A 230,686-nucleotide genomic window follows, 5' to 3' on the forward strand; every position below is an offset into this window, starting at 1 on the left:
ACGGATAACATTATTAATGAAGACTTTACCAGCCACCTACCCCGCTTCGACAAGGTAGTCTTCGAGTTCCTCCCCGCCCTTCTGCGCGACATGATACGTCCCGGCATCACAGGCGAGGAATTCGACATGGCACTGGTCGGCGCACTGACCATGTTATCTACAGTAACCCCCAACGTGTACGGGCAATATCACGGACGTTACACGGCTCCTCCCCTCTATCTCTATGTCGTGGCACAGGCGGGCTCCGGCAAAGGAATACTCAACACCATGCGCCCCGCCATCAGCGTCTGGCAAAATTATATCTACAACCAATCGAACAAACGGGTGAAAGAGTACGAAAAAAAGGATCAAAACTACCTCATAGCCGTGGCACAAGCCAAGCGCAAAGGTACTCCCCTCACCATCGATCCTCCCACCGTGGTGCGCCAGATAAACCTGAACATCCCCGGCAGCATCACCCAGGCCAAACTGACCGAGGTGCTCGCCGGCAACCTCCATTATCCGGGGCTGATGCACGAGTCGGAGATCGGTGTCCTGACCGATGCCAACAGCCAGGATTACGGTAAGTACACCAATATGCTCAACAAGATCGCCCACCAGGAAGAGATCGGACGCGACTCGGTGGCCAATAAATACCAGTACTGCGAAAAGCCCCTGATGGGGTTGTTACTCTCCGGCACGTTCGGACAGTTCTTCAAATTCATCCCTTCCGCCGACGACGGGTTGTTCAGCCGCTTCCTGGCCTACACCCTCGACAAGCCGGTGGAATGGAAAAACCTGACCGACGAAGACGATAAGCAGTCCACCGGAAAATACTACCCCGATCTCGGGCAACGCATACTCCGTGCCGGCCTTTTCCTGGATCAGAACGCTACGTTCGTACATTACACCAAGCAGCAGCGCGACCGCATGAATGCCCGTTTCCGCCGTCTCACGGAAAAAGCGCAGCTGTATGGCGACAACGAACGCCAGGGTATCGTGAACCGCCTCGGACATGCTCACTTCCGTATCTGTATGACACTCACCGCCCTACGCAAAGTAGAGCAACAATGCACACAGGAGAATATGCTTATTTCAGACATCGACTTCAACAATGCGATGGAGTTCATACTCGTTTTCCACGAACATATCCTAAGCCTGAGTACGCGCTTGAAGAAAGAGGGTGAATGTCCTCCGGCTACGAACCCGAATATCTACGAGCAGATCTTCAACGAGCTGCCCGACGAATTCCGCACTGCCGATATGACTCTCCGCGCTACGTCGCACGGGATAGCTCCGCGCACGTCGGCACGACGTTTGAAGATCTGGCTCGACAAAGAGCTAATATTCAAATTATCAGCGGGTAAGTATATCAAAAAGAAGCAGCCGGAAGCGGGTAACCAATAAAAATGTACCTACTGGCAGACTTGGCAGAAGTGGCATACTTTTAGTAAAAAACGGGGACTTTTCAACGAAAAAAACTTACCTTTTTTTGTGAGAAACCGTAAGTATTTTCAAATAAAGACTTAAGCATTTTAATTATTAACACCCGGTAAGTTTAAAAATCAAAGCAAACAGACGATTTTTAGCCTCAAAATAAATGACTAATTTAAACGTTCCTTTAAATCGTCCACAAAGTTACGGGTTAATTTTTAATAACCAAAGCAATCTTGCATAAACTTTGATTTTCATGTTTTTCTTTATATATCAACACTTTTCACGATTTCCTTCTTCACTTTTTTACACAAACAGAATTTCGCACATACCCCCTCAAAAAATGACTAATTTAAAGGAACGTTTTTTCTAGTCATGCTTATGAACAAACAACAATTAATCAACGACTTAGCTCTAAAGACAGGGCAAACGAAGTCAACCTCTCAAAAGATGCTTCAAGCATTAATGGAAATCATCACCGATCAGTTACGCTGTGGTGACGAAATCCACTTATACGGTTTTGCCGTCATTTCAAGATGGCATCAATCCAAACGCCCGGCGCGCAACCCCAAAACGGGTGCCCCTCATGTCATTCCCGAACGTTTCTCCGTAAAGTTGAAACCGGGAAAACAGTTACTCGATGAATTAAATAATCCTCAAACTAAAAATAAATGATGATGAAAAAGTCTTTACACCTTATCTCAATTCGCCTGTTAATAACGATTATCCTCTGCTCCCTTTCCAAAGGAGTATTGGCACAAGATAGTACAACGGAAACGTGGGAAGACCTGGCTGAAGCACCAAAAGACTGGAATACCAATTCCAAAGAAATCAACATATCTTCTGAAAAGGAATTGGCTTGGGTAGCCAAAATGGTTAATAACGATGAAGATACAGGAGATTCCAACAAAAAAGGATTTGAAGGGGTAACGATCATTCTTAAGGCTGATCTAAATTTAGCTGGGCATCTCTGGATATCTATCGGTAAAGACAACCTAAATGATGAATTCATAAAGCTATTCAAAGGAACTTTCGACGGAGGAAATTTCACCATCAGCAATATGACTATTAACACTGTCTATGCAGCAGGTCTGTTTGGTCACATTAAAAATGCAACTATAAAGAATGTTACACTGACCGGTTGTTCAATCAAGAAAACAGTAGAGCCGGAGATAAGAGATCTCCGTAATCTTTTTATAGGATGTATAGCAGCCAACAGTAAATCATCCACTATCCAATCTTGTCATGTCGAAGGTTTGATAAAGCGAGAAAATTCTGAAGGAGAAACGATTGGAGGTATAATCGGTCTTGGTCAGGAAAGTATAGTGACAGATTGTACTTTTGAAGGAGCAATCACAGTTCATCAGTCAGAAGATGGACGCAAAGCCCATCAAGGTTCCGGATGGATCGGCGGGATAGTTGGAGATCATGTAAATGAAAATAATATAGGAAGTATCACTAACTGTCATGCCACTATTACAATGGATTTAGAAGGAGCAGATGCAGGGGGGATTACATCCATCAACAGAGGTTACATAAAAGATTGTACGGCTAAAGGTAAAATAGATTTAACAGCAGATAATTATTTATATGGCTTAGGTGGAATCGCTGGACAAAATACAGCACGGACAAACGGTGATTATTCTATTGAAGGATGCAACTCTTCATGTGAGCTCACTCTGATTTATACAGCAAATGAAACAAAACCTTCAGGTTGGAATAGGGCAATAGCCGGAGGAATTGCGGGAGAACATTGTTCTAGAACATTACCTATTATAGGCTGTACCGCATCCGGAACAATTACCACCCAATTAATAACAGATCAACCGGACAGAGTAGATCTGAATTTATTTAAATCTTATGCAGGAGGCATTGTAGGATACAGCGAAAGTGAGATTAGAGATTGTAAATCTTTTGTAAACATATCTGCATCTACAACCATTCCAGCAACTCCTATTTATGCAGGAGGAATTGTCGGCTATACAAGTAGCAAACCTGTTACTAATTGCATAGCTTCCGGAAATATGATCTTAGATGGATTTGCAATTTATGGTGGTGGTATTGCAGGGTATAATTACTCTGTTATTACAAATTGTCAAACCAATATATCGGTAAGTTCGAATAAAAGTAAATCCAGATATTCGGCAACGATAAATGGAATATCAGCTAAAGGAAGAACTTGTTATATAGGAGGTGTAAGTGGTATAAACTATAAAACAATAAAGAATAGTTATTCAACGGCTAATCTTACAACCGAAAGCAGTAGTAATAATTATATCGGAAGCCTTGTAGGATATAATTATGGGAAAAATCCCATTTGGGGAGAAATTGTAGATTGCTATGCAACCGGAAATATTACATCTACAGGTGTAGGAAATCGCGTCGGGGGGATCGTCGGACAGAATGAGTCTAAAGTTCAAAATTGTTACACAACCAGCCAACTGGAAGCGATCAGAACAGAACAAAATAAAGGATATGTAGGTGGTATTGTAGGAATAAACACAGCAACCGGCAGTATTGAAAACTGTTTAGGACTTAATATTTCCGGCATTACAAATTACACCACCGCAATCGGACGCATTATTGGATATTACTATACAGGTGGCACTGTTACCAACAATTATGCCCATACAGAGATACCTGGAAACTGGGATATAAACAAGACAGAGCTAAATGGTTCTGACTGGGATAATGTGCAAACCTATCCTTTTGCTGCATCCGATGCCTGGGATTTCACAGACAATACCCAACTCCCTAAGCTAAAAAAGATCAACGACGACGGTAGTTCCTACAGCGAAATGATCGCCAACCAACCGAGCATTCCTTTACTGAACCTGCAATATTTCACCATCACATTCAATAAGCCCGATAACGGAACACTGACAGTTAATCAGGAAGATGGTACTTCTATATCATCAGGAGATAAAGTATTAGGTGGTACAAAATTGATTATTACGACCGAAGCGTCGGAAGGCTATCAGGTAAACGAGTTACTCGTCAACAGTACACCTTTCACATCAGGTGACGTGCTGACAGTTTCATCCAATATAGATATCGCAGTAACCATCACTAAAAAACCGGAACCTACCCCCGACCCTGATCCCGATCCTACTCCAAAGCCCGATCCCGATCCGACCCCGACAGTATACCATATCGTCACCCTCCCGCAAATAGAAGGTGCAACAACCGACCCTGTCGCCGGAGAATACGAAGTAGAAGCTTGGAGCAGCTTCCGTTTCTACCTCACACTGGATGAAGCATACAGCCAATCCTCCCCCATCGTCACGACCGACCGGGGCGAAACAATCACCCCACGTTCAAGCGACGGCGCATACATCATCAAATATGTACGCCAGCCGATCGCCATCAGCATCGACGGCATCATAAAGAACCCCGACCCCGTAGCCAACGAAAAGATAGATGCAAACAGCCCAAAGGTTTGGACAAAAGACTCCTACCTCCACCTCCAAACTCCGCAGCCCGAAACGGTCTTCATCTACACCTTCAACGGCACTTTGCTGAAAAAGCTCACCAACCTATCCGGCAACAAAATACTTTGGCTCCCCCAAGGCAATTACATTGTTCTGATTGGAAAGGAACGGTTTAAGGTACAGGTGAAATAACCAATAAACAAAAAGCCGCAAAAGAAATTAAATCTTTTGCGGCTTTTATATTACTAAATAACTCTTATTTTCATGTCTTACTTCAACCTATTCACCCTAGCCACATCCGTCAGCTTCACACAAACCGTTGCGCCCAACTGTTCCAGATAAAGCATGAGGTGGTTCTTCTTTATCTTCTTGATCTTTCCTGATACATGCCGCATAGCACCGGTAAGGATTTCAACCTCTTCACCTGCACAAAGCTCATGCTCGGCAGCCTGCTCCAAAAACTCTTTGATGGCATCCACCTCCACCTGGCGGACAATAGCCGGCTTCTGGTTGTAAAAGACAATCCGGATAACGCCATACACCTTTAGCAAGTCGCGCAAAACGGCATCCGTACACCTGACAAACACATACGAACTGAACAAAGGTATTTCAACGATCTTCACACGGTCTGACCATACACGTGGAGTACGGTGCAAAGGTAGCCAGCATTCTACTCCCAACATATCGATTCGCTCTTTTACCTGCTTTTCTGCACGCGGAGCCGTATATAAAACATACCAGTTAGTATCTTGAGTGGTTATCATTGGTAATTTTTTTAATTCAGGGCACAAATATAGAACTATTTTTCGTATTATTGCAAAGCTGTTCGCGAACACATAATTTAAATACCATGAATAGAAGAAATTTTTTACAAAAGTCCGCATTATCTGCTGCCGGACTTGGTTTATCGCCGTTATTCGGCCATGCTTATGAAACGGTCTACGGACAAACTGCCCCTAGCAACAAAGTAAAAGTAGCCCTGATCGGATGCCGTTCGATGGGTTTCTCCAACCTGAGTAATTTCCTGAAATACCCGGAAGTGGAATGTGTCGCCCTCTGCGACATAGACGACGAGTGGCTGAACAAACGGGCTGCCGATGTGGAGAAAAGCACCGGAAAGAAGGTGAAACACCTGTACAAAGACTGGCGCAAAGTAATCGACAACAAAGATATCGACGCCGTGATCATCGGTACCCCCGACCACTGGCACTGCCTTCCTACCATATATGCCTGCCAGGCAGGGAAAGATGTATATGTGGAAAAACCGCTTTCCAACACCATCGAAGAGTGTGACCTGATGGAGAAAGCCGCCCGCAAATACAACCGTATCGTACAGGTAGGCCAATGGCAACGCAGCGACCCGCACTGGGACGAAGCCGCCAACTACCTGAAAGCCGGCAATATCGGCCGCATCCGTACAGTAAAAGTCTGGGCTTACCAGGACAGCAAACCTACCCTACCCATCATACCCGACAGCCCGGTTCCTGCCGGAGTGGATTATGATATGTGGCTGGGCCCGGCACCGAAACGTCCGTTCAACACCTACCGTTTCCATTATAATTTCCGTTTCTTCTGGGATTATGCAGGCGGGTTGATGTCCGACTGGGGCGTGCACCTGCTGGATTATGCATTGGAAGGAATGAACGCCGACCTGCCGAGCCGCGTATTCTCCGGTGGTGGCAAGTTCGCTTATCCCGACGATGCTATGGAGACACCCGATACCCTGATGGCTACCTATGCTTACAAGGATTTCAATATTATCTGGGATCATGCCTGCGGTATCAACCACGGCCCGTTCGACAAGAAAGAAGGACTGGCCTTCTTCGGTGAAAACGGTACGCTGGTACTTACCCGTGCAGGATGGGAAGTCCTTCCCGTCATGGTCGGGAAAGAGGCGCGCATGGAAGCCGTACCTTTCAAAAAAGGCGAAGGCAAAGGGTTGTACAACCATGTCGGCAATTTCCTGAGTTGCATCAAGAGCCGCGAATTACCCAACGCGGATATAGCCATCGGCGCTCGTGTAGCCAAAATGTCTCACCTGGCAAATATTTCATGCCGCCTGCAACGCGAAGTGCGCTGGGACGACGCCAACAGCCTGTTTGTCGGTGATAATGAAGCGACTGCGCTATCAAAGGCCTATTATCGGGCTCCCTGGGAATTACCTAAAATTTAAACAAGATAATCATTATTCTAAGGAAAGCTTAGAACATCTTTGAAAATCAAATTTTATATGTACTTTTGTTCCCATACAACAAACAATAAACTTCATATACCGATATGGGTAGCGTATATGCTAATTATTCGAGAGAAGATCTGATCCGTGAAATAGAAATGTTGAAGGCCGAAGACTCCTCCGTCAATGTAGAAAAGACATATAAAAACCGTATGCTGACGAATGCCATTGCACTACGGAAAACTTTTTCGGATGTTCTGGCTTTACTGATGAGACCGGGACAGAAGCATCTTATAGACCAGTCCCTCTTGGTTATCCTGAAGTTCTTCGATGTCGACAGGGTATATATCGGGAATTTTGAAGAGAATAAACCGACATTTAACTTCACGCATGAAGTGACCTGCCAAGGTATTATCTCCATGCGTGAAGATATTCTGACGGAAATGCCTCAGGAAGACTTTCCCTGGTGGATAAAAACAATCAGGGAAGGTACGGATATCATTATCAATGATATTGACTATATGCCGGCAGAAGCTGTTGCCGAGCAAAATATATTGCGGGTACAAAATATAGTCTCCCTACTGGCCATACCTATTTTCCACGAGGGGGCGACAAATAGTTTTATCGGCCTTGACTGTGTAAGGCAGAAAAGGACGTGGACTGCCCTGGATATAGAAAACCTGCGGATACTGACAGATATCATCTCGATCGCCATCGAACGCGAAATGGCTCACGGGATGATGGAGCACTCGATGAAACAGGTGCTGAAGAGTGAAGCCAAGTTCCAGATCATCTTCGACAAATTGCCGTGGGGAGTAGAACTTTACGACGAAAACGGCTATCTGCTGGATATCAACAATGCCGACCTGGAGATATTCGGGACGACACACGACCAGGTGCTCGGACTTAACACCTTCGAGAATCCGAACATCCCTGACTGGGTAAACGAGAAACTGAAAAAAGGGGAAGATGTCTCTTTCCTGCTGGATTACAATTTCAGTAAAGTTACGGAAACGGATTTTTACCCGTCGACGGTAACCGAACAGGTCAAACACCTGAGGGTGAAAGGGGTTGTCCTGAAAGATCCCCAAAACGTTATCATGGGTTTCATCTTTATCGTCTTCGATGACACCGAAAACTACCATAAGACAGAGGAGATACAATACAGCCTTGCCAAGTTAAAGGCCGCAGTCGATACCGGCGAGTCGGTTATATGGGAATACGATGTAGCCATCGATAAGCTGACTACCGACTTCAGCCTGAACGATAAGATACAGGACACTTCTTTCCTTAATTACCTGAAAGAGGACAGATTCGGTTCCATAAACGACTTTATGGAGACATTGCATCCGGACGACTATCCGATTGTTTATGAAAAGAAATTCAAACGGCTTATCAATGGGGAAATCGACAAATACACGGCTGTGTACCGCAGGATATTCGACGATAAGGTGTACTGGCTCAACTCCAATGTGCGTGCCTACAAATATTTTGAAGATGGAAAACCCAGCAAGATAATAAGCTATACTTCCAACATCACCGACCAGCGCGAGAAAGAGCTGGAGCTGCTGAAGGTGAAGGAAGCGGACAAGCTGAAGTCGGCTTTCCTGGCTAATATGAGCCATGAAATACGTACGCCGCTGAATGCGATCGTCGGTTTCTCGGATCTGGTGGCCGAGACGGACGATCCCGAAGACAAACAGGTTTATCTCGATATCATCCATAAGAACAATGATTTGCTTCTTAATCTTATCGGCGACATCCTCGACTTCTCAAAGATTGAATCGGGCATGTTGAAATATAATATAGAGGAGGTTAATATCAGGGAACTATGTATGGAGGTTTACTTGGGAGGCACGCTGAAAGTAAAGCCGGAAGTAAAACTGATTTTCGACAGGAGCCAGCCGACCGTCACTCTCAGGACAGATCCCCAGCGGGTCACACAGGTGATTGCCAACTTTATCAACAACGCGATCAAATTTACGGACAAGGGAAGCATCACTATCTTTTACGAAATAAAAAAAGATAAAGTGAAAGTCTGTGTGCAGGACACCGGGATCGGTATTTCCGAAAGCAACAGGGAGCGCGTATTCGAACGTTTCATCAAGATCAACGACTTCCATCAAGGCACGGGGTTAGGACTGACTATCAGTAAAACGATCATTGAATACCTGGGTGGTTCTATCGGGGTGGACTCCGTAGAAGGCAAAGGTTCCACTTTCTGGTTTACCTTACCTTTAAATTATAACGGGGCTTATTAGGATATGACACCCTGATCCCCTGTTTCATAAAACAAGAAAGCCGGTTGATTTCTCAACCGGCTTTCTTGTTATTATAGCTCTGATCATTGCGGCATCGGAGCGGCAGAAGGAGGAGGCGTTCCTACCCCCCAGGCTTTATTGGCTCTCGGGCCCATTTCAAGTTCAAGCAAACCGCCCTGGGCGATATCGCTATGCTGGAACCAGGGTTGGTTCAGGACTTCACCATTCAAACGGGCAGACTGTACGTACTTGTTCTCTTCAGAAGCATTGTTCGCTTTCACCTCGAAGGCATTGCCATTGCCCAGGTCGATCTTCACATCGGTAAATACCGGGCTACCTATATTATATGTAGGCGAACCGGGAGTAACCGGATAAAATCCCATCTGGCTGAATACTACGAAAGCAGACATACCGCCACCGTCTTCATCACCCGGAACACCCATCAGGTCGTTGCGGAACCATTGGTTCAACAGCGTACGGATACGTTTCTGCGTTTTCCAGGGCTGGCCGGCATAATTATATAGGTACGGGATATGCAAGCTCGGCTCATTGGCCATAGAGAACATACCTACATTACCTGTATGGTCGGGCAGGAAGGAATAGAATTGCCATTTGGACATTCCCAGGGGTTCGTTGAACATAGAGTCGAGGTCTGACACAAACGCTTTATCGCCACCGATCATCGAGATCAGGTCGCCAATGTTATGCTGTACGTCCCAACGGTAAACGTAGCCGTTGTTCTCGTCGTAATAGTCGCGTGCACCCAGGCCACCGTCGTAACGATAATCCATCGGTTCGATGAACTTGCCGTCTTTATCCTTCGGATGGAAGAAACGGGTGTCGGGGTTGAACAGGTTGCGGTAGTTGTACGACTCACGCAGGTAGTGCTTCGCTTCGTCTTCCTTACCCAGTTCGGCTGCGATCTGTGAAAGGCACCATTGGTCGTAAGCCGTACCCAATGTAACAGCTACCGGCTGACGTTTTTCCCAGATAGATACATTTTCCACTGTTTCCTTTTCACCGGGTTTCAAAGCCGGGATATAACCGTGTTCCTTATAGAAATCATCCAACCATCCGGCAGGTTTAGCCGACCAGGGGATCAATGTTTTCTCTTCGATACCTTTCTTCGATGCGACATAAGCTTTTTCCAGGTCGAAGCCGCGTACGCCTTTCTTCCAGGCATCGATTACAGTAGCAACGGCATGGTTGGAGTTCATACGGCGGGAGTCGCCGGTCACTTCGGGGAAGGTCGGCATCCAGTTCGTACCCATCTGTTCGGCCATCAGCAGGAAGGAGTGGATGATATTGCTTTCTTCCTCATTGTCGATCAGGATGCGTAGCGGATGAGTGGCACGGTAGGTGTCCCAGATCCAGTCGTCGGTATAGAACGGACGGCCACCGTCTTCGTGTATCTTTCCGTCGAAGGCGCTGTAATAGCGGCCGTCTTCACTCAGGTTGACCGGACGTTCGTAGCAACGGTACAGGGAAGTATAGAATACGGTCTTATCGTCGTCGGTTCCCCCTTGTGTCTGTATCTTGCCGAGGGCATCGTTCCAGTCGTTACGGGCGATCTTGGCAACGACATCGACATCGTAGGCTGCTATCTCGCGTTCCAGGTTCTTCTTCGCCTGTTCTTCACTGATGAAGGAGATACCGTAACGGACGCCGAGTTGCTTCACATCGTTGCCGTAAGCCATCACCAGAGCGGCGTCTTTTCCTTCCACAGAAGTTTCTCCGTACTTCACGGTGTTGTCTGCCAACACGCCGCATTGCTGCGGAGCTTTGTCGGTTTCGGCATACAAGTAGACTTTCGTCTTACGGTCTACGAACTGGTAACCGCTGATGTTCTTGCCATCACTCTTCAGCTGACCGTTGCGGCTGTTGAATACCAGATACGCCGGGCCTTGCCCTTCAAAAGTGATACTATAAACCGCACTCTGGTGAGAGGGGGCATAGTCTACATCGATATTGTTGTCGTCCAGATATACCTGGTAACGGTACGGATGGATCTTCTCATGATCGTAGCTGTAGTTGATAACCGGCTTCAGTCCGGCTTCTTCCCCCTGATACGGGCTCAGGTTGAAGGCGGAGCTTCCGCGGTGGCTGGTCACGATGATAGGCAACCCGCTCAACATATCACCCGTAAAGTCGGCACGCTCCGGATAAACACGGAGCATGCTGTTAGGTAAATGTATCGTCGGATAGGTAGGCACCAGCAGGTGACTGATATTTCCCATGTAGGGATTCACATAGTCTACCGGGCTTTTCTGCGGGGAAGTACCTCCCCCAGCTGTACAGGAAGCCAGCAGAAAAGCGGAAGCCAGCAGGGCTACACCTGTTTTTATTTTCTTGTTAACGTTCATATACCTGTATGTTTATTTCTTTTTTGACTTAGCGGCCGGAACCAGTTTCTTAAAGTTCTCGTCGTTGACAGAGAAGGAATAAGGAAGATCTTCCGGATTAACGCCTCTGTTCAGGTTAGGTTTGTCACCCATCTTGATATCGAGCACGCCGCCTTTCAGCAGTTCGTTATGGTCGAGATAGTTCTTGGTGTAGTTCACGCCATTGAACGACATCGACTCGATATAGATATTCTTGTCGCTGTTTTCAGGGGCATTGATCACCAGGTTCTTTCCGTTCTCGAAATGCAAGGTCGCTTTCTTGAACAGCGGGGCACCCAGCACATACTGTGTCGTTCCCGGAGCTACCGGATAGAAACCGAGGGCTGAGAATACATACCAGGCTGAAGTCTGACCGTTGTCTTCGTCACCGCAATAGCCGTCGGGGGTCGGAGTGTACATTTTATTCATTACATCGTGTACCCAGTACTGCGCTTTCCAAGGTTCTCCGGCATAGTTGTACATGTAGATCATGTGCTGGATCGGCTGGTTACCGTGTGCATAGTTACCCATGTTCATGATCTGCATTTCGCGGATTTCGTGGATAACCTGTCCGTAGTAGCTGTCGTCGAACAATGGCGGAACGGCAAACACAGAGTCGAGCATCATAACGAAAGAGTCTTTACCGCCCATCAGGTCGATCAATCCCTGCGGATCATGGAACACAGACCAGGTATAATGCCAGCTGTTACCTTCCGTAAAGGCATCCCCCCATTTCAGCGGAGAGAACGGAGACTGGAACGTACCGTCGGCATTCTTTCCACGCATCAACTTAGATTCTTTATCGTAGAGGTTCTTATAGTTCATGGCACGTTTGGCATACAGTTCGAGCTCTTTCTTCGGACGTCCCAGCTCTTTTGCGATCTGGTAGATACACCAGTCGTTGTAAGCATATTCGAGTGTACGAGCTGCATTTTCATGGATCTTTACATCGTAAGGTACATAACCCAACTTGTTGTAGTATTCATGTCCCAGACGACCGGTAGACGAAACGGTAGGATGTACGTTTTCTGTTCCGTGGATCAGGCCTTTATACATGGTTTCCAGATCGTCCACTTTCACTCCTTTCATATAGGCATCTACCAGAACGGAAGCCGAGTTATTACCTACCATGCAACCACGGTGGCCCGGACTTGCCCATTCGGGGAAGAAGCCGCTTTCTTTATATGTATTGATCAATCCTTCCTGCATTTCCTTGTTCATAGACGGGAACATCAGGTTCAGGAACGGAAACAGGGCACGGAAAGTATCCCAGAAACCGGTATCGGTAAACATATAACCGGGCAGTACTTCGCCGTTGTACGGGCTGTAATGAACTACATTGCCTGCTGCGTCGATTTCATAGAATTTACGCGGGAAAAGCAGGGCGCGGTACATACAGGAATAGAACGTACGATACTGATCCAGCGTACCTCCTTCCACCTCGATCTTACCCAACACGTCGTTCCAGGCTTGTTTGCCTTTTGTCACCAGTGTTTCGAAAGAATCGTTACCCAGTTCCTTCATATTTACGGCAGCCTGGTCGAAGCTGATAAAGGAAGAGGCTACTTTGGCATGAACGATCTCGCCTTTCTTTGTCTTGAAACCGATTACGGCTCCCACATGCTTGTCGGTCTGTTCCTTTGCCCCTTCTTTCAAAGAGTTATCGGCAAAAGTAGCTTCGTAAGTGAAAGGTTTGTCAAATTCTATGATGAAATAGTTCTTGAAGTTTTCAGGAACACCTCCGCTATTCTTTGTAGAATAACCGATGATCTTGTTTTCTTCCGGTATCACCTTAATGTATGAGCCATTATCGAGTGCATCGACTACGATGTAAGAATGGTCGTTTTCGGGGAAAGTGAAACGGAACAGGGCGGCACGGTCGGTCGGAGTCAACTCTGTGATCACATCGTGGTCGGCCAGGTATGCTTTATAGTAATAAGGTTTTACCACTTCGCTCTTATGCGAGAACCAGCTGGCACGCTTGTCCTGGTCGAACTCAGGAGCACCTACAACCGGCATGATGGCAAACTGTCCGTAATCGTTGATCCACGGGCTGGGCTGGTGGGTTTGCTTGAACCCTCTGATCTTATTCGCAGTATATACATACTGCCATCCGTCTCCCATCTTTCCCGTCTGGGGAGTCCAGAAGTTCATACCCCACGGACGGGCGATGGCAGGATATGTATTTCCTGTTGACAACTCAAAAGAAGATTGAGTTCCCATCAGGGGCATTGCATACTCTACCGGATCGAATGCTTCATTCCCGGAAGCGGCCATAGCAGGTTTCCCGACACAGGCCAACATCGCGGCCAAAGCGAAAACCCATACACTTTTTCTTTTCATGATTTAGTTTTTATTTGGTTGAATAACTAATTATACTCATTGATTATTATCAGTACAAAGATAACCAGATTTTTATAGCAGAAGTACACAATTTAAATTAATTGCAGGCGGCTACTTCTGAATAAGTGATAACGCCTTTCCTCCCCGCACAGGGAGAAAAGGCTGCTTTTCAGATAGAAGATCGTCACATACGTATATGTATTCCAATCACTTACGTATGTAGAAGATGGCTACGTACGTATGTAAACGGTAGTCAGGCAGTATGTAGGAGACAGTCGCATACGTATGGGGGTGCCGGCTGCATGCGTATGCAAGGGTTGGCTACATACGTATGCGGACACCTGCTACATACGTATGTAACGACCTTCCACATACGTATGTAGCTGGCATGGTTACCAAACAAAGGAAACAGAGATACCTGCCGGATCGTTCTCGAACTTAAGCAAACAGGTTTTACTTGCTTCGTCCCATTCCGATACCGCTCCAGCGAGAGCCTGGCCGTTTGCATCTGACACAGAGACTTTTTCCGGTTTCTCCGGCAATAACACGCGCATCACATTGGTGGTATTAACCGGGCTTTTGGCAATAAAGGAATAGGCCTTTTTACCGGCTTTTTCTTCATACACACGAGCTGCTCCACAAAGTACCTGCGGCTTGTCCTGATCCGGCACACGGCCGATATTGACAAGGAAAGCCTGCTCGCCCGGTTGAACGGTCTTTTCGTTTAGTACCGGTAGTTCGGGATCGAAGAGGTCGATCAACTTCCCTTTCACGGTATATGGTTCATTGCTGATCATGCCTTCATCCAGCACGGCAACCAGGTCATAAAAGCCTCTTTCCAGATAGAAGCAGTTCTTATACTGAAGATTTCCTGCTTTCGCTTTTTCTTCAAATAAGCGCTGTACCGTAGCAACATATTCTTTATCGGCATTCGCTTTCAAGACAAATTCTTTCGGATCCTGGCGTATGATGCAGACTGTTCCTTTCCCGTAAGTATATTCACCTTCTTTGGCATCTTTGTCTATCCCCATCAGGCTGAACAGGTGTTGTGAAGGTGTTTTATACTTTTCCGTATCCTGATTCCACCACTCCTGTACCGACTGGAAGGGATCGGTATCGCGGGTGCTGTAAACCAATACGCCACCATTCTTAACCCATTCGGCAATATATTGATGTGTTTCCTTCTCCAACGGTTTCATATTGGAATAGGTCATCAGCAATACTTTCGTGTTCTTCCAGGTTTCCGGATAAGAGACATTTTCCAGATGCAGCAGATGTACGGGAACCCCTCGTTTCAGGAATGGCAACGCCTGTCCGTAAAAGTTAGACAACTGCGGGTCATCATAACCGGCAACCGGCTGGGGGGCACGCTGGAACATCAACGAGTTGGCCATTAATACGCTTATACCGGAAGAACCGGAAACCTTATTGTCGGACAATGGCATATTATTCAGCGAATTGATCATCACCTGCATCTGTGTGGAATAGAAACGGGGGATGCGTGCTTTTTCTTCGCTGTTGGCACTTGTACGGTACAGGCCTTCGTAAATGCGATCCGGCCAGGGCATTACTTCGTAGTTGTTATTGTTCGGATACAACAACTTCGCGGTGAAGGTTGCCTGGTAGTTCTTCTTATAGTCAGCCCAGTCGCGAGGCCAGTCTTCAATCGGGTCGGTCAGGAAAAAGACCTTACGGCCTGTCGGAGCCGTCATCGATTCCATACAGCCATATTCAAGGAAAGCCGTTTCAAAGACACGTTCTTTCGCTACTCCGTTGAAATAGTTCGGTTCGCGCGACGTACCTGTCCACACCTGGGCGATATACCCGTCCACACAAGGCAGAGAGGCCAGGCTTGCTTCGGGGCTGACGATCTGCCATTGCGAATAGTTCACCAACGAATGAGTGGGGACATAACAACGGACATCCATTCCTTTACTTTTACCGTATTCCTTGGCATAGGTAAAACATTCGTTCAATGCACGGTAATACAAATGGTATTTCAGTTTATTGGAAAGGTAGGTATTCTCTGCCGACTCATGCTGCGGACGCCAGTCGAAACCGTAATATTCTTTCCACTCCCGTTTAAAGGCATCACTATATCCGCCACGGGCCCAGAACTCCGGTTCTTCCAGATAAATGGCATCGATACCGGCATCTATCACTCTCTTTATATGCTGTTCCTGCATATACTTGATGAAATTCTTCGAAGGAACAATATAGGGTACCATGTGGCCATGCCAGATCGTATCCCCTTTCATCGTTACCTGTCCTTCATCCAGATGCCATTTGCCATCCCATTGGCCGGTAAAATAATCCTGATATTCTCCCCAGGCAATGCCCGTCATAAAATGGGTAGTGTAGCCTTTATCACGCCAGCTTTGTACGCGTTGTTCGAAAGTTAATCCCGAACGTTTCTCGGAAGGATTCCCCCCCACTCCATAGACGATGGAAACATCAGCCCGCACATCGGTAGTTGGTTTCCAGGGTTGTCCGGTTTGAAAGGCGGTTTTTTCCCGTCGTTCGGCAGGAGTTGTTTCCGTTCCCTTTTGCCCGGTCAGGCAGGAGATGGTTAACAGGGAAAAGGCCATACAACTCAATACTAGTTTTTCTACATTTGTCTTCATGATTTAAAATTTACTGTTCGATATAAAAAGGGCACCCTAAATGTATGAATTATTCAGATAAGGTGCCCTAAAAAAATTACATTAGTCTATTTATGGGATTTGAATGGTTATCATTTCCGTATAATTGTAGCGTCTGCTACCTTCTATCTCCTTATCCATACGGGCACCGACTCTGAAATGATAGGTAAAGCCGGACTGCAAAGCTGTCTTGGTTGTCAGTGTTACTGTTGTCCCTAACATTGCACTGGCATTATCACCGTCAATATAGACAGAATAACGGTCGTCTTTATTATTTTCTCCTACATAAGGAGCTCCGGCAACAACGAAGAAACGGACATCCGAAACATTCTGCTGATACTCCGGATTAGTTGTTCCCCGTTTGATCGTGGCCTTTACTGTTACGGTTTTATCTGCATTGATCACAGGTTCGCCTACCCAATCAACATTCAGGAACGGCTCTACCTCGAACTTCAGATCCAACGTTCCTTTTACCTGATGTATTTCTTCAGGAACCGGAACGAAAGCTCCCATAACAGTAATACCATATTCACCGGCAAAGATCTTTTCATTCTTAAAATCACCCTCCTGCATACCACCGAAGTAGTAAGGTGTAGGACTTTCACTCCAGCTGTACTCCATCAGTTTAATGCGAACACCGCCTTCACCGACTTCCGTCTGTACAGGTTTCTGTGTATTCTTATCAATTACAACACCTTTAATAGTTTCTTTAGGTTCTTCGTAATTATCAAATTTAGTACATGCATTGCTCGTCAGGAGTAACAGAGCCATTGAAAAATAATATACTATCTTTTTCATCTTATTTCTCTATATTAAATTAATAACCTGGATTCTGCGTAAGACCGCTCTTGGTAACTTCGTCGTTAGGCACTTCGTTGTAATACCATCTTTCATCGAAAGTAAAGCGTTTGTTCTGATCGTCCGGTCTGGCATCAAAGAACCATTTATTTGCTTTTTCAGCATAGAATGCAAACAATGATCTGTAACGCGTAGAGTTTTGTTCTTTATGAGCAGTTCTCCAACGCCTCATATCCCACCAAACTTTATTTTCGAAGCTGAGTTCTTTACGTCTTTCTATGCGGACTGCCTCTTTAGTCAATTCATTCTTATTGGTCAGTAATGTTGCACCAGCCCGTTCACGAACTTCATTGATACACTCGTAGGCATCCTTCAGATAATCTACACCGCTTTCACCTTCTTCATATAGTTCGTAAGCAGCTTCTGCACGGTTCAATAGTATTTCTGCATAACGCAGCTCCAGCCAGGATTGATCCGAACGTCTTTCCATCACCAGTTCGGCCGGCATATCCGGATTAATCCATTTACGAACCACAAAACCGGCAATAGCACCTTCACCTGAGTTAAAGAAACTTCCACTTCTACCGCTGGCATTCATCTTTTCACCATTCGGCAAAACATGAACTGTCTGGTTATCCGCACTCTGGGAACTAACGAATAGGTCTTTGCAGTTTGCATCATTCTCATATTTCTCGGCAGGATCGTCGTCTTTCTGCAAACGGGGAATGCCATTTGTTACATCACCGGTATAAATACCACGCCAAAGTTCAACCTGTTCGCCTTTCAAATAATCTCCCGGCAAGATAACGATTGCCCTTAAACGGGGTTCAGCCTCTGCAAAAAGATCCATCGTATTATCAAACAGCTTATAAGTTCCGTCTGCATTCAATACATCGATCTGGCCTTTCTCATTCTTAGGATAACCTCCGAACATTTCAACAAAACTTAATGTAGGGCTTGTCGAAGCTGTCCAACCATTTGTACGGAACTGACGCGGGATATTGTAAGCATCATACCCATGTACAGATTCAGGATAGCTGTATTGACGAATAAAAATATTCTCACTGCTATTTTCTGCAAAGAACATGTCCACATAGTTCTGATACTGTGCTTCCTTGTCGTCAGCTTTCCAACCATCTTTATACAGGGAGTATTTACCTTTTAATAATAAAGCGGCTTCATAACTCTTCTTAAAATACTCTTTGGCTTTTTCTTTGGGGACACCGCAAACGCGAATGCTATTATCAGTATTGTCTCTCTTATCGACCTCATTGTACTTTGCGATGGAACCGGCAAACAACATTGCTCTTGACTTAAAACCGGCAGCCACATACTTATTTGCACGACCTTTCTGATTGCTTTCCGGTAATAACCTATAAGCCTCGTCGAAGTCTTTTTCCATCTGATCATAAACAGCTTCTTCTGAAGAACGCTGAATCTTCATATCCTCAACCGATTCATCCGGATAGTTAAGTACTCTATTCACAATAGGGACACCGCCATAACGTTTCGCCAATGCATGATAAGTAAGAGCCCGCATGAAATAAGCCTCTCCCGTCCATGTATCTACTTGATCCTGGGAGAAATTAGTCGCATATTGAGGTAATGTTTCCAGAAAATAATTAATCTCACGGATCAGCTTGTATGCATCGTTCCATATCTGGTTCGATTCGGTAGCTGCTCCACCAATATCACGGTTTAAAGCCTCGCCTGTCATACCAAAAGTAGACTGGAAAGCATAGGAATTATTAAATCCACGTGTATGCGAATAGCGGAAGTCTTCAATAAATGAATTACTATATAATCTCGACAAATAACTCTTCACCCCATTTTCCGAAGCAAAAATATCGTCATTCTGAACTATATTCAAAGGCGGTATATCCAAATCCATACATGAAGGCATACCACAAGCTAACGCCAGTAATAATATATATTTTGATACTTTCATAACTTTAGAATAGATTAAAATTTAACATTTGCACCTACCGAGAACGTTCTGTTCAGAGGATACATATTGCCATAACTATCTTCCGGATGTTCCGGGTCAATCTCTACACCTTTTATAGTGAACAAATTATAAGCATTCACATATAGGCGGAGATTTTTAATACCTACTTTAGATATCCATCTTTGCGGCATTGTATAACCGATCTCCGCACTCTTCAAACGAAGATAACTTGCATTGTGGAAATTGAAACGGGAATTCTCGTCTGCAATCGATCCGGTGTAACCATACTTACCGGATATCCATGAAGTAGAAGGATCATAGGGGTTTGCGGTAGGATCGGCAGGATGCCATCTATCCATGAAATAATCCAGTGCATTAGACAGGTCGTTACCCCACATCGGTTCACGCAATTGTTCAATATATCTTACATAACTCATACCGGCTCCCTGGAACAACAGGTTAAGATCGAAGCCTTTATAATCGGCACCAACATTCAAACTGAAGTTGATCATCGGACGACCGCTGTATCCGATCGGATGTACATCATGGTCAGTGATCTGTCCGTCACCATCCCAATCCAGATAAATATAATCACCCGGCAGCACATTCTTATCCGCATAAATCGGGCTATTCAGGATCTGATCGTATGAACCGTAACGTCCGCCATCGCCTCTACCCCATTTGATATCATTATAACGATCGTTTCCGTTGTTTCTCCAGTTTTCATACGAGTTTCCGGCACGACCACGTTCCTGGTAAGTCGTTTTTGTACGTGTGAAGGAGAAAATACCTTTTAGATTGTAACCAACTTCACCTACTCTGTTTCTATGACTAAGTTCTAATTCTACACCCTGTGTAAAGTCGCCATTCAAGTTTTCCTGAGGCAGATCAGCGCCTACAACACCGGGAAGACTCAGGTTTCTTGTTGCAAGCAAGCCTGTTCTGTCACGGGTAAAGTAATCAGCAGAGATACCCAACAAACCGTTCCAGGCTTCCAGATCAATACCCAAGTTCAATGTTTTGGAAATATACCATGTAATATACGGATTGGTAATACCTTTATTCTGAGCACCGGAAACAAAAGTTCCATCAAAAACAGTACCGCTTGATCCCTGACCGTCAAAGCCATTACCCGGATATAGATAGCCGTTTACAAACTGATAGTTGGAAGCACGGTCGTCTCCCATCTTACCATAAGAGGCACGTAGTTTTGCATTGCTGACGAATGAGAGTTTAGATTCTTTCCAGAAGTTTTCTTCAGAAATACGCCATCCGACAGATGCAGAAGGGAAGAATCCCCATTGTCCACCTGTTCCGAATTTGGAAGAACCGTCATAACGGAAACTAAACTCAGCCAGGTATTTAGACATATAATCATATCCGAACTTACCTACCAAACCCAGGTTAGCTTCTTTATATAAATCGCGTCTTGCCGGATCATCGACATCATAACCCGTACTCATATTTGCTTCCTGGTTTTCACTGTTACCCGCAAAAAGTTGGTCTAAAGCAAGTGACAATTCTCTTTGTGCAAAAAAGTTGTCGCCATTCCTCTTACTTCCTTCCAACAGAACCAGACCGCTAACATTATGCTTTTCATCAAAAGTACGATTATAGTTTAATGCTACCTGATAAAGCAATGCCTCTTTCGTATAATGTTCGCGACGGAACTTACTTGTTCCAACACGCGGATTAACCATATAAGTATCAGAAGCTTCATCATAGGTATACTGATTGTAGCTCTTTTCATAAAGGCTGTTGTCTGCTATTTGATAGTCATAACTAAACATCACTTTCGCTTTCAGTCCGTCGATGTAAGGGACATCATAGGTTGCATCTGCCGAAGTCTGGAACCATTTATTATTGTACTTTTTATAACCGACCTGGTCTGCATCCATCATAGCCACAGGGTTATCACCTTCAATCCATCCATTCATCAGATATTCCGGATTATTGTTAGCATAGATCGGCTGCGTAGCCGGAGCACGCTGGAAAGCACGGATAATCCAATCCGAATTCTGATAAGGTTGGTTTTTCTCATCCATAATACCGCTCATATTCAAAGAGACAGTCAAGCGGTCAGTCAGTTTACTGGTAATATTGGAACGGACATTGAAACGGTCGTAATCCAAACTCTTGCTTTTCAGGAATGATTCCTGGTACAAATAACCTGTACTGATATAGAAGTTGATCTTTTCATTACCACCTGTCGCATTTAATGTATGCTGGGTTTGAGGTGCCAGCGTACGCATACAGGCATCCCACCAGTCTGTCCCCTGCATATCACCATTGCGGTATGCATCAATTTGTTCCTGCGTATATGGACGGACACCGCCTTCCAGGTTATGCATAGCCTTTTCATTCTTCAACACCATCCAGTCGGCAGCACTGGCACTTTTGGGTGAGCCGGTAGGATTCTGCCAGCCTACATTTCCTGAATATTCCAGTTCCAGAGATCCTTCTTTCCCTTTCTTTGTTGTAATCAGCACAACACCGTTTGCTGCACGTACACCATAAATAGCGGCAGAAGCATCTTTCAGAACCGACAGAGATTCGATATCATTTGCGTCCAGGCGAGACATATTATCACGGGGCACACCATCAATGATGATCAACGGATTCCCCATACCACGGATATCAAATGTATTATTGAAAGAACCCGGTTCGGAAGATTTCTGAACGACACGTACCCCGGGAACCTTACCCGTCAGCATATTTTGTGCATTTTCGTTCTTGGTAGTAATGATATCATCACTTTTAATAGCAGAAACAGCTCCCGTCAAAGTTACTTTCTTTTGAGTACCATATCCCACTACAACCACTTCATCCAAAGCCTGGGTGTCTTCAGTCAATATAACATTAATCACAGACTGATTTCCCAGAGGCAACTCTTTTGTCAGATAACCTATGTAAGAAATCGACAGAGTCGAACCAGTCGTCACATCCAAAGAATAGTTACCATCGATATCGGTAACAGTTCCGTTAGTCGAACCCTTCACCATCACATTTGCACCAATAATCGGTTCACCGGACTGATCCGTAACCACACCAGATACTTTTTTACCCTGTTGTACGACAGGAAGCATCGCATTCTTCGTCAATATAATATAGTCATTTTCAAAAGCGTATCTGACATTCGAACCGTCAAATACTTCTTTCAGGTACTGCGAAACCGCTTTTTTACCGGTTTTCACAGAAATGGCCTCATTTATATTCACTTCATTTTTACTATAGACAAACAGATAGTCCGTTTGTTTTTCAATTTGATCGATCAAGTTGCCGATCGTTAAATTATTTCCATTGATATTCACTTTTGCATTTTGCGAACTCGTTTTTGCCGCAAAAGAAGAGAATACGCAAAGGAAAAGGAGGAAGGCTGAAATTCTCATAATGCTTAGAAATTTCGGTTCTTTTTTCATAACTTTGCTTCGTTTACTTGTTAATACTTAATTTATTTAGTGTTAGCAGCTGTCGATGGATGCGGGAACATCCATCGACAGCTTTTTATATAAAAAGCTCAATTCGTCATAGGCTATTACTGATTTAAAGGTTACACATATATTTTACTCTTTCTCTTTGCTTCAGCGTATTGTAATCGTATTCAACTCCTCATCCTTAACGTATGAGAAATTATAGATTTTCTGTAAAGTTTTCAGGACGCTTTCTATACCGTCTCTTTGACGAAACTTACCGCTAAACTTGTAATTATTCAGCTTCTTATTCCTTATTTCTATTGTGATATCATAATAGAGTTCCAGCTTTTTGATTATCTCACCGAAAGGAATATCATCGAAAGCATAAATACCTTCTTTCCATAATAAGAAGTCAGTACTGCTGATCTTACTTTTTACCAACCTTCCATCTTTCAGTTCCGCATAATCATTCGGACTCATGTACATGGCTACCGATTCATTGTCCGATTGATATAATTTCACCGAACCTTCAATCAAAGCAGTTGTAAATTCATTCTTTCCTTTATAGGCAAAAACATTAAACTTGGTTCCCAGTACTTTTATATCCAGTTTTTCCGTAGAAACGACAAACGGGGCTTCTTCATTACGGAAAACTTCAAAGAAAGCTTCTCCGTCCAATTCCACCTTCCGTTCCGCACCGGAAAATCGGTTAGGATAACGCAACCGCGAACGGGCATTCAACCATACAACCGTTCCATCATGCAATTTTACCTGGGCACGCTGGCCAGGAGGAGTCGAGAATTCTTCAAAAGCAAGCTGTTCTTCGATTGCATTATCGCGTTGATAATTCATTATTGTCCAGGTTGAAAGAACTGCCAGACAAATAGCCGCAGCATAACCCACAAAATGTCGGGTGAGATGAACAAACTTCTTTTTCTCATTCTTATGAGCTTGTTTAAATTGCAGAAGTTTGCCGACAGCTTTCATCTCATCGCCTTCAGCAGGCAATGAGGCCGACAGAGCAGATAGATTCTGCATAGACACAAACTCTTTATGCAACTCCTTATCTGTTTGCATCAAAGAGAATAGCTCTGCTTTTTCTTCTGTCGTTATCTCTTTATTGAAATATTTAGTAATTAAAATATGCATTTTTCAGCTTTTATAAGGGAGAGCGTTTAAGAATTTATTTTCCCCCAAAGCCTCTTAGGAAATAAATATTATTTAACAGTAATAAGAAAAAGTAATAATGGCAGATAGTCTTTTAATTCCAATCGGAGTTTCTTCAAAGCAATGGTCATTTGGTTCTCCACTGTACTGGCAGAGATATTTAGTTCTTCAGCTATTTCTCGGTTTTTCTTTCCTTCAATACGGCTTTTTAGAAATATTTCCCGACAGCGTTCAGGCAATTTATTGATAGCCTCCATCAATACACGTTCAATATCCTCTTCAGAGGTTAACGTATAATTCAAGGCTTCGAGAGAAGATAGTTTGGCCTTAAATTCCTGTTGATATTCTTCTACTACCAATCGGTGTCTGATATGATCCAAACATTTATTTTTCACCAGACTAAACAGGTAAGACATCAAACTCACCTGGATATCCAACACATCCCGTTTTTCCCATAACAACAGAAATACATCCTGTACAATATTTTCAGCGTCTTCATCAAACAAAACATACTCCTTAGCAAAGCGATACATACGGAAATAGTACGTCACATAAATCTTATCGAAATTACTCCGTATATCTTTGGATGAAATATTTGTGTTGTTTAACGGCATCTTTTATTCTATTGAATTATATGATTACTTCTGTCATTTATATGAAACAGGTGCAGCAAAGATATAAAAGATACACACATATTGAGACTATTTTATTAAAAAACATCATTTATCGAAACAGTGGTTAACACTTTTGTTTCGATAAATGATGTTTTTAGCAGTAGCAGCAGATTACTGACTTAAGGCTAATATCTGTGCAATGCCTATGGCACAAAAGTGCGACTGCTATGGCACAAATGTGCAGCTATAGTGGCACAGTTGTGCCATAAGCATAGCACAACAGCTACATAGGGCTAAGCAAGGACTTACCAGGATAGCTTTATAAACTTGTTCTCCCAGGGAGCAAACGTTGCTTCCGGATTACCTTTCACTGGCTCTCCCACTACATCGCATACGGTTACTCCGGTAAAGTTCACCTTATCGGATGTTACGGCAAACTTAGCCGGCTTACCTGCTATTTCACGCAACTGAAGCATGACGGCTTTTTCTCCTTCCACCGGTTTCATGTTTACCAACAAAACATTATCGGGAACGATATTGAATACGGATGCAGGAGTGATAACCTTACTACCCTTTGCTCCGGCCGGCAATACGCGGGTCAGGAACGGGATACGATTTTCCCAGGCAAAGCGGGTGGCATAACCTACCGAGTTGTCTTTGCTTGAATTGATAAAGTAGCTCCATTGCAATTCACCCATCTGGTCGGCGTTGAAATTGGTTACCCAATAGTTATTCATCGGCCAGGAATACATGTTGGTGGACTGCGGAACAGCTCCGGCTTTATAGCGTCCCGTATTGATGGCTCCGAACTGCATCAAAGGTATCTCCGGACTTCCCATAACGACCTGCGACTCACTGTTGCGTGCCGTCGCAAAGTTCTGCACGGTATACCAGTCGTTCGATGATCCGGGGATCTGGTCGACACCCGCTTCGATCGTACCGCCCGGCACGTCCAGCATGATCTTACCCTGGTTCACCTCAAACGGGAACGAGATATAGATGGCTTCGGGATCGATAACGGCTTTCTTACGCAAACGGTACACTATATCAATCTTCTTGGCTACATTGAATACACGGAACTCGACCATCAGGTTGTTCGGTTCGCGTCCGGCAACAGTCTCGCCACGGAAACGGTAAGTATCCCAGATAGGCCCTTTCTCGTAACGCTCGAAACGGATACGTTCGGGACGGCGGCGCAGGAATTGCGGTTCACGGTATTGTTCCATCGGGTGGCGGCTGTCGATGATCTCATAAATAAACTCACCCATCTCCCATTCGGCTTTCGGAGTAGTCAGCTCCTTATTCAACTCTTTGTCGAACAGCTTGCTGATCGTACCTTTACGCGGATTGAAGTCGATAGCGTACCAGGCATTCTCGACATGCGCCTTTTCCAGTGAGGAAGAAGCGACTGTCTCCGGGCGGGGCTCGTCTTTTACCTTTATATAATACTGTGCATATCCCAAGGCCGGGACATCTTTCACGAACAAAGACCAGTATGTTCCGTCAGAACGGCTCTCCGCCGGTTGAGCCGGAATTACATTTCCTGCTGCATCCGTTATTTCAAATGCCTTCTCGCGGGGCAATATCTGATGGTCGATATACACTTTAGCCAGGCCGCTGTATGTCCAGTTCAATGTATTGAAAACGGCCACAGACGGGTATTCGGCTTTAGGCACGAACGATTGCAGTAATCCCATCGTCACCTCTCCCAGCAAACCCGAATGACGGTAAGCTTCCCAGGCATACGATTGTTTCAGGGAACGTTGCTCCCAAGTTTCCAGGCCATACGGGTTGCGTACGCTCTCACTGAAACCGAACGTATGTTCGTCATAAAAGAGCAAAGCTTTGTTGATGCCGCTGATCTGATTGTCGATATCATCCGGAAGTTTGGCTCCCAGCATATCGGCAAACGACAAACCGGCTTGGTTGGCGATAATATCCGAATGGGTAATGCGGGAGATGGCAGCTTCGCGGGCTCCGGAACCGAAACCGTCCGTCCACCAGTCGGGCCATGCGCCACGGATAGTCTGTATCTTATCGGCATAGTTGTTTTCCACCTCTTTGATAAATTCGCTGGAAACAGCCGTGCGCAGTTTAGGCCATTCGTATTTCTCGTTCCACCTCATCAGCATCTCGCAGCTTTTGGTGGAAGGGGGCGAGTTATCCGTGAAATAACCGGAATGCTGGGCGGCAACGATATCATACGGATAGTTCTTCGCTTCCATTTCACCCAGATAATTGAGCACACGTTCTTCAAACTGCTCGAAGTTATCAGTATGGACACCGAAGAAGTTCCCCTGGTTATAATGCTCGGCACGATAGGTCAGCACCTTCTTTCCCGAAGGCGACTGCCACCAGAACACCGTAGGAATATCGAAACAGATCAAGGCGCGGTGGCCGTGTGTTCCCATATTGACATATTTCACACCTGCATCCGCAAAGTACTCGCTGAAACACCAGCCGATACCATTCACGTCATTCTGCATGGCGACTTCGGCTTTCAACCCGGCTTCACGGAATTGCTTCAGCGGATAAAGGGAAGCGGCCAGCGTCTGCTCGTCAGGTAGTTCGTCGAAGTTCAGATACATGGCGGCCAGTTCGATACGGCCTTCACTCACGCGCTTCTTCAGGCGGGCGATCTGCTCGGCAGGGCGACATTTCAGATATTCGCTGACCGCCCAGGCGATCTCGCAAGTCCAACGGAACTTGGCGAAATCAGGGTAATCGTCGGTTGCATCGCAGTAGTCGAGTGCATAGTCGATATAGCGAAGATGCTCGGCCAGGATCTCCGTTTGCGAACGGGTGTAGCCGATATCGGTATGCGTATGCTGCACCATATTCATCTGCCAGTGACGGACAGGTTTCACTTCCACCTCTGTCGATTGCTTCTCCTTCCCTTTTGTCAGGACGAGCGGCAGGCGTTGCGTGGACTGGACTTCCGGTACTTCAAAGAAAAACTGGTTCGCTCCATCTTTCAGCTTCCCTTTCTGCGTTTGTCCGGCAAGCGTGAGCGTTACATTCTCCGGTTCTCCGGTATGAGTAAGAGAGACGCGTACTTTTTGTACCAGTCCCTGTTTCGATTTATACAAAGCCGGATAGACATGCGTGTCGATACCCGGGGGAGCTGTTGCGCCCCAAACGGCGAAAGACAAGGCAAACAGCGCTATGCCTATCAGAAAGAATACTTTTGGTGTTTTCATAAGCGTTCTTATTTAGTTAATCTAAAGGATATAAGACAAATATAAAGCATACAGAGCAGCAGGACAGACAATCCGGCCACCTGTCCGAACCCATCTGAAATAATTCCCATCAGCGGAGTGATCAGGGCACCACCCGACACCCCCATGATCATCAGGGCGGATATTTCATTCGCCCGCTCCGGCTTATGCTGAAGGGCGTATGAGAAGATGATCGAAAAGACATTGGCACAGGCCAACCCCACGATAACGATCATAGCAAACATGCTCCACGTACCCGGAACCAGCAACAGCAACACAAATGCCGCTATCGCTACGAACATGCTATATTTCAGGAAACGGGCACCGGAGAGTTTCGCCAGCAGGAAAGCTCCTGCAAAGGAGCCGATCGTACGGGCGGCAAAGTAAAGGCTCGTACCCAACCCCGCTTCGGTGAGCGCCATATCGGTGCGCTCCATAAGCAGTTTCGGGATAGAGGTATTCAAGCCCACATCGATGCCGACAATGAAAAGGATTCCCAGGAAGAGGGAAACGATGTATTTATCTTTAAACAGGGATAGTGTAGTTCCAAAGGTTGCTTTGGCCGCTTCCAGGTGTTCTTTTCCGGGGATGGTAGAGATCAGCCAGATGGTGGAGATCAGGGTCGTTGCTGCGTAGACGGCAAAGATCAGTTTCCAGTCGCCCCAGAAAGAAGAGGCGGCTCCGGCAATGATCGGCCCCAGGAACGAGGAGATCGCCTTGATGAACTGCCCCAGTGTCAACACGCTGGTGATACGGTCGGGGTTGACCACATTCGCCACCATCGGATTCAATGAGACTTGCAGGATCGTATTGCCTATACCCAACAGGGCAAAAGCGACCAGTATGCTGGCAAAGTCGTAGAAGAACAAAGGCAGCAACATAGCCAGCACCGTAATGGCGAGAGCTATCACAACCGTATTGCGCCGTCCGGCTTTCCCCATCAGGATCCCCGTAGGGATAGAGAACAGGGCGAACCAGAGGAATACGATCATCGGGAGCAGGTTTGCCAGCGTGTCGGAAAGGCCGAAATCGACCTTCACATAGTTTGTTGCAATGCCTACGACATCAGCAAAGCCCATCACGAAGAACCCGAAGAGGATAGGGTAAATGGCCTTTTGATTTTGTTTGTTGTCCATGATATAATCGATTTAATAATTATCCACCGGCTGATTCCCCATATCCAGTTCCAGACGGCCACCGGCGGTAATCGTTTCGAAAGGAATGCGGGTGGAAGAATAGGGTTTACCATCCAGGCGGTATTGCTGAACATAGACGTTATCCTTGCTGTTGTTCTTCGCTTCGATAACGAATTCCTTACCTTTATAATAGCTGTTATTCAACCGGATCGTGATCTTGTCAAACACAGGGCTACCCAAAGCGAACGAAGGTTCCGGGTCTGTCAGTCCCTTCACGTCAAACAATCCCAGGGAAGCGATCGCATACCAGGCACCCAACTGTCCCTGATCCTCATCCTGCCCGTAACCATATCCGTGGATTCCGTCCGTACCATAGAACTCATCGAGGATGGCACGTACCCATTTCTGTGTCAGCGAAGGACGTCCCGCTTCATTGAACAACCAGGAGATATGCAGGCAAGGCTGATTGCCATGATTATACAACGTTTGCAACCCGGCGAAAGCGCCTACTTCCGTACCCCCACTGAATATCAGCTTCTGGGAAACGGTAAAGATACTGTCGAGACGCTGATTGAATACATCGGCACCGACTTTACCGACCAGCCCTTCCGCATCATGCGGCACATAGAAGGTGTACTGCCACGCGTTGCCTTCCTGAAATCCGCGCCATACCTGCATCGGGTTGAAGTCTGCGAGGAACTGCCCGTCCGCCTTTTTGGGGCGTACGAAGTTGGTAGAAGGATCGTAGATACGCTCCCACCCTTTCGACAACCACATCAGTTTATCGTAATCGTCTGTCTTACCCAATTTCTTAGCCCATTGAGCAACCGCCCAGGCACTGTACGAGTATTCCAACGTATGCGAAGCCGAGAACATGAACGCTTCATCCGGCCCGTCCCCTTTATCGAGGTGGGGAACATAACCATATTCGAGGAACTTATCCGTATCCACCTTACCAGCTCCCAACGGACGGTTCTCACCATCCAGTTCATTCTTACGGGCAGCTTCATAAGCCAGATCGACATCATAATTACGGATACCGCACTGGTAAGCACCGGCAAAAACAGCCCCCAGCAGATTGGTTCCTACCCCGGAGACATACCGGCTATTGGCAATACCGTCGCCCAACCAACCGGCATCCTTATACACCAACAGATGGCTGCTGATATAATCGGCATAATACTCGGGAGCGATCAACGCCCACACCTGTGCCAGGTTCCATTGTCCGCCCCAGATACCGTCGGTGTTATAGAAATTATGTACCGGCTTTCCGTTTTCCACCGGGATCTGCCCGATGCTACCGTCATTGCAAGGATAAGCACCGTTCACATCGCTGGCCAGTCCGCGTCCCAACAGGGCATGATACAGGCCGGTGTAGAATTTCACCTTATCTTCCTTGACCGGAGTCTCCACCCGGATACGTCCGAGGTAGTCTTCCCATTGCCGGTGAGCCGCCTCTTTCGCCTGGTCGAAGGTAAGCGTACGCGCTTCCGTATCGCGATTCAAGCGGGCATTCTCCACAGAAGTATACGACAGGCCGACCTTGGCCGTGATGCTTTCCCCTTCCGTAGTCTTATAAGTGAGATACAATCCCGAACCGACACCGGTAACCTGTCTGGCATCCGCCTGCACCTTTTCACCGATGAAGGTTCCGCATCCGGTAGGTTGTTTATCCAACTGGGCGGAGAAGTACAACGGCACCGTAGCACCCGCCTGGTATTTCTTTACATATTCCGGCAACGTAACCACCCAGCCTTCAACCGTCCCGTCCTCATTCAATGTGACGGAAGCGTCTTTTACGGCACCGCTTTCACCCTGCCGGTTACCGATATCGAACAGGATACGGCTCTCTTCGGATGCAGGGAACGTATAACGCTGAAAAGCCACACGAGGGGTGGATGTCAGTTCCGCACGGATATTATAGTCTTGCAGATTCACCGAATAATAACCGGCAGTGGCAATCTCTTCCGAATGGTCGAAACGGGAACGGTAACCGCTCCCCGTCGAGTCGTCCACAGCACCGGGGATCGTTTTCAATGCCCCCACCGTCGGCATCAGGACTATACCGCCCACCTGAAACTCATGCAGGCAGGGGAAACCTTCGATAGAAGTATCGCGATAATCATAGCCGGTTGCTTCCCAGCCGGAGTTGTTTCCCACGTGGGCGTTAGTCGCCGGGGCAGGCTTTGCCATACCGAAAGGATGGGCGCCCGGGGTGAAATGGAACCAGCGGCAGTGCGCCGTTCCGATACGGGGTTCTACATATTGGGATAAGTCCTCTTGTACTGCTTCCTCTTTCACCGGCGAACAGCTGACAGCCAGTAAGCCGGTCAGCAGACCGAGAACCGGGATGAATAGATTGTGTTTATTCATGGCGTATTTGTTTATAGATGATTTAATGCATACACATAAGCGCCCAGAGCCACCGAACGGCTTGCCCCCTGTTTGCTGATAATCACACCGATCCGTTTGAACGGGTCGTAATTGACGGTACGGTCGGAACCGGGCACAGCAATCCTCACCGCCGCTCCTTTGGCGAACTGTTCGAACTCCGCCGCGTCATCCAGATTGAAAGCCTTACTTTGCAGGCGACTGAAGCGGCTACCGTTCATCATCCCCGTTTCGCTGTTCATCTCCTTCAGAAGGGACGGCATGAAATACTTCGCAGCACCTGTCAGGCCACCGCCTATAACGATCAGACCGTCGATCAGCGTAATCGCTTGCGCCAGGGCATCACCGGCCATTTCGCCCAATTCGGCAAAGGCGGAACGGGCAGCCTCTTGGTTACCCGGACGAGTTCCTTCGGCTATATCATAAATATCTTTGGGAGTGAAGGGAGAAGCATCGCCCGACAGCAATCCGTAGATATGTTGCACGGCGCGGATACTGACGCTTTCTTCCACGATATAAGATTGGTATTTCTTATTGCGGAAGCACCAGATATCACCTCCCGCCGCATTGTCGCCTTCCAGCAGATTGCCGTTCAGCACGACACCCGCTCCGAAGCCTGTGCCCAGCGTCACACCGAGCAGGTTCTTGTAGCGTTTGATACTTCCGGCTTCTTCCAAGCGGCGGTTGATCTCCGGCAGGGCTCCGGTCAGGGCTTCGCCATAAGCAAACAAGTCTCCATCGTTATTGATGAAGACAGGAATGCCGAACTTCTCTTCCAGATACGGGCCCAAGGCCACTCCTCCACGGAAAGAAGGAAAGTTCGGAAGGTCGCCGATGATCCCGGCGGGGTAATCGGCCGGCCCGGGGAAAGCGAAGCTGATGGCTACCGGGGCTTCCGGCAATTGTTCGCTGACATGGGTGAAGCCGGTCAGGAGTTGTCCCAGGCATTGATCCAGGTGGCAGGCACAGGAAGGCAAGGTGATAGGTGTCACTATCTCCCTGCCGCCCCGGATGGCAGAGAAGACCAGGTTGGTTCCTCCGGCATCAAGGGTCATTACTATTCGGTTATCGTTGGTATACATGGTATATATTTTATGTTCAGTTATTATCCTTTCGTCCGTACATACGCTTTGATCGTACCGCAGGTCTTGCCTTCAGAGATACCGTGAGGGCGGATCGTGTAATCGCCTACCACGGCAGGGACGATGAATGTTTCGGCATAATGCACGATGAACGGTTCGAAGGCATCCGTCGGACTCTCGACGATCAGCTCATCCCCTTCCACCACATTCAGAACGTTGACACCCCCGCCCGTATTGTGTGGCACCTTTCCGGAAAACCAGTGGCGGCGTGTCTCGATAAACTCGTTCTCATGCAGGCCGGTGCGTTCCTCACGCCAGTCCTCCCCTTCGGCACGCGGTTCGAAATGGTTGACCAGCTGGTCGCGTACGAAATCCGTCTGCCGTTCCCACTGGATGACATGTGAGCCGTGGGCGATATTGATAGGGCGCGGCTTGCCGTCCAGTCCCAGGCGATCCCAATCCCAGAGTTTGAAGGTAAAGATACTCGGTGTGGCACTGATCTCCAACACCATCGCTTCCGAACCCGAACAATGGATCGTGCCCGCCGGTATCAGGTAATGGTCGTGCTTCCTGGCAGGCCATTTGTTTACATATTTCTCAGTATCGAAAGTAGTGCCCGACTCCTGCGCTTCATTCAGGGCGGCAATCATTTCATCGGGATCTACCCCGTCTTTCAAGCCCAGGTAAACGGTAGCCCCTTCGCCCGCATCGAGCAGGTAGTAGCTTTCGTCCTGCGTATAATAGATACCGAACGTATCACGGATATATTGTGTAGTGGGATGCACCTGCAAACTCAGGTTGCCCCCTCCCATCGTATCGAGGAAGTCGAAACGGATCGGGAAGTCCTGCCCGAAGCGCGCCTCCACCGGAGCACCCAGCAGGTTGCGGGTCTGGTAGAACACCAGGTTGTTGGAAGCCATCTCGAACAACTCCCCTTCCACCTTCAGATACAGGCTGTTTTCTTCGGGGACGCAATCGAAGCACCATCCGAAGTTATCCTGTTCCTTATCGAGGTCGCACACCTCCTTCATCCACTGGCCACCCCAGGGAGCCGGATCGAAGAAAGGCACCACACGGAAGGGACGGTGAGCCGTCTTGACCAGTCCGTCGCGCATCGTCTCGCCGGTAATCATCTTCGGCATTTCGGGGATATGCGTGTCCAGCCAGAAGTCCACCTTCGGCAACAACTGTTTCTTCAAGTCGTCGCATACGTTCCAGTCGATAAAGTAACCGCGCTTGTAATGCAACGATGGCGCTTCTTCCCGGTTCTTCACGCCCAGACCATTAATCTCCCGGCGACGGAAACGCTGCTGTATCTCCCAGCGCGCCATATCGGCATAGACCAGCACATCGGGTTCGGGCACCAGACAAGCGGCACCGGGGCCCCAGACGATAACCAATCCGTCTGCTGCTTTTATCTTTTCGCGACACACCTCCATCCGGCTCTCATCCAGAAAGTCCGTGTAATGGAAAGCGGCGCGGCGACCGAAAAGGCGGTCGTCCGTCAGATAAGGATACGTCATCGCTTCGATCTCTTCTACGCCTTTGAAGAACATCTCCGAATGAATGATCAATGAAGGTTGCAATGCCGCCAGGTGCTTAGCTAGCTCTTCCGGATGCACACCCTGATAGCATTCGACAACAACAACTCCATGCGCCAACTCAGAGCCGTTGCAGGCTTCCTTCAACTTATCCAAAACAGACTCCCAGCCTTTCCAGAGCCTGCCCCCGACAACTGTCGAGGGGGTTTTATCGTAATTACTCTTTCTCATTATCTTCGTTTATTTATTCTCTTCCGCCCATTCGTTAAACATCTCGATTGCTTTCGCCAGCACGCCTGCCGACCCTTTGAAATGGCCTGAACCGCTGGGAACACCTCCCATGCCGTACCACTCATAGAAACCGTCGTTCTTGATCACACGGTCGATCATCGGACGCACTTCCTCGTACGCTTCCTTCACCATGCCGTTGGCAATCAACTGCTGGATCATACGGCCTCCGAACCAAGTCCAGTCGCCGCCGTTCTGATACAGGTACGATTTCGCCATCCCCCCGTGGAAAAAGCCGTCAGGGTAGGTAGGATAAAGCGTCAGCCCGATACTCGGCATGCCCGACAGACGGACATTCTCGACCATCTGCGCATTGACCGTAGCGATCTCTTCGGCCGACAGCAATCCGGCTTCGATAGCGATAGCCGTTCCCCCGTGATAATGCACGTCCAGTTCGTTGAACCCTTCGGGAATCGGCGAGTTCTCTATATAAATATGAGGGATGAACTTCTGACGCTGCGTATCCCAAAGGTGCTTGCGCACATTTCCGGCGATATGCTGGCGGAGTTCTTTCCAACGGGTCTTATCGGCTTCATCAGCCGTCATCTCGTCCATATAATTAAGGGCGATGATAAACATGGCATTGTCGTATACGTCGATGGCCGGGTCGGACAACTCGTTCATATCGCAGCCAAACGGGTCGTTGGGCTGCACGTCACCCCAGTCAGCCGTCATGGCACCATAGAGCAGGCCGTATTGTTCATTATAGCGTTCTTTCATCAGGTAATCGATCATTCCGACCATCCGCTGGTAGACTGTGCGGCCTGCCACTTCTTCGTCGAGGATGGAACGGTCGCCCGTCTTGCGGATATACTTTCCTACGATTTGGATCAGCGACGACTCCTGGTCTGTCTCCACCGTATTCTTAAAGGCTACATGATCGGGAGCCGTTTCCGAATAGTACGGATGATCGTCTCCCCAGGTGAAATCTTCCTTCAGCACATACCCATCGATCATTTCGTCATTAGGCTGCTGAAGGGCAAAGAACAGGACGATCGCATGGCGCAACTCCGCCGGATTGCTTTCCTCGCAGGCCACTTCAATAAAGGTATTCATATCGCGTGCCCAGATCTGGGAGTAACCGCTCCCGGCATTGAAACCGCTGCGGATCGTGGCGCGCGCCATACTGTCGACTATATGCAGGGTATTATCGTTTTGAATATCCTTCGCTAACTGTTGCGTCGGTGTAGGCCCCGTACAGGCGATAAAGCCGCTGCACAAAAGGGTAAATAGCAGATGTTTTTTCTTCATATCACTTGTTCTGTTGTTTTGGTGCAAAGATACCCTATTGCGAAGGAATGAAAAGGTGCATTTGTTTCGAAAATGTTATACTATCTTACGATTCAGCCCTATTTAGGCTGTATATTATACAATATACCTCTTTTACCTCTGATACAGGAGCGTTGACACTGTATGAGCTTACCTGTTAGCACTATCTAACCACCATTATACTCTGTTAATCTGCCACCGGGAGAATATAAGTTGCGGGTGATGTCGCAATGTACAACCAACCCGAAACCGATGCAGCGGGTTGCTGTCGGAGATTGGTCGGGAAGGATTACGATTAAGGAGTGAATGAAAAGGGGATGCGGCACAAACCGCATCCCTTTTTTATCAAAATACAATCTCTATCCTGCCATAGCAGGGATTGGCTTCGAGGGTTTTGCAATAGTTGCCCCAGGCGATTTCGGGGTAATCCCAGCGGTTGTTGACGTAGAGGAGCAGCTGGCCGTCGGCACGCTTACTGGAGCGGCAGGCAACGGATGCGTCGGGCGAGATGACCGACAGGCCGTCTCCCGCAGCGGGCGAAAGGGTGTAGAAGTAGATGTTCTCTTTCATTCCTTTGGCCTTCTGGGTAAGCGGACGGTCGCAGTTAGCTCCGGCATCGGCCCAGTAATAGTAGTTGTGGGTGTCGTCGTACCAGGGTTGGTCGGGACGGGCACCGTAGGCTACCTTGTTCGGGTTGTAAAGGGAAGTGCTGCCCTCGTTGCCGGCAAATTCCCCAGCCGGGTAATAGCTCCAGTGGCCACGGCGTTTCCAGGTGAGGCGGTCGAGCGTTTCGGGCAGGTAGAACGACAGGCCTGTCTCACGAAGGAAGCCGTTGGGCTGTCCGTCAGTCAGGTAGTCGATCTGCATCTTTCCTTCCGGCGAGATCAGCAGGCGGATGTCGGTGCGGACATCGCGGTAGTTGCCGGAGAGCAGGACGAGGACGTCGGCACCCCGTTTCTCGTAAGTGATGCTTTGCTTCTGCCAGTCGGCATCCGAGGTCATGAACTTGGTGGCGCTCTTGCGTACTTCGGCTCCGGTGAGGTGGTTCAGATTGATGTCGAGGTTAAGGAAAGGGCCTTTTTCGATGATGACCTTTCCGCCGGCTGTGGCGTTGTAGATCAGGCCGGTTTCCTTGCAGAAAGGGATCTCGAAGCCGTTGCCTTTGACGAGGATACGGTCGGGCGTATCTTCCACCTGAAGCGTACCTTTGCGGGTGGGCTGCGGAAGGACAACGGTCTGCTTTCCAAGCGTGACGAGGGAAGCGTCGATCAGCCTGCCGTCGGCATCGAGGAAGCTCACCAGTAGTTCGCTACCATCTTTCCAGTCTTCCGAAGGAATAACCAGGAGGCCTTTCTGATGCGGCAGGACGGCTGGGGCGGCGGCTTCCTTCTCAGTGCCGTTGTAGGTGTAGCGCACCTTTATCTCGCTGAGGTTCGTATGGTCGAAACGGTTGTAGACCGGAAGGATCAGACGCTCGCCAGGGGTGAAACTGCCGACCTGTTCCGTCAGCAGGCGGACGGGCGAATAGGCTTTCTTGGTCGACCAGAACTCCGGTTTCTCCCGGCGCCATACGTCTACGATACCCCACTCGCCGTAACCGACACAGTTACCCTGATAGTCCTCGGGCTTGGCAGTACGGGCGAATTCTTTCCAGAAAGCAGTGCCCTTCTTCGGTTCGGGGAGCATGAATGTTTCGTCGATATATCCCCAGATGGCACCGCCCAAACCGCCGGGAGCATCGAACAGGCCACTCCACATCTTTTCGAGGGAGATGCCCCAGAACTCACGGATATTCGGGTCGTCCTGCAATGTCTTATAGGTGTAGCAAGCCGGGTGTGCCCATTCGTCGAAAAGGGCGGGGATGCCGTGTCCCTGGAAGTTGCGGGTGGACATTCCGAACTGGTTCACATCGCCGTTCACGTCCTGGTAATGCATACTGAGGATGTCGTAGACCGGCTTCCTGTCTTTCACCGAGCCGGGGTAACTGAAGATGACAGGGCGTGTCGTGTCGGCAGCCTTCACCCAGTCCCAGCAGGCCTGGAAGTTCTTCCCGTAGATGCTTTCGTTGCCGATCGACCAGAACAGAATGGACGGATGGGAACGGAACGATTTCACCATCTCGCGGCATTGGGAGAGATAGCGGGGAGCGAATTCGGCGCTGTCCTGCGTCCGTCCGGGAGCATAGTTCTTCTGACGGTAGGTGTCAACGAAGCAGACGGCTGTCTCACTTTCCACGTAGATACCGAAGCGGTCGCAATAGTTGAGGAACGCTTCCGACGGGGGATAATGCGAGGTGCGCACGAAGTTCATGTTCGACTGCTTGAAGCGGATGACGTCGAGACTGTCGAGCTCGGCTGTCGTGGTACGTCCCAACGTCGGGTGGATATCGTGGCGGCAGGCTCCGCGCAGTTTGACGGGCTGGCCGTTGACGAGCATACGGTCTTTCACGATCCTCACGTCACGGAAACCGATGCGTTTGCTGAAGCGGGTGGTCTCCTTGTTTTCCTCACGGATCGCGACGGTGAGGGTGTAGAGGTTGGGGTGTTCGGCATCCCATTTCAGCGGGTTGCGTACCGGGAGTTCGTTGCTGTTCTCATTCTTCTTCAACGGGAAGATGCTTTGGGCAAGAGGGACGTTGCGGCCGGAAGGGTCGGTCAGGGTGTAGGCGACTTCCGCGTTTCCGGTTGTCTCGCCTTGGTAAGATACTTTCAATACGGCATCGCGGTAGAGGGTATCGAGGTGCGTCTCCGCCGCAAAGTCATAGAGACAGTTTGCAGGCAGGGCAAAAATCGTGACGTCGCGTAAAATACCGCCGATCGGGTGGTGACCGTAACCGGATGCATAGGAGATATCGTCGATACGGTCGGTCACTTCCAGTTGTATCTCGTTCTTCTTTCCGGGACGGACATGGTCGGTGATGTCTGTTTCCCAACGGGTGAAACCACCGTGATGTTCGCGGATAAAGGTACCGTTCACCGACAGGCGGGCATGGCTGTACACGCCGTCGAAGCGGAGTATCGTCCGTTTGCCTTTATAATCGGCCGGAAGGGTAAAGGATTTGCGGTAGAGATAAGGGGTGTCGTGCTGGATGGCGTAGCCTTGCATGGCGAGTTCGCCGGGTACCTGCACGTTGTTCCACTTGTCTTTCGGGGCATAACGGAATTGCCAGGTGCCGCTCAGGAGCAGCGCCGGATTGTCCACACCCGCCACCTCTGAGGGGATCAGAAAAGCAGACTCCGGCGATAATCCGGTGGCAAGTATGCCTTGCCCCATAAGAAGGCAGGTGCCTAGAAGTAAGAAAGTCTTTTTCATATTGTGTTGTTTTATTATTATTACCACCAGAACCAATAGAACGCTATCAGTATCGCTATCACGACGAAGGACAGGATATTAAACATGCGGCTCGTGCGGAACAGCCCGGGCGAGTGTGTGGTGTATGCATTCTCCACCGGCTTACGGCTGCCCAGCAGGACGATCAATCCGCAGCAGAGGAAGAAAACGATCATCATACGATCCATCCACGGCAGACCGGGACAGAGGAATTTCATCCCCGTGGAGAAGACAAAAGAGCCGAGAGCCGCAGCCAGTGCCCCGTTCGCCGTCGCCCGCTTATAGAAGAACCCGGCCAGGAAGATCGACAACGCTCCGGGACTGATAAAGCCGGTAAACTCCTGGATATACTGAAACGCCTGGTCGAGCCCCGAAAGCATCGGCGCGATCGACACGGCAACCAGCAGCGACAGGAAACTGGCCCAGCGGCCGGTCTTCACCAGTTCCTGCTGTCCGGCTTCCTTCCGAAAGTACGACTTGTAGATATCCATCGTAAAGATCGTGGAGATACTGTTCATCATGGAAGCCAGCGAACTGACGATAGCTGCTGTCAGGGCGGCGAAAGCGATCCCCTTCACTCCTACCGGAAGCAGGTTGCTGAGCAGCCACGGATAGGCTTCGTCCGACTTCTCCAACGGTGCATCCAATGCAAAGGCAGCGATGCCGGGGATAACCACCAGCAACGGAACCAGCAGTTTGATGAAGCCGGCAAACAGCATACCGTTCTGCGCCTCTCCCACCGATTTAGCGGCCAGGGCACGTTGGATAATATACTGGTTGCATCCCCAGTAATACAGGTTGGCCACCCACAGTCCGCCGAGGATGACGGAGATACCGGGCAGGTCTTTATAACTCGGGTGCGACTTGTCGAGGATCAGGTGGAACTTATCTTCGGTCTGTGCATACAGGTTCGTGATGCCTTGCCAGACTCCTTCGCCGGCACCCAGCAGGTCGAGGGCGATATAGGTCGTTATCAGTCCGCCGCCAACAAGGAAGACGACCTGGATCACGTCGGTAAGTGCCACTGCCTTCAGTCCCCCGTAGATGGAGTAGATAGCGGCAAAGGCTGCCAGTCCGACAATTCCCCAGATCATGGGGACACCCATCACCTTCTCGATGGTCAGTGCGCCGAGGTAAAGGATGGAAGTGAGGTTGATAAAGATAAAGACGGCCAACCAGAAGACGGCCATCACGGTCTTTACCCGCTTGTCGAAGCGTTCTTCCAGGAACTGCGGCATGGTGAATATCTTCTTCTCCAGAAAGATCGGGATGAAGTATTTAGCCACGATGATCAGTCCGAGTGCCGCGATCCATTCGTAGGTAGCCATCGCCAACCCGATGGCATAGCCGGAACCCGACATGCCGACGAACTGCTCCGCCGAGATATTAGAGGCGATGATCGAAGCACCGATCGCCCACCAGGCCAGTCCGCGACCTGCCAGGAAGTAATCGCCCGCATCGCGCTCCTCCCCTTTCTTCTTCCTCGAAACGAAAAGGCCGACGAAAAGGATCAGGGCGCAGTAGGCGATAAATATGAGTAAGTCTATTGTGTTCATGGTAAAAAAGATTGACTATTCATCCTGCATCAAAGCCGACCGTCCGCCGTCCATCAGGATCGTTGTGCCGCTGATAAAATTAGCCATTGGAGAAGCCAGGTAGACGCATAGGGCACCGACTTCTTCTACGGTTCCGATCCGTTTGACGGGATGCAGGTCGATGGTTCGCTGACGTTCCTTTTCCGCGTCGGGGAAGGAGTCGAACCAGGTATCATTGCCGGCCGTATCGATGAAGCCGGGAGCTACGCCGACCGTGCGGATGGCAGGCCCCCACTCGATCGCCAGGTTACGCACCAGCCCGGTGATGGCCGTTTTCGTTACGCTATACGGGAAGCAGCCGGGAATCGTTCCGAAAGCATGGTTGGATGTCATCAGCAGGATCACTCCCGCCCCGCTCTGCTCCAGGTAAGGCTTGCAGAGTTTCGCCAGTCGCCAGTGTGCCGCCAGGTTCAGGTCGAGGTTGTACTGCCAGCGTTCTTCCGTGCATCCTTCAGCTCCTTCAAAGACGTTGACCCCGGCACTGGAGACAAGGATGTCCAGGCGTCCGAACGTGCGGATCGTCCCTTCTACCAACTCTTCCAACTCCTCCGGACGGGTCACATCCGTTTGTTTATAGAATGCCTGCACTCCCGCGTCCTCAACGGCCTTACGGAAAGCAACCGCCTCCTTATCTCCGGAAGCCTTACGCGAACATCCGGCCACATGGGCACCTGCCCGGGCAAACTGGCAGGCCGTACCGAGCCCGATACCGGACGATACGCCGGTAACGAGCACTACTTTATCTTTATAGTCTATCGTAAAACTCATACGCTTAAATATAGAAGTTATCGGGAGCGTCGGAAGTGATACCCGGGTGTTTTTCCATCTCTTCTTCCACCAGGTCTACTCCCAAGCCGGGACGGTCGGACAGGTGCAGATGACCGTCGTACACCATCTCTGCAATCGGATGGTCGATCACCGTATCGCGCCAGGGCACATCGTTATACATGAATTCCTGACGGAAGAAGTTAGGGATGGCGGCACACACATGCGAAGAGGCCAGCGTAGACAACGGGCCGTTGGGATTGTGCGGGGCGATCAATACGTTATAGGCTTCCGCCATCGAAGCCATGCGCTTCATTTCCGACGGGCCGCCGCAACGGGTGATGTCGGGCATGATCACGTCGCAGACATGTTTCTCCAGGATCGAACGGATACCGAAACGGGTGTAATGACGTTCGCCGACACAGATAGCCACATCCGAAGGGATGCGTTCGCGCATAGCCCGCAGGGTCTGCGAACTTTCCGGGCCGGCGGGTTCCTCGTACCAGGTGATATCGAGTTTAGCCAGGCGTTCGGCCATCTTCACGGCTACGCGGTAGTTCAGCATGGCGTGTGTCTCGATCATAATATCGAACTCCGGGCCTACGGCATCGCGGACGGCCTTCGACACATCGAAAGCGAGGTCTTGCTGTGCGGCCGTCAGGGTCAGGTTGGATGCCAGGTCTTCACCATAGAAATAGTTTGTGTGTGCGAACGGGTCGAACTTCAGGCCGGTAAAGCCGGCTTCTTTTACTTTCAGTGCCTGCTCGGTGTAATCCTTTGCGTTGTGTCCGCCGCCGGTAAACCAGTAGTTGGCATACAGTAATATATCTTTCCGGTAGGCTCCCCCCAGTAATTCGTAACAGGGAACGCCCAGTACCTTTGCTTTCAGATCCAGCAAGGCCATATCGATCCCGCTGATCGCACAAAGGCTGGCACCATACGGGCCGATCCAGTTCAGGTCGCGGTAGAGCTTCGTCCAGATAAAGTCTGTCTTCATCGGGTCGAGACCGATAATGCGCTGTCCGACGTGTTTGGCTGCTTCGAAGACGATCGGGCTTCCCGGCCAGTTGGTAGCTTCGCCGACTCCGGTATAACCTTCGTCCGTATATATTTTAAGTAGCGTCCAGTTGTATTTGATACCTTGTACCAACCATACTTTAACATCTGTGATCTTCATGTCTGTCTTTGTTTATTACATTATACCGAATTGATCGAAAGCATCACGGGCTTTCATTCCTTCCTGAATTTTCTTCAATACCATACGTTCGCCACGGGCCTTTTCCAGTGCACGGGTAAACACTTCCTCTTCGATGCTGCGCGGCACGACGCATACACCATCTATATCTCCTACCAGAATATCGCCGTCGTTAATGCGCACACCGTCCATTTCGATGGGGACACGGAAATCGATCACCTTTCCACGGGGCGCCTGATCCTGTGCATACGGCCCGTAAGAGAAACAGGGGAAGTCGAGTGCCAGGATCCCTTTCGTATCGCGGGAATAACCATTCACTACCGCACCTGCCGCCTTGCACTGCATGGCACGGGCACTCATCAACTCGCCCCACAGGGCATAGGCCGGGGACGAACCGGAACAGACGTAGACTTCATTTTCCTTCAGGTCGTCCAACGCTTCCAGCATCAGTCCGAAAGAGCGTTTCAACAACGGATTCTGGCCGCATTCCTTTCCATGATCCAGCACATCGGCTTCCAGAACGGTCATTGCCCGTCCGGCAACCAGCATGTTGTCGCGAAGCGGACGGATCTGTGGGGGAAGAAACTGACGGGTATACCCCATCTTATCCATGATGTCACCAATAACTGCCGTATAAAGCTCCTCCTTTATCAAAGAGAACAATGCTTTATCATCTTTCCATTCTTTCATTCTACTATCGTTTTTTCAATGTCTGTTTAATACTGTATTACTGATTGCAAAGTTAACGGGTATGTACAAAAGCGGCATAGGTAACTTCAATTGCAACGTATGCAGGTAGGCTCTTTTAGCGGGAATATGTGTACAAAACGGAAATCTATTTCGTAACCTCCCTCGGAGTGATCCCCATCTGCTGTTTAAAGACACGTGAGAAATATTGCGGCGATTTAAAGCCGCAGGTGAAGCAGACTTCCTTGATCGACATTTCCGTATTGCGCAGCAACTCGATCGCTTTATTGATCCGTATCTGGTTCAGATAATCCAGCGGGGACAGATTGAGATGCTGGGCAAACAGTTTGCGCAGGTAGCGCTCCCCTATGCCGGTTTGTCCGGCCACGTCGCTGATGGTTACGTCCGACTGGTAGTTCATACGGATATAGGAAATTGCCTTTTTCAGCGACTCGTTTGTACATATCGGCAGGTAGGACTCATCCATATAGCGATAGATCAGAATAAGCAGTTCCGCATAGTACATCACTACCAGGTATTGATAGTATTTACTTTTCAGGTTCATCTCGTTGACGATACGCTGGACGGCTCGCATGATACGGACATTGTTGACGATTTTGATCAGGCGGTTCTCCTCCGAAAAGATCGTTACGGGAGTCAGTTCGCCCGTCTCGTCCTGCGCATGGGGATTGAAGCGGGAGAATATCTCCGGCAGGAATTCCAGCTGCATGAGCGTGGTGCCTTCCGAGCCTGCCTCGAAGGTATGCTCTACGTTTGAACAGATGATCATCATTTCGTTCTCATTGAAACTGATACTTTCGTTTTCGAGGTGAAGGATGCAATTCCCTTTCTTGACATAATTGATCTCTATACGCAGATGCTGGTGCGGGCCGAAGGTCTCGAACGGCTGAAAGGACACAAAACGAAAGACATCCGCCAGACGTTTATGCTTCAGGTTATCCGTTATCCCTTCCAAAAGTCCCCAAAGGGACTGCTCTGTTGTGTTATTCATAGTGCTTTCCTTTTCCATTGTAGGAAACAAAGATAGAGAAAAGAGAGAGCCGGATTTTACACTTCAGCAAAAAAAGAAGGGCCGATATGGTATCATTCGGCCCTTTAACTTATACAAAACGGAACTGGGTTCGTTCGGGTTTCTTATTTCTCCAATAGAATGATCATTCCGCCACGTCCCATTAGTTCACATTGTTTCAGAGCGGGCAACTTACCCTCCCATTGCATATTCCTTATTTCGGGTAGTGTATATGACACCGGCTTGAATCCCAACAGTTGCTCGTCGAGGGTTATGTTAGCCGTCTGCGGCAGATCAGTCCAGTTTGCCAGTACGACCAGCGCTTTATCCCCATGAATATAAACGGTGGCCGGGATATTGGGATTGTCGGTCTTTACCGGGCAACGTTCGTCCCAGTAGCCTCTCATCACCGCATCTTTCATTCCAAAGGAGTCCCACAGCCCCCATAGCGGAACCGGGTTACCGCTCCACGGAAGGCGTGGAAGCATACCGTACATCATTCCCCGGTAGGTATTACGGGCATCCAGCGTTTCACTCATCAGGCCGAAAGGAATACCAGACATTTCCACCAACCAGAAGTCTAACGTATTGTTTGCAGGGAAGCCTTCACCGATCCAGGTACGGTCTACATAAGGCAGCAATTCCAGATACAGATGCAGGGAGTTGGCATAACCGGCCCATTCGTTCATGTGATTCCAGGAATGGATATCTATCAGGCGGCGTTTGCCATCGGCATCCATAATACGGCGGGCACGTTGCAGGGTCTGATGATCCAAGGCGCTGTCGTCGATATAGACACCATCCAGTCCCAGGTTCTTTATCATCCAGTCCAACCCTTCCAGATAGTAATTGTTCCAACGCGAATCGGGAGTCGTGATGACCGAGATATCCATATCCCCGGCATATTTACCTTCTTGGAAAGCGTTATACCAAGCCGGGATGAAATGAGTCGTCAGGTTCTTGTTCAGCCATTCGTGCGGGCCGTTCCGGTGGATCAGGGTACGGGCGTCTTTCCCGGGGCCATCATGGATCACTTCGCTACCCAGGCTACGGAGAGCCCATAGTTCGGGTATTTTCACCGTCAGTTCGCGGGTCGTATAATACAGTCTCACATCCAGGTTTTTGCTGTGTGCGTCTGAAATAAAACGTTTCAGATCCGGAACGGCTTCATCATAATACGGATAGTTAATGAACGGGTAAATATCTTTCTTATGATGCACATTGATCATATTGGCTCCTGCTTCCAAGGCGGCAGGAATATAACCGGCACTTACATCGCTGTTGGAATGATAGAAACGGTTTTCAGCCAACCCTTTCAGGTCGAGCGGTTTTACGGGGGTGACCAGCATATTGAAATTATAGTGCAAGGTCTCCCCTCGCTGCATCCTGCGTTCGCCGCTATAGGCTTTCAGCAGGACAGTCCCGTCTTTCTCCGGCAGGATATCGATACCGCCTTTATTGGCGTTTCCCCATGAAACAGGGAGATTCAACTTGCCTAAAGCATAGTAGATATTCACCAATGGACGGTTGTAATTTTCATCTTTGAAGCAGAAGTTCAGACCGGCATTTATATTTCCCATCCAAATTTTATCCTGATGTTTGTCGACGTTCCATCGCCAGTTGATCACAGAGTCCGGGCGGAAACCGCCTTTATGCCCCAACCCCATCATATAGTCAGCAGCGTAGGATGTATAAGGTACTTCCAGACGGATATCCTTCACCGCCACTTCTCCCAGCGACCGTACTTCTATCTTATAATCAGCCAGGCCATCGAAACCCAGTTTGCCTGTACATAGGACTTCAAAGTGACGGCTCTTGCTAGCGACCGACCAACTTACCGAAGCCTTGTTCTTTTCCGTGATCCGGAAAGATCCGGGTTTCAGTATTTCTTCTCCTTTCTCCGTTTCTATGATAAATCGCATGGCTCCGGACAACACGGGATTGTTAGCCTGGTCTGCCAATTGGTTGCTCTGGTCATAACGGGTAGCAATAGATTGGGGCAGACCGTTCTTCGACAACTCCATCGTTCCTCCCAGCCAGGAGACAGCCTGCTTTTGCTGTTTGACCGGGATATAAGGATATGTAGGTTCATCCGCATTTCCGATAGAAGAATCGAGCCAGCGTAAACGAGTCTTCCGCCATCCTTCGTCGTCCCCGTGATTAACGGCAGGTTCTCCTTTTACGGTCAGTTCGCAGGCGATCTCCACCGGTTTTGCATTGGTAGCCTTCACAGTGACAGTACCTTTATAAGTACCGGAAGCTGTTGCCGGCATATCCCCTCCTATCCATAATGCCTGTAAATTGCCTTTGGGTACATCGATCTTCTTTTTAAACGGTTTTCCGTTCGTATCGACTCCTCCGAGATTGAAACAGCGGAAAGCCGAAGCCGGAATCTTATTCCCTTTCTCATTCTTCCAATCGGAAAAAGAGACGGATACATCCGATAATACTTCATACGGGGCAAAAAGTCCGACCTGCCAGGTATAGAATTCACCGGGAAGACATTCTCCGGTAAACGTCGTACGCAATGCGGCCGGACGTTCCACCCAGCGTAGAGGTATCGCATCCGTCATACGGATATCATGCATCCGGTCTTCCGTAAAACAAAAATAACCGCAGGCCGGGTTTTCCTGTATCAACTTATTCACGGCATCCGATGGGGCTGTACGACGCATTTCCGACTCCTGCTCATTGACTGTTCCCTGTCTTTTCAGGTCATCGAAAGCATTCGTCACATCATCCTGCGCCTGTATGATACTAGGCAAGGTCAGAAGCGAATACACCATCAGGTACTTAATTTGTTTCCTCAACATTGTAATATTAATTTATCGGTTCTATCCCGCCATACAATTTTCTCGCGTCTCCAAAGAAATCGAAATTGACCTCCTGCTGTCCTTTTTTCTTTTGGGAAGACCCTTTTATTTCCGGAGCAGCAATCAGACTTGTATATCCATGTACTTTTATTAAACTTCCTCCTTGTATTTTGGTCACAGAAATCAGGTTCATGGCTTCCAGTTTTCGGATTAAACGATTGACCGAACCGATATTGATACCTGACAGATCAGCTAATTGCTGTTGTGTTCCAACGTACTCTCCCCTCTTACACGGAACTTTCCGCCCATTCAAACTGGCATAACCATCGGCAAAAAAACAAATATCGAATAACAACAAATGAAGTTGTCCCAACTGGCGGGTAGCCGGGCTCTTTAGTAAATCCAGTGTATAACGTGGAATTTTTACGTAAGGCAATCCCATTAAATCGATTGCCTGCTTCTCATTGACAGAGTGGAACTCATCCATAACATCACATTTTATTTACAAATATTACGATGTAACTTCCGATGTAAACGATGCTATTTACTACCTACATCTAATAACCTATCAATAAGACTTTTATACCAGCTATTGAAATTTGATATATTATTCCCCGATGTAACAAACGCGATTCCTTATATTATATATAATAAATAACTTAAAAATAAAATATAAAGCCTTCGGCATTTTTTTGTGAAAATATGCATCCTTTAAATCAATTGTAAAGATATAAAACACATTACAAATACGACGTTGTTTCTTTGATTATTTTTCACATTATTCCTTGTGTTTTCTATAAAAGCGTTATATTTGCAGTACTCAACATATATCCAAGATGCGGGAAAACCTGCTTCTGGTTAGTTGCAGGCATTTTTTTGTCTGCAACTTTTCCCCATAGGCGGTTCCGTACCCCCGTGGAGAGCATTAATGTGCCTCCAGCATCTTGGATGTGTTGAGTAACGGGAAAGGCGGAACCGTTTTTTTCCTCCTGTACTTTAAAGAAAATACTACCATGAATGAAGCAGAAAACACATTGACACTCCCGAAAGAAGTCTCCAATGAAGTCTTTTTTAAAGAAGAAGCTCGCCGTATACGGGAAGCATTCAACAACAAAAGTAATGAGCTGGACCTCGAGTATCTCCGTCACCAGTTGAAATGTATGAAAAGTCTGGCAACAAGCCTTGAACTTCCGTGGGATCGCTTTATTCCCATCCTGTTTCGTAGTCTTACCCTCTACATGCAACAACCGGACATAAATATAAACAAACGAAAAATGGTCCAGTTGACTGCACAATTGATTGATTGTATCACTTATCTGTCACAAAGCGGACGGGAGATTAATGCTCTGGCTGTTTATTTCGACCACCAGATAGACGATCTTGACAACCTATTGGCAAAAAACGAAGAACAACAAGGTAATTCAGTGATAGTTGAGTCCTAATAAAACAGGACATAACTATCTCCAAAAAAATAAGGGACTTTTGAATTCAAAAGTCCCTTATTTTGTAATTAAAAGTCCTGTCTTAACATTTCAAAAGACCGGACCTTTAAAACAGGTTGTATTCTTCCTGACAGATCAAAAAGAAATCCTTATTTTTCCTTCTACCTTATCCCCTCTCCGCAGCGGTCTATAATCTTTTTCGGCATGGGAGATCAGGAAGTTTTCATTACCGGCGTTGTTATAACCGGCTACCAGAAAGCGGATAACATCGCCCTCCAACCAGGCACGCACATGTTGTGTGCCGTCGGAGACAACCGACAGTTTATCTCCGGAAGCATTACTTAAGCTGGCTGAATAAATATTCTCCTTTGTTGAACGGAAAATATTAGCTCCTGCCGCCGTCTGATCCATCGACCAGGAAACAACCGGTTGTTTTGACGGCCCGGCAACACCCGATACGGGCAACTTATCATTGAATGCTTTTGCCGATCCCTTCAAAGCGCCGATATGATCTTCCGGATAAACACTCCAGTAACCTTTGCGTTCCCAGTCCAGATCCGTATAGGAAGCCGGTAGCGTAAATACCAGACCGGTCTGTCTGGGAGAGACTTCCTGAAGGATCGTAAAATCGTATGTGACAGTAACCTCTCCTGTATTATGGAAACAATATTCCAGCATACCTTCCGCTTCTTTATAGGAACCTTTTACACGTATCGTGACCTGATCATCGCCAGATGTGCAGGCAACAGCATGTGCCACCCAGTTCTTACAAACGGGGTTGAATGGCGTAAAGTTCTGATCTTTTCCAGTCATCTGTATTCCCTCACCATGCGGATTCAAAGGAAGAACCATCAAAGAAGGCGAAGGCTGCATACATTCTTTTCCTTCCCGTTTGGCAGACAGCAGGCCATTTCTTTTATCTACGGTAAAATCACCACCCAGGGAGCGAACCAGAATCGAACCGGCTGTTTCTTCACAAGTAAGGCGACCTGTTTTTAAGTCTTTCTTTTCATCTGCCCTTACCGGCAACAGATCGAAACGATATTCATCGATCATGAAACCACGTACACCGTTAACCGTCAGAGTCATCTGTTTCGATTCACGCAGAGATTCCGGTAACTGTATTTCAAACTCCCCTTCCGACCGCGGAGCCACATCGACGGAAACCGTTCCATTCTTCCCCCCGGCACTCCATGAGATAGAGCACTCGGACAAATTGCTGAAGTTATGGCGGTTCTCTACTTGGAACCTTACAATACCATCGGCCGACATATTCCCTTTCTGTTCGATCTTGACCGGACTAAAGGCTTTCTTCATCCCCCAGTACTCCGGCTTCTCACGACGCCAGCCATCGATCGGCCCCCAGGTTCCATAACCTACCGCTTTCTCTCCAGGCAGGAAGAAAGTATCGTCGATACCTGCCCAGATTGCACCGCCCAGGACACCTTTGCTACGATACATATCCGTCCACATACGATCCAGTAAAACGCCCCACATATTACGAAGCCCCGGATCGGCCGCCAACTCCAGGCGGTTATAGGCATTCAGGTGGCAGAACTCGTCGAACGTTACCGGACGTTTGCTGTTGCGGTACATATCCGGCCCTTTAGGCCCGGGGTAATGGTGGTTGGTTACTTCCAGTTCTCCATTATCGGCATCCGGCCCCCACTGGCTGAAGATACGGGGACGCGTCGGGTCTATTTGCTGAACGACCTCAGAGGCTTTCTTAAAATATTCGGTAAACAGATTTGACTCATTTCCCATCGACCACATAATAATAGATGGATGGCTACGGTTCAGATTCACCATTTCGATATGCTGGTTGACCAGTACGGGATAATGCATATCTTCCGGTACTTTCGTGTTATGCGCCCAGCAAAACGGTGCTTCGAGTTCCACTAACATTCCCAACTCGTCGCAGGCATCCAGCAATGCCTCATCCGGCGGATAGTGAGAAGTACGGATATAATTCACATTTCCGCGACGGAACAGCTCCACATCCTTCCGCCACATATCGTTGTTCACAGAACGTCCGCGCAACGGCATGACTTCATGGCGGCAAACTCCACGAAGTTTGACCGGCATATTATTTATGAACATCTGATTACCGCGTACCTCAATCTGACGGAAACCGATACGGCGCTCGGTTTCATGTAAGACCTTTTGTTTCTCTTTCAACCGGCAGGTTAAAGTGTACAGATAAGGATGTTCCGAATCCCATTTATGAGGATCGGCGATATCAAAAGAGACTTCCATCTTCTCTGTCGTACCGGCAGACAATTTACGGACTGCCTGCGAGCTTTTCTTCAAAGGGATTTCCTTTCCGGTTGCGTCTTTCAATACAAATTGCACAGTTAGCTGACCGGCTTCTGCTATCGATTCATTAACGACTTCTATTTCGGTTTTCAGGGTAGCATCCGTATAAGTGGAATCAAATAATGTGCTGGCATGGAACATTCCCAGGTTCACATCCGGCAAGGCATACAGATAAATATCTCTCGAAATACCACCGAGGGGATGAACGGCATATTGGGAAGCACTGGAAGTAGAGTCGGCAAGACTTTCCGAAATCACTGAGACAGCGATCCGATTCTCTTTTCCTGTCTGTACCAAATCCGTTACATCCAACTCAAAAGCCGTAAACCCGCCTAGATGAGAACCGGCCTCTTTTCCGTTGATATAAATCCGGCTATCGCTGTATATTCCGTTACAACGCAGTTTAACCCGCTGTCCATCCCAAGAGGACGGGACAGTGAAAGTGCGGTAATATCCGGCGGCCTTGCCTTTTTCAACTTCAAAGCCCTGCATTACCCATTCACCGGGAACTTCAATGTTTTTCCAGTTGCTTACACTTCCTTTCTTCCAGAAATCCTTTTCGGGAGAAGGGTTGAACAGCCATTTACCGGCAAGAGGGACTTTCCTGTTCTCCACTTTGACGGGCAAAGGGGAAAGGCGTGGAATGGTAAAATCTGTTGCATACGAGGAAAGAGCCAGCCCCAGTAAACAGATCAGACAAATAATCTTCTTTAGATTCATAGTATGATACTTAAATGGTGATTATATGTAGCAAAAGGTGATTACAAATATAATCACCTTTCATAACAATACATGAGATTAATATCCCGGATTCTGTTTCATATTCGGATTACGATCTAATTCCGTTTGAGGAATAGGTAACAGATAATTTCGTTTAGCCTGGAAAATACGTTCTTCCAACCGGATATAATCAGTACCCCAGGTTATTTTGCCTGTTTGGGAGTCAATCGTTCCGTTCCGGCTACCAATAGCCCAGCCATTCAATAAAGTCGGTCCCAAATCCCAACGTTTAAGGTCAAAGTAACGCAAACCTTCAAAGGCTAGCTCTATCCGACGTTCGTAGCGGACGATCTTCTCTGTCAATTCCGTAACACTCGGCATGCCGGCACGTTGGCGAACTGCATTTATATAACGTAGTGCCTTGTCTTTGTCCTTTCCGGTTTGCAGAGCACATTCGGCAAATGTTATATACATTTCCGCCAAACGGATCACAATAGCATTACCGTCATGGTTATTAGCATCCACAACTGTCATCGGATAAATATATTTTTTCACCAGCAAACCACCCCGAGAAGCTGCAGCCTCTTCATGGTAATCCAGATTTTTACGGTCGGATTTTCCATCGATAAACTTATCCAAAGGATTATAATAGCGTCCGTTATATTCTTCACCCGGACACAAAACGATCTGAGTTAAACGCGGATCGCGACCTTTAAACGGTTCATCGGGATTATAGCCGGAGCCGGTTTCATCGATAAACTTGCCATTCGACATCTGGAAAGCATCGATAAACGGCCAAAGTGCATTCAAAGCAGACCAACCACCCTCCGTTGCCGGCAGGTTTAATTGAGGAAGCATATGGTAATAATCATTTTTCATATACTGCACATCCAGGATCGCTTCTTTATTGGACGATTCGGCTGAGGGCCAGAACATTTCCTCATAATCGGCATATAACTCGTAACAAGGCATATTGATTACAGTTTCAGCAGAAGCCTGCGCCTGCTCATATTTCCCGAGATAGAGTTCCAAACGGGCTTTTAAGGCGATAGCCGCCCCTTTGGTGATATGCCCCCCCGACTCTATCGTATTCTGCACAGGCAACAGGGCTGCCACCTCTTCCAGTTCCTTCAATACAAAGTCTTCCACTTCAGCCTTCGGTGTTCGTGAAAGGTTGGCTTCTTCAGCGGATGTTATCACCTTATCGACCAAAGGAACGTCTCCATAATACATGATCTTACTATAATAATCGTATGCTCTCAGGAAGCGGACTTCAGCCTTATAACGTTCCTTTTTATCTGCATCCATCTCAACGGCTTCTATTTTCTCCAGGAAATTATTGTATTTACGGATACGGTCGTACCTGAACCAGCGGGTAGCATTCCCATCTACCCAAGGGGCATTCAATCCCGGTGCGGAAGTCGGTAGTATCTGACCGTTTCCAATAGATTGGAAATTATAATCAAACTGTTCATACCCATTATCGGATGCTGCATCCATAAATACAACATTAGAGATAGCTTCCCAACCTTTATAGCAACCGTTCAATGCCATATCGACGTCTTTCTCACTTTGCCAGAATGTTGCATCCGATAACTTATCCTTCGGTGCCACATCCAGAAAACTATCGCCGCACGATGAGAGTCCTATCATCAGTGCCAATCCCAATATATTCTTTTTCATAATATGTTCGTATTAAAATGTTATATCCAAACCAATTGTATAAATAGCCACCTGAGGATAAGAAGAACCTGCGCTACCAGTCTTCACTTCCGGATCGAAATCTTTCGGAAATTTGGTAAAGGTCAATAGATTCTGTCCACTCACATATAACCTTGCCCGGTTCAAATGGATATTTTTCAGAAGACTCTGGGGCAGGTTATATCCGATCTGCAGATTCTTAAGACGCAGGTAGCTGGCATTCATCACCAGGAAAGAACTCATCACACGGTTATGCGACTGATTGATCAACGTACGAGGGTAATGACCTAATTGTGTGACCTGACCGTTTTCTACAATTGTGCGATCCAAATGTTTTTCCTGTGCATTGGCACCATCTATAAATCCCCACATCGATTCTCGGTCTACTGTACGGTAAACATCTGCGGCTCCCTGGAAAGAGGCCAGAAAATCGAAATCGCGATACTTCATATTCAGATTAAATCCATAGGTTATGTTCGGGATTGTGTTTCCTAAAAAAACACGGTCTTCCGCATCTATTTTACCATCGTCATTCTGATCTTTAAACTTCAAATCACCAGCCTTTGAATAAACTGAATGGACAGGACTATTCTTGGCTTCATCGTCCGACATGAAGATACCAGTACATTCATATCCATAAAAAGAATCCCACGCATAGCCTTCCATTTTAATCTTATCTCCCTTTTCCGGGTTTGGGTATTTATCTACCTTATTTTTATTATATGCCATATAACCGTTGATGTCATATTCTACATTTCCGATCTTGTAGGTATGTCCCAATGAAACCTCTACTCCGCGGTTTCGCATAGCACCGGCATTCGAAACCGGTGCATCCAGACCAAAGATCAGGGAGACAGGTACTACAGCCAGGATATTATCCGTATAACGATCATAATAATCGAAAGAAACATTGATCAGATTATTCTTGAATCCGGCATCGAAACCCAAATCGAGTTCTTTTGTAGTTTCCCAAGTTATGTTTCCATTGTTTGCTTTTGTCTGTACGGCACCATCTGCTACAACATTATTGAAATTATAGTTTTGTGCTAATTCGATCATTGCGATATACTGGTAATCATCCGTACGATGATTTCCCAATTTACCCCACGAACCACGTACTTTCAGATTATCCAACCAATCAATATTCTTCATAAAGGATTCTTCGGAAATACGCCAGCCGGCTGAAAAAGAAGGGAATGTTCCCCAACGATGTCCGGAAGCAAATTTAGAAGATCCGTCACTACGCAGATTAAACTCTAACAGATACTTTCCGGCATAATCGTAGTTGATACGTCCGAAATAAGAACCGATATTAGCTTCAAGTGCACTACCGTTGTTAGTCCATCCATTCGTTGAACCACCGTCTAGTTCGGTCAAGTCGTTACTGGGAAAATTCTTACGATAGGCCTTTGTCAGATTCTTTTTATATGACTCCCTGGAAACACCCAACATTCCTTTGAATGAGTGTTTACCGATTTGTTTCTGATAATTCAACAATCCCTGAAGGGTTACTGTCATCCAACGGTCCAGATAATCTTCCACACTGTTGGGTCCTTGTATGGAACCATCCCCATAGGTTATTTCCTTGATATGGGTTTTTCCGTCGTCAAAATTGTAATCGATTCCGGCAATACCTTTTAAAGTTAATCCATCAATGATTTTAATTTCTCCGAAAGCACTACCCAGCACATGGCTGTAAGCAGATGTAGCTTTACCTCCGGCTTCGACCCAGGCAATCGGATTACCGTCGATATGTCGTCCGTAAGTCCCATCGGAATATTGATTCACAAATGTGTTCGGTATACGGTTAGCCTGACGAAAAAACTGTCCCATACTGTTTGAAAATGGATTTGTCGGGGCAATAATTTCTCTACGCGACAAACTGGAGTTTATACCAAAGGTCAACCATTCTGAAACTTTACTATCCAGATTGATACGTACATTATACCGTTCATGCGAAGTATTCTTCGTCAAACCATCCTGACTATAATAAGCTAATGATACAGCATAACGTGTTGCATCCGTACCACCGTTCAGGCTTATATTATGATTATGGGTAAAGCCACTCCCCTGCAAAAGCAAATCCATCCATTTTGTATTCGGATAATTATCCGGATCGGAACCATTCCTGTATTTTTCAATATCTTCGGCAGTATAAGCTGCTTCAGAACCTTCATTGATCCTTCCCTCGTTGAACAACTCTGCATATTGGGCAGAAGACAAATGCTGAGGGGTTCGGATTGCTTTTTGCCATCCGACATATCCATTATAAGACAATACCGGCTTTCCTGTCTTTCCTCGCTTAGTAGTAATAAGAATTACACCGTTTGCGGCTCGGGTTCCATAAATAGAAGCGGCGGCAGCATCTTTCAAGACACTGATATTTTCTACGTCATTCGGATTGACATCGTCCATTTTACTTTCCAATCCGTCGACTAGTATCATCGGGTCAGAATTATTCATGGTTCCGACACCACGGATACGGATAGATGTTCCTTCGCGTCCGGGTTGACCGGTTTCCGCCGTAATAGAAACACCGGGAAGTTTTCCTTGTAACATATTAGCTACATTCGTAGCCGGAAGTCCGCTTAATTGTTCACCGGAAACGGCCGCAACAGCGCCTGTCAAATTCACCTTTTTCTGGGTACCAAAACCAACCACAACTACCTCATCTAGTTTTTGAGTATCTTCCCTGAGAGTAATTAGAAAAGAAGATTTATTGGCCACTGGAGTCGACTGTGTTAAATAACCAATATAAGAAATTTCTAAAGTCGCATCCTCCGGAATATCCAGTGTGAAACGGCCGTCTATATCCGTTATAATCCCATTAGTGGTTCCTTTCTGTACCACATTGGCACCAATAACAGGAAGGCCTGTTTCATCGACAACCGTACCTGTTACTTTTTTTGTTTTTTGATTAACTCCATGGTTTAACTCGGTAGCTACCGAGTTAAACTGACCTAGATCAGTTTCGCTTTTAGCAAAACCGGGGAAAGAACCGGCACTTAGCATAGTGGCAATCGCTAGACATCCCCCTCGTTTCAAGAAATACCTTTTTTTGTTTTCCATAATAATAAAACTTTAGTGAGAATTATCCCTTTTAAATACTTAAATTTGATAAAGATTTACACTTGCAAAGTAAGGCAAGATCTCATCGGCAACCGATATAACTATCTAACGAACAATGTATAAATTCGGAACTGTTTTCTAAAAAAAGTACGTATTTTGGAACAGAGGAAGAGAACATACTGTTAAGACCACAATAACGAGCTGATTATATGATCATGGCATATATTACACAATCCGTTTTCCATAATAATGTTTAAAGAGGACTCTTTTACCTGGGTATTTATGTATATTGCGACTCTATTCAACCCATAAATCTTCTGTCATGAATAAGACTTATTTACCCTTCTTCTTTCTAATGATTTCTCTTTTTGCCTGCACACACTCAGAAATGAGTCCTGACCAAACCATGTCGTTCAATAATAATCCTTCCGTGAGAAAAGGCCATCTGATCTCTTTTCAAGAAAAGCCTGGATGGTTTGTGCCAAATGGGATAGCAAATATAGATTCGACTGTTTTATATAATGATCAGAAATCACTCCGGTTGGTAAATACACCACAGGATACAACCAAAGTGAATCAGGTCTATTATTGGCTCAATACGGAAATGATTGAAGGAGATTCTATCATATTTTCCGGTAAGTTCAGATACAAAAAAGCGGATAGCACCACAATATATTTTGGTATACAACAACTTAAGACTGATAGCGAACCGGAGAATACCGGCACTGATTTAGAGAAACGCTCCGGTGACTCGGAGTGGGAAGATTTTACCGTTAAAGCAGCAATGTCATCCACAACAACAGGTATTTGTTTCTTTGGCTTTACTACCGGAGATATTGAATTATGGATAAGCGGATGGCAGGCGGAAATAGATAAAAAGCCAATCGGCTCGCAGATCGGTCTTGTTCCTAAAGCAGAGAGTGACAATGGGTTCTATATCGGTTCAACCATCGTCCTGCCGAAACCCTCTGCACAAATGCTGGATAATCTGGAAGTGCTCTGCAAGGTGTGGGGATTTCTCAAATATTATCATCCGGAAGTATGCCGGGGAAATTACAACTGGGATTACGAGCTTTTCAGGGTATTACCGCAAATAGCAAATGCTTCTGACAAGATTCAAAGAAACAGATTACTAAGCGAATGGATCGACCGGTATGGAAAAATAACCGAAGTACAGCCGTATACAATAGATGACCCCGGTCTATATTCACGCATTATCGATCTGAGCTGGATCAATGACCGGGAAATGTTCGACGATAAACTGATCTCAAAACTAAATACGATCAGGGATGCCAAACGTAGTCAGAAATTCAACTATTACATTATTCCCTATCAGTTATACTCTCAAGGTTCCTTCGACCGGGAAAAGGGATATCCCAACATTACATGGGAAGATCAGGGATTCCGCATCCTTACACTCTTCAGGCTTTGGAATGCAATGGAGTATTGTTTCCCTTATGTCGATATGACCGACAAGCCCTGGCATTCGCTGATAAAGGAATTTCTGCCTAAGTTCGTCACACCCGGCAGCAAAGCGGATTACGAACTTGCCATCAATGAACTGGCTGCATGTATCGACGATTCTCATGGCTTTGTCAATATACCTTATTCTGATCTGGATAAAACGATCCTGAAAAGAAAAAACGATAGCTACCATATCCCTGTTACTTTAATGGAATCAAAAAGCGGAGATATCGTAGTAAGAGATACGCGAACTTATGAAATGGAAAGAGGGGATATTATCCGCTCTGTCAACGGAGAAACTGTCGAAGAGTTTATCGAACGGTTTAAGCCTTATATCCCTGCTTCAAATCATTCGGGGCTAGTGAGGAATGTTATCCCCTGGCTTTTACGAACCGACACAAATATAATGAATGTTACTTGTATTCGTAATGGAAAAGAGGTACAACTGGAATTAAAAAACTTCGGACTGAACAAGAGACGTAAACCGCATGAATTAAGCGAGATGAAATATCCGGAAGCTAAAGGTATTGCTTATATCAATGTGACCTCTATGGATGCTCCCCTTATAACTGAGATCATTCAAAAGAATAAAAAGGCTAAAGGGATTATTCTCGATATGAGAAAATATCCCGGGATGTCGGCATTCGGAACGTTATCCCCTTTATTATATCCTACTCCACAGGAATTTATGTGGTTCTCATATAATGAAAAAGCTGCACCAGGCAACTATAAGCTTACTTTCAAATCGAAGGTTGGAACAGATAATCCGGATTATTTCAAAGGGAAAGTAGCCATTCTTGTGAATGAAGGAACACAAAGCCACGGTGAGTTCTCCGCTATGGCTTACCGCAAAGCTCCTCAAAGTGCAATAATTGGAAGTATTACTGCCGGTGCAGACGGTAATGTGGGACACTTTTATCTTCCGGGTAATACTCGTTTTAACTATACGGCACTTGGTGCCTACTACCCGAACTGGGGCATTTGTCAACGTAAAGGAATACATATTGATATTGAAGCCCGTCCGACAAATGAAGAGATACGCAACGGACAGGATGTGTGGATGGAGAAGGCGATCGAGTATATCCTGAAGTAACTTAATCCGCTACCGCATACAACATTAATAATAAACAATGTTTAGTATGCGGTAGCGGGAATTAAATTTATAATGTAAACTCCCCTTTCAGCCGGATATCATCTGAAGCGGCTCCAACCATGACTTTGAAGTCGCCGGGTTCTACTACCTGTTTCATTTCCATATTATAAAGAGATAGTTCCTCTTCGCCTAATGTAAATGTTATTTTCTTACTTTCACCTTTCTTCAAAGGTACACGTTCGAAAGACTTCAAGAGGATCGGAGCCTGGGAAACGGAAGCTACTTTGTCGCAGATATAAAGCTGAACTACTTCTTCGCCGTCACGATCGCCGGTATTGGTAACCGTGCAGCTTACTGTTTGCAGGATGTCTTTGCCATTGCCCTTCTGTATTTCCAGCCCGCTGTAATCGAATTGGGTATAACTCAGGCCATAGCCAAATGCGTAAAGGGGCGTTCCTTCTTCTTCCACATAAGCACGTTGTTTGCCTTGCGAATAGAACAAAGGCAACTGGCCTTCACTGCGGGGAACGGATACAGGCATACGTCCGGCTGGGTTATAATCGCCAAATAAGACATCGGCAATGGCCGCACCGCCCTGTTCACCGGGATACCAAGCGGTGAGTAAGGCCTGTGCTTTTTCCGAAGCCAGATTCATATTCAACGTACGTCCCTGGATATAAACGACTACCAGCGGTTTGCCTGTGGCGGCCACTGCTTCCAGTAACTTCTCCTGATCGCCCAGTAGACGTAAGGTACTACGGTCGTATCCTTCGCCACAATCCATATCCGACAGGATCTGGTTTCCATCGCTTGATACATCGGCTGCACCGGTTCCTATATATTTAGTCTTGAAATCGCGGGCACTGGAACCACCTACCACCAGGACTACTGCATCTGCCGTACGAGCTGCATCCACAGCCGCCGGGATATTACTTGCCGTTACGTCGCGGATGGCGCAACCCTTCACATAATTTACTTTCGTGGAGGGAGAGACAGCTTTTCGTATGCCGTCGAGTACCGTAACGATTTCTTCACGTTCCTGCGGAGCTGTGTAGTCCCCCAACTGGTTATACATCATATCTGCATTCGGGCCGATCACGGCGATGCTTCCGATAGTCTTCTTCAGAGGTAATACTCCGTCGTTCTTTAGCAGGACAATTCCTTCACGGGCTACTTCGCGAGCCAGTTCCTTATGCGCTTTCGATCGTACTAACTGCTCGGCTTGCTCCGGAGAAACGTACGGATTCTCGAATAATCCCATGCGGAACTTCAAACGGAGCACGTTAGCCACTGCCCTATCGAGATCTTCCATTGTGATTAGGCCTTCTTCGTATGCTTTCTTCAGGTTCTTGCCATACGCATTTCCCCCTAGATCCATGTCGAGACCAGCTTTCAATGCCTGAACTGCGGCATCTTTATTATCTTTTGCCACCCTTGCTCCGACAATACCTTCGATACTGGTAAGGTCTGAATAGACAAAGCCTTTAAAGCCCCACTGGTCACGAAGCACATCGGTCAACAGATATTTGTTGGATGTACAAGGAACGCCGTCGATCGTATTATAGGATGTCATAATCGTTCCTACTCCTTCTTCTACAGCTTTCTTGAAAGGAGGCAGATAATCAGAAAACAGCTGGCGCATACCGACATTGGCACGTGCACCGTTATGTCCGGCTTCAGGAATACCGTAAGCAGCAAAATGTTTTAATGTAGAGAAAAGGTGCTTACCGTCATTCTGAGTGTCTCCCTGCATCCCTTTCATAAAGGCTACACCCAGATTAGATGTCAATACCGGATCTTCACCGAATGTTTCTTCCATACGCGACCAACGGGGTTCGCGGGCGATATCCAGTACCGGGCCGTAACCGATGTTAGCTCCCTGCGAACGTGCTTCCAAAGCGATGGCCTCTCCCATGCGGTACATTAACTCTGCATTCCAGGTACTTGCCTGTGACAAAGAAGTCGGGAAGACGGTAGTACCGATCGCCATATGCCCATGCGGACATTCCTCGGCAAACAATACAGGGATTCCGAGACGGGTTTCTTCCACGGCATATTTCTGCAAGGCATTTAGTGCTTTAGCCGATAATTCGGGATTCAGGCCTGTTTCCAACGTTTTCTGTGTCCAGGGATCGGCGCGCAGGACAGCCCAGAATGAACCGATAGGCATCGCTTTCATCCGTTCCTTGTAAAGATCGGAAGCGACTACACCATTCTTTGTTTTAGTGTACATTTCCCAACCCAGCGGACAACAGAGCTGACCGACTTTTTCTTCAACGGTCATGCGTCCTATCAGATCATTTACTCTATCTTCGACAGGAGCCGTAGCCTGTTTATACAACGGTTGCTGAGCCATAGCCTGTCCCGCAAAAGCGATAAGGCCGATAATTAAAGATGTTGTTTTACTCATATAATAACTGCTTGTTTCAAATATATTCTGAATTGAACCTTTATTTCTTTAATGTGAACTGTAAAGCTACCGGTTCGTTCTTCAACCCTTTTGGAAGGGTGACTTTTACTTTACCGTCTTTGCCGGTGTATTTTACCGTTTTGTTGCCTTTCAGCATTTTCATTTTGCCGGTAGGGATATTTCCTGTCCATTCGATCGTTTCAGGAAGGTTTTCGCCATCAGGCAATGCATATATGGCATAGATCGTTTTACCGTCCTTATCAGCAGTGAACCAGACATTTCCATCATTATAAACCGGAGTGATACGTGTATTATAGATGGCTTTCCCGTTGGCTTTCAACCATTCGCCCACCACATGCAGGCGTTCGCTTACAGCCTCTTCAATTGTTCCCTGCGGAGTGGGGCCGACACCCAACAGCAGGCAACCGCCTTTAGCCGTGATCTCAGCCAGCAGGCTGATAACCTTTGCCGGTGATTTGTAAGGAGCATTAGGAACCCATCCCCAGTCGTTACTCAACGTGATGCAACTCTCCCAGGGGTTATTCAACTGGGTTTCGGGAATGCTGCGTTCAGGAGTCTGGTAGTTTTCGTTTCTTCCGCGGATCGTACGGTCTACGGAGATCAGGCCGGGCTGGGTAGAGGTACGCACCTTTGTCAATAACTTATCCAGGTTGACATCATCGCCGGTTACCCAGCCGCCATCCAGCCAAAGGATATCGAACTTACCATAGTCGGTCATCAACTCATCCATCTGGTTGTAAGTAAATTCCTGATAATTCTTCCACCAGTCCGGATGGCGGTCTTTCTTATAATTCTGACGGCGGTTAGGAGTAGCAAAGTAAGGATTCCAGAACCATTCGCAATGCCAGTCCGGTTTGGAGAAATAACAGCCGATCATAAAGTCTTTCTGGCGGAAGGCATCGAACACATGGCGGGCTACATCCTTCCGGGGATCAGTACCAAAGGGGCCGTTCGCTATGGAGAAATCCGTATATTTCGAATCGAACATACAGAAACCATCGTGATGCTTGGTAGTAAAAATCATATATTTCATTCCGGCATCTTGCATGATGTCCGCCCATTTAGCGGGATCGAACTGTGTCGGGTTCAGGGAGTCCTTCAATCCCCAGTACCACTTCTTGTATTCGTTGTACGTCAGATCTTTTTTGCGGGAGATCCAGTCTACGTCTTCGGAGCAGATAGACCACGACTCGACGATTCCGGGAACCGAATAAAGTCCCCAGTGAAACAAAACTCCGAACTTCTGATCCTGCCATTTATCCAGCTTATTCAAAACCTGTTGATCTGCAGGCCATTCATAATCGGTTGAACGTTGGTGGACGAATCCTTGTACTTCTTGGGCGCTTACATTCATAGTCAAAGCGGCGCCAGCTAAACATCCGAATAGTGTTTTCAGGATTTTCATAAAATAATCGTTTTAATTATTGTATAATATTAATTTTTCGTTTAAGTCAAACGGTGTCCGGTATTAAAATATCACGGCAAGGTACAGATAAAATCCCAAATGTCAAAATGTACAGCTGACAATATGTAATAAAAAAAATGTATGGATCAGAAAGATCCATACATCCTTCCATCCTATTTATTCCAAAGAACCATCCAATACGACGGTCTGTCCTTTTGCTAATTTCACTGATTTGACGATGTCGCCATACCGCACCGGGATCGTTTCATCTCCCTTCGTCCGGTCGGCCTTGATCTCTGCTTTAGTCAATTTCCCTCCTTTCCAGAAAATATCGACTTCATATCCACCCCGGGCACGTAAGCCGGTGACGGAGCCGTCCGGATATTTGGCCGGTAAAGCAGGCAGCAGGTTGATCTCGCCGGCATGGCTTTGCAGCAACATTTCGGTGACAGCTGTCGTGATACCCAAGTTACCGTCAATTTGCCAGGAGCCCATGAAGAGACTGGTCAGGTTGGGATGCAGCGCCAAATCGAAATGACGGTCGATCACACGTTGCACGCTGTCGGGCTCTTCGAAACGCGCCCAATAGATTGCCGGGAAAGTGCCTGTCCAGCTACCGCTGTTATAGGAATAGCCGGGACGGCGGTACTCAACGGTCTTGCGGAAAGCCTGAGCCAGTTCGGGAGTGCCGCGCAACGTGATCTGGTTGCCAACGGCAAAAGCCCATCCATGCCCCACCTGTCCGCTGGCCGGATCAGAAGGTTCCCAATCGTCGTTCCATTCCTGTAGCTGACCGGTTCGCGGGCTGATCTTCATCGGAGCCAGCTTGGCATACGCTTTCGCGACCTCCTCCTTAAATGCGCCATCATCCAATATCTCTGCGGCATTCATCGTATTCTCAAACAGGGCGCGGACGATCTGCATATCCTGAGCCGAGCCAACACAAGCCCACCCGGTTTCTCCATTCGGCTTCACATAACCGTTTTCAAACGATTCGGAAGGGATAGTTACCAGGTAACCGTCTTTATCTGTCTGAAGGTTATCCAGATAAAACAGAGAGGCATTCTTCAACAGGTCATAATTCTTCTTCAGAAAATCTTTATCGAGCGTAAAAAGGTAGTGTTCCCAGATATGCTGGCAAAGCCATGCTCCGCCCACCTGGAACAAAGAGTATAGCCCGGTTCCTCCCACCATCCAGGTCGTACGCCAGATATCCAGGTTATGATGTGCCACCCAGCCACGCGAGTTGTATAAGTTTGCGGCCGTTTTCGCTCCGTCTACCGATGCTTCCCGTATCATGTCGAACATCGGGGCATGACATTCGGAGAGGTTCGTGATCTCTGCCGGCCAGTAGTTGATCTCGGCGTTGCAGTTGATCGTCCAGTTGGCACTCCAGGCAGGTTGCATATCCTGATTCCAGATGCCCTGCAGGTTCGATGGTTGCGATCCGGGACGGGAAGCCGAGATCAGCAGGTAACGTCCGAACTGGAAATAAAGGGCTGTAAGAGCCGGATCGTCACCGGGTTTGTAATTGGCGATCCGTTCGTTGATCGGCAAAGAGGCTTCAGGTGATTTCCCCAGATCGATACTGACACGGCCAAAAAGAGAGGAATAGTCTGCCACATGCGATTGGTACAGGCTTTCATACTCTTTCGTTTTCAATTGGGAAATATACTTTTCGCAGGCGGCTTTCTCATCCCTGCCATTCGCATAAGGGTCTTTATCAAAGCCGTTAAAGCTGGTCGCAGCCACAAAAGTCAAGGTGGCTGACGAGGCATCTTTCACATGCAACCGATCTCCGGCTGCCGTCATTTCACCATCCGACTGCTTCACCTGCAAACGCCCCTCAAAGCGCATGCCTTTTCCCTCCATATAAACGGGAGAATGTACTCCCGTATAATTGGGGTCGGTATGGAAAGGAGCCTGCCCGTTGATCACTACCTGGTCACCATCGGTCTTTGTCTGATGGTTGACCTGGCTTCCCAGGCCGGCTGTGAACGCTATTGCCTTCTTTTTATCTGCCGAGACATTCATCACGATGGCCTGGTCGGGAAAAGAGGCGAACAGTTCACGCTTATAGTTTACCCCGTTCCGGGAATAGGTGATCGTGACCACTCCCCTGTTCAGATCGAGCTCCCTTCTGTAGGCCGAGACGTCTCCGTCGCCGTCCCACTCGAGCAGGATGTCGGCCAACGGCATATAATTCTGATTCCACGGCCCCAGCATATTGGCATCGATCACTTTCTGGGCTTCCAGATTCTTTTCCTCCAATAACAGCCGGCGTATTTCAGGAAGACATTTGTAAGCCCCCGGCCGTTGCAGGTCACGCGGTTCGCCGCTCCAGAAAGTATCATCGTTGGTTCGTATCGTATCCTGTTTCACACCTCCATAGATCATACCTCCCAAACGTCCATTGCCGACGGGAGTCGCTTCATACCAGGAAGCGGCAGGCTTATCCATATAAAAGATAGTGGAAGAAGGGATGTCTGCCGGAGACTGTTTGTCCGTACAGGTAATCAATGTTGCCGGCATAAGGCAACAAATCATTGTCAAGAAAGAGTTTTTCATAATATCCGATCTTTAAAATTAAGAACTAACCACCTTATTAACAGGCGAGAACGACACAAAGATAAGATTTGTACCAATACAACTACCGATTTCATCAACAAAATACATTAAAGTTTCCTTTTAAGGAAAAAGCAGCCAGAGTTTGTATCATTCAACTCTGACTGCTCTCATATGTCTTTAATTCAAATTTATCGAATAATTATTTTTTGGGTTACCGTATTTCCTACTTTAATCAAATAACAACCTTCCGGCAAAGCATGTGAAGAACATCCTTCCGGAATCCTTTTCTCTAAAAGCATCCGTCCCGATAACTCCCAAACTCTTAAAAAAGTATCTTCCGCAGTTTCCACATACAACCTGCCGGACAAAACATACATTCGTATTGCGGACAAATGAATATTTTCATTTGCCACGGCCATATCTCTCCGCATAAACACAGCCTGCAAACTCACATCCCCATTGACCGCATAAGGATACGGGTTCAAGGTATTCCCATCATCCCACTTCACAAAGATATTTCCCGGATCAGGAGTAGCCAAGAAAGTCACCCGGCTACCATATTTCACCTTTCCGGAAGGACTGACCGATGCTCGCCCACCCTCCGGCATTAAACATTCCACTTCGTAAGTATCAAGTTTCAAACCATCGATTTCAATTTTCACCTCTTTTTCCACATTGGTAAGAGAATAGACCAAAGTATGACTTTTACTGGCGGCACGCATGGACAATCCCTCTTCCAATAACTTGCCGTTAGCGGTGACCTTCACCTCGCTTTGACTGTATCCGGGCAGAAGCACGACTTTGAACGGCATCTTGCCCCCTACCTCAACCGAATGTACATCCACCTGCACGCCGACACCTGCACCGACCACGTTCGGGAGTTGTATCTTGGCGTAGTCACCTTTTCCAGATCTCGGCTGGAACAATGGCAGTAATCCGGAAGCCTCACGAACCGTTACGATACGCGGGTTATCACTATTCCCGTCATTCCATTTGTAGAAATACTGTCCGTCAGGAGCCGTTGCCAACAGGGAGATCATCGACTCCGGATAGAGCCGGGCTTTCATCGCATCCGTCGCCGTCGCAATGTCAACGGCTGATACATGCTCTGCCAACTTCAATTTCACACTGTCCTTCACGACTCCTTCCAGCGAGATGGAATAGTTCCCGGCAATCCGATACAGGCTATACACACCTTCCTCATTCGCCGTCAACTCCACTCCGTTCGCCTTGACGATCAGATTCTCTCCATGATATCCATCTGCAAAACGCAGGTAGAAATGGAACTTACCACCTTGCAGTACTTCGGTCGAATAACCGGACAACGGTTTGACCGCCACACCTTCCAATACAGGAAGGGTAATCGTAAAATATTTGGCATCCGGCACAAAGACAGCCTCCAATGTCGTATCGCTCGTTATCGTGAAAATGCCCGGATTGGCCTGGCTTCCGTTCTTCCAACCTCCGAACTTATAGTTCAGGTCGGGCACGGCCGTTACTGAAATCTGCTTAGAACAAGGCAACGTAAGCGAACCATCGCTACCGTCTTCCGTAAAATGAATATGACCTCCCTCCGCTGCTTGTTCCAAAGTAACTGTATAAGTCACGCTTTCCAATCCCTTCACCGTAATCTTCACATCCTTGGAAGCGCCTTCCACGCGATAAATGCCGTTAGCGTTTGCCGTCAATACGGAATCGTTTGCCAATACGGTCATCGAATCCAACGACTGGAAATAGTTCCTGTCTACTTCTAAAGAGAATTCAAACGCACCTCCGAAAGCGATTGCCGAAACCACCTCACCTCCCAACGGATTGATGGCGGTAATGCCAGCCGGCAAATCGAAGGTAACCAGTAGTTTCTTCACACCGAATCCCATATCCCGCACGGTCACTCCGTCTTTATAACCCTCCTTGACTGCAAATGCTTTCAGGGTAATGAGTTGCTTTGCATCGGTGCTCACCTCGAAAGGTTCTTCATAAAGCCGTTTCGGACTGTCACTGATCGAATAATAGAGTGTCGTGTTTTCATCCGTCTTTTTGAGAGTTACTTTCACAACTGTTCCCGTAAGCATATTGTCGGTGTTTTCCGGGTCGGTGATGATCTCCGGCGCGGAAGCTACCGTACGCGCATCTTCAAAGATGGCGGAGATATACAAGTCGTTTGCAGGCATTTTGATGGTCTGAGGGCTGGTGGTGTATGTCTTTCCACCGATCGACAAGGCTTTCAGGCCATACTTCGCATCCGTAGGCGTTGCCGTGATCGTGATCTCCACGCCTTCCCCGACCTTGTCGCCCGAAACCAACAGGTCTCCTCTCCGCTTTACCTCGATCTTTCCGTTTTCCGGTTGGGTAAAGCGAACCATATAACCAGGTTTCCAGGTGGCATAGAATGTCTTGTCGCCCGATTCACCCTTTTCAATCTTCGTTACAGGTCCCACCGTCAACATATCGTCGGCATACCAACCGGCAAATGTAAATCCGGGACGGATAGCATTCGTCGGCAACTGTTTCGACTCTTCTGTCGTATAGGTATCATCGGGCAATTCTTCCCCGTGAAACATATCGTAATGGATCTTGTAGTGCTTCGGTCCCCATTTGGCGTATAAGGTGAGGTCGCCGCCAATACTTCCGGATGTATTTTTATCATACGGCTTAGTAAAACCGGCATCCACAAACCAACCTTCAAAATCGTAGTTCGTCTTATAAGTACGCTTATCTATTTCAATCGGTTGTCCATACGTAAACGGGAAACTACCCTTGATTTCGGAACCGCCATTCGTTACGAACGACAAATGATATATTTTCGGTGTCCATCGGGCATAAAGGGTTTTATCACCGGTTTCGTAATAAAACACATTCTCCATATATTTCGTTCCCCCTTCATTCGCGGTGAACCATCCGACAAAATCATAATGTTCTTTCTTCGGCTCAGGTAGTGTAACAACCTCTGCCACGGTGTATGTCTTTTTGACATCAGCAGGAAGAGTTCCTCCATTTGTTACATAAGCAAGTTTATAATCACAAGCTTTCCAATGCGCATAAAGAGTTATCTTTTTCTTATCTGGTCCCGGTTGCGCAGCAATTGAAGTATACTTGTTTCCTCCTTCAGGTTGATCGAACCAACCCAAAAACTCCCAACCTCTTCTTTCTGTTTTAGGCATTTTATTTTCCGGTACACCGTTTTCCAAACTATAATCTTCACTACGTACAGCACTTCCACCTCTTGGTAAAAACAAAATATCATAGTTAGCCTCTTCCCATTTGGCATATAACCGGATTGTCACCTTTGATTCATCCGTTGAAGAAGTTGTCCCCATCTTTTTATCTATCGGGAAGGTTGTAATTCTTTCATCTTCGTTATATTCTGTATTGGGGAACCAACCTTTAAACGCATATCCTTCTTTCCATACCGATTCTCCGGCAAGCCATGTGAGTCCACCTATTTTGTCTGATGTGTACTGAATTGACGGTCGATCCATCTGCCCTCCTTGGGGATCATATTGAATTGTAAATTCAATCAATTTCCAAGATGCATATAGATTCATACTTTCAGTTCCGGGAGAAACAGATTCAACCAATGTTCCATCCTTTTGTTTCCAGCCTGTAAAAACACGATCTTGTTTCTCCGGCTTTGGCAAAACCGATATACCCTTCTCTATATCGCGTGTATAATTGTCGTATATCTGATATTTCGTATCCCCATCATAAAAATCCACCTCATACGGTTCCGGGCTCCACTTGGCGTAAAGGCGTAAAGGGTTACCATAGAAATTTTTATTCAACTCTGTTATTTGAGAACCACTGAAATTCTTATTGTCAAACCAACCTTCGAATTTATAGAAAGGTTTTATGGGTCTTTCAAAAGTAAAAACTGTCTCAACGGTATATGTATCCGGATTATTTGATTCTTTTTGCCCGCCGTTGCGTTCATATATAATGGAATATTCAATAGGAGTAAAATGGGCTGTAAAACTCAGATGCCCAGTCGTATCTTGAATAGTCGTATTTTCCACGATATTCTTGTCAACATTCCTTTCACCATAATGCCAATGCGCAAAGTTATAATGCTCTTTACTCAAAGTTTTTAAACTAAAAGGAAGTGTTTCAACGGTATATTCTGTTGGAGTGATTCCACTTGTTATCTCTGTTTCACCGTCAAAATAGGTGACATTATATGTGATTGGTTTGATTTCGACAGTACCTTTAATCGATGTTTTTGAATTATCCGCGTCACTACCATTTATACCATAACCGGGAACAAATATTTTCGAAAATTCAACATCTGAATCAATGGCTCTCTCCCCAGTTGCACAACTAGCTCCAAATTTTCCTCCTTTTATTTGGACATTTCCTCCTTTTTTCTCTAATGCATGAGCTGAAATAGTTCCACTTTTCGCGTAAATATAACCATCAAAAACATTCAATGCACCTCCAACAATTTTTAATGCTACAGAAGAATTTATAGAACGTTCATTTCTAATCGTTCCCCCATTAATATTAATAGTTCCTCCTTGTACTTCTAAAGCCTCTTTAGAACCCTCACTCGAAATATCTCCTGAAAAAATATTTACACAACCACCAGTTATAGTAATAGCAGCATATTTTTCACTATAAATGTTCGCTTTAACATTCAAAGTACCTCCATTTACCCATATCGTTGAATTTCCATCAGTACCTTGATTATAAACACTACCATTCCCTTGTATTGTTAAAGTTCCTTTTTCTATATCAAATATGTCAATTTTATTACGATTTCCTAATTTCCATATATTATAAATATTATGCTCATTTAATTCCAACACAATATCACCATCCGCCTTTATCGTAATTGTCTCCGTTAACTCCACATTTCCAGTCAACGTCACCTTATTTCCACTCCAATTAGCTTTACCTTTAAAACCATTTGCACTTGCTAACCCTTCAGCCGAACTTACATCTACAGCCTCAGCCATCCCAGCCAACATCATCATCCCAGCCAACAGTACACCTTTTATCCACCAATTGATTACTCTATTCATGGTCATATCGTTTGTCCTTTCCCTCCGAACCACGTTTCCAAATCTTCCACGTTTTCGGGTATATTTAATTTTTAATCTGAATTCAACCTATTTCCATCCTACCTGTCAAACAGTCCTTTACCCTGTCGGCAAGCAGTGTAAAAACTACTTATTAAGTAGACAGACCCTCTACTTATCGAGTAGATTTGGGCTTACTCGATAAGCAGATTATTTATCCATTGCCAATTACTCAAACACCAACTCCAACTCATCCAACAGCAACACGCTGCTCGTGCTTCCCGTAAAGAAATCGCCATATTTGCTGGCGGAGGCTACGATGAGAATGTATGTCGGTTTAGTTGTCTGGTCGCAATATTCCAGGTCGATACGGAACTGGATATAATCCTTTACCGTTTCACCCTGTATGAGTTGCCCGAAAGCGACAAGGTTTTCATTGTTCCAGGTCAGATCGACAAACGTTCCCGTATTGGTATTGACCTGAAAAGGAGCCGTCCATCCAGAAAACAATGCCATATAAATATGGCAGGAATCACGCCGCCCCGCCAAATCCAGATAAGGAGCTTTCGTCTTGTCGATCACGCCAGAATTATACTTATAATATCCTTTCAATGCCGAAGGACGACCCGTATAAGGACGACCGAAATTCAAAGAAGCACCGCTCAGTCCCTCCACCTTGCCGAATGTTCCCGTATAAAGACTACCAGCCGCGAAGACACCCGCCACCGTCTTACTTTCCAGACGTGCCGCCTTGCCTCGAACCACATCGCTCGTCTCCGGCGAAGTCGGATTGGCTTCCCCTACCGCATTGGAACCTTTGTTTCCAGAATCCCAAAAATAATTCTCCGGTTCCAGATCCAGATTGGCATACCAACTTTTTCCGTCTTTATACCAATCGTCCAAAGAAAGGTTCGGGATCAATTGGATAGGTTCCGTCTCGAATGTTTTCACATCTTCCGTGACGCCATCGACAGTCAATTCATATTCATAGACCTTGCCCGGTTGGAGATGCGTGAATTCCAACGTAAAGTTGCCCGCTTCATCGATATCGATCTCGCTCGAAAGCACATTTTCCCAGCGGTCATTCGTATCCGCCTTAGTCTCCACTTCCTGCTTCATCCGATAGCGAGCGGAAACCATGCCCGTCCGTGTATTTCCCATAACACAAGCATGCTTTGCCCAAGCCGACACTGAAGTGAAAGACATTCCCGCCGGCGGATAGGCGACACTGACCGTCCACTCCTCCGTCTCGCCGAAAGCGGTAAACAGGAAGGTACGGGGACGTGTAAAGTCGGTAACCGACTTCAGATCGGGCATAACCGTTGCCGTCGAACCACCCAGGCTCAACGTTTCAATCTCAATATTGCGCAAAGAAGGTTGCAAAAGCGAGTCTACATATACAATTACATTGTGCGTATTCTTATCGATCAACGCACTACCCAACTGATTTTTCACCGTCACCTGTTGTTGGATATCATGCTCTACCGTCACTTTCCACGGATAATCCTGATAAAGACGAAGGATAAAAGAGACAGGCTTCTTAAAATTCATTCGCGTATCTGCCGTAGGCGGCAAGCTGTCCACATGGACAAAGCCGGTATCCGGGAAATGCGCAAAGTCGAAACACGCCTTTTCGTCGGGGATCACCGTCATGCCGTCTGTCACAATCATTTTCTCAATTTTAAGATTGGCCAAGTCCAGACTATCCGCAACCTTGACGGCAATCGCAGCCGCCCCTTTGTCTATCTTCATCTGAGTCTGCCCCTGCAAGGCAAACTCATTGATTTCCCCCACGATCGTAGGATAAGGCAAATCGTTCTTCACACATCCTGCCAAAAGAACAAGAATAACCCCAAATAGTATGAAATGCTTTACTTTCTTCATAAATCAGTTACAAATAAAAGACTATGCCGAGATCTACGGACAGCAGATTGATCTTGAAATTTGCCGAACTGGAAGTACGTTTGCCTTTATATACCTGATCACGCGTCTGATCGTACCAGTTAAAATTAAGGCCTGCCACACTGACGGAAGCTTCCACGGCTGCAAAATCATTGACGAATACAGTGATACCGGGTGCTACACCGATATTCAGGTTATGTTTCAACTGGTATAAGCCGGAGAGGTCGACTCCCGTTCCGGAACTTCCATTGCTTTCGGAATAGCCATACGATACCCTTGCCTCGTTGAACAACCCGAACCGTTTGCTATCGCCCAAATTCAGGTAGGTACGTAAAAAGACCGCAGTAGTAAACGTATTGGAAGTACTGTTATAGTCGCTGACATCAAAACTCAAATCATCCCCCAACTCCAAAGACAGGTTATTCAGGTTCGTCACGGTACGCCCATAAGCAAAGCGTCCTCCGATACTGATATTGTCGCGTATGAAATAGCTGACCAAAGGTGTCACCTTGAATGTATATCCATCGCTCGTTATATCTTTCAGTACGGAAAGAAATTCAAAATTATCGTCCACATGCTCGGAGTATGAGAACGTTGTACCTACCATCCATTGCCCTTTCGGGATAAAGGTCTTCATGACAATCCCACGGTCGTACTTGTTTTTCTTTGCTTGGACGGGCAAAGAAAAACAGAGGACGGATAGGAACAGGAAAAAAAGATGTTTTTTCATTTATTCGTTATTAATTGGATTCACGGGAACTTCTTTATATTCCGTTTCTTTCAAACATTCTTGATTATAATCGTAAGACAAACTAAATTCGTCAACATACATGACACTGCTCGTCGAACCGGTAAACACATCGCCATCTTTACTTGAAGAAGCCATGATGATAATGTATATAGGGGTTCCGGGAGAAGGCATCTTCCCTTGATAATACGTCAATGGTATAGAAAATTCCGTATATGTGTCCACATTTTCCGTTATTATCTTTTCACCATAGGCAAAAATACCTTCTGAGTTTTTCCTAAACTTATTGTTTTCACTATCTGCCTCTTTAGTCAAGGATTTTACACTTATCTTCTGAGTAGATAAAGCGATGCTTATTATACCTTTATCTAATTCTGAAGATGTTGTTCCTGCATTATTTTTCCAATTAATTGTACCCGGTTCATATTTATACCAACCATTCAATGAAACAGGGAAACCCTTGTAAGATTGCCCATACAAAAGTTCAGCTCCTTTTTGCCCTGCATACTCTACAATTCCTGAAAATATACTACCGGCAGAAAAAGCCCCCATACCTGCAGCACCTGCCCACGTAGAAGCCAAATAGGCCGCTTTTTTTGAAGATTCCACAGGAGCTGTTTCCGTTGTTTCTTTTGTAAGAACAGGCTTACCACTACCGACAATCGCTCCTCTATTTCCAGATTCCCAATAAATCGCACCAGAAGAACCTGCATTTGGAGAGACGTAAGTTTTTTTACCACCTACCAATGGTGCATCAACTTCTCCTTCCCTTGTTCCCCAATCTTCAAAACCTAAATTCGGAACCACCGAAGCCGTCTCAACCTTGAACTCCACAGCTCCACATGCCATCGCCGGATCCTGTACTGAAGCCAATTTATACGAATAAGTAACATCAGGCTTCAACCCTATAACCAACGCCGATACATTCCCTTCATCCGTACGCTTTACACCTTTAATATCAATATTTAAACCATCAGATGATGTCAATTGGAAATAAGCAGTCTCATCAACAGTAATCCCCCGAAGCACAGCAAAAGTCGTCCAACAAATGGGGGCCTCGACAGCAGCTGCTACATTCGGCATGATTTTAATCGTAAACGATGCTTCTTTTTCCTGGTTACGGTCATCTACGAAAATTACCTTGAAAGGATGCTCCGTCGGTTTGTCGTTTACAGCCTTCAAATGTGATAACAATCCGGACAAATCCCAGGTACAATCTACAAAATCGGCACTTTCTTCTAACTTCGGTGTCGGAGGATTACCAAGTCCTAATGCCTGTGCAGAAGTTGCACTTTGCGGATCCATCAAATCAAACTTGCTCAAACCGGCCTCTACAAATACAGGTGAAGTTGTTTCAACCAATACTTTTGAGAATTTGGTTTTCGTACCAACTTTATAAGTAAGCCCTATTTGCGGCATTGTCTCTGAATTTTCCCGAAAAGAGAATACTCCATTTACAAAATTATCGCTCAAAGAAAAAGAGGAAACTCCCACACCAAACAAATTTTCTTCCCGTATAAAAATATCATACGTTATTTCGTCATGTTCCTCATCAATCGTTACATCAAAATCAGCACCTGCTTCCTGATCTCCTCCACCAGGATTAGCCACCCCTATATTGAATCTATAATGATGCTGAGGCTGCACATCCGGACATATCTTCCGAATCACAAACTCATTACCATCCCGGTTCACCAGTTTTAGCGACATAGTCAGTTCCTCAGGTGTAAAATAACCGGAACGATATTCATCGCGGGTAAATGTCAAAGATCCAGAAGAGTTGCTTATTGTTGTCCCGTAGTGAGAAAAATATTTTTTCATATCCTCAGTATACGACACCGACACTTTCGTATTGGAAATCTTACAAACCACTTGCGCACTGGTGATCTCCCCTTGTTTGACTTCAACCTCTTCTTCTCCTCGATACAAAGGGGTTTCCCAACCTGCCTCACCAGTATGATTCGAACTGACGGCAACAATATATTTTCCCACGGGAAGCGTCATCCGCTGATCTTTTACATCCGATAGATAATCTTTATATGTATTGACCGTATCCCGATTCATATCCAACACATCTACCCGAAGCGACTCGAAAGTAACTCCCGTTTGCGCCTTGGTATACAAGGTCGCATCTTCCTCTACATTCAAATAAAGGACACCGGTCAGACATAAACTATTCTTATCTTCCACACAAGACCCCAATAAGCCGGCCAACAGGTAAACCGTAATATATTTTATAGCACCAGTAAATAACTTCATTTCCATAATTATTTTTTATTCAAGACAATGGTTGCTTGATCCTCTTTCTGGTTTTTATCTCTTATCTTTATTCTGAAAGAGTTGTTACTGTCCAACATTTCCAAGAAAGGAGAAATATCAAACTTCAGTTTTCCCTTTTCTCCCCTACCGGGCACTATCAATTCCTTACCCATTCCGGAAAGAATACCATTAACCTCTGCCAAAGAAGAAGAATCCAACAAATCCAATGGTAGTTTTATATCTTTTCCAATCGAAACATCCACCGTCAGAGCATCCAGTCCGGTTGGCAGATATAAATAAACCACAGCACTCTTTGTTTTAGAAGTAATCGTTTGAGGCATACTCACATCAAAAGCTTTTCCTTCAATCGTACCGGTTATCTCAGGATCAGCAGTAGACGGTTCTCCCTCTCCCGGCTCATTCCCACCAGGCGTATCCGGCACATCCGGCTTATCCACCTCCACGAAATCGGAAGGCACCTCTATTATATAGTTCTTTTCAACCAACGATACATCCACCTTGATGGTCGGAGCGGAAGAAGGATATTCCGGTTCTTCAGGATCTGTCGGTCCTTCCGGTTCATCTGGTTCCGAAGGTTCATCCGGTCCCGGGTTGTCGGGATTGTCTGGATCCGAAGGTTCACCTGGTTCATCCGGTCGGGCGTCAATAGCGTCTAGTTTGATATACAAATTGTTATGTTCCTTGATCTGTTCGTCTTTCGACAAGTCGCACGAATAGGTATAGGATTCCCCTTTATAGGTTGTCGTATAGATTGTAAAGCGTAACGTCCCGGTATTTCGGAGATAGGCGGAACGCAACTCGTCCGATGAGATCGTTAAGACCCCCGTCCCGTTGTCCACCACGATCGTATAATCACTTCTAAAACTGTCGAAGAACTGGTCGGAAAGGTCGAACTGAACTTTCTTGTTCGATAAACGACAATTCGCTTCGATCTTCACCACTTCCTTGGCAGAAACCACGCAAGTCGTATCTCCTTCATAGTAGGGAGTATCGAAACCGGCATCCGGATCGTCGCCGCTAAAAGCCCGAATCGTATATTTGCCGGCAGGCAACAACAATTCTCCATCCGCCTTCAATGCTGCATACGAATCGTAGCTTTTCACCACCTGCCCCACGCTGTCGAGTATCGAGACACAGAAATCGTCCGTAGCCAAATATATATCCTCATTCTCCGTCTCCCCTTTCGTCCCAGGCACGGCTGCTTCCCGTTCCGCTACTACATGAAGATCCAGCAGGCCGACATTTTCCGGCACACCCTCTTCTTCATTCCCTTGCCCCTGTCCGAACAAATCCTTTTTCATCTCGCATGAGACGAAAAGCAGCAGGCAACACAACGCCCAATATGTAATCGGTTTTACCATACTCATTCTCCTATTCCATTAATGCACTTCTTAAAGATACCGTCTCCGGCTGGTCGCCCGCATCCAGGCGGATGATATAATACTCGCCCGTCTTAGGCGCATTCCCTTGGTTCGTGATCCGCCAAACACGTTCCGGATAATCCCTACCGCCCATCTTCATGGTCACTCTCACGACCAATTCATCACAACCTTTCAAGAAATAAGCCGGATTCATTTCGTCTTTCGAGAACTCATACGAAGCTTCGCCGTTCGACACGTTCACCTTATAATCATAGTTTTCAGACTCCGTTTCCAGCAACTCCTGAAACTGTTCGGACAAAGCCAGCTCTACCCCCAAGCTTTCATAGACACATTTCAAAGTCACCTGTGTAGTTCGCTTCTCCTCTATCACAAACGGATGGCTTTCGCCCTCCACTTCAAAGTAAGGATTCTTGGAAACCGCTACCCCGTCAGGCTTGAACGAAGAGGCAAACGCCGTGTAATTGCCGGTTGGCAGAATAACAGGTAACCCTTCATCGCGCATGGCTGTCAACGAGGCGAACTCTTTGGCGACTTCTCCTTTGCCATTCAATATCTTAATATAGAAATCATCCGCCGAAACATCACTGAAATCGGCTGACCGCGTGATCAGCGGTATCACCTGTTCCGTAGACATATTGGCAGCCACGTTCAAGCCACCCGCATTATCCGGAAAAAAAGGCGTGCCATCGTCCTCATTTTGACTGCAACTTGCCGTACACAACAAAACAAACGACCATAAAATAGATACTATATTCTTTTTCATCTCCTATTACACTTTACTTAATCTTCTTTAGGTACAAATACCTTTACATCAAATTTCACTATATCCGTATATTTCGGTTTGTCATTCGCATTATGCCCCTGAATGGAAAAATGATACAAATAGAATGGAACACCTTCTTCCGGACTCGGTGCTTCCAGATTATTCAAGGCATCCCATAAGAAAATCTGTCCGCTCTTTATGTTTTTCAGATTGAGATTCTGCTTTTCACCGGATTGCCAGGAAAACTTTTGAGCTATTGCTTTAGCAACACCCTCATCCGTGGCAAGGTCTATGATCTCTGCCTCTTCTTCATGCAAATCGTCTCTCCAATATTTGATCTGCAAAGAACCTACACCGGCAAGCATTTTAAAACCGACCGTCATGCCATTGCCGGATTCACCATCCACAACAGGTACTTCCACCTCACCTTCCGATTTAAAGTGAACGGGATACAATTCAGGCTTGGTAAATTCTTCCCACATGAAATCAGGAATATCTATAGGAATATCCTTATCAGTCAATTCATTGTCCAACACGACATCCAGCCCGATCCCGTTGAAAGCACCGCCATCCGTCTTAAATATCAAATGGACATTCTGCCGGCGTTCCAGCTTGATCTTATTAGGAACAAGATATGTACTCGACTGCTCTTCTCCCCTTTTCTGTACCCGGATCCGGACTGTCATATCCGTTCCCTCCTTCGCAACCTGGAGATAGGCAGGGCGTGATTCTTCCTTGGCAATTTCAAACTCGTCAGCAATAAAAGGAGAACTGAGCAACACGGCATAATCTTCGTATGCTTCCTGGAATACGGAGGTATATTCAATCATCACACGCGCATTACCCAACGAACAAACGACCTCCAACGGAGTATCCATACTTTCTTTTACCACAAAAGAAGAGTTTCCTTCAAAATAAGGATTTTCAAAAGCAGCGGGAAGATCATCACCATTCGAAGCAACCAACCTGTAATCGCCTTCCGGTAACTCTATCTCTGACGGCATATTTCCAAAACGGTCATACGATTTTATCGTATCCTGGCTGCTCAAAATCTGTATTCGATAATCATCAACAGACAAAAAACGTTCGAATTCATCTGAAACTGCTTTTGTTAAACTGGAATTTATTCCTTTTCCTTGGGAAGTGGTATCGGCCACTAAATTCAGGCGGAGTTTACCCACATGAGCCATTGATCCATCTTTTCCATTCGTGCAAGCAGAGTGATTGATTATCAAAAACAACACCCCTAAAAACAGCAAAACCAACACCCTGTTTTTTAATAATATTTGTGATTTAGCAATTTTGAATCTCAACTTTAAATATAAAAAAAACTCCCTATACGACTCTCTGTATCTCATCTTATAATTTGTATCTTATGGGATACAAAATAACTTCAAAATCAACAAGATTGCAAGATCCTGTTATCTATATATAATAATTTTATCATTATTTAACTATAACAAATATAAAATATGTTTACCTTTGAGATACCCAAACAAGCCGTAAAGCAAATTATGAAAGTATATAACAATCCTGAAATTAACATTTCAGAAGACTGGTTCATGGGGTACTTGACACCTGAAAATATGAAGTTGCTCAACCCGCATATTAAGTCATTATGCTGGTTGAAAATGGAAATGTTTATTCTTTGCCTCAAAGGTGAAGCGGAGATATTTATAGATTTGAATCACTATTTAATCAAACCTGGTAGTTTTATAACAATCTTACCTGAAACAGTCTTACAAATACAAGCTATAAAAGAAGATATACAAATTTATATCCTAGCTTTCTCTTCTGACTTTATTAATAAAAATCATATAAATAACATACACCTGTTTAATACAATCAAAAACGCACCAGTCATTGAGTTAAAAAGACAATCGGAACAATTCATGAAAGATTATTTTTTATTCCTCACTAAAACATATAATTCATCCATAACCAAACTAAATGACAAAATACTGATTTATCTGTTTAAAGGAATATGGTTTGGTGTTGAAAGTTTATACAATACAACAATAATCTATCCAACTCGCTATTCCAGAAACGAGCAGATAAGTATAAATTTTCATCGATTGGTCTTGTTGCACTATACCGAACAACGTAATGTAGCCTGGTACGCCGACCAGTTAGGAATAACACAGGCTCATTTAAGTACGGTCATAAAACAGACAACCGGAAAAACATGCATCGAAACCATTACTTCAATGGTAATAATGAAAGCCCAAATACAACTAAAGTCAACAAATCTTGCAATACAAGACATTGCCAAATCTTTAAATTTCAACAATATGTCTTTTTTCGGAAAATATTTCAAACGCAACGTAGGGATAGGACCGTTAAAATATAGAATTAACTAATTCTTCATACATTAAGTAAACGAGCGAAAGCCCGATTACCCAACAATATGACCATACGAGGGGGAGCTTATACCTATCGAAAAAATCCCGTTCGAAAAAAGACAAATCTTCTTCATTCTGAATCAGCAGCATATGTTCTGTATAGGCAGTAAGCCCCCGTACTCACTTATCAATGTCTCATAAATAAGAACTATAAAATTACATATCCAAGGGAAATTTTCAGAATATGATTAGAGATATTTGTTCTAAATCGCATACTAAATAAAAAACATGCCTTCTAATTCACCTTCTAACTTTCCTGAATAGGAATAGCAGGATACTAACCTTTCGTTTTTATATCAACCCATTGTCCTTTCCGGGTTTCAATCGTATAAATGCCTGCTTCCTCCGTTACATCGCCTTCATTTCCGGTGACAGAGACTTTACTGCTGCCTGCCGGGAAAGCAATACGCAACGTACCGCCCTGCTCGGGATAGACACGGAGCTTCACGATCTTGCCGGCTTTCTTTTCGGCAGAAATGACGAAAGCCCCCATAGCCCGCAGATTATCGAACGAGACATCCGACCAACCGGCCGGGATAGCCGGGAAAACACGCACGATACCGGTATGGCTTTGAAGTAACATCTCCTGGATGCCGGAAGCAAAAGCGAAGTTACCTTCCAGCGTAAACGGACGATAAGTGAATTTAGACTTCCCGCTTTTCGTCTGGTCGCCATTTACATGGAACGTATTACGAAGGCAGAAACATTCGGCAAAGGTTCTCAGTTCCTCCGCTGCCCCTTCGCCGTCAAAGGCACGGGCTTTCATATTACCGAACCAGCTATAGGAATAACCCGTCCAGTAGTCGGGGCCGTAATCCTTCAATTTCTTCAGCGTAGCCTGGATGATCTGCTGAGACTTTTCACCTTGGCTCCAATCCAGCAGACCCAACGGATGGATCGCCATCGCGTGGGAGAAATGACGGTGGGACTGATCGTATGGAAAACCTTTGGCAAAGGTCAGGGCACCATCTTTATCCAGGTCATAGTCGGGAAGCTGGCTGCCGATTTCCTTCCAATGTGCCGATTCTTCCGGGAGATTCATCTCGGCCGCCAGTTCGGATGCCGCATTGAAGGCAAAGTGCATCAAGGCCAGATCGTAGTTCGTCATATCCTTAAACCAAGCATTGATGGAGTTATCGAAAATCTCGGGGCTGGAACTCATCGCCAGTTTGCGTACTCCATCGGCATCGACTATGGATATTTGTTCGAGGAAGATTGCCACATCCTTCAGGAACGGATAGGCACGGTCTTTCAGGAATTCACGGTCGGCCGAATATTTCCAGTGCAGGTAGAAATGTTGCGCCAGCCAGGCACTGACTGTCTGCGACATGGAATATTGTATCCATCCTCCCATCGGGACACCCAGCAGGGTACAAACACCCGGAATATTCATTCCGTCTTTCCCGAAATATTCTTTCGTATATTCCTTATATACATCACGCTGGTCCCACAGCGTATTCAGATAACCCATACCTTCGGTCAGGTGGTTGCCGGTATAAGTCGGCCAATAACTGAGCTGCGTATTGAGATCATGGTGGTAATCGCCTTTCCAGGGGGGAAGTTTGCCGTTATCGGCTGTCCATACGGCCTGCAAAGAGATGGGATAGGAATTTTCGCGGGTAGCCGAACCGTATTTATACATTTCATTATCGTATTGCTTCTGCAAAACCGGATCAGGAAGGGTAACGGACGATTGCGCCCAGTAATTCTTCCAGAAATCCATGTGCGTCTGATAATCCCGGTCGATACCACGTGTCATGGCTTCCTGCGTCTTTTCGGTTGCTTTATCTGTTTCCAGAGAAGATGTTACGCTCCAGACACCGCAAAGGGTATTTCCTTTTTGCTGCCAGCGGACATTTACATCGTAAGAGAAGCCATTCCAGCCTTCCTGATGATAGGTGATCTGATTGGATTCCTTATCGATCGTGCCTTGTTTATAGCCCAGACGGCGTAAATCCTGTCCCTCCACTGAGTTTCCAGCCTCTGCTCCTCCGGTATTATATTTCGGTGAGCTTAATGTAGGAGTTATAGCTGCCGGGAGATTTTCGAAAACGAACCAGCCGACAGGTTCCGTGGCATGGACAAAGGTCTTCAGTGTTGCACCGTTATCCCATGTTGCCTCACAAAGGGCATTGTTCAGGTAAAGGTGCACATCGGAAGGCGATCCCAGTTCTTCCAGGGAAAATTCGAGCGCAGCACCCGGTATCTTCGATGGTGCAGGCTGCTGATCATACGGATGATCGTATTTCTTCTGAACGGGAAGATAATCCTTTTTCTTTACTTGTTCGCAGACCCACGTGAAACGGTTGTTAGGGCCAGAGATACTATCCATCGGGCGAAGATCCCAGAGATCCGTCCGATCCAGCGACAGGCGCAAGGCCGAATCGCGTTGCCAGACCAGTGCACCGACAGTTGCGTTACCAAGGGGCATTCCTTCATCCCAGGTGGTTGCCAGGTCGGGGAATTGCAAATCACTTTCGGAAGGTGTAACAGGCAGGTTACTTTTCCCTCCTCCGCTACAGGCTACCAGTAGCAGGATACTAAATACGAATACGAAGTTTTTTATCATAATATGTTCATCTAACTAATACAAATATAGAAGAATAAATCTTCCCTAATATATTACTTGTCAGTCTATTTAGGCAGAATACCGGATTATGCAAAACATTCTCCTGATTTTGCATAATCCGGTACTTATTTATTCTTCCATCAAGGCGACTTTGGATATCACCAGGTCGGCACCTTCCTTCACTTTTGCTTTCAGGACAAGCTGCCCGTCGTTTGAATCTTCGCGCATCACATGCAGCTTAATCCAGGTTTCCTCTTCCTTTTGCTTGCCCAGTTCATAGGCACGTCCTTCAAAGAGGATATGTCCGGTGCGTCCCTTCTTATCCTTGTCGGCAAAGCAGACATACAGGGAACCAATAATGCCCGACGGACAATCGATCGTCAACGTCAGCTCTTCACTCTGCCAGGACGGAGTGACCTTATAAGTCGTTTTTTTACGTGCCTCCACCTTATCGGTCGTGCCGCAGTCGATGTACAGCAAAGCGTTGCGGAACTCTCCGGTGACAGTGCTCTTCAACGGTTCCACATAGGTAAACATCTTCTGCAAAGAGGTGATATCCCTTTCGTAAACCGGATTGAAATTGTTTGAATTCATATAATGCAGGATGCTACCCTTCAACCGGCGGGCAGCCGGGTTCGTCTCTTCCCGCAGGTCGAAACCGCAGACCAGCAATTTTCCTTTTCCTACTTTCAGTTCGAAGATAGACGCCAGTTTGTTATTCCGGTGGAAATCGTCGACAGGCTGGGCGATCGGCTTGTAAGTCTCCGGATAGTCGTTGATATAGAAAGCACGGGCATCTTTATAGATGGATTGCCACTGCCAGTCGCTATGCGAATCGGTCGGGAACTGTGCAAAGAGCGGATGTTTATCGCGGACGATCATCCCGATCGTATTCTTTCCCTGTCCGGGGAAGAAGGTCAGCGACCAGTATAAAGGATAGAAACTGATCTTATCGCAGGTTTCTTCCGTGCCCAGGGCTGAAGCCTGCAAGAGCACCTTCTCCCCTTTCTCCAGACGTTTCAGACACTCGGCATCCATGCGGTCGGTGACGTAAACTGCTCCGGTTTCCACTTTATCATTTGCCGGGAACACCCAGATATTCCAGGTGTTGGCGATAGCCTCGTTCTGCAGGCCGACCTCAACAGTCAGCTTCTGTGCAGCCGTTACAGCAGACAGGTCGCAGGAAACCGTACCTGCGATCTCCGAACTGCCGGCCGGAAACGTGCGGGATGCCGTACGACCGGAAGCAATCAGATTACCTTGTTCGTCTTTCAGCTTCCAGTAAAGCCCGTCATGCAGGAGAGCCAAACCGTAATGAGCCAGCTGAATATCAGCCGTAAACGGTTCGTCATTCGTCCAGACATATTTCGGGAAACGCAGCAACGGAACCGTACTGTCGTGGTGACAACGGAACTGTTCGGGCGTAGTGATACCCTTGCTATCGTAAAAGACATCCAGCCAACCGACCAGTGCTTCTCCCTGTCCCTGATAATCCTGCATACTAAGCAACTGGATTCCGGCACAGGAAGGAGTACGCAGGAACGATTCGATCTCATATTTATACATGATCTGGTTGAGTGCACCCGATGCCGCAACAAATGCTTCGTTCTGCTCTTCAATCTTATTTTTACGTGCCTGCTCGCGGAACTCCTCGAAGTTGCGCGCTTTCAGTACACCTTTATATTTCTTTATCTCACTCCAACGGGGATAGACAGGCCATTGTCCGATCTCATGAGATAGAACGGGGATAGCAGACTTTGAGTAAACCTCTTCAAAATCCCAGGCGGTAGACGCTCCACCTTTTAATCCGCGGGCACTTCCCAGTCCGTCGATATAATGGGTAGCCATATATTGATCGACCGGCATGATCTTACGGGCAGTCGATACGGAATACAGGCGGCGGGAATCCTTCTCCTTCAACGGTTTCATCCACGACTCCATCACCTCGAAATCAGAGTTACCCAGTTCGTTTCCGATACATTGCATCACAAAAGAAGGATGATTGCCGTAAGCATCGATCATACGCGACAACTCCTGTTGCACATACCGGTCTGCCGAAGGATTTTTACCCAATCCCTGTGGATATCCTTTGGTATTCATTTCCGGCCTGTCTTTCTGCTCGGACGACATCCACCAGTCGATCCAGATGGTTTCGGCCTGGATATAAATACCGAGACGGTCGGCAGCAACGAAAGCGGCTTCAGGCGGGCACCAGGAATGGAAACGGACATGGTTCAGCCCATAGTCTTTATAGATACGGAATATCTTTTCCCAATCTTCCACCTTGCAGGACGGATAACCCGTCAGCGGGAAATGCACGCAGTCGAGGTTGCCACGCAGAAAGACCGGTTTGCCGTTTATCAGTATCTTCGACCGGGAGTGGGATACTTCACGGAAACCGAACTCAATTTCGCGGCTGTCGAACTGCTTCTTCTTATCTTCCAGGGTGACTTTCAGTACGTACAGATTGGGAGTGATATCATTCCAAAGACGGATATTCTCCGGCATGGTGGCTTCAAAGTCCAGGATGTTCAATCCTTTCTGCAACAGTTGCTCGGTCGTCCGGGTATAAACGACGGCACCGTCTTCCCGGTCGGTCAGCTGCCAAGTGATGCGGGCGGGAACTTTCCGGGACGACTCGTTGATAAGCGTATCCCTCACTTGCAAGGTGCAGGGGCCGTTGGTCGTACGGGTAAACACCTGCGGATTGGAGAAGCGAACCGGATCGGATGCCACCAGACGGATGCGTCCGACCGCCCCATTCCATATACTTTGCGTATACTCGGAATAGACATGCCCTTTATCCCCAATATTATAGATCATATCATTATTGATACGGATAGTCAGCTGATGTTTACCGGGTGTCAGATACCCCAGGTCATGCCAGTGCGGAGTGGACAAAGCATCCTGCACGGATATCTCCTTTCCGTCCAGAAAGACACGCGATTCCCACAAGACACGTTCCAGTTCCATCCGGATGTATTTCCCGTTCCATTCGGAAGGAATTTCTATTTCCTTCGAATACCATGCCGGGCCGTAATATTTATAAGCCCGTGTCAGGATACCGAAATCCGAACCGGAAGTCTTCTCTCCGTAACCGGCCTCATCCGTTGTTCCGGGCAGCACGATACGATCGGAGAAAGCGGCGCTCTGCCAGTTTTCTTTCAATCCCTTGTCTTCCGGATCGAGCCTGAACTGCCAGGTTCCGCTCAGAGATTCCACTTGCTGGGCTTGCGTCGGGATGTCCAGACTTAAAAGAAGTAGTGCGATAGATACTAGTTTAGTAAGTTTCATATATATTTATGTTTCTGATATAGTCAGTCAGGGCTGTCATGGAGTGATTTTATCCGGCAGTGCCAGTAGCCTGCACTGCATTCCTTATTCATACCACAGCTGTGGTATGAAAGAAATCCATCTGTGGTATGCACGGAAACCAACTATGGTATGAAAGGAATGCAGTCGTGGTATGAATAGTGTCCGCCTTATTCGGTCATAAACCGGAAGTTATATTCGCTGAACGACCAAACTTTCTTTCCTTTCGGAACGATCGCTTTTCCTTTCTTACGGCCTTTCTTATCTACCGTAACGTTCAGATCGATACGGGTAAAGGCTCCTTTTTCATAATCGTACGAACTACCATCGTCGTCGTAGAGGGAAAAAGTGCCCGGTTTCGTTCCATAATGTCTCACTTCCAACGGATACTGCCGGTCGGTAAACTTAGCCATAGCCGGCCATAAGGGGATGATACCGCCGTCTTTTACGTATACGGGGATATTCGAGTCGGTCGGCTTAACGGTAATCACTTCTCCTTCGCCCGCCAGTTTTCCGGTATAGAAATCATACCATTTACCTTGCGGAAGGACGACTTTGCGTTCTTTCTGTCCGGTAAACAAAGGGGCAACCAGTATGTTTTCGCCCACCATGAACTGGTCTTTCACTTCACGGCGTATGGCCATTGCGTACGGGTTTTCCGTTGCATCCAGCTTTCCCTGTTCCGTTTCCGCTTCGATGGCATAACCATTTTCCAGGTTCATGGCACGTACAGGCGGTGTCCCGTAGAAAGCATAATCGGCAAAAACTGAATATAAATAAGGGATCAACTGAATACGAAGCAGGGCTATCTCTTTAATTTCCTTTTCTACATCGGGGAATGTCCAGGGCTTTGTGCCGTCCGCCCACGCATTCAACTGGGCGATAGGAGAAAAACAGACAGTCTGCATGCGGCGCAACCATTCTTCGGACGTCTTGGAAGAACGGACTTCAGGCGTCCACAGCACACCGATAAAGGAGCTGTTTATCAGGGCGGTAATAAAGCCCTTATGATCGTAATAGTCGTTATACAGCACGTACGGATAGGAATTGGTTCCGGCGTTGGCGGCACGGACTTGTCCGTAGGTACGTTTGTTCTGCTCACGGTACATCTTGGTCGTTGCATATTGCATCAGGGAACCGTACAGGTTGCGCAACTGTTCCGCCGGGATTCCGGAAGGGAAGGTGGCCACGTCGGGCCAGAGCCAGGAGTCGTAGCCATCGTTTTCATCCATTTTATAACCGCTCACTCCCATATCTACCTGATGTTTCCTGAAATGGTCGGTCATAATGCGTTGTACTTCCGGCATGGAATAATCGGGCACTTCACCCGACCAGACGGTATGCGATCCGGTATACGATTTAATCCTGTTATATACTTCGCTATGTTTGGAAACATAAGGATTCATCCACAGATTCAGCTCAATCCCTTTATCCAGCATCTCTTTTACGAAGCCGGGGGCATCCGGGAAACGGCTCTTATCCCATTCGTAGGTACAAGGATAGGCTTTCGTGTGCCATCCCGGTTCCAAGCCGATCACGGAAAGCGGGAAACCTCTCTTTTCAAACTCGGCGACCTCATCCTTCACATCCCGGTCGGAGAACAACGTAGGCGTGCGGTGCCAGAAGCCCAATCCCCAACGGGGAGGCAATGTGCCTCCCCCGTTATACAAATTATACCGGCGCACGGCATCCAGCATCGTCGGGCCGGCAAAAAGCAATAGTTCGACTCCTGTGGCAGGAACCAGTATTTCTATATTATCTGAATAGGGTTGTGCAGGCCAGGACGGATCGGCATTACGGTCTTTTTCCTCCGGAGCGTTCGGGCTGTCCTTCCGGACTGCCGTTCCCACCCATACATCTATATAACGGGCGGAATTGATCAGCACGCCATATCCGCGGGAAGAGACAAAGAAAGGAACCGGCGCATGCGTGCGGCCGTTATCGTTTTCGCCATAATGATCCATGTGCAGGCGCATGATGCGGCCGCGTTGTTCTACGGTTTTGAAATGGAGTCCCAGACCGAATATCTTCTCCCCTTTTTCCAGCGGAAAGCTGATATAGGTTTTACCATCCCTCAGTTCCGTCTTTACATCAGAACGGGAAATAGGCAAGATACTTTCCGGCATCTGCTCCAATGCTTCTTTTTTCGGAGTTATATCTAGTTCACTCAACAGATTGATCTTCTCCGGAGTGCCCACAGAGAGTTTCCATATTCCGGCATATTCATTACTGCCCCACTCCTTTGAGGTTACGCTCGATTGACCATAGGCTGTCATGACAAAGCCTATCGCCGCAAATAATAAGGTAAGTTTTCTCATGGTATTGTCTTCTGTGATATTTAGAATGCAAAATAAGAGTTTTTGATCTGAATAACAAATAGACGAATAAAGGCTGAAGATGGATAATCTTTCGATCGCTGGCTACTCCACTCTAAGCGTTATCGTCCCGCCAATCGTATCGCCCGCTTTCAGCGGTTTTCTGAACGGGGCATAATAGCTGTTCAGGAACATTTCATTGCCGGCTGTTACGAAATCGGCAACCAGGAAACGGATCCTGTCTTTTTCCAGCCATGAACGCCAGTGCTGTTGGCCGTTGGATGCGGCTGTTACCTTACTTCCGGAAGGGGCGACAAGTCCGGCATACCAGATGTTACGGCGAGTAGAACGGAAATCGTTGCTTCCCAATTCATTATAATCCAGGCTCCATGACCAGGTGGGTTCTACCCGCGGATCAATATGCGAAGGCAAGCCGGAATAGAACAGGTCGGCCTCTCCTACCGGACGGCTGATATGATCTTCAGGATATACACTCCACAGGCCATCGCGACGCCAGAAGGTTTTATCGAAAGAGGCCGGAGCTTCGAATACCAATCCCCATTGACGGGGGTTGACATCGGCTAATGCATCGAACGAATACGTAACGGAGAGCTTCCCCCCTGCGTTTATATGCAACTGATAGCCGCCTTCAAACTCCTTATAACTACCTTTTACGGAGATCACTACGTCGTCGCCGGCCTTCGTTGCCTCTATTTCAGACACTTTCCACTCCGTACAGATGTCGTTAAACAAAGGGGTGTTTGCATTATGGTTCGGATAGCAGCCGCCACCATTCAACGGAAGCGCCATCAGCCACGGACCACCGTTCAGGATTTCCTCTTTGTCTTGTCTCAGGGAAAGGATTTGTCCGGTGGTACGATCTACTTCACAGGTGAAGTTCTTGCCGGTGATACGGTATTTATCGTTACTTTTCTTTAGTTGGGTAGCAGCCGGGGCCAGTTCCGGCAACTCATTCTGTACCTGTTTTCCAACGGGAATGATATATTCGTCCGCCATAAAACCGCGCGGATCGGTAAACGAGAGATAAAGTTCGTTTGCCTGCTGCGGATCAGCGATCAGAATGCGTATCTGTCCGGTTCGGCCGGGCTCGATGGAGACGAAAGAGATGCCTTGTTCGTTACCGTACTTCCAACTGATCTGCAACTCGTTGAAGTCGGTATAAGTATATCTGTTTTCCAGATCGACAGTCAGTTCACGGGCAGGAGACAGCTTTTCCGTATGCACGCGGATCGGGCTGTATATCTTTTTCATATCATAATATTCCGGTTTGGGACGACGCCAGCCGTCGATCGGCCCCCAGGGGCCATAGCCCACCGCATCCCCGTCAGGCAACTGGAAGATATCGTCGATACCCGACCAGATGGAACCACCCAGCACTCCGGCTGTCTTATACATATTATCCCATGTCGGGGACAAGGCCAGCGCCCAGTCGCTACGTACGCCGGGGTCTGTCACCAGTTCGCTCCGGTTGTAGACATTGAGATGGCAGTATTCACCGTAAATCATCGGGCGTTCGCTTTCGGCCGCCACCTTGTAACCGTTCGGCCCCGGGTAATGGATATTGGCTATCGGAGCCGTGCTTCCCTGGTTATTAAAACCGCCGTATGCCTGATCGTGGAAAGTATGCGGACGAGTCGGGTCGGCTTTCTTCACATAGACTTCCACCTGTGCAAACTCCTCGTTCCAGTACGACTCGTTTGCCATCGACCAGAAGATAACAGACGGATGGTTGCGGTAGAACTGGATCGTTTCCATATTCGACTGAAGGACATAGGGATAATATTTACTATCGCGGTAATTCAGCGTCTTCCAGTTTTCGTTGGCATGGTGGCCGATCCAGCAAACCGGCGCTTCCACTTCCACAAACATTCCCAGCTCGTCGCAAAAATCCAGCAGTTCTTCACAGGGTGGATAATGCGAGGTACGGATAAAGTTACAGTTTGCAGCCCGGTAGAGTTCCACATCTTTCTGCTCCAGTTCGGGAGTCAAGACACGTCCGGTCAGCGGATGGGCTTCGTGGTGGCAGACTCCTCTCAACTTAACGGCTTTTCCGTTCACCAGCAATTGGTTGCCTTTTACTTCCACTTCACGGAAGCCGAAACGTTTTTCGATCTGTTCCGTAGTAACGTCGGCAGTGCCCAGTTCCACCTTCATCGTATATAAATGCGGATGTTCGTTATCCCATTTCCGGGGATTAGCGACCTTACCGTTCAGCCACCCTGTCCAGGTTTCCCCCGGAGCCAGTTGCGGTATCGACTGATCCAGCACCACCGGCAGCCCGGTAATCGACAAACGTGCAGCGACATTCTTTTCCGTGTTCTTTCCGGCATTCGTAACGGCCAGATAGACTTTCAGGTCTGCATCTTCATACCGGTCGTCCAGGTCGGTCACGATACGCAGGTCGGAAATATGTACTTCGGGTACGGCAAACAAAGTTACCTTGCGGGTTATCCCTCCTATCTGGTGAGCGGCATACTGCGTCAGGCTACCCAGCATATCGGCCAGCGATTCACTACGAACCTTCAGTGCTAATCTGTTTTCGCCCTGTTGCAAAGCACCGGTCGCATCCAGCTCGAACGCAGTCATACCTCCCATGTGAGAACCTATCTCTTTCCCGTTCAGCCAGACTACGCATTCGCTGGATACGCCGTCGAAACGTAGTTTCACTTGCTTCCCTTTCCAGTCTGCGGGTAAAGTAAATGTCGTCTGATAACCGCCAAAGCCGGCTGAATCGACTTTAAATCCCTGCATCGACCACTGTCCGGGAACGACAATCGGGTTCCAGTTTGCATCTGTCGCTTTACCGGTATAAAAATCAGCTTTCGGAGACGGATTAAACAACCAGGTTCCATTCAGCGAAAGTACCGGATTGTACACCCCCGGAACGCTATAAGGAATGGTTGCATATACGGGTAGATGTTCTTCGGCATCCACCTCCGTATCGATCTTATAGGTCTGTGTATTCACCAATGCCTGTTTTTGTTCGCCTTCAAACGGGATCGGCTTCCTGGGGTTCGATGAGTAAAGATTCAGTTCCGACACGAGGGCGTTCGGCCCTTTCAACACTTCAAATATCAGAACCAGCTGGCCATAGGCAAATGCTTTCTTCGGCAGGTCGATCTTATAGCGTTGTTCCTTCCCAGCTTCAAGGGTAACAGGTGACTGCACTTCATTTCCATCAGCTATGATCCGTTGTTGACGCTCGCTATCAGACAGATAGACTACTTCCAGCTGATAATCGGCCTGTATATCCATCCGGTCGAAAGCATAGATAACTGTTCCACCGAAATTACAGGTCTTTGCGGCTGCGCTTCCGTCTATCCCGCCGGGCATCGTGTAATTATCCCCTTTTACCAGAAACGGCTGTTTACCATTTACACCGCAATCGTTTGTTGCCACCTGGTGCAGCTTAGCCGTTTGGGCATTCAGTGTTACAACGAAAAGTAACAAGATCAGGGCACTCAGGACAGGTATTCTACTCCTGGATTGTTTAAGGTTATTCATTCTTTTTCCATTTAATTTATTCCACTGCAATATTACGAAGTTCCGGCCAATCCTTGCTTATAAGAAGGGAACCGATTAAAAGAACAGAGGGAACAAATAAAAAAGAAAAGTAGACAAAACGGAATTATACCTATCAAAGAGTAGGAAAACGATAAAACACCTGTATTCCATTAATTAATGGCCTTATTTCACAAAAAAGATATATTTATTAAATAATAATAGAGAACCATAGTGTTTTATCCAAATAGTTTACGTTCCTTTGCATCGCGAACAACAAGAAGTTTGAAAGCATATTGAACATCTGTTGCCGCTATTATTAATTTTTTTATTTTTATATTTATGAACATGTATGTTGGAAACCTTAGCTATAATGTTAGGGAATCAGATTTGAAAGAAGTTATGGAAGAGTACGGAACAGTTGATTCTGTAAAATTAATTATCGACCGTGACACAAGAAGATCTAAAGGTTTTGCTTTTGTTGAAATGCCTGACAATGCTGAAGCACAGAAAGCTATCAACGAATTGAACGGTGCAGAATATGCAGGCCGTGCAATGGTAGTAAAAGAAGCACTTCCCAGAAATTAATTAGCTGACATTATATTATTATATATCAGTAAGAAGAAGGATACTCCTATTGTGGAGTATCCTTTTTTTGTATCGTATCTCATAAGGTTTTACAACAAAACAGGTTTTATAACAAACCTGTTTTGTTGAACACGAATACTTATTCCGATTTCAAACTATCTACCGGATTGGCATTCGCCGCCCGCCAACTCTGGAACGTCACTGTCACGACCGTAATGATCAGCACAACAAGTAGAGCTACCAGAAATACCCACCAGTACATCGGTGTTTTATATGCGAAACTTTCTAACCATTTTCTAATACTATAGTAGCCAGCCGGTGCAGCTAAAGCGAAACAAATCAGCACAATATAAATATAGGAGCGGTTGAGCATCTCCAATATTTCTCCGTTAGTCGCACCATGCACCTTACGTACGCCGATTTCTTTCCGGCGATACTGCGTATCAAATACTACCAAACCAAATACCCCCACAAGTGATATGATAATCGCCAGTATGCTGAAGACCATTATCAGGCTACGCAGATTTTCCTCCTTATGGTACAGATTATCGAATACCGTATCATAGAACTGCACATCAAACGGATAAGCCGGATCAATGTCTGCCAATGTTTTACGGATATGATTGACAGCCGCATGTGCATCGGTTCCTGCTTTCAGACGGACATAAGAAACAGGCATCGGGTAAGGGATCTTCCCCACCACAAAAGCAATATTGTTCTCTCCATTGCGAAGTGAAGTAAACTTTACGTTTTCGGTAAACCCTACGATTCGTCCCGGTATCCAGGATTCCAGAATATCTCCCGTTTCCATATCTACAGCTAATTTAGCCGTATGGTTAAATATATAAACAGGAGCTTCCGATAATTCATCAGACAAAGAAAAATCACGTCCTTCTTCAATCGGAATACCCATCACCCGAAGAAAATTTGATGAAGCCATAATCATAAAGAAGTGGAATTCCTTTTGTTTCAATACTGCTCCATTGGTATTATATCCATCCTTTGAAGCAACTTTCTCCATTGCAAAGGCAACATCTTCAATTCCGGGAAACTCTTTCAACCGATTTACATACGTTTCATGGTGTTTAGTGTAAAGTTCTCCACTCAGCTCTACGATAGCGATCTGATCTTTATCGAAACCAAGTGAGAAACTACGCATATAATCATTTTGCAACCGGACGAAGCTGGCTCCGATGATCAACAGGATGGAGACTATAAATTGTACGCTAATCAGAACCGTACGCAGTTTACGACCCGAAGGAGAGAGTCCGAAACTCCCTTTCAGCACTAATGCAGGCGGGAAAGATGTCACATACCAGGAAGGATATAATCCGGCAACCACACCTGTTACCAATGCAACAAGTCCGGTAAGCAGGACAATAGGCAAATTCTTCTGAATGCTCAGATCAGCCTCCACAAATGGTAAAGCAGTAGCCTCGCCAAGCATCCAAACCAACACCAGACTGATCAACCAGGCTATAAGACTGACAATAGCAGCTTCAGCCAATAAAGCGTTTCGTAATAATGTATCGGAACTACCCAATACTTTCTGAGTATTGATACTTTTGATACGAAGAGGCGTCAGGGCCGTACTGAAATTAGTAAAATTGATGGCAGCAACAATAATGATCAATAATGCTATAAAGAACAGCAACAGAGTCACTTCCTTATTCCCGCTACGGAAGATCATACCATCCTGGCTTTCATTCAAATAGTAAATATCAGTCAATGGAGTCAGTTTGAGCTTCTCGTCCTTTTTACCTATCTTACCAAAATCAAAATGAGTATTGAAGTTATCAATTACATCTTGGGCAGCTCCGGCATCATCCAGCAATACATAACAAGCAAAATTACTAGCTTCGAAATTATCCCGCTGGAAGGTCGGCCCGATAGCCGTATAAATCAGGTTCCTCACCTGGGTATTGCCCGGAAAGTCTTTGTAGACAGCACCAACTGTATACTCCCGGTTATCTTTTGTCTGTACGGCTTCTTCGGCATGCAACACCTTACCTACAGCCGGCTGATTACCGAATATTTTACGTGCGGTACTTTCGGGCAAGATCAGTTTATCAGGATCATTCAGACAGTCTATATCTCCTTCCAGTATTGGAAAATCGAAGACACGAGTAATTCCGGGATTACAGGTATATACCGGTTCACGATAACCGATCTTTTCCCCATTCTCTATAACTGAGAAATAAATTGCCGGATTATATGGATAAATCAATGATCCGGCTTCGATATGCGGAGACGAATTCATAACAGTCTCAACAAATCCACGAGGCATAATAAGGCCAAATGTTCCGGGAGTTCCTAATTCCACTCTGAATACCCTTTCAGAAGTAGAATGACAGCGGTCGAAACTACGTTCATAATTTACCTGTATCAGGATAACGATAAAAGCAGCAAAAGCCACTGCCAGTCCGGCCACATTCAAAAAGGTAGCCATCTTGAAACGACGCAGCACACTCAAGAAGTTTCTTAGTATTGTTTTCATTATCATTTATGTTTTGTTATAAACATTCAAATTGCATGCCAAAACAGTAATACGCAACATATCAAACAATTACGCAATCGATCAGTAAACAACAATGTCTAATAATTAGACACTGATGTCAAATTATTAGACATTGATAATGAAATATATAAAGCCTTCTTATTCTGACTTTATGCTTTCCACCGGATTCGAATTGGCCACCTGCCAGTTCTGGTAAGTAACTGTTATAAAAGTGATGGCCGAAACAATAACAAAGGCTACCAGAAATACCCACCAATATATCGGCGTACGGTAAGCAAAGTTTTCCAACCAACAGTACACGCCATAGAAAGCAACCGGAGCCGCCAGAACAAAACAGATCAACAGGATCAAAAGATAGCTTTTGTTGAACATAAACAGTATCTCTGAAGTAGAAGAACCTAATACCTTCCGTACTGCCACTTCCTTGCGTTTGTGCTCACTTTCGAAAATGACCAAGCCAAAAACACCGACAACAGAGATAAATATAGCGATCAGACTGAACAGGGTTATCAGGTTACTTATCTTCAACTCCTTGTCGTACGTATGTTGCAACACCTCATCGTAAAAAGAAACTTTGAACGGATAGACAGGATCGATCTTGCTCAGCGAAGCTTTTACATGCTCCATTGCACCCCATAAGTCGCTACCGGCTTTTACTTTTACATAAGCTGTACTGTAATAGCGGACCCCGTCATTTCCCTTCCAATACTTTCCTCCGATATAAAAAGCCATTGGCGATACTTCGTTACGGAAAGAAGCAAACTTGATATTTGGAATAATTCCGGCAATCTCTTCCCCTTCTACCAACTCACCCACTACCAGGTCATACATCTCGCGTGCCTTTTCATTAAAGATATATGTTCCTTTATCTTTCAAATCATCTTCCTGCCGGAAATCACGACCTTCAATTACTTTTATTCCCATGACATGCAAGAAACTCGGGGAAACCGGGATACATTGGAAATCGATATTCCTGTCCTTATAATCCCGTCCCCAACCCATATAATAGTCCCGGCTCGCCAAGATCTGGTCTGCACACGTGATAGCATCTATCCCTGAAAATGTTTTCATTTCACTTTCCAACACATCCAGGTTTTTATTGATCTTACCGTTCAGCTCGATAACAATCAGTTCGTCCTTATCGTATCCAAGCGGCGCACTTTGCATATAATGGTTTTGCAGGAACATGAATAGCGAACCGATAATCAGGATAAAGGATGCTATAAACTGAATACTAACCAGCGTACTCCGCAACGCACGTCCTTTAGGCGACAGCCCGAAGCTTCCTTTCAACACCAGGGCCGGTGGGAAAGAGGTTATGTAGCAGGCCGGATAAGCCCCTGCCAACGCACCGACCAACAAAGCTATGATTCCTGTAACACCGATAATTTTCCATTGCGCCCCGAAAGACATATCGGCATCCACCAGAGAAGCAATAAACGAATTTTCCGCCAGGTGCAACGCCACCAGCGAAATCAAATATGCCACAAAACTGATAATGACTGCCTCACCCAGCAAACTCAGCCGCAGCAGGCCGTCTGAACTACCGAGCACCTTCTGCGTATTGATACTCTTTATACGCATCGGCGTCAATGCCGTACTGAAGTTTGTAAAATTGATACCGGCAATCAGCAGTATTATGAAAGCGATGGCAAATAGCACCTGTACCGTCTGGCGACTGGCTTTCGGCATCGAATCGTAAGAAACGTTGGTCAGGAAATGTAATTGGGTAAGCGGAGTAATATGCAGGTCGATTTTATCTCTTTCCCAGTCAAGATCAGAACCGGCCATTTTTGTTTTATCAAAATTCTTTTTGAAGTTTTCCTTCACATCTTCCGTATTTGCCGGATCATCCATGCGGAAAAAGAAAAAATAATTACTGTTGCCCCACTCATCGTAATTTTCTTTCGGATCCATCTGCATATAAATTATATTGCGGACAGATGAATTACGGGGAAAATCTTTAAAAACACCGTTGACGGTAGCGACTACCTTTCCCGATGTCCCACTCATCAATTGTTTACCGATAGCCGATTCATTACCGAACAGGCGATGCGCTATACTTTCAGGAATCATGACTGAACTTGGTTGTTCCAGCGCTGTTTCATCGCCTTCCACCATATCGAAATGGAAAACACGGGTAAAGTCGGGTGTCACTGTCGCAATCGGATCCTTAAAATTTTGTATCTCACCGTTCCGTTCGATACTGTAAAACCTGTCGGAATCCCATAATGTCATAAGAGCTCCGGCCTTGATATGCGGCGACGATTCTGTAAAAGCCCTTGCCAGAGGACGGCTCATAACTGCTATCAGTTCTCCCTGGTATTGCATATCCATCCGGTAGATTGCTTCGGATTCCGGCTGACAGGAATCGAACGTATAATCATAACTCACCTGCATCATGATCACCATAAATGCCGCGAAAGCAATGCTCAACCCCAGAATATTCAATAAAATGGCCATCTGGAAGCGGCGGAAAATGCTGATAAAGTTTCGTAATATCGTATTCATATTGATTTTTTTACTTAATTCAATCAAATTTCATGCCAGAACGATAACTCTTTAGCAATCAAAAACATTAGCTATACAAATTAAAAATGAATGTCTAATAATTAGACATATGTGTCAAATTATTAGACATTCATAAAGGGAAACAAAAAATACGGTCACTCCGTCTTCATACTATCCACCGGATTGGAATTGGCGACCTGCCAGTTCTGGAAAGTAACGGTTATAAAGGTAATGACCGATACGATTACAAAAGAAACCAGAAAAACCCACCAGTACATCGGCGTGCGATAAGCAAAGTTTTCCAACCAGCGATACACGCCATAGAATCCTACCGGAGCTGCCAGCAGGAAGCAGATTACCAGAATAAACAAATATCCTCTATTGAACATGACCAATATCTGCGATGTAGAAGATCCCAGAACTTTACGGACAGCGACCTCTCTCCTCCTGTACTCGCTCTCGAACACAACCAATCCGAATACACCGACAATAGAAATAAAGATGGCTATCACACTGAATAAGGTAATCAGATTACTGATCTTCAACTCCTTCACATATGTCCGCTGCAATATCTCATCATAGAAAGAAACCTTGAAGGGATAAACCGGATCGATCTTTGTTAACGATGTTTTCACATGTTTCATTGCAGCCCGCAAGTCGCTACCGGCTTTTACCCTGACATAAGCGGCACTATAATACTTATTTCCCTCATCTCCCCAACGGTACTTTCCCCAGACATAAAAAGTCATGGGCGATACTTCGTTGCGGAAGGAAGCAAACTTCACATCCGGCATAAAACCGATTATCTCATCTCCGTTGATTTTATCGCCCAGTTCCAGATCGTATGTCTGACGGGCTTTCTCATTAAAGATATAGCATCCGGTATCTTTCAGATCGTCTTCAGGTCGGAAATCACGGCCTTCCGTCACCTTTATCCCCATTGCATGCAGGAAAGAAGGGGTAACAGGAATACATTGGAAGCTGATTTCCCGGTCTTTATAGTCACGTCCCCACCCCATATAATAGTCATGACTTGAAAGTACCTGTTCGGAACAAGCCAGCTCTTCAATCCCGGAGAATGTCTTCAACTCGCTCTCCAATACACCCAGATTCTTATTTATTTTACTATTCAATTCAATAATGATCAGCTTGTCTTTATCATATCCCAGCGGTGTATTTTGCATATAGTGGTTCTGTAAATACATGAACATGGCACCGATAATAAGGATAAAGGAAGCGATAAACTGGATGCTGACCAGCGTACTGCGAAGTACCCGTCCCTTGGACGACAACCCAAAACTTCCTTTCAACACCAACGCCGGCGGAAAAGAAGTGATGTAATAAGCAGGATATCCTCCGGCTAACACTCCGACAACCAATGAGATAATAGCCGTCGCAACAATAATCTCCGATTGTGCCGAAAAAGCCATATCCGCATCCAGCAGGGAAGCAATAAAAGATTTGCTTGCCACAAACAACATTCCCAGCGATATCAGATAAGCCACCACACTCACAATGACAGCTTCCGCCAGCAAACTCAGACGAAGCACATTATCCGGACTGCCCAATACCTTCTGCGTGTTGATACTCTTTATACGCATCGGGGTAAGCGCCGTACTGAAATTAGTGAAGTTGATACCGGCTATCAACAGGATAATGAAAGCGATGGCAAACAGAACACGTACCGTCTGCCGGCTAGCTTTCGGCATTGTATCGTAAGAGGTATTAGTCAGAAAATGTAATTCGGGAAGTGGCGTGAGGCGCAAGTCCAGTCCGCCGCTTTCCCAGGTAAAATCTTTACCGAACTGAAGAGTCGCATCGAAATTCTTCTTAAAGTTCTCTTTTACATCTTCTATGTTGGCCGGATCATCCAGACGGAAAAAGAAATGATAATTATTGTTTCCATAGGCATCATAATTCTCCTTCGGGGATATCTGCCTGTAAATTATATTTCGCATGGAAGAGTTACGAGGGAAGTCCTTAAAAACACCGCTGATTGTATAGAGGGTATTCCCCGTTTCCACGCTCATCAGCCGTTTACCCATTGCCGATTCATTGCCGAAAAGACGACGCGCCATACTCTCGGGAATGATAGCAGTCTCCGTTTGATCCAAAGCCGTTTCATTCCCTTCCACCATATCAAAATGGAATACGCGGGTAACACCGGATGTAACTCCCGTTATCGCATCCTGGTAATTTTGCCTTTCCCCGTTATGTTCCACATAGTAAAACACCTCCGAATTCCACGAAGTCATAATCATGCCTCCCTTCACATGTGGCGACGATTCCGTAAAAGCTCTCGCAAAAGGACGACTGACCACAGACCCTAACCCTCCTTCATATTCCTTATCCAACCGGAAAATTGCATCAGCCTGCGGCTGGCAAGAGTCGAATGTGTAGTCGTAATTCACCTGCATCATTATCACCATAAAGGCGGTAAAGGCGATACTTAACCCCAGTATATTCAGCAATGTCGCCATTTTGAAACGGCGAAGCACGCTGATGAAGTTTCTTAAAATAGTTTTCATATACAATTAAATTATTACTTCGATTTAAGATTGTCTATAGAATATCTATATCAATAGATACGTAATAATTTAATCAACGTTGCATAATTGTTATTCCTTTTTAAAACTATCTACCGGATATACATTGATTGTTCTCCATCTAAGACCTGTAATATATAATAAATAAGCCCTTGGATATCCAAGGGCTTATTAAACAATCCGGCAATCCGGAACTGTACTAAAATAATTCTACAAAAAACAATATAAACTATTCATTCTTGATACTGAATACCGGATTCTCTCTTGCCGCCCGCCAGTTCTGGAAAGTAACCGTAATGATCGTGATCATGGAAACCAGGATAAAAGCTATGACAAATACCCACCAGTAAATCGGGGTCTTATAAGCAAAACTTTCCAACCATTTATTTATTGAATAGAAAGCAACCGGGGCAGCCACAACAAAACAAATACATAATATATATACATACGTCTTATTAAACATTATCAGAATCTCGGAAGTAGTCGATCCCATCACTTTGCGTATACCGATTTCCTTTTTCCGGTATTGGCTGTCGAATACCACCAGGCCAAATACTCCTACGATCGAGATAAATACAGCGATCATACTGAACAAAGTGATCAACGAACTCAGGCTCTCTTCTTTTTCATACAATGTATTCAAAACCTGGTCGAAGAACTTAATAACAAACGGGTAATCCGGATGTATCTCTCCCAATACCTCTTTTACGTGAGTCATCGCCGCACGCATATCCGAACCGGCCTTTACTTTTACATAAGCATATGCAGCACCTCCACTATATCCTGTACCCCGTACGTAGAAAGCCATCGGAGTCACTTCCGTACGGAAGGAAGCAAACTTTATATCCGGGATAAAACCTACCACATCGGCATCCTGAATCTTATCGCCCAGCACAAGTTCATAGAGATTCTTCGCCCGCTCATTAAAGATAAACGCACCATTAACCGTTAAGGCATCTTCTTCCCGGAAATCCCGGCCTTCATTTACATGGATATTCATTACTTTCAGGAACGACGGGTCTATCGGCATACACTGGAATTGTATGGTTTGTCCTCTCAACTCACGCCCCCACTCCATATACTGATCCTGGCTCGATAACATAAACTCGCCATAGGTCACATCTTCAATGCCGGCAAAAGACTTCAAACGACTCTCGAAAGCATCCGAGCTCTTCAGTATAGGCGCAGTAATACTCGTCACGATCAACTGATCCTTATCATATCCCAACGGGCTGCTTTGCATGAAATTATTTTGCAGATACATAAACATGGATCCGATGATCAGCACAAAAGAAGCGATGAATTGTATGCTGATAAGCGCATTACGCAATACCCGTCCCTGAGGGGACAAACCGAAACTGCCTTTCAGCACCAATGCCGGTGAGAAAGAAGTCATATAATAAGAAGGATAAAGCCCCGCCAATAAACCGGTCAGCAGTGCGATCAGACCTGTTACAGTAAGCAACAGCGGATGCGCAGCGAAAGACATATCGGCATCGACTAACCCCGCAACAGGAGTTTTCGCAGCAATATAGACGAACCATAAAGCCAACAAATAAGCTACCACACTGATACAAACCGCTTCCATCAAGAGGGAGAAACGTAATACTCCGTCAGAGCTACCCAATACCTTTTGCGTATTGATACTCTTTACACGCATCGGAGTCAGGGCTGTACTGAAGTTGGTAAAGTTTATGCCTGCAATGATCAGTATAATCAATGAAATAGCAATAAGAACCAGTACGGTCTGCCTGCTCGATTTAGGAGTCATATCGAAAAGTACATCCGTAGTATAATGTACATCTTGTATACGAGTGAGACGGAAATTCGGTTCACCGGAGTACCACGACATATTCTTTCCCAGATCATCTTTCCTGTAATATTCCAGAAAGTCATTTACCAGTTCTTTGGCCGATTCAGGATTGTCGAGCCGGATATAAAAGTTGTAGCTGGAATTACCCCAGTCATGCAAATCCTGCTTTTCATCCAGTTTCGTAAACACTGCATTCCGGATGATACTATTACGGGGAAGATCCTTATAGACACCACCAATCGTATAACCACCTTCTTTTGTTGTAAAATAACCGGCCAACCGTCCTTTACTCTCTTTCGCAGTGATCCGCTTACCGATAGCCGATTCCTGTCCGAAAATCTTCTGCGACAGGCTTTCCGGTATCAATACTCTATCCGGTTCGTTCAGGGTTTCGGCCGAGCCTTCCAGCATTTCGAAATCGAATACATCCATGAAAGAAGGATCGACAGCAATAGTCGGTTCCATATAGGTATCTATAAACCCTCCCCGGTCTATCCCATAAAAGGTTTCATTGTAGAAAGGAATAGTAACTGCACCGGCCAGAATATGCGGAGAGAAATCAGTAAAAACGTTACATAACGGACGCGAGAGGACAACCTGTGTCGATGATTTATCCCATTGCAATTCTACCCGATAGATATTATCGGCATTCTTATGGAATGTATCGAAGTTCTTATCATAGTCTACCTGCATCATGATCACCATAAAAGCGGCAAAGGCAACAGATAGTCCCAGGATATTAAGAATTGTCGCCATCTTGAAGCGGCGCAATACACTGATAAAGTTACGAAGAATTGTTTTCATTAGATGTACTTTTTATTTAGATTGATTCAAATTGCGTGCCAAAACAGCCAACACACTAAATATCAGAATATTGAATATTCAAAGAATTATAGTATATGTCTAAATATTAGACACTGGTGTAAAATATTTAGACATAAAGAGTATATTAATTATCCCTGATATTCTCTACCGGATTGGAAATAGCCGCCTGATAGCTTTGTACTAATACGGTAATAAAAGAAATAATCAGACAGAACAACCCGGCAGTGGCATATATCCACGGTGAAAGTTCGATACGATAGGAATAGTCTGCCAGCCATCCGTTCATAAAGTACCAGACGAGCGGTACAGCAATCACGAAAGCGATTGCCACATACATCAGAAAAGCCTTTACTAACCGGATAAGAACCTGTGCGTTTGTTGAACCGAATACTTTACGCACGGCTATTTCGGACGAACGTTGCTGTATGAAATAAGTCGACATAGCCAACAACCCCAACAACGAGATAAGGACAGCGATCACGGCAAAGATCATTACAATCTTTAAAGTCCTTTTCTGGGCTGTAAACGATTTTTCAACCTGTTCATTGATAAACATTCCCGAAAACTCCAGACCTGTCAACTTCTCATAGACAGCTGCCACCTCTTTACGGGCCACAAACGGATCTCCTTTTACTTCGACAGTGATACTACGCAGTCTCACATCATCCCTATTCGAACAAATCATTACGACTGTCGGACGTTTCGCTGTCAGGATATTATTCAACTGGAAATCTTTAACGATACCGGCCAGCGGTACTTCCTCCCAATTCCTTTGTTTGTAAGAACGGGCATCCTCCGGTAATTCCAATACCTTCATAAACTCCTCGGAAAGATAGTAGCGCACAGTTCCCGCCACCTGATTATCCCGCAGGATTTCAAAACCGAGCATATCGAAAAAGGTCTTATCTCCACGGAACTCCTGCGAACTGATATTCTTACCGTCGTAAACACCGGTAAAGTTCATTCCCATACTGAAAGGAGTACCTTCCGACACCCCGACCCGGTTTACACAGGCCAGCTGTTCCAATTCGTTCACCAGGGTGTAACCGGTCTTGCGATCCGGCAGCTCCCCTCCGTAAATATCGATGATATTGGTCGAATTATAGCCTAACGGGGCATTGACCAGATATCTTATCTGCAAAAACATAGTAATCGAAGCAGCAACCAGACAGATCGTTATCACATTCTGGAAAATAATGAAGAACTTGCTGAATACCATCTTTGTCTGTTTACGGAAAGTACCCCTCACCACTTCGATCGGTTTTGCATTCGAAATCACGATAGCCGGTAATAATCCGGCCACAAATCCGGTCAGGGTGATCAGAAGGATGACAATCAATCCATTCAGCGGAGTAACCATTTCGGTAATATCTATCTTTTTCTGCAACAGGTCGCTGGCAAAGGGAGCAAAGAAAAAGGCCAGCAATAAACCGAGCAGAAAAGAAATCGTAGTCAACATGGTAGATTCCATGATCAGGCGCGCAAACAGCTCTTTCCGTGAAGAGCCCAGTAAACGCCTGGTAGCCATCTCTTTTGCCCGGAAACCCGTTTGTGCCACTGTCAGGTTGATATAATTGATAATGGCAAACAACAGGATAAGCAGGCCGACCGATAATAAAATAACTACAAATTTATAATCACCCCTCTCTATCGTAACCGACCCGAGTTGTCCTTCCGGTTCCCAGAAATACAGCTTCTTCAGTGGGATAAACTCTACAACAGTCGACAACTCCCGTTCATATATCCAAAAGAATGTTTTAAACCAGTCCTTTATTTCTTCCGACCGGGAAGATATATCGGCTCCGGCACGTTCCATGACAAACACATTGACGGCTCCGGCACTGTTATAATTATCGAACATATCATATCCAACTGCCTTCAGATTATCTACCCGTGCCAAAATATCTTTATCGGGGATAACGGAATGCCGTATATCCTTCATCACTCCGTTGACAACCAGCGTCAGATCCTCTTTGACACGGATCGTTTTCCCTATCGGATCCTCATTTCCAAAATACTTGTTGGCAAAAGACTCGGATATCACGGCATAGTTTTTAGCAGCCAACGCCTGCTCCCAATTACCTTTTACCAAGGGAAAATTGAAGAAATCGAAAAAAGTCGTATCGGCAAGCATCAGGTTTACCGTCAGGTTCTGGTCGCCGTTCTGAATAGGAAGATGGTCAAAGATGTTACAGAATACATGGCATACTTTTTCAATCTCCGGATAACGTTCTTCCAGACGGTACCCAATCTCAAAAGCAGATCCTATATCCCTCCCGTTACTTAATTCATAAATACGTTCCGCTTTTTCGTGATAGCGATCGGTCGACAGTTCACCGACTACATAACTGGCAATCAGAATCACAAACATCAGTGATACGGATAAGCCGAACAGGTCGATAGCCGTGTAGGCCTTGTTCCTCCCTAAGAAATTAAGGAAGGATTTAAAATTCAAAATATTACTCATGGTTCATCAACAATTTGGTTTTACTCACACCTTATATTACTACTATTCATTAGATACTTTATTCTATTCAAAATGCGTGCCAAAAGGGATAACACACTAAATACCAACCATGTATACTTATACATAAAAAGAAGTCCTGTCCAATAATTGGACAGGACTGTCTAGTTTCTTTACAAATCGATATCGTTAATCCGGAAGGATCAATTATCCTTTATATTCTCTACCGGATTGGTTGTTGCCGCCTGGTAGCTCTGTATAAATACGGTTACAAATGAAACCAGCAGACAGAACAATCCGGATACGACAAATATCCACGGAGACAACGTGATCCGGTATGAATAATCGACCAGCCAACCGTTCATGAAATGCCAGATCAGCGGTATGGCGATGATAAAGGCAATCGCCACATAGGTAAGGAATGCTTTAACCAATCGGACAAGAACTTGTATGTCCGTTGAACCGAATACCTTACGTACAGCTATCTCGGAAGAACGTTGCTGGATAAAATAGGTTGACATGGCCAGTAGTCCCAGCAAGGAGATCAGGATGGCGATGAAGGCGAAGATCACTACGATGGTCAGTGTTCTTTCCTGTAAGGCAAACGATTCTTCAACCTGCTCATCCATAAACTTACCGGTGAAGTCCATGCCGGTGACCTGCTTGAAGGTATCGGCTACTTTCTGGCGGGCAACATAGGGGTCGCCATTCACTTCGACGAGGATATTCCTGGGATTTTCGCCGAGGTCTTTTGCGTTGTCTTTCAGGATGATGATCATCGGGCTGTTCTTTTGCAGGATGTTGCGCAGCTGGAAGTCACGCACGATACCGGCCAACGGATGGGTGCCCCAAGCGGTCAGGTCGACGGTGGCGGCGTTGTCGGGCATTTCCAGGGCACGCATGGAGCTTTCGGTGAGGAAATAGCGTTCCGGGTTAGCCACGTGATTGTCGCGCAGGAACTCGAAGCCGAGGATGTCGGTATATGTTTTGTCGCAACGGAGCATCTGGAAACTGATTGTCTTGCCGTCAGGATAATGGGAGGTGAAATTCATACCCATATTGAAAGGTGTTCCCAACCCGGCACCGACCCGGTTGACGCTGGCTAGTTGTTCCAGCTCGTTCATAAGCGTGAAACAGGTCTGCTCGTCGGGCAGTTCCATGCCGTTTATGTCGATAATGTTGGTTGTATTATAGCCGAGAGGTGCCTTAATCATATATTTCACCTGCAAAAACATGGTGAGCGAGGCGGCAATCAGACAGATGGTAATAGTATTCTGAAAGACAATGAAGAACTTGCTGAACACCATCTTCGTCTGCTTACGGAACGTACCGCGTACTACTTCGATAGGCTTGGCGTTGGAGATCACAATAGCCGGCAGCAGTCCGGCGATAAAGCCGGTAAGGGCGATCAGGAGTATCACGATCATGCAGTTCAATGGAGTGAACATACCAAGCAGATCGATCTTCCTATCCAACAGATTACCGGTATATGGGGCGAATACGAAAGCCAGCATCAGTCCGAACAGGAAAGAAACAGCCGTCATCAGCGTCGATTCCATGATCAGACGCGAGAAAAGTTCCTTACGCGAGGAGCCGAGCAGACGACGGGTAGCCATCTCTTTAGCACGGAAACCGGTTTGTGCCACCGTCAGGTTGACGTAGTTGATTATAGCGAAGATCAGGATGAGCAGGCCAACAGACATCAGGATCATAACGAATTGCCAGTTACCGCGCTCGATAGTGTACATGCCCCAGGGACTGGTTTGTTCCCAGAAATAGAGTTTCTTCAGGGGGACAAAGTAGACAGCCTTCGATTCATTCCGTTCATACGAGCCGAGGAAAGTTTTGAAATATTCACGGATATCGGCCGAGCGGGCAGTTATGTCGGCACCAGCCCGTTGCATCACGAAAACGTTGGTGGCTCCGTAGCTGTTATAGTTGCCGAACATACCTTCATCCCCTGCCAGAAGGTGGATATTTTCAATCCGGAAAAGGATATCCTGATACGGGATAACTGAATTACTGATATCTTTCATAATCCCGTTGACGGTCAGCGATAACTTATCGTTGATACGGATCGTTTTACCCATCGGATCTTCATCGGCAAAATAACGGTTGGCAAAAGACTGGGAGATCACGGCAGAGTTTCTGGCAGCCAATACGGTACGCTTATCACCTCTCACCAGCGGGAAACTGAAAAAGTCGAAGAAGGTGGTATCGGCAAGCATCAGGTTGGCGGTCAGGTTCATATCACCTTTCTGAAGCGGCGTTTTATCAAAAACGCGTGTCATAACATGACACACTTTTTCAATCTCCGGATAACGTTCTTCCAGGCGATAACCTATCTGATAGGCAGACCCCATATATTCACCATCAGTCAGCACATAGGTACGATCCACGTTTTCATGATAGCGATCGGTCGTCAGCTCGCTGGTCACATAAGTGGCGATCAGGATAACGAACATTAATGATACCGACAGACCGAACAAGTCGATGATAGTATATCCTTTATTCCGTGCCAGGAACTTAAAGAAAGATTTTAAGTTTAATAGATTACTCATAATATATTATTGTTTAATTATTCACTCTTGACACTATTCACCGGATTCTCATTAGCCGCTTTCCAGTTCTGGAACGTGACCGTCAGCATGGTAATAGCCGCCACAATCACAAAGGCCAGTGCAAATACCCACCAATAGATCGGTGTCTTGTCGGAGAAGCTCTCCAACCATTTATGTACGCCATAATAAGCGAAAGGAACAGCGATAACGATGCAAATCGCCACAATACGCAGATAAGACTTATTGAACATATTCAGGATCTCTCCTACCGTCGCCCCAAATACTTTACGTACTCCGATCTCTTTACGGCGATATTGTGTTTCAAAGACAACCAAGCCAAAGACGCCTACGATCGACAGTACGATAGCCAGCAGGCTGAACAAAGTTATCATCTTTTTCAAATACTGTTCCTTATGATAGAGGTTATCTAACATCGTATCGTAGAAGTTAATATCGAGCGGATAGGTTGGATCGATTTCTGCCAGCGATTGCCGGATATGGCCGATGGCCTCCGCCATATTCGTCCCGGCATTCAGACGTATAAAGGAAACGGACATCGTCTCTCCCGGATCGACAATGAAAGAAACGGGGGTACCCGACTGGCGGAGTGAGGTTAGTTTCAGATCGTTTACAAAGCCGGCTATGCGTGCTTCACCTTTCCAGAACTTATCGAGGGCGTGCCCGGCTTCCAGCTGGAATGTCTTTTGGGTGGTACTGTTATATATAAAGGTAAGGACAGAATCTCGGCCGTCCGACTCGGTGAAATCGCGCCCATCGATCACCGGGATATCCATTACACGCAGAAAGTTGGGGGATACGGTAATCCAGGGTGTGTTGATCTCTTTCCCATTGTAGTAGGTGGAGCTAGTGGAGTAAACATCTTGCAAGCCGAATTTCTGGTTGGAAAAAGCTACGTCGGCAATACCGGAATAGGATTTTAATTTGTCGACATATACGTCTTTGGCATTTTTGTAGATATTCTGGTTCAATGTAACCACTGCGATCTGGTCTTCGTTGAACCCGCGATCGAAAGAACGCATATACTTATTCTGTATCTGGATGAATGAGGCACCGATAATCAGGCCGATCGACACGATATACTGGAAGCCAATCAGCACAGTGCGCAGTTTACGCCCGGAAGCAGACAAGCCGAAACTACCTTTCAGCACCAAGGCAGGTTGGAAAGAGGTCATATAGCAAGCCGGATAGGCACCGGCTGCCAGTCCCAACAGCAAGGCGATCACTCCCATTATTACTAATAAGTAGAAATGGTTTAACGGATTCGTATCGGCTTCTACAAATGATAATATATTCATCCTGTTTAAGAAGAAAAGCAACAGGAGGGATAGCATAAATGCCAGAATACTGATACCTACTGCTTCTGTGATCAGTCCGCGGCGCAAGCTGCCGGTGGTGCTGCCCAGTACTTTCTGTGTATTGATACTCTTGATGCGCAACGGGGCTAGTGAGGTACTGAAGTTAGTAAAGTTAATCCCAGCGATAATGATTACCAGGAATGCAATCAGGATAAGCAAGCGTACTGTTTCAGGGTTACCTTCTTTGAATATACCTTCCTGTAGGCCTTTGACATAGTAGGTGTCGGCCACGGGTAATAGCTTCAACCGGGATGTTTCGGGGAAGTCGTGTGATGCGTAATCGAAGGTTTTATTGAATGTTTCTTCCACTATTTCTTTCGAGTCAGGTGAGTCGAGCAAGACATATCCGATAAAACCCTGCGAACCCCAGTTATTCTCCAGGCTCTTATTTATCTTTACATAGATAGCGTTGTACATCTGTGAGTTGGAAGGGAAATCCCGGTAGACGCCCCCCACGGTGAAGGTTTTTATATCTTCCCGCATATAGACTTTTTCATTCATGTGGAGTTGCTGTCCAACAGCGGGTTCATTGCCAAAGAGCCGATTTGCAATGCTTTGTGGGATCAATGCTTTCTCAGGATCCTGCAAACAATTGTCATCCCCTTCCAGCAGGGTCGGATTGAAAACCTGCAGTATTTCAGGTGTACAGGCGGAGAACTGTTCGATAAAGCCGTTTTTCTTTCCATCCTTCTCGACAGTAAAATACATTTTCCCATTAAACTGCGCCGCCAATGCTGTAATCAATGTACCGGCTTTAATATGCGGTGAAGAGGTTGTTACAGCTTCCATGAAGGGGATAGGTAAAATGGCTGCATAAGGATCATCCACATCTTTATGGTGTTGAACACGGAAGATCCGGTCGTAATCAGGATAACACCGATCGAAATTATGCTCATATTCGACCTGCATCATAATCACCAGGAAAGCCGTAAAAGCAACGGTCAGCCCTACAATATTCAGGAAGGACGCCATCTTGAAACGGCGCAGTACGTTAATAAAGTTACGCAATATCGTTCTCATCAGTACAATGTTTTTTGTTATTTCATCTTCTATGCTTTCCAACGTTCAAATTGCGTGCCAAAACTACAAATAACTAATTATCAACCATATACAATCAAACATAATTCAACACTTGTCAAAATATTGGACAGTCCTGTCTAGTTTTTTTACATGTAACGGGATCTCTGAAGTAGTAAAGTACGATAATTCAACATGCCTGTATTACCCATAGTGATACTATAGTGCCAACAGGTGCAGGACTATAATGCTAACAGGTATAGGACTATAGTGCCGGTTGACATAGAACTACAGAAAAAACACTTTCGCTTTTTACCAGAAAAGTATAAGTATTTATCCAAAAAGGCAGGCAGCAATTCTCAAAAAGGTAGGCAGCGATTCCCCAATGGGTAGGCACCCATTTAAAATAGCTCCCGACCTATTTCTAACAGGTCGGGAGCTAATTTTATCCTACACCGCAGCTATCGGATATTTATTCTGAAAAATGTTTTTGGGAATTTCGGGTTCATGCCTTCATTCAGCCATTATTTTACTGAAAATATGATAGTTACCATATGAACCCGGTATCCAGTTTGCCTTCATCTGAAAATTGCGGGTTCATCGGATGAAGGCAAAAAGGAAGTGCCTTCATATCTACACCTATTGCATATCAATGGATAAACAATTAAATGAAGGCATGAAGGCACTTTTCCGAAAACAGCTATCATAAGTTATTTACCAGCTATACTATCCACCGGATTGGCATTGGCTGCATAGTAACTCTGAACGAACACAGCAACAAACGAGATCAACAGGCAGAAAGCACCGGACGCTATAAAGATAAGCGGATTCAGACTGATCCTGTATGAATAATCCGACAGCCATTGCTTCATGATATACCATATAATCGGTGTTGCGATGACAAAGGCTATTGCCACATAATTTAGAAATGTACCAACCAACCGCATCAATATCGCCTTATTATCCGATCCGAATACTTTGCGGACAGCTACCTCCTGCGAACGTTGCTGAATAAAGTAAGTAGACATAGCCAGCAATCCCAGCAGCGAGATCAGGATAGCAATACCGGCAAATATCGAAACGATCTTCACCAAACGTATCTGCGAGTCGAACGATTCCTGTATCTGGTCATCCAGATATTTACCTTCAAACTCTACCTTAGTAACATCTTCAAATATCTTACGTACTTCATTATATGCAGTATAAGGATTGCCTTCCACTTCTATCAAAACATGCCAGGGCCAGCTGTTCGGCTCATTGAAGTCTTTAAAACGCAGCATGATAGGAGAACTTTCGTCTGTGATACGGCGCAGATGGAAATCTTTCAATACACCTAAAATTGGTGAGGGTTCACTGTCTTTGAGATTAAAAACCTTGGCATCTTCCGGTATATCCATATCCCGGAATGCCCGTTCAGACAGATACCAACTCCAACTATTTGTCGAAGCCACCTGGTTATCATGCTTAATCTCCAACCCCAGCATCTTAAAAGAAGCACTGTCGAGAACCATCTGCTGGAAACTAAGTGATTTGCCTTCATAAACACCTGTCAGGTTATTTGTTCCGCTGAAAGGAGTTCCGTTACTGAACCCAATCGATTTGACACATGTCAACTGGCGCAGTTTATCTACAGCGGCTGCCCGCTCGCTATCAGAATTGAACTGGTTCTCGGCCACAAGGATATTCTTTGTATTATAACCTAATGGAGCCTTAATCATATGGGAGATCTGAAGCCCCATCACCAAAGCTGCCGCGAGTGTGGCTATCGTAATGATATTCTGAAAAGTAATAAAGCATTTACTGAACACCATCTTTGTTTGCCGGCGGAATGTACCGCGTACCACCTCTATCGGTTTCGAGGAAGAGATAAGCAAAGCCGGTAATAATCCGGAAAGAAAACCGATCAATAGGATCACTCCTGCTGCAATTCCGATCCACCCCGGAGTACAAAGATCTGTCAGGTATAAATGAGTATTCAGCAATCCATCGGCATAAGGTACTGCCGCCATAGCCAGTAACAGCCCCAGACCAAACGATATCAGGGTGAGGAACAACGATTCCAGCATCAGACGCAGGAATAATTCTCCACGTGAGGAACCCAGTAAACGGCGTGTAGCCATCTCCTTCGCCCGCTGTCCGGCCTGTGCAACCGTCAGATTGATGTAATTGAAGATAGCAAAGATCAGAATCAGAATACCGACAGACATCAGTACCAATACGAAGTTACGGTCTCCGTGTTGTAAGCTCGAGTATGGGAATGAGGCAAAATAAAGTTCATTCAACGGTGTTATCGTAATTTCTTTCCATACATCTATTTGATAAGGCCAGAAAGATTCTTTAAAGAATTCATGAATGTCGTCTATTTTCCCCCGCAGGTCGGCTCCCTCATGCAGCATCAGGAAACCGGCAGTGGCACCGGCATTATTATAAGAGGTCTTGGTCAGCCCACTATTAAACTCTCCGACACGTTCTATACGGATCAGTATATCACTGGGCGGAAGGACAGACTTACGTATGTCTTCTATCACACCTGTAACAATAACGGAAGTTGAGTCGCTGATACGGATACTCTTCCCCATCGGATCATCCTGTCCGAACATTTTGTTGGCAAAAGTTTTGGAGACAACGGCGTTGTAACTATCCTGTAATGCCTGATGGCGGTTGCCTTCCAATAGTTTAAAGGAAAAGAAATCAAAGAAAGTAGAGTCGACACAGGTCATAGAAGCCTTCAGCTTCTTATCCCCGTAAAAAACCTGCCAGTTATTGAAATAGTCGGCAATGACCGGACAAACTTTCTCTATCTCCGGATAGCGATCCTGCAAACGATAAGGTATAGGAAGAGCAGTGGCCGGGCCGCTTTCATTTCCTATCACATAAATACGATCCCTGTTCTCATGGAATTTGTCGGTTGCTAGTTCCTGCGCGGTATAAACAGTGATCAGGATAACAAACATCAGCGAAATAGATAATCCGAAAACATCGATTGCCGTATACGCCTTGTTCTTACTTAAGAACTTGAGAAACGAATTAAAATTCAGTACATTATTCATATTTATAGTGTTATTTATTTATCTAACTCTACACAACAAACTTCAAAATACGTGCCAAACAGAATAATACACTATATATCAACAAAATAAAATTTCATAGTTAAAGTCTGCCTGTCTAATTATTAGACACTATTGTCTATTTATTGGACACAGGAACGGACGATCTCTACAAACCTTTCCGGTTCTTCCAGATTGGGTGAATGTGCAGAGTTTTCCATTGTGTAAAATCCTTTTTCCGGAGCGGATATCCGCTCACTGTATTCCTTGGCCAACCGGTATGATACCTGGTAGTCGTACTTGCCCTGAATAATGTAAACCGGAATATCGAAAGACACGGAGCTTTCAAAAAGATTATCGTTGAGAACATTTCCAAACATATTCCTTGTTGAAAACATTGTTCCGCGAAGATAATTTATTTTCTCACCAAAGGTATACCCTTTAAAGTATAACAGATCCATCATGACAGCAATCATGGAGCTATTCTCATGTTTTATTCCGATTCCGTATTCATTCATCAGGAGAGAACGGGTGGTAAACAGATAATCGTTTGAAGGGAAACCGGCAGCATTCCTATCCCATTTGCTTAGTGATTTTACAGCACTCTTATCGCCTCTTTCCTGTGCCTGATCCAGCATATAGTCGTATGCTGCACGTTCCGACTGGAGCTGGTTGCTCACCTGCCCTATACCAAAATAGGCTTTATATAATTCGGGATATTTCCCTATGGTCTTTATCCCTAGATACGAACCCCACGAATGCCCCATCAGATATATTTTATCTTGTCCGAAACGTTTACACAGATATTCGGTCACCTGGCGGGTATCTTCTATGAATTGTTCGACAGTCATCATGGCCGGGTCGATATCCGAGCTAAAACTCATACCCGCTCCCCGCTGATCCCAGTAACAGACGGTAAAGTATTTTTCCAGGCGTTCGTCTTTTTCGTCTGCTATACAAAGTGGCAACTCCGGACTTCCAGGCCCTCCATGAAGAAATAGCAGGATCGGATTATCCGGGTTTTCTCCACGCAGGAAATACCCTTGCTTGACACCGCCGATATCCAACCGACCTTTTTCTGCAATAGCGTTTTCAATGACCTTACCATGACTGTCCGTTAGTTTATCCAGTTTTCCACTGCTGTAACAGAGAACGGATAACACTCCGATCAATAATAGCCCTGCGACCGACAAAAGAACGATCGATATTACTTTAATTAGTCTTTTCATATAACAAACATTTATCTACCGCACAAAGGTAAGATATTATTTATTGGCAATACTATTCACCGGATTGGCATTGGCTGCTTTATGACTCTGGAAAAAGACTGTGACAAATGAGATCAACAGGCAGAAAACACCGGCAGCGATAAAGATCAAAGGGTTCAAAGAGATCCGGTAAGAGTAGTCGGACAACCACTTACTCATAAAGTACCAGATAGCCGGTGTCGCAATTACGAAAGCGATGCCGACATACATCAGGAACGAGCCGATCAGACGGAACAGAATAGCCCGGTTATCTGAACCGAACACCTTGCGGATAGCTACCTCCTGCGAACGTTGCTGGATAAAGTAAGTCGACATGGCCAACAATCCCAGCATAGAGATCAGAATGGCTATTCCGGCGAAGATGGAAACGATCTTGGTGGTACGTAGCTCCGCCTCAAACGACCTCTGCACCTGCTCATCCAGATAGGTACCGTCGAAATCCAGTCCGCCGGAAGCCGTTTTATATATATCACGTATTTTTTCGTAGGCGGTGTACGTATTTCCTTCCACTTCCACAAGGATACTCCAGGGATATACATCTTTCCGGGCACTGATACGAACCATAGCCGGACGGGTCTCATCCGTAATATTGCCTTGCTGAAAATCACTTACGATGCCGGCTATCGGTGTAGCTTCTTTGTTCCATAGGAAACTGGGAGCATCCTCCGGTAGTTCCATATCCTTCATCGCCTTCTGGGTCACATACCAGCTATTTTCGGCTAACTGGTTGTCACGGACAATCTTATAGCCTAACATGTTGAATGCCGTACTGTCCATGATGAATTGCTGGAAGCCGAGGAACTTACCTTCATAATCGGCAGACATATTATTACTTCCGCTAAGCGGCATACCGGCAACCAGACCGACCCGTTTAACGAAAGACTGGCGACCGAACTCGTCGATGGCGGCATTACGGTCGGAGTTGTTGGCAAAGTGATTTTTTATCTCCAGGATATTCTTTGTATTGTATCCGAGCGGTGCACTGATCAGGTGACGCGATTGCAGAATCATGACAATAGAAGCGGCGATCATCGCGATCGTGATCCCGTTCTGGAAAGTGATGAAGATTTTACTGAATACCATCTTCGTCTGCCGGCGGAACGTACCGCGCACAATATCGATCGGCTTCACCGACGAGATCAACACGGCCGGCAGTAACCCGGAAAGGAAACCGATCAGTAAGATCAGCACGATGGCAGCCATGATCCATACCGGCGTGAAGGTCGCCCACATGTCAACCTTGGTCTGCAACAGGTTATTTACAAAAGGAACCGCCCCAAGCGCCAACAGCCAGCCTATTCCGAAAGAGAGAACAGTCAGTAAAGTAGACTCCTCCATCAAGCGCAGGAACAGCTCTTTACGGGATGACCCCAACAAACGGCGGGTTGCCATCTCTTTAGCCCGCTGACCGGCCTGTGCCACTGTCAGGTTTATATAGTTGAATATCGCAAAGATTAAAATCAGGATACCGACGGACAACAGTACGATAACGAAACGTTTATTACCGAACTGAACGGCTCCGAACCCTTGCGAACCGCTAAAATACATATCATGTAAAGGCATTAAACCGACTTCTTTCCACATACCCTGCTTATAAGGCCAGAACGATTCCTTGAAATAACTAAGTATATCATCGATCTTCGGAGTCAGGTCGGCACCCGGTTTCATCATCAGGAAAGGAACGGCTGCACCGGCATTTCCGGAATGCTCCATACTGATCGAGCCGTTAAACTCATTCGCACGTTCGGCACGCATCAGCAGATCGGCATAAGGAATGGTTGAGTTTTTGATATCTTCCATAACACCGCCAACCATGTAAGATGTTGAATCGCCGATCACGACACTTTGTCCTACCGGGCTTTCGGTACCAAATAGTTTGTTGGCGAAGGTACGCGAGAGTACCACATTTCCCCTGTCTTCCAATGCCCGCTTCGCATCCCCTTCCAGCAGTTTGAAAGAGAAGAAATTGAAGAAACAGGAGTCGGTAGCTATGACCTTTGCAGTCAGTTTTGTCTCGTTTCTTTTTACAGTCTGAGGGGCAACTCCAGCGGAAATGACCGGACAGACCTTTTCGATCTCCGGATAACGCTCCTTCAGGTTATAAGCTATCGGGAGACCGGAAACCGGCCCCATATCGCTGGTCAGCACATAAATACGATCACCGTCGGTATGGAACTTATCGACAGATAATTCCTGCACGGTGTAAACGGCGATCAGGATAACGAACATCAACGATACCGACAGTCCGAACACGTCGATCGCCGTGTATGCCTTATTCCCTTTCAGGAATTTCAGAAACGATTTTATATTCAACAGGTTATTCATACTCTTCTTTTTATATTATGTATATCTTCAACTAGATTACTTGTTGGCAATACTATTCACCGGATTGCTATTAGCCGCTTGATGGCTCTGGAAAAAGACTGTCACGAACGATATGAGCAGACAGAAAACTCCGGCTGTAACAAAGATCAGCGGGTTCAGGGATATCCGGTATGAATAATCGGACAACCATTGATTCATAAAATACCAGATAATAGGCGTTGCAACGACAAAAGCAATGCCGACATAGACCAGGAACGAGCTGACCAGACGGTATAAAATGCTCTGGTTGTCTGAACCGAATACCTTGCGGATAGCCACCTCCTGCGAACGTTGCTGGATAAAATAAGTAGACATAGCCAGCAATCCCAACATAGAGATCAGAATGGCAATACAGGCAAAGATGGAAACGATCTTGGTGGTACGCACTTCCGTTTCAAACGATTTCTGAACCTGCTCGTCCAGATAAGATGCACTGAAATCGAATCCGCCGGATATCTTCTTAAAGATCTCTTCTAATTTATTGTAAGCCGTATAAGGATCCCCTTCCACTTCTACCAGGATCGACCAGGGGCCGAGCTTAGACCGATCGACAACGCTGACCATCGTCGGAGAAGTTTCATCGGTGATATTTCCTATGTGGAAATCACGCAGGATACCGGCTATCGGTATAGTATTGTCCCCCATTTTGAAACTTGGAGCATCCAAAGGCAATTCCATTTCACGCATAGCCTGCTCAGTCAAATACCTTCCCTCATCCGCCAATTTGTTATCACGCACGACTTCAAGCCCTAACATGTTGAATGCAATGCTATCCATTTGCATTTCACGGAAGAGCTGAAACTTACCCTCGTAACTGGACGAAATACCGTTACATCCGCTCAACGGCATCCCGTTAGTCAGTCCGATACGTTTAACGAACGACTGACGGGCAAACTCATCAATAGCCGCATCGCTGTTGGATCTGTTTCCAAAGTTATTGTTGATCTCCAGGATATGCTTCGTATTATATCCAAGCGGAGCATTAATCAGATGACGCGATTGCAGGATCATAACAATGGAAGCTGCTATCATGGCAATTGTGATCCCATTCTGGAAAGTAATGAATACTTTGCTGAACACCATCTTCGTCTGCCGACGGAACGTACCACGCACAATATCGATCGGCTTTACCGAAGAAATTAGTATGGCCGGTAGAAATCCGGCTATAATACCGGTCAACAGAATCAGTACGATTGCAGACACAAACCAAACCGGCGTGAAGGTTGTCCCCAAGTCGATCGGCATATTCGGTTGCAGGAGATTATTGACAAAAGGCACTACTGCATTCGCAAGCAACCACCCGACAACAAAAGAAAGTATTGTCAGCAGAGTTGATTCTTCCATCAGCCGGAAAAATAACTCCTTGCGCGACGAGCCGAGCAAGCGTCGGGTAGCCATCTCTTTCGCACGCTGTCCGGCCTGGGCTACCGTCAGGTTGATATAATTAAAAATGGCAAAGATCAGGATAAGGATGCCGACCGACAGCAATACGATCACGAAGCGTTTATTGCCACTCTTGAGCATACCGGACATGTTTATACCCGAGAAATATATTTCTTCAAGCGGTACAAGGCCGACTTCATGCTGCATTCCCTGTTTATAGATCCAGAATCTCTCTTTAAGGAAAGCGAGTATATCATCCGTCTTCTGGTTCAGGTCAGCTCCCCGGTTCACCATCAGGAAGGCGGTGGTCGAACCGGCATTCATCGGGTTGTCCATACGGATCGACCAGTTGTATTCGGTTGCCCGCTCCACCCGGAACACGATATCGGCATAAGGCAAGGTCGAGTTTTTGATATCTTCCATGATACCGCTGATCTGGTAAGAGATCGAGTCGCCGATTACAATACTTTCTCCCACCGGGTCGTTTGTGCCAAACAGTTTATTGGCAAAGGTGCGCGACAATACAACATTTCCTTTGTTTTCGAGCACCTTGTCAGGATCTCCATTCAATAGTTTGAAAGAAAAGAAACGGAAGAAACAGGAATCCACAAGCAATGGTTTTGCACTCAGCTTTCTCTCATTCCAGGTGATAATTTGCTGATCGATATTACTGGTGATCACCGGGCAAACCTTTTCGATCTCCGGGTAACGTTCTTTCAGGTAATAAGCAATAGGTAGTCCGGTGGAGAATCCATCATCCCTGGTCAGTGCATAAATACGATCGCCGTCGGTATGGAATTTATCGACAGACAATTCCTGAGAGGTGTAAACGGCGATCAGGATAACGAACATCAACGATACCGACAGTCCGAATACGTCGATGGCTGTGTATGCTTTATTTCTGCTTAAGAATTTCAGAAATGATTTTATGTTTAACAGGTTATTCATCTTTTAATCGAGTTTATTATTCTTTACTTGTGGCGAGAAAGATAACATATCCCGCCTTCACAGGTAGGATATGTTCATGTTTGTTCTTGACTTTTTAAATCTAGCTATATGTTTATGTGTCTGGAAAAATCTTTTGATCAGATAAATTCGCTTACCGATGAAACGATGCTACCGTCGAACAGGTTGATGATACGGTGGGCAAAGCTGGCATCATGTTTGGAGTGGGTTACCATGATAATGGTTGTTCCCTCTTTGTTTAGTTCGGTAAGCAACTGCATAACTTCGGCACCGTTCTTGGAGTCCAGGTTACCGGTCGGCTCATCGGCAAGGATGATCTTCGGGTTGGAAACGACGGCACGGGCAATGGCTACACGCTGCTGCTGACCTCCGGAGAGCTGTTGTGGGAAGTGAGCGGCACGGTGGCTGATGTTCATACGTTTCAGGATATCGTTCACCATTTGTTTGCGTTCGGAAGCTTTTACTTTCAGGTAAGTCAAAGGCAGTTCCACATTCTCGTAAACATTCAGTTCGTCGATCAAGTTGAAGCTCTGGAATACGAAACCGATATTACCTTTACGTACCTGTGTACGTTCTTTCTCTTTCAGGTGGCCCACTTCCTTATCAGCCAGGTAATAATCACCCGAAGTCGGGTTATCCAACAAGCCCAAAATATTTAATAATGTTGATTTACCGCAACCGGAAGGTCCCATGATGGCAACAAATTCTCCATCCTTCACTTCCAATGATACATTGTTCAATGCTATTGTTTCTACCTCTTCTGTACGGAAATGTTTACTTAATCCTTCAATTTTAATCATGGCTATTTGTTATTAAATTATACAATTCTATTTGTTTTAATACTTCTGTCTATATAAGGGCAAATAGTGTGCCAAAGTTGGTAATTAATTAGTTTACAAACAACTAGAATAATTACTATTTTGCCGATGTGTCAAAATATTAGACAGTGGTGTAAATTTATTAGACAGTAGACAGGCCAAAACAAAAGCATCCGACCTTCCCAGGCCGGATACTCTCCAATATAGTTACATTTTAATCATTTGGTGTTCTGTATATCGAACACTCCGGTGTCTATGAAGTCTGTATCAAATTCGAAATTCCCGGCTTTTTTAGGATTATAATCGAAACGCTCGATCTTGCTGACCGTCACCTTGCCGGACTTGGAGACAGACAAGGAATAGGAAATATCCGTATTCCCGCTTCCGAACCGGTAGAATGAAGGCAACAGCTTCCCGCTCTTCTTGTCGTCGATGATCTTGTAGGCGGCATTCTTGTCCTTATCAAAGGCTGCCACAAATTCATCCAGCAGTTTCTGGTTGTTTGAGAAAGTAACCGTCTTGATGATCTTCTCCGTCTTTTTCGTCTCCCGGTTCTTGTTATAGATCACGTTCATATCGATCGTATCCATGTTCTCGCACTTCTTCATAAGAGCGTTCAGGGATTCCTGCGCCTTCAATCCTTCGGTCATACATCCTGCCAGGAGGATTACACACAATAAAATAGTTTTCTTCGCTTTCATAATGTTTATCTTTTGATGATTGATACTGTTCATTCCTTTTACTCGTTATATAAGATCCATTTCATCTCCTGCCGGAAATACTTGTTCGGATTTTCCTTCAGTATTTTCAGGTAAGGGTTGGTGGCATTTATTTCCCTGTCACGAAGTAGTTTTTCTTTCCGGTTAACCTGCCGGGCTATTTGTTCGGCCTCTTCCTGCTGAAGTTTTACTTCGCGGAGGCTGTATTCCAGTTCCGGCAGGATCTCCTTCATGTCGGTAATACGTACGCCGTTGCGTACGATGTAACTTCCTTCGTAAGGATTGAAGGAGGCCGGACGGTCGAAGCCCAGGGAATAAACCAGAAAGAACAAGAGGGAGACGGCGACACCGGTTCCAATCCATAACCAAAACTTTCCGGAGGATTTCAGGGAGGTGCGTCCGGCTTCGTCAGTCTGTCCGCTGAATTCCTCTTTGATCCCTGTCTCAAAATAGGCGAATACGGACTGGTATGATTGGAGTGCTTCCGGGACGCCGGGGCTATTGAAGAATGCATACAATTCCTGCTCTTCCGCGTTGGAGGTCTGTCCGTCGAAGAAACGTTCCAACAAATCTTCTATATGTTTCTGTTTGTTTGTCTGCATAGCTGTTACATTTTAAAAAATAATTCTTTCACCCGTCTTCTGGCACGTGAGAGATTCATACGGACGGCTTCGGGAGTGCTGCCGGTCAGGGAAGCGATCTCCTCCACTTCGTATCCGTCGACATGCTTCATGCGGAGGATAATCTGCTGAAGGCCGGGCAAGCGGTCGATGATGCGCATCACCTGGTCGACATTGTCTTTCTGCTCCAGGTCGGTGTAAGGGGTCGACCAGTTACCGGGGACGACAGACTCGGTGAGCTGTTCCCTCTGCCGCAGCTGGAACGATTTGAGCCGGTTCAGCGACAAATGCTTCGTCGTTTGCAGAGCCACAGCCTCCACGCTGTCATACCGGTCGAGTTCCCCGCGGATATACCAGAGTTTCAGAAAGACCTCCTGCACGACATCCTCCACCTCTTCCGGATCGTCCAGCAAACGGCCGGCGCAACGGATCAGCTTTTGCCGCAGGGGTACTATTTCTATTTTAAACTGTTCTTGTTCCATTCTACTATAAAGACAACCGGGTGAGGGAAACGTAACATTTTATCTTGAATAAATATGCTATTCTTTTATTAAACCCGTTTATTAATCATATATTTTTACCTAAGTTTGCAACATTGTTTTAAATATAAAAACATTTCATCTATGAATATCAAATATTTGCTGTTAGTATCCATCTGGATGCTGTTATTTGCCGGTTGTAAGGATTCCAACACCGAAGATAACTTAAAATTGGAATTATCGGAGTCATCTTTTGAGAATATCAGCAGCGAAGGCACGACGCTGGCAGTGGAGATCAGCAGCAGCAATACCTGGACGGCGGAAACCTCTTCGACCTGGTGCAAACTCGTACCTGCCCAGGGGGCAAGCAACCAACCGATCAAGATAGTCGTAGATGCCAATTTAAATACGACCGTAAGAGACGCTTCAATCGTCATAGCTTCCTCCGGAATAAAAAAGACGATCACTGTCAACCAGCAGGCCGGCAGTACAAGCGCTGGCGAATATCATTATGAACTCCCCGTCATCTTCCACGTGTTGTACAAAAACTCCGGCGATCCGTTGCAATATGTCAGTCAAAACCGTTTGGCAGAAATACTAAACGCAGTCAACGACCTGTACAAAGACAGGAGCAACAGTATCGGTATGAACCTGACTTTTACGCTCGCGGCTACGAATCCTAACGGGGAAACATTAACTTCTCCGGGAGTGGAATATATCGAATGGCCGGACAGCTACCCTATCGACTGTAACGCATTTATGTCCGACAATACCGGAAAAAACGTAAAATACCTTTGGGATCCTAACCAGTATATCAATGTGATGATTTATAACTTTACATCCGACCCGGAAACAAATTCCATCACTTTGGGTATTTCTCATTTGCCATTCACTACCACAGGCAACAATTCTCTGGAAGGGCTCAATGAAACCAAGTATTCTTACCTGGAACTAAAGAACCTCAATTTCCCCTATTGCTGTTCCATCAACAGCCTTTATATCGACCAGCAATCGACTTCTACCACCTACAATACGACCGATGTAACCGTGACCGTGGCTCACGAGCTAGGTCATTATTTAGGAGTGCACCACGTCTTTTCGGAAGATGAAAACGGCACCTATGACGGATGTACCGATTCCGATTATTGCAAGGATACGCCGACATACAATAAAGTGTATTACGACCAGTGGATAGATATTCAACTGTCTTTGGGAGTACGTGACTTGCCTACCCTCGCTTTAAGGGAGAACTGCACGACCGGCCAGAAGTTCACGTCGCGTAACATCATGGACTACGCCTTCAGCTATTCCGACCAGTTCACACAAGACCAGCACGACCGCATCCGCCATGTATTGGCCTATAGCCCGTTGATCCCCGGACCGAAGAAAAACCAGACAAAAGCCGGAGCCGCCATCGACGGAGTACTGGAATTGCCTATACGTACTGTAAAATAGAGGAAAGATGATTAGATAATAAAAAAAGATCCCTGCCCGAAAAGGACAGGGATCTTTTTTTGTTAATTCGATTCGATCACCGGGCGGTCATCTTCCGGTTTCTTCTTTTTGTTTGCCTTGGCGATACCGACACGCTGGTTGTAGCGGGCTTTGGTTTCGTCGATCAGGGCGTTGACGGAAGTGATGAAGGCGGCGGTTTCGGCCGTAGGATTGATCACATTTGTAGCAGTTGCCAATAAAGCCATATCGTCATAAAGAGGATCGAGACGCAGACGGACAGCCTTGCTATTCTCCACTGTTGCAACGGCACGGCCTTCGGTACGCTTGGCGGTCAGTTCGATGAAACGTTGGTTCGAAGCCTTCAGTTCGTCCAGCACGGTGGTGAGGCCGAGGGTGGCAACGTTCGTCTTATTCGGTTCTTTTTCCATATCGAGCAGCAGGCCGTTTATCTGCTGTGTTTCCTGTTGGTCGGCCAGTTTGTAGATACCCACATAGGGTTTCACCTGATTGTAAAGGCTTATGGCCGCATTTTTCTGGGCAGCGACCGGGCTTTTACGGGTTTGAGAGATAGTGGTAGTAAAATATACGATCAGGTCGTCGCGACGTTTGTCTTCTTCGGCCAACAGAGCAGTTTCATCGCTGGTACGCGATTGATTTACCAGGTCATCCAACAGGCCGAGGTCGGTATCGAAAGCCGTCACCATCTCATTGCTGAACCCCAGCGCACTGGAGCTTACCAACGAGTCTGCGCTTTCAATTACCGGGCGGTCATCTTCCCCACTCTCCTCTTTCCGGAAAAGAGCCCTGAAACGATTCAGATGGTTGGCATATTCCGAATTATTCAGATTGCCAAGGAAATACTCCTGAATCTTAGTTAATGTCCCCATAATTTTATTTTTAAAATAATTGCTTGTATAATACGGATGCAATGTAAGGATTAAGAATCAATCGGAGATACTTTTTTCATCTTTTTTTAGCAGTTGGAAGAGATTTATTATGCCGAAAGTAAAACTTCCTGGGAGATAAAAGCGATTGAAAATGGAATCCGTAAAACTTCCTGGGGTGTAAAAGCGATCGGAAACGGAATCTGTAAAACTTCTGACGGTGTAAAAGCGATTGGAAACGGAAAAAGTAAAACTTCCGGCATCCTGAAAGCGATTCAAGTTACCGGAAGTTTTACATATTGCATTTCCAACGTTTTCCCTAATCCGCCTTTATACTCTCCACCGGATTTTCATTCGCCACATTCCAGGCGCGTACCAACACGCAAGCGATGATAATGACGTAGACGAACAAGGTCGCCCCGATAAACATAAAGAGATTCAGATGGATGCGTTCGGCGAATTTCTCCAGCCAGCCCGAAGCGTTGATGTAAGCGATAGCCACCCCGATCGCAAGAGCCGGAAGGGCGATGTAGGAAATATCACGCGAAAGCATACGGAGGATATTCACGGCTGTAGCCCCGTTCACCTTGCGGATGGCTATTTCGCGGCCGCGGCGGTTCGTCTCGTCGGCCGTGTATCCCAATAGGCCGATCAGGGCAATGATCAGGGTAACGATACCGCTGATCATGATCGCGTCGCGGAAATCGCGGTCGTCCTGATACTGGCGGACAACATCCATTTTATATACGGAGGCCTCTACCACCTTGCCGGTTATCGTTTCGGTAAGCACCCGGTTCACTTCAGCCAGGTTGTCCGACGACATCGTGTTCATCTTGATCAGGATATTCACGGGAGGATTATAACAATCAGGTGTGGCGTAGAAGAAAATCGACGCACGCGTATCCGGGCCCTTCAACGAGCCGATACGGAAATCGTCGAACACGCCGCAGACGGTAAACACTTTCGTCCCGTTGCTATGTTCGGACACCATTACGCCTTTGCCGATGATACTGCCCGTCCAGCCTGCTGTCTTTTCCATCAGGTCGACGAATTTACGGCTAACCATGATTTTATCGCCGTTGGCCTCGTCGGGACGGAAGGCATGGCCTTCAACGACGGGTATCTCCATCAGGTCGAAATAATTGTCGCCCACGAAATACATGTCGGCTATATTGAAGAGATCGCGATCGTCTCCCGGAATATTTATGTTATTGCCGGACGGATAACTGAAAGGCAGTTCGGTACTGCACGATACCATCTGCACCTGCGGCAGGCGGCGCAATTCGGCCATCGCACGGTCGCGCACCTGGGGATCGACACCGCGTGTATTGCAATAAACCAGATTCTCGTAAGCGTAACCGGGATGACTCGAAATCATCGTATCATACTGCCGGCTGATGGTGATCAGCAGCGCCACCAGATAGGCCGTGGCAACGAATTGCACGAACAGCAGGCAGAGCTTCCAGTAGCGTTTCGACTCTTTCACACTGCGGAAAGCCGATGCCACCGGAATGCGCATGAAAAGCCAGGTCGGCACGAAGCCCGTCACCGCAAATACCACCACGCAGATGGCCAGCAGGATCGACATCGTAGGCAACGTGAAGAGCGCCGACAGCGAGGCGGACAACAAATCTTCTATCTTCCCTTTGAAAACGATAATCAGGAAGGCCGCCAGCAACAACGACAGCAGCAGGTGCAGGAACGACTCGGAAAGGATCATCCCGAAGATATTCTTTCCCGACGCACCGTAGCATTTATGTACGGCCACCTCCTTGGCGCGGCCGATCAGCGTGGAGATCACGACCAGTATATAATTGAGGACGGCGATGGAGATCAGGATGATCGCCATGAAGATGAGCATGTAGTTCATGTCCTTCACCTCCTTATTATTATTGTGGATGTCCTGCAACGGAGAGATGGAGTACGACAAGTCTACCCCGGCTTTCTTCAGGCCTTCCATATCCTGATTACGCTCCTGCATCTGTCGGATGGCGGGGGCCAGTCCGTTGGGATCGGTGCCGGGGAGCAGCTTCACGTAAGCGATATAGCGGTCGTTTCCCAGCCAGTTGGTCGTGCTCCATTCGGGCATGGCGGCCAGCGAAGCCACGGCATCATAACGCAAGTGGCTATTTTCGGGGATATCCTCAAACACGCCGCCGATGGTGAAGGGAGAGCCGTGGTTGGTGTCGCGCACGAAGGTCTTGCCTACCGCATCCCCCACGCCGCCCATCTTCTCGGCCAACGAACGGGAGATCATCACGTAGCCGGGACGTGCCAGGGCTTCTTTCGGATTGCCCACCAGTATAGGACGGGGGAAGATGTCGAAAAAGCTGGTGTCGGCCAACAGGATCGTGGCGGTGAGGTATTGCTCTTCAGGAGTCATGATCAGTTCGTTGTTCTCGCCGATACGGGTGTAACGGGTGGCAAACTCTACTCCGGGCACCTCGGCTTTCATACCGGGGGCGATGGCGCCGCTCACCTGTCCCCAGGAGTCTTTTTTGCCGTCTCTGTTCAGGTCTGATTTAACCAGGTAAATCCGTTCGTTATCCGGATAGAAGTTATCGTACGAACGTTCGAAGCATACTTTCGCTACCAATACCAACCCCATCGCCAGCCCGACAGCCAGCGCAAGGATCTTGATCCCGTTACTCCTGCCCTTCTTGAATAGGGAACGGAGTGCCATGTTAAAATTCTTCATATCTACTATTGTCTTTTTATTTTATTCCGGATATATATGCTTTCTCTATTCCGACTTCAGGCTCAACACCGGATTGGCATTCGCCACCATCCAGGTACGGTAGACCACCGTCAGGAGGATAACCGCCAGCACGACCACGGAGCCGGTCAGGAACAGGCCGGCATTCATCGGGATCTTCTCCGAAAACTGCTGCAACCACTTTTCGCCGGCAAACCACGAAGCACCCGCACCGATCAGAATAGCTGGCAGTGCCATCCATACAATGTCGGAGGAGATCAGACGGAGGATATCACGTTCGGTTGCCCCGTTGATTTTGCGTACGGCAATTTCTTTCCCGCGGCGGTTCGTCTCGTCGTTGATGTAACCGATCAGACCGATCAGGGCGATGATCAGGGTTATAATGCCTCCGGCCATCACCGAGTCACGGAAAATACGCGAGGTATCGTAGAGCTTCGCGAGGCTGAAACGGTAATCGACGAGGTTGATGTCGCGGTCGGGCAGGAATTCTTTTATTACATTATTTATATGGGCCAGATTCTCCGCATTCCTTTCACGGAATTTGACAACAAGGGTCTGCTCGGCCCGTTTACTGAAAAAGATAGCGGAGTTGACCATGCCTTCCTGGCCGATCTGTCCGATGCGTACGTCGTCGTAGACGCCGACAACGGTGAAGGGATCGTTCGTGCCATGCCCGCCGATATCGAGCTTCTTGCCTACCACACCGTCTTTCCATTCGAATACGTTGGCCAGTTCGGTAGCCATCTGGCGGCTCAGCATGACGAGTTGCATGGAGTCGGAATAGGATTCGTCGAAGGCTTGTCCCTCTATCACCTTCATCTCCAGCAGAGAGACGAAGTTGGCATTGGTGCCGTAAAGATCCTGGAAATGGGCTACGGCGTCCTCCGTACCGGGACGGTAGACGATATCGCCCGAACCGGAAAAGGCCGGCAATTCGTAGCAGGTCGTAACATCCTCCACTTCCCCCTGCTTGCGGATTTCATCCATCAGCGCTTTGCGGGAAGATTGGGAAACGCCTTCCAGGTTACAATAAGCCAACCGGTCATAAGAGTATCCGGGATTATCATTCACCATGAAACTATATTGCCCGCCAATGACGATGAGCAGGCATACGAGGAAACCTACCGCCACGAACTGGATAAACAGCAAGGCTTTCTTCCACGACCGCCGGGAGTTGGTGTACGAACGGAATACCAACGCAACGGGAATCTTGGCGAACAGTTGGGAAGGTAGCAGGCCGGCCACCAGAAACACCAGCACACAGACGCCCAGCAGGATCATCAGCGTATCGGGCGTGAAAAGCGACGACAGCGAGGTGCCCAGCAGTTCTTCCACGATACGGCGGAAACCGAATACGAGGAGTGTGGAGAAGACAACGGATATCAACAGGTTGAGAAATGTCTCCGAGAAGATCATGTCGGTGATGTTCCAGCCTGTCGCGCCGTAGCATTTATGGATCGCCACATCCTTCGAGCGGGTCACCATCGAGGAGATGACCAGCAGCACATAGTTCATCAGGGCGGCAAAAAGGATGGCGAAAGCGATGGCAGTCAGCATCACGGCCATACGTTTGGTGGCCGGAGAGCTGGCATAAAGCTCGCCGAGCGGACGCAGGAAGATGCTATAACTCATGCCCTGCTCCTTCAGTTTCTTCGAATCGACGTGACGGTCGAGCATTTCGGCCATAGGTTGCAGCATATCGTCTGCCGACAGGCCGGGTTGCAGGAGGACGTAGGCGTTGTAGCTGTCGCCGCCCAGCCATTGGTCTTCCTTCGTCCATCCGGCAATCGCCTTGAAGGAGGAAAGGGAGACCAGTATATCGTAATAAAGATGGGTATTCTTCGGAACATCCTTAAACACACCGCCGACCGTGATCTGGACACCGGGGAATGTCTCCACCTCGAAGGTTTTGCCGATCACGTCTGCTCCGTCGGGATTGATTTTACCGGCCATTTCTTCCGAAACAAGGGCATAAAGGGGGCGCGAAAGTGTCTCCCGGGCATCGCCGGCCAGCATTTCGCGGGGCAGAACGTCGTAGAAACAGGAGTCAGCCATAATGAAGGTGGCCTTATATTTCTTATCGCCGGATGTTTTCATGACCAGTTCGCCCATTCTATCACAACGGGTAGCGGCCTCCACACCGGGGATCTCGGCTTTCATACCGGGAGCTACGCCGCCACTGACGCAGGGGAAACCGTCATGACTCTTATCTCCGATGCTAAAGTTCTCCTGGATAGCAAAAACGCGGTCAGACTCGGGATAGAAATTATCGTACGACAACTCGAAACATACTTTGGCAATAAGTACCAACCCCATTGCCAGGCCTACGCCCAACGACAGTATCTTAATATCATTATGTCTGCCTTTCTTGAACAGGGTGCGGAAAGATATGTATAAATTCTTCATTGTAACAGATTTGTTTTGTTATTGCTGACAGAAAACCAAGATGACCGGCCTTGTAGGGGCGGGGTCTGCCCGCCCTCCCCGGTTTATCATATATTGTCACAAAGGGCGGGCAAACCCCGCCCCTACCGTTGCTATTCCAATACCAACACCTCGTTATCTTTATAACTTTCGTAGCTCGATACGATTACCTTCTCGCCTGCTTCCAGACCTTCGATCACTTCATAATACTGCGGGTTCTGGCGACCGATCTTGATCTTGCGGCGATAAGCTTTCTTACCGTCCTTATCGAGTACGAAGATCCAGCTACCACCTGTGCTCTGGAAGAAGGTTCCGCGCGGGATAATGATGCTTTCGGTCGGCTGACCCAGTTCGAGGTTGATATAATAAGTTTGTCCGCTGCGGATATTGTCAGGACGTTCGCCGGTAAACACAAAGTCCGTGCGGAACTTACCGTCGCGTACTTCCGGATACACCTTGCGTACGGCCAGTGCGAAACTGGTTCCCTGACGGTCGAAGGCTGCACTCAATCCCGGTTTGACACGGTCGATATAATGTTCGTCGATCATGGCTTCCACCTTATAATCGGAAAGGTCGTTGATCTGTCCGATCTTCATACCGGCAGTCACGTTCTGTCCCAGCACGACATCGAGTAGACCCAGTTCTCCGTTAATCTGTGAGCGGACATTCAGGTGTTCCTTCCGTTCATGAACCAACTGGATGTTACGGCGCATGTTAGCCAAACTGGTTTCCATCTCTTCCATCTGGATGGTACGGGAAATCGAGTCCTGATATAAACGCTGCACAACGAGGTCATATTTCTTTGTCGCCAGTTCATAGTCTTCTTTCGCTTTCAGGTAATCTTCCTTGGCAATCAGGCTTTCTTCATACAATTTCTGCTGTTGGTGATAAGCACGGCGGGCACGGTTCATATCCACGTCCAGCTGGGCTTTTTCCAGTTGGTTGCTTAACTTATCCTGTTCCATTGCTACCTGGGTATTACGCAGGAAGTTCTGTTTTTCTGCCAACTGTGCTTCCGCATCCAGGATCTGAAGGTCGAGGCTGGAGTTGGAGAGACGTACAATTACATCGCCTTTCTTCACCTGGGCTCCTTCTTCCACTACTTTCTCCTGTACGATACCGCCTTCTTCCGGGCTTAACTGCACGACGGTGATTGGCTGTACCTGTCCGTCCACACGAACGAAATCATTGAACTGTTCACGTACCGCATTGCCGATGCTGATGCCGCGCGCATCTACTTTCAGAGTCGATGCATGATCGCCGAAGATGATCCAGCCTACCAATACAAGGAATAAAACGCCACCTGCTACATAAGGTAAATGTTTCTTCTGAATGCCTCTTTTCTTTTCTAATTGAATATCCATGATTGTATGTTTTTATTTCTTTATTATCAGTATAATTATGTGCTTTGTTCTTAGTTTACACCTTCGATTAAAGGTTTGCCTTTATAGTAATCGACGAGCTTACACTTCATCAGATACATCAGTTTCCGTTGCAGCAGGTCGGCTTTCGACAATAATAATGTATTGGCACTGGTTTGCAGGTCGATCGGGCTCATCAGGCCTTCTTCAAACTTACGGAAAGTAACCTGGTAAGCAATTTCATCGGCTTCTGCTTTCTTTTGCATCTGGATCGTTTCCTTTGCATAGCCCTCACGATCGAGAACAGCCTGTTCGATAGCTGTCTGCAACTGGCGAAGCACTTCCGTCTCCTGTTCCTGGGCGATACGCATATTATTGCGTGCTTTGCGCAGGTTGGTCAGACGACTCAGTCCGTCGAAGAGCGGGAAGCTCAGGTTGAAAGCTATGTATTCGCCACGGTTATTCTTAAATTGGCTACCGAAAGGAGTAACAGGTTCATAATCACTGGCTGTTTTATCGGCTTTTAAATCCTCAAAATAGTTAGTCGAAACACCGGCTGTAAAAGAAATACTCGGCAGCAGACGACCTTTATATACCAAATACTGCATCTTGGATGCTTTCAATTGCAGTTTAGCTTGCATGGCTGTCGGGTTATTTTCAGAAGCATAGTCATAAATCTCATCGATAGATTCCATCATGGAGGCATACGACTGGTCGAGCAACAAAGTATCGACATCCAGCTCCATATCGGAAGGAAAATTCATATTCTGCTTCAAAGTAAGCACAGCGGCATCATATAAATTCTGCTGATGAGTCAGGTTATAGTCATTGGCGGCTACCTGGGCTTCGATCTGGGCTACGTCTGCTTTACCCTTCAATCCCAATTCTTCCTGCCGTTTGGTTCTATACAGGATACGACTGTTTTCTTCCAACTGTTCGGCGGCCAGCTTTACTGTCCCCCGATAGTAGACAACATTCATAAATGCCTCCATCGTATTGATGGCCAAATCGTCCTTTTCTTTCTGGATATCGTTCATTCCCAATTGACGATTAGCCTTTGCCATACGCCACTGATTGATTAACTGTCCCCCGTTAAAAATAGGAATAGAAACATTCAGACCATAAGAGTTATTAAAAGTCGACGTATTCTTATAAGTATTATCCTTCGGGTTGATAGAACGCCCGTAACTATACTGCGCTCCCACACTTGCACTCATAGAGGGGAAAAAGGATGCCACCGCCGAATTAAGATCCGCTTTATAAGAGTCGCTCGTATAAGCTTGTTTCTTCACTTTAGGGCTATTCTCAACGGCGTAATGCATACATTCATCCATTGTCCAGAGCTTTTCCTGGGCCATAGCAACTGTTGCCAGGCTGAACGAAAGAACTGATGTCAATATTATCTGTTTCATTTTTGTGTTATTTTCTGCCATAGAAAAGGCAAAGAGCGTGCCAAACTACATAAAACATTACTTATCAACAGATTGACAATTCGCCGGATTTTCCGAAGTGTAAAAAAATTAGACAGTGGTGTATAATTATTAGACAAACGGTGATAAACCGTTTCCTCCCTATTTTATCTGTCTAAATATTAGACACAGGTTAGGAAGTGTAAAACCGAACCTGTATCTTTGCACACATAAATACATTATTATTACAATGGCTAAACAAGGCACCATACTGGTTGTAGACGACAACAAAGGGATTCTGACCGCAGTACAGATGCTGTTGGGAACCTGTTTTGAAAAAGTGATAACGATCTCCACACCCAACAAGATAAAGACGACATTACATAATGAAGATGTAGATGTGGTTTTGCTGGATATGAACTTCAGTGCCGGGATCAACACCGGAAATGAAGGATTGTTCTGGCTTTCCGAAATAAAAAAGGAAGAGCCGTCCGTCCAGGTAGTTCTGTTCACCGCTTACGCCGATATCGACCTGGCAGTAAGGGGCATCAAGGAAGGAGCAACCGATTTCGTGGTGAAACCCTGGAATAACGCCAAGTTGCTGGAAACACTGAAGACCGCTTACGATATCCGGATGGCGAACCGCAAAGGTATCCCGCACGAAAACGACAAGCAGGTCATATCCAAAGAAAGCGGTATGTTCTGGGGAGAAAGCAATGCCATGCAACAACTCCGCAACCTGATCGAGAAGGTAGCCAAGACGGATGCCAATATCCTCATCACCGGTGAGAACGGTACGGGTAAAGAGATGTTGGCTAGGGAGATCCATATACTCTCGAATCGCAAAAAAGAGGCTATGGTTCCGGTCGACATGGGAGCCATCACCGAGACCTTGTTCGAAAGCGAGCTGTTCGGCCACATGAAAGGAGCCTTTACGGATGCACGTGCCGACCGTCCCGGTAAATTCGAAGCGGCAAATAACGGTTCGCTGTTCCTGGATGAGATCGGTAACCTCTCCTATCATCTGCAAGCCAAATTATTGACGGCCCTGCAACGCCGCAGCATCGTCCGCGTAGGCAGCAACACGCCTATCCCTATCAATATCCGCCTGATCTGTGCTACCAACCGCGATTTGCAGGAAATGGTACAGAAAGACCAGTTCCGCGAAGACCTTTTGTACCGTATCAACACCATCCATGTGGAGATACCGTCTCTGCGCGAACGACCGGAAGATATTGTCCCGCTAACGGAGATATTCCTGGCCAAATACACCAACATCTACGGCAAGTCGACCATGCGGCTGAGTGCCGACGCCAAAGAGAAACTGAAACAACAACCCTGGTTCGGCAATATCCGCGAGTTGGAACATACCATCGAAAAGGCTGTGATCATCACAGATGGGGATACGCTGGAAAGTACCGACTTCGATTTTCCCCGTAAGAAAGATGCTCCGATGAAAGAGGTTACTACACTGGAAGAAATGGAATACAACATGATCAAGAATGCCATGGATAAATACAACGGTAATCTGTCGCTTGTTGCAAGCCAGCTGGGTATTTCACGTCAGACACTGTACAATAAAATAAAACGTTACGAGATATAATGTTAAAAGGCATTTATCATAGTCTCACCTTCCGTCTGGGCTTGTTTGGAATACTGACAGTAGCCGGGACTTATTTGGCCATGAACCATAAATGGGAATGGTTCATCCTCCTTTCTATCGCCTGGCTCTATTCCGTACAGATGATGCGTAATTTATTCAAGCGGAATGCCCAGAAGGTAGCATTCATGTTCGATGCGATAGACAACAGCGACTATGCCTTCCAATATGCCACCCGCGGGCGCTCGTCGAACGACAAGCTGGTGAGCGAGTCATTGAACCGTATCACCCAGATTCTTTTCCAGGCGAAAGCGGATGCCGTACAAAAAGAAAAGTACTACGAGTTGATAATGAACTCCGTGAATACCGGTATTATAGTCTTGGATGATATAGGAAATATCTTTCAAACCAACAACGAAGCTTTGCGTTTACTTGGTCTTTCCGTATTCACCCACGTCAAGCAGTTGGCCCGCATAGACGAGAAACTGCAACAGACAATCACCGATATCCGTCCGGGAGACAAGCACCAGATCTCGTTTGTCAACGAACGCGGTACCGTGAACCTGTCGATCCGCGTATCCGAAATGACCCTGCAGGACAAACACGTGCGTATCCTGGCTATCAACGATATCAACAGCGAGCTGGATGACAAGGAAATCGACTCGTGGATACGCCTTACCCGCGTACTGACACACGAAATCATGAACTCCGTCACCCCTATCACTTCCCTGAGCGACACGCTGCTTTCCCTGCATGAAGATGCCGACAGCGAAATACGTAACGGACTGGAAGTGATCAGTACTACGGGGAAGACGTTGATATCGTTTGTCGAGTCTTACCGCAAATTCACGCACATCCCGACGCCCGAACCTTCGCTGTTCTATGTACAGAAATTCGCGGAAAGGATGATAAATCTGGCCCGCCATCACAACAATTACCCCAATATAACGATTAATATAAGTATAGAACCGGCCGACCTGATCGTTTATGCCGACGAGAACCTGATCACCCAGGTCGTACTGAACCTGCTGAAGAACGGAATGCAGGCCATAGGCAGCGAACAACCGGACGGACGTATCGAACTGAAAGCTTATTGCAACCCGGATGAATCGGTAGTCATAGAGGTCAGCAACAACGGCCCCGTTATCCCACCGGAAGAGGCGGAACATATCTTTGTCCCGTTCTTCACCACCAAGGAAGGCGGAAGTGGTATCGGACTTTCCATCTCACGGCAGATCATGAGGCTTTCGGGGGGTAGTATTGCCCTGAAGAGCAATCCGGCTATCAACAAAACGTCGTTTATCCTGACATTCCCGTAAGAGGAAACGGATGCGGTTTCGGATGAACAGTCGATCCCGACCGGAATGAGCACCTTATTCCGACCGAGAGCGACACTCGATTGCGACCGGAATAGAGTATCGATTGAAAAGTAAACAAAAAGATAAGACAGAATATGAAACTTCTAGACAAACTCAAAATCAATCACAAACCCCGCTCAGGGGGATTAGACTTACTTAAATACATTGGCCCCGGACTATTGGTTACCGTCGGCTTCATCGATCCCGGAAACTGGGCGACCAACCTGGCTGCCGGGTCGGAATTCGGATATGCCCTGCTGTGGGTGGTTACTTTTTCTTCCATCATGCTGATCATTATCCAACACAACGTAGCCCACCTCGGTATCGTTACCGGGCTCTGCTTGTCGGAAGCGACCAACAAATACATGCCGCGTATGCTCAGCCGCCCGATCCTCGGTTCGGCCATGCTGGCCAGTATATCCACCTCTCTGGCGGAAATCCTGGGTGGAGCCATTGCCCTTCGTATGCTGTTCGGTATGCCGATCAAGATAGGGGCAGTCATCATTACGATTGCCTGTCTGATCATGCTGCTCAGCAACACCTATAGCAAGATAGAACGTTGGATCATTATGTTCGTCTCCATCATCGGGCTCTCGTTCCTTTATGAACTGGCGCTGGTAGACGTCCATTGGGGGCAAGCGATACAGGGATGGGTAAAACCGTCGTTCCCGCCAAACTCGATGCTGATCATTATGAGCGTGCTCGGCGCCGTAGTGATGCCGCACAACCTGTTCCTGCACTCGGAAGTGATCCAGAGCCGCGAATGGAATCTGGAAGACGAGACGGTGATCAAGAAGCAATTGAAATACGAATTTTATGATACGCTCCTATCGATGGTTATCGGTTGGGCAATCAACTCGGCCATGATCATCCTGGCTGCCGCCACCTTCTTTAAAGAGAAAATCGCAGTCGAAGAACTGGATCAGGCACAACAGTTACTGGTACCTCTGGTAGGGAATAATGCGGGGGTCATATTTGCGGCCGCGTTATTGCTGGCAGGTATTTCATCAACCATCACATCGGGGATTGCCGGTGCTTCCATCTTTGCCGGATTCTACGGGGAGGCATATAACCATAAGGACTTACACTCCAAGTTAGGGGTTATCCTGTCATTCGTCCCGGCACTGCTTATCATCTTTCTGATCGGCGATCCTTTCAAAGGATTGATCCTCTCTCAAATGTTGTTAAGCGTACAGTTGCCGATCACGGTCTTTACGCAGGTATATCTTACTTCAAGCAGGAAAGTGATGGGGCAATACGTCAATTCCCGTTCGACCACCATCCTGTTGCTGTTGTTGGGAACAATGGTCACCGTATTGAACATCGCCCTGTTGATCAGCTTGTTTTAAAAAATTAATCCGGTTTGCCGGCATAACCATCGCACGCAGCCTTATAAATGAGATAATGGCTATGGAAGTATTATGCTCTGTTCGATAAAATTAAGCCTCAAATACAGGAAAAAACTTGTATCGCTATGTAGCAAATAAAGAAATCGCTACCTTTGCTCCGTTAAAAAGAAATAACATATTCAGAACAGATATGAGCGATATCAGAACGAACGAAGAAGAAGGCAAAAAGAGCCTGAATTTTATTGAAGCAAATGTTGAGAAAGATCTGGCAGAAGGTAAAAACGGCGGACGCGTACAAACCCGTTTCCCACCCGAACCCAACGGTTACCTGCATATCGGACACGCCAAAGCCATTTGCCTGGACTTCGGCATGGCAGAACGTTACAACGGAGTTTGTAACCTTCGTTTCGACGACACCAATCCGGTAAAAGAAGATGTAGAGTATGTCGATGCAATAAAAGAAGATATAGAATGGCTCGGATTTCATTGGAACAACATCTATTATGCATCCGACTATTTCCAGCAGTTATGGGACTTTGCCATCCGTCTGATCAAGGAAGGAAAAGCCTATATCGACGAACAAAGTTCGGAAGTTATCGCCCAGCAGAAAGGAACCCCTACCCAACCGGGTATCAACAGTCCGTACCGCGACCGTCCTATCGAAGAGAACCTCGCGTTATTCAAGAAGATGAGCGACGGCGAAGTGGAAGAAGGTGCGATGGTATTGCGTGCTAAAATCGATATGGCGAATTCCAACATGCACTTCCGCGACCCGATCATCTACCGCGTGGTTACCTCAGCACACCATCACCGCACAGGCGATAAATGGAAAGTGTATCCGATGTACGACTTCGCACATGGTCAGAGCGACTACTTCGAAGGCGTTACACACTCGCTTTGTACCTTGGAATTTGTGGTGCACCGCCCGTTGTACGACCTCTTCATCGACTGGCTGAAAGAAGGCAAAGACCTGGACGATAACCGCCCCCGCCAGACTGAGTTCAATAAATTGAACCTGAGCTATACGCTGATGAGCAAACGCAACCTGCTCACGCTGGTAAAAGAGAAGCTGGTAGACGGTTGGGACGATCCCCGTATGCCGACAATCTGTGCTTTCCGCCGCCGTGGTTATTCCCCCGAGTCTATCCGCAAATTTGTAGACAAGATCGGTTATACGACCTATGATGCCCTCAACGAATTCGCTTTGTTGGAAAGTGCCGTACGTGAAGACCTGAATGCCCGTGCCACACGTGTATCGGCCGTCCTCGATCCGGTCAGACTAATCATCACCAACTATCCGGAAGGAAAAGTGGAAGAGATGGAAGCGATCAACAACCCGGAAGATGAAACGGCAGGAACCCACCTGATCGAATTCAGCCGCGAGCTGTGGATGGAAAGAGAAGACTTCATGGAAGATGCACCGAAGAAGTTCTTCCGCATGACTCCGGGACAGGAAGTCCGCCTGAAGAATGCCTATATCGTGAAATGTACAGGCTGCAAAAAGAACGACGCCGGCGAAGTGGTGGAAGTATATTGCGAATACGATCCAAATACCAAGAGCGGTATGCCCGATAGCAACCGGAAGGTAAAAGGAACCCTGCACTGGTTGAGCTGTGCCCACAGTCTGCCCGCAGAAGTCCGCTTATACGATCGTCTCTGGAAAGTAGAGAATCCACGCGACGAATTGGCCGCTATCCGCGAAGCAAAAGACTGTTCCGTTCTGGATGCGATGAAAGAGATCATCAATCCGGACTCATTAAATATACTGACTAATTGTTACGTAGAGAAATATCTGGCAGATGCCAAACCGTATGATTACCTGCAATTCCAGCGTATCGGTTATTTCAACGTAGACAAAGATTCGACGCCGGAAAAGCTTATCTTCAACCGCACCGTATCCCTGAAGGATACCTGGAGCAAGATGAAGGATAAAGCGTAATAAACAAGATAAAAGAGAATTTACCTGATATATGAAAGAAGATGATATTTCACGCCTGTTACAACGTTACCTGGATGCACACGAAAAAGGGAAAGAACCCTATTTCGACGCAGATGAACTCAGCGACTTGTTGGACAGTTTTGAAGAATCGGATGATTATAAATACTTCGATGAAGTTTTAGCCTTAGGGCTAAAGCTCCATCCGGGTAATACGGATTTACAAATCAGGCAGTGCCGCTTTTATGTCTATAATGAAGATTATGACAGTGCGCTCGCTTTGATCGATTCTATTGCCGAAACCGACAACCAGGACCTGGACTTATTACGATTGGAATGTTTTTGCATGCTCGACGAATATGATAAAGTAGTCGAATTTACGGAAGACATCGCTGCACGGGATTGTGACTATCTGGAATTAGCATTCGAGTACATCGCTCCCCTTTTAAGTGATATGGATATGGGTAAGGAAGCGCACGATTATATCAAACGCGGCATTGCCTTATTCCCGGACAATCTCACCCTGAAAGATGAGCTATGCTACAACCTGGAAATGGAGGGCGACATCGACGGTGCCATTGCCATATGCAACGAACTGATCGATAAAGATCCATACTCGCACGACTATTGGTTCTCGCTCGGACGCCTGTATTCTATCAAGTCGGAATTCGATAAAGCAATCGAAGCTTTCGACTTTGCCCTCACCTGCGACGATTCGGATCCCGAACTGAAAATACTGAAAGCTTACTGCCTCTACATGAACGAAAATTATGAAAAGGCACTCGAAGTATATAAAGAGATAGAAAGCGAATCGGATATGTCGGAACGTATCAAGCCGTTAATGGCAGAATGCTACATCAAACTGGAAGATTATGAAGGAGCATACGCGATGCTGAAAGACATCATCGGAAAGAAGGTCACAGCCAATGAGCCGGCAGCATACATTAATTATATCCGCTGCTGCACGGAAACCGACCGCGACCGGGAAGCGTCCAAAGCGCTCATAAAAGCTGTAGAGTTATTTCCGAGTAATGTCCGGATACTCTCCTTACTGGCATTGACTTACGTTGAGAACGGGGAAGATAAACTTGCTATCGAGACAACCGAACGGCTGTTCGACGTGTTGGATCAAGGAAGTGATTATCAACCGGAAGATTACGAAAGCCTGTTCCATGCCGGACAGTTCCTGTATATGAAGGGAGAAATAGAGAAAGCGCTCAAATACTACCATAAGGTGATAGAAGTCAACCCCGACATGCCTTATATACATCTTCATATGGCGATGGCTTATCTGGCAAAGGGAGATATGAGACATTTCGGAGAACATTTCTCGCAGACCTCTCCGCAGGAACTGGTCGAATACCTGGAAAGCTCGGGGGTAGACTTCAGCGATGTGGAACAGCAACTGATGGGTAAACACATTCCACCGGAAGATCTGACAAAAGAATTCCTCAATAATAAAGACAACAACAATTAAATGAACAGAAATCTAAAAGACTACGGTCTCTTACTTTTGAAAGGCATGGGAATGGGGGCGGCAGATGTTGTCCCCGGTGTATCTGGTGGTACGATTGCCTTTATTGTAGGTATTTATGAAGAGCTGATCGATTCGATCAAAAGTATTAACGGAGCGAGTCTGAAATTACTTTTTACCGGTAAGATCGCTGCATTCTGGAAAGCGATCAATGCCAACTTCCTGCTATCGATCGTTGCCGGTATCGGCATCAGTATTTTCTCACTGGCAAAGCTCATCACCTGGTTGCTGGTGACACACCCTATCCTGGTATGGGCTTTCTTCTTCGGGTTGGTACTGGCTTCTACCTGGTTTGTATCGAAGGATATCAAGCAATGGAACTGGAAATCGATCCTGTGCTTTATCATCGGAGCGGTCATCGCCTATTACATCACAGTGGCCACACCGGCTGAGACTCCCACCAACCTGTTCTTTATCTTCCTTTGCGGGGCGATCGCTATCTGTGCGATGATCCTGCCGGGTATTTCGGGTAGTTTCATCCTTGTTTTGCTGGGTAAATACTTCTACATTATGGAAGCTGTAAAGACATTCAATATACCGGTGATGCTCGTTTTCATTTGCGGAGCAGTGCTGGGTATCACCTCTTTTTCACGCATCCTATCATTTGCCTTGCGCAGATTTCATGACACGACGATCGCCGTACTGGCCGGATTTATGCTGGGTTCGCTGAATAAAGTATGGCCGTGGAAAGAAACGATAGAAACATATACAGACAGTCACGGTGTTATCAAACCGCTGGTAGAGGCAAATATCCTGCCCGATCAGTTGGTATGGGAAGCTGTCGGATTAATGATCTTTGGCTTTGCCATCGTATATTTCCTTGAAAAGTTATCCATGAAGGAAGCTAAGGCTTAAAAAAGAAATCTCTTCCCTATGCTCACGCACGGAGAAGAGCTCGGTCTCTCGCCAAAGAGAACCTCATCAATTATGTTAACCTTATAGGTTATAAAGGGAGCGATTCGCCAAGAGTAGCTCCCTTTTCTTGTTGAAAACACACATTATTATAGTTTTGTTCATTCGTATTCCGGCAGCGCCATCTATAATACAAATGGCGTGCCAAAAGCCTATACATCTATTTATCAACCATATACTATTTCAACATCAACCAGGCTATGTCAAATAATTAGACACCGACGTCTAATTATTTGACAATCTAAATCAATTTATCTCACATCATACCTTGTAAAGAAATAAAAACAAGCCATGAACAGCACGGCAATCGTAACGATCATCGCAATCAGGTAACCACTGATAAACTCGATACGCTGACTGAAAGAGGCGATCTGTTCCTGGTATTGCGGAATCTGATCGATAGCGACAGGTTTCTTACTGGTGGAAAAATCTTCTTTTGGATTATACCAATGCGGGCTATCGGCATCTTTCGCATCCACATCTTTGAACCATTGTAAAAACTGTTCCTGAAAAGCATGCAGGTCATTCCAGTTCTTCTGGAAACGCAGATAACCGCCCCCCAGAAATGCCTCATTCATATAATCAAACTGCGCAATCGGTGAAAGTAATGTGAAATTACGGGTCTGCTCGAACTGACGGAATTGTTGCAGGTAATAAGCATCATTATACATCTTATCACTATTCATCAGGTTAGTCTGATTCTTCGCACGTAACTCATGCCGGGGATAAAATGCATCCATACCATTGGATGACCAACTTCCTGCCGGTGCGTTACGGTTAATATCATTAGACGCCTCCTGACGTTTCTGAGCCACTTCGTCCGATGTCGGTATGCTGAATAACTTCTTTGCCCAGAATACAGAAGTATTGGGAATGATAACTGCAGCAAACAACCAGAAACAAAGGGAAATAAGCAAGCTAATATTGGAATAGCGCGTAACCACCGACGAAAGCAAACCAAAGACGGCAAAAGTAGTGATGAATAAGAAGCTGATCAACATAAACCCAGCAGTCTCGATCAGAAAGTTTCCGTTCAACTGCACCTGACCGGAAACAGCCAGAATAAGCAAACTGATTATTATGCCAATCAACTCCATGAGTCCTACCACTGTAACGATACTCAACAGCTTGCTGCACAGGAAAGTCCGGCGAGGTACGGCATTTGAAAAGACCAAAGCCAACGTCCTCTCCTCTTTCTCCCCCGAAATGGCATCAAATGCAAAAAGCAAAGTAATAAAGCTCAGGAACATGGAAACAATAAACGCCCAACTCAAGCTATCCGTACGGACCAGGAGAGGATTATTACTATCGTGACGTACCGAATAATCAAACACATTATAAGCGCTGTAAGTGATACGATTAGGCAAATAGCTTTCCTTGCAATCGGCTATTACACTGTTTTCTCGCGGAGAGATGATAAAACTATTCCTTGCTGTCGCCACTCTTGAGATATTTTCAGAGAGTTTGCCCAACGTCTCCTGCTGTGCTACGCTATACTTGGCATAGTTATCATGCATATCCTTAAAAGAAGAAGCAAATGAGATACTACCCAACGTAAACACCAACACAACAATCACAAAAGAGACCTGAAAGCGCAGACTATACAGATAGTTCTGCAATTCACGTATATATAAAGTTGTAAACATAACTGTATTTATTTATTATCTGACATCATATTTCATAAACGACGCAACTGTTCCGATCAACAACACGATCGCCAACCCAAGCAAAGCACATAAGCGTCCCAGCGCATCACCTAAAGTAGCCGAAAGTGTTACCGGTTGAGGGATATAACGGGGAACACCGCTCGTATCCAGATACGGAAATTCAGAATTACTTCTACCATATTTCTTCCATGTTGCTTCATCTCCCAGATCTACTTCCGCCTGTGTTGGAAATTCGTCCAAGGGCTGACCGGTAAAATAAGCAGTAGACTCAAACAGCTTTTGATCCTTAAAATAGGTAATAACATTCTCCCTATATTTACGCAGACTTTCCATATATTTAAGGAAACTGCTCACATCGGTACGGCACAGAGCATCCGTCGTCTGGTCGAACAATTCGGAAGGTGACAACCAGGCGATAGCCTGTTGTAACCGTTGCTGACGTACCAGTCCGTCCAGATAATTCCGTTGCAAGGCCCATTTCTTATCCGCATTATTCAACATGACAGGTGTTGCCCAAATCTGCATCTGCTGATGGAACAAAGGGGTTTCACGAGGCCCACCGGCAAGCTCCAGATATTCCGGTCCATCGCCAGTACAGTTATTATAACTCAAATATTTCATATTAATCCTTTGGGATGCACGCGGCCATTCTTCCATATATTCTTTATGATAAGTATCGTCATAGTTTTTCATAATTGCCTGTACGTTATCATACAAAGGAGCTTTTGAAATGCCCTGTGCCAGGTAAGTCGCAATATTAGGCATCAGGAAAAGGAACCATATCCAGCATAGCAAGCTGATAATAATGGAAGAAGACGAATGTGTCACCCGGCTGGAAATGAACATTCCCAACAAAAGAAATACCATCATATAAATAATCGATGTCAGCAGGAGCAGTATTAACCCGCCCCAATCGGATACGGAAAATGAAATTTCAGGATTAACCACTATAATGAGGCAAGCCAGCAGATAACAAAACAACAAGATAGGTAACAACGTAAGTATCAATCCTAATAATTTCCCCATTAGGAAGGATACGCGGCTTACCTGTCCTGTAAAAGTCAACTTCATCGTCCCGTCTTCCCGCTCCCGGGTGATGGCATCATACGAAAAGACGAGTGCCAGCAACGAGATCAGAATAGCGATCACTTTAGAGAAGTCGATCGAGAAAAAGGCATTCAGAGACGGGTTATCGCGGGTGAGTGTATGTCCTTCGGGAAACAACGGATATTCCCAGAAAGCAACCTTCACCTTATTGCCGACATTATTGATAATACCTGTACTGAATATACTCAGCGGCTCCGGCTCCTGCACAACAGTAGGACGTACGTGTGACCATACCCGGCTCTCTTTCATTTCTCTATCCGCCTGTGCCTGCTCTATCTTATAGACACGCACCTGGTTCTGATAATTATCCACACTGACGATCACCGTAAACGGTATCACCAGCAGACACAGCACAAACCCTATAATAAACCTGACCGACAACAAGTTCAGCAGGAAATCTTTCTTTGCTATTAACCAAATCATAATATATTATGTATTATATCGTTTGTACTCTTATTCTATGACAGCTTCCTGCATATAATCCAGATAGATACGTTCCAGGTCGTCCTGAAGGAATTCTTCACGGCTGCGAAGCATCACCAGACGGCCTTCCTTCATGATACCGACGCGATCGGCTACCGCTTTGGCACGGAAGAGGTCGTGGGTACACATCAGGATACTCTTTCCGGCGTTACGCAGGTTGATCAGTATCTGCATCAATTCAGCTGCACTCTTAGGGTCGAGGCCGGTGGTCGGTTCGTCCATCACGATATTGTCGGCATCCTTGATGATGGCGATTGCCAGACCTACTTTCTGTCGCATACCTTTGGAGAAGGTCTTCAGTTTACGTTCGAAGGCTTCTTCCTGAAGGCCGACACGGCGCATGACGTTATAATAGTCCGTCTTTGTCAGGTTCGGCTTCCCTCCCAGACGGGCGAAGAAGTCGAGGTTCTGACGGGCGGTGAAGTTGCCGTACAACATCACATTCTCGGAAACGAAAGCAACGTGGTTCTTTGTTTCCAACGGGTTTTCCATTACGTCGATGCCGTCTATCAGGGCATGGCCGGAAGTAGGTTCGATAAAATTTAGGAAGATATTGATAGAAGTGGTCTTCCCCGCCCCGTTGGCACCCAGTAAAAAGAATATTTCACCCGGTTTGATTTCCAGGTTCAGTGAATCAAGGGCCAGGTTGCCGTCTTCATATCTCTTTGTCAAATCGATTGCTTGTAGCATAGTGTTCTTATTTTTATTTGTTCTTATTCTGTAATTATATATTGCTTACCGTTTGCTAAGCTTCATGCCGAACCAAACGATTCCCCCGACAAAGCCGATGAGCAACAAGATCAGGAAGATGGTTCCGATGATGGAAGTGGAAGCATTTACCTGGATACGGACAGTCTTGTCTTCGGTATCCACCTTGCGGTTATCGGCCATAGCTTCGGTCTTGATCTTTACTTCCTGGGCACCTACTCCACCGTCCGACGGCGGGATGATGGTTACCTTCACGGTCAGTTCCTTTTCCGGTTCGAGACTGCTGATCACATCCGGTTCGATACGGGTATCCCATCCCAGAGGCTTCTCTGTTGTCAGCTTGATGTTATCCAGGCGGCGGGTTCCTCCGTTGCGGACGGTCACGTCCATAGCCACTTCTTTTCCGACAGTCGTTTCATGATAGAGGTTGTTTGCACGCACTTCGATCTTTCCTTTTCCACGGGGGATGATCTCCAGGTTTTCGCTTCCGGCCTTTTCACCGTTGGCGGCGGAGACTGTCTGTACCTGGAATTTTATCGGTTTGTCGATCACTACCTGCTGATCGTCGCGATCCGGCAGATAGACTTGCAAAGATAACTTCTTTATGTTTACCCCCTGTGCAAATTTGATCTGAGTCACTTTACTTTCGCCATCGGTAAAGTCATAGCTTATCTGGCGCGGCAGATCGAGGATCTCCAGGCGGTAGACATCATCCGAGGTAGAGAAACGTTCGAGGGTCAGGTCGTAGGTCGCCTTGCTGCTCAGGTCAGTTTCCTGGCTGAACTGCATAGACGAGATATCGATCACGTTCACACTGGCATCCTTCTTCAGATAGATATTCTTTTCATCTTTCCGGTTGTTGTAATTCAGCGCCACCGTCAGGTTCTCGGCATCCTTCAGCAGTTCAAAGTCGGCAGTCGCCACCTTTCCCAACTTGATAAACGGGACACGGAACTCGTAGGGAGAACCGATAATCGTTTTCGACTCGTTATCTACTAACGATACATATATATTATATATTTTACCGGAACGCATTTCGGGAGTGAATACGTCGAAGTGTTCCTGAAACTGGTTCAGGTACTCCTCATTTCCTTCGAGGGCACTCTTCAACGTGATCTTCACCTTTCGCTCGCCCCGCTGATCCTGATACTTCACGGCACGTTCTACGGTGATGTAACTCTGTTGCGAGATCAGTTTAAGGATCAGCTTCTGATAGTCTACCTCCTTACTCAGCAGCTCATTCTTCGAGCGGTTGAAGTCGTTGGCAGAGATGGCTTTTTCATTGTACAACTTCGTGTCGTTCTGATACTTCTGTTTGGCCACTTCATAATCGGCACGCGTCTTCTTCAGGTCGAGCAACAGGGCTGCTTCGCTATTCTCCTGTGCCCGGACGCCGAACGACAGCATCAGGAAAGCCAGCAATACTGGCAGTGTTTGAATCATTTGTTTAATCATTGTCGTATTCATTATATATATATTTATCTTTCCGATAGGGAACTTCTAACTCAAAAGCGCCCTGTAACTAGTATTTTTCTCCTATATTCTTTTGCTTTTGAGCATGCTCAAAATTAATTTCGGGCTTGCTAAAAATCAATTTCGAGCTAGCTCAAAATTAAATTCATGCATGCTCAAAAGTATACTTCCTTGTATATTTTGAACTAATAAGTCACTATCCGAGAATTAGTTGTTGCCTACTTTCCGGCTAGTTCCTTATCTTCTGGCATGAAACTGCGGTTATGTTCGAAGTCATACATCGTCTTCCGGTTCAGGTCGGCTACTGACAACCGGTAGGTGATATAACTGTCTATATAAGCCAGTTGCACCTGCGAAAGACGCTCCTGCTCGATAGAAAGTTCCTGGCTCGTCATGTCTCCGTTCTCGAAACGCATCTGGCTGATACGGTAACTCTGTACGGCTACTTCCTGGTTACGGCGGTTGATGCGGTAACGCTTCTCGGCTTCATACACGCTGCGTACTATTTCGCGGATTTCCTGTTCGATGGTTCTTTTGGTGTTGTCGAGGTTCAGTTCGCGTTGTTTCAGGCGGACTTGTTCGCGGCGTACCTGGTTCTTGGCACGTCCCCAGTCCATCAGCGGGTAAGAGACGGTCAGGGCGATACCACGGTTGGAAGGGCGGTCGCGCATATTATCGAACGACGAACCGACCAACTGGCCTACCGATCCTTCTCCCCGCGTACTCAATCCCGTAAAGTCGTAATAGGCGGAGATATTTCCTTTGAACTCCCGTTCGCGTTTGGCGCGTTTCACTTCGATGGCTTGCAGTTCGATGTCCAGGTTGTCTTCCTGTATCTCCATACGGTTGCGCAACGCCTCATCGATGGCCTGTTGCATGTCGACGATAAAAGCTTCAAACTCCATATCCGCTTTCAGGTCGATTTCCTCTTTCAGATCAAGACCAATCAGCAGTTTGAACTGGTCTTTGGCTGTCGACAGTTTGCCTTCGCTTTCCATCACGCGGGCTTCATCCTGTGCCACGGTGATCTCGGCGATCAGCATTTCCCCTTCGGGAAGGTTGCCTGTTTCCTGTTTCAGCTTGGTGATGCGGTAGGCTTCGCGGGAGTTGGCCAGGCGGTCTTGGTTGATCTTATGCTCGTAAGCCAGTTTGTACACGTTGTAGAAACCTTCGGTTACATTATATACAATATTCATCTGTACACGGGTGAAATAGCAGGTGCTCTTCCGGAAGTCGAGTTCGGCCACCTTCATATTCTCTTTCAGCTTATTGGCGGTGAAGATCGGCTGGTTGAAGGACAGGGCGAAACGGCTGTACACCTGGTCGCGTTCCAGTTCTTCGTAATCCTTTTGTGAAAGCGTGGTACGGTAATTCTCCCAATACATTTTAGAAGACAGGGCAAAGTTACCGCCGGTGGGCAATACATACGTGAAGTTCAGGTTTCCTCCCACCTGCAGGGAACCGGTAGAGTTATACACCGGCAGACCGTCGGCCTGCGACACCTCCGTCAGTTCTTCCGTCCACGAGGGAGTAAAGAGGCTGAAGTCGAGCATCGGCTTGAACTGCGCTTTCGTGTAGAGGTAAGAGTAGCGGGTGGCGTCCATGTCCTCCTTGTAGTATTTCACCGTATAGCTTTCGCCCAGGGCAATACGGATGGCCTCATCATAGGTGATCGTCCGGAGGTTTTCCGTCTCCGCATGTCCCGCCAGGGCGAACCCTATTAATAAAGATGCTAACAAATTTCTTTTCATATTATATCGAATTAAATCTTTCCGGGTAACACATTACCCAATTATCGTTATTTGTTCCTTTATACGCCTATAGTAAGGCAAACGGCGTGCCAAAACAGCAATCGGTTGATTATACATCGCTTACGGAAACGGGTAACTTTTTACTCATGGGTAAGCGGGAAGAGCCTTACCCAAATTGGGTAATTCTTTACCCATTCAGGGATATTTCAGAAGATAATACAATCTATTCAGCAGAAAATTATAATCCGGACACGGGAAAAGCCATATCTTTGCCCAACGATATTAAACAAGTAATACCATGAATATAAAACAAGTAGCCCGTTATACCTTTTTATCCCTGACACTATTCACTACGTTGGTTTCTGCCGGGACGAAAGAGCCTGTCGATTATGTGGATATGTTTATCGGCACCTCCAATTCCCGATGGATGCTGGGGCCTTATGCCCAGGAACCGTTCGGTATGGTGCAACTCGGCCCGGACAACCAGGGAAACGTTTGGATGGGCGGATACGAATATGCCATCAACAGCGTCTCCGGCTTCAGTCACCTGCATGCCTGGACGATGGGCGGACTGATGATCATGCCGACAACGGCCGACCTCGCCCTGTCGAACCCTTCGGTGGATTCCCCTTACAAGGGTGCGAATGCCGGTTACCATTCCCGTATCCTGAAAGAGACGGAAAAAGCCTCACCGGGATATTATTCCGTCTATCTGTACGACCATGAAGTGAAAGCGGAACTTTCCGCCACCACCCGTTGCGGCATCCATCGTTACACCTTCCCCGAAAGAAAGGAATCGAGAATACTGATTGACCTCCTCTTCCCTACCGAATGGGATTACGGGTTCAGCGTAAAAGATGCATGCATCACCAAAGTAAGTAATACGGAACTGGAAGGGTATGCCGACTGTCAATCAGGCCCGTGGAGCAGTTGGAACAAATACAAACTGCATTTCATCGTCCGCTTCAGCAAACCGTTCTCCCAACTGAACGGCTGGAATGAAGGGGAAGAAAAAGAGAATATACAAGCGATAGCCGGAAAGAACGACATCGGAGTCTATGCCCTTTACAACACAGAAGAAGGGGAAAGTATAACCGTCTCCACAGGCTTATCGCTGGTCAGTATCGAGCAAGCCCGTTTGAATATGGAGACAGAACTGGCACCTTTGCAATACGACTTCGACCGCGTAGCGTCACAAACCCGCAATAAATGGAACGAACTGCTCGGCAAAATCGAGATTGAAGGAGAGAACGAAGTGGATAAAACCAAGTTCTACACCAACCTCTACCGTGCCTATGCCGGCAAGCAAACCTGGAACGACGTGAACGGACAATACTGCGATGCCTGCGAAAACGTGCAACAACTGGATCACGGCAATATGTACGGCGGCGATGCTTTCTGGAACAGTTTCTGGAACCTCAACGGACTCTGGTCTATCCTCTCGCCCCGCATTGTAGACGATTGGGTGACCACCCAACTGGAAATGTTCAAACATACCGGATGGACAAGCAAAGGGCCGGCCGGACTGGAGTATTCCGGCATCATGGAAGGTTCGCACGAAACCGCCCTCCTGGTGGCCGCTTACCAGAAAGGCATACGCAAAGACGGGGAAGAGATCTACAAAGCGGTAGTAAAGAATGTAACGGAACCCGGCATCAACCATCCTTGTGGCGGCAATTGCGGCAATCCTCTACTCGACGTTTACATCAAGCAGGGTTATATGCCGATGGAAAAGGGTGTCGTTTCCAAAACACTCGATTATGCCTACGACGACTGGTGCGTCTCGCAACTGGCCTTTGCCCTCGGCAAGAAGAAGGAAGGGAAAGCCCTGTTGGCACGTTCCATGAACTACAAGAATGTATTCCATCCGGAGAAGAAGTTCGTTATGCGCCGCGACAGCCTGGGTAACTGGGATGCGGACTTCGATGTCTTTTCCAACAAAGGGTTCATCGAAGGGAACAGCTGGCAATATTCCTGGTATGTGCCGCATGATGTGCCGGGGTTAGTCGGTTTTCTGGGTAAAGACCTGTTCAACAGCCGCCTGGAAGAGGGCTTTATCAAGTCGGAAAAGCATAAGTTTGCCGCACATGTATTCGACCGTACGACGGGGCAGTCTGCCGAATTCTATATCAACCAGGGGAACGAAGTGAATCTGTGTACACCGTTCCTGTTCAATTATTCCGGCAAACCGTGGCTGGCGCAGAAATGGTCGCGTGCCATCCTGGACAGTTTCTACGGCTCCACACCCTATCACGGCTGGGAAGGGGATGAAGACGAAGGACAGATGGGCGGCTGGTATGTGATGAGTGCCCTGGGCTTCTTCGAAATGAACGGCGGCGCTTCCCTTCAACCGGAACTGGAACTGACCAGCCCGCTGTTCAACAAAGTCACCATCCATTTAGACCCGGATTATTATAAGGGAAAGACCTTTACGATCGAAGCCCGCAACAACTCGAAAGAAAACATCTATATCCAAAAAGCGTATCTGAACGGCAAAGAATTAAAACATCCCCGGATACCTTTTGCCGCCATTGCCGCCGGTGGAGAACTGGTACTCGAGATGGGCGATCAGCCGGCGTACGGGTGTTTTAAAGATTAATTGCTCTTTATTCGTCTGCTTTTTATACTTTTGTACAAAGATCAGAAACAATATGCCACTATTTAAGAAGAACGAACAAGCCGCACAGCCGAACCTGGAGCTACTGCTTTCGGAGTTTAACCGGTCGCTGGCACTGATCGTCGACAAACAGTTACTTATCGGCAATATCGTTGCCAAAGTAAAACAGATATGCCCCGTGGAAAGTATTTATATCTTCCTGCGGGATGAGAATACAGGCAAGTACAGGCAGCAGAACGAGGCAAAGAACAAACCTGTGACGCTGACCGGCCGGAGCCGGTTGGTCAACTGGCTGTCGGTAAACGAAAAACATCTGATCGTATCCGAGCATCCGGACATTATCGATTATTTCCCGGAAGAAGAGCAGGAAGCCATACGGCAGCTGGGCTCCGAACTGATCTTTCCCCTTAAAGTGATGAACCAGACAAACGGCACCATCTTCATAGGAAAGAAAAATGACGGCACCCGCTTTACCGAACAGGAACTGAACCTGCTCTCCATCCTGATCAACCAGGCGAACTTTGCGATCGAACATGCTTCGCTATACGAGATACAAACGGAACGCCTGAAGAAGATGTACCGCACCGACCGTCTGGCTACGCTCGGCGAACTGGCTGCCGGAGCCGCCCACGAAATACGGAACCCGCTGACGGCTATCCGCAGCACGATCCAGTATCTGAGCAAAGACTTCAGTAGCGATCCGGCAAAAAGCGAAATGATGACGGAGCTGATCTCCGAAGTGGAACGTATCAACAAAATCGTACAAGGCCTGCTGTCGTTTGCCCGTCCGTCAGCCCTCGATGCTTCGGAGGTAAACATCGAGCAACTGATCAACCAGACGCTTCTGCTGGTGACGAATACCTTACGCAAACAGAATATAGAAGTAGAATTCGAATACTTCACCGACAACACGACCATACAGGCCGATGCGGAACAGCTGAAACAGGTTTTTCTCAACATCATCCTCAACGCTGTCGAGGCAATGAACCGGAATACTCCCGACCGCTCGCGTACATTAATAATAAGTATAGAGAAAGGGGCTCCCATCAACCCTCATTCCCGTTACCTGATCATTTCGTTCGAAGACACCGGAAGGGGCATCGAACAGAAAGACATCGAGAATGTATTCAACCCTTTCTTCACGACAAAAGAGGAAGGAACCGGACTCGGCCTTGCCATCTGTTACGGTATCATCAACCGGCATGAGGGCGAGATAGAAGTAAAAAGCACGCCCGGCAAAGGCACTTGTATGAATGTAAAACTACCGCAACGTATATGAAAGCAAAAATAGTAGTGGCCGACGACGAACCGCGCATCTGTAAAATGATCTGCCGCCTGCTCACGGACGAAGGATATGATGTGATGCCTGTCGAAAACGGACGGGAAGCAGTGGAAGCGCTCCTCTCCTTCCAGCCCGACGTTATCTTACTGGATCAGCAGATGCCCGTCATGACCGGAGTGGAAGCATTGGAAGAGATCAAACAAATAGCCCCCAACCAGGTCGTCCTTTTTGTAACGGCTTTCGGCTCTATCTCGCTGGCGGTCGACGCTGTAAAGAAAGGGGCTTACGACTTTATAGAGAAGCCTTTCGACAACGATAAACTACTACTCACCGTAGGTCGTGCCGTCGAACATAGCCGGATGAAAGGAGAAATATCGAACCTGAAAAAGAGCCTGGGCGAAAAGAAAAGTGCCGTCATCGGAGACAACACCGGCCTGAAGCAGGTAATGACACAGGTGCGCCGGGTGGCGGAAACCAATGCGACAGTGCTGATACACGGCGAAAGCGGAACCGGAAAGGAATTGATTGCCCGTGCCGTACACGACAACAGCCTTCGCAGCCAGGGCCCGTTTGTGGCTATCAACTGCGGGGCAATCCCTCTTACCTTGATGGAAAGCGAGCTGTTCGGACACGAACGCGGCGCCTTTACCGACGCCAAAGAAGCCAAAGCCGGCACTTTCGAACGGGCGGACGGTGGCACGCTGTTCCTCGATGAAGTAGGCGAACTGCCTTTGGATGCACAGGTCAAACTGCTTCGCGTATTGGAAGAACGGAGAATTACCCGCATCGGTGGAAAGAAAGCCATTCCGGTAGACGTCCGCATCGTAACGGCTACCAACCGCAACCTGGACGATGAGGTAAAGAACGGGCATTTCCGGCTCGATCTGCTCTATCGCCTGAATGTGTTTACCCTGATCCTTCCGCCCCTGCGCGAGAGGAAAGAAGATATTCCCCTGCTGACCAATTTCTTTATCCGCAAATATAACCGGACGCTGAGCCTCGACGTACAATCCGTCAGCCCCGAAGCAATAAGCCTGCTTACGTCTTACGACTGGCCCGGCAACGTGCGCGACCTGGAGAATGCGATACAGAGTTCAATGATACTTTGTACAGGTGGCGTGATCCGTCCCGAACATCTGCCCGACCGGATAAAAGGATATGAGTTAGCCGAAGCACAGACCGTAAGCGGAAACAGCGGAAACAGTATCCGGGAGATCAATGCACAGATGGAGAAAGAGCTTATTATTGAAGCCCTGAAAAAGCATAACTTCAATCGTACCCTGACAGCAGAGGCTCTCAATATCAGCCGGAAGACATTGTTTAACAAAATGAAGCGTTATGGGCTGTCGTCGGATGAAAATTGACACTGCGCCTTTGCTATTCATTGGCTATCTGTCATTGTTACGAGGAATGATCTATTAAAAAACAAAACATCCCCTTGTTTTTATAACATTAGTTCTTAACTTTGCCATCCTACACGACATAAAACATAATTAGTTATACTATGGCAAAAATAAAAGGAGCGGTAGTTGTCAACCAAGAGCGCTGCAAAGGATGCAACTTATGTGTGGTTTCCTGTCCGAGCGATGTATTGGAATTACACCCGCGTGAAGTGAATAACAAAGGGTACCATTATGTGTACATGAAAAACCCTGATGCTTGCATCGGTTGCGCCAGTTGCGGATTAGTTTGTCCGGACGGTTGTTTAACCATCTACAAAGTAAAAATATAAAACAGATATGGCAGAAGAGATAAAATTAATGAAGGGGAATGAAGCCATTGCACATGCAGCTATCCGCTACGGTGCTGACGGATACTTCGGTTACCCCATCACTCCGCAGTCGGAGATCCTGGAAACCCTGATGGCTGAAATGCCCTGGGAAACTACCGGAATGGTAGTACTGCAAGCCGAAAGCGAGGTTGCGGCAATCAATATGGTATATGGCGGTGCCGGTACCGGCAAACGTGTAATGACTTCATCATCCAGCCCCGGTATCAGCTTGAAGCAGGAAGGTATTTCCTATATTGCAGGTGCCGAGTTGCCTTGCCTGATCGTTAACGTGATGCGTGGCGGCCCCGGTCTGGGAACAATCCAACCCAGCCAGGCAGACTACTTCCAGACTGTAAAAGGGGGTGGACACGGCGACTACCGCCTGATCACGCTCGCTCCTTCTTCCGTACAGGAAATGGCGGATTTCGTAGGACTGGGTTTCGACCTGGCCTTCAAATATAACAACCCGGCTATTATCCTGGCAGACGGTATCATCGGCCAGATGATGGAAAAAGTGGTTATGCCTCCTTTCCGTCCCCGCAAGACAGAAGCCGAAATCATCGCCGAATGTCCGTGGGCAGCACAGGGTAAGCTGAAAAGCCGCAAGCCGAACGTGATCACTTCACTGGAGCTCGACCCGGCCAAGATGGAAGAGAACAACATCCGCTTCCAGGCTAAATATCGCAAAATTGAAGAAAACGAAGTACGTTACGAAGAGTTCCATTGCGACGATGCGGAATACCTGCTGGTTGCTTTCGGTTCTTCCGCCCGTATTTGCCAGAAAGTGGTGGAGATCGCTCGTGCGGAAGGCATCAAACTCGGTTTGTTGCGTCCGATCACTTTATGGCCGTTCCCGACAAATGCTATTGCCGCTTATGCCGATAAGGTAAAGGGTATGCTTTCTGTCGAACTGAATGCAGGTCAGATGGTAGAAGATATCCGCCTGGCTGTAAACGGGAAAATAAAGGTTGAACACTTCGGCCGCCTGGGTGGTATCGTGTTTACTCCGGATGAAGTACTGAATGCGTTGAAAGAAAAGTTATTTTAATTTGTATGATACGCGGAAGTAAAACTGATAGTATATTAACAGCCCTGTTCATGGTATTGGCGGCAGCAGCGATCATCTGCTACTTCGCCGTCGACGACCGCCATGTATTCTTATATTGCGGCGGCGCAGCCATCTGCTTCAGACTGGTTCAATATCTACTGAGATTTATTAGATAATTTAGCAACAATTATGGAACTCAACGAAATAATTAAACCGGAGAATCTGGTCTACACAAAGCCGGAATTGATGAACGATAATCCCATGCACTACTGCCCCGGTTGCAGCCACGGTGTCATACATAAGCTGATCGCCGAAGTGATCGCCGATATGGGAATGGAAGAAAAAACAATCGGTATCTCCCCGGTAGGATGTGCCGTATTCGCTTATAACTATCTGGATATCGACTGGATAGAAGCAGCTCACGGACGTGCTCCTGCCATCGCATCGGCTATCAAACGCCTGAATCCGGAAAAGATGATCTTCACCTATCAGGGTGACGGTGACCTGGCCGCTATCGGTACAGCCGAAACGATCCATGCTGCCAACCGTGGCGAAAACATCGTGATCGTATTCGTGAACAATGCTATCTATGGTATGACAGGCGGCCAGATGGCTCCTACTACATTGGAAGGCATGCCTACCGCCACTTGTCCGTACGGCCGTAATATCGCCCTGAACGGTTATCCGCTGAAGATCGGCGATCTGCTGGCTCAACTGGAAGGAACCTGCCTGGTTACCCGCCAGAGCGTACAGACTGCCGCTGCCGTTCGTAAGGCGAAGAAAATGCTTCGCAAAGCCTTCGAAAACTCTATGGCCGGTAAAGGTACTTCGGTTGTCGAATTCGTTTCCACCTGTTCATCCGGCTGGAAGATGACGCCCGAAAAGTCGAATACCTGGATGGAAGAAAACATGTTCCCCTTCTACCCGCTGGGCGACCTTAAGAATAAAGAATAAGTAATACAAGAACGACATGAAACAAGAAATTATTATAGCAGGCTTTGGCGGACAAGGCGTTCTGTCGATGGGTAAGATACTTGCTTATTCCGGACTGATGGAAGGTAAGGAAGTCAGCTGGATGCCTTCATACGGCCCCGAACAACGGGGCGGTACAGCCAACGTAACCGTTATCCTGAGCGACGACCCGATCAGCTCTCCGATCCTGAATGAATACGATATAGCCATCATTCTGAACCAACCTTCGATGGATAAGTTCGAAAGCAAGGTGAAACCGGGCGGTATCCTGATCTACGACGGATATGGAATACATACACCGGTTAAGCGTACCGACATTGGCGTTTACCGTGTGGATGCAATGGATGCTGCTACCGAAATGAAGAATGAGAAAGCATTCAACATGCTTATCCTGGGCGGTTTATTAAAAATTGTTCCGATGGTAAAACTTGAAAATGTACTGTTGGGGTTAAAGAAGTCTTTGCCCGAACGCCATCACAAGCTGATCCCGATGAACGAAGCTGCCATAAAGAAAGGTATGGAGATCATACAGAAAATGTAATCTTGCAAAAAGAATATAAAGAGGGGCGTTTCTTTCGCAGGAACGCCCTTTTGTTTTATCTTTGCAACCCATGAAGCATTGCTTATACATATTATTGTTGCTGATAGTATCTGCCACAACCGTTCTGGCTCAACGAGGAGCCGGCAAGGCAGATCAACGGGGAGGAAGAGGACAACGCGGTGGCTTCTCTCTGTCAAATCTTTCTTCATCACAGAAAGAGATACCGGACAGTTTACTGGTTGCAGACAGCACCACGCTGAATTCCAAGCGTCTCGTCGCTTACCGTCTTACGCCGCTCCTGGGTGAACCCTACGTGGCTCCACTGGATACCAATAAGCTGAACTTCGGTAATACAACGCTGGTCGAAAGTAAATCGTTAGCCGTAGGATACCTGGCCAATCTGGGATCTCCTGCACAGACAAAGATCTTTTCCGAACGGAAAGAGGCCCGCGACTTCATCTTCGCCGATGCATACGATTACTACATCACGACACCGGAGAATGCCTATTTCTACAACACAAAAATCCCTTATACCAATATTATGTACACCACCGCCGGCGGTAGTACCAACAAGGAAGAACAGCTGAAAGGTACGATGACCATGAACTTCGGCAAGAAGATCAACGTGGGTGGCGACCTTGACTACATATACGGACGGGGACATTATAAAGATAACGGGGATAAACTGTTAAGCTACCGTCTCTTCGGTAGTTACCAGACCGACCGTTACGAAATGCATGCTTACCTGAGCAACTTCAACTTCGTGAATTATGAGAACGGCGGTATGGCGAACGACTCGACGATCAACCATCCGGACGAATATTTCCCGGAAGGACGTCCTTCCGATACCAAATCGTACGATGTCCGTTATCAGGCAAGCGCCTGGAACCGTGTGCGCGGCAAACGATATTTCCTTACTCAACGCTATAATCTCGGATTTACCCGCGAACTGGAAGAAGCCGACGAAGAAGGAAACGTGCAGGAAGTATTCGTACCCGTATCCAGTATCATTCATACAATCGATTACGAAGACAACCGCCGTCGTTTCATTTCCCATAGTTCACTGCTCGACTCCGCTTATGTAGTCAAGGACGGTAACCAAAGTTTCCCCCGCATCTACGGACTGGGAGCGACACTGAACGACCTGACCTCTTCATGGAATTTAAAAAACACGATCGGGCTTTCTCTCCGGGAAGGATTTCAGGACTGGGCAAAATTCGGACTGACTGCCTTCCTTACTTTAGAAAAGCGCCGGTTCAAACTGGAGCCCAAGATAGAAGGATTACGTTATGGAGAATATGGCAGAGGCCCCCATTTCACGGTCGATAATTTCGACCTTAGCAGCCTGCCGAAAGACAAGATATACGACGAGTTTTCCACCTATATCGGAGCGGAACTGTCTAAACGCATGGGAAGCATCCTGACCTATAATGCCCGTGGCGAGCTCTGCCTTATTGGTAGCGATGTCGGAGAATTCCGCGCTACCGGTAATCTACAAACCCGTTTCAAGCTATTCAAGAAAGATGCAACGATCAGGGCGAACGCTTATATCAAAAACGTAACACCTGCCTTTTATATACGTCATAACCACTCCCGTTACTTCTGGTGGGACAATGACGATTTTAAAAAGATACAACAGATATATGCGGGTGGAGAAATCGACCTCGAATCGACCGGAACGAACTTGTCGGCCGGAGTGGAAAGCATTCAGAATTATATCTTCTTCAATAAAACGGGAATGCCCGAACAACACGGAAGTAATCTGCAGGTGGTAAGTGCCCGCCTTAAACAGAACTTCCGTTATCGCGCTTTCGGTTGGGAAAACGAGGTGTGCTGGCAGATGAGTAGCGATAACGAGGTGCTGCCTCTTCCTAAGTTCAGTGCTTACTCCAATATGTATCTGGCTGCCAAAGTAGCAAAAGTATTGACCGTACAGATCGGAGCCAACGTATATTACAATACAGCGTATTATGCTCCTTACTACGAACCGGCTACCCAGCAATTCCAGGTTCAGGACGAAGTGAAAGTAGGTAATTATCCCCTGATCAATGCCTACGTGAATTTCCACCTGAAACAGGCTCGCTTCTTCATTATGGCTTACAACTTGAGTAGTAAATTTGTTGAGCCGAACTATTTCTCGCTGTCACATTACCCGCTGAACCCGATGGTGTTGAAGATGGGTATTGCCGTTACATTCAATAATTAATACAGTATGAAATCGCGGAAGTTACTGGTGGTCTATATGATCTTGCTGGCAGTCGTCCTGGTTGCCATGTTTCAGTTGTTTCAGTTCAACAAAGAAAAACCGGTTCTTCCCAGAGACTATCCTGAAATAAAGAAAGAGGGCATCCTGCGCATCGTGACGGAATACAACCAGTCAGGATATTATGTGGCCGGAGATACGATCGAAGGTTTCCAGTACGAACTGAGCCAGGCTATTGCCAAACTGTCCGGGCTGGAAGTGCAGACCCATCTGGAAATGAGCCTTGCCGAAAGTTTCCGGGAGTTGTCCGACAATACATGCGATGTGATTGCACGCAACATTCCTATCACCAGCGATATAAAAGAGAACTATTTGTTTACCGAACCGATCGTTCTCAACAAACAGGTACTGGTACAACGCACGGAAGAAGCGAATAATGGTATCCAACCGATCCGTAACCAGTTGGATCTGGCACAAAAGACCTTATATATACCCAAAGACTCACCGGCCAGACTGCGTCTGCAAAACCTGGCACATGAGATAGGCGACACGATTTATGTCGAGGAAGATGAGCTTTATTCCAGCGAACAACTGGCTATTATGGTTGCCAAGGGAGATATCGACTACGCCGTATGCGACCTGCAGATAGCCAAGATATCCAAAGAGAATCTGCCCGAAATAGATATCGATACCGATATCAGTTTCACGCAACTTCAGTCATGGGCAGTCCGTAAAGACTCCCCTATCCTGCTGGACAGCCTGAACAGCTGGCTTTCACAAATAAAGGAAAGCGGCTTGTATAAGCAAATATACAAGCGCTATTATGGGAATAAGTAATTACTCAATCGTGTGAGGGCAGAATAAACGAGAAGGTGGAACCTTCGCCCAACTTAGACTCCACATGGATCGAACCGCCCATTTTAGTAACCAGTCCGTTACAGATGGCAAGACCGAGTCCGATACCTTCCACGTAGTCATTGATCTTTACGAAGCGGTTAAACAAGCTCTGCAATTTATCTTCCGCAATCCCCATACCGGTATCTTTCACATAAAATTTCAGGCGGCCGTCTTCCAGCGCTTTATATCCCATCGTGATACTTCCCTCTTTCGTATTCTTGATCGCATTGTTAATCAGGTTATTGATAAGCTGCAACAAACGGATCTGGTCTGTGCCGAACGTACATTTGTCCAGCCCTTTTTCCAGTTTTAATACCACACCTTTCGGCATACGGGGTTTTACGGAAGCATAAGTTATATCCATCATTTCATTCAGATCGACCGGGACGTAACTGATCTTTATAGCATCCGCTTCGATCTTCGACAGATCGAGAATATCGTTGATCAACTGCATAAGCAAGAGGTTGTTCGCCTTGATGATCTCATAATACGACATCCGTTCTTCATCTGTATCCGCAAACGCCATCATTTCTGAAAAACCGGTAATAGCATTCAGCGGGGTACGGATCTCGTGGCTCATGTCCGCCAGGTACTTCGATTTCATTTTATCGGCTACCTCCGCCTTCGCACGGGCTTCTTCCAGAGAGAGTGCCTGCCCTTTACGATCCTGTATATTGATCGAACAACCCAGGATAACCGAAGGACGTCCCTTTTCGTCACGTTCATACACATATGCAGACGCTTCACGCCAGTGATAATCTGTATTTCCGTTATATTTTACCCGGACTTCAAACTTTACTTCCGACATTTTACCGGAACACATCTTACGCAAAAGATCCCAATAGTTCTCCTGATCTTCGGGATGCACATTACTTATATACTCCGGCCAGGATATCGCTTCCTGTATATCACGATGGCCTTCATTACCATTCAAGAGTATTCTTGTATCCGCGTATTCATCCGTACTGTCCGGATTAACGAATATGGAGCAAGTATGTATATCGCTCGACTGCAAGGCCAGTTTTGTCAGGGTCTGCGCTCTTTTAAACGCATTTTCTATTGCGTTCTTTGCAGTTATATCACGCCAGAAAGCAAGCAAAAGGGTTTTCCCATTGCTCAAGGATATCGGGAATTTTGTGACTTCGATATCTTTGATTTCACCTGCCGGAGTCTGCACCTTTCCGTGAAACTCTACCGTCTTTCCGGTATCGATCACTTCGCGGTCGATCTCACAACGTATCTCGGCAGACAACAAAGTATCGTAATTCACATCGGAATCATCATGTCCTTCTATCAGGGAAGCATTAATTCCCGTAATATCTTCCATGAACTTATTCCAATAAAGATAATTGAAATTATTACTTGCATCCTTTACAAATACCCCTAAAGGTAAATGATCCAGAATAGTATTCAATAGTTCGCGAATACTACCCTGTTCCTTTAAAGTTAACTCTGACGGAAGATCGTCAAGACCATCATTAATCCCCATATCACTTGCTCTTTTTATCAAAATCGGGCATAAAGATATTTATTTTTATTATACTTAACCAGAAAGCAGACGATAAATCAACGCCTGCAATAAAAAAAAGCGTATTTATAACAAGAGTACTACCTTCTGTTATAGAAATTGACAAATAATATTTACCTTTACGGTGAATTTAATGATAGAAGATGAGATTTGACGAATTGGATTTAGAGGAGGCTGTATTGGATGGCCTCGATGCTATGAATTTTCAGGAAACTACTCCTGTACAGGAATTAACGATTCCGGTTATTTTAGAAGGGAAAGATATCATTGCTTGTGCGCAGACCGGTACGGGGAAAACCGCTGCTTACGTATTGCCGTTGATTAACGAGTTAAGCAAAGGTAATCATCCTGACAATGCCATTAATGCGATCATTATGGCTCCTACCCGCGAATTAGCCCAACAGATCGACCAGCAGATCGAAGGATTTACCTATTTCGTGCCGGTATCGGCCGTTGCCGTATATGGCGGAACCGACGGTATTGCGTGGGAACAACAGAAACGAGGTATGGAAATGGGGGCCGACATCGTGATCGCCACCCCTGGACGTTTGTTATCGCATATCAAACTGGGTTCGGTCGATCTTTCGAAAGTATCTTTCTTTGTTCTCGATGAAGCCGACCGTATGCTGGACATGGGATTTTACGACGACATTATGCAGGTGTATAAGCAACTGCCTGATTACTGTCAGACAATCATGTTCTCCGCTACCATGCCCCCCAAAATACGGACATTAGCAAAAACCATCCTCAAAGATCCCGAAGAAGTCAAAATCGCCATCTCCCGTCCCCCCGAGTCGATCATGCAGACTGCTTATATATGCTACGACCCGCAAAAGATCAAGATACTGGAAGACCTGTTCCAGCAAAGCCGTCCGCAACGTGTCATTATATTCTCATCCTCCAAGATGAAGGTGAAGGAACTTGCCTCTACCCTGAAACGGATGAAGTTCAACGTAGCCGCCATGCATTCCGACCTGGAGCAGACGCAGCGCGAGGAAGTAATGAAGGAATTCAAAAACGGACGCATCGATATACTGGTAGCAACGGATGTCGTATCACGCGGCATCGACATCAACGACATCAAACTGGTTGTCAACTTCGACATACCTCACGACCCGGAAGATTATGTACACCGTATCGGCCGTACCGCCCGCGGAACCGGAGGCGAAGGATTGGCTATCACCTTTATCAGCCTGGAAGAACAAGCCCAGTTCAAACGCATCGAGAATTTTCTGGAAAAGGAAGTATATAAGATACCCATCGACCCGAAGTTCGGGGAAGCTCCACTATACGAACCTGAAAAGTACGGCAATATGCGTCGCGGACGCGGACGTCCACGTAAAGAGGGAAACACAGGAGGTAAGAAATCCGGATACCAACGCTCCGGAAGGAACTCCAATAATGGTAACCGCCGCGGAAGACCCAGAAAAGAATCTTAATCGCATAAAGAAGGGATGTTCGTTTCAACGACATCCCTTTCCTTTTTATGCTAACTATCTGTAGATAGAAACTTTCCGCCGAACATACCGTCCATCTTCATACAACTCTGCCAGATAAACACCATTCGGGAGAAAACTGATCGCTCTGTCGCCCGACAACTTTAATTCTTGCAGTAACTGCCCGTTCATACGGTATATCCTCAAAACAGAATGAGCCGTAACAGGATGGATATACAAACAACTACCGACGCTATACAATCGGGCCTTGCCATCTACAGTTATTATTTCGAGGTCTGTAGGAATACTGAAAGTCGCAACTAACAACGAGTCGGTTTTCACCTCACGAAACAAATAGCTGCCGGGGACACCAATCGGCTTCAGTTCTTTCTCCGTACCCACTTCCACTTTTTCCAGCACACCATTCTTCTCCGTATGAATAATAAACTGATGATTACTGCCCTCCGGCACACGTACACAGCAAGGGGTAACAAAACCACCTTTACCTACCATCCGGGATTTCAGCGTATAGACAGGTATACCGACATTGCAGAAGACAACCTCAACAGTCATGTTACATTGAATATTCCTCAGATTATATCGCGTAACAGTTCCTACACTGTTTCCATTCACACGTACATCCGCCAACTGCTGGCTATGCCCCGGGCTAATTTCAAAGTTCAAGCTTCCACCCTTTTGTACAACAGTCGTACCCGGCGTAACCGTTCCCAGTCCTGTACTGCGTACCCAGACAGTAAATTTGCTTGGTCCCGGATTGGGAATATCCGGAATGCCCGGATTACCGGGTTCGGGATCAGGATCGGGGTTCGGTTCAGGATCAGGGTCGGGACCGGGAGGATAAGATGTCCGGACAAACAGAGCCTCTATCCGGGCAGAGGTATACATTTCCCTGACTACCACCCCTTGGTTGGCCAATGCTTCCACAGTATAATCAGTCCCGCCGATCGATAACTTCTCAAAACGGAAATATGTATTGGCTTTTGCCTCGATACGTATTTTTGTACCGGAAGTAACAATACTTCCGGAAGCAAGCGTTTCCCCATTATCATCCGATCTCACAACAAGTGTTCCACCTGCCGATTGTCCATACGTGATAACGACCGGTTGCGGTTTCGGCAATATTTCGACAGCTACATTCGTCATTACCGGAAAGAAATTCTCCGCATCGGATGAAGTAAACCGAACCGGATATTCTGAATTTCCGGTTACTACTGTTTTAGGGGCATTCCATACGAAATACCCCGGCACTGTCCCGAATCCGTCAGCTTCAGCCAAACCTCCTTCCAGTACGGCATCTTCCAACATCGCTCCGGCAACCAACATACCTACCATCGGAGATGTCACGATTTTCGGTGTCGCTTTCTCTATAGTCAATGAAGAAACAGCCTGATAAGCCAGCCAGGTATCGTCTTCTTTGCGACTGACAATAACCTGATAACTCCCTGCATCTGTCGGGATGACTGCTTTATCGTTTTTATCCCGATATTCTACCTGCCAACCTCTTACTGCCGGAGTAGACGATACCGATACCTGTTTCGATCTGCCATCATACACCAACGATACCGGCGGAGTGATCTTCACCTGTAATCCAGCATCAGGTGAAGCAGGATCCTTCTTCTTCTCAAAACGAGCAACAACGGCCAGATCAGTTGCTATTGGCAAAGTATACGGATTACTATTGTAAAGCGTTCCATTAATATCAAAACCATTGAATCGATATCCGGCATCGGCATTCGCCTTCAGAGTCAAAGCCATACCATCATAAAAGACAGTCCCCTCAGGGCAAAGCAGATCGCCGTTATATAATTGTGCCTTTCCCCGACCTTCAGTAGTCAGTGTCACCTTACGACTCACTCCCGGTTTGCCAGCCACCTGCAAATAGACTTTCCCGGTAGCCACATTATAGTTCTTCCGGTCGACCGGGATAAAGAGGATATCCTGATAGCCGGAGACTGTTACCGTCACCTTCTTATCCGTTGCCGCAGGATTACTCCAGGAAAAAAAACCATCTACTTTTTTCGATAGCCAGATAGCCGATCCTCCGTCCAGCGTTGCCGTCGTATTGGCAAGCGGCCCCGCCACTTGCTCTTCTTGATAATCTATTTTAGTAATCTGAGGGGTGGCACGGCGAATAGTCAAACCTCCCTTTATCAGTTGTTCAAAAGCAGTAAAACGTTCATCCGCCGGACGATTCAATTTAACATCATACACACCGGCATCACGCGGAACAGCCACCCGGCCGTTCTGATAATAGGAAACCAAGATGTCATCGGTTATGCCACCGGGAAGTGTACGCACTACAAAAGAGTGCATATCACGATTATAAACCACCTCCTGAGGATCGAGGTCGATACCCAGCCGAGCATCCGGATCCGGATTTTCAGGATCGGGGTTCGTACCGATCTCCCCATCTTTATCGAATGAAGCGCTCAACACCAGATCTTCCGTCAAGCTCACGTTGCGACTGACGGTTATATCCTGCCCTCCGGCCATTATACGTGTCAGGCTATATCCTTCGTTCGGCGTAGCTTTCACCACAACCACCGTCCCGTAAAGATACCGTTCACCCGAAACCACCGCATTTCCATCTATCGATGCTTCGAGCACACCCCCTTCCGGTGCCCGAACGACAATGGGGAATGTATTCTGTTCCAGTCCCTGTGCAAAAGTAACCTGACCGTTCACTTCATAGACAGCCGTATTCATACCTCCGGCAGTAAGAAAATCCACCGGATTGCCGTTGGCCGTGAGTGAGACCAGCCGTTGCGTATTGGTATTGGCTACCAGCAACGTCAACATTGTTCCCTTTGCCACCTCACTACCGCTGGGAACTGTGTTGTTCCCCTCTTTCACGATCAGCGGAGCAGCATACGTTATTGTATAAGGGCCGTCCGGCTCTTCTGCGGCATCTTTAAAACGGATACCCAATGAAACATCACCGGTTACCGCCAGCTTGTTTCCCGACAAGGCGGAAGCCGGATCCACTTCGTACGCCTCGAAAAGTTTTCCTGCGGTAGCCGTATTACCCAAAGTCAAGACCGTACCGTAATCATAAGAAGCCGTTGCCGCCGCTGTCCCGTTTATGGTCAACGTACCTATCGAAACATCCGGGGCGGTCACTGTAACGGTAAATTGTTCGACAGCAAACGCCGCTCCAATGGAGATATCCTTCTTTACTGTCACCGTCGTACCGGAAAGCACATCCGAAGGTTCGACTGTATAGGCTGTAAACTCATGTCCGGTAGCCGCTTCTTCTGAGAGTTCCAGCCGTGTGCCGTATTCCAACCGGTGCGTACCAGGCAACAGTGCCGTCTGTCCATTTGTAACCGTCAGCTTACCGCCGTCCGGACTTTTCACGGTAACAACACAAACGATCTTTTCTATGACAGCTTTCAACTTTACATCGCCGTCAACAATGAAGCTATTCCCCTTCAGCAACGCCCCGTTGACGGTCAAGGCAGAAAGCCGGTAGCCTTCATCCGGGGTAACGGTCATTTCCAATTCAGTTCCATACGGGACGATACCGCCTTGTCCAACATCGGAAGTACCTCCGTTTTCTTTCTTTTTTACCGTCAGCGTACCATGCTCTATTGCATCCCATTCCACCAGGCAATCAATACCTTTGAATTCGACCACTATCGTATGGTTCGCAATAACCCCGGTAAGGACGAAAGGCGAAGCCGTTCCCTGCGAAGTTCCGTCCAGCTTAATATCGGCAATCTCATACCCCACATCCGGTGTAATGGTAAACGCCTGGCTCCCTCCTTTGGGAACCTGCGCAAAAGTCGGAACGATGCTTCCCCCTTTTCCGGCCGAAGCCGTCAGGTCGAAACGGACCGGAGTGAAAGCGGCTGTCAATGTATGATTTGCCGTTATATTTATAAATGTATACGTATAGGAAGTACTTCCCGCGATAACCGCATCGGTCAGCGGAGTCCCGTCTACCAGAATGCTACCTATTTCATACCCGGAGGCCGCAGCAATGGTAAAAGCCCGGTCGGTTCCCCCCTTGACGGTCACTTTCCCGTCGGTATCCCCAGTGGGAGAAATGGTTCCCCCTGTGACCTGTGTCACTGTTATCGTCTTTTCCCCGGTAGACGGGCCGTCGGGACCGTCGGGGCCTACCACCTCTTGTGCCCGGGTACCTACTGAAAGAAGCAGCAGGCACAACAAGACTATATGTCGGATATATTGTTTCATTATAATATATTATACTTGATGTTATTATTCTGTTACATAAATCTTTGTCCGGTCGACGATATACAGTCCGGCAGCCAATGGCAACCGGGTCGTTCCCACCGGCACGCTCTCAACCCGGTGCAGCCGGCCGTCGAGCGTACAGACACGGATAAGCGTTTCCGTCGCGGTTGTTATCCATACGCATCCCTTTCCTCCGCTTATACGCAGGCAGTCGGCTACCGGTACAGGTTTTTCATTGCCGGTCGGCAGGCCTGCCATACGCAGCGTAGCATGCGTTGCCACCGTCTGGTCGTCGGTCAACAGATAGCTGCTGAAGGGCGGTACCTCCATCGTGCTGCCGGTCGAAGCCATCTGCCGTTCATATTCCGTTCCTACTCCATTGAGCTGATAGAAAGGAAGATCCAGCGTATGGGTATAAAGTACACCGGTCGACTGTTGCCGGTATTCGCTCTGTGCAGGTTTCTCCGGAGCAAGTGGATGACGGTTCAGAAACTGGTTGGGGGGAGAAACAAACAAAACGGCCATATCAGGATCGCTATGGGTGGTTAGTCCTTCCGGCACGGCAATGATATAGCCTTTGTTTGCCTCCACCCGCTCTTCGACGACATATTGGAACGAGTCGTCGCCGGCAAGGGTTCGCAGCCAAAAGTGTCCACCCGTACCTGAGATCAGATAAGGAGAGAGAGCCACCGGGCGGCCATCTATTATTGCAGTAATACTGCGCGGCTCATAAGGTAACGAAAAGCCCTCCCACCTCTCTTCTACTGCAAAGGTACGATGATAAACAATCCCTGCCGTTGCCACTACCGGATCATCACATTTCAATTGCGAACCGTTACCCAACGTAAGCCGATGGAGTGTATTCAAGTCGCTGCCGGCTTCAATAATCAGGGTCTTCCCGGGAGCTACTACCACGTTGCAATCTTTATTCGTCGCATCCGTCCAGATAGCATCCGCATCGATACTCACCAAACGGTAAGCCTTTTGGTTGGTATTATGGTCAGGCAGAGAGGGAATCAGTGTCGTTTCATAGACTTCTCCGTTCACCGTCAACTGCAGGTCTTCCTCTACGGTTATAGCCGGAAGCCACAGACAAGCACCGCCTTCGTATAGCAGTACCTTCTGTTGTTCACCGCCGGCAACCCGCTCACACACCACTTCATCCAACGAAGCGGCAGAAGGCAAGCCTTCCACCGTCAGGCGATACACCTCTTTTCCATCGCGAACAATCGTACCACTCAGTTTCACTTCTTCGGAAATATAGACCCGACCATTCAACAGAAGCGTGCCATAAAGAAACCCTTTATCGGCAGTTCCTCCCTGGTCGTTGATCATCAATGTTGCAGCGGCAGACACATCGAATGCAGCATCGGCAGTCGCCGACAAACGTTTACCATTCATATCGACCACTACATTTTCATTTATTTTCTGCACTCCCCGTAATGCCTGGTCTGCCACCAACTGGATCGTTCCTCCTCCGACCGTCTGTACCGCAGCCAGCGCAGAAGCAAACGACGGATAGTATTGCGAACCGACCTTTGCCACATTGCTACCGGCTTCCATATCGAACCGGTTGTTGTGGGTTGCCTGTATCAGAATATCAGTCAGCGTGCAAGTCTTGCCGACAGTCCCCGTCAAGGTTGCTGTCAGATCGTGCGTACCTCCCTCCACCTCCAACCAACCATAGGCTACCGCCTGTCCGGTTGTATTTGTTTTACCCGGAAAGAAAAGCGTACCGCTTTGGGCATAATAGCTCCAGGTTCCGTTGTTCGCACCTGCCGGTAAGAAAAATGCCGTACGATATACAGTCTGATTACTCAGTGTAACCATACCCGGCAAAGAGACGGAACTTTCCACACAAACACCGGCAGTTACACTGAAATTACCCGACAGGCTTCCCTTTTCCGTACTGCTGTATATATCGAGCGTGCCAGTTCCTGTCGTTGTGAAACCGGTAGCTGCCGGCATTTCAAGTGTATAATCCTCCAGATCCAATTTCAGTTCTGTGCCATCGGCTATCGTCACCGATGTCGCCAGCTTCGTACTTTGCTGCAACACGATTTCATCCCCATCCGTAGCAGCAGCAAAGGCAGCGGCAAGGGAAGTATAAGGCGTCGTACCGATTCGTGCAACCACGGCCGGCTCATTGACAACGACTGTATTACCATGCGAGACAATCACCTGCACACCGCCGGCAGTATAAGAATTGCCATCGGCAACCAATGTCAGTGTCTCCGGTTGCACACTGGCAGGCAACCAAAGACAAGCCACTTTATCTTTTATATAGCAGGCAACATCGGCAGCCGTACCCAGGCTATAAGTTGCCGGCCCATCCACGTCGGCAGTCGTATTCAGAGTAACCAATACGCGATAAAGCTGCATTTTACTTTCACTCAACACCATACCGATATTTGCGGCTGCCACATCTTTACCGATATAAATATTTCCTTTGATACGGAACGTACCCGTAATGCGTCCGGTCCCGCGATCGGCATCACAGATGCTCAGACAAGCACCCGGTTCCGACGCATCGAGCATACAGTTCTCGCCGGTCAAGGTATGGCCATCCAGATGCAATTCGGTCTTCACATTCGCATCACCTTTATGGCTATGATCGGTCTCACCGCTCAGGGAAACATCACGCTGCAACCACAACTGGCTGCCGTCCATCTTTCCGGCAGCTTCCAATCCCTCATGAAAAGTGGCATAAAAAGTCCCGGTATCGGTACCCGGTGTCTCGGTAGCCGAATAAAGTACAACTTCGCTATCACCTGTGTGCAAGTCGATATTGTTATCATGGTTTGCCTGTATAACAACATTATCCTTCAGAAGATTCGTCCCGCCGATGGTCAGGGAAAAGCGGGAAGCCACATGGGCTGGCAACCAGAGATAGGCTACCGGAGTTGCCCCCTCTATCAATGCCTTTGCCAGCACATCCGTATCGGCTCCATAGGTATAAGTCAACGGAGTGCCATCGATGGTTCCGTCGGGTAGCACCAGGCGAGTACGGTAAACCTGCTTACCGGCTTTCATCACAGCAGCCGTCAACTGCACCGTACGGTCGGCCACCACATCGCCTTCAACAGTAAAGCTTCCGGCCAGGCTGCCGCTTTTTACGCGTAACCGCTTACCGGCATCTACCGTGAAGCCTGCGGAAGCCGAAGCCGTCAATTCCCAGTTGTTCAGAGAGAACTCCGTATCAGCAACCGTTTGAACCTTCTCTTTCAGTGAAGTGTTAGCCAGCAACCGGATCGTTCCCTCTGCCGTCAAAACATTAAAAGCTCCCTCCAGAGTCAGGTGGGTAGTGGTTGTCGCCGGGCTCCCTTGAGTCACTTCCGCCACATTTGCAACCACGTCATCCGACTTTTCGCTGCTTGCGGCATTCTCCGCATGTTGGGTAACCGTCACCGGAGCGGTGGCATATATCTGCGATGTTGCACTTCCGGTGGGAGTATATGTAAAGGTAGTCCGCAATGCTGCCATGCTATGCGGCAACCAGAGACACAGGTATTTACCCTGCCGTGCATAGCGGGTCACACGGGTATTCCCGTAAGTCACCCCGCTAACCGCACCCTCCGCCTCATTACCCGGTAACTCCACCAGTACCCGGTACAGATTTTGCCGGGGCGTACCGGCGATTACACCTACCCCCGTCATCCGGACATCGGTTCCCGCAAACAGATTTCCGCTCCCCTCCAGGATGAAAGAACCGGAAAGAGTTCCCTTTTTTACAACCAACGTCTTACCGTCGGCAATCTTTAACTCCGTGCCCGAGGCGCACGTCAACATGTAGTTTTCAAGAATAAGACTTGTAGTAAACTTCACGTCGAGAGCGGAAGCAACATCCTGAATGATCCCGATCAGCAGCGTTATTTCTTTACCGTCGACAGTTACCGCTTCAAAGGCTTTTGCCAACGAAGTATATTCCATCCCGTCCATCTTGGCGACTTTCCAATTGAGATCAGGCCCGTCATCGGGATCCACCCACTGTGCCCGGCAGGGATGCAGGGCGGCAATGAGCAGGAGCACGGTTGTTAATAACCGGATTATTTGTCTATACATTATATATATATGTTACTGGTTTATACTTTTAATACTTTACGATCACCTTTGTACTGTTTACGATGTAGAATCCGCCGGCAAGCGGGATCTCGGTCTGTCCGACTCCGACACGCAGGGCACGCACCAAACTGCCGTCGAAACGGTAGATAAAAACATCCTCTTCCTTCTGTGCCTCCACCACCACGCAGCCGCGGCGGGTATGGATACGCAAATTTTCAGGAAGGGAAGGAATTACCACATCCGTAGCCGTCCCGATACGCAACGTTGGCAATACGGTTGTCGTATTGACATCCGCCAGCAGATAGCCACGGAACGGATCGACGGTAACGGCGGAGGGCAAAGGCTGTTCCAGTTCGAATGCATCGCCGGAAGCATTCAGCAAATAGCAAGCCTCCTTCACCTCCAGGCGGTCGAACGTGCCGTTGGCATAAGAAGCAAAACCGCTTGCCGGTTTCACTGCCGTCACCTTGTCGCGGCGCAGCAACTGGTTGGGGCCCGAGACAAACGTTATCTCCTTATTCGCCCATACCGTCGGTACCGCCATCAGGTAAGAGACATTCGCCGTCATTTCGGTTGTGCTGACGTTTTGCAGCTTACCTTCCGCACTCATCGTCTTCAGCCAGAAATTACCGGCCGTACCCGTGCCCGTTGCCGGAGTGAGCAGTATAGTTCGGGAAGTACCCGAAGCGGGATCGCTCTCTTCGGTGGTAATACGTGTCGTTGTAAACGGCAAGGCCACCGACTCCCATTGGTTGGCATCTACGAACGAACGTACATACCGGATACCCTCTTCGGCAATCACCATACCAGCCGTAGCCGACGTTTTCACCAAGGCACCGTCACGGATAGTCAGGCGGTGTAAGGTAGTAGTACCCGTCACGTTTTCGAGCGAAAGTTCGGCATCCCCGGCCAGTACCAGGTTTGTATTGGCATAAGCCGCCTGCCAGGTATGCGAACCGGAACCCAATACGACCCGTTTGTAGGCAGTCAGCTCCGTATTATGATTATCGAGATCAGTCGGCACAGTCGCCTCATAAGTGTCACTTCCCTGAGGAATTAGCAGGTCATATGTCAGAGCAGCCGATTCGAGCCAATGGCACTGCATGACCGCTGCGGCATCCGGTCCCACTTTCACCAGCGTACGGTAGCACTCTTTATTGTCTTTGTTAAGTACGATACCGGCTACCTTCACATCGCTTCCGGCCTTTACGCTGCCCTCGCCATTAAGACGGATCGTTCCGAGCAGCGAGCCCTGCACAATTGTCAGCACCTTACCGGCAGCCACACTGAAGCCGCTGTTGCCGGAAGTATAACTAAACCCACCCAGGTCGAGGGTCAGACTTTTCTGTATATCCTGCACGGAAGAGAGCGACACATCCTTCAGCAGTCTCACCGTTCCCCCTTCCATAGCGGCAGCCAGTGCCGAAGCCAGCGAAGCGAACGATTTATCGCCCACCTTCGCCACCGGGTCGTTGCCGCCTGTCAGGTCGAGTTCATTGCCGTGGGTGGATGCGATGATGACGTTATTGAGGGCATACTCCACATCTCCCGCCGTTACGGTCAACGCCTGCATGGTGTTTGAAGAAGGGAGCCAGAGGCAAGCCACATTCTCCTGAATATTCGTGCAGGTAGCCGTAATATCTCCATAAGTATAATTGAACGAGGTCGTTCCGGCGGGTAGCGTCAGGAACGTGCGCCAAACCGTTTTCCCAGCTGCGCTTACCCGTGCATTGTTCATAATGACACTACTTTTCATATATACGTTGCCATCGATGGCGACAGCCCCTTCCAGTGTTCCGTCCCGTAGGGTCAGTAGATGGCTGCCCGCATCCAAGGTCAATCCTTCCGTAGCGGTTATCAACCGGTTGTTGTCGAGCGAGATCGTTGCATCGCTCCGTGCTTCCAGCGCCCCGCCGAGTCCGGTGAGATCCTTACGCAACACCACTGTTTCACCGGCGGTGGCCAGCGTCAAGGCTTCGGACAGCGTATCGTAAATATCGTCGCCGATAGCTGCGATGCCTTCCACATAGGTTACAGTAAGCGGATTCACGTGGGTAGGTGTTATGATGATACCGGTGGCGAGATAAGTATCCGTACCCGCCTCGGCAGAGAAATTGACCGGTTGATTGACCGGCTGCATCCACAAGCAAAGTTCGCCGCTTTCAGAACTCTTCACCCGGCCAGTCTGATCACTGCAATCATACACGACCGATGCCGTGACCGGCAGCCCGCTCACATTCACCCGGTAAGCCGGTGAAGTATTCAGATACACCTTACTCGTCGCTTCCATATTTACCGAACGATCTACCTGTAGATTGCCGTTGCTATAGATCGAACCGGCAGCAGACGAAATGATCGTAAAGCCGACCGACACGCTTCCGTTTCCGGTTATCCGCAGGTTGGCCGATTCAGGAACAGTTATCTGGGCATCCGCCGAAGAGGTGATGCTATAATCACCGGTTTCGAGTGTCACCGAACCGCTGATGCTGACAGCATTTTCCAGGACGGCATTCTTCAACACGATCACCGTCTTGCCCGCCGCATCGTTCAGCGCCTCCGCCAGTTTGCGGTATTTCTTGCCGTTACGTATCTGCGCTACGTCGCTCACACCGTATGTTTCCAGATTGAAGTGGTCGGGGTTGACGGTTATGTTTTCTGTTTTATAGGCTTTGCTTCCCAATGTAAAGGTAAGCGTGCCCGCCATCGTTTCGGGAAACCAGAGACAGGCCACACCATTGCGTACCATGAACTGACCGGAAGAGACCATCGTACCATCGCTGGTGGTGAACGCATACGTATGTTCACCGGTCGGGATCGTGGCCGGCAAGTCGGTTACAAGCAAACGGTAAAGAAGACCGTCCGCCTTATCGGTCACCTTGCCGATATGATCGCCGGTAATGCCCTGGCCGATATACATCAATCCGCCGTCGAGTGACAGAGGCGCTTCCAGTTCGCCCGTCCCGGTCTTGCTGGTGACGGTCAGTTGTCCTCCGCTACCGATCGTCAGGGCGGGAGGCGTAGCAGGCGTGAGTGATGAAGGGGTCAGGCCGTATTTACCCAGTTCGATTGTCACACGACGGGTCAGCGTCAAAGCTGTTTCAAGCGAAGAAGTCTTCAGCAGTTCGATGGTCTGTCCTTCTTCCGACAGAGCGTCAAAAGCCGCTTCGACAGTGGCATATTCGGTTACGCCGATACGGGCGGCATTGCTGCTGCCGCCTATTGTCATATCGTTATCATGGCTGTTGGCAGAAACGATATAACCGGTCACAACCTTATTCTCGCTTCCTACAGTAAATGCATATTCCTCTTTACTGTCGTTATTTTGCGGTAGCCACAAACAGGTTTCATCATTGATCACCGGATAGGTTACGCCGGCATAAATTATTTCGGCAAGGTCGTCACCGGCATAACGAGTGTTGACCATCGTACGCCAGTAAGCCACGTCTTTCACTCCATCGCGTATCACCGTCCCGTTCAAACGGATGGAACTGGGTATAAACAACTGCCCGGTACCTTTCAGGTCGACATCGACCGTCATTGTTCCTTTCATCCCGACCGTTTCATCATAGAAACGGATACGGGCACCGTCGGCAACAGTCAACTGTCCTCCCGAAGCGGAAGTGATATTCTTGCCGTCCAGATTGACCAGGAAGCTGCCCGCCATCGTCTGATTGCCGGAAACAGATACCCCGGTAAGCAAATAAAGCGCCACATCGGTATGATGCAACTCGACGGAAGCCTTCCGCGCACTCTCCAAAGCCTCTTTCAGCGTATTGTAAGCCTGGTTGATACTTCCGTTACCATAAGTAACACGTGCTACCACCCCGACAGGGCTTGCAGGAATCGCTTCGGTACGTTGCGTCACCGTAGTAATTCCTCCGGCGGTATATTCCGTGCTCGAACCACCGCTGCCACCTACCGTAAAACGCAGTTCCTCGCTCTTACCGTAGTCGGGCAGCCAAAGGCAAGCCAGACCGTTGTGCAGGAAGAAAGGTACATTCTGTTTCTGCCCGTAACTATACGTATATGTATTGGTTTCGCCTACCGGCAGTTCTTTCACCAGCGTACGGAACACGGCTTCGCCGCCTACCATCACCACAGCATCGGTCAAAGGCACTACACCGTCGATAAACACGTCGCCCACAATGCGGAACGTATTCTTTATATTTCCTTTTCCGGTAATATTCAGGTAAGCACCGCTTGCCGAAGCATCGAATGATACGGCCGAACCGTTTTGGGCAGCAATCTCGAAGCTTTGCAGATTGAGCGTAACCTCCGTATTAGCAGGTACGGTCTGCACGGTACTCAGATTATCGATACGGGTCAGCAGTGCCAGACTGTAACGCGATAGCGCATCGGGCGTACCCGCCTGCATTTCGTTGAAGGCATCCTGCAGGTTACCGTAGGAGTTTACTTCACGGGTATTGAGGTTGGTTACTTCGATCACGATCGGTGCCACATTGCGGTCGTGGGGTTCCACCTTGGCTACTTCGACTTCTTTTTTCTCGTAGCTGACAGGATGCGTCAGGGTTACCACCGTTTTCGGATCGCTCAGGGGTTGCTCCGGTTGCCAGCAATAGACCTTGCCTGCTTCGTCGGGCATCGCACGGAAAGGAGCCGGATCGGCATCCGTATAAGTACAATCGTATGGCTGTCCAGGTTCAAGGCCGGTGGTGACGGAGACTTTATAGAGCGTTTTACCTGATTTGTTTGTCGGGCGGCTACCATCGGTATATCCGGCATCCACGCTGCCGGCAAGTATTTTCTGCGTGCCTCCTTCGATAGAGTTATCGGCTGTCCGCAGGCCGTCGTCGTCGACCCGCCGGGTTACGATCGTTCCGCCTGCTATCGTCATCTGCGCACCGCTCTCTACAGAGATAGCCGGGCTTGCCTTATCGCCATAGGCACCTCCGTAAGCCTCGAGCTTGCCGTAACCGTCGGCAGCCGTGCTCCAGGTAAGGGCGGAAGAAGAAGCCGTCAGTTGTGCGGCGGGAAAAGAAACGCCACCGTTATAGCCGCCTTCCAGTCTGTTGGTGCCTTTCAGTTCGATATCGGCTGCTCCTTCGATACACAAGGCGGCTTTCGTCTGGGGTTTGATATTGGTTTCATTTAATGTGAGATAGGCTGTGCCCGTACCTCCTCCCGCGACTGTCAGTGCATGGTCTTTTCCCTTATCGGAAACAGCCTCACCGAATATAGGCAGACGGTTATCTAATGTACTACCGACAGTAGCCGTATATTTTTGTGCAGTCCCATACCTTACCGTTTGCTCGGCATCGGCGGGAGTGATCGTTACGTTGCCTTTACTTATATCTACATAAGGATAAGCATCGGCTTTATTATCATGGTTTTCATTTACCGATAATGTAGCCGTGGCAATCAGCTCGCTTCCTTCCGCCGAACCATCATAAAGAGTGAAGCTTTTGGAAGATTTACTTGCCGGCAACCAAAGGCAGTTTTTACCCGTATCTTTCTTTCCGGCAGGATAATATTCATTCCCGTTCCAACTATATCCCAGATATCCTGTAATACCCTCAGGCTCTTTGTCTACCCAGGTACGAAAAACCTTCTCACCTCCCATATAGAGTGATTTGCTCAACTTATCATCGAGTAGCTCGGTATACAGATTTTGTATCTCAAATACGCCGACCAGACTACCAGCACCAGATAATTCCAGCATGCCACTACCGGTACATCCCAAATGGTCAGTTGCATCAGAAGTCAGAGTAAAACCATTCAAGTTTAATTCTATAGAAATTTTACTTGTTAAATCTGCCCCCCTCTTTTTATTCCAATAGGTTGTACCGTAAGTCGTATAATTCTTTTGTAAGGAGATGACATCTACACCATCTCTTGTAACATCTTTAAATGCGTCTTCCAATGATACGTACGGTCCTTTAAAGATATTATTAATTCTAGCTGCAACATATTGGGTGAAATTGATAGGTGTATTATGTTGCGATACTGTTATCTTTGTTGATTTGTAAAGTTCATTCACATTTTTAGGATTCTGAATATTGATATATTGATCGGTATACTTGCGTATCCACATATACGCCTTCTTTCCATCCAAGTATTTTGCATGAGTCCGCGTTTCACGATCTGGGAACCCTCCATTCCATTTACACCAATCTTCCAGAGGACTCATCCATACATCAAAACCAGTAACAGAGGGCTCGAGTGTTGCTGTACAATACCATACAGAGCCATCATAGTCAACAACATCCCAATCAGCCAAATTTCCCAGGTTATCAGCATCCACGTATACTGGTCCATTCACACAGATACTATTTTGAATTTGCATGTTTTTCAGTTTGAGCGGTCCACTAGGTGAAAAGATAAATCCATTAGAAATAAATTTCTTTTCATTCCCGTCTAATGTTATTGACGGACCTTCATAAGTTCCCGTATAAGTATAATTGCTTACATTTAAACAAAGTGTAGAACCAGAAGGTATAGTAGAATTAACAAGCGACTTATAATATGTTCCTTTCTGATCGTATACTTGCCCCATCTTGGTGGTATGTGTCCAAGAATTCGATATTGTTCCTGAAGGAATTCCCGCAATTTCAAAATAATCCCATTCAGAAAATGCTTTTTGTATATACACATGGTATTTAGAACCATTTTCATAATATATTTTACCCTTGGTTCCATCACTTAATTTAAAATCATTCCAGCTACCTGATGTTGGTTTTATATCTGTATCACTAAAATCAGGGGTAAAGTATCCCCCTTGCTTAGGGACTAGAAAAGTGCCATAATATGTTATAGATGCCCATCCGATGATAGATGGTTTAGAAACCTGTATTTCTTCTTTGTATATGTAATCTACGTAAACATATGCTCCATTCTTGATATTAAGATTTCCTCCTTTAAACCTTTTACTATCCCAACAAAGACCTCCTATTCCCGGTGCTTTATAGTCGTTATAATATCCTCCATTTGCATAGACCTGAATAGGTCCTTCGATATTTAAGGTTGTTTTATCTCCAGTGACCCCTATGCCGGCAACTATTGCCCAACTACTTCCGGCACCTTTACAGTTCAACCAAGCCGGATTTTTCGGATCTTTCGATTTTATGGTAAAGGTATTCCCCGCTTGTCCGGGATTTCTGGTCGCAACATTCAAATCAATACCAGCAGTACTCCACTCACCTTTAACTGATCGGCCGAACAATTCATTATGTCCTTCAAAATAAAGTGTTACATTCATATTATCGGCATCTGCACAGATAGCACCTCCTGTAACGTTCTTGAAATAATATGTGCCGCTCTTATTAATCCTCAGGCCATACTCCCCATTTGCCCCCAAATTACCAGTGTATGTTCTTCCCGGTACAGCATAATTCTTCTGACCCCACACCTCAGAAGGTCCTCCTATCAAAAACAAAAAAAGCAACATAATCATCTGCTGCTTACCATATTTTTTCCAATTAAATCTATGCATAATATCCATATCGTTAAAAGCCAAGACCCGCACCGGAAGAACACGATCAAACAGCCTCTCCTCAACCGGTCTTTTATCAAAAATACCCTATCTAAACTTATTTATCTTCGTTGAGCGCTTTGAGAAAAGCGTTTCCCGGCCGGAATTTCACGGTGTATCGGGAAGGGATCGTTTTCGGTTCTCCTGTTTTCGGATTGCGTCCGGGACGTTCGGCCTGCCAAACGGAACGGAAGGTGCCGAAATTTTGCAGTACCATCATTTGGTCGACAGCTACAGCTTCCATTGTTTTTCGGATGAAACAATCGATCACAAGACGTACCTGTTGCTCTTTAAGACCTGTTTCATCGGCAAGCTGCCGGATGAGTTGTTGTTTGTTCATTGTCATATTCTTTTAATTGATTTGTTTCAATGGTTCCTGCCAGTGCAACCGCCTTGGTTCCTGCCGGTGCAACCGCCCTTTCGCGGTAGTGGGAACGCCCCGGTTCCTGCTAGAGGAACGCCGGGGTTCCCGATGCCGCAACCGTGGCATCGAATTTTATTCTATTACGGGACGATCGTCCTCGCCACTTTCACCAGTACCGATAAAGACAGTAGTAGACACGGAACGGGGCGATTTACGCAAGGCGTTTTTACCCTTCATATATTGGTTTGTAATAGTCAGTTCGTATTCGCCATCTGTCAGTTCGGAAGGAACGATAAAGATCAGTTTGCCGGGATCGTTGGTACTGAACATGTCGCTACCAAGGGTTACCACCGCATCGGTAGTCGTATTCCGGAAAGTGATTCCTACTGCCGGATCATCGCCTATCACGCGAAGGTAGGCTCCATAAACGGCGAAATTGCGTCCGGGTGTCATGCTACCGTCGGTCATACCGTTGCTACGGTCTTCCACTCCGGTGATATACATTACGTCAGCTTTCTCGCCTTCAATTACAATTTCAGTTTTAGTAATCTCTTCGCGGATCACCTTGTCCTGGATGAAAGAGACGTAGATTCCGTTCTTTTCAGGGTTCCAGAGGCCTTTTTCTATAATTCCCGTAAAACGGGGTATGGCATGGAACAATCCGGTATTGACGCTGAAGCCATTCATCAGGAAGCGTGCCACGATACGTTCATAGAGTGTAACTACATGTACAAGAGTCTCTTGCCGTAGACCTGTATCTTCTTCACGCATTTCTTTGTAGATCTCATCATGCCCTGCATTCCCCGCGGATTCGAGTACCAAAATCCGATCTTTCGGATCTGTCGTTAAGCTGTTATCTGCCAGCCATCCTCTTAATTTGTTTTGCATACCAGTGTTTATTATGGAGTTTTGTTAGATCTCCGGTTAATAATCGACCGTTTTGTCAAAATCAAAATGACTAGAAAAAACGATCGTTTTTTCTAGTCATTTTCGTGGAGGTGTCATCTTCTCCGTCATTTATTCTAAATAACTTGATTATTAGAGGTTAATAAACATCTGAAAAATTTGGTCGGTATTCTAAAAAAGCCTAGTTTTGCAGACAAATTAAAACGATCCTTTTTTCTAGCCATTTTGATTATTCGTGCTTCTTTCGTATCATTTCTATTTTGAATAAAACGATTCTTTAAACAATCAGGTATTTTTTTCTTTGAGAATATATAAAAGTCTATCAATGAAGATGTTTAAGTATATATAAATAAAAAAAGGAGATATACCCTAAAGTATACCTCCTTTAATAACATATAGCTTCTTTGTTTATCCGTTCATAGAAGCCAGGAACTCCATATTGTCGTAAGTCTGTTCCATACGTTTCTTTACAAACTCCATTGCTTCGAGCGAGTTCATATCCGACAGATACTTGCGGAGGATCCACATACGGTTCAATGTACTTTCATCCTGCAACAGGTCGTCGCGACGAGTACTTGAAGCAGTGATATCGACAGCCGGATAGATACGTTTGTTCGACAGTTTGCGGTCGAGCTGCAATTCCATGTTACCTGTACCCTTGAATTCTTCAAAGATAACATCATCCATCTTGGAGCCTGTTTCAGTCAACGCTGTAGCCAGGATCGTCAGGCTACCGCCGTTTTCGATGTTACGAGCTGCACCGAAGAAACGTTTCGGCTTCTGCAGGGCATTCGCATCCACACCGCCGGAAAGAACCTTACCGGATGCAGGCTGAACGGTATTATAAGCACGTGCAAGACGTGTGATAGAGTCTAACAGGATTACTACATCGTGGCCACATTCCACCATACGTTTTGCCTTGTTCAGAACGATTTCGGCAATCTTCACGTGGCGTTCTGCCGGTTCGTCGAAAGTAGAAGCGATCACTTCGGCATCTACGCTGCGAGCCATGTCGGTTACTTCCTCCGGACGTTCGTCGATCAGCAGGACGATCATGTACACTTCCGGATGGTTGGCTGCGATTGCGTTAGCGATATCTTTCAGCAACATGGTCTTACCGGTCTTGGGCTGTGCCACGATCAAACCACGCTGTCCTTTACCGATCGGCGAGAACAAGTCTACAACGCGAACGGAAATATTATCATTCACCTTCGGAGCCTTACGTGCGGTAAGCATGAATTTTTCGTCGGGGAAAAGCGGTGTCAGGTGATCGAAAGGAACGCGGTCGCGTACGTCTTCCGGCGAACGGCCGTTGATCTTGTCCACTTTTACCAGCGGGAAATATTTTTCACCTTCCTTCGGAGGACGGATAGCACCTTCCACCACGTCGCCTGTCTTCAAACCAAACAGTTTGATCTGCGACTGCGATACGTAGATATCATCCGGAGAAGTCAGGTAGTTATAATCAGAAGAACGCAGGAAACCATAACCATCCTGCATCATTTCCAATACGCCGGTTCCTGTCAGGATACCATCAAATTCGTATTGTTTTTCCTGCGGTGCATTGTTATTATTGTTGCGCTGGTTGTTGTGGTTGTTCTGATTATTCTGATTGTTCTGTCTGTTGTTAGGACGAGGAGTGTTTTGCTGCTGCGGTTGCGGAGCGGCTTCCTTTTCAGGCTGTGCTGCCTTTTCCTGTGGTTGCGGCTTGGCTGGTGAAGGAGAGAACGGGAAGAGCTGGTCGAGAACCGATTTTGTATCGGGATGTCTGAACACCACTCTTTTTGGTTCGTTTTCCGACGCCGGAGCCTCGTTTGCAGGAGCTTCAGGAGCCGGTACTGCCGGAACTTCAGGTGCTGCTTCCACTACAGGCAACTCTTCGGGAGCACCTTCCACAACAACCGGAGGTAACAATGGTTTTTCCACTGCCGGGACTTCCGCCGCAACAGTCTGGGTAGCTTTTGAAACTACCACCTCGTCCGTATCGTTAGCAGGAGCAACCGCACCGGCTACTTTTTCCTTTTTCTCGATACGAACTCTTTTCTTACGATCAGGTTGTTCCTTCTTTTCTGCAGCAACTGCTACTTTCTTTTCCTCTACGGGTTTTGCCGCTTCCGGAGCCGGAGCTGCTGCAACGTCTTCTGTTTTCGCTGCTTTCACTTTGCTTTCAGCCTTAGGAGCTTTGGCTGCCGCCGTTTTAGGTGTTTTCTTCGCTTTCGTCTGCTTTTCAGCTTTCTTAGCCTCTTTTTCTTTCTCCTTTTCTGCCTGTTGACCTGCATAAGAGATAGCTTGCTCATCAAGAATACGGTAAACAAGTTCTTCTTTTTTCAAAGAACTTATTTTCTTAATTCCCAACTCTTCCGCTATACTCTGCAATTCAGGAAGGAGTTTTTCATTTAGTTCTAGAATGTTATATTTCTGCATATTGAGAAGTGAGTAATAAAAACGGTAGACGATAAAAGATTGTACAACACGTGCTTACCGCTATCATTGTATCTTAATAGTTTTTGATAATAAATAAATTTCAATGTAAATAACCGGATTGTTTAGCTAATTTGAATCATTAGTAACACATCTGCGGAGTAAATCTTTGCAAATGTAAGAACATTTTTAGTTATTCTATTATTTTTGTCGAAAAAAAATTCACAACCAGCACACTCTTAGTCTCTTTGTCGACACAAAAGCGATTATCAGAGCGCTCTCCCACAATCCAGAGAATGTTTTCGCCGCTACAGAGAAGCCATGTCTGCTCTTTGTCTATACGGCTGAATTTATGATCTGAAAAATAATCGCTCAGTTTCTTACGGCCTTTCATTCCAAAAGGAATAAACCAGTCTCCTTCTTTCCATTTACGAAGTGTCAGGGGAAAAGAAAGTTTGTCGTAATCAAAATAAGCGATATGTTTATCCTTTCGGATATTGAAGTCACTATTAATAACAATCTTCTGGAAAGAAAGTTCAATAGGGCCACGCCAGATATCCTCCAGAACATCGTCGGCGGTAAAGGTATATTCCTGTATTTCTTCCTTACCGACCGGAGAAAGCAACAGGTATTCGCGGTCTTTCAGCAACCGGTAATCGGACGAATAAAACATCTTGCCGGGTTCTTTTGCCAGCGAACGGAATATATCATCGGCCACCTGCCGGGTAAAGCCATATGGTTTCAGCAACTCGTACAGAATAGTTGCAGGCGAAGGATAGTCCGTCAGCCGGGCTATCGGAATACGGTCTCCCTCCTCCACCAATTGTCTGCGGGCTTCTTCCACGACATACAGATAGATAGCTTCTGTTTCGGCCAGATGATCGGCTGTACGTGCGATAGAGGCCTTTACGGATGGATTCAGCTCTTCCAGTAAAGGAAGCACGCGGAGACGGATAAAATTACGCGTATAGGCATCCGACAAGTTCGTGCTGTCAGTTACATACGGCAAATGCTGCTCTTCCAGCCAGGCCAGTATCTCGCTGCGGCTGACTGTCAGCAAAGGGCGCACCACATAACCGTTCTTCGGACGGATACCTCCCAGCCCACGGATACCTGTACCACGAATCAGGTTCAATAAGACAGTCTCCACGCTGTCATCGCGATGATGGGCAACTGCGATAGCTTGTGCACCCAGACGTTGCCGCATCTCCTCAAACCAGTTATAACGTAGTTCGCGGGCTGCCATCTCGATGGAAAGGCTGTGTTCGGCGGCATAAGCCGTTGTATCAAAATCTATCTTATGGAAAGGGACGCCCAGGTTACGGGCTGTTTCTCCGGCAAATTCTTCATCGCGGATAGACTCGTCGCCACGCAAATGAAAATTACAATGCAATGCAATACAGGTATAATCGAGCTGCACGAGCAAACTCAGCAAAGCGACCGAGTCGGCTCCTCCGCTGAATCCGACCAGAACGGGAGCGTCACCGGCCAGCAACTGCTGTTTCTCTATGTATGCACGAACGATATTCCTCATTTGCCATATAAAATTATGGCTTTAGCCAAACATATTTCAGCTAAAGCCATAAGCTTTTTATTTACTGTGTCAGTATTTATTCTTCTACACCAGCCAGTTCCGGGTCGATCATGATACGTCCGCAATATTCGCAAACGATCACTTTCTTACGCAACTTGATATCCATCTGTTTCTGGGGCGGGATCTTGTTGAAGCAACCACCGCAGGCATCACGCTGGATATAAACCACAGCCAAACCATTACGTGCACCCTTACGGATACGTTTGAATGCTGTAAGCAAACGCGGTTCGATCGTAGTTTCCAGTTTCTTAGCCTTTTCGCGCAGTCTTTCTTCTTCCTGCTTCGTTTCAGAGATGATCTCTTCCAGCTCGCTTTTCTTCTGAACCAGGTCAGCCTTACGGCCGTCCAGTCTTTCAGTCAACTGAGCGATCTCTTCTTTCTTATGACTTATTGATTCACCGAATTCGCGGATTTTCTTTTCAGAAAACTCAATTTCAAGTCCCTGGAATTCGATTTCTTTTGACAAGTTATCAAATTCGCGGTTGTTGCGCACGTTATCCAGTTGCGATTTATATCTCTCGATCAGACCGGTAGACTCAGTGATTCTGTGTTTCTGTTCAACAACAGCATTCTCATAATCCTGGATCTCCGTCTGATAGTTCTGAAGACGGGTTTCCAATCCTGCGATCTCATCTTCCAAGTCCTGAACTTCCAGGGGAAGCTCTCCACGAAGCGTTTTGATCTTATCAATTTCAGTCATCATCGTCTGAAGTTGATACAGCGTAGAAAGCTTTTCTTCAACTGTATACTCTTTTTCAGCTGATTGTTTATCTGTAGCCATTCTATAAATATTTTACCGGGTTTGAATTAACATTCGAAAAATGTACGGCAAAGGTAGGGAATTTTTTCGATATTATGTTATAAAAGATGTCTTTTGTACATACTTCAGACTCATAATGGCCTATTACAGCCAGCAATATGCGGTCTTCGACATCGTAAAAGTCATTGTATTTAGCTTCTCCGGTGATGAATACATCCGCCCCGTAGGCGATTGCGTCCTTTACCAGAAAAGCACCGCTGCCACCACATAGTGCCACCTCTCGTATCGGCTTACCTGTAAAGGCTGAATGCTTTACGCAACCTACCTGGAACAGGTCTTTTATCCGTTGCAGGAAATTCAGTTCGTCCTCTTCCTCCGGCAACTCTCCCACTACACCGGAACCTACCTGATCCCAGGTGTTATTCAACGGGTAGAAATCGAAAACCGGCTCTTCATACGGATGAACGGAAAGCAAGGCACGGGTAATGGTCGACTTGCGGAAAGCAGGCAATATCGTTTCGATACGTATCTCACGCTCTACATGCAACTCTCCCACTTCGCCACAAAACGGATTCGTACCCTCGCCGGCACGGAAAGTTCCTTTGCCTGCCAGATTGAAACTGCACGAGTCATAAGCCCCGACCGTTCCGGCACCGGCATTGAACAAAGTCGTCCGCACCAGTTCCGCATACGCTTCGGGCACGAAAGTAACCAGTTTCAGCAAGGCGCCTTTTTGCGGGCTCAGCACACGTACGTTTTCCAGTCCGATCAGTTCGGCCAGGCGGAAGTTTACACCTCCGGCTGCATTATCGAGGTTGGTATGGGCGGCATAAATCACCAGATCGTATTTGCATGCCTTCATCATACACCGCTCGATATAACTGGAGCCTGTCAATGATTTAAATGCTTTAAAGGCTAAAGGATGATGAGAAATGATCAGATTGCAACCCAACTCTATTGCCTCGTCGACCACCTCTTCGGTAACATCGAGACAAAGCAACACACCAGTGGTAGACTGGTTGACGTCACCCACCTGTACACCTGTATTGTCCCAGCTTTCCTGCAAGGGTAGCGGAGCGTATTGCTCTATTTCTTTCAAAACATCCTTTATCCGTAGCATATAGATATCTTTTTATTCTTTTACGTCTACCTTCAGGCACAACTCATCCAGCTGCACGTCGTCGATAACAGACGGAGCATCGAGCATGACATCGCGGCCTGAATTGTTTTTCGGGAATGCGATACAGTCGCGGATAGAATCGAGTCCGGCAAACAGAGACACCCAACGATCCAGACCATAAGCCAGACCACCGTGAGGAGGCGCCCCGTATTTGAATGCGTTCATCAGGAAGCCGAACTGAGACTGGGCTCTTTCTTCGGTGAATCCCAGCAAACGGAACATCTTATCCTGCAATTTGCTGTCGTGGATACGGATAGAACCTCCACCCACTTCAACACCATTGATAACCATATCGTAAGCATTGGCACGTACGGCACCGGTATCACTATCCAGCAACGGAATATCTTCCGGCTTCGGTGAAGTGAACGGATGGTGCATAGCATAGAAACGCTGATCTTCTTCGCTCCACTCAAACAGCGGGAAGTCGATCACCCACAGGCATACGAATTTATTCTTATCACGCAGGCCCAACTGACCGGCTACTTCAAGACGCAATTCGCAAAGCTGTTTGCGTGTTTTCATCGCATTGTCGCCCGAAAGGATCAGGATCAGGTCGCCCGGTTTTGCACCGAAAGCTTCCTTCATCTGCTGCAATGTTTCCTGTGTATAGAATTTGTCTACGCTTGACTTCACGCTGCCATCGGCTTCCACGCGGGCATATACCATACCCTTCGCTCCTACCTGCGGGCGTTTAACGAATTCAGTCAGCGCATCCAGTTGTTTACGTGTATAGGTAGCTGCTCCTTCCACACAGATACCGCCTACATAAGCTGCATCATCGAATACGGAGAAACCATAACCTTTCATGATATCCATCAGTTCGACAAACTTCATGTCGAAACGCAGGTCAGGCTTATCGCTACCATAATATTTCATAGCATCGTGCCAGGTCATACGCTGGAACGGCTCTTTGATCTCGATACCGCGAATTACCTTGAACAGGTGTTTTGCCATACCTTCGAAGATATTCAGCACATCTTCCTGTTCAACGAAACTCATCTCACAGTCGATCTGTGTAAATTCCGGCTGACGGTCGGCACGCAGGTCTTCGTCGCGGAAACATTTTACAATCTGGAAATAACGGTCGAAGCCGGAAACCATCAGCAACTGTTTCAAAGTCTGAGGCGACTGAGGCAATGCATAGAACTGTCCCGGGTTCATGCGGGAAGGAACAACGAAGTCGCGCGCACCTTCCGGTGTCGAGTTAACAAGAACCGGTGTTTCTACTTCCAGGAAACCTTGCTTATCGAGATAGTTGCGCACTTCGAATGCCATACGGTGACGCAGTTCCAGATTGGCACGAACGGTATTACGACGCAAGTCCAGGTAACGGTATTTCATACGCAGGTCGTCGCCTCCGTCGGTTTCATCTTCGATAGTGAAAGGAGGAGTTACGGCTGCATTCAGGATATTCAGCTCCGAAACGATCAGTTCGATCTCCCCTGTCGGGATATTGTTGTTCTTGCTCGAACGTTCTCTTACTGTTCCTGTAACCTGGATCACATACTCACGTCCCAGTTTGTTTGCCTTTTCACAAAGTGCGGCGTCTACTTCCTGGTTGAAAACCAGCTGAGTTATACCATAACGATCGCGGAGGTCGACAAATGTCATACCACCCATCTTACGAGTCTTCTGCACCCATCCGGCCAATGTAACCACCAGACCTTCGTCTGCCAGGCGCAAGTTTCCACAAGTTCTTGTTCTATACATCTTTTTAAAGATTTATTCTGTTTTAATGTGCAAAGATAATCATATTTCTATATCCAGCATGACTGAAGAGTATGTTAGTCGTCATTTCTGCAAATTTCGTAACCTCCTATCTTAAATTCCCCCATCAGGAGAAGGAACTCATAGAAATCGTCTACTTCCGGTCGGGAGTGGCAAAGATAATTGTCTAATGTTTCTAATTTGTAGGGATAGTGGAAGGCAAGTAAGAGGCTTGAGGCCATCTGATGGTATTTGGGGCGACCGTGGCGACCGGCTTTTTCAAGGACGTAGAACATAAGAGTAAACAGGTCAGGATTGTGGAGCGTATAGCGCAACTTGCCTAAAGGGGTGTGATGGAGCAGGTAATCGATATAAAGCTCGCGGTCATGTTTCAGGTATTTGTCTACATACTTACGGAACGGGCCGGGAAGGTTGTCGTAATAACCGAAGGCCAAACGACAAAGTTTGAGACGGCATTCCCTACGGAGGGGTTCTTCGAAAGTTTTCAACTTGGCGTCGAATGACGCAGAAGTAGGTGTGTTGCCAAATAGCAACTGCAATTCTTTTAATAGCTTTTTCATGATATGTGGTATCGAAGAGAAAAGGTTTAGCTCTCCGATACCACATTCTTCGCATCAGAATCAACACCACCCGCTTTTGAAACAGCACAATAGGTAAATCCGGCATCCTCTAGAGGACAAATACTGGTTGTATATATTATTGGTGTCATAACCAGCAAAGAAAATTGATGCTTAAAGTTCAGCGTAAGAGTCACTTTCTCTATGTCGGTGGCATTAGCAACACTGGCTGCTATCATCAAGTCGCTGGCGGCATAATTTGCCGCATCACTTTGGTCGGCGGCCGGTTGAAGATGCTCATTATTAACCAACGAAGAAACAATCTCATTTGTTGCTTGTAAGGGATCTATTGTAATCCTCTCTTTATATGGAGAATAGGCAATATAAGTTACCCCTCGTAATAATAAATTTTAGAATCTATTGGCAGACTCCAACGGGTTGTACCATCTTCCGCTACGGTATATGTTAGTCTCATGTTATCGATGTTGTCTACTATTGCATCATTCTTTATTGCAAAAAGACCGATAGCATTCCCATCACTAAATGTCGTCTTATATCCTTCAGTCATCGTACGTGTCAGAGGCACATCGGTTTGTTCAGGATTACTAAAATCACTTTTTGTAGCACAGATAGTTTGAACTACAGGATGTGCCGCATTACTACCGACACTGCCTATTACTTCTTCGTTTGTGCACCCGCTTCCTACAAGCAGAGTAGCCAGAAAGCTGATGCCGATAAGTAGTTGTTTTGTATATTTCATTGTTTCCATTATCTATTCATTTACTATATTATCCGCGTTATCCGTCTACTCCTCGCCGTCTACACTACCTTATGTATATACATTGTCGATGAGCTTAGCTTCGTAGGACAATACTTTTTCTGCCACAAGCCGGTTATAAACAGCCTTCAAAGTCCTTAGATAAGTGGAAATGGTATTCAGGCTTTTGCCATATCCTTTCATCCACTCTTCATACTCTTTCAACCTGCCGGGCGTAAATACTTCGTCTACCTCTATCGGCACCGCTTCGCCGCCCGAAAAATCCATAAAGGACTTCAGCGCATACCGGTATGTATGGGCTGCCGGTCGTTTCCTGTCCCTTTCCAGTTTTGAAATGACCGTTTTCATGTAAATTGTTAAATCCATTTTTCCTGTTCTTTTTATGTTTTTACTCTCCAAATGTCAGGATTTCAGATCTTTTACTAACACACAAATCCGGTTTTTGGTTGCTTGGGGACAGCACAAAGATATTTTGGAACGTTTCCAGGAGGAAAAGGAAAAATCATCCAGATGATTTTTTTAGCTATCCAAAATTGAAGAGAAAAAGGATAAAGAACATCGGGAGTTAAGAGGCAAAATACATGTTTTCCTCTCTGGAGAAGTCCATTTTATAGATGTTAAGAAGATAGCAAAATTCTTATTTCTTTTCCTAATTACTGACAAGGATAAGAAAATCATTCAAATGATCTATCTAATCTATATACAAAATGATAAAATAGCTCAATGCTATGATCCATTTTGTCATACCTTAACTCCGCGAGAACAGCATATACCCTGAAGAATATAGAATTTATCACATCCTGTTCATAGAAAAGGTTGCTATATTGACATTTTGATTTTCGCGGAGGCATAGACACAGCAAGCCGGCGGATAATACCAGCCAGATATGATTCGTACACCCGCGTAAAAGCGTCAGCGACCTTCTTCAGGAATAGTCGCTTGGCAAAAAACTCAGGATATTTCATATAAAATATAATTTATTTTATCAATTAGGTATAATCCCAACTAATTACTTATATTTGTTGAAACTTATAGACTTTAAAGCATGATAACATTTGAAGAACTTATAGATATCATCGTAAAATTCAGAGATGAGAGAGATTGGGAGCAGTTTCACAATGCCAAAGATCTAGCATTAGCATTATCTATCGAGGCTGCAGAATTAAATCAACTATTCCTTTGGAAATCCCCAGAAGAAGCAAATGTAGAGAAAATAAAAGAGGAATTAGCAGATATCCTAAATTATGCACTATTAATTGCCAACAAATATGGTTTTGATGTTTCTCAAATTATACTTGATAAAATAAAAAAAAACGCGGAAAAGTATCCTGTTGACAAAGCTAAAGGATCCTCGAAAAAGTATAACGAACTATAAATTAAAATCCATGATTGCTAAAAGAGTAATATATCAAGAACCTCAATCCATATTTTTCAAAGATGTAATGACTAATACATTTGTAGATAAAATGATAAAAACTGCAATGTACTACAACATAAACCCCAGTGATTCAGAAGTAAGATCTTGGGGTAATAATGCCCCTAAGATAAAAGATCTACTTGAATTAAGTGGAATTACAGATTCTTATATAACATTCGAGCATTTAGTTCCATACAATATGAAACGCATTGATTGTATTTTGTATGGTAGAAACTTATTGGGTCAAGGAAATGTCGTTCACATCGAACTAAAACAGTGGAGTAATAAAGGAGTCCAAGCTGCAATATCTGAAGGGAATTTTAACATTGATGAAATATCAGATGTAACATATAAAGTACAAGCATATACAGGTAGAGGTAATCGATTAGTAGCCCATCCATCTCAACAAGTAAGAGGTTATAATGATTATCTAACGGGATTCATTGAGGTATTAAGCAATAAAGAACTTCTTATTGAAGGCATTGCATATTGCTATAATTATCGTAAAAACGTAAAGCCAAATGCATTATATGATGCAAGGTATGATGAACTTCAAAAAACATACAAAACATATGCTGGAGACGAAGTTCAAGAATTAGCAAAACGCTTACAGAGCGCTTTAGGAAGGGGGGATGGTTTGACTATTTTCAATAAAATGATAAATAGCCCCATACGCCCATCTAAAAAATTACTCGAATCTGCAGCAAGTCTGATTCATGAAGGTAATTCATCGGAATTTGCTTTAATCGAAGAACAAATCATTGCTCGCAATGTTATACTTGACAAAATACGTAAAATAGGCAAGAAAAAAAGTGTAATTATCGTAAAAGGAGGTCCAGGCACAGGTAAAACAGTCATTGCCTTGCACATACTTTCCATATTGGCGAAACACAAGAAAAAGTATAACATCCATTATGCAACAAAGTCAAAACCATTATTGGAAGGCATTAAATATCGATTACCTCGCGGTAGTAAAGCTAAATATTTATTCTCAAACATTACTCAGTTTCTTCCTGCAAATTTTGAAAGAGACAGTTTGGATGTATTGCTGGTAGACGAAGCTCACCGTATCTCAAATAATGCAAACAATCAATATACACCATCCAACAAACGAACAAACCTCTCACAAATACAAACAATTGTAAGAGCATCTAAAATATCCGTGTGCGCCCGTAAAGGTTGCATCGTAAACATCTCTTTGGCAAGAGATTAGGAAAGTGTTCTTTGAAAATAACCTATCATCAGCCGACTTATCTGTTTTCGGGAAAACTTAACCGAGCAGGGAGTGTAGCATGTCGGAAAAGTCATAAGTCAGTTAGTTACCAAACTGCGACTGAATGGCGAGATGAAAAGATAGATATGAGGATAAAGTCCGAATTGATTAAACGATAGTCCGAGTGGTTCCCCTTTAGGCTATGGCGTAAGGTAACTATCAATCGCCATATCGTGATACTACTTCAGTGTATAGGTATGAATGTAGCAAGAACTTATCACGACACAACCGCAGTAAGCGAGTGAAGGACGGAAGTCGTATCCGACAATCTATCATGCCAACAGTTACGATGTAATAAACGGGGATTACCTATCCCGAAGTGCCGAAAGGCTATTAGGTTTGACCTATGAAAATTCGGAGTGGTAACGGAGCTTCCATAGTAGTCCGAGCAAGGTAACGCCTTGTACATGGCGAAGGGAAGCAGCTAATTATTAATACAATTAACGGAAAATGTGAGAGACATTATGAGAAGTCCAGAAAGAGTATTAAACAGTCTATCAGAACACAGTAAGGATGTAAGCTACAAGTTTGAACGTCTTTACAGAATTTTGTTCAATGAGGAAATGTTCTATGTTGCCTATCAGCACATCTACGCCAAAGAGGGCAACATGACTAAAGGTTCGGACGGTCAGACCATTGACAACATGAGCCTGAAACGAATTGAAAAGTTGATTGATACGTTAAAAGATGAAACGTACCAGCCCCAACCGTCAAAGAGGGTGTACATACCGAAGAAAAACGGTAAGAAAAGACCTCTTGGCGTACCGACTTTCAATGACAAGTTAATACAAGAAGTAGTAAGAATGGTATTGGAAGCCATATACGAGGGAAATTTTGAATACACCTCGCATGGGTTTCGACCCAATCGAAGCTGCCATACTGCATTAACTCACATCCAAAAGGAGTTTAGCGGTGCAAAGTGGTTTGTAGAGGGAGATATAAAAGGTTTCTTTGATAATATAAGCCATGATGTATTAATAAACATACTCAAGGAGCGCATTGCGGACGAACGCTTCATACGCTTAGTACGCAAGTTTTTGAAAGCGGGATATATCGAAGAATGGCAATTCCACAATACTTACAGTGGCACACCGCAAGGGGGTATCATCAGCCCGATATTGGCTAATATATACCTTGACAAGCTGGATAAGTATATAAAGGAATACATAGCCAAATTCGATAAAGGGAAGAAACGAAAATTCAGTAGAGAAAGTTTGGACTTCGGCAATGCAAGAAAACGTATTGTGCGAAGATTGAAGTCCGTAAAAGACGAAAGGCAAAGGGTAAAGCTAATCCTTGAACTGAAAGCAATAGAACAAGGACGGGCTAAATATCCCAATGGCGAAGAAATGGATGCCGATTACAGGAGAATGAAATATGCGAGATATGCAGATGATTTTCTCGTGGGAATTATCGGAAGTAAGCAAGATGCGCAACAGATAAAGGGAGATATTAAAAACTTCCTTGCTGATAAACTGGCATTGGAACTGTCTGATGAAAAGACACTTGTCACCCATACCGAAAGACCTGCCAAGTTTCTCGGATATGAAATTACTGTAAGAAAGTCCAACGACCAAAGACGTGATAAACGGGGTAGATTAAGAAGAACCTATGGTAAAAGGGTCTGCTTGAATGTCAGTATGGAAACTGTCCGTAAAAAACTGTTCGATTGGGGAGTCTTGGAAATGACAAACCGTAACGGAAAGGAAATATGGAAACCGAAATGTAAATCGGGACTGATATTCAATGACGACCTTGAAATCCTTGATAGCTATAATCGGGAAATCGTGGGTTTCTATAATTACTACTCCATAGCCAACAACTGTGCCCATGCCTTGAATAATTTCAAGTACATCATGGAATACAGCATGTACAAAACGTTTGCAGGCAAATATAAGTGCCGCACACGCAAGGTAAACAAGAAATATCGTAAGAACGGTAGGTTTATCATAAAGCACATGACTAAAACAGGTGTAAAGGAAAGATACTTTTACGACGGTGGCTTCAAACGCAAGAAGCCCACCTATAAATCGGAATGTGACACCATGCCACGAACAATTTATACTGCGGGGCGGACAAGTCTTGTTGAAAGGCTGAAAGCCCATGAGTGTGAATTATGTGGAGCGACAGACGACCTTGTTATGCACCATGTAAGGAAACTAAAGAACTTGCAGGGTAAGGAAAGCTGGGAACGACACATGATTGCCCGCAAACGCAAAACGATTGCCGTGTGCAGGAGTTGTCACAAAAAGATACATGACGGAAAGATAGACTAAAATTAGTGGAGAGCCGGATACGCTGAGAGGTGTAAGTCCGGTTCGGGGGCGAGCATTTGGAAACCTACCATAGAAATATGACAAGGCGCTGGGTGCTTAGCCTACATTCTTCATCGATGACAAACAAGCTATTAGAAGTGTTGAAATTGGATCATCAGAACTAATCCGAGATTGTGCAAAAGAATATGAGGCTGATATTGTTGAAATTGAATTAAAATCTCAATTTAGATGCAATGGTTCTGATAACTATTTAGACTGGCTTGAACAAGTTATTTATAATGAGCCTATAAAATCATCTTTTAAAAAAGAAGAATTTGATTTTAGAGTTTTTGATGATCCACAAACATTGTATGAAGAAATAAAGAAAAAAGATAATGTTGAAAATCAAACAGCCCGTCTCACTGCAGGCTTTTGTTGGCCTTGGTCTAGTGATTTAGATGAAAATGGTAATTTAGTAAAAGATGTAACAATTGATAAATTTGCAATGCCTTGGGAAACAAAAGATACTATTACTAGTATTCCTGAAGGTTATGTTAAGTGGTATGAATGGGCATATAAACCTGAAGGAATAAAGCAAGTTGGATGTATATATACAGCACAAGGGTTTGAATTTGATTATATAGGGGTTATCATTAGTCCAGATTTGCGATATGATACAGAAAAACAATGTTTAGTTACTGATATAAATAAAATAAAAGATCCTGTATTAAAGAGAAATTCCACAAATTTCGATAACTATGTTCGCAATATTTATCGAGTTTTAATGTCACGTGGGATGAAAGGATGCTATGTATATTGCTGTGACAACAATTTAAAAGAATACATCAAATCAAAATTACAACAATAACTCTATAATTATAAAAATAAGGCTCCGTTTCGGAGCTTTATTTTTATATGTACAGTTTGTGTTACACGAAGCAATGATCACAGTTTTAAAAAAAGCTAATAAGCCTTTAACTAGCAGTGAAATCGCTGATAAAATTAATGATCAAAATTTATATAAAAGAAATACCCTGCCTTATCAACGCTTATTAAAGAGAAATAAGACGTTTTAGCATAAAAAAAACGAGCCAATACAATAATGTACCGACTCGTTATCTCTTTAATTAGCTGAAAACAACTTTTTGTTTTGTGTCGGGGTACCAGGATTCGAACCTGGGACCCCCTGCTCCCAAAGCAGGTGCGCTAACCGGACTGCGCTACACCCCGTTTTACAACCGCTTTATTGTCGATTGCGGTGCAAAGGTAAGCATTTATTTTTAACCACCAAATATTTCGTGTTTTTTTTTAATTGATTACTTTCGCATCTGTTTTATTACCTCAACTAAAGGGAAAGGAGGAAAAGCAAAGGAAAGAAGTAGATCATTAAACATGAACATATTGCAGGCCAATATGTTATAATATAAACATATCAACATTGAAAATAGTATGATAATTGCCTATACACGAACATATTCAAACAAGCAACAAAGTGACAATCAAAAAAATGCGATTGAACAATTTGCAGTAAATAATAACATAACCATAGACAAATGGCATAATGATTCTCGAACTACTTCTTCACGCCATAAAAACAGGCTTGAAGAAATAATTAAGAATATGAATGCCGGCGACACACTGATTGTGGCAGATGTTACCCGTCTAAGCCGGAAATTAATGGAAATTATGCATTTGATCTTGTTATGTATTGAGAAGAAAGTGACACTTTACTGTCTTAAGGAAGGGTACACTTTCGAAGATAACGTCGACAGCAAGACGTTGGCATTTACTTTCGGACTCGTTTCAGAGATTGAAAGTAAACTAATCTCGACCCGTACAAGAGAATCTCTTGAGATCAGTAGAAATAAAGGGACAGCTCTCGGACGACCCAAAGGAACTCCTAAAATGGATCACCTGCTTGCTCAGAAAGAACAGATAGAAAAAGAGCTAAACGAAGAAAAAGCGACTTATGCTGAACTGGCTGAATATTACCAGGTGTCATTAAGTAGTTTTAAAAATTTCGTCAGAAACAATATCAGCCCTAGCCTTCCGGGAAGAAAAAGAACCGGAAAGAGAAAGAAAAAGATGGATTGAACAGTCAATAAATAAAAAGGGGAATTGAAAATAATCGACAGGCTAATACATTTTCAATTCCCCTTTTTTATTTCGTATTTATACGATCACTTTTCAATCCTTATCCGTGCATCGACAGCAAACAATCCCCGGTCAGTTGCCAACAGCGGATTAATATCCATCTCTTTTATCTCAGAAGCAAAGCGAAGGATAGTAGAAAGACGAACGATAATATCTGCATATTGCTGCTCATCAATACCTTTTTGTCCACGTGTTCCCTTTATGATTGGATATCCGCGCAAAGAATGGATCATTGAATATGTTTCATCATATGATAAAGGAGCCAACCCGTATGATACATCTTTCAGTACTTCGACGAAAATACCTCCTAATCCGCAAAGTATAACATGGCCGAAACCTTCCTCATACTTCGCACCGAGGAACAACTCCTGCCCTTTCAGCATAGGCTGAACCATAATGGCCGTTACATCCGGTAAGCGCATCATACGCTCGAATTCGAACAATAAATGTTCTTCACTCCGGATATTCAAGGCAACGCCACCGATATCACTTTTGTGTACAGGACCAACCACCTTAGCTACAACCGGGAATTTTACCTTCTTGGCAAATGCTATCAGCTCGTCTTTATCCGTCGATGTAAACTCTTCCACTAACGGAATATTTGCAGCTCCCAATAAAGTTCGAACCTGTTCGGGTGCCAGATAACCGTTTGAAGGTAACTGATCGATAATCCGGCGTACTTCCGGTACGTTGACACCATATAACTGAATATCGGTACTCATCGGCTTCGGCGTATTGATCACGCGCGAAAGAGCTGTTCCCAATGTCACCTCATCGGAGAAGTTGACGTGACCTTTCTTTACAAAACTGCGCACTTCAGGACCTGCCGTTACAATAGATGGTAAAACAGGGAAGATAGGTTTCTTACATTCCTCCATCTTTTTATGAAGTACCTCGTATGTCTCATAGAGTTTGACCAGGCCGGGACTACCGAAAATAACCATCATCAAATCGATCTCCTCAAAATGATTTTCACAATAATCGATCGCGGTAGCTAAATGTTCAGGCGTACCGGTTCCGATTATATCGATCGGATTACCGACAGCGGCTCCAGGATACAATTTGGATTTCAATTCAGCAGCAATCGGCCCTTCCAGATTCGGCACATTCAGACGCCCTTTCGAAAGAGCATCGGCCAACATGACCGCCGGGCCTCCGGCATGGGTTATAATAGCACAATTCTTTCCTTTCACCTCTTTCAATGTAAAGATACTGGCAACCGTAGTCAATTCTTCACGACTGAAACAACGTACGATACCTGCTTTACGGAATAAAGCTTCAACGGCTGAATCCGAGCTGGCTATTGCACCGGTATGTGACGAAGCGGCACGTTTACCCGATTCCGTACTACCAGCTTTAATGGCAGCAATATGACAGCCTTTACGGATCAATGAGGATGCATGATAAAGCAGTTTATCCGGATTCTTGATTTGTTCTATATAAAGCATTTTAATCTTTGAGTCGAGCACAGGATCAAAGTGACGATCCATATACTCAAGCACCTCCTCCACTCCAATCTGCTTGGAGTTACCGACCGACCAGACAGATGAGAAACGCAACCCTTTTGTCAATGCAGACTCGATAATGAAAAGTGCCGTACCTCCGGAGCTGGAAATAAAATCCACTCCATCCGGATGAAATTCAGGTATAGGTTGCGTAAATACGCCGTGAAATTTCGTATTCATCAGCCCGATACAGTTCGGGCCGATCATGGAAGCGCCGGCTTCGTTCACTGTTGCCAGCATCTGGTCTTCTAAAAGGGCTCCCTCATGGGTTTCTTCGCCAAAACCGGCAGAAACAACGATAAAAGCTTTTACATTCTTCTGATTAGCCAGTACATCGATAGCCTCAGGACAAGAAGGACCGGGAATCGACACGATAGCCATCTCCGTGTCCGGTATATCATGTACAGAATGATAAGATTTCAAACCTTGTACATCGTCTTCCCTAGCGTTGACAACATACAGTTCTCCTTTATATTTACCATCCAGAAGATTTCGTACCAACCGTCCACCCGGCTTGTGTACATTATTTGAGCCACCTACTACAACGATGCTCTTAGGGTCGATTAATTCTCGGTTAATCATAACATTTTGATTAATTTGGTTCAATGAATTGGAACAAATATAGCTTTTTTATCTATTCATCCACCGAAATCCGGGTAATTTATTTACATTTTGTACACTCTGAGACCAACCAATCGCACCAGGCATCCATTCCGGTTCCTTTCGTAGCCGACACTTCAAAGACCTTTAAATGGTGATTCACCTTCAAAGCATTATTCTTCAACGCCTCTACATTTGTATCCAGATAGGGTGCAAGATCGATCTTATTAATCACGCAAATATCAGCTTCAGCAAAAATATGCGGATACTTCAAAGGCTTATCATCCCCTTCCGTGGTACTCACGATTACGACTTTCTTTGCCTCTCCCAGATCGAACATAGCGGGACAAACCAAGTTGCCTACATTCTCGACAAACAATATCGAGCCATTTTCCGGAGAAAGATGCTTAACGGCATGGTTCACCATATCAGCTTCCAGATGGCAGCCTGTTCCGGTATTCACCTGAAACACAGGTATATCGAGGGCTGCGATACGGTCGGCATCATTGGATGTTTGCTGGTCGCCTTCGATAACATATATCTTTGGGGAAGGCTGTTCGCGAACAGCCCCTACGAGACGGCGGACAGTTTCTTCCAGAAGCGTTGTCTTTCCCGAGCCGGGTGAACTCATCAGGTTCAGGCAAAAGATCTCTTTTGCTTCAAAATAACCGCGATTGCGTTCAGCCAGCAAGTTATTGCGCTGAAGAATATCCTGTTCGAGTGTTATTACTTTGCCTTCATCGTGGTGATGATGGTGATGTTCATGGCCATGATCATGGTCGTGTTCGTGATGATGATGCTCTCCGCATCCGCAAGTTCCACACATAAGCGTTTTGTATTTATTATTTAATAACAATCGATTTTACACGAAGTTCTTTTCCTTTAATGATTTTAACACAATAAGAACCGCACTCCGGACAAGAAGCGAATAATGCTTCCATCGGGAATGTATGTCCGCAGTCGGTGCACTGTCCTTCACCCTCAATAATATGGCGTACAATAGTTGCCTGTTCGAGCATAGACCCTTTCACTGCGCTTTCCAGGGCGAAAGCCAGGGTTTGTAGCTCCACACCGGCAAGGCGTCCGATCTCCAGCTCCAACTCTTCGACCGCTAACGAACCACGATTACGCGCCTGCTCTTCGGCAAGATCCACAATACTTTGTGCAATAGACATTTCATGCATATCATTCTTTTTTATTTCGGGAAGCGGCAATAGCCAGTTGACCAACTGCCACTCCTCCATCGTTACAAGGTATACGGCCGGGAACATACAACGGAATGCCGGCTTCGGCAAAAAGACGCTGCAACTGCTCCGTCAGCCTTTTATTTTGAAAACAGCCGCCGGAGATGACCACACGGGAAACTCCGGTTTGCTTCAGAAGCCGTTTTCCTTCATCCAACAGCAGATAAGCGATCGTATTATGGAACCGGGCGGAAATATCACAAACCGACACTCCGGAAGCCAGATCATTCAATAACTCTTCAAACAGCGGACAAAAGGAAATAACATCTTCTTTTATTAGAACCGGATAGCAGTCAAAGGGTTCAATAGAAGCCACTTGTTCGAGCCGTACCGGTGCTTCGGCCTGGTGAGTCGATACATCACAAAGTCCCAGCAAAGAAGCAACAGCGTCGAAAAGCCGACCGACACTGGAAGTATAAGGTGTGTTTATCCCTTTCTCCATCATAGTAATCAGCATCCGGATCTTCTGTTCTCCTATCCGCTCGATGAAACCATCCGGAAAGCGAACTGATTCTCCGAAGTAATGCCACAAAAAAGCGACAGCCATCCGCCAGGGTTCAACAGAAGCCTTATCACCGCCGGGCAGCGGGACATACTCGAAATGCGACAAACGACGATACGTCTTACGGTCGCAAAGAAAAAACTCGCCGCCCCAGACTTTACCATCGTCACCCAATCCGGTTCCATCCAGCACGATAGCTATTACCAGTTCATGCAATCCGTACTCCAGCATACAGGCCGCAGCATGGGCATGATGATGCTGAACCTTCAGCAAAGGTAATCCGCAACGCACAGCCGTACGTTCCGCTTCCTGCGAAGAAAGATAATCGGGATGCAGGTCACACACCAGGGATGTTGGCGTGAAACGGAAAAGATGTTCAAACCGTTCCAAGGATTCCGTATAGAAGCTGAATGTTTCCCAATTCTTTAAATCGCCGATATACTGGCTTTGCAGGATCGTATCTTCCTTTCCCAAAGCGAACGTATTTACTTTTTCTGCTCCGAAAGCCAGGATTCCTTCCACCTCCACATCGGCAAAGAAAGGCTCGGGCACGTAACCACGCGAACGACGGATCAGACAAGGCTGCCCGCCGCAAACCTGCAAAACCGAATCATCCACCCGGTTATAAATATCCCGGTTATGATGAAGTATCAGCGGCACTTTACCGGATAACTGTTCCTCCGCTTCCGCAGGAGTAATAGCAATCGGATAATCACTCAGGTTTCCGCTGGTCATAACCAATGCCGGGACATCCAGCGCTGCAAACCAATCATAATGCAATGGCATATACGGCAACATACAACCTAACGTTTGCATATCCCGGTTGATATCAGCAGCAAGGGCTTTCTTTTGCTTCAGCAAGACGATCGGACGACGCCAGGAGATCAGGCAATCTTCTTCCGCAGGATCGACTTCAGCATATTCTTTCAGTAGACCGACTGAACGGAACATAACGGCAAAAGGCTTACTGTCGCGCTGCTTTATCTCACGCAGACGTTTCACCGCCTGTTCGTTCGCAGCATCGCATATCAAATGATAGCCGCCGATACCTTTTGCCGCAATCACTTCACCTTCGCACAGTAAGCGGCAGGAAAGATCGAACAGCGTCCGGTAGTCGGTTATCTCTACATTATTATATCGGGTATAATAGAAAGGCCCGCAATGATTGCAGGCCACAGGTTGCGCATGAAATCGTCGGTCACTGACAGTTCCGTATTCTTTTCCGCAATCAGGACACATCGCAAAAGCAGACATGGTTGTCTGTTTCCGGTCATAGGGCAGATCACGGATGATGGAAAAGCGCGGGCCGCAATGGGTACAGTTTATAAAGGGATATTGCAGACGATGGGGCTGCTCCTTCCTGTCTTGCAGGCATTCCGGGCAAACGGCGATATCGGGTGCCACCTGCGTTACCTCGTTCGAGTCGGAACGGCTGGGTGTAATGGAAAAGTCCGTGTAATTCGTGGCCGGATCTTCTACCTCCGTCACCCAGATGCTATGAATTGCAGCAACAGGCGGATGCTCTTTCTTTATACGGGAGATAAACCGGTCGCATTGCTCCGGAGTCAAGATAGCCCGGATGCAAACACCGTTATTCCGGTTATCGACCTCTCCTTTTATCCCCATCTCACTTGCGATACGATAGATAAAAGGACGAAAGCCAACGCCTTGCACTAATCCACGGATTGTCAATATCGATATTTTCACCCTTTATGTTTTAACTGTCCGGACAAATATAGAGGGTTTACCCGAATAAACAAACCGTCCGGACAACAATACAGATAGTTTTTATTTATCACTTAATAGATAATATGTATCATTTAACACACCTTTTCCAAAACATATTACCTACTTTTGAAGTTGTTAATAAAAACAAATCAACTTATGTGTCTTGCAATCCCGGGTAAAATAGTAAGCATTGACCGCTCCGAGCCTGATCTGACGATGGCAAAGGTAGATTTCAGCGGCATCGTAAAGAACATCTGTATCCAATGGGTGGATGTAGCAGAAGGCGATTATATTCTGGCACATGCCGGAATGGCGATCTCCGTAGTGAATGCTCAGGAAGCAGAGGAAACACTGGAAGACCTTAAGAAGCTGCAACGCTTATGAAATACGTCGATGAATACAGAAACAACGATCAGGTACAATCGTTACTCCGGGCTATCCGGCAGGTAACGACCCAGCCGTGGCATATCATGGAGATATGCGGCGGACAGACACATGCCATCGCCCGTTACCGCCTGGAAGAACTATTACCGCGAGAGATACATTTGCTTCACGGCCCCGGATGTCCGGTCTGTGTAACTCCGGTTGCACTGATCGACCAGGCACTGGAACTGGCCGGACAGCCCTCTGTCATACTGGCCTCATTCGGCGATATGATGCGTGTGCCGGGAACAAAGGAAGACCTGCTGCAAGCCAAAGCACACGGGGCGGATGTCCGTATGCTTTACTCCCCGCTCGATGCGGTTGAACTGGCAGAAGCTTATCCAGATAAGGAAGTCGTCTTCTTTGCTATCGGCTTTGAAACGACGGCTCCCGTCCACATGATGGCTTTAAAAGAAGCACAGCGGAGGAAGTTGCCGAACTTTTCGCTCCTCACCTCTTTATTTACCGTTCCTCCGGCTATGGAAGCCATCCTTTCCGACCCTGAATGCAAAGTGGACGGTTTTCTTACAGCCGGACATGTTTGTGCAATCACCGGCAATACAGCTTACCATAAACTGGCAGAGAGATATAAGACACCCATGGTCGTAACCGGCTTTGAACCGGTCGATCTGCTGTATGGCATTTACCGCTGCCTCCTTCAACTGGAGAACGGAAGCCATTTTGTAGAGAATGCCTACAAACGGGTCGTACCGGAAGAAGGCAATCCCGCCGCCCGCCGTTTAATGGATGAAACACTCGAACCATGCGACCAGGAATGGCGTGGGATCGGACTCATTCCCGGCAGCGGATTACAATTAAAGAAAGAGTATGCAAACTATTCCTCCCGGGAGAAATTCCCGTTCCATCCGAAAGGAGCTGAAATTTCATCCAGATGTATTGCCGGAGACATCATGCGCGGCATCAAGCAACCATCCGACTGTCCTTTCTTCGGAAAGGCCTGTTCGCCGGAACGTCCGGTAGGAGCTCCGATGGTTTCGTCGGAAGGAGTTTGCGCTGCATACTATAAATATATGTAATATGAAGAGTGAAGATTTTAGTTGTCCGGTTCCGCTGAATAACGCCGATTGTGTACTGATGGCACACGGCGGTGGCGGACGTTTGACGCATCAACTGATCAGTACAATATTTTATCCAGCCTTCCGCAATGCGCTGCTGGAACAGGATCATGACGGCTGTGTTTTTCCCGTTCAGGAAGGACGGATGGCCTGCTCGACCGACTCGTTCGTTGTCGACCCCATTTTCTTCCCCGGTGGCGACATCGGAGACCTGGCAGTGAACGGAACGGTGAACGACCTGGCCTGTTGCGGTGCCCGCCCGCTCTATCTGACGGCCGGATTCATACTGGAAGAAGGATTGCCGCTAGCCGACCTGCAACGGATCGTACAATCCATGCGCCGGGCAGCCGACAAAGCCGGCGTACAGATCGTGGCAGGCGACACCAAAGTGGTGGAGCGCGGTAAATGCGACAAACTATTCATCAACACCAGCGGTATCGGAGTCGTGCCCGAAGGCATCCGCATCGCCCCCGACCGTGTAGAGACCGGGGATGTTGTCATTTGCAGCGGGCCGATAGGGGCACACGGCATTACGATCCTCTCCGCCCGCGAAAGTCTCGGATTTGAAACAAATCTGAAAAGTGATACAGTTTCGTTAAACAATATGCTTTCCCGGTTGTTAAAAAATATAGAGGAAGTCCATGTCCTACGCGATCCCACACGGGGTGGCGTAAGCGGGACATTGAACGAGATAGCAAAAGCTGCCAACGCAGAGATCGTGCTGGATGAAGCCGCCCTCCCGATCCCCGATGCCGTCAAAGGCGCTTCGGAGATACTCGGGCTCGACCCGCTCTATGTGGCCAACGAGGGATTGGTGCTGGTCATCCTCCCCGAAGCCCGGGCACAGGAGGCGCTTGCTATCATGAAAAGCTTCCCGGAAGGAAAGGATGCAACAATCATCGGCCGTGTAACTGCAAAAGGAAACGCGATCGTAAAGATGAAAACACTATACGGTAACTACCGCATTGTAGACATGCTGAGTGGGGAACAGTTGCCTCGCATCTGCTGACGGGAACCGTCAACGAGAGGCGACGACTACCGTCAACGGGTGATGACGACTACCGTCAACGAGAGGTGACGACCGCCGTCAACGGAGGATGACGATCATCGCAACAAAACAAAGAAACCAATAAATTACTAAGATATGGAAAATAAAAGACCGACCGTCTACGAGGAATGCCGACAGAAAGGCATCTCCCGAAGGGATTTCCTGAAATTCTGCACTACCATGGCCGCCCTTATGGGATTGGAAGCATCCGGGGTTGCACAGGTTGTCAATGCACTGGAAACGAAGCCCCGCCTGCCGGTTATCTGGCTTCACCTGCAGGAATGCACCTGCTGTACCGAATCGTTCATCCGCGCCGCCCACCCGATCGTGGCGACTCTCCTGCTCGATAAAATCTCACTCGACTATACGGAAACCCTGATGGCTGCTGCCGGCGAACAGGCTGAAGCTGCCAAAGAGGAAACCATGAAGAAGTATCATGGCGAATACCTGCTTATGATAGAAGGCTCGATCCCGACCAAAGACGAAGCCTATTGCTGTGTAGGCGGTAAAAGTGCTTTGCAGATCACGAAGGAAGCGGCAGAAGGTGCCAAGGCGATCATTGCTTGGGGAAACTGTGCCTGTGCCGGTTGCGTACAGGCGGCTAACCCGAACCCGACCGGTGCCAAAGCCATTCATAAGGTAATAAAGGGGAAACCTATTATTAATGTACAGGGCTGTCCTCCTATCGCCGACGTGATGGCTGGCGTTATCATCTATATGCTGACGTTCGAACGCATGCCGCAGCTCGACGGTCTGGGACGTCCGAAGATGTTCTACTCCCGCCGCGTACACGATACCTGTTACCGCCGTGCCAACTTCGACGCCGGACTGTTCGTTGAAAGCTTCGACGACGAGAATGCCAAGAAAGGTTATTGTCTCTACAAAGTGGGTTGTAAAGGGCCGAGCACGTACAACTCGTGCGGTATTATCAAATGGAATGAAGGGACGAGTTACCCGATCCAGAGCGGTCACCCCTGCCTGGGTTGCAGCGAAGAGAACTTCTGGGACAACAGCCCGTTCTATAAACGGATGCCCGACGTCCACGGCTTCGGGATCGAAGCAACCGCCGACCAGATCGGCCTTGCCCTGGGAGCCGCAACAGCAGCCGGTATCGCTGTTCACGCCGTTGCCACCAATATCCGCAAGAAGGAGTTGATCGACAACGACGAACCGGAAAGTAAGTCTAACATCTAAATTCGTATTACCATGTCTGAAAGAATCGTTATAGACCCTATCACCCGTATCGAAGGCCATCTGCGGGTAGAAGCTGTCATAGAAGGCGGCAAGATTAAAGACGCTTACAGTTCCGGTACGATGGTACGCGGAATAGAAAATATAGTACGCGACCGCGACCCGCGCGATGCTTGGGTATTCGTAGGACGCGTTTGCGGCGTGTGCACCTCCATCCATTCGCTTTGCTCGGTGCGTGCGGTCGAACATGCGTTGGATATCACCATTCCTCCCAATGCGGAAATGGTGCGTAACATTATGGAAGCAGTGCTTTATATGCACGACCATACGGTGCACTTCTATCAATTGCACGCGCTCGACTGGGTAGATATCGTCTCCGGCCTGAAAGCCGACCCGCAGAAGGCTGCCCTCCTCGCCCAGCAACTCTCTCCGTGGGCGAAGAACACGGAAGGTTACTTCAAAGCGACACAAGACCGCCTGAAGAAATTTGTTGCAAGCGGCCAACTGGGTATATTCTCCAACGGCTACTGGGGACATCCGGCCTACAAGCTGACACCGGAGCAGAACCTGATCGCCACAGTACATTACCTCGAAGCACTGGAATGGCAGAAAGAGATCGTGAAGGTACATGCCGTCTTCGGCGGAAAGAACCCGCATCCGAACTTCCTCGTCGGCGGTATGCCGTGCAGTATCGACCTCAACGAAGCCAACTCGATCAATGCCGAACGCCTGGCGCTGGTGAAACAGAAGTTGCAGGAAGGCAAAGACTTCATCGACCAGGTCTATATTCCCGACCTGCTGATGATCGCCGGAGTCTACAAGGATGAATGGAGCAAGATCGGCGGCGGCGTAAGCAATTACCTGTCGTACGGCGACTTCCCGCTGCACGGATATGCCGGTATAGAAGATTTCATGAGTCCGCGCGGTATCGTGTTGGATCGCGACCTGAGCAAGGTGCATCCCGTAGATGCCAACTCTCCCGATGAGATAAAAGAATACATCTATCACTCCTGGTATAAATATACGGAAGGCGATAAAGCCGGTCTGCATCCCTACGACGGGGAAACCAATCTGGAATATACAGGCCCGAAACCACCTTACAAACACCTGGATGTAGAAGACAAATACAGCTGGATCAAAACCCCGCGCTGGAAAGAAAAGCCGATGGAAGTTGGCCCGCTCGCCCGTCTGGTCGTGGCGTATGCCGCCGGTAAGGAACCGCAAAAGACGGCTGTCGACAATGTCCTGGCAGCACTCGACCTTCCGGCCAGTGCCCTTTTCTCCACCCTGGGCCGTACAGCCGCCCGCGGGATCGAGACGCAGTTGGTAGCCGGCTGGGCACTCGAATTCTTCGACCAACTGATGAAGAATCTGGAGAACGGAGACTCACGCATGGCCAACCCGGTGATGTGGGAAAACGAGAACTGGCCGAAGAAAGCGCAGGGTGTCGGACTGACCGAAGCTCCGCGTGGCGCACTCGCCCATTTCATCGTGATGGAAAACAACCGGGTGAAGAATTACCAGATGGTGGTTCCTACTACCTGGAATGCTTCGCCGAGAGACGAGAACGGAAATCTATCCCCTTACGAGTCGGCCCTGATCGGCACACCGGTACACGATGCCAACCAGCCGCTCGAAATCCTCCGGACAATTCACTCTTTCGACCCGTGCCTGGCTTGTGCCGTGCATCTGTATGACGAAGAAGGGAAGTATGTACACCAAATGGATACGTTTTAAATAGTATTGCTATGAAAAGTCGCAAGAAACGCCTCACCGAGGTATATGTATGGGAGCTTCCCGTACGTATTTATCACTGGGTAAATGCATTGTGTATCGTTATACTCTGCATTACCGGATTTATCATTGCCGATCCTCCCGCTATACTGAATGCTTCGGAAGCGTATTTCAGTTACTGGTTCGGCATCGTCCGTTTCATCCATTTTGTAGCGGCCTTCGTGTTCTTCTTCAACTTCGTATTCCGTTTGTACTGGGGATTCGTGGGAAATCGCTTTGCCCGGTGGACGAACTTCATCCCGTTGAAGAAAGCGCAATGGCAGGAAGTGCTGGAAGTCATTAAGGTCGATATCCTGATGATAAAGAACAAGCCGGTCGAAAGTATCGGGCATAATGCTTTGGCGAGCCTGATCTACTTCGGTACGTTCTGGGCTTTCCTGCTTCAAAGCATTACGGGCTTCGGACTGTATGCCAAGATGAGCCAGTCGGCATTCCCTCAACTGTTTGCCTGGACGATCCCGCTGATGGGCGGCGACCTGATGGCACGGCAGATTCATCATTTCCTGATGTGGTTCTTCATCCTCTTCGCCATCGTACATGTCTATCTGGTGTTCTATCACGACTACATCGAACAGCGTGGCGAAACGTCTTCCATCATCGGTGGCTGGAAGTTTATCGAAGAAGAGATTGCAGACAAGGAAGAGATAACGGAGACGGCTGAGACGATCACCAAGATTGCAAAAAAGAATGAGTGATACTTGACTCTTAACAGGACTATAGTGCTACGGGGTATGATACACTAGTGTTAACATAGCTGGCACTATAGTGTTGGTATCCCTAGCACTATAGTGCTATTCTTTCAGATATAAAACCCTGCTTATTACGAATTTATGGAAAAGAAAACGCTTATATTAGGTGTCGGCAACTTGTTGCTGAAAGACGAAGGAGTCGGTATTCACGTCATCCGGGCTCTTGAAAAAGAAACGCTTCCCGCCCATGTCACCCTGATGGATGGCGGGACGGGTGGCCTTCATCTGATCAGCTGGCTGACGGGCTACGACCATATCATCATGGTCGACGCCACCCTCGACAGTAACCCGCCGGGTACCGTCCGCCTAATCCGTCCGCAATATGCCAGCGACTATCCTCCCCTGATGAGTGCTCACGAGATCGGCCTTCGCGATATGATCGAAACCATGATCCTGACCGGCGACCTTCCCGAAGTGCATCTGATCGTGATCTCCGCCGCCAACCTGAATGAAGTGAATATGGAACTGACTCCGGAAGTAGAGGCTTCTATTCCGGAAGTGATAAGGGTTATTCGGGAGTTGATTGAATAATGAATACCCGAACCAATCAATAAGGTGAATTGCTGTCCTGATACTCCCCGGCATTCCCCTTGTTCACGACAGTGGCAGGCATCACGATCTGTTTTTCTTCAATGGCCTTACCTTTTAATAGATCATCAGCCAGATCCACACATTTGGTGATCATGGACGGCGAATAAAGCGTTGTAGCAACATCTGTTACCGTTGTTGAAAGGATCAACGACAGGAACGCCTGCGATCCGCCACAACCGACAACGACTTTGATATCAGTACGCCCGGATTCGCTGATCGCTTCGATCACGCCGGATGCCACCTCGTCATCCTGGGCATAGAAGGCATCTACCGACGGGTCACCGGCCAGGATACGGGCTGCCGCTTCCTTACCGTCAGCACTTGTATATAATGAAAGAGTTTGTGTAGTCAACCGGGTGGAAGGTGATTTGGATTTCAGTTCCTCCGTAAAAGCACCGACACGGGCATCACTCGATGCCGGATCTTGCGTGATCTTAAAAGCAACCACATGTACGGCTCCTTTTGATGCAATATACCCCGCCGCATTCTTTCCGGCAGCCGCATTATCACCTTGTACCAATGCCGTATATCCATCAGTCACCCCGTCTTCAAACATAATAACGGGTATTCCCGCCGAGAAAGCGAAATCGAGCGCCTCTTTTCCGATACCTTCGGGAACAACCACCAGTATTTGACAACCTGCTTCCAGAGCCATCCGTATCTGGTTTGCCTGCTGTGTTTTATCCTTGGCCACATAGGTTGCGTAAGTCAACCCTTTCGACTCCAACTGATTGGTTGCATAATAACTTAAGGCTGTACGCCAACTGTTCGTCTGGTTTTTCAGACAAACCGCCACCTGCGGATGTTGTGCCGGACACGGCTCATCATCATCGCTGCAAGCTGCAAATAAGATCATCACTGATAAGAATGCACAAGTTAAAGCCAATAGACGTCTCAATAAAAATGGTTTCTTTAATGTTGAAAATGTACTGGTTTTCATGTTCACTAGTTTTAATTCATAATATAATAGCAACTCCGCTCAGGAGCCATACAACAAAAGCAAAACTATATAATACCATAGCTATTTCCTAAAAACAGCAATAGACAATTCAATAGACAATTGCAGCCATCGCCAACAAAGCGTTGATTTATAAGCCGCTTAAAATCGACTCATATACTCTTCCAGCGACACGTCTTTATCCAGTCCCAGCTTTTTTCGCAAGCGGAAACGGGAAGTATTCACACTTGCCTTATGATTTCCGAGAGCTAATGCGATCTCTTCCGAAGAAAGATTCAGGCGGATAAGCATAGCCAGCAACTCATCATTACGTGTCACGGCAGGGCAAATCTCCCGTAACCCCGATAGGAAAGATGGGTAAAGGAGACAAAACTGACGACGGAACTCCTGTTCCTCATCGGCTGTCAGCAGACAAGGAGAAAGACTGTTGATCACATCCTGCATGGTGTGCTGAGCCTCCGCCGTTTCAATCTGTATGCGGAGTTCTTCGTTTTTACGATTCAGCTTTTGTCGCTCGGTCAGCATCTGACGGAGTTGAGCCTCCTTCTCCTCGATCTGACGAAGGGATTCCCTGTGCCGGATTTTATCTAATTCATGTTGGCGAAGACTAGCCTCATGACGCAAACTCAAAGTGCGGTGGCGCATAGTCAGCCAAAGCATAAAAACAACACATAATAAGATGGACAGGACACCGATCAGTATATAATGTCGCAGGGAACGTTCCCGCAATTGTAATTCGGCACGCAACAACCGGTTATCCTGTTCCTTTTCCTTTGTTTCGTATTTAACCCGGAACTGCGAGATCAGTCCGGCATTCCGGCGTTCGGTAAACAACTGGTTTGCCTGATGAGCCATTAGCAGATAACGGGACGATTCGGCCGGACGCTTTGTTTCTGCATACAACTCTCCCAGCGCATAATAGACCAGGCGCTGCTGATTCACCAGTTGGTTCTTTTGTATATAATCGCCACAAGCCAGATACGCCTCAATCGCCGCCTCTGTCTCTCCTACCTCCGCCAGCACATCCCCCAACAGGCGGTATGTCAACACCGAAAGGTTATTCAACGGTTTATTCTTCAGTTCTCCGATCAGCCGGCGGGCAGCGGCAATGGCCTTTCCGTCTTTCCCTTTCGTTTCGTTGACAGCCAGGATGCAGGTATAATTATCATAAAACTCATGATAAAACGAGTTCTGCGAACGATCCGGCATACGAACCTGCATACTGTCCAACAATGTTACCGCCTTTTCATACTCTTTCGATTGAAGAGCATAATAAGCAGACAAATTATCTACCCGGAGAAAGGCATCGGGAACTCCACTCAGGCGGGCTGCATCCCTGGCTTTATCGAGATGAGTCATTACTTCCTCCTCCAATCCCCATTCGTCATAAAGCTGTACGACATTTGTCTCGGCTGCACATAGTCCGTACGGATTCTTTTCCCCTTCACCGGTAGCCAGCAGAGCATCATAAGCGGCAAGGGCTTCCTCAAACTCTCCAACCTGCTGATACTGGTAGATCAGGTTACCCAGCACAAACACGATCTTCGACTGATCTTCCAGCGTCTTTATGATCTCCAGGCTCCGTTCGCCGCAAGCTATCGCCTTACGTATTTCACCGGTCTGGTTATAAATGACGGAGGCAATGCCATTATCCACATAAAGCTGCTCTTTCTCCCTACCCTCCTCCGGACGTGACAAAGCACGATCTATCAAAGCCACAGCTTCATCCAGACGTGTCGCTTCATAGAGGGAGTAAGCAGTACTGATTTCCGCACTACGAGGATAGTTTCGTACAAACCAGAACTTGTTTTCCTTATAAACTGAACTGAAATAGTCCGCCCCGTCCTTACGTTGCCCGGAAAAGATATAGCAATAGACCAGTTGCAGAAATCCTTCATCTATCAGGTTTGCCACAGGCTTTATGTTTTCTCCGGTTGGTTCCAGGGAGATTAATTGCTGATAAGCGGATATGGCAGCAGGATAGTCCTCGCTTTTTTGCAGTTCACGAGCTTTGTCGAACAACTGTTGTGCATGGCTATGAAGTTCGGATAACGAATCCGGTCGCAACGCAGACTGGTCACTATGGGATTTATGGTTTCCGCATCCGGACAGTATCAGACAAAAGACTAAAAGTAATGTGGTTGTTTTACTCATTTCAATAGATCTAAATTAGATAAATGCTACTCTCTTCTTCCAGAATAGCACTACGAATATAGCAATTATTTAAGATAGATCTAAAGCGTTTAAGTCCTATTTCAGAACATAATACAGCATCGCAGCTATCGCAGATCCTGCAATCGGTGCAATTCCGGGGATCCAGGCATATTCCCAATGACTGCTTCCTTTTCCTTTAATCGGAAGAATGGTATGCATAAAACGCGGAGCCAGATCGCGGGCCGGATTAATGGCATACCCGGTCGGCCCACCGAGCGACAGGCCGATCACCCAAACCGTAAACGCCACCGGAATAGCTCCGACCGATCCAAGCCCGATCGGTAGCGTACTGTTACTTTCATACGTCAGTTCACCATCCGTAATATAAAAGACAACGAACATCAGGACAAACGTCCCCACCATCTCCGTCAGGAAATTGATAACCGGATTACTGATCTCCGCATTGGTACAAAACACGCCCAACTTTGCCGCCTGGCTATCCGTTGCATCGAAATGATCCTTGTAAACCAGCCAAACCACCAATGCCCCTAACGCCGCACCCAGGAATTGGGCCAGAATATAAACAGGCACCTCGCTCCAGGGAAAAGTCCCCCCGATAGCCAGCCCGATCGAAACCGCAGGATTCAGATGAGCCCCGCTATACGGCCCGGCCACAACCACCCCGATAAAAACACCTAATGCCCAGGCGGTGGTGATAGCCATCCACCCGGCACTGTTCCCTTTTGTCTTTGTCAGGCAGACATTGGCAACTACACCGCCTCCCATCAGGATCAGCAATATAGTTCCTATAAATTCAGCAAGAAATGGTGTCATGGTAAGTAAGGTATTAATTATAAGATCAGATTTCACTCTCCATCGCCCAGTTCATCGTACGGCCAACCGCTTTATGCCAATCGGTAAGCAAAGCCATTGCCGTCTCGGGCTTCATCTTAGCCGTGAATATAGTATCCAGCGACCATTGTTCCTTCAGTTCGTCCATATCCTTCCAGTAATTCACTGCCAGACCGGCCAGATAAGCCGCCCCTAAAGCCGTTGTTTCCAATATCCGGGGACGAACCACCGGACACTGGCAGATATCCGCCTGAAACTGCATCAGGAAATTATTGGCAATAGCCCCACCGTCTACCCGGATCTCTTTCGGCTTGGCATGAATATCGTTTTCCATAGCCATCAGGACATCATACACCTGATAGCAAATACCTTCAAGCGCGGCACGTGTCAGATGGGCGGCCGTCGTTCCCCGGGTAATGCCAATGATAGCACCACGGGCATACTGATCCCAGTAGGGAGCCCCTAATCCGGTCAGGGCGGGAACAAAATAGACCCCGCCGTTATCAGGAACCGACTTGGCCATCTGTTCCGTCACCGGTGCATTCGGGATCAGACCGATACCGTCACGCAGCCATTGAACGACTGCTCCGCCGACAAACACACTCCCTTCCAGTGCATAGGTAACCTTGTCCCCCAGCTTCCAGGCAATCGTCGTCAGCAGGTTATTTTGTGAGAAGACAGGCTTCTCCCCGGTATTCACGATCATGAAACATCCGGTTCCGTAGGTCGTTTTCATCATACCCTCTTCCAGGCAAAGCTGCCCGAATAAAGCGGCTTGCTGGTCACCGGCCATACCGGAAACAGGAATACCCGCTTTAAAGATAGGTGTAGAGGTTTCGCAATACACCTCGCTGCTGCTTTTCACTTCAGGCATCATGGAAGACGGGATAGTAAAAAGATCCAGCAACTCCTGATCCCACTGCAACGTATTTATATTGAAAAGCATCGTGCGGGATGCATTGGTTATATCGGTGATGAACTGAGCACCACGCGTCAGCTTCCAGATCAGCCACGAGTCGACGGTTCCGAAGCAGAGTTCGCCCCTTTCAGCCCGTTCGCGGACACCTTTCACATGGTCAAGTATCCATTTTACTTTGGTGGCAGAAAAGTAAGCGTCGATCACCAGGCCGGTCTTTTGCTGGATATAGTCGGCATAACCTTCAGCCTTCAGTTCTTCGCAATAATCGGCTGTGCGGCGATCCTGCCATACAATGGCATTATACACAGGGAAACCGGTCTCGCGATCCCAGACAATGGTCGTCTCCCGCTGGTTGGCGATACCGATACAAGCTATATGGGTATCCGTCACATCGGCCTTCGCCATCGCTTCCTTGATCGCGGACGATTGCGTGTACCATATTTCGTTCGGGTCGTGCTCTACCCAACCCGGCTTAGGAAAATATTGCTGGAATGCTTTCTGGGAGAAAGTGATGATCTCTCCCTGGCGGTTAAACAGAACGGCCCGGGAAGTCGTCGTACCCTGGTCTATAGACAGTACATATTTATGTCTGAAATTCATATTCTTCCTTTCTGTTAGTTCATTATCATTTTCTTGTCAATCCAATATGTAATGGGCAGCCACACGATTGAATTCTTCCAGTTGCCCGGCTTTCCAGGAAACGTCTTTCCCTCTTTCCTCCGCCAGGATAGCAACAACCTGCGGAGCTATTGCCATCGCTGCACGGGCATCCATAAACAAGATCCGCAGACGGCGGGCCAGCACATCCTCCAATGTCCGTGCCATCTCATTACGGATGATCCAGGTAACTTCCCCCCGCGTATAAGCATACCGGGGATGCAACTTCTCTCCCATTTCCGGGGCAGAAGCCACCAGTTGCCTGATCGCATCGGCATCCGTACCATATACATATAAAGGATCGGAATAATCGGGAGTGACTCCGGAGCCATGAACCGGGAACGTTTCGGTTACACAATCCCGTGTCGGCACATGCATATAACGAATTGCATAATCGAGTGTGTCCTGCGCCATCTTCCGGTAGGTAGTCCACTTCCCTCCGATTATAGTTATTAAACCCGATTTCTCACGGATAAGTTTATGACTGCGCGAAATCTCTTTCGTTTTTTTCCCCTCGTTACGCGGAGCCGCCAGAGGACGGAGCCCGGCAAATACGGACAAAACATCGCTCCGCTGCGGGGCACGGTTCAAGTAATTGGCAGCCGTATTCAGGATAAACTGCACCTCTTCCTCCAGGGCGGCCGGTTCCACGCTCGACTCCTCCATCAACGTATCGGTGGTGCCTACCACGACCTTATCATGCCAGGGCACAGCAAACAGGACACGTCCGTCAGATGTTTTAGGGATCATAACCGCACAATCGCTGTCAAGAAAAGAGGCATCCAGCACAAGATGGACTCCCTGGCTGGGGCGGACAGTCGGACGGTTGTCCGGCTTATCCATCTGCAGTATCTCGTCGGCAAACACTCCGGTGGCATTGATAACCGAATGAGCCTTCACCCGGTACATATCACCTGTTTCTTCATCACGGACAACGACACCCGTCACCTGTTTCTTCTCTTTCAACAGGCCGGTCACGTTCATATAGTTCAGTACGCAGCCACCGGCCTCCACAGCCGTTTGCGCCAGGTTGATTGCCAAACGGGAATCGTCGAACTGGCCGTCGTGATAAAGCACACCGGCAGTCATACCTTTCTTACGAAGCATAGGGATCGTCTTTACGGCACGCTTGGGGCCGATACAAATAGACCGCCCGAGACTGAGCTTCCGGGCCATCAGGTCGTACAAGATCAGGCCGACCGTATAGAAAGGCCCTTCCCACCAACGGTAACAAGGGATCAGAAAAAGCTGGTCTTTCACCAGATGGGAAGCATTATGGCGAAGCAGTCCCCGCTCATGCAGTGCTTCCAGAACCAGCGACACATCCCCCTGCGCCAGATAACGTACTCCTCCATGCACCAGCTTCGTGCTCCGGCTAGAAGTTCCTTTCGTAAAATCCGAACGTTCGAACAAGGCCACGCTATATCCGCGGGTTGCTGCATCGAGCGCTATTCCCAAACCTGTGGCTCCACCGCCTATTACGACAAAGTCGAATACTTTTTCCCGGTCATCCAGCAGGGAAATAACTGATTCTCGTTCCATAATACCCTGTATAAAATATTAACTCCCACAAATCTAACAAATTATTTAGATTTGTGGGAGCCGGGTATGTTAATTAACTTAGTCTGTTATTCGAACATCTTGTCGATACCGCCAATATCCGCCGGAGTATGCCTCCGCTCTTCTTCCGTTGTCGTCTTACAAGGGTTCGCATATTGTTCGGGGACATCAAAATCCTCCTCCTCCGAATAACCGAGTGTCTTGTCGGCATATACTTTCTGCATGAACAAACCGTAGATAGGCAAAGCCATGCTTGCCCCCTGTCCTTCCGACAAACGGTCGAAATGGATGGAACGTTCTTCACCTCCTACCCAGCAACCCGACACCAGGCTCGGGGTAAAGGCCATGAACCAACCGTCGGAGTTGTTCTGTGTCGTACCGGTCTTACCGCCCATCGGCGCCTTGATACCATAACGGAAACGAACACGGCTACCTGTTCCGCCATCAATCACATTCTTCAGCATATGGAGCATCTTATAGGAAGCATCTTCCGTCAACACCTCGCTCATCTGCGAATTGAAGCTGGCAATCGTATTTCCATACGGGTCTTCTATACGGGTCACATAAATCGGTTCCGCACGGATCCCCTTGTTGGCAAAGACAGTATAACCACTTACCATTTCGCCCACCGAAACGTCAGGCGTACCGAGACAGATCGAGATCACAGGATCCATCTGGTTCTTCAAACCGAACGAATGGAGCAGGCGTACGAACGTATAAGGAGACATCTGGCTCATCAGCCACGCCGTCACCCAGTTGTCCGAATTCTGCAACCCCCATTGGATGGAGACACGTTCGCCGACCCGTTTGGCACTGGCATTACGCGGTGTCCAGGGGATGCCGTTCTCGTCAAAGTATGTATTTTGCACATGCATCATTTCGTCGCACGGGCTGAAACCTTCAATCATCGCCAGCGAATAAAGGAACGGTTTGATAGTCGAACCGATCTGGCGGCGTCCGCCATTCACCATATCATACTGGAAGTCGTTATAATCGATCCCCCCTACATAAGCTTTTACATAACCGGTACGCGGATCCATCGACATGAAGCCGGTACGCAGGAAGCTCTTATGATAACGGATAGAGTCCATCGGCGACATAAGCGTGTCGATCGGCCCGTTCCAGGAGAATACACGCATATCGACAGGCGTATTGAACACCTTGCGTATCTCTTCCTCTTTCTCGCCGGCCTTTTTCATAATCCGGTAGCGGTCAGTCTGGTGCATGGCACGTGTCAGAATGGTATCCACTTCACCCGGGCGAAGGTCTATCGAGAAAGGAGCCTGTTTCTTCTTTTTGTTTGCCTGGAAGAAAGCGGGTTGCAGGTCTTTGCTGAAATGCTCGCGAACAGCCTCTTCCGCATACTGCTGCATACGGGAGTCGATCGTCGTATATATCTTCAGGCCATCGGTATAAAGATTATAGAACTCGCCATCCGCTTTCTTGTTCTTGTTGCACCAGCCATAAAGCGGATTGGTTTCCCAGGCCAGGGAGTCTTCATAGAACTGCTGTTTCTGCCACCCCCTGTACTCACCACGGTCGGGTTTCTTGCGGGTCATCAAAATACGCAGATATTCACGGAAGTAAGGCGCCGGGCCGTCCTTGTGATCCATACGGGTAAAACGCACGGTCAGCGGTAGCGCCTTCAACGAATCGCATTCGGCACGGGTGATATAACCCGCTTTCTGCATTTGCTCCAGCACCGTATTACGGCGGCCTCGTGTACGCTCATTCTGGCGTACCGGATTGAAGTAAGAAGGGTTCTTACACATACCGACCAGCGTAGCGGCTTCCTCTGTCTTCAGATTCTTCGGATTAGTACCGAAATAAACCCGGGCAGCCGATTGAATACCGACAGCATTATACAGGAAGTCGAATTTATTCAGATACATATTAATGATCTCTTCCTTTGTATAATAGCGTTCCAACTGGACGGCAATCACCCATTCGATCGGCTTCTGGAACAGACGCTCCATCAGGTTATCGGCATTCGGCGAAAACAGCTGTTTAGCCAACTGCTGGGTAATGGTACTACCGCCCCCACCGCTCTTCTGCATCAGGATACCGCGCTTCACAATAGCACGGAAAAGCCCCAGTGCATCGATACCGCTATGTTCGCTGAAACGGACATCTTCAGTAGCGATCAACGCCTTCACCAGGTCGGGCGAAAGATCCTGGTAGTTCACATAAATACGGTTATCTTTACTATGTGCATAACTTCCCAGCGTTTTCCCGTCGGACGAGATAACCTGGGATGCATATTTATCGATCGGATTTTCGAGCTGTTCGACCGGCGGCATATAGCCAATAGAGCCATTTGCTATGGATGTAAATATCAGGAATACAGTTCCTACTGCTGCAACGAACAGCACCCAAAATGAAATTATAATGCCTTTTGTTACTTTTGAAGCCATCTTTTCTTATTAACTTAGGAACCGCAAAGATAAGAAATTAATTTAAACCAACAGTATTACACCCAGACTGATCAATCCGATAAATATCCAGAGAACAACACCTTGTACCATCGGACGCACGCCGACCTGTTTGATTACCTTACGCGACAGTCCGGCACCGATCAGGAAAAGGGTAACGGTAAGGCCTTTCTTTGCCAGCCAAACCAGCGAAGCCGTAATTGTTTCGGGAATAGTCAGGAATGTGTTTGCCACCATTGCCAGGATGAAGAAGAAGATAAACCAGGGGATACTGATCTTCGCCCCCTTTTGCTGGAAAAGGAACATCGTTACGATCGTGATCGGAATAATCCACAAAGCACGTGTCAGCTTGACCATCGTCGCTATTTCAAGCGCTTGCTCGCCATAAGCCGCTCCGGCACCGACCACCGAACTGGTATCGTGGATAGCGATTGCAGCCCACATACCGAACTGTTCTTGCGTCATACCCAGCAAATGTCCGATCGGCGGGAATATAAACAAGGCGATCGCATTCAGGATAAAAATAGTACCGAGTGCCATCGACATTTCATTATCGTTTGCCTTTACTACCGGGCCGACCGCCGCAATGGCACTACCGCCACAGATAGCCGTTCCGGCAGAAATAAGATAGGCTGTCTTCCGATCCATCATCAGCCGTTTACCCAGGTAGATACCCAGCACCATCACGGCTACAACCGATACAATGGTGAAAAGCATCCCTTCCTTACCGGTCTTTAACGACTCATGCAGATTCATACCGAATCCCAAACCTACCACAGAAAACTGCAACAGGTATTTGGATGTTTTCTTACTGAATTTAGGGAAAGGTTGTCCGGCTGTCATCCCCAATGCCAGCCCCAGAAACAGGGCTACAGCCGGAGAAATAAATGGAAACAGACAAAGGGCAAAAAGGAGAATGAAAAGAGGTTTGTTGTACTTCGCTAATACTTGTTCGATTGAATCCATATTTTATATCATTTAATTATCTTTTCGTTTTTTGAAGGCGCAAAGGTATGATTAATAAGAATACCGATCCAATCACTATATGGAATGGTTAATAACCTGAAGTTATACATCATCCTGCTTCTTCCTACTAATGTATAAAGAAACAGCGCATTAGCTCAGAAAGTTGTAGCGAATAAGTGATCAGAAAAATGGAATGAGTTCGGGAAGAACTACGTTAATTATGGTCGCAAAGATAGGTATTTATGCCAAAAACGAGCATAAATAGTGCTTGATTTTTAGGCTTCGCGTAAAATACATACGAAAAAAGGGGATATTTAGCTGTTTGAACCACCTATTTCTGACAGAAAAGATCTTTTTCTCACCCTAGTTCTTCCCGAACTAATCAAATTCAAAGCATCATGGCAAACAATGAACCAAAGAAACGCAGCATCATCGGTAATCTGACACCGAACAAGATGACAGAACGTGAAGATGACTTCACATTCAACACTATTTACGTAGCCAACCGTACGATAAAAGACCTTTGCCGACTCGCAGCCGCCAATAAAAGCAAGTTCAGCGCAACCGAACTCGAAAGTGCTTACAACGATTTATACGCTCAGGCGAAGGAAGAACTCTACTCTGCTTCTACCGTAGAATTCGGTTTCAGCAACAATTCATTGAGCGCAGACGGGCCCTTTATCGGCCCCGAAGCCAAGTTTAATCCTGAGGTCAATCACGTTGTTTTACATAGCTCTCCGCGTGCCGAGATACGCGATGAGATGAAAACGATAGATGTGATCGTGAATAAGGTGGAAGAAGGCATGCCGACCATTATCAAAGTTACCGACGTGGTTACCGGCGCGATAAATGGCAAAATAACTGCCGGCGGTAACCTCAACGGCGAAGGCAAGCGTGTCCGCATTGCCGGAGAAGAAGGAAAGCCGGTCGGTTTCTTTTTCATAGCCGAAAAAGACGACACAGAAACAGCCGTTCCGATGACGTCGGTTTCACGTAACGAACCGACACATTTCTCGTTCACGATCCCGGCACTGGCCGACGGAAAGTATTATCTCGAAATAGCCACCCAGGCCGGAAGCAACAGCAAGACCCTCGTCAAAGAGGTGCGCCGCAGTCGTTTCCCCTATGTGCTTACCGTAGGTGCCGGTGGTGGCGAAGACGACCGTCCGGTCATCGAGTAACCCATCCTCATCTCCCCTCTCCACACAGACGGTAGCCGTCTCCGAGGGGAGATGCCACCCGTCTCCGGTCGCAGACGCTTGTCGTCTCCCCTCGGAGATGGGTGACGTAAATTTTAGTAATCAATTTTCAATCATATATGCAAAAAGAATTTATAGGTATGAAACAACAGATGCGATCGATAACTTTATTTTGTCTGCTGATGCTTTTATACACAGGGAAAGGCTATGGACAAGCAAAACTAAAGACAAATATCGGAGATTCAGGCCTGACAATAGTCACCGAAGGGAGCAGTCCGGATGATTATGAATATACATTAACAACAGATGACTTTTATCACGTAAATGTATTAACGATTAAAAGTAGCAAACCGATAACTATTTCGGGAACTTCGTCCGATAATATAACAATAGCAGGAGGTGTAATAGCAAATGTAACAATCGATGGGCTATCGATCAAGAATGGCAAACAGGATGGCCCGTTCTCTGTTTCTCCCGATGCCACACTAAACTTAACGCTGAAAGGCAAAAACGAATTAACCGCAGAAAATCCGGACAAAAGCGGTCTCAGTGTTCCCGAAGGAGCTACATTATTCATCCGGGGAGAGGGGGAATTAACGGCAATAGGATGTTCGAGCGGTGCCGGAATCGGAGGAAATTACGATACAAGCTGCGGCAATATTACTATTGAAAGCGGAACGATTACGGCTAAAAATACCGACGATGGACCTGGTATTGGTGGGAGCTATAACAGGTCAACTAACACAAACAATGGTTCCATAACAATAACCGGAGGAAATATTACAGCTATAGGAGGATCTAAGTCAGCCTGTATAGGAGGATATGGTGGATATAATGGAGCGGGGACTGCCGGGGCCGGAACCATCCTGATCACCGGTGGAGTGATCACGGCCTTGGGAAATGGTATCGGTGGAGGTGACAATAACACAGATGGTAAAATCACTATCTCCGGAAATCCCGTCATCAAGACAGGGAAGATTAATACGACAGATACAGAGAAAAATGGCGGTATTTTGTTTATTGGCGATAATGAGACAGCGTTAAAGAATGGATCTGTATACGGTAATACTATTCTTCCTGATGGCTATATCAACGAAGAAGGGACTACACTTACAATACAGGATGGAGCTTCTTTAATTATTGAGAATGACAAAACGCTGGTTAATAACGGGACAATAAAAACAGAGGGAAGTGGAACACTAACTAACAATGGTACAATCCATAACACAGGGACAGTTCCCAACGGTGTTGATGGAGTGTTATCCCCCTATCCCACTGTAAAAATAAACGATATTCTACCGACGAGCTATACTTATATCGGATTAGCTATCGAACCGACACCTACAGTAACCGACCAAAATAGTGGTAATACGTTAACACTGAATACTGATTATATACTTACTTATTCCAATAACGTAAATGTAGGGACTGCAACGGTAATAATTGCTCCCCAAAAGAATAAATACTTCGGTGGCAGTTCCGTTGAAAAGCAATTTACAATCACCGCAGGAACCCTCACTGTCACCCCGGAAGACGGACAGGTTCTTTATCAGGATGAGTCCACCACTTATTTTCCAACCTATACTTATAGCGGTCAGGTCAGCGGAGAAACTCCCGCGTTTACCGATCATCTGAAATGGGACAACAGCGACAAGAAAATTAAAAGTGGCAATCTGGCACTTGCCGACAACAATGCCGGTAACTTCAAAGCATCCAATTATACACTAACGGTTGATGAAACCAAATCATTCACTCTGATTGCCGAGAATATAGCAGATAAAGAAGCTACTCCGGAAGCCGCAGACGGAAATCCGAAGGTCAGCGACTGGTACACCGGAAATGTCATTATCAAAGCCCCTACCGACTTCAAGATCAAACAGACCAGAGTAACGGAGTTACGCAGTACAGACGACTGGACAGCAACCTCCCTCACCTTCGACCGGGAAGGCAAGCACACCGTCCGCTACCAATTGAAACGTGACGGACGCACCAATCCCCTTACCGAGAAGTCTGTCGATATCAATCTCGATAAGTCCGCCCCTACCATCGGTGAACCCGTAAAAGGTGCAGACGGCAAGAGTTTTACCCTCAAAGTGGGTGATGCATATAGCGGCATCGCTTCTATCACCTACAATCTGAACAGCGCAGGCGAAACAACCGTCAGCGACTTTACACAAGGTGACAAGAGCTATACACTTTCCCTCACCCCGCTGGACTACGGCACGCATAGTATAGCGGTAACCGTTACCGATGTGGCCGGACATTCGACCACCGACACCCGCAGTATCGAACTGAAAAAAACGGAGAATCCCGATCAACCGGTAGTGAAACCCGACCCAATCTACTATACCGTAACGATCCCGGCTGTTGAAGGAGCCACGACCGACCCGGTGGCGGGTGAGTATCAGGTGGAGTCATGGAGTAGTTTCCGCTTTTATCTCACCCTCGATAGCGATTATAACCAATCGGAACCCGTTGTAACAACCGACCGCGGTGAAACGCTGATACCGCGCACTTCCGATGGTGCCTACATTGTGAAATACGTGCGTGATGATGTCGCTATATCTATCGACGGCATCGTGAAGAACCCCGATCCGGTAGCGAATGAGGAGTTACAGACGGAAGGTATCCGTATCTATGCAGCCAACGGTTATCTGCATATACAAACGTCGAAGCCTGAAAAGGTGTATATCTTTACGCCCGACGGACGTTTGAAAACAATGCTACTTGTTACCGATAGCGGGGAACGGATAGCATTAGCGAAAGGTGTCTATTTCGTAAAGGCAGGAGAAAGAGTATATAAAACGGTATTGTAAAGCCGAAGTCTATAAATAAAGAAGGGGCTGTTGAAACAGCCCCTTCTTTATTTATAGGTCTCCGTATACCGCATAAAGCTCTCTTCCAATCCCCCACTCTGCCCCATCAGTTGCACAAAAGAGAACATCCGCTCGGCAGAGAAATCAGTCACATCGATCACCTTAAATACTCCCGACATCAGTTCGCGGGCTACGGCACGCACCGAAACGATTGCCAGCGCATCCGAATTCTCCAGGAAAAGTTTGATACTCTCCGTGCTTCCCAGCTGCATTAATACTTTCAAGTGGGATAATTTGATCTGATGTTCGCCTAAAGCCGACTCCAATACGGCCAACGTACCCGAACCATTCTCACGAAGCACGAGGGGAAGGGTACATAACTGTTCGAGCGTCAGCTCCTCGTAATGAGCCAGTTTGCTTCCGGTATGGGTGATCACCACTAGTTCATCTTTCATGAAAGGGGTATAATGGAGCGAACTCTGACGGGCATATCCTTCCACCAGCCCCAGCGTGATCTTTCCGTCGCGGAGAGCCTTTTCTATATCATGGCTGTTCCCGTTAAGCAGCGACACGCGGATATCCGGGAACTTGCGGACAAAGGACGACAGGATAGGCGGCAGCACATATTGCGCGATCGTGGTACTGGCTCCCAGACGCAACTCACCACAGACGTTATCCGTAAGCAGGTTCATTTCAAAATCCAGTTGCCGGTAGGCGGCCAGCAGTGTATTGGTGTGCGACAATAACAGTTCCCCGGCACGGGTCAGCACAATGCGGTTGCCTGTACGGTCGAAAAGCGGGGTTTTATATTGCACTTCCAGTTCATGAATATGTTTGCTTATGGCAGGTTGACTGATAAACAATTCCTTCGACGCTTTTGTAAAGCTCAGGTTAGTCGCTACGCTATAAAATACCTTCAGGCGAAAATCCATATCCCTTATAATTTTTAAATAAACTTATCAGGGACAAAGATATGAGTTTATTTACATACTTTTGTATGACCATAACATGAAGGCATTATGAAGATAAGCAAAAAAGCACTAACAATCGTCGCAATCATTCTCGTTACCCTGTTCTTTATCCTTCCGGGTATCGGATTCAGTATACTTAACTGGGGAGTTCTTCCACCGGAGAGGTTAACTCCACTCGTTATCGAACAAACGAACAAATTCCTCGACGCCCATCTGGACTGCGAGCGGATCGAGCTGACCTATTTCGAAACGTACCCGCACCTGGGGATCAAACTGATCAACGGGCACCTGATCTCGCATGCCGCCGAAGACTCGACCGCCCATGTCGAGGAACTGGCCATCCCGTCCGACTCGCTGCTGGCATTTAAGAAAGCAATCATTTCGCTCCGCCCGACCGACTATCTGTTCGGGGGCAAGATCACGATCGGCGAAATAAATATAGAAGAACCCCGCTTTTACGGCTATGTCAACAAGAAAGGAGCTGCCAACTGGGACATTTATTCGAGTGAACCCGACTCTACCGAAACCGATAAGAAGCCTTTACCGCCTATCGACCTGCAGAAAGTACGCATCACCAACGGCCGTTTCACCTACGACGACCGCCAAGGCGACCTGTTTGCCGAAATAAACGGCTTCTTCCTCAACCTGGACGGTTCGCTGACAAATGGGGAAAACAAACTGGATATCGAAACCGGCTCCACTTCCATCCTCTTTAGTAGCCCGACCTATACATTAGAGAATAAACTGGCACTGAAACTGAAAAGTCAGCTCCTGCTCTCGGACAACTTCAACACAGTCACCCTGAATAATGCCGAGTTGCTGGTAAACAACCTGCCTTTCACCGCCGACGGTTCCATCAGCAGCCTGCCCCTGCTGAAACAGACCCGGATCGATATGGAAGTCGGGCTTAAGATATCCGATATGAACGACCTGCTTCATTTCATCCCCGATGCTTATTTCCAAAACCGGGACAAGACACTGGCGAAAGGCTCTATTATTATGGAAGGGAATATACATGGTTTCCTGGGCGACAGTATCGCGCCGTCCGTCAACCTGTGTTGCAAGATTGAGAATGGTTCCTATCATATGAAAGGGCTCAAACAGGGTATCGACACCCTGCAAATGGATATGGATCTTCATCTGAACGGGCTGTACCCCGACTCCTCGTTCGTCTCTCTCGAACAACTGACACTGAAAGGCTTAACAACCTCTCTCGATATGCAGGGCAAAGTCACCAACCTGCTCACCTCGCCGAATGTAGATGCCAATATAAAGGGAAAGATCGACTTTACCCGCCTGGCGAAAGAGTTCCTCAACCCGGATACATTGCTTGTACAAGGTGTAATGGATGCCGACCTTTCCGCATCGTTCAATGTGGACGATCTGCTGAACAGCCAGTACGGAAAGATACATGCCTCCGGCCGGCTGAATATAGATACGCTGAAAGCTTACAGCCAACCGCTGGGGATGGATGTATTCATCACCAAGGCTCATTTTTCTGTCGACTCTACCGGGGCGAGCAGTTCTTACCTGGAAAACAAAGACCTGCTAAGCATGTCGATGTCGGTCGATAGCCTGAACGTTAAATATCAGGAAGCCATCAGTACCAATATAAGTAAGTTGGCCATACAGGCAAAGACCTCTCCTGTAATAGACACGACCGCCGTTATCCCGATGACGGGACAAATCAGGTTCGACTACTTGCGTACCCGGTTACCGGACTCTGTATTGCTGGTTGCCGGACGGACGGTATTGAAGGGGGGAATCAAATCTTCGGACTCCGACAAGCGGATACCAACGGTCGGAGCCACGATCTCTGTCGATACCCTCCGTTATTTCAGTATCCCGATGCGCACCGGTATGATACTCTCTGAAAATACGTTTAACCTGCAGGCTTTGCCTTATCGCGATGCCATGCGCCAGCGTTGGCTTGCCCGGACAGACACCACGCGCATTAACACGACAAGACGTGTACGCCGTCCCCGGACAGCAGGCAACCCGGCCCAAACAGATTCAACCGACGTCACCACCCAGTTGTTACGGCAATGGGAAGTACGCGGCAGCCTGTCATTCAAACAAATGCGCGGATTCAGCCGTATGATGCCTATTCCTATAAAAATAGATCAGACTACGATGAAGTTCAACACCAACGACATCACTCTCACCGATGCCCGCCTGCATCTGGGTAAGAGTAATTTCGTGTTGAACGGAGAGATCAACAAGATACGCCAAGCGATGTTGCGGGGCGGCAAGCTGAAAGGGAAATTCTCCCTTACCTCCGATTATATCGATTGCAACCAGCTTATAAAAGCCATGAACTCCGGAATGCAATATGCCGAACAGCACGGTTCCGCAGATCAGGAAAGCCTGAGCGCAGAAAGCCTGGCTACGCTGGATACCCACACCTTGCAGGATTCCATAACGGTAGCCTCGCTCGACACGACCGACCAGGTATTTGTCATCCCGGCCTATCTGGATATGACGCTTCATACCGATGCCAAAAGGATAGACTTCAAAGATGCGGAGCTTAGCAATGTTGAAGGTGAAATAATTATCCGCGACCAAAGCATCAACCTGAGCAACCTGGCCATGAATTCGAATATCGGCCGTGGTAACATGACGATGTTCTATACGGCAAAAGATAACAGCGGCGCCTCCGCCGGGTTCGATCTCGATATGGAGGATGTTATGGTCGAAAAATTGATCAGCCTCTATCCCGCTATCGACACATTGGTTCCGATGCTTCGTTCGTTCGAAGGGGTCGTAGACTGCCAGATCACGGCTACCTGTAAGATGGACTCTACCATGTCGATCGAACTGCCGTCATTGCATTCGGCCTGTTACCTGCATGGAGAGAATATGGTGTTGCTGGATGGCGAAACATTCACCGAGATTTCAAAAACGCTTATGTTTAAGAATAAGAAACGTAACGTGATAGATAGTATTTCCGTCGACCTGGCTATCAAGGATAACAAGATAGAAGTATTCCCTTTCCTCGTCGAAATGGATCGTTACAAAGTTGCCGTCGGGGGTACGCACAACCTGGATATGACATTCAACTACCACCTGTCGGTATTGAAATCGCCTGTCCCGTTCAAGCTCGGTATAGACATAACCGGCAATCTGGACGACTTCAAATATAAGATCGTGAAATGCCGTTACAAAGACCTCTTTAAGCCGGCCAAAGAAGCTGAACTGGACAGCACCCGTACCAACGTAAGGAAGGAGATACGCGAGTCGATCCGTAAACAAATAAAAGAGACTGCTCCCGAACTGGTGAGCAGCCTCTCATCTTCTAATCAAATATCAACACCGGCTATGGAAGAAACCGGTGTTTTATAGTCAACGGCCAGCGTACATCTGGTCGTAATATTTCATGTAATCGCCACCGGTGATATCTTCCACCCACTGTTGGTTTTCCAGATACCAGCGGATTGTTTTTACGATACCGACCTCAAAACTGGTTTCAGGTGTCCAGCCTAATTCCTCTGAGATCTTTGTCGGGTCGATAGCATAACGCTGATCGTGTCCGAGGCGGTCTTTAACGAATGTGATTAGGCTGTCATTGATCCAGTCGATCGAGATCTCACCGTCTGAGCCGATCTCTTTCTTCTTCAGCATCTGACGATATTCGGGTTGCTCGGTCATTAACCGGTGGATCGTACTGATAGTCAGCTTAACGATTTCAATATTCTGCTTTTCGTTATGGCCGCCTACATTATATACCTCACCTACCCGTCCGCGATGGATCACGGCGTCGATAGCCTTGCAATGATCTTCAACATACAGCCAGTCCCTTACATTTGTCCCGTCGCCATACACCGGCAGTGATTTACCTTCCAGTATATTCTTGATAATAAGCGGGATCAGCTTTTCGGGGAAATGATACGGGCCGTAGTTATTAGAACAACGGGTGATGCTTACCGGCATTTTATAGGTATCGGAATAAGCCTTTACAAACAGGTCGGCACTGGTTTTAGACGCACTGTACGGACTTCTCGGATCCAACGGAGTTGTTTCGTGGAAATAACCTTCGGCTCCCAGGCTGCCATATACTTCGTCGGTCGAAACCTGATGGAAACGGACACCTTCCCGCCATTGGGGATAACCGGTTTCGTCTTTGCCTGTCACCCAGGCCTTGCGGGCGGCATCGAGCAGGTTTTGCGTACCTAATATATTTGTAACAAGGAATAACTGCGGATCTTCGATACTACGGTCTACATGACTTTCGGCAGCAAAGTTAACCACATAATCGAAGTTATACTTTGCAAAAAGCTCATCGGCCAGCGCCCGATCACAAATATCTCCTTTTACGAATTCACAACGTTTGCCATCGATATCTTCTGCAATCGTACCCAGATTACCTGCATAAGTCAACAGGTCGAGAACCACGATCTTTATATCCTGATGTTCCGCCAGCATATATTTGATAAAGTTAGCACCAATAAAACCGGCAGCTCCGGTAACCAGATAAGTCTTCATCGTCCGTATTATTTAAATGTAAAATTATATTCCGCCTCACTCAACAGAGGGGCTTTTGTATCTTTCTCTGATAAATTCACAGCCTTTATGTCTGTGATCCCCCAGTCTACACCAACCGTCGGGTCATCAAACCGGAGACCTCTTTCATGGCTCGGCATATAAGGATTATCTACCTTATAGGTAAAAATCGCTTCTTCACTCAGCACATGAAACCCGTGGGCAAACCCTTGCGGGATAAAGAACTGCCGTTTGTTTTCCGCAGAAAGCTCGACAGATACGTATTTGCCGAAGGTCGGAGATCCGGCACGCAGATCGACAGCCACATCCAACACACGCCCTGTTATCACCCGAACCAACTTCGACTGCGAATAAGGAGCCAACTGGTAGTGTAAGCCTCTGAGCACTCCTTTCGAAGAACAGGATTCATTATCCTGAATAAAATTTACCTTACCAATGTTTTGTTCAAATTCAGCTTGTTTAAAAGCTTCCATAAAATATCCCCGTGCATCATTAAACACCTTTGGTTCAATGATCCAGACACCGGGTATTTCCGTTTCTATATAATTCATCCCTTTATATTTATACTAACAGGAGACAAAGTAACTTCTTTTTCCTTAGTTCTGCAACTATCAACGCCTGCAAAAAGAATGAAAAAGATTTGCATATTCAAAAGATAATACCTTTCTTTGCACTCGCAAAAACGATAAGACATCATTTGAAACAAACGGTTCCTTGGATGAGTGGCTTAGTCAGCGGTCTGCAAAACCGTGTACGGCGGTTCGAATCCGCCAGGAACCTCACAAAAATGATAATCGTTCGAGCAAAACAAATCCGGTTCCTTGGATGAGTGGCTTAGTCAGTGGTCTGCAAAACCATGTACGGCGGTTCGAATCCGCCAGGAACCTCGAAAAGCAAAAGAAGGTGTCCGAAAAAGACACCTTCTTTTTTTATTTCGATTAAAACACAGAGTTCTTTTAATCTTACTTAACCTTCCAGACCAATATTGAAAAACAATGTCGTACCTGTCGTACGATAAGTAGCCGCTGCGGAACTATTACGAGAAAATCTCACATGCTTGGAAGCTTGTTTAGTTTTTCCTAAAATAGCATGAACCTCTACCCAAACTTCTGTTCCGTCCGGGATATTGTACCTTGTCAAATCAATAGTTCTTGACTGCGGATTCGGATAACGTTCTGATAAATCAGATTTTCCACCCTGCCATACTATACGAAATTCCTGTACGAAACCTGCTGCATTTACACATGCAATTTTACTTACCTCTTGCATAATAACTCTATTTTTATTATTAATCATTCAAAAACGGAACAATCTTGGTAATCATCACCTCTCCACCATAACAAGGTAAAGCCTGATGAATATACACCATAGCATGAGACTCACGCGGAGGGTTCGTTACAGTCGTAGACTTACAGATATAACGGTAATTGACACCTTCCACTATCTGAGTCGCTACCGACAGAGGTTCATACATAACTCCACACAGCCCTTCCATCGCTTTCCGAAAAACTACAACTTCTTCCGGGGATAAGTCATGCTGATCACTCCAGCCCCCAGCCGTCAACCGGTCGACATTGTCTTCCTTTATTTCAACAGGCAGCACTTGTTCATACAGAATATCCGATTCAGAAACATGTGTATGAGCTAATTGATAAGCAGCCATTCCAGGGAACACCGCTTTAAAAACAAAAACTTTTTTTCCAGGTGCTCCCATTAAGCCTGATTCCGGTTTTATCACATCTTCATCCAAGAGGATTAAACCACCTTCCAAACGTGATAAATAACAGTTCGCACCCGTACTAAAATTAACTTCACGTTCTACCGTAAACGTCTCATACAATTTCAGACCTCTACCTTGAGAATTTTCCTTTTTTTCCATGTTCATAATATTTAAGATTATGTAATAAGATAGCCCTTAAACTATCCGTATCTTCACCAGCAAATAAAAAGGAAAAATTAATCAACGCAAAGAATATCAAACTTTTTGAGGTGACAACAGGTGTATTGTCATAAGACAAAAGAGATGTCACCCCTCCATCATACCGCTGTCATCAACTTGTCACCTTATTTTAACCATCTTTCATCCTCCTAAACGACCGTCGGGAGCATTAACAAACAATTTTATCTCACCCCAATTATAAAAGGATTTATTAGCATTGCAGATTGATTTATTTAGCTATTTTTGCGCACTTATTTAATATTCATCTATGAATAATGTGCTAATTCTGTTAGACAGCTTAAATGATTGGAAACCTTATTATAAAACCAGTAGCATACTGGCCGTTTCCGATTATTTGAAGAACAAATCTCTCCAGAAAGAAAAGGGGAGTAAGTTCGTAATAAACCTTAGTAATGACTACAGTTATAACTCGGAAGGGTATTACTGTTCACTACTGGCCCAAACCAGGGGGCACAAAGTGATCCCCGGAGTAGATATCATCAACAAACTGGAAGCCGGTGCGGGTGTCCGGATGGATCGGAATTTACAAAAACTCTGTTATCAGTGGATACAGAAGAATAATATTACCGATGAGATCTGGTATCTGAATATCTATTTCGGCACCTGTAAAGAAAAAGGACTGGAAAAGATAGCCCGATTCATTTTCGAAAACTATCCGGCTCCCTTGTTAAGGATCAGCTTGAATACCCGTCCAAAGAACCAGATCGAAGGGATCCAGTTTTTATCGTTGGAACAACTGGATGACGAGGAACAGAACTTCTTTGCTGAAGCACTCGACCGTTTCAACAAGAAAGTGTGGCGCGCTCCTCAAACCGTAAAATCAGCCCGGTACAGTCTGGCCGTATTATACGACCCGGAAGAGAAATTCCCGCCCAGCAACAAACAGGCGTTGAATAAGCTGCTTGAAGTAGCCAAAAAGATGGATATACATGCCGAGCTGATCACAGAAGAGGATGCGACCCGGCTGATGGAGTTCGATGCGTTGTTTATCCGTACGACGACTTCGCTGAACCATTACACGTTCCGTCTTTCGCAACTGGCGAAGCAGAACGGCATGGTGGTGATAGATGACCCGTTATCCATTATACGATGCACGAACAAGGTCTATCTGAATGAATTGTTCGAGAAGGAAAAAATACCGGCTCCGCTATCCATGCTGATTTTCCGGTCAAACGAAAACACTTTTGAACAGATCAGCAACCAGCTGGGCTCTCCGTTCATCCTGAAAATACCGGACGGTTCCTTCTCTTTCGGTATGAAGAAAGTGACAAATGAAACGGAGTTGAAAGCTGCACTCGATTTGCTGTTCGACAAATCGTCCATCCTGCTTGCCCAGGAGTTTACCCCTACCGAATATGACTGGCGTATCGGTATCCTCAACGGTGAGCCGCTGTATGCCTGCAAATATTATATGGCCAAAGGGCACTGGCAGATCTATTGTCATTATGACTCAGGAAGAAGTCGTTGCGGACTGGTTGATACGA

At 46.7% G+C, this 230,686-nt stretch carries 141 protein-coding genes and 3 tRNA genes (2 of these 144 running past the window's edge); 46 read left to right on the top strand and 98 right to left on the bottom strand.

Annotated features, from left to right (window positions below):
* The 3 genes from HMPREF1536_RS23220 to HMPREF1536_RS23230 form a co-directional block, all read left to right on the top strand.
* Positions 1-1,386: the 3' portion of a DUF3987 domain-containing protein gene (locus HMPREF1536_RS23220; protein WP_028727363.1), read on the top strand. The gene continues 936 nt to the left of window position 1, outside the view; only the last 1,386 of its 2,322 coding nucleotides appear in the window; the start codon falls outside the window, past its left edge; it ends in the stop codon at positions 1,384-1,386.
* 408 nt (positions 1,387-1,794) lie between these two features.
* Positions 1,795-2,088: an HU family DNA-binding protein gene (locus HMPREF1536_RS23225; protein WP_028727362.1), complete on the top strand. Its 294-nt coding sequence runs from the start codon at positions 1,795-1,797 to the stop codon at positions 2,086-2,088.
* Positions 2,085-5,036, top strand: a complete 2,952-nt coding sequence (locus HMPREF1536_RS23230; protein WP_028727361.1) for a GLUG motif-containing protein — start codon at positions 2,085-2,087, stop codon at positions 5,034-5,036. The genes HMPREF1536_RS23225 and HMPREF1536_RS23230 overlap by 4 nt, the downstream gene beginning before the upstream one ends.
* A gap of 77 nt (positions 5,037-5,113) precedes the next feature.
* On the opposite strand, the gene HMPREF1536_RS23235 is transcribed toward HMPREF1536_RS23230, so the two are convergent.
* Positions 5,114-5,608, bottom strand: a complete 495-nt coding sequence (locus HMPREF1536_RS23235; RefSeq protein WP_028727360.1) for a UpxY family transcription antiterminator — start codon at positions 5,606-5,608, stop codon at positions 5,114-5,116.
* An 86-nt stretch (positions 5,609-5,694) separates the two neighbouring features.
* Here HMPREF1536_RS23235 and HMPREF1536_RS23240 point away from each other — a divergent pair, with 86 nt between their 5' ends.
* Positions 5,695-7,017, top strand: coding sequence for a Gfo/Idh/MocA family protein (locus HMPREF1536_RS23240; protein WP_028727359.1), 1,323 nt, complete (start codon positions 5,695-5,697; stop codon positions 7,015-7,017).
* A gap of 104 nt (positions 7,018-7,121) precedes the next feature.
* Positions 7,122-9,278: a sensor histidine kinase gene (locus HMPREF1536_RS23245; protein WP_028727358.1), complete on the top strand. Its 2,157-nt coding sequence runs from the start codon at positions 7,122-7,124 to the stop codon at positions 9,276-9,278.
* 83 nt (positions 9,279-9,361) lie between these two features.
* On the opposite strand, the gene HMPREF1536_RS23250 is transcribed toward HMPREF1536_RS23245, so the two are convergent.
* The 23 genes from HMPREF1536_RS23250 to HMPREF1536_RS23355 all read right to left on the bottom strand — a co-directional run bounded on the left by HMPREF1536_RS23250 (position 9,362) and on the right by HMPREF1536_RS23355 (position 47,411).
* Positions 9,362-11,641, bottom strand: a complete 2,280-nt coding sequence (locus HMPREF1536_RS23250) for a GH92 family glycosyl hydrolase (RefSeq protein ID WP_028727357.1) — start codon at positions 11,639-11,641, stop codon at positions 9,362-9,364.
* Between the two features lie 12 nt (positions 11,642-11,653).
* Positions 11,654-14,002 (bottom strand): GH92 family glycosyl hydrolase, encoded by a 2,349-nt coding sequence (locus HMPREF1536_RS23255; protein ID WP_028727356.1) that lies wholly within the window; start codon positions 14,000-14,002, stop codon positions 11,654-11,656.
* A 392-nt stretch (positions 14,003-14,394) separates the two neighbouring features.
* The gene (locus tag HMPREF1536_RS23260; protein WP_028727355.1) at positions 14,395-16,626 is read right to left on the bottom strand and encodes a hypothetical protein; all 2,232 of its coding nucleotides are present in this window, start codon (positions 16,624-16,626) and stop codon (positions 14,395-14,397) included.
* Between the two features lie 90 nt (positions 16,627-16,716).
* Complete coding sequence (locus HMPREF1536_RS23265) at positions 16,717-17,442, bottom strand: DUF3823 domain-containing protein (protein ID WP_028727354.1); 726 nt, start codon at positions 17,440-17,442, stop codon at positions 16,717-16,719.
* A 19-nt stretch (positions 17,443-17,461) separates the two neighbouring features.
* Positions 17,462-19,390: a RagB/SusD family nutrient uptake outer membrane protein gene (locus tag HMPREF1536_RS23270; RefSeq protein WP_028727353.1), complete on the bottom strand. Its 1,929-nt coding sequence runs from the start codon at positions 19,388-19,390 to the stop codon at positions 17,462-17,464.
* A gap of 14 nt (positions 19,391-19,404) precedes the next feature.
* The gene (locus HMPREF1536_RS23275) at positions 19,405-22,809 is read right to left on the bottom strand and encodes a TonB-dependent receptor (RefSeq protein WP_081693295.1); all 3,405 of its coding nucleotides are present in this window, start codon (positions 22,807-22,809) and stop codon (positions 19,405-19,407) included.
* 162 nt (positions 22,810-22,971) lie between these two features.
* Positions 22,972-23,952, bottom strand: a complete 981-nt coding sequence (locus tag HMPREF1536_RS23280) for a FecR family protein (RefSeq protein WP_028727351.1) — start codon at positions 23,950-23,952, stop codon at positions 22,972-22,974.
* Positions 23,953-24,020: 68 nt separating this feature from the next.
* Positions 24,021-24,584, bottom strand: a complete 564-nt coding sequence (locus HMPREF1536_RS23285; protein ID WP_044191921.1) for an RNA polymerase sigma-70 factor — start codon at positions 24,582-24,584, stop codon at positions 24,021-24,023.
* Positions 24,585-24,889: 305 nt separating this feature from the next.
* Entirely contained in the window at positions 24,890-27,784 is a 2,895-nt protein-coding gene (locus HMPREF1536_RS23290; protein ID WP_028727349.1) for a glycoside hydrolase family 38 N-terminal domain-containing protein, read from the bottom strand.
* 8 nt (positions 27,785-27,792) lie between these two features.
* Entirely contained in the window at positions 27,793-28,938 is a 1,146-nt protein-coding gene (locus HMPREF1536_RS23295; RefSeq protein ID WP_028727348.1) for an MFS transporter, read from the bottom strand.
* 12 nt (positions 28,939-28,950) lie between these two features.
* Positions 28,951-31,311: a GH92 family glycosyl hydrolase gene (locus HMPREF1536_RS23300; RefSeq protein ID WP_028727347.1), complete on the bottom strand. Its 2,361-nt coding sequence runs from the start codon at positions 31,309-31,311 to the stop codon at positions 28,951-28,953.
* 11 nt (positions 31,312-31,322) lie between these two features.
* The gene (locus HMPREF1536_RS23305; protein ID WP_028727346.1) at positions 31,323-32,411 is read right to left on the bottom strand and encodes an ROK family protein; all 1,089 of its coding nucleotides are present in this window, start codon (positions 32,409-32,411) and stop codon (positions 31,323-31,325) included.
* A gap of 23 nt (positions 32,412-32,434) precedes the next feature.
* Positions 32,435-34,183 carry a class I mannose-6-phosphate isomerase gene (locus tag HMPREF1536_RS23310; RefSeq protein ID WP_028727345.1) on the bottom strand — a complete coding sequence of 583 codons (1,749 nt, stop codon included), beginning with the start codon at positions 34,181-34,183 and terminating at the stop codon, positions 32,435-32,437.
* 9 nt (positions 34,184-34,192) lie between these two features.
* Positions 34,193-35,491, bottom strand: a complete 1,299-nt coding sequence (locus tag HMPREF1536_RS23315; RefSeq protein WP_028727344.1) for a GH36-type glycosyl hydrolase domain-containing protein — start codon at positions 35,489-35,491, stop codon at positions 34,193-34,195.
* Between the two features lie 185 nt (positions 35,492-35,676).
* The gene (locus tag HMPREF1536_RS27990; RefSeq protein ID WP_157316970.1) at positions 35,677-35,835 is read right to left on the bottom strand and encodes a hypothetical protein; all 159 of its coding nucleotides are present in this window, start codon (positions 35,833-35,835) and stop codon (positions 35,677-35,679) included.
* A 19-nt stretch (positions 35,836-35,854) separates the two neighbouring features.
* Positions 35,855-38,821 carry a glycoside hydrolase family 2 protein gene (locus tag HMPREF1536_RS23320; protein WP_028727343.1) on the bottom strand — a complete coding sequence of 989 codons (2,967 nt, stop codon included), beginning with the start codon at positions 38,819-38,821 and terminating at the stop codon, positions 35,855-35,857.
* A 20-nt stretch (positions 38,822-38,841) separates the two neighbouring features.
* Positions 38,842-40,395 (bottom strand): sodium/sugar symporter, encoded by a 1,554-nt coding sequence (locus tag HMPREF1536_RS23325; RefSeq protein WP_028727342.1) that lies wholly within the window; start codon positions 40,393-40,395, stop codon positions 38,842-38,844.
* 15 nt (positions 40,396-40,410) lie between these two features.
* The gene (locus HMPREF1536_RS23330) at positions 40,411-41,202 is read right to left on the bottom strand and encodes an SDR family NAD(P)-dependent oxidoreductase (protein WP_028727341.1); all 792 of its coding nucleotides are present in this window, start codon (positions 41,200-41,202) and stop codon (positions 40,411-40,413) included.
* 4 nt (positions 41,203-41,206) lie between these two features.
* A complete protein-coding gene (locus tag HMPREF1536_RS23335; protein ID WP_028727340.1) occupies positions 41,207-42,376 on the bottom strand; it encodes a mandelate racemase/muconate lactonizing enzyme family protein in 1,170 nt (389 codons plus the stop codon).
* 15 nt (positions 42,377-42,391) lie between these two features.
* Positions 42,392-43,084 carry an RraA family protein gene (locus HMPREF1536_RS23340; RefSeq protein ID WP_028727339.1) on the bottom strand — a complete coding sequence of 231 codons (693 nt, stop codon included), beginning with the start codon at positions 43,082-43,084 and terminating at the stop codon, positions 42,392-42,394.
* A gap of 145 nt (positions 43,085-43,229) precedes the next feature.
* Positions 43,230-44,093, bottom strand: coding sequence for an AraC family transcriptional regulator (locus HMPREF1536_RS23345; protein ID WP_028727338.1), 864 nt, complete (start codon positions 44,091-44,093; stop codon positions 43,230-43,232).
* 143 nt (positions 44,094-44,236) lie between these two features.
* Positions 44,237-46,924, bottom strand: coding sequence for a glycoside hydrolase domain-containing protein (locus tag HMPREF1536_RS23350; protein ID WP_028727337.1), 2,688 nt, complete (start codon positions 46,922-46,924; stop codon positions 44,237-44,239).
* Between the two features lie 7 nt (positions 46,925-46,931).
* The gene (locus HMPREF1536_RS23355) at positions 46,932-47,411 is read right to left on the bottom strand and encodes a helix-turn-helix domain-containing protein (RefSeq protein ID WP_028727336.1); all 480 of its coding nucleotides are present in this window, start codon (positions 47,409-47,411) and stop codon (positions 46,932-46,934) included.
* Positions 47,412-47,937: 526 nt separating this feature from the next.
* Here HMPREF1536_RS23355 and HMPREF1536_RS23360 point away from each other — a divergent pair.
* On the top strand, positions 47,938-48,366 hold the full coding sequence (locus tag HMPREF1536_RS23360; RefSeq protein WP_044191917.1) for a hypothetical protein: 429 nt from the start codon (positions 47,938-47,940) through the stop codon (positions 48,364-48,366).
* A gap of 135 nt (positions 48,367-48,501) precedes the next feature.
* Here the strand turns inward: HMPREF1536_RS23360 and HMPREF1536_RS23365 are convergent, their stop codons facing one another.
* The 3 genes from HMPREF1536_RS23365 to HMPREF1536_RS23375 all read right to left on the bottom strand — a co-directional run bounded on the left by HMPREF1536_RS23365 (position 48,502) and on the right by HMPREF1536_RS23375 (position 56,172).
* Positions 48,502-51,402 (bottom strand): glycoside hydrolase family 2 protein, encoded by a 2,901-nt coding sequence (locus HMPREF1536_RS23365; protein ID WP_028727334.1) that lies wholly within the window; start codon positions 51,400-51,402, stop codon positions 48,502-48,504.
* A 78-nt stretch (positions 51,403-51,480) separates the two neighbouring features.
* Entirely contained in the window at positions 51,481-53,085 is a 1,605-nt protein-coding gene (locus HMPREF1536_RS23370) for a RagB/SusD family nutrient uptake outer membrane protein (RefSeq protein ID WP_028727333.1), read from the bottom strand.
* A 12-nt stretch (positions 53,086-53,097) separates the two neighbouring features.
* The gene (locus HMPREF1536_RS23375; protein ID WP_081693294.1) at positions 53,098-56,172 is read right to left on the bottom strand and encodes a SusC/RagA family TonB-linked outer membrane protein; all 3,075 of its coding nucleotides are present in this window, start codon (positions 56,170-56,172) and stop codon (positions 53,098-53,100) included.
* Between the two features lie 322 nt (positions 56,173-56,494).
* Here HMPREF1536_RS23375 and HMPREF1536_RS23380 point away from each other — a divergent pair, with 322 nt between their 5' ends.
* Positions 56,495-58,729: a S41 family peptidase gene (locus HMPREF1536_RS23380; protein WP_081693293.1), complete on the top strand. Its 2,235-nt coding sequence runs from the start codon at positions 56,495-56,497 to the stop codon at positions 58,727-58,729.
* A gap of 67 nt (positions 58,730-58,796) precedes the next feature.
* Here the strand turns inward: HMPREF1536_RS23380 and HMPREF1536_RS23385 are convergent, their stop codons facing one another.
* The 10 genes from HMPREF1536_RS23385 to HMPREF1536_RS23430 all read right to left on the bottom strand — a co-directional run bounded on the left by HMPREF1536_RS23385 (position 58,797) and on the right by HMPREF1536_RS23430 (position 78,458).
* A complete protein-coding gene (locus HMPREF1536_RS23385) occupies positions 58,797-61,139 on the bottom strand; it encodes a glycoside hydrolase family 3 N-terminal domain-containing protein (RefSeq protein WP_028727332.1) in 2,343 nt (780 codons plus the stop codon).
* A 40-nt stretch (positions 61,140-61,179) separates the two neighbouring features.
* Positions 61,180-62,565: an alpha-L-fucosidase gene (locus HMPREF1536_RS23390; RefSeq protein ID WP_028727331.1), complete on the bottom strand. Its 1,386-nt coding sequence runs from the start codon at positions 62,563-62,565 to the stop codon at positions 61,180-61,182.
* A gap of 177 nt (positions 62,566-62,742) precedes the next feature.
* Positions 62,743-65,133: a glycoside hydrolase family 95 protein gene (locus HMPREF1536_RS23395; protein ID WP_081693292.1), complete on the bottom strand. Its 2,391-nt coding sequence runs from the start codon at positions 65,131-65,133 to the stop codon at positions 62,743-62,745.
* Positions 65,134-65,321: 188 nt separating this feature from the next.
* Positions 65,322-70,151 (bottom strand): InlB B-repeat-containing protein, encoded by a 4,830-nt coding sequence (locus tag HMPREF1536_RS26780; RefSeq protein WP_028727330.1) that lies wholly within the window; start codon positions 70,149-70,151, stop codon positions 65,322-65,324.
* A gap of 225 nt (positions 70,152-70,376) precedes the next feature.
* Positions 70,377-72,032, bottom strand: a complete 1,656-nt coding sequence (locus HMPREF1536_RS23405; RefSeq protein WP_028727329.1) for a PCMD domain-containing protein — start codon at positions 72,030-72,032, stop codon at positions 70,377-70,379.
* A gap of 7 nt (positions 72,033-72,039) precedes the next feature.
* A complete protein-coding gene (locus tag HMPREF1536_RS23410; RefSeq protein ID WP_028727328.1) occupies positions 72,040-72,780 on the bottom strand; it encodes a hypothetical protein in 741 nt (246 codons plus the stop codon).
* Entirely contained in the window at positions 72,781-74,988 is a 2,208-nt protein-coding gene (locus tag HMPREF1536_RS23415; protein WP_167331496.1) for a DUF4493 domain-containing protein, read from the bottom strand.
* Positions 74,989-75,065: 77 nt separating this feature from the next.
* Positions 75,066-76,445, bottom strand: a complete 1,380-nt coding sequence (locus tag HMPREF1536_RS23420; protein ID WP_081693290.1) for a DUF4493 domain-containing protein — start codon at positions 76,443-76,445, stop codon at positions 75,066-75,068.
* Between the two features lie 4 nt (positions 76,446-76,449).
* On the bottom strand, positions 76,450-77,223 hold the full coding sequence (locus HMPREF1536_RS23425; RefSeq protein WP_028727326.1) for a DUF4493 domain-containing protein: 774 nt from the start codon (positions 77,221-77,223) through the stop codon (positions 76,450-76,452).
* Positions 77,224-77,240: 17 nt separating this feature from the next.
* Positions 77,241-78,458: a DUF4493 domain-containing protein gene (locus HMPREF1536_RS23430; RefSeq protein WP_157395711.1), complete on the bottom strand. Its 1,218-nt coding sequence runs from the start codon at positions 78,456-78,458 to the stop codon at positions 77,241-77,243.
* A gap of 237 nt (positions 78,459-78,695) precedes the next feature.
* Between HMPREF1536_RS23430 and HMPREF1536_RS23435 the strand changes: the two genes are divergently transcribed.
* Entirely contained in the window at positions 78,696-79,583 is an 888-nt protein-coding gene (locus tag HMPREF1536_RS23435) for a helix-turn-helix domain-containing protein (protein WP_225608049.1), read from the top strand.
* Positions 79,584-79,902: 319 nt separating this feature from the next.
* On the opposite strand, the gene HMPREF1536_RS23440 is transcribed toward HMPREF1536_RS23435, so the two are convergent.
* From HMPREF1536_RS23440 to HMPREF1536_RS23455, 4 genes are all read right to left on the bottom strand, one after another.
* Positions 79,903-82,194 carry a glycosyl hydrolase family 95 catalytic domain-containing protein gene (locus tag HMPREF1536_RS23440; protein ID WP_028727324.1) on the bottom strand — a complete coding sequence of 764 codons (2,292 nt, stop codon included), beginning with the start codon at positions 82,192-82,194 and terminating at the stop codon, positions 79,903-79,905.
* A 129-nt stretch (positions 82,195-82,323) separates the two neighbouring features.
* Positions 82,324-85,488: a glycoside hydrolase family 2 protein gene (locus HMPREF1536_RS23445; RefSeq protein ID WP_028727323.1), complete on the bottom strand. Its 3,165-nt coding sequence runs from the start codon at positions 85,486-85,488 to the stop codon at positions 82,324-82,326.
* 188 nt (positions 85,489-85,676) lie between these two features.
* Positions 85,677-87,824 carry a TIM-barrel domain-containing protein gene (locus HMPREF1536_RS23450; RefSeq protein ID WP_028727322.1) on the bottom strand — a complete coding sequence of 716 codons (2,148 nt, stop codon included), beginning with the start codon at positions 87,822-87,824 and terminating at the stop codon, positions 85,677-85,679.
* Positions 87,825-87,926: 102 nt separating this feature from the next.
* On the bottom strand, positions 87,927-91,346 hold the full coding sequence (locus HMPREF1536_RS23455; protein WP_028727321.1) for a glycoside hydrolase family 2 protein: 3,420 nt from the start codon (positions 91,344-91,346) through the stop codon (positions 87,927-87,929).
* Positions 91,347-91,685: 339 nt separating this feature from the next.
* On the opposite strand from HMPREF1536_RS23455, the gene HMPREF1536_RS23460 reads away from it, so the two are divergent.
* On the top strand, positions 91,686-91,931 hold the full coding sequence (locus tag HMPREF1536_RS23460) for an RNA recognition motif domain-containing protein (RefSeq protein WP_028727320.1): 246 nt from the start codon (positions 91,686-91,688) through the stop codon (positions 91,929-91,931).
* A gap of 139 nt (positions 91,932-92,070) precedes the next feature.
* Here HMPREF1536_RS23460 and HMPREF1536_RS23465 read toward each other — a convergent pair whose 3' ends face one another.
* The 15 genes from HMPREF1536_RS23465 to HMPREF1536_RS23535 all read right to left on the bottom strand — a co-directional run bounded on the left by HMPREF1536_RS23465 (position 92,071) and on the right by HMPREF1536_RS23535 (position 121,229).
* Entirely contained in the window at positions 92,071-94,428 is a 2,358-nt protein-coding gene (locus tag HMPREF1536_RS23465) for an ABC transporter permease (RefSeq protein ID WP_028727319.1), read from the bottom strand.
* Between the two features lie 159 nt (positions 94,429-94,587).
* Positions 94,588-96,960, bottom strand: a complete 2,373-nt coding sequence (locus HMPREF1536_RS23470; protein WP_028727318.1) for an ABC transporter permease — start codon at positions 96,958-96,960, stop codon at positions 94,588-94,590.
* Between the two features lie 155 nt (positions 96,961-97,115).
* Positions 97,116-99,488: an ABC transporter permease gene (locus tag HMPREF1536_RS23475; protein ID WP_028727317.1), complete on the bottom strand. Its 2,373-nt coding sequence runs from the start codon at positions 99,486-99,488 to the stop codon at positions 97,116-97,118.
* A gap of 247 nt (positions 99,489-99,735) precedes the next feature.
* A complete protein-coding gene (locus HMPREF1536_RS23480) occupies positions 99,736-102,123 on the bottom strand; it encodes an ABC transporter permease (RefSeq protein WP_028727316.1) in 2,388 nt (795 codons plus the stop codon).
* Positions 102,124-102,268: 145 nt separating this feature from the next.
* Positions 102,269-104,611, bottom strand: coding sequence for an ABC transporter permease (locus HMPREF1536_RS23485; protein WP_028727315.1), 2,343 nt, complete (start codon positions 104,609-104,611; stop codon positions 102,269-102,271).
* Positions 104,612-104,811: 200 nt separating this feature from the next.
* Positions 104,812-107,169: an ABC transporter permease gene (locus tag HMPREF1536_RS23490; RefSeq protein ID WP_028727314.1), complete on the bottom strand. Its 2,358-nt coding sequence runs from the start codon at positions 107,167-107,169 to the stop codon at positions 104,812-104,814.
* A 17-nt stretch (positions 107,170-107,186) separates the two neighbouring features.
* Entirely contained in the window at positions 107,187-109,565 is a 2,379-nt protein-coding gene (locus tag HMPREF1536_RS23495; RefSeq protein ID WP_028727313.1) for an ABC transporter permease, read from the bottom strand.
* 707 nt (positions 109,566-110,272) lie between these two features.
* On the bottom strand, positions 110,273-112,612 hold the full coding sequence (locus HMPREF1536_RS23500) for an ABC transporter permease (RefSeq protein WP_028727312.1): 2,340 nt from the start codon (positions 112,610-112,612) through the stop codon (positions 110,273-110,275).
* 140 nt (positions 112,613-112,752) lie between these two features.
* Entirely contained in the window at positions 112,753-113,838 is a 1,086-nt protein-coding gene (locus HMPREF1536_RS23505) for an alpha/beta fold hydrolase (RefSeq protein WP_028727311.1), read from the bottom strand.
* 36 nt (positions 113,839-113,874) lie between these two features.
* Positions 113,875-116,202: an ABC transporter permease gene (locus tag HMPREF1536_RS23510; protein WP_028727310.1), complete on the bottom strand. Its 2,328-nt coding sequence runs from the start codon at positions 116,200-116,202 to the stop codon at positions 113,875-113,877.
* A gap of 36 nt (positions 116,203-116,238) precedes the next feature.
* A complete protein-coding gene (locus HMPREF1536_RS23515) occupies positions 116,239-118,572 on the bottom strand; it encodes an ABC transporter permease (RefSeq protein WP_028727309.1) in 2,334 nt (777 codons plus the stop codon).
* 137 nt (positions 118,573-118,709) lie between these two features.
* A complete protein-coding gene (locus HMPREF1536_RS23520; RefSeq protein WP_028727308.1) occupies positions 118,710-119,390 on the bottom strand; it encodes an ABC transporter ATP-binding protein in 681 nt (226 codons plus the stop codon).
* A gap of 236 nt (positions 119,391-119,626) precedes the next feature.
* Complete coding sequence (locus tag HMPREF1536_RS23525) at positions 119,627-120,109, bottom strand: DUF5024 domain-containing protein (protein ID WP_028727307.1); 483 nt, start codon at positions 120,107-120,109, stop codon at positions 119,627-119,629.
* 38 nt (positions 120,110-120,147) lie between these two features.
* A complete protein-coding gene (locus tag HMPREF1536_RS23530; RefSeq protein WP_028727306.1) occupies positions 120,148-120,729 on the bottom strand; it encodes a hypothetical protein in 582 nt (193 codons plus the stop codon).
* Positions 120,730-120,734: 5 nt separating this feature from the next.
* Entirely contained in the window at positions 120,735-121,229 is a 495-nt protein-coding gene (locus HMPREF1536_RS23535) for an RNA polymerase sigma factor (RefSeq protein WP_028727305.1), read from the bottom strand.
* A gap of 141 nt (positions 121,230-121,370) precedes the next feature.
* Here HMPREF1536_RS23535 and HMPREF1536_RS23540 point away from each other — a divergent pair, with 141 nt between their 5' ends.
* The gene (locus HMPREF1536_RS23540; RefSeq protein ID WP_028727304.1) at positions 121,371-122,681 is read left to right on the top strand and encodes a zinc-dependent metalloproteinase lipoprotein; all 1,311 of its coding nucleotides are present in this window, start codon (positions 121,371-121,373) and stop codon (positions 122,679-122,681) included.
* A 62-nt stretch (positions 122,682-122,743) separates the two neighbouring features.
* Here the strand turns inward: HMPREF1536_RS23540 and HMPREF1536_RS23545 are convergent, their stop codons facing one another.
* The 5 genes from HMPREF1536_RS23545 to HMPREF1536_RS23565 all read right to left on the bottom strand — a co-directional run bounded on the left by HMPREF1536_RS23545 (position 122,744) and on the right by HMPREF1536_RS23565 (position 131,478).
* Positions 122,744-123,568, bottom strand: coding sequence for a DUF6261 family protein (locus HMPREF1536_RS23545; protein ID WP_028727303.1), 825 nt, complete (start codon positions 123,566-123,568; stop codon positions 122,744-122,746).
* Between the two features lie 316 nt (positions 123,569-123,884).
* Positions 123,885-126,263 carry an ABC transporter permease gene (locus tag HMPREF1536_RS23550; RefSeq protein ID WP_028727302.1) on the bottom strand — a complete coding sequence of 793 codons (2,379 nt, stop codon included), beginning with the start codon at positions 126,261-126,263 and terminating at the stop codon, positions 123,885-123,887.
* Positions 126,264-126,308: 45 nt separating this feature from the next.
* Positions 126,309-128,687 carry an FtsX-like permease family protein gene (locus HMPREF1536_RS23555; RefSeq protein WP_028727301.1) on the bottom strand — a complete coding sequence of 793 codons (2,379 nt, stop codon included), beginning with the start codon at positions 128,685-128,687 and terminating at the stop codon, positions 126,309-126,311.
* 131 nt (positions 128,688-128,818) lie between these two features.
* Entirely contained in the window at positions 128,819-130,069 is a 1,251-nt protein-coding gene (locus HMPREF1536_RS23560; RefSeq protein ID WP_028727300.1) for an efflux RND transporter periplasmic adaptor subunit, read from the bottom strand.
* Between the two features lie 50 nt (positions 130,070-130,119).
* Positions 130,120-131,478: a TolC family protein gene (locus HMPREF1536_RS23565; protein WP_028727299.1), complete on the bottom strand. Its 1,359-nt coding sequence runs from the start codon at positions 131,476-131,478 to the stop codon at positions 130,120-130,122.
* Between the two features lie 247 nt (positions 131,479-131,725).
* Here HMPREF1536_RS23565 and HMPREF1536_RS23570 point away from each other — a divergent pair, with 247 nt between their 5' ends.
* From HMPREF1536_RS23570 to HMPREF1536_RS23595, 6 genes are all read left to right on the top strand, one after another.
* Positions 131,726-133,078: a sigma-54-dependent transcriptional regulator gene (locus HMPREF1536_RS23570; protein ID WP_028727298.1), complete on the top strand. Its 1,353-nt coding sequence runs from the start codon at positions 131,726-131,728 to the stop codon at positions 133,076-133,078.
* Complete coding sequence (locus HMPREF1536_RS23575; RefSeq protein WP_044191909.1) at positions 133,078-134,394, top strand: sensor histidine kinase; 1,317 nt, start codon at positions 133,078-133,080, stop codon at positions 134,392-134,394. Before HMPREF1536_RS23570 ends, HMPREF1536_RS23575 begins: the two co-directional genes overlap by 1 nt.
* Before the next feature lie 134 nt (positions 134,395-134,528).
* On the top strand, positions 134,529-135,782 hold the full coding sequence (locus HMPREF1536_RS23580) for an Nramp family divalent metal transporter (RefSeq protein ID WP_028727296.1): 1,254 nt from the start codon (positions 134,529-134,531) through the stop codon (positions 135,780-135,782).
* A gap of 190 nt (positions 135,783-135,972) precedes the next feature.
* Positions 135,973-137,721: a glutamine--tRNA ligase/YqeY domain fusion protein gene (locus HMPREF1536_RS23585; RefSeq protein WP_028727295.1), complete on the top strand. Its 1,749-nt coding sequence runs from the start codon at positions 135,973-135,975 to the stop codon at positions 137,719-137,721.
* Positions 137,722-137,752: 31 nt separating this feature from the next.
* Positions 137,753-139,195 (top strand): tetratricopeptide repeat protein, encoded by a 1,443-nt coding sequence (locus HMPREF1536_RS23590; protein WP_028727294.1) that lies wholly within the window; start codon positions 137,753-137,755, stop codon positions 139,193-139,195.
* Positions 139,196-140,107 (top strand): DUF368 domain-containing protein, encoded by a 912-nt coding sequence (locus HMPREF1536_RS23595; RefSeq protein ID WP_028727293.1) that lies wholly within the window; start codon positions 139,196-139,198, stop codon positions 140,105-140,107.
* 308 nt (positions 140,108-140,415) lie between these two features.
* Here HMPREF1536_RS23595 and HMPREF1536_RS23600 read toward each other — a convergent pair whose 3' ends face one another.
* From HMPREF1536_RS23600 to HMPREF1536_RS23620, 5 genes are all read right to left on the bottom strand, one after another.
* On the bottom strand, positions 140,416-141,810 hold the full coding sequence (locus HMPREF1536_RS23600; protein WP_028727292.1) for an ABC transporter permease: 1,395 nt from the start codon (positions 141,808-141,810) through the stop codon (positions 140,416-140,418).
* Positions 141,811-141,825: 15 nt separating this feature from the next.
* On the bottom strand, positions 141,826-143,361 hold the full coding sequence (locus tag HMPREF1536_RS23605) for an ABC transporter permease subunit (protein ID WP_028727291.1): 1,536 nt from the start codon (positions 143,359-143,361) through the stop codon (positions 141,826-141,828).
* A gap of 30 nt (positions 143,362-143,391) precedes the next feature.
* Positions 143,392-144,111 carry an ABC transporter ATP-binding protein gene (locus HMPREF1536_RS23610; RefSeq protein WP_028727290.1) on the bottom strand — a complete coding sequence of 240 codons (720 nt, stop codon included), beginning with the start codon at positions 144,109-144,111 and terminating at the stop codon, positions 143,392-143,394.
* A gap of 45 nt (positions 144,112-144,156) precedes the next feature.
* The gene (locus tag HMPREF1536_RS23615) at positions 144,157-145,596 is read right to left on the bottom strand and encodes an NEW3 domain-containing protein (RefSeq protein ID WP_225608050.1); all 1,440 of its coding nucleotides are present in this window, start codon (positions 145,594-145,596) and stop codon (positions 144,157-144,159) included.
* 224 nt (positions 145,597-145,820) lie between these two features.
* A complete protein-coding gene (locus tag HMPREF1536_RS23620; protein WP_028727288.1) occupies positions 145,821-147,353 on the bottom strand; it encodes a TolC family protein in 1,533 nt (510 codons plus the stop codon).
* A 298-nt stretch (positions 147,354-147,651) separates the two neighbouring features.
* On the opposite strand from HMPREF1536_RS23620, the gene HMPREF1536_RS23625 reads away from it, so the two are divergent.
* The 10 genes from HMPREF1536_RS23625 to HMPREF1536_RS23660 all read left to right on the top strand — a co-directional run bounded on the left by HMPREF1536_RS23625 (position 147,652) and on the right by HMPREF1536_RS23660 (position 158,624).
* The gene (locus HMPREF1536_RS23625; RefSeq protein ID WP_028727287.1) at positions 147,652-149,952 is read left to right on the top strand and encodes a GH92 family glycosyl hydrolase; all 2,301 of its coding nucleotides are present in this window, start codon (positions 147,652-147,654) and stop codon (positions 149,950-149,952) included.
* Positions 149,953-150,004: 52 nt separating this feature from the next.
* Positions 150,005-151,249, top strand: a complete 1,245-nt coding sequence (locus HMPREF1536_RS23630; protein ID WP_028727286.1) for a GAF domain-containing sensor histidine kinase — start codon at positions 150,005-150,007, stop codon at positions 151,247-151,249.
* Positions 151,246-152,616 (top strand): sigma-54-dependent transcriptional regulator, encoded by a 1,371-nt coding sequence (locus tag HMPREF1536_RS23635; protein WP_028727285.1) that lies wholly within the window; start codon positions 151,246-151,248, stop codon positions 152,614-152,616. Before HMPREF1536_RS23630 ends, HMPREF1536_RS23635 begins: the two co-directional genes overlap by 4 nt.
* A gap of 140 nt (positions 152,617-152,756) precedes the next feature.
* On the top strand, positions 152,757-152,984 hold the full coding sequence (locus HMPREF1536_RS27300) for a 4Fe-4S dicluster domain-containing protein (protein ID WP_046148958.1): 228 nt from the start codon (positions 152,757-152,759) through the stop codon (positions 152,982-152,984).
* 7 nt (positions 152,985-152,991) lie between these two features.
* On the top strand, positions 152,992-154,071 hold the full coding sequence (locus HMPREF1536_RS23640) for a 3-methyl-2-oxobutanoate dehydrogenase subunit VorB (RefSeq protein WP_028727284.1): 1,080 nt from the start codon (positions 152,992-152,994) through the stop codon (positions 154,069-154,071).
* Positions 154,072-154,076: 5 nt separating this feature from the next.
* Positions 154,077-154,247, top strand: coding sequence for a hypothetical protein (locus tag HMPREF1536_RS27995; RefSeq protein WP_167331495.1), 171 nt, complete (start codon positions 154,077-154,079; stop codon positions 154,245-154,247).
* A gap of 13 nt (positions 154,248-154,260) precedes the next feature.
* The gene (locus HMPREF1536_RS23645; RefSeq protein ID WP_028727283.1) at positions 154,261-155,025 is read left to right on the top strand and encodes a thiamine pyrophosphate-dependent enzyme; all 765 of its coding nucleotides are present in this window, start codon (positions 154,261-154,263) and stop codon (positions 155,023-155,025) included.
* A 16-nt stretch (positions 155,026-155,041) separates the two neighbouring features.
* Positions 155,042-155,584 carry a 2-oxoacid:ferredoxin oxidoreductase subunit gamma family protein gene (locus HMPREF1536_RS23650; RefSeq protein ID WP_028727282.1) on the top strand — a complete coding sequence of 181 codons (543 nt, stop codon included), beginning with the start codon at positions 155,042-155,044 and terminating at the stop codon, positions 155,582-155,584.
* A 70-nt stretch (positions 155,585-155,654) separates the two neighbouring features.
* On the top strand, positions 155,655-157,790 hold the full coding sequence (locus HMPREF1536_RS23655) for a putative porin (protein WP_028727281.1): 2,136 nt from the start codon (positions 155,655-155,657) through the stop codon (positions 157,788-157,790).
* A gap of 6 nt (positions 157,791-157,796) precedes the next feature.
* Positions 157,797-158,624 carry a transporter substrate-binding domain-containing protein gene (locus HMPREF1536_RS23660; protein WP_028727280.1) on the top strand — a complete coding sequence of 276 codons (828 nt, stop codon included), beginning with the start codon at positions 157,797-157,799 and terminating at the stop codon, positions 158,622-158,624.
* A gap of 4 nt (positions 158,625-158,628) precedes the next feature.
* Here HMPREF1536_RS23660 and HMPREF1536_RS23665 read toward each other — a convergent pair whose 3' ends face one another.
* Positions 158,629-160,173, bottom strand: a complete 1,545-nt coding sequence (locus tag HMPREF1536_RS23665) for a PAS domain-containing sensor histidine kinase (RefSeq protein WP_028727279.1) — start codon at positions 160,171-160,173, stop codon at positions 158,629-158,631.
* 182 nt (positions 160,174-160,355) lie between these two features.
* On the opposite strand from HMPREF1536_RS23665, the gene HMPREF1536_RS23670 reads away from it, so the two are divergent.
* A complete protein-coding gene (locus HMPREF1536_RS23670; RefSeq protein WP_028727278.1) occupies positions 160,356-161,651 on the top strand; it encodes a DEAD/DEAH box helicase in 1,296 nt (431 codons plus the stop codon).
* 54 nt (positions 161,652-161,705) lie between these two features.
* Here HMPREF1536_RS23670 and HMPREF1536_RS23675 read toward each other — a convergent pair whose 3' ends face one another.
* The 14 genes from HMPREF1536_RS23675 to HMPREF1536_RS23735 all read right to left on the bottom strand — a co-directional run bounded on the left by HMPREF1536_RS23675 (position 161,706) and on the right by HMPREF1536_RS23735 (position 188,074).
* The gene (locus HMPREF1536_RS23675; RefSeq protein ID WP_150115645.1) at positions 161,706-165,869 is read right to left on the bottom strand and encodes an InlB B-repeat-containing protein; all 4,164 of its coding nucleotides are present in this window, start codon (positions 165,867-165,869) and stop codon (positions 161,706-161,708) included.
* A 24-nt stretch (positions 165,870-165,893) separates the two neighbouring features.
* Entirely contained in the window at positions 165,894-169,931 is a 4,038-nt protein-coding gene (locus tag HMPREF1536_RS23680; RefSeq protein ID WP_028727276.1) for a hypothetical protein, read from the bottom strand.
* 28 nt (positions 169,932-169,959) lie between these two features.
* Entirely contained in the window at positions 169,960-177,381 is a 7,422-nt protein-coding gene (locus HMPREF1536_RS23685) for a hypothetical protein (RefSeq protein WP_150115646.1), read from the bottom strand.
* A gap of 97 nt (positions 177,382-177,478) precedes the next feature.
* Complete coding sequence (locus HMPREF1536_RS23690) at positions 177,479-177,760, bottom strand: HU family DNA-binding protein (protein ID WP_028727274.1); 282 nt, start codon at positions 177,758-177,760, stop codon at positions 177,479-177,481.
* Between the two features lie 156 nt (positions 177,761-177,916).
* Positions 177,917-178,672, bottom strand: a complete 756-nt coding sequence (locus HMPREF1536_RS23695) for a DNA-binding domain-containing protein (RefSeq protein WP_028727273.1) — start codon at positions 178,670-178,672, stop codon at positions 177,917-177,919.
* Positions 178,673-179,098: 426 nt separating this feature from the next.
* Positions 179,099-181,114, bottom strand: coding sequence for a transcription termination factor Rho (gene rho, locus HMPREF1536_RS23700; protein WP_028727272.1), 2,016 nt, complete (start codon positions 181,112-181,114; stop codon positions 179,099-179,101).
* 190 nt (positions 181,115-181,304) lie between these two features.
* Positions 181,305-182,645: a tRNA lysidine(34) synthetase TilS gene (tilS, locus tag HMPREF1536_RS23705; protein ID WP_028727271.1), complete on the bottom strand. Its 1,341-nt coding sequence runs from the start codon at positions 182,643-182,645 to the stop codon at positions 181,305-181,307.
* Between the two features lie 76 nt (positions 182,646-182,721).
* Positions 182,722-183,486 (bottom strand): zinc ribbon domain-containing protein, encoded by a 765-nt coding sequence (locus HMPREF1536_RS23710; RefSeq protein ID WP_028727270.1) that lies wholly within the window; start codon positions 183,484-183,486, stop codon positions 182,722-182,724.
* A 1-nt stretch (position 183,487) separates the two neighbouring features.
* Entirely contained in the window at positions 183,488-184,585 is a 1,098-nt protein-coding gene (locus tag HMPREF1536_RS23715) for a Nif3-like dinuclear metal center hexameric protein (protein ID WP_028727269.1), read from the bottom strand.
* Positions 184,586-184,597: 12 nt separating this feature from the next.
* Complete coding sequence (gene aspS, locus HMPREF1536_RS23720; protein WP_028727268.1) at positions 184,598-186,355, bottom strand: aspartate--tRNA ligase; 1,758 nt, start codon at positions 186,353-186,355, stop codon at positions 184,598-184,600.
* A gap of 74 nt (positions 186,356-186,429) precedes the next feature.
* Positions 186,430-186,933, bottom strand: a complete 504-nt coding sequence (locus tag HMPREF1536_RS26785) for a hypothetical protein (protein WP_052349806.1) — start codon at positions 186,931-186,933, stop codon at positions 186,430-186,432.
* 26 nt (positions 186,934-186,959) lie between these two features.
* On the bottom strand, positions 186,960-187,313 hold the full coding sequence (locus HMPREF1536_RS26790) for a fimbrillin family protein (protein WP_122146746.1): 354 nt from the start codon (positions 187,311-187,313) through the stop codon (positions 186,960-186,962).
* A gap of 5 nt (positions 187,314-187,318) precedes the next feature.
* The gene (locus tag HMPREF1536_RS26795) at positions 187,319-187,699 is read right to left on the bottom strand and encodes a fimbrillin family protein (protein WP_028727266.1); all 381 of its coding nucleotides are present in this window, start codon (positions 187,697-187,699) and stop codon (positions 187,319-187,321) included.
* A gap of 60 nt (positions 187,700-187,759) precedes the next feature.
* Positions 187,760-188,074, bottom strand: coding sequence for a phage integrase SAM-like domain-containing protein (locus HMPREF1536_RS23735; protein ID WP_044191897.1), 315 nt, complete (start codon positions 188,072-188,074; stop codon positions 187,760-187,762).
* A gap of 679 nt (positions 188,075-188,753) precedes the next feature.
* Here HMPREF1536_RS23735 and HMPREF1536_RS23745 point away from each other — a divergent pair.
* The 5 genes from HMPREF1536_RS23745 to HMPREF1536_RS28480 all read left to right on the top strand — a co-directional run bounded on the left by HMPREF1536_RS23745 (position 188,754) and on the right by HMPREF1536_RS28480 (position 193,729).
* Complete coding sequence (locus tag HMPREF1536_RS23745; RefSeq protein ID WP_028727264.1) at positions 188,754-189,083, top strand: nucleotide pyrophosphohydrolase; 330 nt, start codon at positions 188,754-188,756, stop codon at positions 189,081-189,083.
* A 10-nt stretch (positions 189,084-189,093) separates the two neighbouring features.
* A complete protein-coding gene (locus HMPREF1536_RS23750; protein WP_081693288.1) occupies positions 189,094-190,338 on the top strand; it encodes a DNA/RNA helicase domain-containing protein in 1,245 nt (414 codons plus the stop codon).
* Positions 190,339-190,862: 524 nt separating this feature from the next.
* Positions 190,863-192,674 carry a reverse transcriptase/maturase family protein gene (locus HMPREF1536_RS23755; RefSeq protein ID WP_046151773.1) on the top strand — a complete coding sequence of 604 codons (1,812 nt, stop codon included), beginning with the start codon at positions 190,863-190,865 and terminating at the stop codon, positions 192,672-192,674.
* Positions 192,675-192,786: 112 nt separating this feature from the next.
* Complete coding sequence (locus tag HMPREF1536_RS23760) at positions 192,787-193,521, top strand: DNA/RNA helicase domain-containing protein (protein ID WP_225608093.1); 735 nt, start codon at positions 192,787-192,789, stop codon at positions 193,519-193,521.
* Positions 193,522-193,579: 58 nt separating this feature from the next.
* Positions 193,580-193,729 carry an HTH domain-containing protein gene (locus tag HMPREF1536_RS28480; RefSeq protein WP_147337537.1) on the top strand — a complete coding sequence of 50 codons (150 nt, stop codon included), beginning with the start codon at positions 193,580-193,582 and terminating at the stop codon, positions 193,727-193,729.
* Positions 193,730-193,808: 79 nt separating this feature from the next.
* Here the strand turns inward: HMPREF1536_RS28480 and HMPREF1536_RS23765 are convergent.
* Positions 193,809-193,883, bottom strand: a tRNA-Pro gene (locus HMPREF1536_RS23765).
* 219 nt (positions 193,884-194,102) lie between these two features.
* On the opposite strand from HMPREF1536_RS23765, the gene HMPREF1536_RS23770 reads away from it, so the two are divergent.
* Positions 194,103-194,747 (top strand): recombinase family protein, encoded by a 645-nt coding sequence (locus tag HMPREF1536_RS23770; protein ID WP_028728445.1) that lies wholly within the window; start codon positions 194,103-194,105, stop codon positions 194,745-194,747.
* An 86-nt stretch (positions 194,748-194,833) separates the two neighbouring features.
* Here the strand turns inward: HMPREF1536_RS23770 and HMPREF1536_RS23775 are convergent, their stop codons facing one another.
* The 4 genes from HMPREF1536_RS23775 to hypF all read right to left on the bottom strand — a co-directional run bounded on the left by HMPREF1536_RS23775 (position 194,834) and on the right by hypF (position 200,365).
* The gene (locus HMPREF1536_RS23775) at positions 194,834-196,894 is read right to left on the bottom strand and encodes an acetate--CoA ligase family protein (protein ID WP_028728444.1); all 2,061 of its coding nucleotides are present in this window, start codon (positions 196,892-196,894) and stop codon (positions 194,834-194,836) included.
* A 79-nt stretch (positions 196,895-196,973) separates the two neighbouring features.
* Entirely contained in the window at positions 196,974-197,738 is a 765-nt protein-coding gene (gene hypB, locus HMPREF1536_RS23780) for a hydrogenase nickel incorporation protein HypB (RefSeq protein ID WP_028728443.1), read from the bottom strand.
* Positions 197,739-197,754: 16 nt separating this feature from the next.
* Complete coding sequence (gene hypA / locus HMPREF1536_RS23785) at positions 197,755-198,096, bottom strand: hydrogenase maturation nickel metallochaperone HypA (RefSeq protein ID WP_028728442.1); 342 nt, start codon at positions 198,094-198,096, stop codon at positions 197,755-197,757.
* A 1-nt stretch (position 198,097) separates the two neighbouring features.
* Positions 198,098-200,365: a carbamoyltransferase HypF gene (gene hypF / locus HMPREF1536_RS23790; protein WP_028728441.1), complete on the bottom strand. Its 2,268-nt coding sequence runs from the start codon at positions 200,363-200,365 to the stop codon at positions 198,098-198,100.
* Positions 200,366-200,542: 177 nt separating this feature from the next.
* On the opposite strand from hypF, the gene HMPREF1536_RS23795 reads away from it, so the two are divergent.
* The 7 genes from HMPREF1536_RS23795 to HMPREF1536_RS23825 all read left to right on the top strand — a co-directional run bounded on the left by HMPREF1536_RS23795 (position 200,543) and on the right by HMPREF1536_RS23825 (position 207,198).
* Entirely contained in the window at positions 200,543-200,770 is a 228-nt protein-coding gene (locus tag HMPREF1536_RS23795; protein ID WP_028728440.1) for a HypC/HybG/HupF family hydrogenase formation chaperone, read from the top strand.
* Positions 200,767-201,846 carry a hydrogenase formation protein HypD gene (gene hypD, locus HMPREF1536_RS23800; protein ID WP_028728439.1) on the top strand — a complete coding sequence of 360 codons (1,080 nt, stop codon included), beginning with the start codon at positions 200,767-200,769 and terminating at the stop codon, positions 201,844-201,846. The genes HMPREF1536_RS23795 and hypD overlap by 4 nt, the downstream gene beginning before the upstream one ends.
* 1 nt (position 201,847) lies before the next feature.
* Positions 201,848-202,894, top strand: a complete 1,047-nt coding sequence (gene hypE, locus HMPREF1536_RS23805) for a hydrogenase expression/formation protein HypE (RefSeq protein ID WP_028728438.1) — start codon at positions 201,848-201,850, stop codon at positions 202,892-202,894.
* Positions 202,895-203,029: 135 nt separating this feature from the next.
* Positions 203,030-204,127, top strand: coding sequence for a hydrogenase small subunit (locus tag HMPREF1536_RS23810; RefSeq protein WP_028728437.1), 1,098 nt, complete (start codon positions 203,030-203,032; stop codon positions 204,125-204,127).
* A 12-nt stretch (positions 204,128-204,139) separates the two neighbouring features.
* Positions 204,140-205,861 carry a nickel-dependent hydrogenase large subunit gene (locus HMPREF1536_RS23815; RefSeq protein ID WP_028728436.1) on the top strand — a complete coding sequence of 574 codons (1,722 nt, stop codon included), beginning with the start codon at positions 204,140-204,142 and terminating at the stop codon, positions 205,859-205,861.
* A gap of 11 nt (positions 205,862-205,872) precedes the next feature.
* Entirely contained in the window at positions 205,873-206,613 is a 741-nt protein-coding gene (cybH, locus tag HMPREF1536_RS23820) for a Ni/Fe-hydrogenase, b-type cytochrome subunit (protein WP_028728435.1), read from the top strand.
* Positions 206,614-206,748: 135 nt separating this feature from the next.
* Positions 206,749-207,198 (top strand): HyaD/HybD family hydrogenase maturation endopeptidase, encoded by a 450-nt coding sequence (locus tag HMPREF1536_RS23825; RefSeq protein WP_028728434.1) that lies wholly within the window; start codon positions 206,749-206,751, stop codon positions 207,196-207,198.
* 16 nt (positions 207,199-207,214) lie between these two features.
* Here the strand turns inward: HMPREF1536_RS23825 and HMPREF1536_RS23830 are convergent, their stop codons facing one another.
* The 7 genes from HMPREF1536_RS23830 to HMPREF1536_RS23860 form a co-directional block, all read right to left on the bottom strand.
* Positions 207,215-208,198 (bottom strand): substrate-binding domain-containing protein, encoded by a 984-nt coding sequence (locus HMPREF1536_RS23830; protein WP_028728433.1) that lies wholly within the window; start codon positions 208,196-208,198, stop codon positions 207,215-207,217.
* Between the two features lie 159 nt (positions 208,199-208,357).
* Positions 208,358-210,370, bottom strand: a complete 2,013-nt coding sequence (locus tag HMPREF1536_RS23835) for an outer membrane protein assembly factor BamD (protein WP_028728432.1) — start codon at positions 210,368-210,370, stop codon at positions 208,358-208,360.
* Between the two features lie 96 nt (positions 210,371-210,466).
* Positions 210,467-211,204, bottom strand: a complete 738-nt coding sequence (locus HMPREF1536_RS23840) for an MIP/aquaporin family protein (protein WP_028728431.1) — start codon at positions 211,202-211,204, stop codon at positions 210,467-210,469.
* Between the two features lie 25 nt (positions 211,205-211,229).
* Positions 211,230-212,741 (bottom strand): glycerol kinase GlpK, encoded by a 1,512-nt coding sequence (glpK, locus tag HMPREF1536_RS23845; RefSeq protein ID WP_028728430.1) that lies wholly within the window; start codon positions 212,739-212,741, stop codon positions 211,230-211,232.
* Positions 212,742-212,777: 36 nt separating this feature from the next.
* A complete protein-coding gene (locus HMPREF1536_RS23850) occupies positions 212,778-214,340 on the bottom strand; it encodes a glycerol-3-phosphate dehydrogenase/oxidase (RefSeq protein ID WP_028728429.1) in 1,563 nt (520 codons plus the stop codon).
* Positions 214,341-214,426: 86 nt separating this feature from the next.
* Positions 214,427-216,772: a transglycosylase domain-containing protein gene (locus tag HMPREF1536_RS23855; protein WP_028728428.1), complete on the bottom strand. Its 2,346-nt coding sequence runs from the start codon at positions 216,770-216,772 to the stop codon at positions 214,427-214,429.
* A gap of 42 nt (positions 216,773-216,814) precedes the next feature.
* Complete coding sequence (locus HMPREF1536_RS23860) at positions 216,815-217,756, bottom strand: YeiH family protein (RefSeq protein ID WP_028728427.1); 942 nt, start codon at positions 217,754-217,756, stop codon at positions 216,815-216,817.
* A 398-nt stretch (positions 217,757-218,154) separates the two neighbouring features.
* On the opposite strand from HMPREF1536_RS23860, the gene HMPREF1536_RS23865 reads away from it, so the two are divergent.
* A complete protein-coding gene (locus HMPREF1536_RS23865; RefSeq protein ID WP_028728426.1) occupies positions 218,155-218,937 on the top strand; it encodes a DUF4469 domain-containing protein in 783 nt (260 codons plus the stop codon).
* 158 nt (positions 218,938-219,095) lie between these two features.
* On the top strand, positions 219,096-221,771 hold the full coding sequence (locus HMPREF1536_RS28000) for an autotransporter outer membrane beta-barrel domain-containing protein (RefSeq protein WP_181988954.1): 2,676 nt from the start codon (positions 219,096-219,098) through the stop codon (positions 221,769-221,771).
* 47 nt (positions 221,772-221,818) lie between these two features.
* Here HMPREF1536_RS28000 and HMPREF1536_RS23875 read toward each other — a convergent pair whose 3' ends face one another.
* Positions 221,819-222,703 carry a LysR family transcriptional regulator gene (locus tag HMPREF1536_RS23875; protein WP_028728424.1) on the bottom strand — a complete coding sequence of 295 codons (885 nt, stop codon included), beginning with the start codon at positions 222,701-222,703 and terminating at the stop codon, positions 221,819-221,821.
* Positions 222,704-222,790: 87 nt separating this feature from the next.
* Here HMPREF1536_RS23875 and HMPREF1536_RS23880 point away from each other — a divergent pair, with 87 nt between their 5' ends.
* Complete coding sequence (locus HMPREF1536_RS23880) at positions 222,791-226,084, top strand: AsmA-like C-terminal region-containing protein (protein WP_028728423.1); 3,294 nt, start codon at positions 222,791-222,793, stop codon at positions 226,082-226,084.
* Here the strand turns inward: HMPREF1536_RS23880 and rfbB are convergent, their stop codons facing one another.
* Together rfbB and rfbC are read right to left on the bottom strand one after the other, a co-directional pair.
* The gene (rfbB, locus tag HMPREF1536_RS23885; protein ID WP_028728422.1) at positions 226,085-227,224 is read right to left on the bottom strand and encodes a dTDP-glucose 4,6-dehydratase; all 1,140 of its coding nucleotides are present in this window, start codon (positions 227,222-227,224) and stop codon (positions 226,085-226,087) included.
* A gap of 8 nt (positions 227,225-227,232) precedes the next feature.
* Positions 227,233-227,793 (bottom strand): dTDP-4-dehydrorhamnose 3,5-epimerase, encoded by a 561-nt coding sequence (gene rfbC, locus HMPREF1536_RS23890; protein ID WP_028728421.1) that lies wholly within the window; start codon positions 227,791-227,793, stop codon positions 227,233-227,235.
* A gap of 157 nt (positions 227,794-227,950) precedes the next feature.
* Here rfbC and HMPREF1536_RS23895 point away from each other — a divergent pair.
* Positions 227,951-228,022: transfer RNA gene (locus tag HMPREF1536_RS23895), tRNA-Cys, on the top strand.
* Positions 228,023-228,057: 35 nt separating this feature from the next.
* A tRNA-Cys gene (locus tag HMPREF1536_RS23900) sits at positions 228,058-228,129 on the top strand.
* Positions 228,130-228,208: 79 nt separating this feature from the next.
* Here the strand turns inward: HMPREF1536_RS23900 and HMPREF1536_RS23905 are convergent.
* Together HMPREF1536_RS23905 and HMPREF1536_RS26800 are read right to left on the bottom strand one after the other, a co-directional pair.
* Positions 228,209-228,511, bottom strand: a complete 303-nt coding sequence (locus tag HMPREF1536_RS23905) for a hypothetical protein (protein ID WP_028728420.1) — start codon at positions 228,509-228,511, stop codon at positions 228,209-228,211.
* A gap of 19 nt (positions 228,512-228,530) precedes the next feature.
* Positions 228,531-229,121 (bottom strand): protease inhibitor I42 family protein, encoded by a 591-nt coding sequence (locus tag HMPREF1536_RS26800; RefSeq protein ID WP_150115647.1) that lies wholly within the window; start codon positions 229,119-229,121, stop codon positions 228,531-228,533.
* A 328-nt stretch (positions 229,122-229,449) separates the two neighbouring features.
* Between HMPREF1536_RS26800 and HMPREF1536_RS23915 the strand changes: the two genes are divergently transcribed.
* Positions 229,450-230,686: the 5' portion of a RimK family protein gene (locus HMPREF1536_RS23915; RefSeq protein WP_028728418.1), read on the top strand. Its footprint extends 236 nt past the window's final position; the window shows 1,237 of its 1,473 coding nt (coding positions 1-1,237); it begins with the start codon at positions 229,450-229,452; the stop codon falls past the right edge of the window.

This window comes from Parabacteroides gordonii MS-1 = DSM 23371 (assembly GCF_000969825.1).
GTDB lineage: Bacteria > Bacteroidota > Bacteroidia > Bacteroidales > Tannerellaceae > Parabacteroides > Parabacteroides gordonii.

What these genes read in the sequence shown, in the direction of transcription:
- HMPREF1536_RS23755 (WP_046151773.1), top strand. Translation starts at nt 190,863, where the DNA reads ATGAGAAGTCCAGAAAGAGTATTAAACAGTCTATCAGAACACAGTAAG.
- HMPREF1536_RS23660 (WP_028727280.1), top strand. Translation starts at nt 157,797, where the DNA reads ATGAAATCGCGGAAGTTACTGGTGGTCTATATGATCTTGCTGGCAGTC.
- HMPREF1536_RS23340 (WP_028727339.1), bottom strand. Translation starts at nt 43,084, where the DNA reads ATGAAAGAATGGAAAGATGATAAAGCATTGTTCTCTTTGATAAAGGAG.
- HMPREF1536_RS23380 (WP_081693293.1), top strand. Translation starts at nt 56,495, where the DNA reads ATGAATAAGACTTATTTACCCTTCTTCTTTCTAATGATTTCTCTTTTT.
- HMPREF1536_RS23320 (WP_028727343.1), bottom strand. Translation starts at nt 38,821, where the DNA reads ATGAAAAAGACTTTCTTACTTCTAGGCACCTGCCTTCTTATGGGGCAA.
- HMPREF1536_RS23300 (WP_028727347.1), bottom strand. Translation starts at nt 31,311, where the DNA reads ATGAATAAACACAATCTATTCATCCCGGTTCTCGGTCTGCTGACCGGC.
- HMPREF1536_RS26795 (WP_028727266.1), bottom strand. Translation starts at nt 187,699, where the DNA reads ATGGAAACAATGAAATATACAAAACAACTACTTATCGGCATCAGCTTT.
- HMPREF1536_RS23640 (WP_028727284.1), top strand. Translation starts at nt 152,992, where the DNA reads ATGGCAGAAGAGATAAAATTAATGAAGGGGAATGAAGCCATTGCACAT.
- HMPREF1536_RS23745 (WP_028727264.1), top strand. Translation starts at nt 188,754, where the DNA reads ATGATAACATTTGAAGAACTTATAGATATCATCGTAAAATTCAGAGAT.
- HMPREF1536_RS23600 (WP_028727292.1), bottom strand. Translation starts at nt 141,810, where the DNA reads ATGTTTACAACTTTATATATACGTGAATTGCAGAACTATCTGTATAGT.
- rho (WP_028727272.1), bottom strand. Translation starts at nt 181,114, where the DNA reads ATGCAGAAATATAACATTCTAGAACTAAATGAAAAACTCCTTCCTGAA.
- HMPREF1536_RS23595 (WP_028727293.1), top strand. Translation starts at nt 139,196, where the DNA reads ATGAACAGAAATCTAAAAGACTACGGTCTCTTACTTTTGAAAGGCATG.
- HMPREF1536_RS23865 (WP_028728426.1), top strand. Translation starts at nt 218,155, where the DNA reads ATGGCAAACAATGAACCAAAGAAACGCAGCATCATCGGTAATCTGACA.
- rfbB (WP_028728422.1), bottom strand. Translation starts at nt 227,224, where the DNA reads ATGAAGACTTATCTGGTTACCGGAGCTGCCGGTTTTATTGGTGCTAAC.
- HMPREF1536_RS23450 (WP_028727322.1), bottom strand. Translation starts at nt 87,824, where the DNA reads ATGAGAAAACTTACCTTATTATTTGCGGCGATAGGCTTTGTCATGACA.
- HMPREF1536_RS23510 (WP_028727310.1), bottom strand. Translation starts at nt 116,202, where the DNA reads ATGAATAACCTGTTGAATATAAAATCGTTTCTGAAATTCCTGAAAGGG.
- HMPREF1536_RS23775 (WP_028728444.1), bottom strand. Translation starts at nt 196,894, where the DNA reads ATGATTAACCGAGAATTAATCGACCCTAAGAGCATCGTTGTAGTAGGT.
- HMPREF1536_RS23435 (WP_225608049.1), top strand. Translation starts at nt 78,696, where the DNA reads ATGTTTACCTTTGAGATACCCAAACAAGCCGTAAAGCAAATTATGAAA.
- HMPREF1536_RS23770 (WP_028728445.1), top strand. Translation starts at nt 194,103, where the DNA reads ATGATAATTGCCTATACACGAACATATTCAAACAAGCAACAAAGTGAC.
- HMPREF1536_RS23350 (WP_028727337.1), bottom strand. Translation starts at nt 46,924, where the DNA reads ATGTTGAGGAAACAAATTAAGTACCTGATGGTGTATTCGCTTCTGACC.
- HMPREF1536_RS23565 (WP_028727299.1), bottom strand. Translation starts at nt 131,478, where the DNA reads ATGAAACAGATAATATTGACATCAGTTCTTTCGTTCAGCCTGGCAACA.
- hypE (WP_028728438.1), top strand. Translation starts at nt 201,848, where the DNA reads ATGAAGAGTGAAGATTTTAGTTGTCCGGTTCCGCTGAATAACGCCGAT.
- HMPREF1536_RS23370 (WP_028727333.1), bottom strand. Translation starts at nt 53,085, where the DNA reads ATGAAAAAGAATATATTGGGATTGGCACTGATGATAGGACTCTCATCG.
- HMPREF1536_RS23230 (WP_028727361.1), top strand. Translation starts at nt 2,085, where the DNA reads ATGATGATGAAAAAGTCTTTACACCTTATCTCAATTCGCCTGTTAATA.
- HMPREF1536_RS23390 (WP_028727331.1), bottom strand. Translation starts at nt 62,565, where the DNA reads ATGAAAATCCTGAAAACACTATTCGGATGTTTAGCTGGCGCCGCTTTG.
- glpK (WP_028728430.1), bottom strand. Translation starts at nt 212,741, where the DNA reads ATGAATTTCAGACATAAATATGTACTGTCTATAGACCAGGGTACGACG.
- HMPREF1536_RS23620 (WP_028727288.1), bottom strand. Translation starts at nt 147,353, where the DNA reads ATGAAAAGAAATTTGTTAGCATCTTTATTAATAGGGTTCGCCCTGGCG.
- HMPREF1536_RS23360 (WP_044191917.1), top strand. Translation starts at nt 47,938, where the DNA reads ATGAATGAAGCAGAAAACACATTGACACTCCCGAAAGAAGTCTCCAAT.
- HMPREF1536_RS23260 (WP_028727355.1), bottom strand. Translation starts at nt 16,626, where the DNA reads ATGAAGACAAATGTAGAAAAACTAGTATTGAGTTGTATGGCCTTTTCC.
- HMPREF1536_RS23830 (WP_028728433.1), bottom strand. Translation starts at nt 208,198, where the DNA reads ATGAAAACCAGTACATTTTCAACATTAAAGAAACCATTTTTATTGAGA.
- HMPREF1536_RS23710 (WP_028727270.1), bottom strand. Translation starts at nt 183,486, where the DNA reads ATGGCTACAGATAAACAATCAGCTGAAAAAGAGTATACAGTTGAAGAA.
- HMPREF1536_RS23275 (WP_081693295.1), bottom strand. Translation starts at nt 22,809, where the DNA reads ATGAAAAAAGAACCGAAATTTCTAAGCATTATGAGAATTTCAGCCTTC.
- HMPREF1536_RS23850 (WP_028728429.1), bottom strand. Translation starts at nt 214,340, where the DNA reads ATGGAACGAGAATCAGTTATTTCCCTGCTGGATGACCGGGAAAAAGTA.
- HMPREF1536_RS23635 (WP_028727285.1), top strand. Translation starts at nt 151,246, where the DNA reads ATGAAAGCAAAAATAGTAGTGGCCGACGACGAACCGCGCATCTGTAAA.
- HMPREF1536_RS23345 (WP_028727338.1), bottom strand. Translation starts at nt 44,093, where the DNA reads ATGAATAACACAACAGAGCAGTCCCTTTGGGGACTTTTGGAAGGGATA.
- HMPREF1536_RS23225 (WP_028727362.1), top strand. Translation starts at nt 1,795, where the DNA reads ATGAACAAACAACAATTAATCAACGACTTAGCTCTAAAGACAGGGCAA.
- HMPREF1536_RS23265 (WP_028727354.1), bottom strand. Translation starts at nt 17,442, where the DNA reads ATGAAAAAGATAGTATATTATTTTTCAATGGCTCTGTTACTCCTGACG.
- HMPREF1536_RS23690 (WP_028727274.1), bottom strand. Translation starts at nt 177,760, where the DNA reads ATGAACAAACAACAACTCATCCGGCAGCTTGCCGATGAAACAGGTCTT.
- HMPREF1536_RS23335 (WP_028727340.1), bottom strand. Translation starts at nt 42,376, where the DNA reads ATGAAGATCACAGATGTTAAAGTATGGTTGGTACAAGGTATCAAATAC.
- HMPREF1536_RS23840 (WP_028728431.1), bottom strand. Translation starts at nt 211,204, where the DNA reads ATGACACCATTTCTTGCTGAATTTATAGGAACTATATTGCTGATCCTG.
- HMPREF1536_RS23465 (WP_028727319.1), bottom strand. Translation starts at nt 94,428, where the DNA reads ATGAAAACAATACTAAGAAACTTCTTGAGTGTGCTGCGTCGTTTCAAG.
- HMPREF1536_RS23550 (WP_028727302.1), bottom strand. Translation starts at nt 126,263, where the DNA reads ATGAAGAATTTTAACATGGCACTCCGTTCCCTATTCAAGAAGGGCAGG.
- HMPREF1536_RS23295 (WP_028727348.1), bottom strand. Translation starts at nt 28,938, where the DNA reads ATGGACAACAAACAAAATCAAAAGGCCATTTACCCTATCCTCTTCGGG.
- HMPREF1536_RS23485 (WP_028727315.1), bottom strand. Translation starts at nt 104,611, where the DNA reads ATGAGTAATATTTTGAATTTTAAATCCTTCCTTAATTTCTTAGGGAGG.
- HMPREF1536_RS23825 (WP_028728434.1), top strand. Translation starts at nt 206,749, where the DNA reads ATGGAAAAGAAAACGCTTATATTAGGTGTCGGCAACTTGTTGCTGAAA.
- HMPREF1536_RS23795 (WP_028728440.1), top strand. Translation starts at nt 200,543, where the DNA reads ATGTGTCTTGCAATCCCGGGTAAAATAGTAAGCATTGACCGCTCCGAG.
- aspS (WP_028727268.1), bottom strand. Translation starts at nt 186,355, where the DNA reads ATGTATAGAACAAGAACTTGTGGAAACTTGCGCCTGGCAGACGAAGGT.
- HMPREF1536_RS23490 (WP_028727314.1), bottom strand. Translation starts at nt 107,169, where the DNA reads ATGAGTAATCTATTAAACTTAAAATCTTTCTTTAAGTTCCTGGCACGG.
- HMPREF1536_RS23385 (WP_028727332.1), bottom strand. Translation starts at nt 61,139, where the DNA reads ATGAGTAAAACAACATCTTTAATTATCGGCCTTATCGCTTTTGCGGGA.
- HMPREF1536_RS23605 (WP_028727291.1), bottom strand. Translation starts at nt 143,361, where the DNA reads ATGATTTGGTTAATAGCAAAGAAAGATTTCCTGCTGAACTTGTTGTCG.
- HMPREF1536_RS23630 (WP_028727286.1), top strand. Translation starts at nt 150,005, where the DNA reads ATGCCACTATTTAAGAAGAACGAACAAGCCGCACAGCCGAACCTGGAG.
- HMPREF1536_RS23305 (WP_028727346.1), bottom strand. Translation starts at nt 32,411, where the DNA reads ATGTATACCAACGATAACCGAATAGTAATGACCCTTGATGCCGGAGGA.
- HMPREF1536_RS23715 (WP_028727269.1), bottom strand. Translation starts at nt 184,585, where the DNA reads ATGCTACGGATAAAGGATGTTTTGAAAGAAATAGAGCAATACGCTCCG.
- HMPREF1536_RS23515 (WP_028727309.1), bottom strand. Translation starts at nt 118,572, where the DNA reads ATGAATAACCTGTTAAACATAAAATCATTTCTGAAATTCTTAAGCAGA.
- HMPREF1536_RS26780 (WP_028727330.1), bottom strand. Translation starts at nt 70,151, where the DNA reads ATGAATAGAGTAATCAATTGGTGGATAAAAGGTGTACTGTTGGCTGGG.
- hypA (WP_028728442.1), bottom strand. Translation starts at nt 198,096, where the DNA reads ATGCATGAAATGTCTATTGCACAAAGTATTGTGGATCTTGCCGAAGAG.
- HMPREF1536_RS23290 (WP_028727349.1), bottom strand. Translation starts at nt 27,784, where the DNA reads ATGAAAACACCAAAAGTATTCTTTCTGATAGGCATAGCGCTGTTTGCC.
- HMPREF1536_RS23255 (WP_028727356.1), bottom strand. Translation starts at nt 14,002, where the DNA reads ATGAAAAGAAAAAGTGTATGGGTTTTCGCTTTGGCCGCGATGTTGGCC.
- HMPREF1536_RS23645 (WP_028727283.1), top strand. Translation starts at nt 154,261, where the DNA reads ATGGAACTCAACGAAATAATTAAACCGGAGAATCTGGTCTACACAAAG.
- HMPREF1536_RS23330 (WP_028727341.1), bottom strand. Translation starts at nt 41,202, where the DNA reads ATGAGTTTTACGATAGACTATAAAGATAAAGTAGTGCTCGTTACCGGC.
- HMPREF1536_RS23235 (WP_028727360.1), bottom strand. Translation starts at nt 5,608, where the DNA reads ATGATAACCACTCAAGATACTAACTGGTATGTTTTATATACGGCTCCG.
- HMPREF1536_RS23695 (WP_028727273.1), bottom strand. Translation starts at nt 178,672, where the DNA reads ATGCAAAACAAATTAAGAGGATGGCTGGCAGATAACAGCTTAACGACA.
- HMPREF1536_RS23470 (WP_028727318.1), bottom strand. Translation starts at nt 96,960, where the DNA reads ATGAATACGATATTACGAAACTTTATCAGCATTTTCCGCCGCTTCCAG.
- HMPREF1536_RS27300 (WP_046148958.1), top strand. Translation starts at nt 152,757, where the DNA reads ATGGCAAAAATAAAAGGAGCGGTAGTTGTCAACCAAGAGCGCTGCAAA.
- HMPREF1536_RS23590 (WP_028727294.1), top strand. Translation starts at nt 137,753, where the DNA reads ATGAAAGAAGATGATATTTCACGCCTGTTACAACGTTACCTGGATGCA.
- HMPREF1536_RS23570 (WP_028727298.1), top strand. Translation starts at nt 131,726, where the DNA reads ATGGCTAAACAAGGCACCATACTGGTTGTAGACGACAACAAAGGGATT.
- HMPREF1536_RS23280 (WP_028727351.1), bottom strand. Translation starts at nt 23,952, where the DNA reads ATGCATATTTTAATTACTAAATATTTCAATAAAGAGATAACGACAGAA.
- HMPREF1536_RS23835 (WP_028728432.1), bottom strand. Translation starts at nt 210,370, where the DNA reads ATGAGTAAAACAACCACATTACTTTTAGTCTTTTGTCTGATACTGTCC.
- HMPREF1536_RS23680 (WP_028727276.1), bottom strand. Translation starts at nt 169,931, where the DNA reads ATGTATAGACAAATAATCCGGTTATTAACAACCGTGCTCCTGCTCATT.
- HMPREF1536_RS23905 (WP_028728420.1), bottom strand. Translation starts at nt 228,511, where the DNA reads ATGCAAGAGGTAAGTAAAATTGCATGTGTAAATGCAGCAGGTTTCGTA.
- HMPREF1536_RS23455 (WP_028727321.1), bottom strand. Translation starts at nt 91,346, where the DNA reads ATGAATAACCTTAAACAATCCAGGAGTAGAATACCTGTCCTGAGTGCC.
- HMPREF1536_RS23505 (WP_028727311.1), bottom strand. Translation starts at nt 113,838, where the DNA reads ATGAAAAGACTAATTAAAGTAATATCGATCGTTCTTTTGTCGGTCGCA.
- HMPREF1536_RS23655 (WP_028727281.1), top strand. Translation starts at nt 155,655, where the DNA reads ATGAAGCATTGCTTATACATATTATTGTTGCTGATAGTATCTGCCACA.
- HMPREF1536_RS23580 (WP_028727296.1), top strand. Translation starts at nt 134,529, where the DNA reads ATGAAACTTCTAGACAAACTCAAAATCAATCACAAACCCCGCTCAGGG.
- cybH (WP_028728435.1), top strand. Translation starts at nt 205,873, where the DNA reads ATGAAAAGTCGCAAGAAACGCCTCACCGAGGTATATGTATGGGAGCTT.
- HMPREF1536_RS23315 (WP_028727344.1), bottom strand. Translation starts at nt 35,491, where the DNA reads ATGAAGAAAAAACATCTGCTATTTACCCTTTTGTGCAGCGGCTTTATC.
- rfbC (WP_028728421.1), bottom strand. Translation starts at nt 227,793, where the DNA reads ATGAATTATATAGAAACGGAAATACCCGGTGTCTGGATCATTGAACCA.
- HMPREF1536_RS23675 (WP_150115645.1), bottom strand. Translation starts at nt 165,869, where the DNA reads ATGAAACAATATATCCGACATATAGTCTTGTTGTGCCTGCTGCTTCTT.
- HMPREF1536_RS23750 (WP_081693288.1), top strand. Translation starts at nt 189,094, where the DNA reads ATGATTGCTAAAAGAGTAATATATCAAGAACCTCAATCCATATTTTTC.
- HMPREF1536_RS23610 (WP_028727290.1), bottom strand. Translation starts at nt 144,111, where the DNA reads ATGCTACAAGCAATCGATTTGACAAAGAGATATGAAGACGGCAACCTG.
- HMPREF1536_RS23685 (WP_150115646.1), bottom strand. Translation starts at nt 177,381, where the DNA reads ATGCATAGATTTAATTGGAAAAAATATGGTAAGCAGCAGATGATTATG.
- HMPREF1536_RS23445 (WP_028727323.1), bottom strand. Translation starts at nt 85,488, where the DNA reads ATGAAACTTACTAAACTAGTATCTATCGCACTACTTCTTTTAAGTCTG.
- HMPREF1536_RS23670 (WP_028727278.1), top strand. Translation starts at nt 160,356, where the DNA reads ATGAGATTTGACGAATTGGATTTAGAGGAGGCTGTATTGGATGGCCTC.
- HMPREF1536_RS23530 (WP_028727306.1), bottom strand. Translation starts at nt 120,729, where the DNA reads ATGCAGACAAACAAACAGAAACATATAGAAGATTTGTTGGAACGTTTC.
- HMPREF1536_RS23475 (WP_028727317.1), bottom strand. Translation starts at nt 99,488, where the DNA reads ATGAAAACTATTTTAAGAAACTTCATCAGCGTGCTTCGCCGTTTCAAA.
- HMPREF1536_RS23245 (WP_028727358.1), top strand. Translation starts at nt 7,122, where the DNA reads ATGGGTAGCGTATATGCTAATTATTCGAGAGAAGATCTGATCCGTGAA.
- HMPREF1536_RS23555 (WP_028727301.1), bottom strand. Translation starts at nt 128,687, where the DNA reads ATGAAGAATTTATACATATCTTTCCGCACCCTGTTCAAGAAAGGCAGA.
- HMPREF1536_RS23615 (WP_225608050.1), bottom strand. Translation starts at nt 145,596, where the DNA reads ATGAATACGACAATGATTAAACAAATGATTCAAACACTGCCAGTATTG.
- HMPREF1536_RS23440 (WP_028727324.1), bottom strand. Translation starts at nt 82,194, where the DNA reads ATGATAAAAAACTTCGTATTCGTATTTAGTATCCTGCTACTGGTAGCC.
- HMPREF1536_RS23810 (WP_028728437.1), top strand. Translation starts at nt 203,030, where the DNA reads ATGGAAAATAAAAGACCGACCGTCTACGAGGAATGCCGACAGAAAGGC.
- HMPREF1536_RS23860 (WP_028728427.1), bottom strand. Translation starts at nt 217,756, where the DNA reads ATGGATTCAATCGAACAAGTATTAGCGAAGTACAACAAACCTCTTTTC.
- HMPREF1536_RS26800 (WP_150115647.1), bottom strand. Translation starts at nt 229,121, where the DNA reads ATGGAAAAAAAGGAAAATTCTCAAGGTAGAGGTCTGAAATTGTATGAG.
- HMPREF1536_RS23665 (WP_028727279.1), bottom strand. Translation starts at nt 160,173, where the DNA reads ATGGGGATTAATGATGGTCTTGACGATCTTCCGTCAGAGTTAACTTTA.
- HMPREF1536_RS23735 (WP_044191897.1), bottom strand. Translation starts at nt 188,074, where the DNA reads ATGGATTTAACAATTTACATGAAAACGGTCATTTCAAAACTGGAAAGG.
- HMPREF1536_RS23375 (WP_081693294.1), bottom strand. Translation starts at nt 56,172, where the DNA reads ATGGAAAACAAAAAAAGGTATTTCTTGAAACGAGGGGGATGTCTAGCG.
- HMPREF1536_RS23410 (WP_028727328.1), bottom strand. Translation starts at nt 72,780, where the DNA reads ATGAAAAAACATCTTTTTTTCCTGTTCCTATCCGTCCTCTGTTTTTCT.
- HMPREF1536_RS23500 (WP_028727312.1), bottom strand. Translation starts at nt 112,612, where the DNA reads ATGAATAATGTACTGAATTTTAATTCGTTTCTCAAGTTCTTAAGTAAG.
- HMPREF1536_RS23395 (WP_081693292.1), bottom strand. Translation starts at nt 65,133, where the DNA reads ATGAAAAACTCTTTCTTGACAATGATTTGTTGCCTTATGCCGGCAACA.
- HMPREF1536_RS23875 (WP_028728424.1), bottom strand. Translation starts at nt 222,703, where the DNA reads ATGGATTTTCGCCTGAAGGTATTTTATAGCGTAGCGACTAACCTGAGC.
- HMPREF1536_RS23560 (WP_028727300.1), bottom strand. Translation starts at nt 130,069, where the DNA reads ATGGATATTCAATTAGAAAAGAAAAGAGGCATTCAGAAGAAACATTTA.
- HMPREF1536_RS23855 (WP_028728428.1), bottom strand. Translation starts at nt 216,772, where the DNA reads ATGGCTTCAAAAGTAACAAAAGGCATTATAATTTCATTTTGGGTGCTG.
- HMPREF1536_RS23495 (WP_028727313.1), bottom strand. Translation starts at nt 109,565, where the DNA reads ATGAGAACGATATTGCGTAACTTTATTAACGTACTGCGCCGTTTCAAG.
- HMPREF1536_RS23405 (WP_028727329.1), bottom strand. Translation starts at nt 72,032, where the DNA reads ATGAAGAAAGTAAAGCATTTCATACTATTTGGGGTTATTCTTGTTCTT.
- HMPREF1536_RS23575 (WP_044191909.1), top strand. Translation starts at nt 133,078, where the DNA reads ATGTTAAAAGGCATTTATCATAGTCTCACCTTCCGTCTGGGCTTGTTT.
- hypD (WP_028728439.1), top strand. Translation starts at nt 200,767, where the DNA reads ATGAAATACGTCGATGAATACAGAAACAACGATCAGGTACAATCGTTA.
- HMPREF1536_RS23310 (WP_028727345.1), bottom strand. Translation starts at nt 34,183, where the DNA reads ATGAGAAAGAGTAATTACGATAAAACCCCCTCGACAGTTGTCGGGGGC.
- HMPREF1536_RS26785 (WP_052349806.1), bottom strand. Translation starts at nt 186,933, where the DNA reads ATGAAAAAGCTATTAAAAGAATTGCAGTTGCTATTTGGCAACACACCT.
- HMPREF1536_RS23880 (WP_028728423.1), top strand. Translation starts at nt 222,791, where the DNA reads ATGAAGATAAGCAAAAAAGCACTAACAATCGTCGCAATCATTCTCGTT.
- HMPREF1536_RS23625 (WP_028727287.1), top strand. Translation starts at nt 147,652, where the DNA reads ATGAATATAAAACAAGTAGCCCGTTATACCTTTTTATCCCTGACACTA.
- HMPREF1536_RS23585 (WP_028727295.1), top strand. Translation starts at nt 135,973, where the DNA reads ATGAGCGATATCAGAACGAACGAAGAAGAAGGCAAAAAGAGCCTGAAT.
- HMPREF1536_RS23420 (WP_081693290.1), bottom strand. Translation starts at nt 76,445, where the DNA reads ATGAGTATGGTAAAACCGATTACATATTGGGCGTTGTGTTGCCTGCTG.
- tilS (WP_028727271.1), bottom strand. Translation starts at nt 182,645, where the DNA reads ATGAGGAATATCGTTCGTGCATACATAGAGAAACAGCAGTTGCTGGCC.
- HMPREF1536_RS23250 (WP_028727357.1), bottom strand. Translation starts at nt 11,641, where the DNA reads ATGAACGTTAACAAGAAAATAAAAACAGGTGTAGCCCTGCTGGCTTCC.
- HMPREF1536_RS23480 (WP_028727316.1), bottom strand. Translation starts at nt 102,123, where the DNA reads ATGAAAACAATTCTTCGTAACTTTATCAGTGTATTGCGCCGCTTCAAG.
- HMPREF1536_RS23460 (WP_028727320.1), top strand. Translation starts at nt 91,686, where the DNA reads ATGAACATGTATGTTGGAAACCTTAGCTATAATGTTAGGGAATCAGAT.
- HMPREF1536_RS27995 (WP_167331495.1), top strand. Translation starts at nt 154,077, where the DNA reads ATGATACGCGGAAGTAAAACTGATAGTATATTAACAGCCCTGTTCATG.
- HMPREF1536_RS23545 (WP_028727303.1), bottom strand. Translation starts at nt 123,568, where the DNA reads ATGGGGACATTAACTAAGATTCAGGAGTATTTCCTTGGCAATCTGAAT.
- HMPREF1536_RS23815 (WP_028728436.1), top strand. Translation starts at nt 204,140, where the DNA reads ATGTCTGAAAGAATCGTTATAGACCCTATCACCCGTATCGAAGGCCAT.
- HMPREF1536_RS23355 (WP_028727336.1), bottom strand. Translation starts at nt 47,411, where the DNA reads ATGGATGAGTTCCACTCTGTCAATGAGAAGCAGGCAATCGATTTAATG.
- HMPREF1536_RS23325 (WP_028727342.1), bottom strand. Translation starts at nt 40,395, where the DNA reads ATGAACACAATAGACTTACTCATATTTATCGCCTACTGCGCCCTGATC.
- HMPREF1536_RS23365 (WP_028727334.1), bottom strand. Translation starts at nt 51,402, where the DNA reads ATGAATCTAAAGAAGATTATTTGTCTGATCTGTTTACTGGGGCTGGCT.
- hypB (WP_028728443.1), bottom strand. Translation starts at nt 197,738, where the DNA reads ATGTGTGGAACTTGCGGATGCGGAGAGCATCATCATCACGAACACGAC.
- HMPREF1536_RS23240 (WP_028727359.1), top strand. Translation starts at nt 5,695, where the DNA reads ATGAATAGAAGAAATTTTTTACAAAAGTCCGCATTATCTGCTGCCGGA.
- HMPREF1536_RS23650 (WP_028727282.1), top strand. Translation starts at nt 155,042, where the DNA reads ATGAAACAAGAAATTATTATAGCAGGCTTTGGCGGACAAGGCGTTCTG.
- HMPREF1536_RS23270 (WP_028727353.1), bottom strand. Translation starts at nt 19,390, where the DNA reads ATGAAAGTATCAAAATATATATTATTACTGGCGTTAGCTTGTGGTATG.
- HMPREF1536_RS23425 (WP_028727326.1), bottom strand. Translation starts at nt 77,223, where the DNA reads ATGAAAAAGAATATAGTATCTATTTTATGGTCGTTTGTTTTGTTGTGT.
- HMPREF1536_RS23525 (WP_028727307.1), bottom strand. Translation starts at nt 120,109, where the DNA reads ATGAAAGCGAAGAAAACTATTTTATTGTGTGTAATCCTCCTGGCAGGA.
- HMPREF1536_RS28000 (WP_181988954.1), top strand. Translation starts at nt 219,096, where the DNA reads ATGAAACAACAGATGCGATCGATAACTTTATTTTGTCTGCTGATGCTT.
- HMPREF1536_RS23540 (WP_028727304.1), top strand. Translation starts at nt 121,371, where the DNA reads ATGAATATCAAATATTTGCTGTTAGTATCCATCTGGATGCTGTTATTT.
- HMPREF1536_RS23520 (WP_028727308.1), bottom strand. Translation starts at nt 119,390, where the DNA reads ATGATTAAAATTGAAGGATTAAGTAAACATTTCCGTACAGAAGAGGTA.
- HMPREF1536_RS23285 (WP_044191921.1), bottom strand. Translation starts at nt 24,584, where the DNA reads ATGCCGTTAAACAACACAAATATTTCATCCAAAGATATACGGAGTAAT.
- HMPREF1536_RS23535 (WP_028727305.1), bottom strand. Translation starts at nt 121,229, where the DNA reads ATGGAACAAGAACAGTTTAAAATAGAAATAGTACCCCTGCGGCAAAAG.